This is a genomic window from Rhizobacter sp. Root404 (assembly GCF_001425865.1).
Lineage (GTDB): Bacteria > Pseudomonadota > Gammaproteobacteria > Burkholderiales > Burkholderiaceae_C > LMDS01.
The window spans coordinates 224,170-450,380 of sequence record NZ_LMDS01000004.1 but is presented as its reverse complement, the minus strand read 5'-3'; the positions used below and the strand labels follow the sequence as shown (position 1 = coordinate 450,380).

The 226,211-nt window shown below is 68.5% G+C and carries 215 protein-coding genes and 2 pseudogenes (2 of these 217 only partly in view); 105 read left to right on the top strand and 112 right to left on the bottom strand.

Annotated features, from left to right (window positions below; all coding sequences use genetic code 11):
* Window positions 1-626: the 5' portion of an efflux RND transporter periplasmic adaptor subunit gene (locus ASC76_RS06645; RefSeq protein ID WP_056464173.1), read on the bottom strand. 421 nt of this gene lie to the left of the window's left edge; only the first 626 of its 1,047 coding nucleotides appear in the window; its start codon is at window positions 624-626; its stop codon lies beyond the left edge, outside the window.
* 766 nt (window positions 627-1,392) lie between these two features.
* Between ASC76_RS06645 and ASC76_RS06640 the strand changes: the two genes are divergently transcribed.
* A complete protein-coding gene (locus ASC76_RS06640) occupies window positions 1,393-1,884 on the top strand; it encodes a cytochrome c (protein WP_056464171.1) in 492 nt (163 codons plus the stop codon).
* A 591-nt stretch (window positions 1,885-2,475) separates the two neighbouring features.
* Here the strand turns inward: ASC76_RS06640 and ASC76_RS06635 are convergent.
* Entirely contained in the window at window positions 2,476-2,991 is a 516-nt protein-coding gene (locus tag ASC76_RS06635; RefSeq protein ID WP_056464169.1) for a hypothetical protein, read from the bottom strand.
* A gap of 189 nt (window positions 2,992-3,180) precedes the next feature.
* Here ASC76_RS06635 and arsA point away from each other — a divergent pair, with 189 nt between their 5' ends.
* From arsA to ASC76_RS25115, 4 genes are all read left to right on the top strand, one after another.
* Window positions 3,181-5,199 carry an arsenical pump-driving ATPase gene (gene arsA, locus ASC76_RS06630; RefSeq protein WP_082548855.1) on the top strand — a complete coding sequence of 673 codons (2,019 nt, stop codon included), beginning with the start codon at window positions 3,181-3,183 and terminating at the stop codon, window positions 5,197-5,199.
* Window positions 5,200-5,225: 26 nt separating this feature from the next.
* Complete coding sequence (locus tag ASC76_RS06625; RefSeq protein ID WP_056464166.1) at window positions 5,226-5,636, top strand: DUF302 domain-containing protein; 411 nt, start codon at window positions 5,226-5,228, stop codon at window positions 5,634-5,636.
* 102 nt (window positions 5,637-5,738) lie between these two features.
* Complete coding sequence (locus ASC76_RS25120) at window positions 5,739-5,978, top strand: hypothetical protein (protein ID WP_157615374.1); 240 nt, start codon at window positions 5,739-5,741, stop codon at window positions 5,976-5,978.
* Window positions 5,975-6,205 carry a hypothetical protein gene (locus ASC76_RS25115; RefSeq protein WP_157615372.1) on the top strand — a complete coding sequence of 77 codons (231 nt, stop codon included), beginning with the start codon at window positions 5,975-5,977 and terminating at the stop codon, window positions 6,203-6,205. Before ASC76_RS25120 ends, ASC76_RS25115 begins: the two co-directional genes overlap by 4 nt.
* 290 nt (window positions 6,206-6,495) lie before the next feature.
* Here the strand turns inward: ASC76_RS25115 and ASC76_RS06620 are convergent, their stop codons facing one another.
* Window positions 6,496-9,072: a cation-translocating P-type ATPase gene (locus ASC76_RS06620; protein WP_056464164.1), complete on the bottom strand. Its 2,577-nt coding sequence runs from the start codon at window positions 9,070-9,072 to the stop codon at window positions 6,496-6,498.
* Window positions 9,073-9,324: 252 nt separating this feature from the next.
* Here ASC76_RS06620 and ASC76_RS06615 point away from each other — a divergent pair, with 252 nt between their 5' ends.
* The 5 genes from ASC76_RS06615 to ASC76_RS06595 are packed head-to-tail and all read left to right on the top strand — an operon-like array spanning window position 9,325 to window position 12,966.
* Window positions 9,325-9,723 carry a DUF1924 domain-containing protein gene (locus tag ASC76_RS06615; protein ID WP_056464162.1) on the top strand — a complete coding sequence of 133 codons (399 nt, stop codon included), beginning with the start codon at window positions 9,325-9,327 and terminating at the stop codon, window positions 9,721-9,723.
* Window positions 9,720-10,202, top strand: a complete 483-nt coding sequence (locus tag ASC76_RS06610) for a diheme cytochrome c (RefSeq protein ID WP_056464160.1) — start codon at window positions 9,720-9,722, stop codon at window positions 10,200-10,202. Before ASC76_RS06615 ends, ASC76_RS06610 begins: the two co-directional genes overlap by 4 nt.
* On the top strand, window positions 10,174-10,911 hold the full coding sequence (locus ASC76_RS06605; RefSeq protein ID WP_082548853.1) for a cytochrome b/b6 domain-containing protein: 738 nt from the start codon (window positions 10,174-10,176) through the stop codon (window positions 10,909-10,911). The genes ASC76_RS06610 and ASC76_RS06605 overlap by 29 nt, the downstream gene beginning before the upstream one ends.
* A gap of 31 nt (window positions 10,912-10,942) precedes the next feature.
* Window positions 10,943-11,617 carry a winged helix-turn-helix domain-containing protein gene (locus tag ASC76_RS06600; RefSeq protein ID WP_056464158.1) on the top strand — a complete coding sequence of 225 codons (675 nt, stop codon included), beginning with the start codon at window positions 10,943-10,945 and terminating at the stop codon, window positions 11,615-11,617.
* Window positions 11,614-12,966 (top strand): ATP-binding protein, encoded by a 1,353-nt coding sequence (locus ASC76_RS06595; RefSeq protein WP_056464157.1) that lies wholly within the window; start codon window positions 11,614-11,616, stop codon window positions 12,964-12,966. Before ASC76_RS06600 ends, ASC76_RS06595 begins: the two co-directional genes overlap by 4 nt.
* A 103-nt stretch (window positions 12,967-13,069) precedes the next feature.
* Here ASC76_RS06595 and ASC76_RS24355 read toward each other — a convergent pair whose 3' ends face one another.
* Window positions 13,070-13,480 carry a hypothetical protein gene (locus tag ASC76_RS24355; RefSeq protein ID WP_082548852.1) on the bottom strand — a complete coding sequence of 137 codons (411 nt, stop codon included), beginning with the start codon at window positions 13,478-13,480 and terminating at the stop codon, window positions 13,070-13,072.
* Between the two features lie 182 nt (window positions 13,481-13,662).
* On the opposite strand from ASC76_RS24355, the gene ASC76_RS24350 reads away from it, so the two are divergent.
* Window positions 13,663-13,992, top strand: a complete 330-nt coding sequence (locus ASC76_RS24350) for a four-helix bundle copper-binding protein (protein ID WP_082548850.1) — start codon at window positions 13,663-13,665, stop codon at window positions 13,990-13,992.
* A 37-nt stretch (window positions 13,993-14,029) separates the two neighbouring features.
* On the opposite strand, the gene ASC76_RS24345 is transcribed toward ASC76_RS24350, so the two are convergent.
* On the bottom strand, window positions 14,030-14,287 hold the full coding sequence (locus tag ASC76_RS24345; protein ID WP_082548849.1) for a heavy-metal-associated domain-containing protein: 258 nt from the start codon (window positions 14,285-14,287) through the stop codon (window positions 14,030-14,032).
* A gap of 127 nt (window positions 14,288-14,414) precedes the next feature.
* On the opposite strand from ASC76_RS24345, the gene ASC76_RS06585 reads away from it, so the two are divergent.
* The 3 genes from ASC76_RS06585 (at window position 14,415) to ASC76_RS06575 (ending at window position 15,975) form a co-directional block, all read left to right on the top strand.
* Window positions 14,415-14,804, top strand: coding sequence for a hypothetical protein (locus ASC76_RS06585; protein WP_056464153.1), 390 nt, complete (start codon window positions 14,415-14,417; stop codon window positions 14,802-14,804).
* Between the two features lie 112 nt (window positions 14,805-14,916).
* A complete protein-coding gene (locus tag ASC76_RS06580) occupies window positions 14,917-15,405 on the top strand; it encodes a plastocyanin/azurin family copper-binding protein (protein ID WP_056464151.1) in 489 nt (162 codons plus the stop codon).
* Between the two features lie 228 nt (window positions 15,406-15,633).
* Window positions 15,634-15,975 (top strand): copper-binding protein, encoded by a 342-nt coding sequence (locus ASC76_RS06575; RefSeq protein WP_056464149.1) that lies wholly within the window; start codon window positions 15,634-15,636, stop codon window positions 15,973-15,975.
* Between the two features lie 159 nt (window positions 15,976-16,134).
* Here ASC76_RS06575 and ASC76_RS06570 read toward each other — a convergent pair whose 3' ends face one another.
* Complete coding sequence (locus ASC76_RS06570; RefSeq protein ID WP_056464147.1) at window positions 16,135-17,277, bottom strand: zinc-binding dehydrogenase; 1,143 nt, start codon at window positions 17,275-17,277, stop codon at window positions 16,135-16,137.
* Window positions 17,278-17,924: 647 nt separating this feature from the next.
* Here ASC76_RS06570 and acdA point away from each other — a divergent pair.
* Window positions 17,925-19,112 carry a 3-sulfinopropanoyl-CoA desulfinase gene (gene acdA, locus ASC76_RS06565; protein ID WP_056466995.1) on the top strand — a complete coding sequence of 396 codons (1,188 nt, stop codon included), beginning with the start codon at window positions 17,925-17,927 and terminating at the stop codon, window positions 19,110-19,112.
* 21 nt (window positions 19,113-19,133) lie between these two features.
* On the opposite strand, the gene ASC76_RS06560 is transcribed toward acdA, so the two are convergent.
* Window positions 19,134-20,024: a LysR family transcriptional regulator gene (locus ASC76_RS06560; RefSeq protein WP_056464145.1), complete on the bottom strand. Its 891-nt coding sequence runs from the start codon at window positions 20,022-20,024 to the stop codon at window positions 19,134-19,136.
* Between the two features lie 79 nt (window positions 20,025-20,103).
* Here ASC76_RS06560 and ASC76_RS06555 point away from each other — a divergent pair, with 79 nt between their 5' ends.
* The 17 genes from ASC76_RS06555 to ASC76_RS06475 all read left to right on the top strand — a co-directional run bounded on the left by ASC76_RS06555 (window position 20,104) and on the right by ASC76_RS06475 (window position 40,557).
* Entirely contained in the window at window positions 20,104-20,682 is a 579-nt protein-coding gene (locus ASC76_RS06555) for a cysteine dioxygenase (RefSeq protein WP_056464143.1), read from the top strand.
* Window positions 20,683-21,045: 363 nt separating this feature from the next.
* Window positions 21,046-22,185, top strand: a complete 1,140-nt coding sequence (locus tag ASC76_RS06550) for an ABC transporter ATP-binding protein (protein WP_056464141.1) — start codon at window positions 21,046-21,048, stop codon at window positions 22,183-22,185.
* Entirely contained in the window at window positions 22,182-23,957 is a 1,776-nt protein-coding gene (locus tag ASC76_RS06545) for an ABC transporter permease subunit (RefSeq protein ID WP_056464139.1), read from the top strand. Before ASC76_RS06550 ends, ASC76_RS06545 begins: the two co-directional genes overlap by 4 nt.
* A 35-nt stretch (window positions 23,958-23,992) precedes the next feature.
* Complete coding sequence (locus ASC76_RS06540) at window positions 23,993-25,087, top strand: ABC transporter substrate-binding protein (protein WP_082548847.1); 1,095 nt, start codon at window positions 23,993-23,995, stop codon at window positions 25,085-25,087.
* Window positions 25,088-25,097: 10 nt separating this feature from the next.
* A complete protein-coding gene (locus ASC76_RS06535) occupies window positions 25,098-25,889 on the top strand; it encodes an IclR family transcriptional regulator (protein WP_056464137.1) in 792 nt (263 codons plus the stop codon).
* A gap of 19 nt (window positions 25,890-25,908) precedes the next feature.
* A complete protein-coding gene (locus ASC76_RS06530) occupies window positions 25,909-26,715 on the top strand; it encodes a CoA transferase subunit A (RefSeq protein WP_056464135.1) in 807 nt (268 codons plus the stop codon).
* Window positions 26,712-27,473 (top strand): CoA-transferase, encoded by a 762-nt coding sequence (locus ASC76_RS06525; protein WP_056464133.1) that lies wholly within the window; start codon window positions 26,712-26,714, stop codon window positions 27,471-27,473. Before ASC76_RS06530 ends, ASC76_RS06525 begins: the two co-directional genes overlap by 4 nt.
* On the top strand, window positions 27,463-28,662 hold the full coding sequence (locus ASC76_RS06520) for a CaiB/BaiF CoA-transferase family protein (protein WP_056464131.1): 1,200 nt from the start codon (window positions 27,463-27,465) through the stop codon (window positions 28,660-28,662). Before ASC76_RS06525 ends, ASC76_RS06520 begins: the two co-directional genes overlap by 11 nt.
* Before the next feature lie 21 nt (window positions 28,663-28,683).
* A complete protein-coding gene (locus ASC76_RS06515) occupies window positions 28,684-29,736 on the top strand; it encodes a 2-hydroxyacid dehydrogenase (RefSeq protein WP_235580370.1) in 1,053 nt (350 codons plus the stop codon).
* A 7-nt stretch (window positions 29,737-29,743) separates the two neighbouring features.
* Window positions 29,744-30,433 (top strand): class II aldolase/adducin family protein, encoded by a 690-nt coding sequence (locus tag ASC76_RS06510; RefSeq protein WP_056464129.1) that lies wholly within the window; start codon window positions 29,744-29,746, stop codon window positions 30,431-30,433.
* Between the two features lie 19 nt (window positions 30,434-30,452).
* A complete protein-coding gene (locus ASC76_RS06505) occupies window positions 30,453-31,988 on the top strand; it encodes an FGGY family carbohydrate kinase (protein WP_056464127.1) in 1,536 nt (511 codons plus the stop codon).
* The gene (locus ASC76_RS06500; protein WP_056464125.1) at window positions 31,985-33,532 is read left to right on the top strand and encodes an acetolactate synthase large subunit; all 1,548 of its coding nucleotides are present in this window, start codon (window positions 31,985-31,987) and stop codon (window positions 33,530-33,532) included. Before ASC76_RS06505 ends, ASC76_RS06500 begins: the two co-directional genes overlap by 4 nt.
* A gap of 16 nt (window positions 33,533-33,548) precedes the next feature.
* Entirely contained in the window at window positions 33,549-35,813 is a 2,265-nt protein-coding gene (locus ASC76_RS06495) for a molybdopterin-dependent oxidoreductase (RefSeq protein WP_056464123.1), read from the top strand.
* Window positions 35,810-37,240, top strand: a complete 1,431-nt coding sequence (locus tag ASC76_RS06490; protein WP_056464121.1) for an aldehyde dehydrogenase family protein — start codon at window positions 35,810-35,812, stop codon at window positions 37,238-37,240. Before ASC76_RS06495 ends, ASC76_RS06490 begins: the two co-directional genes overlap by 4 nt.
* Window positions 37,240-38,652, top strand: coding sequence for an FAD-binding oxidoreductase (locus ASC76_RS06485; protein WP_082548846.1), 1,413 nt, complete (start codon window positions 37,240-37,242; stop codon window positions 38,650-38,652). Before ASC76_RS06490 ends, ASC76_RS06485 begins: the two co-directional genes overlap by 1 nt.
* Window positions 38,653-38,683: 31 nt before the next feature.
* Window positions 38,684-39,841, top strand: a complete 1,158-nt coding sequence (locus ASC76_RS06480; RefSeq protein WP_056464119.1) for a CaiB/BaiF CoA-transferase family protein — start codon at window positions 38,684-38,686, stop codon at window positions 39,839-39,841.
* Window positions 39,838-40,557 (top strand): enoyl-CoA hydratase/isomerase family protein, encoded by a 720-nt coding sequence (locus ASC76_RS06475; protein ID WP_056464117.1) that lies wholly within the window; start codon window positions 39,838-39,840, stop codon window positions 40,555-40,557. Before ASC76_RS06480 ends, ASC76_RS06475 begins: the two co-directional genes overlap by 4 nt.
* Before the next feature lie 968 nt (window positions 40,558-41,525).
* On the opposite strand, the gene ASC76_RS06470 is transcribed toward ASC76_RS06475, so the two are convergent.
* Both ASC76_RS06470 and ASC76_RS06465 read right to left on the bottom strand, forming a co-directional pair.
* The gene (locus tag ASC76_RS06470; RefSeq protein WP_056464115.1) at window positions 41,526-41,852 is read right to left on the bottom strand and encodes a cytochrome c; all 327 of its coding nucleotides are present in this window, start codon (window positions 41,850-41,852) and stop codon (window positions 41,526-41,528) included.
* Window positions 41,852-43,114, bottom strand: a complete 1,263-nt coding sequence (locus ASC76_RS06465; protein WP_056464113.1) for a sorbosone dehydrogenase family protein — start codon at window positions 43,112-43,114, stop codon at window positions 41,852-41,854. The genes ASC76_RS06470 and ASC76_RS06465 overlap by 1 nt, the downstream gene beginning before the upstream one ends.
* A gap of 306 nt (window positions 43,115-43,420) precedes the next feature.
* On the opposite strand from ASC76_RS06465, the gene ASC76_RS06460 reads away from it, so the two are divergent.
* A complete protein-coding gene (locus tag ASC76_RS06460; protein ID WP_056464111.1) occupies window positions 43,421-45,361 on the top strand; it encodes a sigma-54-dependent Fis family transcriptional regulator in 1,941 nt (646 codons plus the stop codon).
* A gap of 106 nt (window positions 45,362-45,467) precedes the next feature.
* Here the strand turns inward: ASC76_RS06460 and ASC76_RS24335 are convergent.
* From ASC76_RS24335 to ASC76_RS06440, 5 genes and pseudogenes are all read right to left on the bottom strand, one after another.
* Window positions 45,468-45,659: pseudogene (locus ASC76_RS24335) on the bottom strand (phosphatase PAP2 family protein); the annotation flags it as partial.
* Between the two features lie 41 nt (window positions 45,660-45,700).
* Entirely contained in the window at window positions 45,701-46,102 is a 402-nt protein-coding gene (locus ASC76_RS25100; protein WP_157615365.1) for a hypothetical protein, read from the bottom strand.
* A gap of 279 nt (window positions 46,103-46,381) precedes the next feature.
* Window positions 46,382-47,320, bottom strand: coding sequence for an NAD(P)-dependent oxidoreductase (locus tag ASC76_RS06450; protein ID WP_056464106.1), 939 nt, complete (start codon window positions 47,318-47,320; stop codon window positions 46,382-46,384).
* Window positions 47,317-48,015 (bottom strand): RraA family protein, encoded by a 699-nt coding sequence (locus ASC76_RS06445; protein ID WP_056464103.1) that lies wholly within the window; start codon window positions 48,013-48,015, stop codon window positions 47,317-47,319. The genes ASC76_RS06450 and ASC76_RS06445 overlap by 4 nt, the downstream gene beginning before the upstream one ends.
* A 64-nt stretch (window positions 48,016-48,079) precedes the next feature.
* On the bottom strand, window positions 48,080-49,048 hold the full coding sequence (locus ASC76_RS06440) for a tripartite tricarboxylate transporter substrate binding protein (protein ID WP_056464101.1): 969 nt from the start codon (window positions 49,046-49,048) through the stop codon (window positions 48,080-48,082).
* Between the two features lie 129 nt (window positions 49,049-49,177).
* Between ASC76_RS06440 and ASC76_RS06435 the strand changes: the two genes are divergently transcribed.
* Complete coding sequence (locus tag ASC76_RS06435) at window positions 49,178-50,095, top strand: LysR family transcriptional regulator (RefSeq protein WP_056464099.1); 918 nt, start codon at window positions 49,178-49,180, stop codon at window positions 50,093-50,095.
* Window positions 50,096-50,156: 61 nt separating this feature from the next.
* Here the strand turns inward: ASC76_RS06435 and ASC76_RS06430 are convergent, their stop codons facing one another.
* The gene (locus ASC76_RS06430) at window positions 50,157-51,080 is read right to left on the bottom strand and encodes a LysR family transcriptional regulator (RefSeq protein ID WP_056464097.1); all 924 of its coding nucleotides are present in this window, start codon (window positions 51,078-51,080) and stop codon (window positions 50,157-50,159) included.
* Between the two features lie 95 nt (window positions 51,081-51,175).
* On the opposite strand from ASC76_RS06430, the gene ASC76_RS06425 reads away from it, so the two are divergent.
* From ASC76_RS06425 to ASC76_RS06370, 12 genes are all read left to right on the top strand, one after another.
* Window positions 51,176-51,655, top strand: coding sequence for a cupin domain-containing protein (locus tag ASC76_RS06425; RefSeq protein ID WP_082548843.1), 480 nt, complete (start codon window positions 51,176-51,178; stop codon window positions 51,653-51,655).
* Window positions 51,633-52,397 (top strand): carboxymuconolactone decarboxylase family protein, encoded by a 765-nt coding sequence (locus ASC76_RS06420; RefSeq protein WP_157615363.1) that lies wholly within the window; start codon window positions 51,633-51,635, stop codon window positions 52,395-52,397. Before ASC76_RS06425 ends, ASC76_RS06420 begins: the two co-directional genes overlap by 23 nt.
* Before the next feature lie 22 nt (window positions 52,398-52,419).
* Window positions 52,420-53,196, top strand: a complete 777-nt coding sequence (locus ASC76_RS06415; protein WP_056464095.1) for an SDR family oxidoreductase — start codon at window positions 52,420-52,422, stop codon at window positions 53,194-53,196.
* 554 nt (window positions 53,197-53,750) lie between these two features.
* A complete protein-coding gene (locus tag ASC76_RS06410) occupies window positions 53,751-54,929 on the top strand; it encodes an ABC transporter substrate-binding protein (protein ID WP_056464094.1) in 1,179 nt (392 codons plus the stop codon).
* A 27-nt stretch (window positions 54,930-54,956) separates the two neighbouring features.
* Window positions 54,957-55,814 (top strand): branched-chain amino acid ABC transporter permease, encoded by an 858-nt coding sequence (locus ASC76_RS06405; RefSeq protein ID WP_056464092.1) that lies wholly within the window; start codon window positions 54,957-54,959, stop codon window positions 55,812-55,814.
* Window positions 55,815-55,876: 62 nt separating this feature from the next.
* Complete coding sequence (locus ASC76_RS06400; protein WP_235580442.1) at window positions 55,877-56,782, top strand: branched-chain amino acid ABC transporter permease; 906 nt, start codon at window positions 55,877-55,879, stop codon at window positions 56,780-56,782.
* Window positions 56,779-57,519 carry an ABC transporter ATP-binding protein gene (locus tag ASC76_RS06395; protein WP_056464088.1) on the top strand — a complete coding sequence of 247 codons (741 nt, stop codon included), beginning with the start codon at window positions 56,779-56,781 and terminating at the stop codon, window positions 57,517-57,519. The genes ASC76_RS06400 and ASC76_RS06395 overlap by 4 nt, the downstream gene beginning before the upstream one ends.
* Window positions 57,519-58,235 (top strand): ABC transporter ATP-binding protein, encoded by a 717-nt coding sequence (locus ASC76_RS06390; protein ID WP_056464087.1) that lies wholly within the window; start codon window positions 57,519-57,521, stop codon window positions 58,233-58,235. The genes ASC76_RS06395 and ASC76_RS06390 overlap by 1 nt, the downstream gene beginning before the upstream one ends.
* 12 nt (window positions 58,236-58,247) lie before the next feature.
* Window positions 58,248-59,459: a cytochrome P450 gene (locus ASC76_RS06385; protein WP_056464085.1), complete on the top strand. Its 1,212-nt coding sequence runs from the start codon at window positions 58,248-58,250 to the stop codon at window positions 59,457-59,459.
* 23 nt (window positions 59,460-59,482) lie between these two features.
* A complete protein-coding gene (locus ASC76_RS06380; RefSeq protein WP_056464082.1) occupies window positions 59,483-59,806 on the top strand; it encodes a 2Fe-2S iron-sulfur cluster-binding protein in 324 nt (107 codons plus the stop codon).
* 4 nt (window positions 59,807-59,810) lie between these two features.
* On the top strand, window positions 59,811-60,434 hold the full coding sequence (locus ASC76_RS06375) for a MarR family winged helix-turn-helix transcriptional regulator (RefSeq protein WP_200947112.1): 624 nt from the start codon (window positions 59,811-59,813) through the stop codon (window positions 60,432-60,434).
* Entirely contained in the window at window positions 60,427-61,677 is a 1,251-nt protein-coding gene (locus tag ASC76_RS06370; protein WP_056466978.1) for an NAD(P)/FAD-dependent oxidoreductase, read from the top strand. The genes ASC76_RS06375 and ASC76_RS06370 overlap by 8 nt, the downstream gene beginning before the upstream one ends.
* A gap of 284 nt (window positions 61,678-61,961) precedes the next feature.
* On the opposite strand, the gene ASC76_RS06365 is transcribed toward ASC76_RS06370, so the two are convergent.
* From ASC76_RS06365 to ASC76_RS06325, 9 genes are all read right to left on the bottom strand, one after another.
* Window positions 61,962-62,492 carry a TetR/AcrR family transcriptional regulator gene (locus tag ASC76_RS06365; RefSeq protein ID WP_056464078.1) on the bottom strand — a complete coding sequence of 177 codons (531 nt, stop codon included), beginning with the start codon at window positions 62,490-62,492 and terminating at the stop codon, window positions 61,962-61,964.
* 168 nt (window positions 62,493-62,660) lie between these two features.
* Complete coding sequence (locus ASC76_RS06360) at window positions 62,661-63,011, bottom strand: DUF4242 domain-containing protein (protein ID WP_082548841.1); 351 nt, start codon at window positions 63,009-63,011, stop codon at window positions 62,661-62,663.
* 42 nt (window positions 63,012-63,053) lie between these two features.
* Complete coding sequence (locus ASC76_RS06355) at window positions 63,054-63,329, bottom strand: DUF4242 domain-containing protein (protein ID WP_056464076.1); 276 nt, start codon at window positions 63,327-63,329, stop codon at window positions 63,054-63,056.
* A 90-nt stretch (window positions 63,330-63,419) separates the two neighbouring features.
* On the bottom strand, window positions 63,420-66,194 hold the full coding sequence (locus ASC76_RS06350) for an AAA family ATPase (protein ID WP_082548840.1): 2,775 nt from the start codon (window positions 66,192-66,194) through the stop codon (window positions 63,420-63,422).
* On the bottom strand, window positions 66,109-67,389 hold the full coding sequence (locus ASC76_RS06345; protein ID WP_200947111.1) for an NAD(P)-binding domain-containing protein: 1,281 nt from the start codon (window positions 67,387-67,389) through the stop codon (window positions 66,109-66,111). The genes ASC76_RS06350 and ASC76_RS06345 overlap by 86 nt, the downstream gene beginning before the upstream one ends.
* On the bottom strand, window positions 67,386-67,961 hold the full coding sequence (locus ASC76_RS06340; RefSeq protein ID WP_056464072.1) for an OsmC family protein: 576 nt from the start codon (window positions 67,959-67,961) through the stop codon (window positions 67,386-67,388). Before ASC76_RS06340 ends, ASC76_RS06345 begins: the two co-directional genes overlap by 4 nt.
* On the bottom strand, window positions 67,958-68,800 hold the full coding sequence (locus ASC76_RS06335) for an alpha/beta fold hydrolase (protein ID WP_082548838.1): 843 nt from the start codon (window positions 68,798-68,800) through the stop codon (window positions 67,958-67,960). The genes ASC76_RS06340 and ASC76_RS06335 overlap by 4 nt, the downstream gene beginning before the upstream one ends.
* The gene (locus ASC76_RS06330) at window positions 68,797-69,069 is read right to left on the bottom strand and encodes a DUF1127 domain-containing protein (RefSeq protein WP_157615361.1); all 273 of its coding nucleotides are present in this window, start codon (window positions 69,067-69,069) and stop codon (window positions 68,797-68,799) included. The genes ASC76_RS06335 and ASC76_RS06330 overlap by 4 nt, the downstream gene beginning before the upstream one ends.
* Window positions 69,070-69,159: 90 nt before the next feature.
* A complete protein-coding gene (locus tag ASC76_RS06325; RefSeq protein WP_056464066.1) occupies window positions 69,160-72,189 on the bottom strand; it encodes a BTAD domain-containing putative transcriptional regulator in 3,030 nt (1,009 codons plus the stop codon).
* 182 nt (window positions 72,190-72,371) lie between these two features.
* On the opposite strand from ASC76_RS06325, the gene cysK reads away from it, so the two are divergent.
* The 8 genes from cysK (at window position 72,372) to ASC76_RS06285 (ending at window position 82,246) form a co-directional block, all read left to right on the top strand.
* Window positions 72,372-74,645 carry a cysteine synthase A gene (cysK, locus tag ASC76_RS26525; protein ID WP_371262088.1) on the top strand — a complete coding sequence of 758 codons (2,274 nt, stop codon included), beginning with the start codon at window positions 72,372-72,374 and terminating at the stop codon, window positions 74,643-74,645.
* 13 nt (window positions 74,646-74,658) lie between these two features.
* Entirely contained in the window at window positions 74,659-75,306 is a 648-nt protein-coding gene (locus ASC76_RS06310) for a carboxymuconolactone decarboxylase family protein (RefSeq protein ID WP_157615359.1), read from the top strand.
* Window positions 75,303-76,784 (top strand): pyridoxal-dependent decarboxylase, encoded by a 1,482-nt coding sequence (locus tag ASC76_RS06305; RefSeq protein WP_056464062.1) that lies wholly within the window; start codon window positions 75,303-75,305, stop codon window positions 76,782-76,784. The genes ASC76_RS06310 and ASC76_RS06305 overlap by 4 nt, the downstream gene beginning before the upstream one ends.
* Before the next feature lie 274 nt (window positions 76,785-77,058).
* On the top strand, window positions 77,059-77,235 hold the full coding sequence (locus ASC76_RS25095) for a hypothetical protein (RefSeq protein WP_157615357.1): 177 nt from the start codon (window positions 77,059-77,061) through the stop codon (window positions 77,233-77,235).
* A 243-nt stretch (window positions 77,236-77,478) separates the two neighbouring features.
* The gene (locus tag ASC76_RS06300) at window positions 77,479-77,652 is read left to right on the top strand and encodes a hypothetical protein (protein WP_162247066.1); all 174 of its coding nucleotides are present in this window, start codon (window positions 77,479-77,481) and stop codon (window positions 77,650-77,652) included.
* 190 nt (window positions 77,653-77,842) lie between these two features.
* Window positions 77,843-78,952, top strand: a complete 1,110-nt coding sequence (locus ASC76_RS06295) for a sensor histidine kinase (RefSeq protein ID WP_056464058.1) — start codon at window positions 77,843-77,845, stop codon at window positions 78,950-78,952.
* Window positions 78,953-79,046: 94 nt separating this feature from the next.
* A complete protein-coding gene (locus ASC76_RS06290) occupies window positions 79,047-80,558 on the top strand; it encodes an ATPase domain-containing protein (RefSeq protein ID WP_056464056.1) in 1,512 nt (503 codons plus the stop codon).
* Window positions 80,555-82,246 (top strand): response regulator, encoded by a 1,692-nt coding sequence (locus ASC76_RS06285; RefSeq protein WP_371262087.1) that lies wholly within the window; start codon window positions 80,555-80,557, stop codon window positions 82,244-82,246. Before ASC76_RS06290 ends, ASC76_RS06285 begins: the two co-directional genes overlap by 4 nt.
* Window positions 82,247-82,279: 33 nt before the next feature.
* On the opposite strand, the pseudogene ASC76_RS26520 reads toward ASC76_RS06285, so the two are convergent.
* A pseudogene (locus ASC76_RS26520) lies at window positions 82,280-82,567 on the bottom strand (response regulator); the annotation flags it as partial.
* Between the two features lie 242 nt (window positions 82,568-82,809).
* Here ASC76_RS26520 and ASC76_RS06280 point away from each other — a divergent pair.
* Window positions 82,810-84,675, top strand: coding sequence for a PAS domain S-box protein (locus ASC76_RS06280; RefSeq protein WP_162247065.1), 1,866 nt, complete (start codon window positions 82,810-82,812; stop codon window positions 84,673-84,675).
* A gap of 26 nt (window positions 84,676-84,701) precedes the next feature.
* On the opposite strand, the gene ASC76_RS06275 is transcribed toward ASC76_RS06280, so the two are convergent.
* From ASC76_RS06275 to ASC76_RS26515, 5 genes are all read right to left on the bottom strand, one after another.
* Window positions 84,702-85,412, bottom strand: a complete 711-nt coding sequence (locus tag ASC76_RS06275; RefSeq protein ID WP_235580440.1) for an ABC-type transport auxiliary lipoprotein family protein — start codon at window positions 85,410-85,412, stop codon at window positions 84,702-84,704.
* A 5-nt stretch (window positions 85,413-85,417) separates the two neighbouring features.
* Window positions 85,418-86,365 carry an MlaD family protein gene (locus ASC76_RS06270; protein ID WP_056464046.1) on the bottom strand — a complete coding sequence of 316 codons (948 nt, stop codon included), beginning with the start codon at window positions 86,363-86,365 and terminating at the stop codon, window positions 85,418-85,420.
* Window positions 86,350-87,153 (bottom strand): ABC transporter ATP-binding protein, encoded by an 804-nt coding sequence (locus ASC76_RS06265; RefSeq protein WP_056464044.1) that lies wholly within the window; start codon window positions 87,151-87,153, stop codon window positions 86,350-86,352. Before ASC76_RS06265 ends, ASC76_RS06270 begins: the two co-directional genes overlap by 16 nt.
* The gene (locus ASC76_RS06260; RefSeq protein ID WP_082548835.1) at window positions 87,150-88,322 is read right to left on the bottom strand and encodes an MlaE family lipid ABC transporter permease subunit; all 1,173 of its coding nucleotides are present in this window, start codon (window positions 88,320-88,322) and stop codon (window positions 87,150-87,152) included. Before ASC76_RS06260 ends, ASC76_RS06265 begins: the two co-directional genes overlap by 4 nt.
* Before the next feature lie 152 nt (window positions 88,323-88,474).
* Entirely contained in the window at window positions 88,475-88,765 is a 291-nt protein-coding gene (locus tag ASC76_RS26515; RefSeq protein WP_157615356.1) for a hypothetical protein, read from the bottom strand.
* Between the two features lie 205 nt (window positions 88,766-88,970).
* Between ASC76_RS26515 and ASC76_RS06250 the strand changes: the two genes are divergently transcribed.
* Complete coding sequence (locus tag ASC76_RS06250; protein ID WP_056464041.1) at window positions 88,971-89,459, top strand: hypothetical protein; 489 nt, start codon at window positions 88,971-88,973, stop codon at window positions 89,457-89,459.
* Window positions 89,460-89,855: 396 nt separating this feature from the next.
* Here the strand turns inward: ASC76_RS06250 and ASC76_RS06245 are convergent, their stop codons facing one another.
* The 5 genes from ASC76_RS06245 to ASC76_RS06225 all read right to left on the bottom strand — a co-directional run bounded on the left by ASC76_RS06245 (window position 89,856) and on the right by ASC76_RS06225 (window position 95,137).
* Window positions 89,856-90,545, bottom strand: a complete 690-nt coding sequence (locus ASC76_RS06245) for an ABC transporter ATP-binding protein (RefSeq protein ID WP_056464039.1) — start codon at window positions 90,543-90,545, stop codon at window positions 89,856-89,858.
* Window positions 90,538-91,776 (bottom strand): FtsX-like permease family protein, encoded by a 1,239-nt coding sequence (locus ASC76_RS06240; protein ID WP_056464037.1) that lies wholly within the window; start codon window positions 91,774-91,776, stop codon window positions 90,538-90,540. Before ASC76_RS06240 ends, ASC76_RS06245 begins: the two co-directional genes overlap by 8 nt.
* 21 nt (window positions 91,777-91,797) lie before the next feature.
* Entirely contained in the window at window positions 91,798-93,069 is a 1,272-nt protein-coding gene (locus ASC76_RS06235; protein WP_056464034.1) for an efflux RND transporter periplasmic adaptor subunit, read from the bottom strand.
* A 200-nt stretch (window positions 93,070-93,269) separates the two neighbouring features.
* Window positions 93,270-93,929: a response regulator transcription factor gene (locus tag ASC76_RS06230; RefSeq protein ID WP_056464032.1), complete on the bottom strand. Its 660-nt coding sequence runs from the start codon at window positions 93,927-93,929 to the stop codon at window positions 93,270-93,272.
* 365 nt (window positions 93,930-94,294) lie between these two features.
* Window positions 94,295-95,137: a response regulator transcription factor gene (locus ASC76_RS06225; RefSeq protein WP_235580368.1), complete on the bottom strand. Its 843-nt coding sequence runs from the start codon at window positions 95,135-95,137 to the stop codon at window positions 94,295-94,297.
* Between the two features lie 413 nt (window positions 95,138-95,550).
* On the opposite strand from ASC76_RS06225, the gene ASC76_RS06220 reads away from it, so the two are divergent.
* From ASC76_RS06220 to ASC76_RS06185, 8 genes are all read left to right on the top strand, one after another.
* A complete protein-coding gene (locus ASC76_RS06220) occupies window positions 95,551-96,324 on the top strand; it encodes a Crp/Fnr family transcriptional regulator (RefSeq protein ID WP_056464028.1) in 774 nt (257 codons plus the stop codon).
* A 73-nt stretch (window positions 96,325-96,397) separates the two neighbouring features.
* Window positions 96,398-98,392, top strand: coding sequence for a UDP-N-acetylglucosamine 2-epimerase (locus ASC76_RS06215; protein ID WP_056464026.1), 1,995 nt, complete (start codon window positions 96,398-96,400; stop codon window positions 98,390-98,392).
* A 32-nt stretch (window positions 98,393-98,424) separates the two neighbouring features.
* Window positions 98,425-99,006: an XrtA/PEP-CTERM system exopolysaccharide export protein gene (locus ASC76_RS06210; protein WP_200947141.1), complete on the top strand. Its 582-nt coding sequence runs from the start codon at window positions 98,425-98,427 to the stop codon at window positions 99,004-99,006.
* Between the two features lie 5 nt (window positions 99,007-99,011).
* Window positions 99,012-100,571 carry a TIGR03016 family PEP-CTERM system-associated outer membrane protein gene (locus tag ASC76_RS06205; RefSeq protein ID WP_056464022.1) on the top strand — a complete coding sequence of 520 codons (1,560 nt, stop codon included), beginning with the start codon at window positions 99,012-99,014 and terminating at the stop codon, window positions 100,569-100,571.
* A gap of 7 nt (window positions 100,572-100,578) precedes the next feature.
* Window positions 100,579-101,445, top strand: a complete 867-nt coding sequence (locus ASC76_RS06200; RefSeq protein WP_056464020.1) for an XrtA/PEP-CTERM system-associated ATPase — start codon at window positions 100,579-100,581, stop codon at window positions 101,443-101,445.
* Between the two features lie 489 nt (window positions 101,446-101,934).
* Window positions 101,935-103,200: a fibronectin type III domain-containing protein gene (locus ASC76_RS25855; RefSeq protein WP_056464018.1), complete on the top strand. Its 1,266-nt coding sequence runs from the start codon at window positions 101,935-101,937 to the stop codon at window positions 103,198-103,200.
* A gap of 52 nt (window positions 103,201-103,252) precedes the next feature.
* On the top strand, window positions 103,253-104,659 hold the full coding sequence (locus ASC76_RS06190) for a hypothetical protein (protein WP_157615352.1): 1,407 nt from the start codon (window positions 103,253-103,255) through the stop codon (window positions 104,657-104,659).
* Window positions 104,660-104,761: 102 nt separating this feature from the next.
* Window positions 104,762-105,892, top strand: a complete 1,131-nt coding sequence (locus ASC76_RS06185; protein WP_056464015.1) for a glycosyltransferase family 4 protein — start codon at window positions 104,762-104,764, stop codon at window positions 105,890-105,892.
* A 16-nt stretch (window positions 105,893-105,908) separates the two neighbouring features.
* Here ASC76_RS06185 and ASC76_RS06180 read toward each other — a convergent pair whose 3' ends face one another.
* The 16 genes from ASC76_RS06180 to ASC76_RS25850 all read right to left on the bottom strand — a co-directional run bounded on the left by ASC76_RS06180 (window position 105,909) and on the right by ASC76_RS25850 (window position 124,884).
* A complete protein-coding gene (locus ASC76_RS06180; protein ID WP_056464013.1) occupies window positions 105,909-107,081 on the bottom strand; it encodes a glycosyltransferase family 4 protein in 1,173 nt (390 codons plus the stop codon).
* Complete coding sequence (locus tag ASC76_RS06175; RefSeq protein ID WP_157615350.1) at window positions 107,081-107,803, bottom strand: class I SAM-dependent methyltransferase; 723 nt, start codon at window positions 107,801-107,803, stop codon at window positions 107,081-107,083. The genes ASC76_RS06180 and ASC76_RS06175 overlap by 1 nt, the downstream gene beginning before the upstream one ends.
* A gap of 26 nt (window positions 107,804-107,829) precedes the next feature.
* A complete protein-coding gene (locus tag ASC76_RS06170; RefSeq protein WP_056464009.1) occupies window positions 107,830-109,299 on the bottom strand; it encodes a polysaccharide deacetylase family protein in 1,470 nt (489 codons plus the stop codon).
* Window positions 109,300-109,318: 19 nt separating this feature from the next.
* Entirely contained in the window at window positions 109,319-110,620 is a 1,302-nt protein-coding gene (locus ASC76_RS06165) for a nucleotide sugar dehydrogenase (RefSeq protein WP_056464007.1), read from the bottom strand.
* Window positions 110,621-110,701: 81 nt separating this feature from the next.
* Window positions 110,702-111,532: a class I SAM-dependent methyltransferase gene (locus tag ASC76_RS06160; protein ID WP_162247064.1), complete on the bottom strand. Its 831-nt coding sequence runs from the start codon at window positions 111,530-111,532 to the stop codon at window positions 110,702-110,704.
* 27 nt (window positions 111,533-111,559) lie between these two features.
* A complete protein-coding gene (locus tag ASC76_RS06155; RefSeq protein ID WP_162247063.1) occupies window positions 111,560-112,540 on the bottom strand; it encodes a glycosyltransferase family A protein in 981 nt (326 codons plus the stop codon).
* Between the two features lie 23 nt (window positions 112,541-112,563).
* Complete coding sequence (locus ASC76_RS06150) at window positions 112,564-113,913, bottom strand: hypothetical protein (RefSeq protein ID WP_056464001.1); 1,350 nt, start codon at window positions 113,911-113,913, stop codon at window positions 112,564-112,566.
* 24 nt (window positions 113,914-113,937) lie between these two features.
* Window positions 113,938-114,837, bottom strand: a complete 900-nt coding sequence (locus ASC76_RS06145) for a glycosyltransferase family A protein (protein WP_056463999.1) — start codon at window positions 114,835-114,837, stop codon at window positions 113,938-113,940.
* The gene (locus ASC76_RS06140; RefSeq protein WP_056463998.1) at window positions 114,834-115,841 is read right to left on the bottom strand and encodes a glycosyltransferase family 2 protein; all 1,008 of its coding nucleotides are present in this window, start codon (window positions 115,839-115,841) and stop codon (window positions 114,834-114,836) included. The genes ASC76_RS06145 and ASC76_RS06140 overlap by 4 nt, the downstream gene beginning before the upstream one ends.
* 50 nt (window positions 115,842-115,891) lie before the next feature.
* Window positions 115,892-116,830 carry a UDP-glucuronic acid decarboxylase family protein gene (locus ASC76_RS06135; RefSeq protein ID WP_056463996.1) on the bottom strand — a complete coding sequence of 313 codons (939 nt, stop codon included), beginning with the start codon at window positions 116,828-116,830 and terminating at the stop codon, window positions 115,892-115,894.
* Window positions 116,831-116,911: 81 nt separating this feature from the next.
* Complete coding sequence (galE, locus tag ASC76_RS06130) at window positions 116,912-117,892, bottom strand: UDP-glucose 4-epimerase GalE (protein WP_200947140.1); 981 nt, start codon at window positions 117,890-117,892, stop codon at window positions 116,912-116,914.
* A 187-nt stretch (window positions 117,893-118,079) separates the two neighbouring features.
* Complete coding sequence (locus tag ASC76_RS25075; RefSeq protein ID WP_157615348.1) at window positions 118,080-119,807, bottom strand: glycosyltransferase; 1,728 nt, start codon at window positions 119,805-119,807, stop codon at window positions 118,080-118,082.
* Complete coding sequence (locus ASC76_RS06120; RefSeq protein WP_082548827.1) at window positions 119,804-121,429, bottom strand: O-antigen translocase; 1,626 nt, start codon at window positions 121,427-121,429, stop codon at window positions 119,804-119,806. Before ASC76_RS06120 ends, ASC76_RS25075 begins: the two co-directional genes overlap by 4 nt.
* The gene (locus ASC76_RS06115) at window positions 121,426-122,631 is read right to left on the bottom strand and encodes a DegT/DnrJ/EryC1/StrS aminotransferase family protein (RefSeq protein ID WP_082548826.1); all 1,206 of its coding nucleotides are present in this window, start codon (window positions 122,629-122,631) and stop codon (window positions 121,426-121,428) included. Before ASC76_RS06115 ends, ASC76_RS06120 begins: the two co-directional genes overlap by 4 nt.
* Window positions 122,628-123,608, bottom strand: a complete 981-nt coding sequence (locus ASC76_RS06110) for an NAD-dependent epimerase/dehydratase family protein (RefSeq protein ID WP_056463988.1) — start codon at window positions 123,606-123,608, stop codon at window positions 122,628-122,630. The genes ASC76_RS06115 and ASC76_RS06110 overlap by 4 nt, the downstream gene beginning before the upstream one ends.
* 43 nt (window positions 123,609-123,651) lie before the next feature.
* Window positions 123,652-124,884, bottom strand: coding sequence for a sugar transferase (locus ASC76_RS25850; RefSeq protein WP_200947110.1), 1,233 nt, complete (start codon window positions 124,882-124,884; stop codon window positions 123,652-123,654).
* A gap of 173 nt (window positions 124,885-125,057) precedes the next feature.
* On the opposite strand from ASC76_RS25850, the gene ASC76_RS06100 reads away from it, so the two are divergent.
* From ASC76_RS06100 to ASC76_RS06085, 4 genes are read left to right on the top strand one after another with little or no spacing between them, the layout of a single operon-like run.
* Window positions 125,058-126,605 carry an XrtA system polysaccharide chain length determinant gene (locus ASC76_RS06100; RefSeq protein ID WP_056463986.1) on the top strand — a complete coding sequence of 516 codons (1,548 nt, stop codon included), beginning with the start codon at window positions 125,058-125,060 and terminating at the stop codon, window positions 126,603-126,605.
* A 7-nt stretch (window positions 126,606-126,612) separates the two neighbouring features.
* Complete coding sequence (locus tag ASC76_RS06095) at window positions 126,613-127,506, top strand: XrtA-associated tyrosine autokinase (RefSeq protein ID WP_056463981.1); 894 nt, start codon at window positions 126,613-126,615, stop codon at window positions 127,504-127,506.
* 51 nt (window positions 127,507-127,557) lie between these two features.
* The gene (locus ASC76_RS06090; protein WP_056463979.1) at window positions 127,558-128,637 is read left to right on the top strand and encodes a WD40 repeat domain-containing protein; all 1,080 of its coding nucleotides are present in this window, start codon (window positions 127,558-127,560) and stop codon (window positions 128,635-128,637) included.
* A 49-nt stretch (window positions 128,638-128,686) separates the two neighbouring features.
* Window positions 128,687-135,046 (top strand): Ig-like domain-containing protein, encoded by a 6,360-nt coding sequence (locus ASC76_RS06085; RefSeq protein ID WP_157615346.1) that lies wholly within the window; start codon window positions 128,687-128,689, stop codon window positions 135,044-135,046.
* Between the two features lie 48 nt (window positions 135,047-135,094).
* On the opposite strand, the gene ASC76_RS06080 is transcribed toward ASC76_RS06085, so the two are convergent.
* The 6 genes from ASC76_RS06080 to ASC76_RS06055 form a co-directional block, all read right to left on the bottom strand.
* Window positions 135,095-135,772, bottom strand: a complete 678-nt coding sequence (locus ASC76_RS06080; protein WP_056463975.1) for a NeuD/PglB/VioB family sugar acetyltransferase — start codon at window positions 135,770-135,772, stop codon at window positions 135,095-135,097.
* Between the two features lie 6 nt (window positions 135,773-135,778).
* Complete coding sequence (locus ASC76_RS06075) at window positions 135,779-136,918, bottom strand: DegT/DnrJ/EryC1/StrS aminotransferase family protein (RefSeq protein ID WP_056463973.1); 1,140 nt, start codon at window positions 136,916-136,918, stop codon at window positions 135,779-135,781.
* The gene (locus tag ASC76_RS06070) at window positions 136,915-137,937 is read right to left on the bottom strand and encodes a Gfo/Idh/MocA family protein (protein WP_082548823.1); all 1,023 of its coding nucleotides are present in this window, start codon (window positions 137,935-137,937) and stop codon (window positions 136,915-136,917) included. Before ASC76_RS06070 ends, ASC76_RS06075 begins: the two co-directional genes overlap by 4 nt.
* On the bottom strand, window positions 137,934-138,512 hold the full coding sequence (locus ASC76_RS26425; protein ID WP_305815377.1) for an acyltransferase: 579 nt from the start codon (window positions 138,510-138,512) through the stop codon (window positions 137,934-137,936). Before ASC76_RS26425 ends, ASC76_RS06070 begins: the two co-directional genes overlap by 4 nt.
* Window positions 138,496-138,753: a hypothetical protein gene (locus tag ASC76_RS06060; RefSeq protein WP_157615344.1), complete on the bottom strand. Its 258-nt coding sequence runs from the start codon at window positions 138,751-138,753 to the stop codon at window positions 138,496-138,498. Before ASC76_RS06060 ends, ASC76_RS26425 begins: the two co-directional genes overlap by 17 nt.
* A gap of 68 nt (window positions 138,754-138,821) precedes the next feature.
* A complete protein-coding gene (locus ASC76_RS06055; RefSeq protein WP_162247062.1) occupies window positions 138,822-140,180 on the bottom strand; it encodes a nicotinate phosphoribosyltransferase in 1,359 nt (452 codons plus the stop codon).
* Between the two features lie 2 nt (window positions 140,181-140,182).
* Between ASC76_RS06055 and ASC76_RS06050 the strand changes: the two genes are divergently transcribed.
* Genes ASC76_RS06050 through ASC76_RS06040 form a run of 3 tightly spaced genes read left to right on the top strand, consistent with a single transcriptional unit; the run spans window position 140,183 to window position 143,370 of the window.
* Window positions 140,183-141,916 (top strand): AMP-binding protein, encoded by a 1,734-nt coding sequence (locus ASC76_RS06050; RefSeq protein WP_056463968.1) that lies wholly within the window; start codon window positions 140,183-140,185, stop codon window positions 141,914-141,916.
* Window positions 141,913-142,884 carry an ATP-dependent 6-phosphofructokinase gene (locus ASC76_RS06045; RefSeq protein ID WP_056463965.1) on the top strand — a complete coding sequence of 324 codons (972 nt, stop codon included), beginning with the start codon at window positions 141,913-141,915 and terminating at the stop codon, window positions 142,882-142,884. The genes ASC76_RS06050 and ASC76_RS06045 overlap by 4 nt, the downstream gene beginning before the upstream one ends.
* Before the next feature lie 36 nt (window positions 142,885-142,920).
* Complete coding sequence (locus ASC76_RS06040) at window positions 142,921-143,370, top strand: CBS domain-containing protein (RefSeq protein ID WP_056463963.1); 450 nt, start codon at window positions 142,921-142,923, stop codon at window positions 143,368-143,370.
* 2 nt (window positions 143,371-143,372) lie between these two features.
* Here ASC76_RS06040 and ASC76_RS06035 read toward each other — a convergent pair whose 3' ends face one another.
* Both ASC76_RS06035 and ppsA read right to left on the bottom strand, forming a co-directional pair.
* Window positions 143,373-143,756 carry a CBS domain-containing protein gene (locus ASC76_RS06035; RefSeq protein ID WP_056463961.1) on the bottom strand — a complete coding sequence of 128 codons (384 nt, stop codon included), beginning with the start codon at window positions 143,754-143,756 and terminating at the stop codon, window positions 143,373-143,375.
* Window positions 143,753-146,227: a phosphoenolpyruvate synthase gene (gene ppsA, locus ASC76_RS06030; RefSeq protein ID WP_056463959.1), complete on the bottom strand. Its 2,475-nt coding sequence runs from the start codon at window positions 146,225-146,227 to the stop codon at window positions 143,753-143,755. Before ppsA ends, ASC76_RS06035 begins: the two co-directional genes overlap by 4 nt.
* Before the next feature lie 287 nt (window positions 146,228-146,514).
* Between ppsA and ASC76_RS06025 the strand changes: the two genes are divergently transcribed.
* A complete protein-coding gene (locus ASC76_RS06025) occupies window positions 146,515-149,853 on the top strand; it encodes a PAS domain S-box protein (protein WP_056463957.1) in 3,339 nt (1,112 codons plus the stop codon).
* On the opposite strand, the gene ASC76_RS06020 is transcribed toward ASC76_RS06025, so the two are convergent.
* From ASC76_RS06020 to ASC76_RS06000, 5 genes are all read right to left on the bottom strand, one after another.
* Entirely contained in the window at window positions 149,833-150,255 is a 423-nt protein-coding gene (locus tag ASC76_RS06020) for a response regulator transcription factor (protein WP_056463955.1), read from the bottom strand. The genes ASC76_RS06025 and ASC76_RS06020 overlap by 21 nt on opposite strands.
* 73 nt (window positions 150,256-150,328) lie before the next feature.
* Entirely contained in the window at window positions 150,329-150,589 is a 261-nt protein-coding gene (locus ASC76_RS06015) for a hypothetical protein (RefSeq protein ID WP_056463953.1), read from the bottom strand.
* Between the two features lie 32 nt (window positions 150,590-150,621).
* Entirely contained in the window at window positions 150,622-151,386 is a 765-nt protein-coding gene (locus ASC76_RS06010) for a hypothetical protein (RefSeq protein WP_157615342.1), read from the bottom strand.
* Window positions 151,383-152,699: a wax ester/triacylglycerol synthase family O-acyltransferase gene (locus tag ASC76_RS06005; protein WP_056463951.1), complete on the bottom strand. Its 1,317-nt coding sequence runs from the start codon at window positions 152,697-152,699 to the stop codon at window positions 151,383-151,385. Before ASC76_RS06005 ends, ASC76_RS06010 begins: the two co-directional genes overlap by 4 nt.
* A gap of 30 nt (window positions 152,700-152,729) precedes the next feature.
* Window positions 152,730-153,371, bottom strand: a complete 642-nt coding sequence (locus tag ASC76_RS06000) for an OmpW family protein (RefSeq protein ID WP_056463949.1) — start codon at window positions 153,369-153,371, stop codon at window positions 152,730-152,732.
* 70 nt (window positions 153,372-153,441) lie between these two features.
* On the opposite strand from ASC76_RS06000, the gene ASC76_RS05995 reads away from it, so the two are divergent.
* Entirely contained in the window at window positions 153,442-153,843 is a 402-nt protein-coding gene (locus tag ASC76_RS05995; RefSeq protein WP_056463947.1) for a hypothetical protein, read from the top strand.
* 37 nt (window positions 153,844-153,880) lie between these two features.
* Here ASC76_RS05995 and ASC76_RS05990 read toward each other — a convergent pair whose 3' ends face one another.
* Genes ASC76_RS05990 through ASC76_RS25675 form a run of 3 tightly spaced genes read right to left on the bottom strand, consistent with a single transcriptional unit; the run spans window position 153,881 to window position 155,018 of the window.
* Entirely contained in the window at window positions 153,881-154,531 is a 651-nt protein-coding gene (locus tag ASC76_RS05990) for a BON domain-containing protein (RefSeq protein WP_056463946.1), read from the bottom strand.
* A complete protein-coding gene (locus tag ASC76_RS05985) occupies window positions 154,528-154,770 on the bottom strand; it encodes a hypothetical protein (RefSeq protein ID WP_157615340.1) in 243 nt (80 codons plus the stop codon). Before ASC76_RS05985 ends, ASC76_RS05990 begins: the two co-directional genes overlap by 4 nt.
* 5 nt (window positions 154,771-154,775) lie before the next feature.
* Entirely contained in the window at window positions 154,776-155,018 is a 243-nt protein-coding gene (locus ASC76_RS25675; protein WP_056463942.1) for a DUF2934 domain-containing protein, read from the bottom strand.
* 315 nt (window positions 155,019-155,333) lie between these two features.
* Between ASC76_RS25675 and ASC76_RS05975 the strand changes: the two genes are divergently transcribed.
* Window positions 155,334-155,771 carry a universal stress protein gene (locus tag ASC76_RS05975; RefSeq protein WP_056463940.1) on the top strand — a complete coding sequence of 146 codons (438 nt, stop codon included), beginning with the start codon at window positions 155,334-155,336 and terminating at the stop codon, window positions 155,769-155,771.
* A 152-nt stretch (window positions 155,772-155,923) separates the two neighbouring features.
* On the opposite strand, the gene ASC76_RS05970 is transcribed toward ASC76_RS05975, so the two are convergent.
* From ASC76_RS05970 to ASC76_RS05960, 3 genes are all read right to left on the bottom strand, one after another.
* Window positions 155,924-156,751 (bottom strand): universal stress protein, encoded by an 828-nt coding sequence (locus tag ASC76_RS05970; RefSeq protein ID WP_056463937.1) that lies wholly within the window; start codon window positions 156,749-156,751, stop codon window positions 155,924-155,926.
* 7 nt (window positions 156,752-156,758) lie between these two features.
* The gene (locus tag ASC76_RS05965) at window positions 156,759-157,178 is read right to left on the bottom strand and encodes an Hsp20/alpha crystallin family protein (RefSeq protein ID WP_056463935.1); all 420 of its coding nucleotides are present in this window, start codon (window positions 157,176-157,178) and stop codon (window positions 156,759-156,761) included.
* A gap of 106 nt (window positions 157,179-157,284) precedes the next feature.
* Complete coding sequence (locus ASC76_RS05960) at window positions 157,285-158,277, bottom strand: zinc-dependent alcohol dehydrogenase family protein (protein WP_056463933.1); 993 nt, start codon at window positions 158,275-158,277, stop codon at window positions 157,285-157,287.
* Window positions 158,278-158,413: 136 nt separating this feature from the next.
* Here ASC76_RS05960 and ASC76_RS05955 point away from each other — a divergent pair, with 136 nt between their 5' ends.
* The gene (locus ASC76_RS05955; RefSeq protein ID WP_056463932.1) at window positions 158,414-159,655 is read left to right on the top strand and encodes a glucose-1-phosphate adenylyltransferase; all 1,242 of its coding nucleotides are present in this window, start codon (window positions 158,414-158,416) and stop codon (window positions 159,653-159,655) included.
* A gap of 10 nt (window positions 159,656-159,665) precedes the next feature.
* Complete coding sequence (locus ASC76_RS05950) at window positions 159,666-160,310, top strand: alpha/beta hydrolase (RefSeq protein WP_056463930.1); 645 nt, start codon at window positions 159,666-159,668, stop codon at window positions 160,308-160,310.
* Here ASC76_RS05950 and ASC76_RS05945 read toward each other — a convergent pair.
* A complete protein-coding gene (locus ASC76_RS05945; protein ID WP_056463928.1) occupies window positions 160,287-162,260 on the bottom strand; it encodes a PAS domain S-box protein in 1,974 nt (657 codons plus the stop codon). The genes ASC76_RS05950 and ASC76_RS05945 overlap by 24 nt on opposite strands.
* A gap of 24 nt (window positions 162,261-162,284) precedes the next feature.
* Window positions 162,285-162,956 carry a response regulator gene (locus ASC76_RS05940; RefSeq protein WP_371262086.1) on the bottom strand — a complete coding sequence of 224 codons (672 nt, stop codon included), beginning with the start codon at window positions 162,954-162,956 and terminating at the stop codon, window positions 162,285-162,287.
* Window positions 162,957-163,302: 346 nt separating this feature from the next.
* On the opposite strand from ASC76_RS05940, the gene ASC76_RS05935 reads away from it, so the two are divergent.
* Both ASC76_RS05935 and ASC76_RS05930 read left to right on the top strand, forming a co-directional pair.
* The gene (locus ASC76_RS05935) at window positions 163,303-164,121 is read left to right on the top strand and encodes a Crp/Fnr family transcriptional regulator (RefSeq protein ID WP_056463924.1); all 819 of its coding nucleotides are present in this window, start codon (window positions 163,303-163,305) and stop codon (window positions 164,119-164,121) included.
* Window positions 164,122-164,160: 39 nt separating this feature from the next.
* Window positions 164,161-164,595 carry a universal stress protein gene (locus ASC76_RS05930; protein ID WP_056463921.1) on the top strand — a complete coding sequence of 145 codons (435 nt, stop codon included), beginning with the start codon at window positions 164,161-164,163 and terminating at the stop codon, window positions 164,593-164,595.
* 10 nt (window positions 164,596-164,605) lie between these two features.
* Here ASC76_RS05930 and ASC76_RS05925 read toward each other — a convergent pair whose 3' ends face one another.
* The gene (locus tag ASC76_RS05925; RefSeq protein WP_056463920.1) at window positions 164,606-165,262 is read right to left on the bottom strand and encodes a BON domain-containing protein; all 657 of its coding nucleotides are present in this window, start codon (window positions 165,260-165,262) and stop codon (window positions 164,606-164,608) included.
* 230 nt (window positions 165,263-165,492) lie between these two features.
* Here ASC76_RS05925 and ASC76_RS05920 point away from each other — a divergent pair, with 230 nt between their 5' ends.
* Both ASC76_RS05920 and ASC76_RS05915 read left to right on the top strand, forming a co-directional pair.
* Entirely contained in the window at window positions 165,493-166,332 is an 840-nt protein-coding gene (locus tag ASC76_RS05920; RefSeq protein ID WP_235580367.1) for a L,D-transpeptidase, read from the top strand.
* A complete protein-coding gene (locus ASC76_RS05915; RefSeq protein ID WP_056463919.1) occupies window positions 166,302-168,164 on the top strand; it encodes a bifunctional diguanylate cyclase/phosphodiesterase in 1,863 nt (620 codons plus the stop codon). Before ASC76_RS05920 ends, ASC76_RS05915 begins: the two co-directional genes overlap by 31 nt.
* Here the strand turns inward: ASC76_RS05915 and ASC76_RS05910 are convergent.
* The 4 genes from ASC76_RS05910 to cueR form a co-directional block, all read right to left on the bottom strand.
* Window positions 168,145-169,362, bottom strand: coding sequence for an efflux RND transporter periplasmic adaptor subunit (locus tag ASC76_RS05910; protein ID WP_056463916.1), 1,218 nt, complete (start codon window positions 169,360-169,362; stop codon window positions 168,145-168,147). The two genes, ASC76_RS05915 and ASC76_RS05910, sit on opposite strands and share 20 nt — an antisense overlap.
* A 1-nt stretch (window position 169,363) precedes the next feature.
* On the bottom strand, window positions 169,364-171,736 hold the full coding sequence (locus ASC76_RS05905; RefSeq protein WP_056463915.1) for an ABC transporter permease: 2,373 nt from the start codon (window positions 171,734-171,736) through the stop codon (window positions 169,364-169,366).
* Window positions 171,733-172,452, bottom strand: coding sequence for an ABC transporter ATP-binding protein (locus ASC76_RS05900; RefSeq protein ID WP_056463913.1), 720 nt, complete (start codon window positions 172,450-172,452; stop codon window positions 171,733-171,735). The genes ASC76_RS05905 and ASC76_RS05900 overlap by 4 nt, the downstream gene beginning before the upstream one ends.
* A 179-nt stretch (window positions 172,453-172,631) precedes the next feature.
* A complete protein-coding gene (cueR, locus tag ASC76_RS05895) occupies window positions 172,632-173,075 on the bottom strand; it encodes a Cu(I)-responsive transcriptional regulator (protein ID WP_235580366.1) in 444 nt (147 codons plus the stop codon).
* 33 nt (window positions 173,076-173,108) lie between these two features.
* On the opposite strand from cueR, the gene ASC76_RS05890 reads away from it, so the two are divergent.
* Window positions 173,109-175,931: a PAS domain-containing protein gene (locus ASC76_RS05890; protein ID WP_056463911.1), complete on the top strand. Its 2,823-nt coding sequence runs from the start codon at window positions 173,109-173,111 to the stop codon at window positions 175,929-175,931.
* 36 nt (window positions 175,932-175,967) lie between these two features.
* Here the strand turns inward: ASC76_RS05890 and ASC76_RS05885 are convergent, their stop codons facing one another.
* Window positions 175,968-177,044, bottom strand: a complete 1,077-nt coding sequence (locus tag ASC76_RS05885; RefSeq protein WP_056463909.1) for a tartrate dehydrogenase — start codon at window positions 177,042-177,044, stop codon at window positions 175,968-175,970.
* 94 nt (window positions 177,045-177,138) lie between these two features.
* Entirely contained in the window at window positions 177,139-177,915 is a 777-nt protein-coding gene (locus ASC76_RS05880; protein WP_056463907.1) for a PEP-CTERM sorting domain-containing protein, read from the bottom strand.
* 204 nt (window positions 177,916-178,119) lie between these two features.
* On the opposite strand from ASC76_RS05880, the gene ASC76_RS05875 reads away from it, so the two are divergent.
* From ASC76_RS05875 to ASC76_RS05855, 5 genes are all read left to right on the top strand, one after another.
* Window positions 178,120-178,503 carry a VOC family protein gene (locus ASC76_RS05875; protein WP_056463906.1) on the top strand — a complete coding sequence of 128 codons (384 nt, stop codon included), beginning with the start codon at window positions 178,120-178,122 and terminating at the stop codon, window positions 178,501-178,503.
* Complete coding sequence (locus tag ASC76_RS05870; protein ID WP_056463904.1) at window positions 178,500-178,937, top strand: hypothetical protein; 438 nt, start codon at window positions 178,500-178,502, stop codon at window positions 178,935-178,937. Before ASC76_RS05875 ends, ASC76_RS05870 begins: the two co-directional genes overlap by 4 nt.
* Before the next feature lie 16 nt (window positions 178,938-178,953).
* A complete protein-coding gene (locus ASC76_RS05865) occupies window positions 178,954-179,349 on the top strand; it encodes a GNAT family N-acetyltransferase (RefSeq protein ID WP_056463902.1) in 396 nt (131 codons plus the stop codon).
* A gap of 69 nt (window positions 179,350-179,418) precedes the next feature.
* Window positions 179,419-179,922 (top strand): DUF6265 family protein, encoded by a 504-nt coding sequence (locus ASC76_RS05860; protein ID WP_056463900.1) that lies wholly within the window; start codon window positions 179,419-179,421, stop codon window positions 179,920-179,922.
* Window position 179,923: 1 nt separating this feature from the next.
* Window positions 179,924-181,126: an acetate/propionate family kinase gene (locus tag ASC76_RS05855; RefSeq protein ID WP_056463898.1), complete on the top strand. Its 1,203-nt coding sequence runs from the start codon at window positions 179,924-179,926 to the stop codon at window positions 181,124-181,126.
* Here ASC76_RS05855 and ASC76_RS05850 read toward each other — a convergent pair whose 3' ends face one another.
* From ASC76_RS05850 to ASC76_RS05840, 3 genes are all read right to left on the bottom strand, one after another.
* On the bottom strand, window positions 181,127-183,505 hold the full coding sequence (locus ASC76_RS05850; protein WP_056466946.1) for a phosphoketolase: 2,379 nt from the start codon (window positions 183,503-183,505) through the stop codon (window positions 181,127-181,129).
* Window positions 183,506-183,513: 8 nt separating this feature from the next.
* Window positions 183,514-183,702, bottom strand: a complete 189-nt coding sequence (locus ASC76_RS05845; protein WP_056463896.1) for a hypothetical protein — start codon at window positions 183,700-183,702, stop codon at window positions 183,514-183,516.
* Between the two features lie 182 nt (window positions 183,703-183,884).
* A complete protein-coding gene (locus ASC76_RS05840) occupies window positions 183,885-185,084 on the bottom strand; it encodes a sensor histidine kinase (protein ID WP_371262085.1) in 1,200 nt (399 codons plus the stop codon).
* 109 nt (window positions 185,085-185,193) lie between these two features.
* Between ASC76_RS05840 and ASC76_RS05835 the strand changes: the two genes are divergently transcribed.
* From ASC76_RS05835 to ASC76_RS05800, 8 genes are all read left to right on the top strand, one after another.
* The gene (locus tag ASC76_RS05835) at window positions 185,194-185,910 is read left to right on the top strand and encodes a Crp/Fnr family transcriptional regulator (protein ID WP_157615642.1); all 717 of its coding nucleotides are present in this window, start codon (window positions 185,194-185,196) and stop codon (window positions 185,908-185,910) included.
* A 142-nt stretch (window positions 185,911-186,052) separates the two neighbouring features.
* Window positions 186,053-186,766 carry a Crp/Fnr family transcriptional regulator gene (locus tag ASC76_RS05830; protein WP_056463891.1) on the top strand — a complete coding sequence of 238 codons (714 nt, stop codon included), beginning with the start codon at window positions 186,053-186,055 and terminating at the stop codon, window positions 186,764-186,766.
* Window positions 186,767-186,796: 30 nt separating this feature from the next.
* Complete coding sequence (gene trxC / locus ASC76_RS05825; protein WP_157615334.1) at window positions 186,797-187,225, top strand: thioredoxin TrxC; 429 nt, start codon at window positions 186,797-186,799, stop codon at window positions 187,223-187,225.
* A gap of 37 nt (window positions 187,226-187,262) precedes the next feature.
* Window positions 187,263-187,712 (top strand): peptide-methionine (R)-S-oxide reductase MsrB, encoded by a 450-nt coding sequence (msrB, locus tag ASC76_RS05820; protein ID WP_056463888.1) that lies wholly within the window; start codon window positions 187,263-187,265, stop codon window positions 187,710-187,712.
* A complete protein-coding gene (gene msrA, locus ASC76_RS05815) occupies window positions 187,709-188,212 on the top strand; it encodes a peptide-methionine (S)-S-oxide reductase MsrA (protein ID WP_056463883.1) in 504 nt (167 codons plus the stop codon). The genes msrB and msrA overlap by 4 nt, the downstream gene beginning before the upstream one ends.
* Before the next feature lie 102 nt (window positions 188,213-188,314).
* Complete coding sequence (locus tag ASC76_RS05810) at window positions 188,315-188,539, top strand: hypothetical protein (protein ID WP_157615332.1); 225 nt, start codon at window positions 188,315-188,317, stop codon at window positions 188,537-188,539.
* Window position 188,540: 1 nt separating this feature from the next.
* Window positions 188,541-189,701, top strand: coding sequence for a DUF3182 family protein (locus ASC76_RS05805; RefSeq protein WP_056463877.1), 1,161 nt, complete (start codon window positions 188,541-188,543; stop codon window positions 189,699-189,701).
* A complete protein-coding gene (locus ASC76_RS05800) occupies window positions 189,685-190,500 on the top strand; it encodes a S9 family peptidase (protein WP_056463873.1) in 816 nt (271 codons plus the stop codon). The genes ASC76_RS05805 and ASC76_RS05800 overlap by 17 nt, the downstream gene beginning before the upstream one ends.
* Before the next feature lie 24 nt (window positions 190,501-190,524).
* Here ASC76_RS05800 and ASC76_RS05795 read toward each other — a convergent pair whose 3' ends face one another.
* From ASC76_RS05795 to ASC76_RS05785, 3 genes are all read right to left on the bottom strand, one after another.
* A complete protein-coding gene (locus tag ASC76_RS05795) occupies window positions 190,525-190,728 on the bottom strand; it encodes a hypothetical protein (protein WP_056463869.1) in 204 nt (67 codons plus the stop codon).
* Between the two features lie 7 nt (window positions 190,729-190,735).
* Window positions 190,736-191,188 carry a DNA-binding transcriptional regulator gene (locus tag ASC76_RS05790; RefSeq protein ID WP_056463864.1) on the bottom strand — a complete coding sequence of 151 codons (453 nt, stop codon included), beginning with the start codon at window positions 191,186-191,188 and terminating at the stop codon, window positions 190,736-190,738.
* A gap of 64 nt (window positions 191,189-191,252) precedes the next feature.
* Window positions 191,253-191,666 (bottom strand): PaaI family thioesterase, encoded by a 414-nt coding sequence (locus ASC76_RS05785; protein ID WP_056463862.1) that lies wholly within the window; start codon window positions 191,664-191,666, stop codon window positions 191,253-191,255.
* A 121-nt stretch (window positions 191,667-191,787) separates the two neighbouring features.
* On the opposite strand from ASC76_RS05785, the gene ASC76_RS05780 reads away from it, so the two are divergent.
* Window positions 191,788-192,171, top strand: a complete 384-nt coding sequence (locus ASC76_RS05780; protein ID WP_056463859.1) for a VOC family protein — start codon at window positions 191,788-191,790, stop codon at window positions 192,169-192,171.
* 10 nt (window positions 192,172-192,181) lie between these two features.
* Here ASC76_RS05780 and ASC76_RS05775 read toward each other — a convergent pair whose 3' ends face one another.
* From ASC76_RS05775 to ASC76_RS05765, 3 genes are all read right to left on the bottom strand, one after another.
* A complete protein-coding gene (locus ASC76_RS05775) occupies window positions 192,182-194,512 on the bottom strand; it encodes an ATP-dependent DNA helicase (protein ID WP_056463855.1) in 2,331 nt (776 codons plus the stop codon).
* Window positions 194,513-194,555: 43 nt separating this feature from the next.
* Window positions 194,556-194,861: a hypothetical protein gene (locus ASC76_RS05770; RefSeq protein WP_056463850.1), complete on the bottom strand. Its 306-nt coding sequence runs from the start codon at window positions 194,859-194,861 to the stop codon at window positions 194,556-194,558.
* A gap of 111 nt (window positions 194,862-194,972) precedes the next feature.
* Window positions 194,973-195,155, bottom strand: coding sequence for a hypothetical protein (locus ASC76_RS05765; protein ID WP_056463847.1), 183 nt, complete (start codon window positions 195,153-195,155; stop codon window positions 194,973-194,975).
* A gap of 129 nt (window positions 195,156-195,284) precedes the next feature.
* On the opposite strand from ASC76_RS05765, the gene ASC76_RS05760 reads away from it, so the two are divergent.
* Window positions 195,285-196,064 carry an exodeoxyribonuclease III gene (locus ASC76_RS05760; RefSeq protein WP_056463844.1) on the top strand — a complete coding sequence of 260 codons (780 nt, stop codon included), beginning with the start codon at window positions 195,285-195,287 and terminating at the stop codon, window positions 196,062-196,064.
* On the opposite strand, the gene ASC76_RS05755 is transcribed toward ASC76_RS05760, so the two are convergent.
* The gene (locus tag ASC76_RS05755; protein WP_056463842.1) at window positions 196,054-196,488 is read right to left on the bottom strand and encodes a DUF3597 domain-containing protein; all 435 of its coding nucleotides are present in this window, start codon (window positions 196,486-196,488) and stop codon (window positions 196,054-196,056) included. The two genes, ASC76_RS05760 and ASC76_RS05755, sit on opposite strands and share 11 nt — an antisense overlap.
* Before the next feature lie 123 nt (window positions 196,489-196,611).
* Entirely contained in the window at window positions 196,612-197,214 is a 603-nt protein-coding gene (locus tag ASC76_RS05750; RefSeq protein ID WP_056463839.1) for a hypothetical protein, read from the bottom strand.
* A gap of 73 nt (window positions 197,215-197,287) precedes the next feature.
* On the opposite strand from ASC76_RS05750, the gene ASC76_RS05745 reads away from it, so the two are divergent.
* Both ASC76_RS05745 and ASC76_RS05740 read left to right on the top strand, forming a co-directional pair.
* The gene (locus ASC76_RS05745) at window positions 197,288-197,830 is read left to right on the top strand and encodes a universal stress protein (RefSeq protein WP_235580365.1); all 543 of its coding nucleotides are present in this window, start codon (window positions 197,288-197,290) and stop codon (window positions 197,828-197,830) included.
* Window positions 197,831-197,870: 40 nt separating this feature from the next.
* Window positions 197,871-198,251 (top strand): TraR/DksA family transcriptional regulator, encoded by a 381-nt coding sequence (locus ASC76_RS05740; protein WP_056463835.1) that lies wholly within the window; start codon window positions 197,871-197,873, stop codon window positions 198,249-198,251.
* 74 nt (window positions 198,252-198,325) lie between these two features.
* Here ASC76_RS05740 and ASC76_RS05735 read toward each other — a convergent pair whose 3' ends face one another.
* Entirely contained in the window at window positions 198,326-198,793 is a 468-nt protein-coding gene (locus ASC76_RS05735) for a hypothetical protein (RefSeq protein WP_056463832.1), read from the bottom strand.
* Between the two features lie 257 nt (window positions 198,794-199,050).
* Between ASC76_RS05735 and ASC76_RS05730 the strand changes: the two genes are divergently transcribed.
* Complete coding sequence (locus tag ASC76_RS05730) at window positions 199,051-199,848, top strand: Crp/Fnr family transcriptional regulator (RefSeq protein ID WP_056463828.1); 798 nt, start codon at window positions 199,051-199,053, stop codon at window positions 199,846-199,848.
* A gap of 4 nt (window positions 199,849-199,852) precedes the next feature.
* Here ASC76_RS05730 and ASC76_RS05725 read toward each other — a convergent pair whose 3' ends face one another.
* From ASC76_RS05725 to ASC76_RS05715, 3 genes are all read right to left on the bottom strand, one after another.
* A complete protein-coding gene (locus ASC76_RS05725) occupies window positions 199,853-201,958 on the bottom strand; it encodes a PAS domain S-box protein (protein WP_056463825.1) in 2,106 nt (701 codons plus the stop codon).
* A 4-nt stretch (window positions 201,959-201,962) separates the two neighbouring features.
* Complete coding sequence (locus ASC76_RS05720) at window positions 201,963-202,694, bottom strand: response regulator transcription factor (RefSeq protein WP_056463822.1); 732 nt, start codon at window positions 202,692-202,694, stop codon at window positions 201,963-201,965.
* 178 nt (window positions 202,695-202,872) lie between these two features.
* Window positions 202,873-203,496 carry an exopolysaccharide biosynthesis protein gene (locus ASC76_RS05715; RefSeq protein ID WP_162247061.1) on the bottom strand — a complete coding sequence of 208 codons (624 nt, stop codon included), beginning with the start codon at window positions 203,494-203,496 and terminating at the stop codon, window positions 202,873-202,875.
* A 123-nt stretch (window positions 203,497-203,619) separates the two neighbouring features.
* Here ASC76_RS05715 and ASC76_RS05710 point away from each other — a divergent pair, with 123 nt between their 5' ends.
* The gene (locus ASC76_RS05710; protein WP_056463814.1) at window positions 203,620-204,975 is read left to right on the top strand and encodes an MBL fold metallo-hydrolase RNA specificity domain-containing protein; all 1,356 of its coding nucleotides are present in this window, start codon (window positions 203,620-203,622) and stop codon (window positions 204,973-204,975) included.
* Between the two features lie 4 nt (window positions 204,976-204,979).
* On the opposite strand, the gene ASC76_RS26065 is transcribed toward ASC76_RS05710, so the two are convergent.
* The 5 genes from ASC76_RS26065 to ASC76_RS05685 all read right to left on the bottom strand — a co-directional run bounded on the left by ASC76_RS26065 (window position 204,980) and on the right by ASC76_RS05685 (window position 208,084).
* A complete protein-coding gene (locus ASC76_RS26065; protein ID WP_235580364.1) occupies window positions 204,980-205,750 on the bottom strand; it encodes a potassium channel family protein in 771 nt (256 codons plus the stop codon).
* A gap of 1 nt (window position 205,751) precedes the next feature.
* Window positions 205,752-206,591, bottom strand: coding sequence for a universal stress protein (locus ASC76_RS05700; RefSeq protein WP_056463813.1), 840 nt, complete (start codon window positions 206,589-206,591; stop codon window positions 205,752-205,754).
* A complete protein-coding gene (locus ASC76_RS05695) occupies window positions 206,588-207,049 on the bottom strand; it encodes a universal stress protein (protein WP_056463809.1) in 462 nt (153 codons plus the stop codon). Before ASC76_RS05695 ends, ASC76_RS05700 begins: the two co-directional genes overlap by 4 nt.
* 85 nt (window positions 207,050-207,134) lie before the next feature.
* A complete protein-coding gene (locus tag ASC76_RS05690) occupies window positions 207,135-207,779 on the bottom strand; it encodes a hypothetical protein (protein ID WP_056463806.1) in 645 nt (214 codons plus the stop codon).
* Between the two features lie 83 nt (window positions 207,780-207,862).
* The gene (locus ASC76_RS05685) at window positions 207,863-208,084 is read right to left on the bottom strand and encodes a hypothetical protein (RefSeq protein ID WP_056463803.1); all 222 of its coding nucleotides are present in this window, start codon (window positions 208,082-208,084) and stop codon (window positions 207,863-207,865) included.
* 163 nt (window positions 208,085-208,247) lie between these two features.
* Between ASC76_RS05685 and ASC76_RS05680 the strand changes: the two genes are divergently transcribed.
* Window positions 208,248-208,958 carry a glutathione S-transferase N-terminal domain-containing protein gene (locus ASC76_RS05680; RefSeq protein ID WP_056463799.1) on the top strand — a complete coding sequence of 237 codons (711 nt, stop codon included), beginning with the start codon at window positions 208,248-208,250 and terminating at the stop codon, window positions 208,956-208,958.
* A gap of 17 nt (window positions 208,959-208,975) precedes the next feature.
* Window positions 208,976-209,989: an aldo/keto reductase gene (locus ASC76_RS05675; protein WP_056463796.1), complete on the top strand. Its 1,014-nt coding sequence runs from the start codon at window positions 208,976-208,978 to the stop codon at window positions 209,987-209,989.
* 7 nt (window positions 209,990-209,996) lie between these two features.
* On the opposite strand, the gene ASC76_RS05670 is transcribed toward ASC76_RS05675, so the two are convergent.
* Both ASC76_RS05670 and ASC76_RS05665 read right to left on the bottom strand, forming a co-directional pair.
* A complete protein-coding gene (locus ASC76_RS05670; protein WP_082548811.1) occupies window positions 209,997-210,830 on the bottom strand; it encodes an ABC transporter substrate-binding protein in 834 nt (277 codons plus the stop codon).
* A gap of 11 nt (window positions 210,831-210,841) precedes the next feature.
* The gene (locus ASC76_RS05665) at window positions 210,842-211,423 is read right to left on the bottom strand and encodes a GNAT family N-acetyltransferase (protein WP_056463794.1); all 582 of its coding nucleotides are present in this window, start codon (window positions 211,421-211,423) and stop codon (window positions 210,842-210,844) included.
* A 69-nt stretch (window positions 211,424-211,492) separates the two neighbouring features.
* On the opposite strand from ASC76_RS05665, the gene ASC76_RS05660 reads away from it, so the two are divergent.
* Window positions 211,493-212,443 carry a toll/interleukin-1 receptor domain-containing protein gene (locus tag ASC76_RS05660; RefSeq protein WP_056463791.1) on the top strand — a complete coding sequence of 317 codons (951 nt, stop codon included), beginning with the start codon at window positions 211,493-211,495 and terminating at the stop codon, window positions 212,441-212,443.
* A 7-nt stretch (window positions 212,444-212,450) separates the two neighbouring features.
* On the opposite strand, the gene ASC76_RS05655 is transcribed toward ASC76_RS05660, so the two are convergent.
* The 3 genes from ASC76_RS05655 to ASC76_RS05645 all read right to left on the bottom strand — a co-directional run bounded on the left by ASC76_RS05655 (window position 212,451) and on the right by ASC76_RS05645 (window position 216,384).
* On the bottom strand, window positions 212,451-214,313 hold the full coding sequence (locus tag ASC76_RS05655; RefSeq protein ID WP_056463789.1) for an AsmA family protein: 1,863 nt from the start codon (window positions 214,311-214,313) through the stop codon (window positions 212,451-212,453).
* Between the two features lie 74 nt (window positions 214,314-214,387).
* Window positions 214,388-215,086, bottom strand: coding sequence for a TetR/AcrR family transcriptional regulator (locus tag ASC76_RS05650; RefSeq protein ID WP_056463786.1), 699 nt, complete (start codon window positions 215,084-215,086; stop codon window positions 214,388-214,390).
* Entirely contained in the window at window positions 215,083-216,384 is a 1,302-nt protein-coding gene (locus ASC76_RS05645) for an aspartate aminotransferase family protein (RefSeq protein ID WP_056463783.1), read from the bottom strand. Before ASC76_RS05645 ends, ASC76_RS05650 begins: the two co-directional genes overlap by 4 nt.
* Before the next feature lie 130 nt (window positions 216,385-216,514).
* On the opposite strand from ASC76_RS05645, the gene ASC76_RS05640 reads away from it, so the two are divergent.
* Complete coding sequence (locus tag ASC76_RS05640) at window positions 216,515-217,033, top strand: hypothetical protein (RefSeq protein ID WP_056463781.1); 519 nt, start codon at window positions 216,515-216,517, stop codon at window positions 217,031-217,033.
* Between the two features lies 1 nt (window position 217,034).
* Here ASC76_RS05640 and ASC76_RS05635 read toward each other — a convergent pair whose 3' ends face one another.
* From ASC76_RS05635 to ASC76_RS05600, 8 genes are all read right to left on the bottom strand, one after another.
* Window positions 217,035-218,597, bottom strand: coding sequence for a methyl-accepting chemotaxis protein (locus tag ASC76_RS05635; RefSeq protein WP_056463779.1), 1,563 nt, complete (start codon window positions 218,595-218,597; stop codon window positions 217,035-217,037).
* 104 nt (window positions 218,598-218,701) lie between these two features.
* Complete coding sequence (locus ASC76_RS05630) at window positions 218,702-219,757, bottom strand: ABC transporter substrate-binding protein (protein WP_056463774.1); 1,056 nt, start codon at window positions 219,755-219,757, stop codon at window positions 218,702-218,704.
* Window positions 219,754-220,902, bottom strand: coding sequence for an FAD-binding oxidoreductase (locus tag ASC76_RS05625; RefSeq protein WP_056463772.1), 1,149 nt, complete (start codon window positions 220,900-220,902; stop codon window positions 219,754-219,756). The genes ASC76_RS05630 and ASC76_RS05625 overlap by 4 nt, the downstream gene beginning before the upstream one ends.
* On the bottom strand, window positions 220,895-222,295 hold the full coding sequence (locus ASC76_RS05620; protein WP_256364447.1) for an NAD(P)/FAD-dependent oxidoreductase: 1,401 nt from the start codon (window positions 222,293-222,295) through the stop codon (window positions 220,895-220,897). The genes ASC76_RS05625 and ASC76_RS05620 overlap by 8 nt, the downstream gene beginning before the upstream one ends.
* Window positions 222,292-222,570 (bottom strand): (2Fe-2S)-binding protein, encoded by a 279-nt coding sequence (locus ASC76_RS05615; protein WP_235580363.1) that lies wholly within the window; start codon window positions 222,568-222,570, stop codon window positions 222,292-222,294. The genes ASC76_RS05620 and ASC76_RS05615 overlap by 4 nt, the downstream gene beginning before the upstream one ends.
* A 5-nt stretch (window positions 222,571-222,575) precedes the next feature.
* On the bottom strand, window positions 222,576-223,370 hold the full coding sequence (locus tag ASC76_RS05610; protein ID WP_056463764.1) for an ABC transporter permease: 795 nt from the start codon (window positions 223,368-223,370) through the stop codon (window positions 222,576-222,578).
* A gap of 3 nt (window positions 223,371-223,373) precedes the next feature.
* Window positions 223,374-224,222: an ABC transporter permease gene (locus ASC76_RS05605; protein WP_056463761.1), complete on the bottom strand. Its 849-nt coding sequence runs from the start codon at window positions 224,220-224,222 to the stop codon at window positions 223,374-223,376.
* Window positions 224,219-225,292: an ABC transporter ATP-binding protein gene (locus tag ASC76_RS05600; RefSeq protein ID WP_056463758.1), complete on the bottom strand. Its 1,074-nt coding sequence runs from the start codon at window positions 225,290-225,292 to the stop codon at window positions 224,219-224,221. The genes ASC76_RS05605 and ASC76_RS05600 overlap by 4 nt, the downstream gene beginning before the upstream one ends.
* Before the next feature lie 126 nt (window positions 225,293-225,418).
* Here ASC76_RS05600 and ASC76_RS05595 point away from each other — a divergent pair, with 126 nt between their 5' ends.
* Window positions 225,419-226,211 carry the 5' portion of an IclR family transcriptional regulator gene (locus tag ASC76_RS05595; RefSeq protein ID WP_056466926.1) on the top strand. 59 nt of this gene lie beyond the right edge of the window, so only the first 793 of its 852 coding nucleotides appear in the window; it begins with the start codon at window positions 225,419-225,421; the stop codon falls past the right edge of the window.

Here is a 226,211-nt window from a genome sequence, read left to right as displayed (position 1 = left end):
GTTGCGATGCTTTGTGGCACGGCCACGGTGACCCGCATGGCCGACGGGTCGAACAGCGTCAGCAACGCCCGCCCGGGCATGGCCATGTCGCCCAAGGCGACCGGAACCTCGGCGACGACTCCGCCGAACGGTGCCCGGATGACGTGAAGCCCGCTCTCGATTCGCGCAGCACCTGCTTGCGCATCCTGCGCCGCAAGCTGAGCGCGTGTGGCCTTGAAGGTCGACTCGGCGCGCTCTAGCGCCGCCCGACTGATGTAGCTTTTCTCGTACAGCTGCTTTTGCCGCGCGTACTCCTGTGTGGCGTTCTCGAGCGCGGCGCGGGCCGCGGTTGCCTGCGCATCCCCCACCGCGGTGCCACGCTCCGCGGCACGCGCATCGATACGCAGCAGCACTTGGCCGGACTTGACCCGGTCACCAACCTTCACGTCCAAGTTCACGATTGCGCCGGACACCTGCGCCGCGACGACGGTCTGCCGCAACGCCTCGACGACGCCGTCGAAACCTGTCGACGCGGCGACGGTGGCCGCCTGGGCCGGCGTCGAATCAAGTACCTCGGTGCCGGCCCAGGCGCCGTCCCCAACCAGCGAGGCGGTCAGGGCGATGACGAGTGCGTGAAACCTGGACATTGCGGGGCGATGGGAAGTTAAAGGAGTAGTCACCTGCTTCACGTAGCACTTGCGCACATCGCTGGCTGGCTAATGACACTCTTGCGCGCAGATTCAGTATGAACACGACCTCTGCGGCAAGATTGCGTCAGATCAACATCGGGAGCGTGTGGGCATGAAGGACAAGTGCTGTCCGAGCCGACGCGGCTTCGTAGGCGAGTTGGCCGGGCTGGGCGGATCGAGATGTGCGCATGCGCGCGTCAGCAAAGCACTCGGACCAGGCGTAGATTGACTTGCCTCAAGGTGCGGCTGCTCTTTCGGGCCCAGAGTGAGGCGTGGCAAGGATGGCCACTAACGGTCACTGGGATGAACGCCTTAAGTACGGAGACGATTTGGTCCGCTCTCGCAGGGGGTGCACTGATGGGTACGGCAGTCGTGATGCTCGTGCAATCTGGCCGACGCAGTCCATGGATGGGTGCTGTGCTGTTTGTAGTCGGTTTGGTGCTCACCTTGTTGATCTACCGGTGGTGGACCGAATGACGGCTCGCGTCGCCTGAGGGAGCGCGTGCTCTGATCACTGGATTGCCATCTCAGGGTGCGGGTCGAGCCTTGGAATGGACGGCATCGAAGCCAAATTCGTGAGCAAGCAATCCATCGCCAAAGGCCTGCTGCCTTTGTCGTCCGACAGCCGCCGGCGGCGCATTGCAGCGATTGATCCAGCGCAACACGCCCGCGGGCACGGCCCTTCAGCATCTCGCAATGCCCCACCGCGCAACAGGAGACCGCCATGATCGCAATCCTTTCCCGGCGCAAGGTCGGCGTGGGCCTGATGGCGGTGCTGGCAATTGCCGGCTGCGCGGTCGAACTGCAGAATACTCAGGCCGCGCGGGACATGGAGAAGGCCTCGCGACCTCCCGGCTCGATCTATACCGGCTGGAGGATATTCCAGGAAAAGTGCGCGAGGTGCCACGGTTCCGACGCCAGCGGGATGCCGGGAGCTCCGGATCTGCTGCCTATCGTTCGCCATCTGGGGCCGCGTCGGTTCGTGAGCCTCGTGCTGACACGGTACGACTGGAGCATGTCCGCGCAGGCCGGCGGCGCCGAGGGGGCAGCGCGAGACGCGTGGATCGAATCGCTCGTCCGCCGCGAGCAGGGCGTTCTGCAGATGCCCGCATGGCAGGGCGAGCCGGTGGTCAATGCGCATATCGTCGATCTGTACGCCTATTTGACGGCCCGCGCCGAAGGCGTGCAGGGAACTGGCCGACCGCCGCGACCGTAGCGTGTGCCCGTCACTTCCTGAGCAGCACCTAGAAGGCTGATTCGCAAGAGCAACCTCGCGATGACGACGAGGACCGCCACGAGTGCCGGCGAATCGTTGATCGGGCCGCACGCCATGGCCACCCAGTCCCCTTCGCTTGCGAGTCGTTCGTCGACTGCGACCGCGTGCTGTCGGACAGAGCTCCGCCAAGACCTCACCTGGTCGGCCTAACTGTTTGCCGGGGGGTTTGCAGTGGAGGAGGGCCACCGCTGCAAAGCTGCACGATTCAGTCTTTAGATTGCTGCTTGCCTGAGATCAGGAGGCGCGGTGCCGCAGGCGTCCCGTGAAGGAGGGCGCCCGCGTCACAAGGGGGTTGTCCGATGTGGCTCATAGGGTCGCAGATGGCGACAGTGTGAACCAGTGACGGCTAGGTGGTGCACCTGGGCGAATCGGCCTGTATCAGCTCTCGCTCCACTGTTCACCGTTCAGCGCCTGGATCAGGCTGACTCCAGACGGTCGACTTTCATAGGATGTACGGGTGGGCAAAGTTCAGCACGCTCCAGACAAGCAAGACCCGCCACGCTGCTTAGAACGCGAACTTCCGCCGTTCGGTCACGGCTTCGTCATCGCCCCATGGTCGTGATGCGTGTGCCCGACCATGGCGTCGGCGCCGTGGTCAGACAGTTGTGCATCGAACCACCGGTGCAGGGCCGCCGCGAGCTTGGCATCCACCGTTCGGTAGCGGAGTTCGGCGCCGCCCTTCACCTCCCTATAGGCGATGCTCACCTGCCCGGGCTTGGCCCTCCGAAGCTCGGCGAGCCCGGGCATGTCGGCACCATGGATGTGGCTCGGTCCGGAAAAGTCCGCCTTCAGGAACTGAGCCTGAATTTCATGCAGGTGTTCGCGCACGAGCGCGACCTGCCGGGTGTCGGCTGCGTTCTTGGCGACCACCCGCTGGATTCCGCCCTTGGCCGACTTGGTGAAGACATGGGTGGTGGCCTTGAGGCTGAACGGCATCACGTCGACACCGAGCTTGGCAACCTCGGCTTGACGCTGCGCGTCGGCAGCGAGAACTGGCACCGAGACAGCGGCGGCAACCGCGACAAGCGAAAGGACGAGGTTCTTCATGACGTTGACCAAGTGATCGGGAGTCGAGGGAGTGACCGAATTGTGCGTACAAGAACCCTCGCTGCGGGACTCTCTGGCGATGCCCGTGGTGCGGTGGCGAACAGACGCCATCTCTCCCGCCCTGCAGGCTGATCGAGGTCAAAGTGTGTCGGCATCAGGCGGAGCATAGTTTCCTCAGAGGACACAACCATGAAGATCAAGGTTCTGGGGTCGGGCTGCAGCAAGTGCAAAAGCACCATCGGCATCATCGAGCGCACCGCCCGAGATGCAGGTGTCGAAGTCGAGATCGTCAAGGTCGAGAATCCTGACGAGATCAGGGGCTATCGTGTGCATGCCACGCCGGCCGTCGTCATCGCAGACCAAGTCGTCCACAGCGGCGGCATTCCGTCGCATGAGGACGTGAAGTCCTGGCTCAAGCCCACCAGCGTCGGGTGCATCGATCACCCCACCCGACATCTCTTCTTCACCGGCAAGGGCGGCGTGGGGAAGACCTCTTTGTCCACAGCCGTGGCGCTGACGCTGGCCGACGCCGGCAAGAAGGTGTTGCTCGTCAGCACCGATGCCGCGTCCAACCTGGACGAGATGCTCGGCATCGAACTGCGCAACACGCCGGTACCCGTGCCCGGCGCACCCGGCCTGTCGGTGCTCAACATCGACCCCGACAACGCGGCCGAGTCGTACCGCCAGCGCGTGCTGGCGCAGATGGGCGCGGGCGCGACCGCTGAGGAACTTTCGACGGTGCGAGAGCAGCTGTCGGGTGCGTGCACGACCGAGATCGCCTCGTTCGACGAGTTCTCGTCCCTGCTCGCCGAAGGCGCGCAAGCCTGGGACCACATCGTCTTCGACACGGCGCCGACCGGGCACACCCTGCGCCTGCTCAGCCTGCCCAAGGCATGGACCGGCTTCCTGGATGGCAACGACCGCGGTGCCTCGTGTCTCGGGCCGCACTCTGGCCTGAAGATGCAGGAGGTTCGGTTCAAGGGCGCGCTGGACGCGCTGAGTGACCCCGCGAAGACCACGGTCGTCCTGGTGACCCGGCCTGACCGCGGCGCCATTGCAGAGGCAGCGCGCACGTCACTTGAATTGCGCGAGCTGGGCCTGAACAACCAGCGCCTGGCGATCAACGGTGTGTTCCACGCCAGTGACCGCAGCGACGCCGTGGCCCGTGCGATCGAGGACCTGGGGCAGCAGGCACTGAACGACCTGCCCGCATCGTTGCGCGCGCTGCCGCAGGACAGGGTCCCCCTGCGCCCCTTCGACACGGTCGGATTGCCGGCTTTGCGCGCTCTGCTGGTCCCCGGAGCCGGACCGGCGGCACTTCGGGCGACACCGCACGACGGGGATATCGACGCGCTTCCCGGGCTCGCGACGCTGGCTGATGACCTGGCCGCGGCCGGTCGTGGCCTGATCATGGTGATGGGCAAGGGCGGTGTGGGCAAAACCACCGTCGCCGCGGCCCTTGCAGTCGGCCTCGTGCAGCGCGGCAAGACCGTGCACTTGAGCACGACCGATCCGGCAGCGCACCTGAACGGCACGCTGGACGGCGACCTGCCGGGCCTGAAGGTGAGCCGCATTGACCCAAAGGTCGAGACGCAACGCTACATCGACAAGATCATGGCGGCCAGGTCCCCCCAGCTCGACGCTCAGGAGCAGGCCTTATTGCTGGAGGACCTGCAATCGCCCTGCACCGAAGAGGTGGCGGTCTTCCACGCTTTCTCGCGCATTGTCGGCGAGGGCCGCAGTGCCTTCGTCGTTCTGGACACGGCGCCCACCGGGCACTCGATGTTGTTGATGGACGCGACCGGCGCCTACCACCGGCAGATGACGCGCGAGTTCGAAGGCCATGGCGCGACGCGCGTCGTCACGCCGCTGATGCGACTGCAGGATCCGGCGTACACGAAGATCATCCTGGTCACCTTGCCCGAGGTGACGCCGGTGTCGCAAGCCGCTGCGCTGCAGGACGACTTGCGTCGCGCCCGCATAGAGCCGTATGCCTGGGTGCTCAACAAGAGCGTGCTGGCGGCGAGAACGCGCGATCCCTTGCTGCAGGCCCGGCTGGCAGGTGAACGCAAGCAGATCGCGCGCATGTCAGGAGGTCTCGCCCAGCGGCTCTACGCGCTGCCCTGGTTGTCGGTACCACCGATCGGCCTCGGTGAGTTGTCGAAGCTGGTCTACGCGCCGCTGCCCGCGGCCACCGCAGCTGCCTGAATGACAGCGCAAACCGGAGATTCACCATGTACGGATTCACCACCACGCTCACGGGCCTGTCGTTTGACGAGGCCATCGTGAAGACCACGGCCGCGCTGAAGGCAGAGGGCTTCGGCATCCTGAGCGACATCGACGTCCAGCACGCGATGAAGGAGAAGCTCGGCAAGGACATGTCGCCCTACCGCATCCTCGGGGCCTGCAACCCTCCGCTCGCATACCAGGCCGTGACTGCCGTGCCCGACATCGGCCTCCTGCTGCCGTGCAACGTGATCGTCCGCGAAGAGGCGCCGGGCCGGGTCGTCGTCGGTTTCCTCGATCCGCAGATCATGGTGAACTTGGTCGGCAAGCCGGAAGTCCGGTCGGTGGCCGATGCTGCCGAGCAGCGTCTGCGCCGGGCCTGCGAAGGCCTGGGTGGCAGTGCGACCGAGGCCACCTAAGAGAGTTCGGCAATCGCGGCCGGGGTTCGGTCAGAGAACTCCTACGTCATGCTGCGTACCTTTTCCCTGGCTTCAGCCGGGCCGAATTGGTAAAAAGTTCCCATGAAATTCGGCGACATCAACATGCGCGAGGCTTGGTGCGAGGAGTTCGCCACCGCGTACCGCTTCGAGACAAAGCTCGACAGGAGCGTTTGCGAGAGCGTTGCGCGTAAAGCGTTTGAGAGGCACGGTTCGGTTGCGCCAGCTGTTGCCGTGACCCGTTCATTGGCAGGGAAGGTCACACGCGCCTGCACCGCAGGAAAAACGTCCGAGCGCTCCTTCAATCTCAGGAGGCAGGAATGAAAAGGCGCGTTGAACTTTGGCTCTGGTTCATTCATGACGACCTCACAGAGAAATTGCGCATCAGCCGGCATCGCATGTCCGCAGAAGACGCCGAGGCCGCCTATCCAGGCGCGTGGCGGGTTCCCGGTTCAATGGAAGTTGCAGAGGTTGAAGTCCCGCAGGACGAGCAACTCGGTCATGCATTGGACTCATGGGTTCGCGGCGGCTTGGCGGCGAAACACGCCTAACGTAGAGCACCCGTTGACGCAACGCGAACGGCTGATACCGCTCAGCTGCATCTACTCAAGACTCCGCCTGGACCTCTTTGCCAAGCCCGAGCCGCGCTCTGACCGTCAGCTCGCCAATGATGGGGTGCGCGGCAACGTCTTCAAGTTGCACGGGGGGTGATTGAGCGCCAACGGTAGTGCAGGCGGTGGGCGGCGATAGCGATCCACTCGGGTGACTCGCGACGCATGAGCACCTGATCGGTCGGCGCGTGATGGGGCGGCCTCGCGGCGAATTCGATAGTCAACTCGTCTCAAGGAACACGATGCTGCTCGTCCTCATTGGCTTGGTGCTGGTCGCGCTGAAGGCGCGCGCGAAAGCTCAATACGGCTCCTAGCGAAACCGAAACGGCGACCACAGCAATGCTCAACGCCAGATCGCCAATGGCAGGGACGCCAAAATGCAGCAAGCGTCTTGTGGCGGGAACAGCGAGGGACACCGTCAGCGCTACTGACGCCGCTGCGGCGACTCCCCAGAACGCGAGAGCGCTCGCGGTAAACAGGGTGCGCCATCCGACACCGACCGTCGCGTTGACCGCCACCAGCAGCAGGTTGCCCAGAGTGAGGCCAATCACCGCGAGCGTGCGCGCGACATCGGCGTCGCGTCCGGCCTGGAGCGCGAGCACGTAGATCGCCATCGTGGCGGCGAGCAGGCTGCCGCCTTGCGCCAGGCCCCGCCACAGCATCGGCCAGCCCACGATGCCTTCGTCCGAGCGGCGCGGCGGCCTGCGCATCACGCGCGGGTCTTCCGGCGCGCCTTCGAAAGCCAGCGAACAGACCGGGTCGATGACCATCTCGGTGAGCACGACGTGGGCCGGCAGCATCAGCGGCGGCAAGCCGAACACGAGGGGGAGCAGCGCCAGCCCGGCGATCGGCACGTGGATGGCGGTGATGTAGATCATGACCTTGCGCAGGTTGTCGAAGATGCGGCGGCCCATGCGCACGCCGCCGACGATGCGGCCGAAGTCCTCGTCGAGCAGGACCAGACCGGCCGCCTCCCGCGCCACGTCGGTCCCGCGCACGCCCATCGCGATGCCGATGTGCGCGGCCTTCAGGGCCGGCGCATCGTTGACGCCGTCGCCGGTCATCGCGACGGTCTCGCCGTTGCGACGGAACGCCTCGACCAGCCGCAACTTCTGCTCGGGCAGGACGCGCGCGAACACGCGGACTCGGCGCACCGCATCGGCCAGCGCGGCCTCGTCCATGCGCTGGAGTTCGGCGCCGGTCAGCGTGCCGGCGGCAATGTCGATGCCGGCCTCGCGCGCGATCGCCAGCGCCGTCGCGGCGTGGTCGCCGGTGATCATCGCCACCGCGATGCCGGCCTCGCGGGCCTGCGCCACGGCCGCCGGCACGCTCTCGCGCAGCGGGTCTTCGAAGGCGACCAGGCCGAGCAGGTCGAAGTCGTAGTCGTGCTGCTGCTTCGCGGTCGCGCCGTCCGCCGATGAGCCTTCGGCGACGGCCAGCACGCGAAGCCCCTGGTCGGCCAGCAGGCGGACCCGCACCAGCAAGGCCTGGACCCGTTGCGGGCCGAGGTGGCACAGGTCGAACACGGCTTCGGGTGCGCCCTTGGCCGCGATTCGGTGCACGCCTGCCGCGTCGGTCCATTCGTGCGACATCGCGAGCAACTCGGGGCTGAGCGGGAACTCGTGCGTCAGCTGCCAGTCCGGGTGCAGGTGCTCGGTATCGGCGAGGGCCGTGTCGCCGTGGTCGAGCAGCGCGCGGTCCATCGGGTCGATGCTGCCGCGCCGCGAGGCAAGCATGCCGAACTCGAGCAGCCGGTGCACGTCTTCGGGCAGGGGTGCGCCGGGCTTCGCGACGATGTCCGCCCCGTCGGTCACGAGCCGGGCCAGGCGCATGCGGTTCTCGGTCAGCGTGCCGGTCTTGTCCACGCACAGGACGGTGGCTGCGCCCAGGGCCTCGATGACGGCCGGGCGGCGCGCCAGGACCTTGATGCGCGCGAGCCGCCATGCGCCGAGCGCGAGGAACACGGTCAGCGTCATCGGGAACTCTTCCGGCAGCATCGCCATGCCGAGCGCGATCGCCGACAGCACACCCTGCATCCAGTCGCCGCGCTGCAGCCCGTACCAGGCCACGAGCGCCGCGCTGGTCAGGACGGCCACCGCACCGAACACCTGCACCAGGCGTCGCAGATGGCGCTGCAGCGGCGTCGGTGCCGTCTCGATGTCGGCGAGCGAAGCGCCGATCCGGCCGACGCGGGTGCCGCGGCCGGTGGCCAGCACTTCCACCAGGGCATGGCCCGAAACGGCCAGCGTGCTCGCGTACACATGCGGCGTGTCGTCGCCCCCGATCGGCTCGGCGCTCGCTCCCGCGGCCTGCTGCGACGCGCGCTTGCGCACCGGCACCGACTCGCCGGTGAGCAGCGATTCGTCGACCGCCAGGCCACCGGCCTCGCGCGCGATGCCGTCGGCGGCGACCCGCTCGCCTTCGCCGACGAGGAAGAGGTCTCCCGGCACCAGCTCGCGCGCCGCGATGCGCCGCACCTGGCCGCCTCGCACGACGCGCACGTGGGGCGATGCCAGGCCGCGCAAGGCATCCAGTGCGTGCTCGCTGCGGCGCTCCTGGAAGATCACCAGGCCCACGGTCACCACCGCGAAGAAGGCCAGCAGCAGCCCCTCGCCGAGATCGCCGAGCACGAGGTAGATGGCCGCGGCGACCAGCAACAGCAGGAACATCGGCTCGGTGGCCACGCCGCGAAGCGTGCTCGCGAGGCCGTGGCGCTCGCGGTCCTCGATCTCGTTGGGGCCGTGCGTCGACAGGCGACGGCCGGCCTCGTCGTCGCTCAGGCCTTGGGGCAGCTCAGCCTGGCTCATGCCGCGGCGCGGGCGGGCAGCGCCGACGCGTCGGCCCGATGCGCGTCGGCGCAAGGCTGCAGCCCCACCGTGGACAGTCTCTTCATTCGTGTTCCAACGCGTCGCGCTGATTCCGTTCCGCCCGCTCCAGTGGAGCACGCGCCTGCCGGCGTGCGCTTGATCCTGCGCAAGCGGAGCCGCCCGTGACATGGCGGCGGGTCCCATAAGAAAACGCTAAGGCGGGGGCCACACCATGGCGGGCAAGGAGATGCCATGACCCGATCCACTTCGATCCACCTCGCAGCCGCCTTGCTGCTCGCCGCACTCGGGGCCGCGGCGCAGGCCGCGACGCCTGCCGATCTGCAGGCGGGCTACAGCGCGCTGTCCGCCACGCCTGCCGTCCCGGATCGAGGCCAGCAGCTGTTCACGAGCCGCCACGGGCGCGAGTGGAGTTGCGCGTCCTGCCACGGCGCCGTGCCGACGCAGGCGGGCCGGCATGCGGCCACCGGCAAGCCGATCGCCCCGTTGGCGCCTGCCTTCAATCCCGATCGATTCGCAGACGCGGCGAAGACCGAGAAGTGGTTCCGCCGCAATTGCAACGATGTGATGGGTCGCGAATGCAGTCCGGCCGAGAAGGCGGACGTGATCAGCTGGCTGAGGTCAGTCCGATGAGGCGCCGCGCCTGGAATCACCCGGCCTTCTGGGTTCTCTTCGCCGCGCTGGCGGCCGGCCATGCGGCGCGCGCGGGCGATGACCGCCGAGGGCCGGGCGTGGCCCTGCTGGCAAAGTACAAGCAGGAATGCGCCGCCTGCCACGTGGCCTTCCCGCCGGGCATGCTCCCCGCCGAATCGTGGGGCCGCCTGATGAACAACCTGCCGCGCCACTTCGGGACCGACGCGTCGCTGGACGCGGCCACGGTCAAGGAGCTCGCCACGTGGCTGGGCGCGAACGCCGGCTCCTACCGGCGGGCGGGTGAGGCGCCGCCGCAGGACCGGATCACGAGGTCCGCGTGGTTCATTCGCCAGCACGACGACGTACCGCCCGACGCATGGAAACGCCCCGCCGTGAAGAGTGCGGCGAACTGCGTCGCCTGCCACACCCGAGCCGATCAAGGAGATTTCAATGAACACACCGTCCGCATCCCCCGTTGAGTCCCCGATCGACGAATCGGCGCGCCGATCGCCAGCCCGCAAGGTGCTGATCTGGGATGCGCCGGTGCGTCTCTTCCACTGGCTGATGGTCTTCAGCTTCGCCGGTGCCTACCTCACCGCGGAGAGCGAACGCTGGCGCCTGGTGCACGTGACGCTGGGTTACACCATGGCCGGCCTGGTGGTGTTCCGGATCGTGTGGGGTCTGGTCGGCACGCGGCACGCGCGCTTCTCGAGCTTCGTGCGTGGCCCCGCCGAGATCGGTCGCTACATGCGCGGCCTCGTGCGGCGGCAGCCCGAACACCATGCGGGTCACAACCCCGCAGGCGCGCTGGCGATCGTCGCGTTGCTGGGGATGACGCTGGTCGTCGCCGCGGCGGGCTGGGCGACCGACAACGCGGTTGGCGGCCACTGGCTGGAAGAACTCCACGAAGGTGCGGCCAACGTGATGCTCGCGATCGTCGGCGTGCACGTGGCCGGCGTGCTGCTCGCCTCCCGGATGCACCGCACCAACCTGATCGGTGCCATGGTGACCGGGCGGCGGGCCGGCCGCCCGGAAGAGGGCGTGCGCAGTGCCTGGCGCAGCGTCGCGTTGCTGATGCTGGTGGTCGTGCTGGGATTCTGGTGGGTGCAGTGGCACTCCCCGTCGTCGCCAGCGACTGCCAGCGCCACCGCGTCGATCTCCAAGGACCACGATCGCGACGACGATTGAGCTCAGGCGGCCCGGCGACAATCCCGTCACGATGCGCATTCTTCTCGCCGAAGACGATCCCCTGCTCGGCGATGGCTTGCGGGTCGGTCTGCGTCAGCTTGGCTTCCTGGTCGACTGGGTGCGCGACGGCGAGGCCGCCGAGCGTGAGTTGCGGGCGCAGTCCTACGCCGCGGCCGTGCTCGACCTTGGCTTGCCGCTGAAGGACGGCATGGGCGTCCTCGCGTCCGTCCGCCAGGCCGGGTTCACGCTGCCCGTGCTGGTGCTGACGGCACGCGATGCGGTGTCCGATCGCGTGCGCGGCCTCGACATCGGCGCTGACGACTACGTGGTCAAGCCGGTCGATCTGAACGAGCTGGCCGCCCGACTGCGCGCGCTCGTGCGGCGCGCTCACGGCCAGCCGCAGGAGCGACTGCGTGCGCGCGATGTGACGCTCGATCCGGCGGCCCGGTCGGTGACGCAGGCGGGGGTTGCGGTGATGCTGTCGGCGCGCGAATTCGATCTGCTGCACGCGCTGATGCTCAACACGGGACGCGTCCTGTCTCGCGAGCAGCTCGAACAGCACCTGTACAGCTGGGGCCAGGAGGTCGAGAGCAACGCGATCGAGGTCCATGTCCACCACCTGCGGCGCAAGCTCGGCAACGCGCTGATCCAGACGGTGCGCGGCGTGGGCTATTGCCTGGGACGCGATCTCCCGACGTCGCCATGAGACTGCCCCGCTCGCTGCAGGGGCGACTGCTGGTGCTGGTGCTCGGGTCGGTGGTCGGCGCCTGGCTCGTGACCGCCGCGCTGACGTGGATCGACGTGCGACACGAGCTCGACGAATTGCTCGACAGCCATCTGGCGCAGGCCGCGGCGCTGCTGGTGGTGCAGCAGGCGCGAGACCTCGACGACGACCACGCAGTCGACACGCCCACGCTGCACCGCTACGCGCCCAAGGTGGCGTTCCAGGTCTTCCACGAAGGGTCGTTGGCGCTGCGCTCATCCAATGCGCCATCAACCCCGATGCTTGATTTCGAAGGGCGGGTCGTCGACGGATTCAGGACCGTCGAGATCGGCCGCACGACATGGCGCGTCTTTGCCGCCCGGGGTCGCGAGCGCGACGTTCAGGTGTTCGTGGGTGAACAGGTCGAATCGCGAGACGCGATCCTGTGGGCCGTGCTGCGCAGCGCCCTGGGCCCGATGCTGCTGGCGCTGCCGCTGCTGACCCTGGCGGCGTGGTGGGCGGTGCGCCGGGGCGTGGCGCCGCTGCGGGTCATGGAGCGCACGCTGGCGCAGCGCAGGCCGAGCGCCCTGCGGCCGATCGCCTTGATCGATGCGCCCTCGGAGATGACGCCGATGATCGAGGCCCTCAACGGCCTGTTCGCGCGCATCGCCGAGTTGCTCGAGTCGGAGCGCCGCTTCACCGCGGACGCGGCGCACGAGTTGCGCACGCCCATCGCCGGCATTCGCGCGCAGGCGCAGGTCGCGCTGGGCGCGACGGTGGATTCCGAACGCGCCCACGCCCTGCAGGCGACGCTGCAGGGATGCGACCGGGCCGCGCGTCTGGTCGATCAGCTGCTCACCCTGGCGCGGCTCGAGTCTGGCGCCGAGCCGTCGCTGCTCGCGGTCGACCTGGCCGCACTGGTGCGCCAGGTCGTCGCCGAGGTGGCTCCCCTGGCGCTGAACAAGCAGCAGGCGATCGAGGTCGATGCCGCGAACCCGTGCGTGGTCCCGGGAGACGCCACGTTGCTGGCGGTGATGGTGCGCAACCTGGTCGACAACGCGATTCGATACAGTCCCTCGGAGGCGGTCGTGAAGATCGCGGTCTCGGCCCGGCGAGGCGCGGTCAGGCTGCAGGTCGACGACAGCGGCGCAGGCATGTCCCCGCCCGACCTGGCGCGCATCGGGGAGCGGTTCTTCCGCGTGGTGGGGAGCGGGCAGGAGGGCAGCGGATTGGGCTGGTCCATCGCGCGACGCATCGCAGCGGTGCACCGCGCCGAGATTCACGCGGCCAGGTCCGAATCGCTGGGTGGTCTGCGGGTCGAGGTCAGCTTCCCGGTCGCAGCGGCGGTCTAGTCCATTCGCCCTCGGGCTACCGGCATCGATCAAGCGGTCCGCTGCGACCGCGGGTGCCACGACACCGGACTGGACTGGCGAGGGGTCAGCGCGGCATTCTTCCCTACTCGGTCCCCGGGGTGCGCGGGCATTCGCGGTCGACCATCATCCGCATCATCATTTCCATCGTTTCCATGCGGCGCTCGATCATCGCTGGGTCCATGCGCATCTCTCCTTTTGCGCCTTCCATGCCCTTGCCGCCCATCTGACCCATCATTCTCATGCCCTCGTGCATGGCTTTCATGTGGTCGTTCATCAGCGCGGTGCGCTCTTCTGGCGTTTTGGCCAGGGCCATCTTCTGATGCATCTCTTGCATCAGCTTCATCTTCTGGTCGTAGCCATCAGGCGCAGCGGCAGCTGGCGAACTGACCGGGTGGTGCGCTGCGTGTTCGTCGGCTTCCTTGGATGAGCCCCGGGGCATCGACGAGCATCCCCCCAACAGACTCACGGCTATTGCGGTAAGGACGAGCTTCATCTTCTTCTCCAGGTGGTTCCCGAGAAGGATGCGCGGCGAGGGAGACGTAACTGTTGATGTGCGTCAAGAGGGCCTCGTCCGCTGGCCCAGCCAACGGGGCGCCGAGTTGTAGGAACTGGCTGATTGCGCGCCGCGCTGGTCCCTGCGAATGTTGAGCACTCTCAACGTCGAATGGAGACAGCATGACCAACTCAGTCAATCAAGCCTGCCTGGATGCGTGCAACGCGTGTGCGGACGCATGTGACCATTGCTCGACGGCATGTCTGCAGGAGCAGGATGTCAAGATGATGGCGCGATGCATCGCGCTGGACATGGACTGCGCAGCGCTGTGCAGAACAGCGGCCGGCGCTATCGCACGAGGGAGCGCTTTCGCCAAGCAGCTTTGCCAGCTGTGTGCGCAAGTCTGCCGGGCCTGTGCCGCGGAGTGCGGCAAGCACCAGATGGACCACTGTCAGGCCTGCGCCAAGGCTTGCCTGAAGTGCGCCGATGAGTGCGCACGGATGGCAGGCTGACCCGCCCCGCGTCCGCCGGTTGAGGCGAGTCCGCCGCTCAGCCGCAGCAGCATCCCTTGCGTGGCGCCGCAGCTGCGGACTGGGCTGCTGCGACCGCGACGGGGACAGGCGTGTACCCGGCCACCGAGATGGCATCGCCCAGGACGGCCGTCGTTGCCGCACCCGCTTCCACGTGCACGCGATGCGCTGCCAAATCCACGGTTACCTTGGCATCCGGGTCCACGAATGCGACCGCTTTGATGATGGCGCCGGCACAATGCCCGCAGGTCATGTCTTTGACTTCGAATGTGACCATTCAGCTCTCCAGTTGGTATTCGATGGAAGAACTGTCGACCTTCCCACCATGAGAAGGTCAAGCGCGTTCGGTCTCAGTCTCGCCGCTGACCTGCGCGGACCGAGCATCTGCCCGACAATCACTGAACGTGAAACACCTCCGAATCATCATTCTGGTCTTGCTTTCCATCCTGCTTCCCGTCCGGGGCGCGGTGGCGGCGACCATGCTGTGTCCGGACATTGAAGGAACCTTGACCGGCGCCGTGTCCGCTGAGCACGACGACCACGGCCTGCATGCTGACCGCTCGTTGGCGCATCATCACGCGAGCGAGGTGGAACCGGACGCCGACAGCAGCTCGGCTGACCACCCAGCCACCTGCCACTTTTGCGCGAGCGGCTGCTGCATGGCATCCATCCTCGGCACGGTGCCATCCTTGGGCGAGCCCGGTCTGACGTCCTTGGTCACCTTCCCCGCGCTCACGACGCGCATCCCTGCCTTCCAGTCGGACGGACTGGAACGTCCTCCACGACCCATCTGACCCCAGCAGGCCTCCTCTGAGAGGCCGTACCGGCTCGTGCGCCCATCGCACGGGAAATCCGCCGCTGGCTTTGCGTCCGCGGTGCGCAAGATGAGTTTGAGAGAGATTCGTGATGAACCTGAAATCCATAGTCTTCGCCGCGTTCACGGTTGGCGTGGGCGGCGCGTTCGCGCACGGCAACGAAGAGCGCGCAGCACCTCGCAAGTTCGACGCGCACAAGGTCGACCTCACTGACTTCGGACAGGAAGGCAATCCGAAGCAGGTCACCAAGACCATCAAGGTCGACATGACCGACGCCATGCGCTTCATACCGTCCGACGTCACCGTCAGGCGAGGCGAGACGGTGAAGTTCCTGTTGCACAACGACGGCAAGGTCCTGCATGAGATGGTCCTCGGCACCAAGGGAGCCATTGCTGAGCATGCGAAGCTGATGAAGAAGTTCCCGGAGATGGAGCATGCCGACGCCAACATGGTTCACGTGAAGCCTGGTAAAGCTGGCGAAATCGTCTGGCAGTTCACCAAGCCGGGCGAATTCCAGTTCGCGTGCCTGCAGCCCGGCCACTTCGAGGCGGGTATGGTCGGGAAGGTGGTTGTGAAATGAAGCGCCGCCACTTTCTGACCGTCTCCGCTGTGGGCGCTTCGATTGCCGCTCTGCCGTCCCTCGCAGCGACCGCGTTGCCGCTGGTGGAAGTGTTCAAGAGCGCCACACCGGCGTCGTCAATGGCCATGTCGTGGAGGGTCACGTGCCTGCCCACGACGTGTTCCTAATCGACAGAAGCGGTCGAGAAACCGTCTTCGCCCACTACCCGAAACTCTGAGAGAGTCCGACATGAAGCTCATCCATATCATCGCCGCAGCGGTTCTCGCGACCGCGCTGACCGCCCATGCGCAGATCTCCGCGGCGTCTGGCGCCGACCACGCGGCACATCATCCTGCTGCTGCGGTCGCGCTTCAGAGCGAGGGGGAGGTCCGTAAGGTCGACAAAGGGCAAGGCAAAGTTACGCTGCGTCACGGCCCGCTGAAGAACCTGGACATGCCCGCGATGACCATGGTCTTCAAGGCCGCCGAGCCGAAGCTTCTCGATGGCCTCAAGGAAGGAGACAAGGTCAAGTTCACGGCGGAGCGGGTCGATGGCGTCATTGCGGTCACGGCCATTGAGACCACGAAATGAGGCCGGGGCTCCCGCCTTGGCATGCCGACTCGCGTTGCTTATATGCAGATCGCGGCAAGTGGACGCTACCTCCGTCGCCTTCGACGCCGTCTCCATGGACAACGCTGCGCAGGACACGATACCGCCGCTGGCTGCATCGCCTTGCCGTCGGCGCTCAAGTCAACGTCTGTGCGGATTGATCAGGTACTTCGCACCCGTGGCGCGTTGTCCATACACAGCGATCCATTCCGGCTGCAAGGCTTCGGCCATTGACAGCTCGCCGGCGTAGTGGCTGGCGAAGGTCGTCTTGAGCTCGGCAGCGACGCGTTGCTTCAGCGTGAGCGCGGCCTGGGGACCGATCTTTTGCAGGAACGGGAACAGCAACCAGCCTCCCATGCCCCAGGCCATGCCGAAGTTGCGGATGAACTCGGTGGGGCGCGTGTCGAGACCGCCATAGAGATAGACCTGCTTGTGCGTCGTCGATCCGTAGCGGCTGTACGCCTTGGCGGTCCTGTTCAACGCGGCCTCCATGCACCCCAGTATCTGCCCGGCCAGCTTGCCGCCGCCCGTGGCGTCGAACGCCAGCGTCGCGCCGGTGGCAATGAGTGCCTCGGTGAGGTCCTGCAAGAAGCTGGCCGAGCTGCTGTCGCACACGTACTGCGCGCCGATCGACTTGAGCACCGCCACCTGATCGGGCTTGCGGACGATGTTCACCAACGCGATGCCGTCTTGCTGGCAGATGCGGTTCAGCATCTGGCCGAGGTTGGACGCCGCCGCGGTGTGCACCAGCGCAGTGTGACCTTCGCGTCGCATCGTCTCGACCATGCCCAGCGCCGTGAGTGGATTGACAAAACAGGAGGCGCCCTCGGCAGGCGTTGCGTCGGGTGGAAGAACAAGGCACTGGTCGGCGGGCAGCACCCGGTACTGTGCGTACATCGCGCCGCCGAGCACGGCCACGGTCTTGCCAAGCAGCGCCCGTGCGTCGGCCGATGCACCCGCTGCCACGACCACGCCGGCGCCTTCGTTGCCGACCGGCAGCGACACGTTCAGTCGGCCAGCCATGCTGCCCATCGCCGCTTCGGCGATGGGTGCGGTGAGGATCGGTTCCGCAGGGGTTCCGGACCGGCGGGCCGAACTGATGTCGGCGGCGCCGAACAGCAGTCCGATGTCGGACGGATTGATCGGCGACGCCTCGATGCGGACCATCACCTCATCCTGGCCTGGCGGCGACAGCGTGACGGTCTGGAGGGACAGTTCCAGTTCTCCGCTGGGCTTGACGAGTGAACGGAGCTGCAATCCTGCGGTCGGTGCGGTGGTGGTCATTCGGAACTCATCTTGGTTCGCGGCGACAAAGGTCACCGCAGTGTCCCGAGATTGTCCATCCTTCAGCTCCATTGACGTGCCTACGCATGAGCAAGGGTAAGGGTGCACTCAAGGCGGCGAAGAAGGCCGAGAAAGGGCTGGCCCTGACAACATCGGCCCTTACGACGACTTCGAGTGGGAGATGGTCAGCGGGAAGCTGTCAGCCCTTCGCTGGGCTATGGGCGACGACTGGGACAACCTCGACACGTGGCTTGACGAACCGCACTTAGTGGCCACATGGCGACGCCCTGACCGGGTGCGTACTGACCGTCTTGCCAAGGCTTCAAGGCATCAGTTTTGATTGAGGCAGTGCCGGCCGCTTCCGCGCCGCTAGCTGCAATGACTGCAAGGCGATAGAAGTCTGCTTATGGTCTGCCAGGATCGACTGGCAGCAACCGCTGCACTGCGGTCGCTTGAGCGCCTCTACACCTCTTAGATTCGCCTGGTGTGAAAAGGCGGTGATGTGAAGTGAACAGCAGCATCTGGACCGCCGGCGGAACTGCAAACTGCGGTTCAGTATCAAGAAAGCCGAACGTCAGGGCTCATAACATTCGTTTGTCATGTGAAAACCGATGGACAAGAATGGCACCGTATTCAACGGAGCAGCGATGACATTGACTCGATCACAAATTGCTTTGCAGGCGCGTGCGCGTGACCTTGCAGTGGAGTCAATGCGTCCACTTGCGGCGGAAGTGGATCGAACCGAAACGTACCCCTGGCACACAGTGAATGCGCTGCGTGCCAACGGCTTCATGGGCATGACGATGCCCGTCGAATACGGCGGGCAGGGCGCCAGCTACTTCGACGCGGTGCTCGCGATCGAGGAGTTCTCGAAGGTCTGCGCGGCATCGGGCCGGATCATGGTCGAGTGCAACATGGGCGCGATCGGGGCGATCATGAAATACGGCTCCGAGGTGCAGAAGCGTCTGGCCGCCGGGCTCGTGCTCGACGGCGACAAGCCGGCCATCTGCATCACCGAGCCCGAGGCCGGCAGCGCCGCCACCGACATGCAGACCACCGCGGTCCGCCACGGCGACACCTACGTCATCAACGGCGTCAAACACTGGATCACCGGGGCCGGCGTGTCGCGGCTGCACTTCATTTTCGCGCGAGTGATGGACGGCGGTGTCGACCGCGGCATCGCCGGCTTCATCGTCGTCGGCCCGAACGTGCCCGGCATGACGATTCGCCGCCTGTACGCGATGGGCATCCGCGGCGTGCCCGAGGGCCACGTCACGTTCGAGAACGTGGAGGTGCCGGCCACGATGATGGTCTGCCCGCCCGGCGGTGCCGACCGCGGCTTCGCCGGCCTGATGAACGCGTACAACGCGCAGCGCGTGGGCGCAGCGACCGTGGCGCTCGGCATCGCGCAGGGCGCGTTCGAGTTGGCGATCGACTACGCCAAGGCGCGGCGCCAGTTCGGCCGGCCGATCGCCGAGTTCCAGGGCATCCAGTGGATGCTGGCCGACATGTCGATCCAGCTCGAGGCCTCGCGCGCGATGATCTGGCGCGCCGCCGTCAGCGGCACCGAGTTCCCCGACATGCAGGCCGCCGCGCAGGCCAAGGTGCTGGCGTCGGACACTGCGCTGAAGGTCACCAACGACGCGCTCCAGGTGCACGGCTCGGCTGGCTACGGCCGCGACCGCCCGCTCGAACGCATGGTGCGCGACGCGCGCATGTTCACGATCTCCGGCGGCACCGCGCAGGTGCTGCGCACGCAGGTCGCGAGCAAGCTCCTCGGCCAGCGCCTGCCGCAGACGCGCGACGGCTACCTGCAGCACCCGATGGGTGGCTGAAGGCCGTTTGTGCGCACGCTCTCAGTCGGTCACTTCGCCGTCGTCCGACGGGATCTCGTCGAACGACGAAATCAGCGTAGCGGTCAGGGCAGATCGCAGGTGGCGCTTGCGTTCGACCAGCGAGACCGGGCGGTCGAAATTCGGCAACCGCACGATGCGAAGGCTCGGGTTGCGGTGCCAGCCGGCGCCGCGGATCAGCGGCACGATCGAGATGCCCAACCCCTGGCTCACGACCGCGGCGATCGCGTCGAGCGAATTCAGCTCCATCGACGGTCGAGTCTGCACCCCGCGCCGGGCGCGGAACTCGTCGATCAGCTGGCCGGCCCACGTGCTGCGGTCGAACGCGATGTAGGGCGCGCCCGAGGCCAGCGTGCGCGGCACGTCGGTGTACGCCATGTCGTGCGGCGTGATCAGCACGAAGGGTTCCGAGTACAGGTGGTGCACCGCCAAGTTGGTCGGGAACAGCTTGGGCGGCTGGGTGACGATCGCGGCGTCGAGCGTGCCGGCGTCCACCTGCGCCACCAGGTCGCCGGAGATGCCGGCGATAACCTTCACCTCCAAGTTCGGGTTCTCCAGGGTCATCTTGCGCAGCAGTCGGGGCAGCACGCCAGTCAGCGCGCTGTTTATCACGCCGAGGGAGAGCACCCCGGCGACGGCGCTGCTGTCGCCGATCGCTTTCATCTGCTCGTAGGTCGAGATCAGCTGTTCCGCAAGCCGCACCAGTTGGTGGCCGGCGGGCGTGAACTCGAGCGAGCGCTTGGTGCGCGTGAACAGCGCAACTCCGAGCTCCTCCTCCATGTTCTTGAGCTGCACGCTGACGGCGGCCTGCGACAGGTGCACTTTCTCAGCGGCGGCGACCACGGTGCCGTAGCGGTGTAGGGCCAGAAAGGCACGCAGTGCACGGATCAGCATCAGGACTTCCGAACAGACATCATTTCCATAGGCGGTATCTTAGGATTTTCCGTCGCCACACCATGACAGGAGAAACGACATGACTCACCCCATCGCCTTCCAGCAGTTCATCGACGGGCTGACCCGCGTGCTCGATGCGGGCACGGACGACGAGCCGCGAATCCTCGAAGCAGGGAGCCAACTCCTGGGCAAGCTCGTCGCGTCCGACGACTGGCTGCCGCGCGAGTTTGCCCAGCCTCACCCACAGTATTACGGCCAGTACCTGCTGCACGCCGATCCGCAGGACCGCTTCTCGGTCGTCAGCTTCGTCTGGGGCCCGGGGCAGAAGACGCCGGTTCACGACCACACCGTCTGGGCGCTGATCGGCATGCTGCGCGGCGCCGAAATCGGCGAACGCTTCGAGTTGCAGGGCGAGGGCCGGCCCATGCGATCGCTTGGCGCGGACCGGCTCGAGCCCCGCCATGTCGACCGCGTCTCACCGACGATCGGGGACATTCACCGCGTCTCGAACGCGTACGCCGATCAGGTTTCGATCAGCATCCACGCCTACGGCGGCAACATCGGGCGCATCCGGCGCCACGTCTACGACGAGCACACCGGCACGACGAAGGAATTCGTCTCGGGCTACACCAACGAGCCTGCGGTCAGCGCCCGCTGACCCGCCCTCACGCAAGCGGTGCGCTCCACTCAGCCGGCCCGAATCGGGCCGGCGCAACGCTGCCTGTGACGTTCCTCACAGCCGCTTTTCATAGCTAAGAGAGCGTACGGGTTTGCACTTAATCAGCAAATCCGATGCTGAGCAAAGCAATTTTTCGTTTTGCTTCGTCTTATCCGAATACCTATGATGGCCGTCATTAGGTCGTCGACGAGCAGCGTTCTACCTCTGGAGAACCGCTCGAGGGCATGACCGAAACGACGGTGGAAAGACTCCCGGATGTCGCAAAAGAGACCTTTCTCGCCAAGCAGAAATTCAGAACTCGGTTCCAGATCTCGGAACGGCGTTCAGCCAGGAGACCACGACATGCTTCAAGCCGTACAGACGCGGGCGCCGACCCTCACGAAGCCGATCGCGCAGGATGCAGCCGCTCAGCGCATCGGCAGCCGGATCGACGTGAACGGCGTGACCCGCCAGTTCGGCAAGGTCGTGGTGCTCGACAAGCTGAGCCTGGCGATCGAGCCGGGCGAATTCCTGACCCTGCTCGGGCCCAGCGGCAGCGGCAAGACCACGCTGCTCGGCATGATCGCGGGCTTCCAGCCGGTCGACGCCGGCGAGATCCTGGTCGACGGTGCGCCCGTGCAGGACGTGCCCTCGCACCGCCGCGGCTTCGGCATGGTGTTCCAGAACTACGCGCTGTTCCCGCACATGACGGTGGCGCAGAACGTGGCGTTCCCGCTGCGCATGGCGGGCGTCGACCGGGCCGGCTCCGACCGCCGCGTGGCCGAGGTGCTGGAGACGCTGCGCCTGTCGGACCACGCCCAGAAGCTGCCCACGCAGCTCAGCGGCGGCCAGCAGCAGCGGGTCGCGATCGGCCGCGCGATCGTCAAGCGTCCGCGCGTGGTGCTGATGGACGAGCCGCTCTCGGCGCTCGACCGGCGCCTGCGCGAATCGACGCTGGTCGAGATCCGCGACCTCCACCGATCGCTCGGCATGACGGTGATTTTCGTCACCCACGACCAGGGCGAGGCGCTCGCGCTGTCCGACCGCATCGCGGTGCTCGACGCCGGCCGCATCGTGCAGCTCGGCACGCCGGCCGATCTGTACCGCCGCCCGGCGAACAAGTTCGTCGCCGGCTTCGTCGGTGAATCGAACCTGATCGAGGTCGACGTGATCGAGGCACGCAACGGCATCGCCCGGGTCCGCGACCGCGCGGGCTTCGGCTTCGAGGTCGCGCTCGGTATGCGCACCGTCGCGCCGGGCCCAGCCGTGGTGCTGGTGCGGCCGGAGCGCGTGATGGTGGTGCCTGCCGGCACGCCGAACTCGCTGAAGGCGACGGTCGTCGACGCGGTGTTCCTCGGCGAGATCCTGCGCGTCGACATCCGCCTGGCCAGTGGCGCGATGCTGCAGATCCGCGCGATGGACCGCGCCCACGACCAGACGCCGGCCGAAGGCGACGAGATCAGCGTCGCGTGGTCGCCGTCCGACTGCTGGGTGATCGAATGAGCACGGCCACGCTGCCCGCCGGCATGGCGCCGGCCCGCCGCTTCGCGCTGCGTGGCGGCCCGGCCTGGCTGCTCGCGCCGGCCGTGATCTTCCTCGGCTTCATCTACGTGCTGCCCCTGCTCGACCTGTTCCGCGTCAGCCTGACCGGCGCGACGCTGTTCGCCAACTTCGAGCGCGTGTTCTCGGTCCCGCTGTACTGGGATTCGCTGGTGCGCACGCTCGCGATCGCCGGCTGGGTCGTGGTGCTGTGCGCGCTGTTCGGCTACCCGACCGCGCTGCTGATCCACCGCAGCCGCGGCATCGCGAAGGCGCTGCTGACCGGCGCGATCATCCTGCCGTACTTCGTCGCGATCCTGATCCGCACCTATGCGTGGATGGTGCTGCTCGGCCGCAACGGGCCGATCAACAAGGCGCTGCTCGCGATCGGCGTGATCGATACGCCGATCGACCTGCTGTTCAACCGCGGCGCGGTGCTGCTGGGCATGTCCGCGGTGCTGATGCCGCTGATGGTGCTGACGATCTACAGCGGCCTGTCGCGCATCGACCCGGCCGTGCTGCGCGCGGCGCGGTCGGCCGGCGCCGGCCCGATGGCGGTGTTCTGGCGCATCTTCTTCCCCCTGTCGCTGCCCAGCGTCGGCGCGGGCTGCCTGCTGGTGTTCGTCTCGGCGCTCGGCTTCTTCATCACGCCCACGCTGCTCGGCGGCCCCGGCGACCACATGTTCGCGATGCACATCACCCAGCAGGCCGACTTCCTCGGCAGCGAGGGCTTCCTGCAGGCGCTGGCGGTCGTGCTGCTGCTGATCACGCTGCTGATGGTCGGCGTCGCGATGCGCTTTCTCGGGCTCGATTTCATCTGGGGTGGCCAGAAGCTCGACGACAACGCCGGCCGCACCCGGCCGCAGCACGAGAAGGGGCAGGCCTCGCCGGTTAAGACCGCGCTCGCCGACGCGATCGGCTGGCCGGTGCTGCGCGCGCTGGGCGCACTGCCGGAGCGCGTGGGCACTTGGTTCGTGGGCCTGACCGGCGGCTTCGTCGTCGCCGCACTGACGCTGCCGATCGTCGTTGTCGCGATCATCTCGTTCAGCCGCTCCAGCTTCCTGACCTTTCCGCCGCCGGCGCTGTCGACGCGCTGGTATGCGCAGTTCATCAGCGACAGCAACTGGATGACCGCGTTCGGCACCTCGGTGGGCGTCGCCATCGTCTCGGCGCTGCTCGCGGTGCTGATCGGCGCGTCGGCCGCGATGGCCATCGTGCGCTCGAACTTCCGCGGCAAGTCGATCGTGATGACGCTGCTGATCAGCCCGATCATCGTGCCGCCGGTCGTGCTCGGCCTGTCGCTCTACAGCTTCGTGCTGCGGCTGGACCTGATCGGCACCGTGCCCGGCGTGGCGATGGCGCATGCGATTGGCGGCATCCCGCTGGTCGTCGTGATCGTCGCCGCCGCGCTGCAGGCGGTCGACCAGAAGCTCGAGCTCGCGGCCGCGGTGCACGGCGCCTCGCCGCTGCGCGTGTTCGCGCACGTCACGCTGCCCGGCATCACGCCGGGCCTGGCGGCGGCGGGCTTCTTCGCCTTCCTGCACTCGTTCGACGAACTGGTGCTCTCGATGTTCCTGGCCGGCTCGCGCATGACGACGTTGCCGCTGCGGCTGTGGGCCGACATCAACTACCAGCTCAACCCGGTGCTGGCGGTGGTGTCGACGCTGGAGGTTCTGTTGGTCATCGCGGGCATCTCGTTCGCCCGCAAGACGCTCGCCGGTCGGACTCAGCCGTGAGGCGGGTCATTTCATTCAACACATAAGGAGACAAGATGAAACTCGCTTTCTCGAGCCCGATGAAGATGCAGCTGGTCGCCACCGCGGCCCTCGCCGTGTGCCTGGCCGCCCCGGCGGTCGCGCAGAACAAGGAGGTCGTCATGCAGGACCCGGGCGGCGCCTACGGCGACGCGCTGAAGCGCCTGATGTACGACCCGTTCACGAAGGAGACCGGCATCAAGGTGCAGCTCGTGCAGGAGGCACGCAGCGGCCCGCGCGTGAAGGCGCAGGTCGCCGCCGGCAAGACCGAGTGGGACCTGGTCTTCATCTTCGACCAGGAGACCCGCCTGCTCGGCGACTGCTGCCTGGCCGACATCGCGTACGACAAGCTCTCGCCCGAGGCGAAGAAGACGGTCGCGAGCCTGCCCAAGGAAGCCGTGCGGCCCAAGGGCGTCGCGCTGCAGGTGATCGGCGTCACGATGGCGTGGAGCGACAAGAAGTACGCGTCGACCAAGCCGCAGACCTGGGCCGATTTCTGGGACGTGAAGAAGTTTCCCGGCAAGCGCTGCATGCCGGGCTGGTCGCGCTTCGTCTACGAGGCGGCGCTGATGGCCGACGGCGTGCCGATGGACAAGCTCTACCCGATCGACGCCGACCGCGCGCTGAAGAAGATCGCCGAGATCAAGCCGCACGTCGTGAAGTGGTGGACCACCGCCGCGCAGGCGCCGCAGCTGATGCTCGACGGCGAGGCCGACATGTGCATGGCCTACGCCGGCCGCATCAACGACCTGATGATCAAGGAGCCCGACGCCGGCCTGAACATGACCTGGAACCAGGGCTTCACGTACTACGACTTCTTCTCGATCCCGAAGAACTCGCCGAACCCCGAGGCCGCGCTCAAGCTGCTCTCGTGGCGCCTGGACAGCAACAAGGCCGCGCGCCTGGCCGAGTTCTACGCCGTGCCGGTGCCGTCGCCGCTGGTCTACGAGGCGGGCGACGCGAAGGTCAAGTCGCGCTGGCCGAACAACCCGGCCAACCTCAAGGTCTCGGTGCGCTGGAGCGCCGACTACTGGGGCGCGCCGGCCAAGGACGGCCGCACCAACGAGGAGTTCCTGCAGGAGCGCCTGAACGCGCTGCTCGCGGCGAAGTGATCGGGCACCGGTGGACAAGGCTTTCATCAAGGGGCTGCGCCTGATCGAGGCGCTCGCCGGCAGCGACGCGCCGCGCGGCGTCACCGAGCTCGCGCTCGAGCTGCAGATGACCAAGAGCAACGTCCACCGGCTGCTCGGCACGCTGCAGGCGCAGGGCTATGTGCGTCAGACCGGTGCGCTAGGCACCTACGAGTTGACGCCGCGGTTGTGGGAGTTCGGCTGCCGGGTGATGAGCCGCTTCGACCTGACCCAGTTCGGCCGGCCGGCGATGCAGTCGCTGGCCGAATCCACGAAGGAGACGGTGCACCTGTCGATCCTCGACGGGCTCGACGTCGTCTACCTCGACAAGATCGAGAGCGCGCACGACGTGCGCGCCTACACCCGCGTCGGCGGGCGCGCGCCGGCCTGGTGCGTGGCCACCGGCAAGGCGATGCTGGCGTTCGCGCCGCCCGAGCTGCTCGACGGCATCGAGCCGCGCCTGCATGCGTACACGCCCGATTCGATCGTCGGCATGGACGAGCTGCAGGAGGCACTGCTCGGCGTACGCCGCGCCGGCCACGCCGTCAACCGCGGCGAGTGGCGGGCCGGCGTGTTCGGCCTGGCTGCGCCGGTGTTCAACGGCTCGGGCGAGGTGGTCGGCGCGATCGGCATCTCCGGCCCGGCGCAGCGCTTCGGCGCGATGCAGCTGAAGCGCTTCGCCGGCTGCGTGCGGGACGCGGCCGACATGCTTGCGCAGGCGCTCGGCCAGCGCGCCGCGCCGCGGCCCGTCGGGCTGGCGAGCGTGCTGCGCAGCGCGCACTGAATCGAAAGCGAATTCCACGATGAACCCGTTGATGACCGTCGATGCCATCGCCGCCGAGGTGCCGGACGGCTGCCGCCTCGCGCTGCCGGTCGATTACGCCGGCGTCGCGATGGCGGTCACGCGCCCGCTTATTCGGCGCGCGCCACGCGACCTCTATTTGATCGGCGTGCCGACCGCCGGCCTGCAGTTCGACATGCTGATCGGCGCTGGCCTGGTTCGTACCGTCGAGACCAGCGCCGTGAGCCTGGGCGAGGCGGGCGGCGCGCCGTGCTTCATGCGCGCCGTCGCGAACGGCACGCTCGCGCTGCGCGACAGCACCTGCCCTGCGATCCACGCCGGCCTGATGGCGGCGCAGAAGGGCGCACCCTTCACCACGCTGCGCGGCCTGATCGGCACCGACGTGCTCAAGCACCGCGACGACTGGCGCGTGCTCGACAACCCGTTCGCGAACGAGCCCGATCCGGTGGTCGCGATCCCCGCGCTGAACCCCGACATCGCGATCTTCCACGCGCCGATGGCCGATCGCGAGGGCAACGTCTGGATCGGCCGGCGCCGCGAGCTCGCCGCGATGGCGTATGCGAGCAAGCGCACCTACGTGACCGTCGAGCGCATCGTCGAGACCTCGCTGCTGGCCGACGAGCTCACCGCCGCCGGCGTGCTGCCGGCGCTGTATGTCGAGGGCATCGCCCACGTGCCGCGCGGCGCGCTGCCGTACGGGCTGTGGGGCGAGTACCCACCCGACACCGCGGCATTGATCCGCTACGCGCAGATGGCGCGCACGCCCGAAGGCTTCGCGGCGTGGATGGCAGAAGGGGAGCGCGCATGAGCGCCACCGCCACCTCACGCGAGTTGCTGATCGTCACGATCGCGCGCCTGCTGGCCGGCGTGCGCCACGTCGCGGTCGGCGCGTCGTCGCCGATCCCGGCGGCCGCCGCGATGCTGCTGCGCGCGCAGGACGAGGCCGCAGGTCGCCGGCCGGTGCGGCTGTCGATCCTCGGCTCGGTCAAGCACAATTTCTTCACCAACGGCTCGGCCGAGCTGTTCGACTGCGCCGGCCAGGGCCGCATCGACGCGTTCTTCCTCGGCGGCGGCCAGATCGACGGGCAGGGCAACATCAACCTCGTCGGCGCCGGTGACTACCCGCAGAGCAAGGTGCGCTGGCCCGGCTCCTTCGGTTCGGCCTACCTGTACTTCGTGGTGCCGCGCGTGATCCTGTTTCGCGAGGAGCACTCGCGCCGCGTCTTCGTCGACAAGGTCGACTTCGTCAGCGCGCCCGGCATCAGCCCGCCCGGCGTGCACCGCACCGGCGGGCCGCACGCGCTGCTCACCGGCCTCGGCCTGTTCATGTTCGATGCCGCCAGGGGCCGCTTCCGGCTCGTCAGCCTGCACCCCGGCGTCACGCTCGCGCAGGTGCAGGACGCGACCGGCTTCGCGTTCGACGCCGACCCGGCGCTCGCCGAGACCGACGCCCCCGACGTCGAGACGCTCGCGCTGCTGCGCGGCCGCGTGCGCGCCGAGCTGCACGAGACCTACCCCGACTTCGCGAACCAACTCTCCCAGGAAGCCAGCAACCATGTGGAATGACCCCAGCGCCCCGGCGACCACCGGCGCACTCGCCGGCGTGCGCGTGATCGACGCGAGCCGCGTGCTCGGCGGCCCGTACTGCGGCCAGGTGCTCGCCGACCACGGCGCCGACGTGATCAAGGTCGAGCCGCCGTCCGGCGACGAGACGCGCGCCTGGGGCCCGCCGTTCGACGGCGACGCCGCCAGCTACTTCGTCGGCGTCAACCGCAACAAGCGCGACATCTCGATCGACATGGCACAGCCCGCCGGCCAAGAGCTCCTGATGCGCCTGCTCGAAGGCGCCGACGTGTTCATCGAGAACTTCAAGATCGGCACGCTCGAACGCTGGGGCCTCGGCAGCGAGGCGCTGCGCGCGCGCTTCCCAAAGCTCGTGCACTGTCGCATCTCCGGCTTCGGCGCCGACGGTCCTTACGGCAGCCAGCCCGGCTACGACGCCGCGGTGCAGGCGATGTGCGGGATCATGAGCGTCAACGGCGAGGAGGGCGGCGCGGCGCTACGCGTCGGCGTGCCGGTGATCGACCTGGTGACCGGCCTGAACGCGGTGATCGGCATCCTGCTCGCGCTGCAGGAGCGCAACAAGAGCGCGCAGGGCCAGTTCGTCGAGTCGACGCTGTACGACTCCGGCGTCTCGCTGCTGCACCCGCACCTGCCGAACTTCTACCTGAACGGCAAGGTGCCGAAGCGCTCCGGCAACCAGCACCCGAACATCTGCCCGTACGACGCATTTGACACCGCGACCACGCCGCTGTTCCTCGCGGTCGGCAACAACCGCCAGTACGCGACGCTGTGCAAGGTGCTGGGCCGCCCCGAGCTCGCGACCGACGCGCGCTTCCTCACCAACGCCGAGCGCAACCGGCACCGCGACGAACTGCGCGTGGAACTGGTTGCGTCGCTAGCGCAGCTCGACTGCGTCGACATCGCGAAGCGGCTGATCGACGCCGGCGTGCCCTGTGGCCCGGTGCGCACGCTCGACCAGGTCGTCGCCGACCCGCACACGCATCACCGCGGCATGGTCGTCGACCTCGACGGCTACCGCGGCACCGGCAGCCCGGTGAAGCTCTCGCGCACGCCGGCCACCTACCGCCAGCGCCCTCCGACGTTCGCGCAGCACACCGACGAGATCCTGCGCGAGCGCGGTCTCGATCCGGCCGAGTACGCGGCCGTGCTTCCGCGCACGCCGGTCGCCTGAACCCCTACAAGGAGAATTCCGTTGGCAGACCAACCCCTGAAAGTCGGCATCGTCGGCGACGGCTTCATGCAGCCCTCGTTCTTCGAGAAGGCGCTGCGCGCGCGCATGCCGGAACGCCGCTTCGACACCCGCAGCATGCTGCTCGACTGGCCGCTGAAGCTGCAGTCGACCAAGAAGGACCCGACCCTGCCGGTGGCCGAGTTCCTCGGCCGGCCGGAGGACTACTACGCGTTCGCGGCCGACCTCGACATCCTGATCACGCACCTCGCGCCGATCATCGACGAGACCTTCGCGCGTGCGCCCAACCTGAAGGTCGTCGCGGTCTCGCGCGGCGGGCCGGTCAACGTCGACACCGCCGCGGCGAAGCGGCGCGGCGTGACCGTGATCAACACGCCCGGGCGCAACGCCTCGGCGGTGGCCGAGTTCACGGTCGCCTCGCTGCTGGCCGAGACGCGCAACATCGTGCGCGGCCACCTGTCGGTGAAGGACGGCAGCTTCAAGCGCGACTTCTATCACCACGACCACGCCGGTCCCGAGCTGTGCGAGCTGACCGTCGGCATCATCGGTTTCGGCGACATCGGCACGCGGGTGGCGCGGCTGCTGGTGCCGTTCGGCTGCCGCATCCTGGTGGCCGATCCGTACAAGCAGCTGAGCGCCGAAGAGGAAAGGGCGCTCGGCATCTCCAAGGTGCCGCTCGACCAGCTGCTCGCCGAGTCCGACGTGGTCACACTGCACCCGCGCGTCACGCCGGAGACGAAGAACATGATCGGCCGCGCGCAGATCGCGCAGATGAAGCGCGGCTCGTACGTCGTCAACACGACGCGCGGCCAGGTGCTCGACTACCCGGCGCTGTACGACGCGCTGGTCTCGGGCCAGCTGCGCGGCGCGGCGCTCGACACCTTCGATCCCGAGCCGCCGCCGCCCGATTCGCCGCTGCTGCAGCTGCCGAACGTGACGCTCTCGCCGCACATCGCGGGCGCGTCGATCTTCAGCATCACCAAGGCCGCGACCATGCTCGCCGAAGACATCGCGCGCATCCTCGACGGCCAGCCGCCCCTCTATCCAGCCAAGTGAGTTCCACATGACCACCACCACCAATTCCACCGATCTCGCGATCCGCACCAGCATCGTCGAGGCGCTGCAGAGCATGGCGCGCCTGGGCATCAACAAGGGCACCTCGGGCAACATCAGCGTGCGCGGCGAAGCAGGCTTCTACGTCTCGCCCACCGGCATCGCCTACGCCGGCATGACGCCCGACCAGGTCGTCTTCATGAACTGGGACGGCACCTACGAGGGCGACATCCTGCCGTCGAGCGAATGGCGCTTCCACCGCGACATCCTGCAGGCCCGTGCCGACCTGAACGCCGTGGTCCACACCCACTCGACCAGCGCGACGGCGGTATCTATCCTCGAGCGCGACATCCCGGCGATCCACTACGTCGTCGCTTCGGCCGGCGGTAACAGCATCCGCTGCGCGAAGTACGAGACCTTCGGCACGGCCGAGCTCGGCGACGCGATCCTCGTCGCGATGAAGGACCGTCGCGGCTGCCTGCTCGCGCACCACGGCTCGGTGGCCGGTGGCGTCAACCTCGGCAAAGCGATGGCGCTGGCGGTCACGATCGAGGAGATGGCCGCGCTCTACCTCGCCTGCCTGCCGCTGGGCACGCCGCCGACGCTGTCGGACGAGGAAATGGTTCGCGTGCTCGAGAAGTTCAAGACCTACGGCCAGCAGACGCCGGGTGTGCAGCAGAAGCTGAAGCAGGCGGTGTGAGCGTTCGCCTGGGCACAACGTGGCCGACCTGATCTTCTGCCTCGACGCCGGCACCACGGCGGTCAAGGCCGCGGCCTTCACGCTCGATGGCGAACTGGTCGCGCTGCACGAGATGCCGAACGGTGCGCTGCGCCGCGACGGCGTGCGCGCCGAGCAGGACATGGCGGTCACGCGCGACGAGGCCTGGCAGACGCTGCGCGCCTGCACCGAGCGCGCGCGCGGCCGCGGCCAGCCGCGCGGGCTGATCGTCACCGGGCAGGGCGAGGGCGTGTGGCCGCTCGACGCGCAGGGCCAGCCGCTCGGCCTGGCCTCGACCTGGCTCGACGGTCGCGCCGGCGCGCTGCTCGCCGAGCTGGAGGCCGCCGGCACGCTGGCCGCGATCGCCGAGATCACCGGCACGCAGCCAACACTCGCCTCGCCATCGATCCAGCTGCTCTGGCTGCAGCGCCACGACCCGCAGCGCTACGCCCGCATCGCGCACGTGCTGCGCGCGAAGGAGTGGCTGTTCCACGGGCTGACCGGCAAGTTCGGCTGCGAGCCATCGACCGCGATGCTGACCTGGGGCGACTGGCGCCGCCAATGCGTGGCCGACGAGATCCCGCGCCTGCTCGGCCTGCAGGGGCTGCGCGAACGCCTGCCCGCGCTCGCGACCATCGCCGACAGCCCGCGCCCGCTGACCGCCGCGGCCGCCACCGCGCTCGGCCTGCCGACCGGCCTGCCGGTGATGCTCGGGCCGAGCGACGTGCAGGCCACCGCGATCGGCGTCGGCGTCGGCGTGCTCGACGGCGTGAACCGCGCGTCGATCTTCGGCACCAGCGCGATCCACGTCGGCCATTTCGCGAGCGCCGCGGCGCTGCCGGCACGCCCGCGCGGCGCGATGCTGCAGGCCTCGATCGTGCCTGGCGCGTACTTCTGCATCCATGCCGGCTTCAACGGCACGACCACGCTGCGCCACATGCGCGCGCTGCTCGGCCAGCCGGCGGCACCGAGCGCGTCGGTGTGCGCGCCGTCGGGCGTGGTGCTGCACCCGTTCTTCGAGCCGGGCGGCGAGCGCGCGCCGCTGACCGACCCGAACGCGCGCGCCAGCCTGATCGGCCTGTGCGCCGCGACCGATGCGGCCGAGCTCGCCTGGGCGGCGCGCGAGGCGCTCGCGTTCAACGCCCGCCTCAGCCATGACAGCCTGGGCGACGACGGCGGGGCGGTCGCGTTCGGCGGCGGGCTCGCGCACGACGACACCTTCGCCGCGCTGCTCGCCACCGTGCTCGGCCGTCGGGTGCTGCGGCCGGCCTCGCCGCACGCCGGGCTGGTCGGCATCGGGCTGATTGCCGGTCACCACCTCGGTGGTGTGGCGATGCGCGAGCTCGGCGCACGCTGGCTCGCCGGCGACAGCAGGATCGATGCCCCGACACCCGGCGCGCACGCCCGCTTCCTCGACCGCAAGTTCGACCTCTACAAGCGCCTGATCGATGTGCTCGGACCGATGTGGCCCGAGCTGGTCGCGCTCCAGCAGCAAGCCCGCGAACTCGCCGGCGACTCACCAGGACACACCCCATGAACGGCGCGGATCTGCTCTGCGAGACCCTGCTGGCGAACGGCGTTGACGTCTGCTTCGCCAACCCCGGCACCTCCGAGATGCATTTCGTCGCGGCGCTCGACCGCAACCCGCGCATCCGCTGCGTGCTCGGCCTGTTCGAGGGGGTCGTGACCGGCGCGGCCGACGGCTACGCGCGCATGGCCGACAAGCCGGCCGCGACGCTGCTGCACCTCGGCCCCGGCCTCGCGAACGGCCTGGCGAACCTGCACAACGCGCGGCGCGCGTTCTCGCCAGTCGTCAACATCGTCGGCGAACACCCGGCCGAGCACCTGCCGTACGACGCGCCGCTGACCAGCGACATCGAGTCGCTCGCGCGGCCGATGTCGAACTGGGTGCAGCGCACCGCCTCGGCCGACGAAGTGGGCCGCGACACCGCCGCCGCGATCGGCGCGGCGATGGCCTGGCCGCACCAGATCGCGACGCTGATCCTGCCCGCCGATGCCGCGTGGGACGAGACCGCGAGCGCCGCCGTCGAGGTGCCGCTCGCGGCGCCGCGCGCGCCCGATCCGGCGCAGATCACGCTCGCCGCGCGCGCGCTGCGCAGCGGCCGAAGCACCACGATCCTCTTGTCCGGCCACGCGCTGCGCGGGCCGGCGCTCGAACTCGCGAGCCGCATCGCGCGCCACAGCGCCGCGCGGCTGATGGCCCAGCAATCGAACGCGCGCATGGAGCGCGGCGCCGGCCGCGTGCCGATCGACCGCGTGCCGTACAACGTCGACCAGGCGCTCGCCACCTTCGCGCAGACCGAGCAGGTGATCCTGGTCGGTGCCAAGGCGCCGGTCGCGTTCTTCCTGTTCCCGGACAAGCCGAGCAGCATGCTGCCGGCCGACTGCGAGGTGATCGAGATGGCGGGGCGCGATGTCGACCTCGGCGCCGCGCTGCAGGCGCTCGCCGACGAACTCGGCATCGGCCGTGACGTGTTCCCCGAGCTCGCCGCGCGGGCCGACGCCGCGCTGCCCACCGGCCGGCTCACGCCGGACGCGATCGCGCAGGCCCTGACCGCGCTGATGCCGGAGCACGCGATCGTCGTCGACGAATCGGTCTCGTCGGGCCGCAACTTCTTCAAGCCGACCTACGGCGCGCGGCCGCACGATTTCCTGCAGCTGACCGGCGGCGCGATCGGCATCGGCATCCCGCTGGCCACCGGCGCGGCCGTGGCCTGCCCGCAGCGCAAGGTCGTCACGCTGCAGGCCGACGGCAGCGGCATGTACACGGTGCAGGCGCTGTGGACGCAGGCGCGCGAGCGGCTCGACGTGGTGACCATCGTGTTCGCGAACAGCCGCTACGCGATCCTGCACAACGAACTGAAGAACGTCGGCGCCGGCGAGCCGGGCCGCAACGCGCGCCGCATGCTCGACCTGGACGACCCGGCGCTCGACTGGGTGCACCTCGCCAAGGGCATGGGCGTGGAGGCGGCACGCGCTGACAGCGCCGAGGCCTTCGTCGACCTGCTGAAGCGCGCGTTCGCGAGCCGCGGCCCGTTCCTGATCGAGGCCGTGATCTGAGCGAGGAGACACCGCCATGAGCATCCAGCGATTCAGCCACTGCAGCCACTGGGGCGCGTACACCTTGCTGGTTGAGGACGGCCGCGTGATCGGCGCCGAGCCCTTCGCCGGCGACCCGGCGCCGTCGCCCATCATCCACTCGGTGCGGCACTGGGCCGACCCGACCTACCGCATCGCGCAGCCGATGGTGCGCGAGTCGTGGCTCAGGCACCGCGGCCCGGGGCCGCGCGCGCCCGGCGACAAATTCGTGCCGGTCGGCTGGGACGAGGCCGCGAAGCTCGTCGCCGGCGAGATCGACCGCGTGCGCACCAAGCACGGCAACGGCTCGATCTTCGCGGGCTCGTACGGCTGGACGAGCTGCGGGCGCTTCCACCACGCGTCCTCGCAGCTGAAGCGAATGATGAACCTCGTCGGCGGTTACACCGGCCATGTCGACACCTACAGCATCGCTGCCGGCCCGGTGATCCTTCGCCACACGCTCGGCGACGCCGAGGCCTGCGGCGGCGGCGCGAACACGCTCGATTCCGTGGCCGAGCATGCCGAGACGGTGATCGTGTTCGGCGCGCTCTCGCCGCGCACCGCGCAGAGCGAGGCCGGCGGCATCGCGCGCCACACGCTCGAGCAGAATCTGCGCACGATGGTCGCGCGCGGCGTGCGCGTGGTGCTGGTCTCGCCGGTGCGCGACGACATCCCCGACTGGGTGCCGGCCGAGTGGTGGCCGGTGCGCCCGAACACCGACACCGCGCTGATGCTCGGCCTGGCCGGCGAGATCGTCGCCGCCGGCCACCACGACCGCGATTTCCTCGCGCGCTGCTGCAGCGGCGGCGAGGAGTTGATCGGCTACCTGAACGGCGCGCAGGACGGCGTCGTGAAGAACGCCGCCTGGGCCGCCGCGATCTGCGAGATCGACGCCGAACGCATCCGCGAGCTGGCGCGCCGCGTCGTCGCGACGCGCACGATGATCACGGTCAGCTGGAGCCTGCAGCGCGCCGACCACGGCGAGCAGCCGTTCTGGGCCGCGCTCGGCCTGGCCTCGGCGATCGGCCAGATCGGGCTGCCGGGCGGCGGGGTCGGCTTCGGCTACGCCTCGCTCGGCGGCGTGGGCGCGCCGATGGCGGTCTCGCGCTCGCCGTCGCTGCCGCAGGGCCGCAACCCGACTGCCGATTTCATCCCGGTGGCGCGCATCTCCGACCTGCTGCTGAACCCGGGGCAGACCTTCACCTACGAAGGCCAGACCCGCACCTACCCCGACACCCGCCTCGTGCTGTGGGCCGGCGGCAACCCCTTCCACCACCACCAGGACCTGAACCGGCTGCGCCGCGCGTGGGCGCGCCCCGAGACCATCGTCGTGCAGGACCCGGTCTGGACCGCGACCGCCCGGCGCGCCGACATCGTGCTGCCCGCGACCAGCTCGATCGAGCGCAACGACATCTCCGGCAACAAGCGCTCCGACCACCTGATCGCGATGCAGCAGGCGATCGCGCCGCTCGGCCTGGCGCGCAACGACTACGACATCTTCCGCCACATCGCCGACGAGCTGGGCGTCGAGCCCGCGTTCAGCGAGGGTCGCGACGAGATGGCGTGGATCCGCCTGATGTACGACCTGACGCGCGAGGACGCCGAGCGCCGGCTCAAGCACCCGATGCCCGCGTTCGAAGCTTTCTGGGCGGAGGGCGCGGCGCGCGTGCCGACGCGCTCGAACCATGTCTTCCTCGACCGCTTCCGCGCCGACCCGGCCGCGCACCCGCTGGCCACCGAGAGCGGCCGCATCGTGCTCTACAGCCGCGAGCTGGAAGGCCTGCAGCTGGCCGACTGCCCGCCGCACCCGGCGTGGCTGGAGCCGGCCGAGTGGCTGGGCCGCGCCGCGCCAGACCAGCTGCACCTGATGTCGCGTCAGCCTCAGGGCAAGCTGCACAGCCAGCTCGACGACGCGCCGGCCGCGCAGGCCAGCAAGCGCGACGGCCGCGAGCAGGTCTGGCTCAACCCGGCCGATGCGCGCCGCTTCGGCATCGAGGACGGCGCCGTCGTGCGCCTGTTCAACGCGCGCGGCCAGTGCCTGGCGAGCGCCTGCGTCGTCGACACCGTGCGCCCCGGCGTCGCGGTGCTGCCGACCGGCGCCTGGTACGACCCGGCCGACGAAGGCGAGAACCCGCTCGAGCGCTCCGGCAACCCCAACGTGCTCACGCTGGACAAGGGCACGTCGCACTTCGGCCAGGGCTGCTCGGCGCACACCTGCCTCGTCTCGATCGAGACCCACCGACTTCAGGAGACCACCGCATGACCGACCATTCGCTCCAGTTCTACATCGATGGCGCGTGGCGCGCGCCGCACGGCACGACCCGGGTCGATGTGATCGACCCGTCGACCGAGCAGCCGTTCGCATCCATCGCCATGGGCTCGGCGCAGGACGTGGACGACGCCGTCGCCGCCGCGCGCCGCGCGTTCGCGAGCTTCGGCATGTCGACGCGCGAGGAGCGCGTCGCGCTGCTCGAACGCGTGATCGCGGTCTACGAGCGGCGCCAGGGCGAGCTGGCCGAAGCGATCTCGCGCGAGATGGGCGCACCGCTCGCACTGGCGCGCCAGGCGCACGCGGCGGCGGGGCTGGCACACCTGCGCGAGGCGCTGTCGGTGCTGCGGGAGCATGCGTTCGACGAGGTCGTCAACAAGACCCGCGTGGTGCGCGAGCCGGTCGGCGTGTGCGCGCTGATCACGCCGTGGAACTGGCCGATGAACCAGGTCGGCTGCAAGGTCGCGGCCGCACTCGCGGCCGGCTGCACGATGGTGCTCAAGCCCAGCGAGATGTCGCCGATCTCGGCGCTGATCTTCGCCGAGATCCTCGACGAGGCGGGCGTGCCGCCGGGCGTGTTCAACCTCGTCAACGGCGACGGCGCGGTGGTCGGCACGCGCATGGCCAGCCACCCGGACGTGGACATGGTCTCGTTCACCGGCTCCACGCGCGCCGGCGTGCTGGTCGCGAAGGCCGCGGCCGACAGCGTCAAGCGCGTGCACCAGGAACTGGGCGGCAAGTCGCCCAACATCATCCTCGGCGACGCCGATTTCAAGCGTGCGGTCACGCACGGCGTGCGCGCCTGCTTCAACAACAGCGGCCAGTCGTGCAACGCGCCGACCCGCCTGCTGGTGCCCAAGGATCGGCATGCCGAGGCCGTGGCGATCGCGCGCGAGGTCGCGGCGCAGGTCGTGGTTGGCGACCCGCGCACCGAGGGCACCGTGCTCGGCCCGGTGATCAGCGCGGCTCAGTTCGCCAAGATCCAGGGGCTGATCCAGCAAGGCATTGACGAGAGCGCCGAGCTGGTCGCGGGCGGCACCGGCCGGCCCGAGGGGCTGGGCACCGGCTACTACGTCAAGCCGACGATCTTCGCCGGCGTGCGCAACGAAATGACGATCGCGCGCGAGGAGGTATTCGGCCCGGTGCTGGCGATCCTGCCCTACACCGACGAGGACGACGCGGTCGCGATCGCCAATGACACGGTCTACGGGCTGTCCAGCTATGTGAGTTCGGGCGACCTAGACCACGCCCGCCGCGTCGCGCGGCGGCTGCGCGCGGGCATGGTCCACATCAACGGCGCGGGCGTGGACCGGGCCGCGGCGTTCGGCGGCTACAAGCAATCAGGCAACGGCCGCGAGTGGGGGCGCTTCGGCATCGAGGACTTCCTCGAGATCAAGTCGATGTTCGGGCACGAGGCCTGATGGACGCGGCCACGGCGGTCGCGTTCGAGCGGCCCGACGCTCCAGCGCTGCAGGCGGTGTTGCGCGGCCTGGCCGAGCTGCTCGGCCCGCGTGCCGTCACCGGCCAGGCGCTGCGCGAGCAGCACAGCCACGGCGAGGGGCTGCCGGCCTGCGGCATGCCTGACGTGGTCGTGTTCCCGAACGGCAACGACGAGGTCGCGGCCATCCTCAGGCTGTGTCACGCGCACGGCGTGCCGGTGGTGCCGTACGGCGCGGGCTCGTCGCTCGAAGGGCAGTTGGCGGCGCTGCACGGCGGCGTCTCGCTCGACCTGTCGCGGCTCGACCAGGTGCTGTCGGTCTCGGCCGAATCGATGGACTGCCGCGTGCAGGCGGGCGTCACGCGCGAGGCGCTGAACGCGGCGGTGCGCGACACCGGGCTGTTCTTCACCGTCGACCCCGGCGCCAACGCCACGCTCGGCGGCATGGCGGCGACGCGCGCGTCCGGCACCAACACCGTCCGCTACGGCACGATGCGCGAGAACGTGCTCGGCCTGACCGTGGTCACGCCCGACGGGCAGGTGATCCACACCGGCGGGCGCGCGCGCAAATCCTCGGCCGGGCTGGACCTGACGCACCTCTACATCGGCAGCGAGGGCACGCTCGGCGTGATCACCGAGATCCAGGTGCGGCTGCACCCGGTGCCCGAGTCCATCGTCGCGGCCGTCTGCCAGTTCGCGGACCTGGACGGCGCGATCGGCGCGGCCGTCGCGGCCATGCAGTCGGGGCTGCGCGTCGCGCGCATCGAGCTGCTCGACGAGGTGCGGATGCGCGCCTGCATCGCCTACTCCAAGCTCGACTACGCCGAGAAGCCGACGCTGTTCCTGGAGTTCCACGGCAGCCTCGCCGGCGCGGCCGAGGACGCCGAGGCGATGCAGGCGATCGCGGCCGAGTTCGGCGGCAGCCGCTTCGAGTTCGCGACGCGGCCCGAGGACCGCAACCGCCTCTGGAAGGCGCGCCACAACGCGTACCACGCGGCGATGGCGATGGCGCCGGGCAAGAAGAACATGGCGACCGACGTCTGCGTGCCGATCTCCGAACTGCCGGCCTGCCTGCTTGCGACGCAGGCCGACATCGCGGCCAGCGGGTTGCTCGCGCCGATCGTCGGCCACGTGGGCGACGGCAACTTCCACCTCGGCATCCTGCACGACCCGGCCGATGCCGACGAGTGCGCGCGCGCCGAGGCGCTGGCGTTCCGCGTCACGCGGCGCGCGATCGAGATGGGCGGCACCTGCAGCGGCGAGCACGGCATCGGGCTGCACAAGATCGTGCACCTGCGCACCGAGCACGGCGCGGCGGTCGAGGTGATGAAGACGATCAAGCGCGCGCTCGATCCGACTGGCATCATGAACCCCGGCAAGCTCTACCCCGCATGACGACAACGACGACGATGAACAAGGAATCCGAATGACCCCCCTGCCGCTCGAAGGCGTGCGTGTGATCGAGGTCTGCAACGTGGCCGCCGGCCCGTACTGCGGCATGCTGCTGGCCGACATGGGCGCCGACGTGGTCAAGGTCGAGCATCCCGAAGGCGGCGACACGCTGCGCAGCTGGCCGCCGCTGAACCAGGGCTACAGCGAGAACTTCGCCTCGCTGAACCGCAACAAGCGCTCGGTGACGCTGAACCTGAAGGATCCGGCCGACCGCGACCTGCTGCGCGCGCTGGTGCGCGAGGCCGATGTGCTTATCGAGAATAACCGGCCCGGCGTGATGGACCGGCTCGGCGTCGGCTACGCCGCGCTCGCGGCGATCCGGCCGGCGCTGGTGTTCTGCTCGATCTCGGCCTACGGCCAGACTGGCCCGCGCGCGCAGGAGGGCGGCTTCGACCTGACGATCCAGGCGATGAGCGGGATCATGAGCGTGACCGGCGAGGCCGGCCGGCCGCCGGTGAAGTGTGGCGTGCCGCTGGCCGATTTCTCGGCCGGCCTGTACGGCGCGTTCGCGATCGTTGCGGCGCTGCGCCAGGCCGAGGCGACCGGGCAGGGCGCCCACCTCGATGTGCCGATGCTCGGCGCCACGCTCGGCATCGCGGCCCTGCAGACCTCCGAATACTTCGGCAGCGGGCGCGATCCGCAGCCGCTCGGCTCCGCCCACCCGCGCAACGCGCCTTATCGGGTGTTCCGCAGCCGCGACGGCTACTTCGGCATGGCCGCGGGCAACAACGCGCTGTGGCGCTCGGTCTGCGAGGTTGTCGCCATGCCCGAACTGTTGGCCGATGATCGTTTCACGTCTCCGACGTTGCGCGCAAAGCACCAGGATGCGCTGCTCGAGATCCTGGAGGCCCGCTTCACGCAGGACGACACGGTCCTGTGGCTCCAGCGCTTCCAGGCCGCCGGTGTGCCGAGCGCACCGATCAACAGCTACTCCGAGGTACTGGTCGATCCACAGGTCGAGCACATGCAGTGGGTGCAGCCGCTGACGCTGCCGAACGGCGAGGTCACGCGCACGTTCGTCTCGCCGCTTCGCCTGTCCGGCGCGGGTCTGCCGTTGCGCAGCCCGCCACCGGCGCTCGGCGAGCACAACGCGGAACTCCTCGATCCGCTGCGCGCGGCGGTCACGTCGTGAGCGAGCTGCTGGTCGAGGCCGACGGCCCGGCCTGGATCTTCACGTTGAACCGGCCCGACAAGCGCAACGCGCTGTCGGCGTCGCTGGTCGAGGCGCTGCTCGACGGCGTGGCTCGTGCCGACGCGGCCGGCGCGGCGCTGCTGGTGTTCCGTGGTGCCGGCTCGAACTTCAGCGCCGGCTTCGATTTCACCGGCTTCGACGCGCAGAGCGAGGGTGACCTGCTGCTGCGCTTCGTGCGCATCGAGCTGCTGCTGAACGCGATTGAGGCGTCGCCGGCATTGACGCTTGCGCTCGCACACGGGCGCAATTTTGGTGCCGGCGTCGACCTGATCGGCGCATGCCGCAAACGCATTGCGAGTGCCGATGCGAGTTTTCGGATGCCGGGGCTGAAGTTTGGACTGGTGCTCGGCACGCGGCGCTTCGGGGCGATCGTCGGAGTAGCCCAGGCGCGGTCGATTCTGCAAGAAGCGCGCACGTTTAACGCCGCCGGGGCACTGACGATTGGCTTTGTCGAGGAGCTCCGCGAACTCCATGAGTGGGATCAGGCGGTCGCCGTTGCAGGTGGCGTTGCCAGCTCGATCGACAACGCGAGCCGCGCTTCACTGTTCGAGCGGTTGAGTCACAACGACGCGGACGCGGACCTTGCAGCGCTGGTGCGCTCCGCGGCGAGACCAGGGCTACGCGAACGAATCGCGACCTATCTCGGCCGCGCATGATCTCGCAAATCAAACCTTGCCTGCTGGGCGATTCAGAACTGAGTTCAAGGACGGTTTGGCATGTAACGACCCATCCCCGAGCACGCGAACTCTGGCTTCGCGAAATGCCAAGCGGTGGGGGCACATATTCGCTGAAAGCCTCTAGTGGACACGTCAAGAGCTCGCGGCGCGAGACCACATTGCGCTGAGGCAGTGCGTTCGCAACGACCGTTGACACTAAGACTGCGTTAGGAGCAATCGCGATCGCGGTACTTTTCGACGCGCAAAGGGTCTTGCGTGGCGCTCACCCTCTGGGAATCCGCGCCAAAAGCTGTGTCATCGCATCCGTAGAGGTCACTTGCACCGACTGACCGCACACGCCAGGAGCCCAGCCCGCGGTCTCTTGAAACGGCGTCCCGCACTCCTCTGTGCGCCGGCGTTCCAGTTGGCCACAAAGCCGTTTGGATCGAACATGTGGATCGCCTAGTCAGTAACACCCTGGACCAGCAGCCGGAACTGCTCTTCACTCTGGCGCAAGGACTCTTCGGCGTTGCGACCGGGATGCCGTCGACATACAGCCGCACGCCGCGGATGCCGAAGGTCGAGCGCGCGCCGAAGCCGCGCACCGAGATCTGCACGTCCTGCGCATAGTGCTGGCGGTCGCGCGCCAGCAGGCCCGGCACGGCGCCCAGGCTCTCCGAGATGTTGACCAGCGCGTGGGCGTTGTCACGTCGTCGCCGTCGATCCGGGTGATCGATGCCGGCACGTCGGCGGCGAGCGATTCGATGCGGGTGGCCGTCACCACCACCGGCGCGAGCTGCGGCTGAGTCATAGCAAATTGCGCATCGGCTTCGATTGCGCCGCATAGCGAGGCTATGACCGCACCGTTCAGCAGCACACTCTTCATCGACCTTCTTTCGAATGGATGACGCCACGCTTGCGTGGACGTCGGCTCATGAACGCGATAGCGTCAAGGTACAGGCGCCCGGTCAAGGGACCGGTTGGACCTGGACTTTCAGGGACGAATACCAGGCCGCCAGGTTGTCGATGTCCATGTCGCTGAGCGGCTTGGCCATCAACGTCATGACCTCGTGCTGGCGGCTGCCGCCTCGGTAGGCCTTGAGCTGGGCCGCGAGGTAGATCGCCGACTGGCCGGCGAGGTTCGGCGCATCGGGCAGGGTCGCCAACCCGAGCGGACCGTGGCAGACCGCGCAGGCCGCAGCCTTCTGACGACCCGCCGCCACGTCGCCATCGGCGGCGTGGGCGACGCAAGCGAGTCCGGCGAGCGCCAGCCCCGTGACGAGGCTGCGGATCATCACGGCCCGGTGTACGTGATGCGGTAGATCGCGCCGGCGTAGTCGTCCGACACGAACAGCGAGCCGTCCTTCGCGACCGCGACGTCAACCGGGCGTCCGCGATAGGTGCCGGTGGCCTCGTCGAGCCAGCCCTCGGCGAACACTTCGTTCTTGTCGGCCGTGCCATCTGCCTTCAGCGACGTGAACAGCAGCTGTGCGCCGACCGGCTTGGTGCGGTTCCACGACCCGTGCTGCGCAGAAAAGAACCCGTTCTGGTACTTGGCCGGGAACTGCTTGCCGGTGTAGAACGCCATGCCCAGGTCGGCCGCATGCGCGACGGTCATCACTTCGGGGTTGACGGTGTTAGCCGGCAGCGGGTCCTTGTCGTAGCCGTTCTCGGTGATGCGGGTCTTGCTCACGATGTACGGATAGCCGAAGAACTGGCCGGGCTTGGTCGCGCGATTGATCTCGCCCAGCGGGATGTCGTCTCCCATGCCGTCGGTCTGGTTGTCGGTGAACCAGAGCGTCTTGTCCTTCGGGTTGAAGTCCATGCCGACCGAGTTGCGCACGCCGGTGGCGTAGACCTCGCGGCCGGTGCCGTCCTGGTTCATGCGCACGATGCCGCCGATGCCCACCTTGGTGTAGAGCCCGAGCTTCTCGCGCGGCTGCACGTTGAAGGGCTGGCCGAGCGTGATGTAGAGCTTGTTGTCGGGGCCGATCCGGCAGACTCGCCCGCTGTGGTTGAACGACTCCTCTTCCGGAGGGATCAGCTGGCCCTGCGGCACCACCTCGCCCACCGCAACGTCAGCGCCCTCGTAGAAGAACTCCGCGGCTGGGAAGGTCAGCACTCGGTTGCTCTCGACGACGATCAGGAAGCCGTCCTTGGTCCAGCACACCGCGTTCGGGTTGCGGAACTTGAGCGACGGCGCGAACTCCTTGACCTCGGTCGCGGTGTCACCACTGTTGCGGTTGGTCACGGCCCAGACGTTGGTCTTGCGGGTGCCGACGAACATCATGTTCGTCGACGGTGCGACTGCGATCGAGCGCGCATCGGGCACCACGGCGTATAGATCGATCTTGAAGCCGGGCGGCAGCTTCACGCGCTTGAGGTTCTCGCGCAGCTGGTCGGCGTTCTTGCCGGTCTGCGACACGGTCGGGATCGTCGGGTCGGTCCCCGAGACCTTCATCTGCTTGAGCTTTTCGATGTTCTGCTGCTGGGCTTGTGCCGGCAGGGCCGCGCCCAGGGTCGCGAGGATGACGACGGCGGCTGCAGCCGCGGTCATTGCAAACCTGTCGAACGTTCGTGTGGTCAATTTAATCTCCTGAATGTTGTTGCATGCAAACCATTGCTGGCACGTGCACCTGCGCAATCGGCGTACCACGCAGGGCTTTCCCTAGGGGGCGCCCCTGCACCTACGGGGAACCTCCGTGCCTTCGTTTGGGCCCCGCCGTGCAGTTCCGGCACGCCCGTGCGTCCACTTGTCCAGAATCTGTGCAGTTGCTCAGACCCGATGCGCCTGTTAACTTTGACGCGCCATCGCCAGGAAAACGGACCGCCCTATCAATGGCGGCCAAGAGGAGATCACCCGATGACACCCGCCGACGAGCGCGTGCTGGCCCATGCCCGGGCCGTTCGAGCACGCGGATCTGCCCTTCCCCCCGGGGGCCTGCCACCCGTCGAGATCCTCGACAGCTGGGTGCGGTGCAGCCGCGCCAACCTCGACCTGGCCGCCCCGCCGGCGCCGGTGATCGTCGATGCCGACGATTTGGCCCGGCGCCGCCAGCGGCTGGATCCCGTGCGTCGGCTGGCGCTGGCCGAGATCGAGACGCTGATGCACCAGATCGCCGGCTCGAATTTCCTGCTGGCGTTTGCGGACCACGAAGGCGTGATCCTCGACCTGTACGCCGACAACCGGTTCCAGATGAACGGCTCGGACGCGGCCATTGTCGCGGGGAGCTGCTGGTCCGAAGCAGTGTGCGGCACCAATGGGCTCGGGACCGCGCTGGCAACCGGTCGCTCGGTCGCGGTCAACGGACTCGAGCACTACTTCTTCCAGCACGGCGACATCTCGTGCGCCGCTTCTCCCATCCGCGATGCACGAGGAGAGCTCGTTGGCGTTCTCGATGCGTCGTCGTACGTCGAGTCGCGCCAGCAGCACACCCAGGCGCTGGTGCAGATGGCCGCGACGCACGTGGAGAACCTGTTGCTTGCCGAGCAGATGCGAGGCCATCTCGTAATCGCGGTCCACCCCCGCCCAGAGTTTCTCGCGACGCTGAGCTGCGGGCTGATCGCGTTCGACGACGAGGGGCGAGTCAGCGCTGCCAATGCGCGCGCTCAGGGGGTGCTCAGCGGGCTCGTTCTTAATCGCGGCACACCGTTCGACGGCATCTTCGAAGAGACGTTCGAGCGTTTCGTCGCGCGTCTGGGTGTCGATTCTGAGATTCGGCTGCGCGACACGTTTGGCAGCACCCTGGTCGCGCGATGCGTGAACACCTCGCGTCGGTCCGGGACGTCGGCACATTCGAGCAACGCCGGTTTCCACCCTGAAGCGAGAGAAGACCATATTCCTGCGCCTCGCTCACGTCACAAAGACAGCGGGTTCCAGACGCGCCCGGCAGCGCCGTTACCACGCATGATCTGCGACGACTCAGTGGTCCAGTCGACATTGCGCATGGCCGAGGCCGCGGTGCGGCTGCAGGTGCCGATGCTGATCCTGGGCGAGACGGGCACCGGCAAGGAACTGCTGGCGCGACATGCCCACGTCAGCAGCGAGCGAAAGGGCGCGTTCGTCGCCGTGAACTGCGGGGCGCTGCCGGCCGAGCTGTTCGAGGCGGAACTGTTCGGATATGCCGCGGGCGCTTTCACGGGCGCGCGGCGCGAGGGAAGTCGCGGGCTGATTCACGCCGCCGACGGCGGTACGTTGCTGCTCGATGAAATCGGCGAATTGCCGCTCGCTTTGCAAGCCGCGCTGCTGCGGTTCCTGGATGACCGCCAGGTGCGGCCCGTCGGTGCAACCCATTCACGCCCGGTCGACGTGCAACTGCTCGCGGCGACCCATGCCGACCTGGAAGCGCAGATCGCCGCGCGGCGTTTTCGCGCTGACCTGTTCCATCGCCTGAGCATCGTGCGCCTCGAGCTTCCGCCGCTTCGAGAACGCAGCGATTTCGATACCGTGGCGCGCAGCATCCTGGCGGAAATCGACAGCTCGGCATGCATCGACGATGGGGGCCTTGCGCGGCTGCGACGCCATCGTTGGATCGGCAACATGCGCGAGTTGCGCGGCGTGCTGACCCGCGCGCTGCTTATGCACCCGACCGGACGACTGACGGCGACCGATGTGGAGTGCCTGTTGCCGACGGCAGGCCCGTCAGCTGTCTCCGTGCTCCAGCAGGGGGCCATGCAAAGGGTGCTCTCCGAATTCGAGCGGACCGGTCATAGCGTCAGCCACACATCGCGCAACCTGGACATCTCCCGCACCACGGTCTACCGCTATCTCCGTCAAGGCGGCGTGCCGCTGCGAAGCCGATGAACTCGTCGTGTCCTGAACCGTCGACCATTCCCCGCCGCAGTCGAGAGCACTCAAAAGCGCCGTTTGAAGCCCACCGTGGGGAAGCGCTGTCACCGTCCAGGCGGATTCACGCTCGTGCTGCCAGGGCCATCGCGGCGAGGATGTCCGTCTGCCAATGCGCCTGGGATTTCATCCTCGCCACGCCGACATACGCGGGTAGACCGGCCAACGCCCAGACCAGGGGCTGATCACGCCGGTATTCGGCGATGAAGGGCGTCACGATGGCCGTGATGTGCGCCACCTCGCCGCTCGGAAAGCTCCGGTGTGAGGAAGGACCGAACCAGTCGTTTGGGTGGTTGCCTACTCAGGGCGGGCACGCCGAAAGACGCGCGTTCGGATCTCGGCAGACAGATCGGCCAGCAACATCGAGTCTGCCGCCTTCCAGAATGTACTGCCGAGGCGGGTTTCACTGCCCTCCCAGATCGCGCCGGCAAGCTCGATCAGGACCGACGTCTGTACACCGCCTTGATCGAAGTTCAGAGCATGGTCGATGCCGAGGGCCACCCTGCGGCAAACGCCGATTACGCGCAGATGCAAGCAGCCACCGTCCAACATTCGATGAGTCTTCTGATCACGAGCCACCTCCTTGACGCGGGGTCTGATTCGAACCACTTCTCCAACGTCAAGTTGCGCCGCAGGCACGCTGTCGAAGCCCAGCCCATCAGACGCCGCGTCGGCGCCGTCTGGGTTGAGGCGGAGCAACAGAGAACAGACAGATGACGGCAGTTCATGGCCGACACCGGGTCTCCAACGAAGCGCCAGTAAGCTGACCTTAGCGACCAGCGACCCGTGACACGATGGTCAGCTTCCTGACACCGGCGTGGAACTCGGCTCCCGGCCAAACGCGGTCATGGACAAGCCGTTTCCGCATCCAAGAAGCGGTCACTCGATCGAACCGTGCACCAGGTGTTTAGCTACGCTGCTGCTCTGCACCCTAGCCCGTTGTCAACGAGCCAGCTCAGCACGTGCAGGGGAACCTTTTCATGCCTTGCCTTGCACTTGGGTGTCGAGCACCGCCAAGGCATTGCGCGCGGCGGCCACGCCCATCTTCACGTAGGCATCGGCCGTGACGCCGCCGATGTGCGGGCTGAGCACGAGACGCGGCTCGCTGTGGAACGGATGCGGGACCGGCATCGGTTCCACCGCGAAGCTGTCCAGCCCGGCACACGCGACCTGACCGGATCGCAGCGCGGCCAGCAGCGCAGCCTCGTCGATCAGCCCGCCGCGGGCCGTGTTGACCACGATCACGCCCGGCTTGCAGGCGGCCAGGGTTCGCGCATTGAGCAACTCCGCGTTGTCGGCGGTAAGTGGGCAGTGCAGCGAGATGACGTCGGCATCGCGCCAGATCGCTTCCAGCTCGCAGCGCTGGATGTAAGCCGGCAGATTCTGGGCGAACGGATCGAAGCCGAGCACGCGCATCCCCAGCGCGTCGGCCACCTTCGCGAAGCGCTGGCCGATCGCGCCCAGGCCGATCACGCCGACGGTGCGGCCCTCCAGTTCCACGCTCTTGTGGGTCGCCTTGTCCCAGTGACCCGCGTGCATCCGTTCATTGAGCGGGACCACCGCCTTGGCGCAGACCAGCAACAGGGCCAGCGCCTGCTCGGCCACGGCCGCGGCGTTGGCGCCCACGGCGGCCACGACCTGGATGCCGCGCGCGCCGGCGGCCACCTTATCGATGGTGTCGGTGCCGCTGCCGTGCTTGGAGATGACCTTCAGGCTGGGCGCGGCGTCCATCGCCGCGGCGCCGACCTTGCTGTAGCGCACGATGATCGCCACCGGATCATGGCGCCGGCACAGCGCGACGATGTCGTCTTCGCTGGGCGCCTTGCCGGCATAGACCACGTCGTAGTCGGTGAGCAGCGCCAGGGCCTGGGGCGCCAGGTCCGCGCCGGTGACCAGGAACACCGGCCGGCCACTCACAGCGTCTCTCCGTCCTTGATGACGCCGGCGGCGCGCAGCGCGCCATCCAGCCACGCCGGGCGCAGGGCCTTGCGGCTCCGGATGTCGGCGATGCGCTTCGTCTCTGCCGCCACCTTCTCGGCGGCCAGCGGCAGCATCGCGGCGGCCTTGTCCCGCTCGATCACGGTGACGCCGTCGGCATCGCCGACCACCAGGTCGCCGGGCCGCACACTGACGCCACCGATCGAGATTGGGTGGTTCAGGCGACCGGACACGGATTTGGTCGGGCCGTTCGGGTTGAGGCCCGCGGCGTACATCGGGAAGCCGAGTTCGCGGATGGCTTCGCTGTCGCGCACAGCGCCGTCGATGACCACGCCGACGATGCCCAGCGCGATGCACTGCTGCGACATGATCTCGCCCATCAGCGCGCTGCTCAGATCGCCCTTGCCGTCGATCACCAGCACGTCCCCGGGCTGGGCGACAGCCATCGCCGCGTGGATCATCAGGTTGTCACCCGGCCGAACCTCGACCGTGATGGCCGGCCCGGCAAAGCGCATCGAGGGCGCCAGCGGCGCGATCCGGCCGCTCAGCGCGCCGCGGCGACCGGCGACGTCGGCCAGGATCGACGACGGGAACCGGGCGGCCTCGGCGACGGTGGCGGCGTCGACACGCTGCACTTCACGGATCACATCGGGCAATGCGGCGGCTTGAGTCATGGGAATCTCCTGCGGGTGGGGTGGCGTGCGCGCTCGGCGCGCAACAGGGCGTCAGAGCGGGTCGTCAGTCGAGACGGACGCCGGATTCCTTGACTGTCTTGCCCCAACGCACGATGTCGTCGCGGATCAGGTCGGCGAACTGCTCGGGCGTCCCGCCCAGCGGCGTGGCGCCTTCATCCGCCAGGCGCTTGCGCAGGTCAGGCTGCTGCAGCGCCTTGTTGAACTCGGTGTTGAGTCGCGTCACGATGTCCTTCGGCGTCCCGGCCGGCGCCAGGAAGCCGAACCAGGTGACGGCGTCGAATCCCTTGTAGCCGCTTTCGCCGACGGTCGGCGTCTGCGGCAGGTCGTCGACCCGCTTCGCGGAGGTGACGGCCAACGGGCGCAGCTTGCCGGTGCGAACCTGCTGCAACACCGACGGCACCGAGGACACGTAGATCTGCACCTGGCCGCTGATCACGTCGGTCAGCGCCTGGTTCGCACCCTTGTACGGCACATGCTGGAACTTGACGCCGGCGGTCTTCTGGAACAGCTCGCCGGTCAGGTGCGCGACCGTGCCGTTGCCGGGCGACGCGAAGTTCACCTCGCCGGGCTTGGCCTTGGCGGCGGCGACCAGATCGGCCACGGTCTTGAACGCCGACTGAGCCGGCACCACGATGATCAACGGCGCACTGGCCACCAGGCCGATCGGTGCCAGGTCCTTCTGCGGGTTGTAGGGCAGCTTGGTGTAGAGCGTCGGGTTGATCGCGAGGTTGCTGGTCTGGCCCAGGACGAGGGTGTAGCCGTCCGCGGGCGACTTCGCGGCCGCATCGATGCCCAGGTTGCCGCCGGCGCCCGGCTTGTTGTCGATGACGAAGGTCCACCCCGTGGAGGCCGACACCTTCTGCGTGACCTCGCGCGCAATGATGTCGGTGCCGCCGCCCGGCGGGAATGGGACCAGCACGCGGATCGCCTTGGCCGGATAGGACTGCGCGAGCGCGCCGGTGCTGATGAGGGCGGCGGCAAGCGCCAGGAGGGTGCGTCGAGTCGGGTGCATGCGGTGCTGTCTCCGTCGGTGGGCTCGCTGCGAACTGCAGCCGTCCCGTTGATCTGGCTGGAGTATTGGCGCCGGCATCTATACAGTCCAATCGATTGTTTCTTCTGATTCATTCACAGGACTTTTGCAATGGACCTGCGTGACCTGCGTTACTTCGAGACCATCGCCGAGCTGGAGCACATCGGGCGCGCGACCGAACGCCTCCACCGCACTCAACCGGCGCTCACTAGCAGCGTGCGAAGGCTCGAACAGGCCTGCGGCGCGCCGCTGCTCGAGAAGGCCGGCCGAGGGATCCGCCTGACGCCGGCGGGGCGGGTCCTGCTCAAGTGGGCCCAGCGGGTGCGCTTCGACGTGGAGGACGCCCGGCGCGAGATCGGCGAGATCGGTCGCGGGCTGTCCGGGCACATCCGCGTCGGCATCGTCCCTACCGCCGCCCAGTTCATCCTGCCGCCCGCGGCGCGGCAACTGATGACCACCGCGCCCGACGTGACGCTGCGAACGGTCGTCGCGCTGATCGACACGCTCAAGCCGATGTTGCGCAAGGGCGAACTGGACCTGATGGTCGGCACCGAGAGCGCCGCGGAGGCCGGCTTCGCATCCCAACGCCTCGCCGAAGACCACATCGTGGTGGCGGCCAGTGTGACGCACCCGCTCTTCGGCGGCCAGCCGATGCTGCGCGACCTCACGGATTACCGCTGGGTGCTGCAGCCGCCCGGCGCGCCTACACGGGACTGGCTCGACCACACCTTCGATCGCAAGCGCTTGCCGCGGCCGCGTGTCCAGGTCGAGAGCACGATGCTGCTGACGCTGCCGGCGCTGATTGCTGAGACGGGGTTGTTGAGCTTCATCTCGCGGCACCACCTGGATCCATCGGACGCTCGATCGCCGCTCAGGGAGGTGCCGCTGAAGGAGACGACGATGCGGCGGCGCATGGTGGTGACCTACCGCGAGAGCGCGTACTTGTTGCCGGCGGCGCGATTGCTGATCTCGTTTCTGAAGGATGCCGGACGAGTGGCGGCCAAGGGCGCTCATCCTGCCGGTGACTGACTATTGATCGCGAACTTGCAGTGTCACTCGTCGCCCTCGAAGAGCTGCCAGGCCCTGCGCATCAGCGGGGCAATGCCGTAGCAGGCAGCCCAAGGCTGCGCACCCTTAGCGCCTCGATCACCAGCGCCAGGGCCGGCGCAATCTGGCGCCTGTTGGCGTGGTACAGGTGGTAGCCTGGAAACTTCGGCCACCAATCTTCCAGCACCGGCACGAGCCGCCCGGCATCGATATGCGGCTGCACGACGTCGAAAGGCACGTAGGCGAAACCCATGCCGTCGAGTGCCGCCTGCAGCATGAGAGTGGTGCTGTTGAACACGGTCTGGCCATCAACCTTCACGTTGACGGCCTTCTTGCCTTTCTGGAAGTCCCATGCGTACAGGTTGCCGCGGGTCGGCAGCCGAAGGTTCACACATTGGTGCGCGGTCAGGTCGGCGGGCCGCTTCGGTATCGGCCTGCCTGCCAGATAGGCGGGCGACGCGGCCACCGCCATGCGCATGTCCGGCGCAATGCGCACCGCCACCATGTCCTTGTCGACTCGGTCGCCTACACGCACGCCCGCATCAAAGCGCTGCGACGCGATGTCGGTAAAGGCGTAGTCGACGCTGAATTCGATCCGGATGTCCGGGTACTGCCGAAGCAAGGGCAGCAACCGAGGCCACAGCACGGCGCTGATCGCGTGGTCATGCGCTGTGATGCGCACGGTGCCGGCGGGCTTGTCGCGCATCGCGCTGAGCTGGCCGAGTTCGGCTTCGATCTCCTGCAGGCGCGGCGCGACCGTCTCAAGCAAGCGCGCGCCGGCTTCGGTGGTGGAAACGCTGCGAGTGGTCCGGGTGAGCAGGCGCACCCCCAGGCGCGCTTCGAGCGCCAGCATCGCGTGGCTCAGGGCCGAGCGCGACATGCCCATCTGCGCGGCCGCGCGGGTGAAGCTGCGCTCGCGCGCCACCACCACGAAGGCTTGCAGGTCGTTCAGGTTCTCTTTGGCCATTGGTGAATTAGTTGCACATGTGCTTGCGGATTTTGCCGTCTTCTCAGGGCAATCCATCGTCCCTAAAGTTCAGGCATTGAAAGCAAGGAGTTCCAGTGAAGACACGCCTAAAGCAACTCGTCGGCAGTCTCGTGATCGCGCAGGCCTGCGTTGCCGGCGCAGCCGAACCTGTCGACGGGCAGCAGATCGTTCGCGCAGGCACCACGCCCTCTGTGGTCGGCCCCGAGGCGACGTTTACGGGCCGCGTCAGGGTCGAACAACTCTGGCCCGCTAACCCACAGATCACGGCGAGCGGGGCCTATGTCACGTTCGAGCCGGGCGCACGCTCTGCGTGGCATACCCACCCGGCAGGGCAGCGGCTCGTGGTCGTTTCGGGCGTCGGGCGGACGCAGGAGTGGGGCAAGCCTGTTCAGGAGCTGCGCGCCGGCGACGTCGTGTGGTGCCCACCCGGCGTGAAGCACTGGCATGGCGCCTCGCCGGTGGCCATGACGCACCTCGCGGTGAGTGGAACCCTTGATGGAAAGAATGTGGAATGGATGGAGAAGGTCAGCGATGCGCAATACACATCACGCTGAGCGCCGCATCGCCGTCGGCATCGCATTGGCTGTCGCCGCCGCGTGCAGCTACGCCACCTCCACTCCGCCGAACGCCGCGATGCAAGCGCAAGTCCCATCGGAAACGCTTTCGATCCGGCAGCAAGCCATCATTCCGATTGCTGCCTGGGGCGCCGCTGGGGACATGAGCCGGCTTGCTGCCGCGCTGAACCAGGGTCTGGACGCCGGATTGACCGTGAACGAAGCGAAGGAAGTGCTGGTCCGGCTCTATGCGTACGCAGGCTTCCCGCGCAGCTTGAATGCCCTGAGCGAGCTGATGAAAGTGCTCGATTCACGCAAGCAACGAGGTGTGCAGGACGTGGCCGGGCCGGCCCCGACGCGCGCCATCCCGTCCGGTGATGCCCTGTTGGCGGCAGGCACCGCCAACCAGACGCGGCTGATCGGCGCGCCGGCCCGAGGTGCGATCTACGACTTCGCACCGGTGATCGACCAGTACCTCAAGGCCCACCTTTTCGGCGCCATCTTTGAACGGGACAACCTGGATTGGCAAGGCCGCGAAGTGGCTACCTTGGGCATGCTCTCGGCACTGCAAGGTGCCGAGTCACAGCTGCAGGCGCACATGGGCTTCAGCATGAACGTGGGGCTCACGGCTGGACAACTGGGCCAGTTGTCACAGCTGCTCTCCGACAAGGTCGATAAAGAAATGGGCCGCAGGGCGCAGGCCGCGCTCACACGCCAACTCGCGAGCCGGCCGTCGAGGTAGGGTGAGAACACAGGGGAAACGTATGTTTGATCATGAACCCAGCCGGTATGCCGGCAAGGTCGCGTTTGTTACTGGCGGCTCGAGCGGCATCGGCCGTGCAACTGCGCTCGCGTTTGCCCGACAGGGAGCCAGTGTCGTCATTGCCGATATATCAGAAGACGGTGCGCGCGAAACCGAGCGGCTGATCGAGGCGGCTGGCGGCAAGGCCCTTGCGGTGCGCTGCGACGTGAGCCGGAGCGGCGACGTCAAGGCCGCGCTGGACGCATTGATCAAAGCCTATGGCCGGCTCGATTTCGCATTCAACAACGCGGGTGTCGAGCAGGAGCTGACCCCGACGTCCGAGATCGACGACGCTGATTGGGAGCGGCTCATCGGCATCAATCTTCGCGGCGTGTTCCTGTGCATGAAGTATGAGATACCGCTGATGCTCAATGTGGGCGGCGGTGTGATCGTCAACACCTCCTCCGGCGCCGGTGTCGCCGACGTCCGGGGCCAGGCAGCCTATTGCGCCTCCAAGCACGGCGTCATCGGCATGACCAAGGCAACGGCGCTCGACTACGCGGACAAGAACGTCCGCGTGAACGCCGTCTGTCCCGGCATCATCGAGACGCCGATGATGGATCGGTTCTCGGGGGGCGCGCCCGAGGGGCGGGAGAGAGTGATCGCGCAGGAGCCGATCGGCCGCATGGGCAAGCCGGAAGAGATTGCCTCGGCAGTTATGTGGCTTTGCTCGGAAGGCGCGGGCTTCATGGTGGGCCACGCGCTGGTAGTCGATGGCGGTCAGACCATCGGCATTTAGGAAGCGGGCTCCTCCGATATGAGTTAACGGCTCGGCGCCGGTGCAATTGGCCGCCGCGCCGATCGACCTGCCAGAAGGGAAGAACGGCTTCACGTTCCGTCTCCCGCAAGGCATCTCGCTGATGGCCGAGAGCACGGTCGAGTACTTGACGAAGACGGGCATCAAGAGCTTCGCCTTCGCGGGTTACTCGGATTCCTATGGCCAAAGCTCGCTGCAGGAGATGCCCGATTCGCGACCTCCGCTGGCCTCAAGCTCACGGCGGCCGAACGCTTCGCGCGCGATGACACCAGCGCGACCGGACGGGCGCTGCAAGCGTTGGAAACGGACAAAACCGTCGTGCCGCAAGGCGTGTTGCGGTACTCCGGCAAGGACCGCTACGGCTACGACGGAAGAGCCCGCTTCGCCTTGACTGCGAAGGATGGCAACTGGCGCGGAGCGCCATGATCACGCCAGAACCGGTTGGTAGTTCAACTAGTTGACATACCAACCACCCGGCACTATCTTTGTCCCCTGACGTTGCAGCCATGCCTTGCAGCGCAACACAGGAGACATCCATGAATCGTATTGCCCGCCGCTGGTGTGCTGTCGCATCCACCTTTGTTGTTTCGGCCTCCTTTGCGCTCGGCGCCCAGGCGCAGGCCATCAAGGTGGGCATCGTCGGACCGTTCTCCGGCCCCTTCGCGCACTACGGCACGCTCTTCAAGAACGGTGTCGAGTCGTACGTGGCGTCGCAGGGCGGCAAGATCGCCGGCAAGGACATAGAGTTCATCTACCGCGACACTGGCGGCCCGAACCCCACACTGACCAAGACGCTGGTGCAGGAGCTGATCGTCAAGGACAAGGTCGACTATCTCGGCGGCTTCGTCTTCACGCCGAATGCGTTCGCGGTCGCGCCCCTGATCCAGCAGTCGCAGACCCCCACGGTCATCTTCAATGCCGCCACCTCGGCGATCACCGACAAGTCGGAGTTCTTCATTCGCACCAGCTACACGCTGTGGCAGGTCACGGTGCCGATGGCGCAATGGGCGGCGAAGAGCAACCTCAAGAAGGTGGTCACCGCGGTGACCGACTACGGTCCCGGCATCGACGCCGAGACCGCGTTCAAGAGCGAGTTTGCGAAGCAGGGCGGTACCGTGGTCGAGAGCATTCGCATGCCGATTTCGACGACCGATTTCTCGCCCTTCGTGCAACGCATCAAGGCCAGCGGCGCACAGGCGGTCTACACCTTCCTGCCCGGCGGCCCGCCCAACCTGGGCTTCGTCAAGGCCTACAACGAGAACGGCCTCGCGAAGTCCGGCATCCGGTTCCTCGGCACCGCCGAGACCGATGAGTTCGACCTGCAGAAATTCGGTGACACCGCGATCGGCCTGACGACCGCGTTCCACTACTCTGCCGCACATGAATCTCCCGCCAACAAGAAGTTCATCGAGGCGCTGAAGAAGCGCGACTCGAACGCCGTGGCGAACTACGCGTCGGTCGGTGCGTGGGACGGCATGTACGTGATCCACAAGATGATTGAAGCCACCGGTGGCCAACGCGATGGGCTGAAGGCGCTCGTGGCCGCACGGTCCCTGCAGTGGGAGAGTCCCCGCGGTCCGGTGCGCATCGACGCGAAGACGCGCCACATCGTGCAGAACGTCTACCTGCGCACGGTCGAGAAGGTCGGCGGAGCGCTCGTCAACAAGGAAGTGCAGAACTTCGGCCCGCAGATCGATTACGGGCTGGACAAGTAAGACGCCGCGGACGTCACAGGCGCCGTCATGCAGACGCTGCTCAACATCGGCATCGACGGTGTGGCCTACGGGATGGTGCTCTTCATCATCGCCGTCGGCATGTCGATCACGCTCGGGCTGATGCGCTTTGTCAACCTGAGCCACGGCGCGTTCGCGATGATCGGCGGCTACGGCGCCGCGCTGCTGACGCGTGAAGCCCAGTGGAGCTTCTGGCTCGCGCTGCCGGTGGCTGTTTTAGGTACGGCGCTGCTCGGCGCGTTGCTCGAAGCGCTGGTGCTTCGGCACCTTTACAAGCGCAGCGAGCTCGAGCAGGTGCTCTTCACCATCGGGCTCGCGTTTTTCCTGATCGCCGCGACCAATGCGTTGGCCGGCCCTCAGGTGCAGATCATCACGCTGCCGCCACTGCTCACGCAGTCGGTGGACCTGGGCTTCCGCACGCTACCGGCGCAACGCCTGCTGGTGATCGCGGCCGGCCTGCTGGTGACTGCCGGCGCGGTGTGGACCATGGCGCGTACGCGCTTCGGCATCTGGTTGCGCTCGGCCGTCGATCATTCGGATACGGCGTCCACGCTCGGCATCCCGATCCGCACCGTGCAGTGTGCGAGCTTCGCCGTGGGCGCAGCGCTGGCGGGCTTGGGCGGCGTGCTCGGGGCGGAATTGATGCCGCTGGAGCCGTACTACGCGCTGAAGTATCTGGTCCTGGTGCTGGTTGTTGTCGCGGTTGGTGGCATGGGCAGCGTGATGGGCTCGCTGGTGGCCGCCGTGTCGCTCGGCACCGTGGAGACGGCGAGCAAGTATCTGGCGTCGGAGTGGGGCAGCCTGTTCCTTTTCGTCGCCATGGCGCTGATGCTCGCATGGCGACCACACGGATTGTTGAAGCGATGACGCCACGTCCCTCCGAATCAGCTGCTCCGCTCTGCGTTCCTGCGTGGCGGGCACCGTTGATCGTGCTCGCGGTCGGGTTGGTCGCATGCTGGGCCTTGCCGGATCAGCTGGGCCTGCTGTCGCGCCTGGCTATCACGGCGCTGCTCGTGCTTTCGCTCGATCTGGTGGTGGGAATCGCCGGCCTCGCGACCCTGGGTCAGGCTGCGTTGTTCGGCGTCGGGGCCTACGCCGCGGGCATCTTCGCGCTGCGGCTGCATCCCGATCCTTTGCTGGGTCTGGCAGTCGGCATGGGTGCGGGCGCGCTGCTCGCGTTCGTGTCGGGTGCGTTCCTGCTGCGCTACAGCGGCTTCACATTCCTGATGCTCACGGTGGCCGTGGCGCAGATCGTGTTGAGCCTGGCCCAGAAGGCGCGTGACTGGACCGGCGGCGACGACGGCCTGTCGGGATTCACGGTAGGGCCGCTGCTGGGCCGCTTCGCATTCGACTTGGAAGGCCGCACGGCGGCGCTTTATGCGATCGTCGTGCTCGCGGTGGGCCTGTATCTGGCGCGCCGCGTGGTCGACTCGCCGTTCGGCCTGGCGGTGCGCGGCATCCACGAGAACCGCGCACGCATGGCGGCCCTGGGAACGCCGGTGTTCGCGCGGCTGTTGGCGATGTACACGGTGGCGGGTACCTTGGCGGGCGCCGCGGGCGCGTTGTCGGCGCAGACGAACGCGATCGTCGGCATGGACAGCCTGTCGTTCGCCTTGTCGGCCGAGCTGCTGGTAATGCTGATTCTCGGCGGCGCGGGCCGTCTGACGGGCGCGCTGATCGGCGCCCTGGTGTTCACCTTGCTGCACCACACGGCCGCATCGATGAACCCGTACCACTGGCTGTTCGTTGTCGGCGCCGCCTTGATGGTGGTGGTGCTGCTGCCGCCGCAAAAGGCCTGGAGCTGGTTGCGCGCCCGCATGGGAGCGGCGCCATGACCGCGGTGCTGGAGACCCGTGCGCTCGACAAGCGCTTCGGCGGCCTGCACGTGACACGCGGCGTCTCGCTGCAACTGAACGCGGGCGACCGTCTCGCGCTGATCGGGCCGAACGGTGCTGGCAAGACGACCTTCGTCAACCTCGTCAGCGGCGTGCTGGCGCCGAGCTCGGGCCAGGTGCTGCTGAACGGCGAGGATGTCACGGATCGCACCCAGGCGCAGCGCGTGCGTGCAGGCTTGGCCCGCACGTTCCAGATCACGACATTGGCACCTCATCTGCCAGTGCAACGGCAGATCGAGCTTGCGCTGTTCGAACGCGAAAGACTGACCGGCCGCGCCTGGCGATCCATCGACGCCTACCCGCTGCTGGCCGCCGAGGCGCGCGCACTGCTCGGGGATTTCGGTCTCGCCGCGCATGCCGGGCTTGCCACCGAGCTTCTCGCCTACGGCGAACAGCGCCTCGTGGAGATGGCGCTGGCGATTGCGCTGCGCCCGCGCGTTTTGTTGCTGGACGAGCCGATGGCCGGCGTTCCGCAAGGCGAGGGCACGCGCCTTCTCGCGGCGCTCGCCGCCTTGCCGGCCGAGCTCGCCGTCTTGATCATTGAGCACGACATGGACCTCGTCTTCCGCTTCGCCCGCCGGATCGTCGTGTTGGCCGAGGGCGCGGTGTTGGCCGACGGCACGCCCGATCAGATTCGTCGCGACCCGATGGTCCGCGCTGCCTACCTGGGTGCCTGATGAACACGCCGCTGCTCGAACTCCATGACGTTGTCGCGGGCTACGGCCCGATGACCGTGCTCAACGGCTTGACCTTCAGCGTAGCTCCACAGGAGCGCCTGGCGATCATCGGCCGCAACGGCGTCGGCAAGACCACCGCGCTGAGGGCGGTCATGGGCCTGGCACGACTCACGTCGGGCCGCATCGTCTTCGACGGCGAAGACATCGGCCACCTCGCACCGCACCAGCGCGCGCAGCGCGGCCTGGGGCTGGTGCCGCAGACGCGCGACATCTTTCCGTCGCTGAGCGTCGAAGAGAACCTCGTGGCAGGCCTGAAGCAGCGCCCGCGGCGCGCACTCGACGAGGCGTACGCGCTTTTTCCGCGGCTGGCAGAGCGCCGGCGGAACGGCGGCGCCCAGCTGTCCGGCGGCGAACAGCAGATGCTGTCGGTGGCGCGCACGCTGCTCGGCGAGCCGCGCGTGCTGCTGTTGGATGAACCGCTGGAAGGATTGGCGCCGCTGATCCGCCAGGAGTTGCTGAACGCGTTCGCGAACCTGAGCCGGAGTTCGTCCGGGATCACGGTCGTGATCGTCGAGCAGCAGGTACAGGAGGCGCTCGGCTATGCGAACCGTGCGCTGGTGCTGGAGCGCGGCGCAGTCGCGCATGCCGCGTTGGCCGAAGAACTGCGAGGCGATGTCCACACGCTCGAGCGGCTCGTGGGCATGGCCGTGCATTGAGAGGAGACTGTGATGAACGACAACCTGAACATCCCCGAGCTGGACATCGACCCGTATTCCGAAGAGAACCTCCTCGATCCCTACCCGATGCACGAGCGCATGCGCGAAGCCGGGCCGGTCGTGCGGCTCACGCCGTATGGCGACCTGCTGGCCTGCGCCCGCCACGCCGAGACGCACGCCGTTTTCAACGACCACGTGCGCTTCATCTCGAGCGCCGGGGTCGGACTGACGAACTTCAACCTCGAAGCGCCGTTCCGGCCGAAGAGCCTGATCCTGGAAGTCGACCCGCCGCTGCACACGCAGAACCGCGCGGTGCTGTCCCGCATCCTGAGCCCCAAGGTGGTGATGCAGATTCGTGCCGCCTTCACCGCCGAAGCGGAAGCGCTGGTCGACCGCTGCCTCGAGAAGTCGGTCGCGCATGACCAGATCGACGGCATCGAGGATCTGGCCCAGCCGTATCCGCTCAAGGTCTTTCCCGACGCGGTGGGGCTGGGCGACGACGGCCGCGAGAACCTGTTGATCTACGGCGACATGATCTTCAACTCGATGGGCCCACGCAACGAACTGCTGGCGAAGAGCACGGCCCGTGTCGGCGAGGTCACGCAGTGGATCATGGTGCATTGCCAGCGCGACCAGCTCAGGCCGGGTGGCTTCGGCGACCAGATCTATCAGGCCGCGGACGCCGGCGAGATCGATCCTCAGCATGCGCCGCTGCTGGTGCGCTCGTTCCTGTCGGCGGGGGTGGACACCACGATCAACGGGATCGGCAACGCGCTCTACAGCTTGGCCCATCACCCCGACCAGTACGCGATGCTGCATGCCGATCATTCGCTGGCGCGTCCGGCTTTCGAGGAAGCACTGCGCTGGGAATCCACCGTGCAGACCTTTTTCCGCACAGCCGCGGGCGACTGCGAGATCGCCGGGCTGCCCGTGCGCGACAACACCAAGGTGCTGTGCATGCTCGCGTCCGCCAACCGCGACCCGCGGAAGTGGGCCGAGCCGACCCGCTTCGACATTCAGCGGCGCCCGAGCGGGCACATGGCGCTGGGGTCGGGCATCCACGGGTGCGTGGGGCAGGCCGTGGCGCGGCTGGAAGGGGAAGTGGTCCTCACCGCCTTGGCCAAGCGCGTCAAGCGCATCGAGGTCGCCGGCGTTCACACCCGTCGCCTGAACAACACGCTGCGCGCGCTGGACACGCTGCCGCTGCGGCTGATCCCGGTTTGATTCATCGCTTTCAGGAGGCACACGTGCCCGACATCACTTTCATCCATTTCGACGGCACCGAGCAGGGGCTGGAGGCGCCCGAGGGCGTCAGCGTCATGCAGGCGGCCACCGGCGCGGGCGTGGCCGGCATCGTGGCCGAATGCGGCGGCTCGGCCATGTGCGCGACTTGCCACGTGATCGTCGACGAGGCCTGGGCCGACCAGCTGCCGCCGCCGCTGGCCAACGAACTAGAGATGCTGGAATGCACGGCCACGGAGCGCCAGCCGACCAGCCGCCTGTCGTGCCAGATCAAGCTGACCGCAGCGATGCAAGGCCTGGTCGTGCGCATTCCGGAACGGCAGCAGTAGCGCCATGGAACAGCTCGAGGCCTCGGATAGAGTCGCATCGCCTCAACGCGCGACCACCATGCCCTCTACCCGCACATCACGTTCCAAACCTGCCGAGACGACGCCCCAGGTCGTGGATTTGGAGCACTACGTTCCGGCGTTCCTCACCTGGATCGCCAACAAGCTGTCGCGGGGCGCCTCTCAGCACTACCTGAGCGTGGCGGATGTGGGCATCGAGACGTGGCGCTGCCTGGTGCTGCTGGCGATCGAGGGATCGATCTCCGCGCAGCAGGTGTCCAAGGTAGTCGGCATGGACAAAGCTTCGGTGAGCCGTTGTTTCAAGAGCATGCAGGCGAAGGGTCTGATCACGCTCGGCCTCGATGCGGCCGATGGCAGGGTGCGCATCGCCACGTTGACCAAGCAAGGCCGGAAACTGCACGACCAGATCCTCGGCATCGCGTTGGAACGCGAACGTGCGCTGCTATCGGTGCTGAATGCCGAGGAGCGCGACACATTGATCTCACTTCTTTCCAGATTGCACGAGAACCTGCCCGAGGTCGACGCCGCGACCGAACGTTATATCGCGGCGCGCTTCCCGAAAGCCGCTTCCGGGAGTCGCGCCCGCAGCGGTGGAGACGATCATGAATGAGGCCGACACCACACAGGGCAACATCGTCATCGTCGGTGGTGGCCATGCCGCCGCGCAACTCTGCGCCGGCCTGGTGACGGCAGGGCTTGGTACGCGCGTCCACTTGGTGTGCGAGGAGGCGGAGCTGCCGTACCAACGACCGCCCTTGTCGAAGGCTTATCTCAAGAGCCCCGAGGAGGCGCTGCAGGCCCACCGCCCGGAAGCCTGGTACGTTGATTCCGGCATCGAAGTGCACCGTGCCGACCCCGCTGTGCACATTGACCGTGAGCAGCGCAGCGTGCGCCTGCGTTCCGGCACCCAACTGACCTATTCCTCGCTGGTGCTTGCCACCGGCACACGTGCGCGTCGGCTCGCTCACCTGCCCGACGGTCTGACCAACGTTGCCGTGCTGCGCACCGCGGCCGATGCGCAGCGCCTGCGCCCACTGATCGGCTCGGCCCAGCACCTGACGGTACTGGGCGGAGGTTTCATCGGCCTGGAGATCGCGGCCACCGCGCGCGTCGCCGGCAAGTCGGTCACGGTGCTGGAAGCGGCTCCGCGGCTGCTGATGCGTTCGGTCTCGCCCGAACTGGCCGAGCATGTCTTGCAGACGCATCGTGCCAACGGTATCGACCTGCGGCTCGGCGTCGCGGCGGGCGGCTTCGAGATCGAAGGTGACCGGCTCGCAGCGCTGACCGTCGACGGGCAACGTGAACCTGTCGACCTGATGGTGCTTGGCATAGGCGCCGTTCCCGAGCACACGCTCGCGAGCGAGGCCGGCCTCGTGTGCGACAACGGCATCAAGGTCGATCACGGGATGCGGACGTCGGACCCACTCGTCCTGGCCATCGGCGACTGCGCCAGTTTCGACGAGCACACGAGCGGCCGCCATCTGCGGCTCGAGTCGGTGCAGAACGCCAACGACCAGGCGCGTACGGCGTTGGCGACCTTGCTCGGCCGCGACGAGCCCTATCGTGCCTTGCCGTGGTTCTGGTCGGAACAAGGCGGGCTCCGTCTGCAGATGGCCGGGTTGATGCCGCACGATGGCGTTCGACACATCCGCCCGGGCGCAGCGCCTGCGAGCTTTTCCGTCCTGCACTACGTGGCAGACCGATTGGTCTGCGTCGAAAGTGTCAACGCCCCGATGGATCACATGGCAGCACGCAAGCTGCTGGAATCTGGGAAGAGTCCGCTGCCCGCAGCGGCATGCGACTCTAGCGTGCCATTGAGTCGCATGTTTGAGGATGCGCGCCAACGGAGTTGACGGTGCGCCCTTGCCGTTCCTCGGAGGGCCGCTTTTCGGCGTCGAATCCGGGATCGGAATGTCCGCGTTGGGTCGATCTGAGCCCGTCGCGGTGTGAGGAAGCAGCCGTTCGCGGCGCAAGTCCAGCGGTTTGCAGCACCGAAGTCAGCTGTGCATGAATAGCTGACACTCGAGCCGCAACCGGCTCCCAGAGGCGAGAGTCAGCTTGGTGCCGCTTACCGGAAGCTTGTGCGCCTCCGGCGACCGGCAGCAACCGCTGCCAAGCTGTCTCGGCAGTCAGATCCCTAGGGTCGAACAATCGTCGTTCTCTCACGGCCTTCTGGTGCCGTTGTCAGCAGGTAGCCCGACAGCATTCGTCGTGTTTCAATGGCTTGGGTGGCCTGCCATCGAGGCGCGGCAAGGTCGGTCTCGAAGATGCGCGACAGTGTGTATGCGTGCGACTTTCCGTAGTACGCCATGCTGACCATGGCGACGTAAAGGTTCAGCGGATCGATGCCGGCACGAAGGTCCCCGGCCATCTCGCCGCGCTGCAGCAGGCGCTCGATCAAGCCGATGACGGGTGACGACATCGTCGGGATGCGCGTCGACTTGCGCAGGTGCTGCGCCCGGTTGAGGTTTTCGAAGGCGAGCAGGCAGCGCAGCTCCGGGTGCTGTGCGAAGTGGCCGTCGATGAAGTCGAAGAGGCGCAGCAGGCCTTCGAGCGGCGCCACGTCTTCGTAGTCGAGCTGCAACTCTTCGCGCCGCAATCGGGCCAGCACTTCTTCGAGCACCGCGACGTACAGCGCGTCCTTGCCGCCGAAGTAGTGATAGAGCATGCGCACGTGGCTCCGAACAGCGCTCCGTTGCCGTGGGCAATGTCGGCAAAGATTTCCTGCATCAGCTTCTTGTTGGCCTCGGACGACATGTGTGGTCCCCCCGTCGCACGTTGAACCTCGGATGTCAGTGCCGAACCATCGCGTACGCGATGATTCGGCAACGTCGCACTACTTCGAGTTGAAAGCCGTCGTCGGGTCGAGCATTGCCGCCACAGGCGTGATGCGATTCGCCGGGAAGCCGGACTTCTGCGCGTGCTCGCGGATCAGCGATTCGCTGGTCGCGTTGTAGACGCAGTAGATCTTGTCGCCGGCGACATAGCTTTGCACCCATTGGATGTCAGTGCCCATCGACTTGAGCACGGCATTCGACTTGCGCGACGCATCGCGCAGCTGCTCGGCTGACATCTGCGAAGCGCCCGGGATCTCGCGCTCGATGACGAAGCGCTGCTGGGCCATGACGGGCGCAGCGGCAGCGAACACGGAGGCAACGGAGATGAGGAGGGTGTAGATCGGTTTCATGTGGGTGATGTGGTAGTTGGGCGGCGGCCTCGAAGGGGGACTTCAAGGACGATAGAAGTACGGGTCGAGGACGCTCACCTCCGTGATGCGTGTGACCGGCAGGCCGTTGCGTTCGGCAACCTTGCGGATGGCTTCGGGGCTGGGGCCGTCGTAGACGCAGAAAGTGCCGGTGCGGTCCGGGTTCACGTACGAGTGAATCCAGGTCACGCCGTGTTCGGCATTGTTGGCGACCACGCCGGCGACGGCCTTCTTGCCTTCGTCGGTGAGCGGAATCGACAGGCCTTGCGGGAAGTGGCGTTCGATCATGTAGCGGTTCATGGAAGTGGTCCTTGGAAGTGGCGGCAGCAACAGCGCTGCCGTGGACCGAACTGTGCCGACGCGCTGCGATGCGAGCGACGGTAGCGCTGCCTATCTTGCGATGTCTGCTTGCCCATATTTCGCCCCTGCGGGCAGCCAGCCGTCGCGCTCGGCACGGCGCACGGCCTCGAGCCGGTTGGCTGCTTCGAGCTTGGCCAGCACTGCAGCTACATGGTGGTCGACGGTGCGTACCGAGCGGTGCAGGCGGCCGGCGATGTCGGCATTGCGCAAGCCTTCGCTCATCAGCACGAGGATGCGCATCTCGGTGCTCGTGAGCCCATACGGGTGGCTGAGCGTGCTGGCCCGCGCCCCTCGCGCCACACCCCGGATGCCGGCTTCGCGCAAGCGGCGGCGCAGTGCCTCAGCGGCGGGGTGCGCACCCAGGCGCTCGAAGACGATGAGCGCTTCCTGCTGGGCTGCTGCATCGCCTTCGGCGAGGGCGCGCGCGCGCTCGAATGGGCAGCCGAGCCGCTGCCATGCGTCGCCTGCTTCGCGCCAGCGACCGGCGATTTCCAGTGCGTAGGGTTCGGCGCAATGCTCGGGCACCGTGCGCAGGGTGCCGGCGCGCCAGCACCACGCGGCGAGCTCGCCGATGAACCACGGGTGGCGGCGCTGCTGCGCGAGCGGGAACGCGGTGCGCGCTTCGGCATCGCAGGCCGCGAGGTCGCCACGCAGCCAGGCGGCCTCGGCGCGCGCGGCACGCACGGGCGCCAGGCGCTGCAAGGTGTCGCTGCTGCCGGCCAGCGTCAGGGCTTCGTCGAGCGTGGCGCGCGCGCCCGGATCGCCGCGCAGGCCGCGCAGCCGACCGAGTGCCACCAGCGCCATGAGCCGGCTGATCGTGGCCGCGCCGGTGCGGGCGACGACGTGGCTGGCGCGGTCGCCTGCCATGTCCCAGCGCCCGACGCGCAGTTCGCACAGCGCCAGCCAGGCGAGTGCGTAGTGCAGGTTACCGTCCATCTCGTGGTCGGTCGTGAAGTTGATGGCTTCGTTCAGCCAGCGCTCGGCGCCGGCGAGGTGCCAGAGCTCGCCGGAGCCCGATCCGAGGTTGATCAGAACGCTGGCCGCCACCCCGTGCTGCCTCTCGGCGAGTGCCGGCGCCAGAACGGCCAGTGCATCGGCACAGCCCGCGTCGTAGTCGACGAACATGGTTGCCACCGCCGCAGTCACGCGTGACATCAGCTCGCGACCGCGCTGGCCGAAGCGCTGCGCCAACTCGATCGCCTTGCCGCACCAAGCCAGGCTCAGTTCATGCTCGCGGTTGAGCATTCGCAACGAGGCCTCGACGCCATAGGCCGTCGCCAGCTCCGGCCCCGGCGGCACGGCCTCGAGCAGTTCGATGGCGCGCTGGCTGGCGGCGTCGGCCTGCGCGTTTTGCGTCATGTGGACATACAGCAGTGCGGTGTGGCTGAGGTTGAGCGCACGCCGCCGCACGTCGTCGGAGCGTTCGAGCCGCGCCTCGATCTGCCGGCGGGCTTCGTGAGCCGAGTCGAAGCGGTCGAGCAGGTGGCACTCTTGCGCGTAGGATTCCAGCCAGTCGAGCCGGAGCGCCTCGTCGCCGTCTATCGATGGACAGCGAAGCGCCGCCTCCCAGTGGTGCACTGCCTCTCGGTGCGATTCGCGCGACTTGGCTTCTTCGGCGGCGACCGGAGCGAAGCGCCGCACCGCTTCCGTGTCGTCGGCCATGCCGGCGTGGTGCGCCAGGCGCGCCATCGCCACTGGCCGTCCACTGCTCACCAGTGCCTGCAGCAGCTGCCGGTGCAGCGCCTGCGACACGGGCGCCTGCAGCGACGATTCGATTGCCGCTCGCGCCAGCTCGTGGCGATAGTGCAGGAACGATCCCTCGCCCTGCAACAGGCCAGAGCTCAGACACGCCTCGAGCTCGCTTGCCGCCGGCGACAGCACCGCATCGAGCAGCCAGTGCTCGATGCGGGCCGGAACGAGCGCCGCCACCCGAAGGATCGCCTGGGCCGCGCCGGACAGCCGCGCGTAGCGCGCGAGCACCAGGTCCTGCACGCTGCGGGGTACGGCGGCACCCGCATCGCGCAGCACCTCGGTGACGAAGAACGGGTTGCCGCGGGTGGCGGCAAACAGGCCCTCGACCGGACGCCCCGCCTGCCGCGCAAGCGCCTCGACCGCGGACTCGGACAGTCGCGCCAGATCGATGCGTGTCACCGCAGCAGCCGGCAACTCGCCCAGCAACCGACGCAACGGGTGCGCGGCGGTGACCTCGTCGTCGCGGAAGCTGATTGCCAGCACCGCGCGCGTGCCGGCAATACGCCGGCCGAGGAATTTCAGCAAGTCCAGCGTCGCGTCGTCGGCCCAGTGGGCGTCTTCGATGACGACGAGCAGGGGCGATGGGGCACCGCGAAGATCGTCGATCACCGCATCGAAGAGCGCTGGCCGCGGGCCGGACAGCAGAGCGGCAAACCGGGGTTGCGCTTCGCGCGCGATGTCGAGCAGCGGGGCCAGCGGGTGAGGCGTGGCAAGCGCGTCGCAGCGGCCCCACCAGACCAGGTCGTGCGACGCGGCGCCCGCCTGCAGCAAGGTCGACTTGCCGATGCCCGCTTCGCCGGTCACCAGCACCACACCGCCGCGGGTGCGCGCTTCCTGCAGCCGCTCCTTCAGCACCGCGAGTGCCGTTGCACGTTCCAACAAGTCAGCCATAGATGACAGTCGCTCCGGCGATCGTGTGGCCCCGGCCGGTCCGCGCGGACCCGCCCGGCAAGGCGATCTCGTGAGTCTAGCGAGCCGTCGCGAGGCGCGGCGCCGAGCTCGGCACGGTGGAGTCGAGATGGGACATGAGGTGCGCCGCCAGTTCGCGCACATCGTCCTCGGCGCCGTGGATGAAGCTGGACTTGCGCCGCCTGAGAAACGGCATCCCGAGCACGTACAGCCCCGGTGCAACAACGCCGCGATCGTGCTGCAACGCGCCGTCGCGGCCGAAGACCGGCAGACGCAACCAGCTGTGGTCCGGGCGGAAGCCGGTGGCCCAGACGATGGTGCGAACGTCCGGGCCGAGGGCCAGGCCGAGTCGCGGCGACGCGACGGTGTCGGTGGGCGCATAGCGTTCCGGCGGCCCGGGAACGTGGCCGGACCGGTTGCGCAGCGACCACTCGTCGAGCGCATCGAGCAGCCGGTTCATCTTCAGATCGGCCAGCGCGCAGACATTGCGCAACGAGCCCGAGAACTGCGCGCGCCTGTCGCGGATGCCCGCCAAGCGGCCGACCGCGTCGACGCCGATGCGGCGCAGCACGTTCAGGTCCAGCGTCGCGCACTCGGGCGTGCCCACCAGTTGAGGAGACGACACCCTTCGCGCCCGTTCGGGTTCATCGACGTCCTCGATGCGCTGGTCCAGCACACCTGCCGCGTGCATCCACCACTGGATGTCCAGGCCCCGGTAGACGCGCGGGAGCCGCACATGCTCGCCCACCGCCAGCGTCACGGGGTGGCCGCTGCGCTGGATCTCCTGCGCGAGCTGGACGCCAGTCGCCGAAGCGCCGACGATCAGCACGCCGCCGGGCGCGAGCTGCGCCGGATGACGGTAAGTGCGCGGCGTCAGCTGCTCGACCCCGGCCGGCACGAGCTCGCACAGGCGTGGCACGTTGGGTCGGCTGAAGGCGCCGCTGGCCAGGACGACGGCGCGACAGTGCCAGTCGCCCTGGTCGGTGCGCACGCGGTAAACGTCGCGCTCGGCGCGGACCTGTAGCACTGTCGTGTGCGGGTGCACTGGTGCGTCCGTCCTCCGCGCGTACTCCGCGATGAAGCCGGCTACTTCGGTCGTGCTCATATAGCCGTGGGGGTCGTCGCCCTGGTAGGCGCAGCCGGGCAGCCGCGTCATCCAGTTCGGTGTCAGCAGGCGCAGCGAATCCCAGTGGTGGGTGCGCCAGCTGTGCGCGACTTCGCCGCGTTCGAGCACGACGTGCTCGATGCCGCGCTGGCCCAGCACGCGGCTCATCGCGAGGCCGGCGTGGCCGGCCCCGATGACCAGCGCGTCGATCGTGCGCCGTCGCACAGGGTTCACCGCTTCTTCGCCGTGACCGACACGTCGGTCGGGTTGGTGACGATGTCGAACACCGCCGAGCGCTTCTGCGATTGCGCCACCAGCGCGTCGATCTCGGCCGCGCTGGCGTCCGCGTCGATGTCGAAGTGCACCTTGACACCGTCGAAGCCGTTGCGCACGTTCGCGTCGACACCGAGGATGCCGCGCAGGTCCATGTCGGCCTCCAGCGTGGCCTTCACCGAGCGAAGCTGAATGTTGCGGTTCTGTGCCACTGCGGCGACGCCCGCAGACAGGCAGCCGGCCAGGCCGACCAGCACCATCTCCACCGGCGTGGCGCCGTGGTCCTCGGAGGCGAAGACCTCCGGGTGGTCGGTGTCGAACTGGAACGACTGGCGATGCTTCTGTTCGCCGCCGAGGCCATGGAAGCCGTCGATGGTGGTGCGGGTGTGCGTGCCGCGTTGCCATTCGCTGACGGCGCGCCACTTGAATGCCGCCGCGGCGGGTGACGTGCTGAGGGCTTCGCGCGCGCCCAGCAGCGCCGCGACGTTGACGCCGTTGTCGGCGGTAGAGGCTTGAGAGGTCTGAGAGGTCATGCTGATTGCTCCATTTGGAGGGTGGAAGAAATGTCCGGACGAACCGCCGGACGGGAGAGATGCGCGGAGGGGATGGATGTCTCCAGAAAGCGCAGCAACCGCTGGTTGATCAGCGCTGCGTGCGTGATCGGCCCCAGGTGCCCGACGCCTGCGAGCAAGTCGTGGCTCGCGTCGGGCAGCAACCTGCGCAGGACGCCGGCGATACGCAGCGCCGCGGCGGTGCTGCGATCGCCCGCCATGCACAGCACCGGCATGGTCAAGCGTGTCAGTTCAGGCGGCGTGAGTGCTTCGCGGAACAGCGCGTCGAAGTGCTGCACCACGATGGGCATGCGCCCCGCGACAGACTGCTGTGCAGTGGGTGCCAGGCGCTTCCATGCCGTCGGTCCGGACCAATAGTCGACGAACTGTTCGGCGGCTGTCTCGACGCGGCCGCCGGCGACAAGCGCATGCAGTTGCGCCGCCAGGTCAAAGGCCTCGCGTGCGGCGCTGCCGAGCGGCTCATGCTCGGCGAGCAGACCGAACAGAACCGGCTCGAAGACCGCCAGGCTGCGCACCAGCGAAGGCTGCGCGACGGCAAGATGCAGCGCGACCGCGGCACCGTACGAATGGCCGATCACGTGTGCACTGCCGGCTCTTTCGAGCAGCGGCAGCACCAGCGAGGCCTCGGCCTGGACCGACAACGGCGCGTCACCACGCCACGGCGCCTGACGACCGTGGCCGTGAAGATCCACCGCGTGCACATCGAAAGCAGGTCGGAGGCACGCGGCCAGCGCATCCCACTGCCGGGACGACGCGGCGCTGGAGTGCAGCAGCACCACGGCAGGGCGGGCGGCCCTCATGCGTGGCCCCGCAAACGTTCGCCGCCGACGGGGGCCAGTGCGATCGATAGCAGTTCGCTGCGGTCGATGGCCAGATCCCGCAGCACGCGGTTGTCAAGCGAACGCAGCGCGAGATAGGTGGCCTGCGCCTCGCGCCGGAGACGCCATGCGTCGGCGAGTCGCCACACTTGGCGAGCGAGCCAGCGCAGCGTGCGCGCGGCCGAATGCAGCGCGGTCAAGACGACAGGTATGAAGAGCGGAATAAAGAGAGGGATCAGGGTGGGAGTCATGGTGCGTCCTTTCGAGGGAACGCACTGTGCAAGCCCTGGCGTTGCATCGGCGTTCCTCGACCCCGAGGCGCGCGCCGACCGCCCGACGACTCAGCCGGATCGGCTCGCTCGTTCCTCGGCGCCCGAGGCCGGGCCGTGCAGTGTCGAGATCAGCGCCCGGTGCGCCATCGCGGTCTCGGCAACAACCCGGTTCAGCAGTTCGCCGATCGACAGGCCGGGCCAGGGTGGATCGCCCGCGTCCGACGACGATCGACGTGACAGCTCCGCGCGCAACTCGTCGCGATCGGCCGCCGTGGTCGACGGGTGCTCCGCTCCGAAGGCCACGACCTGACGCGCACAGACACGTTCACCCTGGGCCTCCAGCAGTTCGGCCAGGGCCAGCAGGGCCACGGCGTTGAGCGCCGGGGACCCCAGGGCGACTGCCGTGGCAGTACCCGCAGCGAGGGCGATGCGTGCGGCGGGAAGGTCCGCCTGCCGAACGGCCACACGCGCCAGATGAAGGCCCATCCAGCCGCCGACAGCGCGGTTGCCGGTTCGGCCGGCGAGATCGATGGCGCGTTCCGCGTACTGACGAGCCGAGGGCAGGTCATCAGTCTTCAGCGACAGCTCAGCCAGGGTGCTCAACACGTAGGTGCGGGTCATCACCTCGCCTTCGCGCTCGCCGATCGCCAGCGCCTCCAGCAGGTGCGCGCGCGCCATCTCGTACTCGCGCCGGATCATGTACGTGCCCGCAAGGTTGTTCAGGCACAGCGCCACGCCAGCGTGGTCCCCAAGGCGCCGATGCTGCGCCAGCGATTCGTGCGACAGGCGCAGCGACTCGTCGTAGTGCCCCATGCGCTTCTCGACGATCGCCAGATTGTCGAGTGTCGCGGCCGTGTTGTGCGCCAGGGCTTCGCGCGGCGTGATGGCCAGCGCCTGGGTATAGCGACGGCGCGCATCGGCCAGCCGGCCTTGCTGCAGCGCGCAGCTCGCGAGCACGGTCAGCGCCTGAATGCGGGTCTCGCGATCCCGTGCGGAACGGGTCAGCGCCAACGCGTCGTTTGCGCTCGTCTGCGCGGCATCGTAATGAGCCATGCGGTACTGCAGGTGTGCAGCCTGGCCCAGCAGCCGCGCGCGCAGCGCGTCATCGGTCCGGCACAGCGGCGAGTCGATGGTCTGGCGCAGCCACGCCAGGCCTTCCTCTGCACGACCGCGGTAATCGAAGTAGTTCAGCAGCACACGCGCAGCGCCTCGCAGCGCATCTGCCTGTCCGTCCCGCGTGGCAACGCGCCAGGCGCGTCGGCAGTTCTCCAGCTCGACGTCGATGGCCAGCAAGGCCTCGCCTTCGGCGTCCTCGACCGCGCCATGCCACCGCACCAGCCAGCTCAGGAAGTAAGCCGCATGTCGCGCCTCGGTGGCAGCCTGGTCGGGTGTCCCCAAGCGCGGTGCCGCGAGTTGCTGCACCAGCGGGTGCAGTTGCATGCGCAGGCCGTCCTTGGCCAGCAGCGATTTGTCCGCCAGCGCGCCGGCCACCGGCAGCGAGACGGCTGCCACCGCACGCGCCATCTCGAACGAGAAGCCGCCGCGAAACACCGACAGCCGCGCCAGGGCCTCGCGTTCGGCCGGACCCAGCCGGGCCCAGGATTGCTCGAACACCTGCTCGATGCTGGCGTGGCGCGCTGGATGCCGGGAATCGCTTGCACGCAGCAGATCGGTTCCCCGGCGCAGCTCCTCGGCGATCTCATGGCAGGGCAACACCCGCACCCAGGCTGCGGCCAGTTCCAGTGCCAACGGCAGCCCTTCCACCTGGCGGCAGATGTCGACGATGGCGGCACGCTCGACTGCGGCGTCGAAGCCGGGCTTGACGCGGCGCGCCGCCTTGACGAACAGGCGCACGGCGTCGAACGACTCGGCACGATCGTCGTCCTCCGGGTCGGGGCAAGGCAGGCCTTCCAGCGGCATCGACCACTCACCCGCGACCGCCAGACGCACGCGGGAGGTGACGACGATCTTCATGTGCAGGCATTCCTGCAGCAGACGGTCGAGCAGCGAGGCGTGCTCGGCGAGCTGCTCGAAGTTGTCGAGCACGAGCAGCACATGCTGCGCTCGCCAAGCCGCGATCGCCCGTGCCAGCGCAGCCTGATTGCGCGCGCTGCCGGCGGCCCCGGCTTCCTGCGCGAGTCGCAGGCCGAACTGTTCCGGCGTCTCGACGTCTTCAAGCGCGATGAACACACCACCATCGGAAAACCGGGGCGCCAGCGCCTCCAAGGTGTGCCGCGCCAGGCGCGTCTTGCCGACGCCCCCGGGCCCGATCAGGCACAACAGTCTGCACTCATCGCGTGCGAGCAAATCGGCGATGCGTCGCGACTCGATCGAGCGGCCGACGAAGCCGTCCTCGCGAATGCCTGCCGACGGGCGCGCCGGGACGGCATCCGCCGGTCGAGAGGCGCTGCTCAGCCGCTCGTTCAGCGTTCGCAGCTCGGCACCGGGCTCCAGGCCCAGGTCCTGCGCCAAGCGCTCGACGAATTGCCGATACGCCTGGCGCGCGGCACCACCTTGTCCGTCGCGGGCAAGCGCGGCCATCTGGTGATGCAGCGCGGTCTCGTCCAGCGGATCGGCTTCGAGCAGTCGGGACGACAGTGCGATGACCTGCGCAGGCTCCGCGACGGCGTCGGACAGCTGTGACAGCACGACGCCGCGCCATACCGCGCGCAGGCGTTCGCGCTCGAAGGCTACCCATCGTGTCCAGTCTTCGCTCTCGCCGTCGTCGAAGCCTGCGAGCAACTCGCCGCGGTAGGCGTCCAACGCCTCGGCGGGCCGCTGTTCGCGCACGGCCGACTCGAAGGCGGCAACGTCGGTCGGCACATCGAAACGCAGCGCCGTGTCGCGCAACTCGAACGCAGCGGTCCAGGGCAGCATCGGCAACCGGAACAGCGTCTTGCGCAAGTTCGAGAACGCAAGCTTGCTTTCGCGCTCCGGCCAGAGCATGGCGGCGACCTCGCTCCGCGGTACCCATTGACGCCGCAGCGCCAGGAGCACCGCGAGCTGCGTGCGGCGCTCGAACGGCAACGCGAGCACGCGTCCCCCCGCCGTGATCGTGGGCGTACCGAACAGGTTCAGATGGACAGCCGTCGCTTCCATGGGCCGACAGTATCGCAGCGCTCAGGCGTGGAACGCTCGTGCAACGGGGACCTGCGCACAGTGCGGCCATCGCCACTGCCACACCGGACATCGTGCACGTCGTTGGATCCCCGAAAGCCAGTTCTCGCCGAGCCGAACTCGAGCATCGCGGACATGCCCGCTGGGCTTGCGGGGACTACGCGGTGATCGGCTCCACGTTCCAGATCGTCAGCGAGAACCTGGTCGAGTTCGCCGACCTGCGTGCGGGCGAGCACGTGCTCGACGTGGCGGCCGGCAGCGGCAACACGACGCTGGCCGCGGCGCGCCGCTATGCCCGCGTCACGTCGACGGACCTTGTCGAGACCTTGCTGGACAAGGGGCGCGAACGCGCACGTGCCGAGGGGTTGCCGGCGAACTTCCAGATTGCCGACGTCGAGTCGCTGCCATTCTCCGATGCCAGCTTCGATGTCGTGCTCTCGACTTTCGGTGCGATGTATGCAACCGACGCCAGTGCGGCGGCCCGAGAGATGCGCCGGGTGCTCAGACCTGGCGGCCGCATCGCGCTGGCGAACTGGACGCAAGAGGGTTTCGTCGGTCGCCTGTTCAAGCTGATCGGCACGCACCTGTCCGGGCCGTGCCGGCTCGTCTGGCCCGCACGCTGGGCACCCCGGGCGGTCTGGCGGCCATGTTCGATGTGGCACCCGCGGAGATGCACTTCCGTCGCCGGCACTTCCACTTTCGATATCGGTCGGCCGCTCACTGGGTGCAGGTCTTCCGGGACTTCCACGGGCCGACTCACAGGGTGTTCGCGGCGCTCGACGCGCCAGGGCAGATGGCGCTCGAACGCGACATCACCGCGCTGCTGGAGGCCTGCAACACGGCGGGCGCGCATTCGCTCGTCGTGTCCGCCGAATACCTCGAAGCTGTCATCACGCCCAGTGCGCCCATCGGGACCTCGCACACCCTCCACCCCCACTGAAGAGAGCACCATGTCACGTCACGACAACATCCTGCAGACCATCGGGAACACGCCCCTGGTCCGGCTCAACAAGCTCGCACCGGAAGGTGTACACGTCCACGTCAAGCTGGAGTCGTTCAATCCGCTCGGCTCGGTCAAGGACCGCATGGCCTTGGCCGTCATCGAGGACGCCGAGCGCCGCGGCGTGCTCAAGCCCGGCCAGACGGTGGTCGAGGCCACCAGCGGCAACACCGGCATCGGCCTGGCAATGGTCTGCGCGCAAAGGGGCTACCCGCTGGTGCTGACCATGGCGGAGAGTTTCAGCCTGGAGCGGCGCAAGCTGCTGCGCTTTCTCGGCGCGCGGGTCGTGCTCACGCCCGCGGCCGAGAAGGGCACCGGCATGCTGAACAAGGCCATCGAGCTGGCAGAAGCCCACGGCTGGTTCCTGTGCCGTCAGTTCGACAACCAGGCCAACGCCGACGTGCACACGCGCACCACCGCACAGGAGATCCTGGCCGACTTCGAAGGCGAGCGCATCCACGCGTTCGTGTCGGGCTTCGGTACCGGTGGCACCTTGCTCGGCGTGGCGCGCGGGTTGAAGGCGGCCGATGCCGGCATCCGCGTCATCGCGGCCGAACCCGACAACGCGCCGCTCCTTGGCAGTGGGATTGCGCAGCAGCGCGATGGGGCGGGTCGTCCGAGCGCCAGTCACCCGATGTTCCGCCCGCACCTGATGCAGGGCTGGAGCCCGGATTTCATCTCGGGGTTGGTCGAGACTGCCGTCAGCGAACGGCTGATCGACGAAATCGTGCCGGTGAACGGCAACGAGGCGCTGCTGCTGGCACGCCGCCTGGCCACGCAGGAAGGTATTTTCGTTGGCACGTCCAGCGGCGCGACGCTGGCCGCGGCGCTGGAGGTCGCGAAGCGTGCGCCGCCCGGCAGCCATATCGTGTGCATGCTGCCCGATACCGGCGAGCGCTACTTGTCGACGCCGCTCTTCGACGGCATCGGGGTCGACATGAACGATGAGGAACTGGCCCTCTCGCGCTCGACGCCGGGCTATCGCTTCGACGCGTCGCCGGGTGCCGCGCTCGCAGCGCCCGCGCCGGCGAGCACACTCGATCCACAAGCCGAAGCGCTGGTCACGCAGGCTGTTCAGGACAACGCCGTCGTGATGTTTGCGCTGGAGTGGTGCGAGTTCTGCTGGGCCGCTCGCAAGCTGTTCGCGCGCATGGGCATTGCCTTCAAGAGCGTCGATATCGATTCCGTCACCTACCAACAAAACGACATGGGTGCGAAGATTCGCGCGGTACTCAAGCAGCGTACCGGTGCACCGACGATCCCGCAGATATGGATCGGCGGCGTGCATGTGGGCGGTGCCATGGACTTGTTCGATGCGGCCCGATCCGGGCGCGCGCATCAACTGCTAGCGAGGGCCGACGTCGCGGTCGAGAGCGGTGTTCCCATCGACCCGGACGAATTTCTGCCCAAGTGGCTCCACCCGCGCAAGGCAGCCTGAGCGGGGAACGGCCATGACCTTCATCAGCACCACACCACCGGAGGCCGCACGCGACGCGGTCGCCGACATGTACCGTCGACAGCAGGACAGTTGGGGTTTCGTACCGAACTACGCCAAGGTGTTCAGCCACCGCCCCGAGGTCCTGGCGCGCTGGGGGCAATTGCTTGCCGAAATCAAGCGCTCAATGGACCGGCGCCGCTTCGAACTCGTGACCTTCGCCGCCGCGCACCAGCTGGGTAATTCGGCCTGCGCGCTTGCGCATGGCAAGGTCCTGCGGGAGTTCTTCGACGACGATCAGATCATCTCGATCGCCGCACGCCGCACCTTGGACTTCCTGAGCGAGGCAGAGAAGGCGTTGCTCGATTTCGCACGCCGGGTCGCGGCAGACGCATCGCAGATCACCGCCGATGACGTTCGCTCGCTGCGTCGGGTCGGGTTCGCCGACGACGAGATCTTCGACATCGCCGCCGCGGCTGCCGGTCGCGGCTTCTTCACGAAGCTGCTCGACGCATTGGGCGTCAAGCCGGACGCGCCGTTCGCCGAACTCGGCGAACCGTTGCGAAGTGCACTGACGGTCGGCCGGCCGATCGACGTGGATGCCCCGGCCCGCATGCCAGTGTCAACGCCTGTCGAGGTCATCGTCGCGGGCGGTGCGCGATGAGCACCGGGCACGCCGAGACCGGCCGCCTGCAAGACCTGCTGTCGCGCGTCGGCGCCGGGTTGGACGAATTCCTGCGGTTCGAGCACCCTGATGCGCTGCACCCCGGCCGGCGCTGGCGCGAGCATCTCGAGATCGCGCTGCCCCGCGCGGGCATCGGGATCGACCGCGTGACCGAGGAACTGGTCCGGCATGTCATACCGAACGGCTCTTCGATTCCGAGGCCCGGATTCAGCTCGTTCATCACCACCGGTGCGGCCACGGCGGCCACGCTGGCCTCGACGGCCGCGAGCATCGCGTCGCCGCAGCGTTACGGGCACACGGCGTTCAACCTGCTCGAGGAACTGTCGTTGCGTTGGCTGGCCGACATGTTCGGCCTGAACGCCATGCAGGGCATCTACAGCAGCGGCGGCTCGGTGGCCAATCTCCTCGCGTTGGGCGCGGCCCGCCAGAGCACGTTCGAACGCCTCGGCCAGGACCCGGCCGCCGAGGGCGTCGGGCGTCGCGTCGGGGTGTACGCCAGCACCGAAACCCATCACACGATCCAGCGCTCGGCGGGCGTGCTGGGCCTCGGCCGGCAAGCTGTGCGCCCCATTGACTGCGACCGCGATGGCCGCATGCGTGTGGACGCGCTCCGTCAGTCGATTGGCGATGACCTGCGCGCTGGCATCCAGCCAATGGCCATCGTCGGCAACGCCGGCACCACCAACCGGGGCGCCATCGACCCCTTGAGCGCCCTGGGACGGGTCGCGCGAGAACACGGGATCTGGTTCCACGTCGACGGCGCCTACGGGCTGCCGGGCGTGCTCGACGAGCGTGTCGCTCCGTTGTACCAGGGCCTCGAACTCGCTGACTCCGTCATCGTCGACCCGCATAAATGGCTGGGTGCGGCCGTCGGCATCGGCGCCACGTTCGTTCGCGATCGGGAACTGCTTCGCCGCGCCTTCACCCAGGAGCCGGCCCCGTATCTCGAAGGCAGCATGGCACCCGGCGCGTCGGACGCGTCCGCCTTCCAGCATTCGATGGACAACTTCGGTCTGCCGTACTACGACCTCGGCGTCGAGCTCAGCGCGCCTTGCCGCGGCGTAGTGGTGTGGGCGCTGATCCGCGAGATCGGCGTGGCAGGGATGCGCGATCGGATCCGGCGCCACATCGACATGGCAGCGCACATCGCGCAGCTGGCGCGCACGCACCCGAACCTGGAACTGATGCAGGAGCCGACGCTGTCGATCTGCTGTTTCCGTTACGTGGCGCCGGGGGTGAACGACCTCGACCTGCTCAACCAGCGCCTGCATCGACGCTTGGTGCACGAGAACCGCAACATGCCGAGCACGACGCGCCTTAACGGGAGCCTGGCGCTGCGTCCATGTTTCGTCGGGGAACGCAGCGGCATGGATCACGCCCGGGCGCTTGTTGCAGATGTGCTGCGAATCGGTGCTGAGTTGGTGACGGACACGGACATCTGCTCGCCCCGGAGGTAACGAGCTGGCGAGCAAAGGGAGAGAGACTTGGGCACCCTGCGCCAATACGTGGCCTAAACCGTCCATCGAGCGCTCGTGACAACCGCCAGCCAATGACGGTTTCCGGCAGCTTGAACTATAAGAATGTCTGTGAGGGTCGGAAGCGGTTAGCTAATTCGCCTAGCGCTAAGCAGCTATCGCTGCATCTCAGGCGCTCGACTCTCTCTTCCCGCTGCCTTCACCCGCAAGCCGTCCTTCAGCGCCGAGTCGCTGCCACACGACGAAGGCATTTGGAATGTTCGGCGCCGACGATGCGACCGTGGAAGAGTTAACGGAAGCGCTGGAGGGTGGCGCGCGCGAAACTTTCGACGTAATCCATCAGCTCGTCCATGTTTCGGGATGCTGCTCGAACCGAAACAAGGCGCTGGATCGTGCGGTATGTGGCACGCTCGCAGCGCATCCAATCATCTGAGTTCGCTGGAAGTTCCCGGCGTTGTCTATTCGCCGCCTTTTGATCGTTCTCCAACAAATGCCCCCATTCGGCGTCCTCGGCAACTCAATGTCGATGCACGGAACTGAAGGGTACAGACCTCGTTCTTTCAGACGATCGGGGTGACCGGTTGCGCCTAACCTTTCAGCCACATCCATCTGGCTCGCCGAAAGGCGTGGGCCACCTATGCGACACACGGACACGACGACCGACGATTCGCTCCTCATGGTGCGCGCCGCTTGGCAAAGGCTGCGCAAGCAATACCTGCAATTGCATGCAGACCAAACGGCTGGGCAGACGGTCAACTGGTCAACCCTGGCAGAGTCATTCCTAGATATGAATATGGCCCTCGAGGCGACGATGGTGGCGGCCACCCGACCGACGCCCTTGGCCGACTGACGATGTCACTGAAGCGTTCCGTAACGCCTTGTCGCTGCGCGGCAGCCGCCGCCCACTCCCTTCGGCACCGAGCGGCCCCTGAAATCGAGGAGTGCGCCGCCAGTGGCAGTGCAAGTAGTTCCCCAGACCACGCGGCGATGGCTAATATCCCGGTTCCGTCTTGTCCAAGACTGTCGTCGAGCACGTGGCCATGAGACTGGGCGAATTCATCCTGAGCTCCGAGGAGGCGATCCTCGCCGAATGGCAGCAGTACGCGGCGACCCTCCTGCCGGCCGCCGGCACCATGAGCGCGTTGCGCCTGCGGGATCACGCCGGGCAATTGCTTCGCGTGATCGCCAAGGATCTCGGAAGGGGGCAAACGGATTTCGAGCAGTCCGAGAAGTCCAAAGGGCTGGCGCCGGTCGATCCGAACCTGCCAGACACGGCCGCCGAATTGCACGCGCAGTTGCGGGCGCAAGACGGATTCGACATCAACCAGATGGCGGGCGAATACCGCGCGCTGCGGGCGAGCGTCCTGCGGCTGTGGGGGTTGCAGGCGCATTTTCAGGTCACCGACTTCCAGGACATGCTGAGGTTCAACGAGGCCATCGACCAGGCGCTGGCCGAATCCATCGCGACCTTCAACGCTGAGGTGGAGCGCAGCCGCAACCTGTTGCTCGGCATGCTCGGACACGACATGCGCAATCCGCTGATGGCCATCCTGCTCACGGCCAGGCACGTGGTGCGAATGAACACCGGCGCGGACCTGTCCGCCGTCGGCGAGCGCCTGCTCAAGAGCGGTGCGCGCATGCGTGCGCTGCTCGACGAACTGGTGGATTTCAGCCGGACGCGGCTGGGCGTTGGCATTCGCATCAAGCGCGAGAAAGTCGACCTGAACGCAGTGTTCAACGACGAGCTCGACCTGATCCGCACCGCCTTTCCCGACGCGCGTCTGGAGCTGGTGACCCAGGGCGACGCCGTCGGCCACTGGGACAGCAACCGGATTCACCAGGTGCTGGGCAATCTCGTCAGCAATGCCCTGAAGTACGGGTTCTCCGAGCCGGTCCGGGTGCAGTTGACCGGGACGTCTGAGACCGTGATCTTCGCGGTCGAAAACGCAGGGCAGGCCATCCCGGCGCAGCACTTGGCCACGCTCTTCGACCCGCTTACCCGAGCCGGCAAGGAGGACGACGACGGGCTGGGCCTGGGGCTCTACATCGTCGAGCAGATCGTCATCGCGCACGGCGGCCGGATCGGGGTCGTGTCCGAGGGCGGCACGACGCGCTTCGAAGTCACCCTGCCCCGGGAGGGCGCTACCTAGCCCCGGCGACGCGCCGGGCGCTGTGGGAATTTACCTGCCCGGCGGCAGGCTTCCGACCGATGGACGACCGTCGAGGCAGCGTTCATTGTGCGGCATGGTCAAAGAAGCGATTGCCGTCCCGCTGCAGCCGTTTGCATCCACAGGCATCCCCGGCCTGGACGAGGTGCTGTGCGGAGGCCTCCCCCAACATCACCTGTACGTCGTCGAAGGGTCACCCGGGGCCGGCAAGACGACGCTGGGCATTCAGTTCCTGCTCGCCGGGCTTGCCGCGGGACAGCGGGGGTTGTATGTGACCCTGTCAGAGACGGGTGCGGAGCTGCAGATGGTCGCGCAGTCGCACGGGTGGACGCTGGACGGCGTCGCGATCTTCGAGCTCTCGAACGGGCCGACGATGGCCGAGGAGCTCGAACAATCGATCCTGCACCCTTCCGAAGTGGAGCTGAGTGAGACCACCCAGCGCGTGCTCAAGGAGGTCGAGCGCGTCAGGCCTGCCCGCATCGTCTTCGACAGCCTGTCCGAGATGCGGCTGCTGGCGCAGGACCCGCTGCGGTACCGGCGGCAGATCCTGGCCCTGAAACACTTCTTCGCCGGAATCGGCTGCACGGTCCTGCTGCTGGACGACATGTCGTCGAAGGCGTCGGACCTGCAGCTGCACAGCATCGCGCACGGCGTGCTGGCGCTGATGCAGAACCCGGATGACTATGGCGAAGGCAAGCGCCGCATCCGGGTTGTGAAGCTGCGCGGTGTCAGGTTCCGCGGCGGCGAGCACGACTTCCGCTTGAACACCGGCGGGATCGAAGTCTTCCCGCGCCTGATCGCCTCCGAGCACGGCAAGGGCTTCGTCCCGACCGGAGCGCCCAGCGGCAACACGCAGTTGGACAAGCTGCTCGGCGGCGGCCTCGCGCACGGCACCAACACCTTGCTGCTCGGCCCCTCGGGTGTCGGCAAGACGACGACGGCCATGTCATGCCTCATCGCAGCGCTGAAGCGCGGCGAGAAGGCGTCGTACTACCTGTTCGATGAAGGGCTGTCGACCCTGCTCGCGCGCTGCGATGCCTTGAGCATGCCGCTGGCGCCGTACATCGCGAGTGGTCAGCTGGAGATCGTGGCCCTGGATCCCGCGGCGCTCTCCCCCGGCGAGTTCGCGACCATCGTGCGGCGTGCGGTGGAGGTTCGCGGTGTCACGATGCTCGGCATCGACAGCCTGAACGCGTACCTGCAGGCCATGCCGGGCGGCAAGTTCCTGATCCTGCAGATGCACGAACTGCTGATGTACCTGAACCAGCGCGGCGTGGCCTCGCTGGTGGTACTCAGCCAGCATGGCCTGTTCGGCACCAGCCGCAACGACGTCGACCTGAGCTACCTGAGCGACGCCATCATGTTGTTCAGCTTCTTCGAGGCGAGCGGCAGCTTGCTGAAGGCGGTGTCCGTCGTCAAGAGCCGCACCAACGACCATGAAGTGACCATTCGGGAATTCAGGCTCGGCCCGGCGGGCATCGAAGTAGGCGCGGCACTCACGGATTTCGACGGCGTGATGATGGGCGTGCCGACCTATCGAGGCAAGCAGTCGCTGCTCGGGGATAGCCCGCTGATCGAGGGCCAGTGAAGAACTCATCGCACCGGGTGCTGCTGTTCGCACCACGCGGGCGTGATGCCGAGGTCATGCGCAAGGTTCTCGACGCGCGCGGCGTCGAGACGCAGGTCTGCATGACGCCGTTCGACCTGTTGCGCGGGCTGCAAGAGGGTGCGGCGGCCGCTATCGCCACGGAGGAGGCGTTCGGCGCGGTGGACTCGACCGCCATCGACGACTGGCTGAAGCAGCAGCCGACCTGGTCCGACTTTCCTTTCGTGGTGCTGCGGGCGCGAGCCGACCCGCGTACTCGCCCGACGCCGCTTCGGGCGCTGGGCAACGTCGTGCTGCTGGAACGGCCGGTCGACGCGGAAACCCTGGTGCGCGCCACTGAGGTGTCGCTGCGGGCACGCACCCGCCAATACCAGACACGCGATCACCTGCAGGAACTCGATGCGGCGCGCGCCACGGTCGAACGGCTCAACCGGGAACTCGAATCGCGCATCGAGTCGCGCACGCAGGCCCTGGCGTCGGCCAACGACCGCCTGATGGCGGAAATCGCCGAGCGCGAGCGTGCCCAGTCGGCGCTGGTGCAAGTGCAGAAGCTCGAGGCGATCGGGCGGCTCACCGGCGGCATCGCGCATGATTTCAACAACCTGCTGCAGGCGGTCAGCATGAACCTCGAGCTTCTGGTGCGCCGATCGACCGATCCGCGCGCCACCGCTCTCGCCGACCGGGCGCGTCAGGCGATCGGCCGCGGCTCGAAACTGACCGCGCAACTGCTTTCGTTCGCCCGCGTGCAGTCGCTGGTGCCGAAGGTCGTCGACGTGCGGGCGCTGCTGGCCGAGATGCAGGACCTGCTCGCGGTATCGGTGGGTGCCGCCGTGCACATCGATTACGACCTGTGCGACGAGCCGGCCTGGGCGCGGCTCGATTCCGGGCAGTTCGAGATGGCGCTTCTGAACCTGGCGGTCAACGCCCGGGATGCGATGCCGCGAGGCGGCCGCCTCACGATCTCCACGCGCATCACCGCGGACGAAGCGGGTCCCGATTCCGACGAGCCGCCGAATGTCGTCGTGACCGTCGCGGACCAGGGCGAGGGGATCGCGCCCAATCTGCTGTCGAAGGTGTTCGAGCCGTTCTTCACGACCAAGCCGCTCGGCAGCGGTACCGGTCTCGGCCTGAGCCAGGTGTACGGTTTCGCCCGTCAATCGGGCGGCAGCGCGCGCATCGTCAGCACGCAGGGGCGAGGCACGCGCGTGGAAATGGTCTTTCCTCGCGTCGAGGCAGAAGGTGGCGATGACGAACGCCAGGTCGTGTCCGAGGGCGTGGGCAGCGCAGGACGCCGGATCCTCGTGATCGAAGACGATCCGGAAGTGCGCCGCGTCATCGTGGACAGCCTCGAGCTGTCGGGACACGCCGTCACCGCGGCGGCAGACGGCGTCGCGGGGCTGGCGTTGCTGGACGCGGTCGAGCCCGAACTGCTGATCGTCGACTACGCGATGCCGCTGATGAACGGTGCCGACGTGATCAAGGCCGCGCGTGCGCAACGCCCCGGCTTGCCCGTGGTGCTGGCGACCGGGTATGCGGACATGGCCGAAGTGGGGCTCGTGGTCGGCACCCAATCCATCCTCACGAAGCCGTTCGACATCAGTGCGCTGCAACAGGCGGTGTCGCTGGCGATGCAGCCGCACGAGCCGGGAGAGGATTGGCACAAGTGCTGACGTGCCCGGGTGTCGCCGGGCCTCGGCTCCGGCGGCCAAGAAACCGGCGCGCATCGAGTCCCAGGTCCAGTTCGACAGCATGACGATTCGCGTCGCAGGTCGATGCTCCCGCAAGAGCCGCAGGGCGGGCATGCTCGTTTCGTTGTTCCTGAGTTCGACATCCAGCACGACCACATCCGGGTTGGTGCGCTCGACCAACGCGATCGCACTCTGGACATCCTCGGCCATGCCGACCACATTGATCGCGGGACTTAGCCTCAATACCCGACCCAGGCTGGCCTGTACAGCAGGCGAATCATCCACGACTGCAACCTTTAGCATTGCGGGCCACTCGTTCATCGACACGCCTGTCCAGTTTGTCCCAGGCGGCATGGCCGCGGTTGAGTGCGCTCAAGCCGGGACCGCAGGGCCATGACCGAGCTCGGTTGATCCATGTCAATCGGAGGCGTCTCTCATGCAGCACCATCAGAGCACTTCATATTTTCTCTTGCGGGCCTGAGTCAAGATTTCACAAGATGGATAGGGATCGCCTCGTGGGAGAAACCGCATACGAGCATCGGCTCGTGGCAAATCTGCCCTCCATGCTCGCCTACTGGGACGCAAATTTGCGCTGTCGCTTTGCGAATCAGGCGTACCGCCACTGGTTCGGCGTCGATCCAAACTCCCTCGTCGGCACATCGCTTCGCGACCTTCTCGGCCCGGAGCTCTTCGCATTGAACGAACCGCACATTCGGGCCGTACTGAGCGGACAAGAGCAACTGTTCGAGCGAAGCGTTCCTGGGCCTGGCGGAGTCACCAGGGAAAGTCTCGCAAACTACGTGCCGGATATCGTCGAAGGCACCGTCGTGGGCTTTCTCGTCCAGGTCATGGATATCACCAAGGTCAAGGCGACCCATGACGCTCTCAAAGAGGCCGAAGAATACTTGCGGCAGCTGTTCGAACTTTCTCATGAAGGCATCCTCGTCGCCGATGAAGCAGGGCGCTACACGGATGTGAACGATTCGTGTTGCCACATGCTGGGCTACGCGAGAACCGAGATCATCGGCAAGACGTTTGAGGATCTTCTGGCGCCGTCTGAGTTACATCGCTTGCCCACGGCTCGCGCCGAGATGCTCGCGGGCGGAGTGCACGTGCAAGAGTGGATGCTGCTTCGCCGAGACGGGACGGCGTTGCCGGTCGAGGTTCGGGCCAGGCGCTTGTCGGACGGTCGGCGAGTCGGACTCCTGCTCGACATCACCGATCACAAGCGCATCCTCGCTGCCGAGCGTGCGACGGCCATGCAGCTGGAAGAGACGGTGGCGGAACGAACCGCAGAGCTCAGGCAGGCGACCAACGATCTGCAAGTGAGCGAAGCGCGTCTTCGTGGCATCTTTGACTCGGCCAGCGAGGGAATCATCACCACCGATGCCAACCAGATCATCGTCGAAGCCAATGCCGCGGCCGCAAGAATGTTTCGCTGCCAGGTCGGTGACATGCTTGGTACCTCGGTGGAACTGTTCATTCCACAGCGCTATCGGGCGGCACATGCGCAGGAGGTGCACAAATTCGGTGAAGGGACCTCCGGCGCACGGCCGATGGGGCAGCAGGAAGTCGTGGCACTTCGCGCCGATGGTCAGGAGTTTCCAATCGAGGCATCCATCTCTCAAGTGACTGTGGGGAGCCAGAAGCTGTTCACCGTGATTCATCGCGATGTCACCTCGCAAGCGCAGATGCTCGCCGATCTGCGGTCAGCGCATGCTGAATTGGAGAAGCTGGTCAGCGCCATGGATCGCGTTCAGGAAGACGAACGCAAGCGGATCTCCCGCGAGATCCACGACGATCTCCAGCAGACGCTTACGGCCATCAAGATGAACGTGACTGCGATCGCCCTGGCGCATCTGGAACTTCCTTCCAGCGAGCACGCATTGCTCTCCGAGGTGGCGGCACTTGCGGATACCGCGATGGATTCGACACGGCGGATCATTCGCGACCTTCGTCCGCCGATGATCGACGAACTGGGCCTCGTCGCGGCGCTCGAGTCGCTCGCGAACCAAACCGCCCAACGTCACCGCATCGAGTGCAGAGTGGATGTCTCGCCGAACGTCTCTACCGCTTTGCAGCAGAAGCCGTCCATCACGACCTGCCTGTATCGCGTGACCCAGGAGGCTCTGAACAATGTCGTTCGCCATGCCAATGCGACCCGGGTCGACATCACGCTTGAAGACGCCCCCGGGGGCCAGGTCTTGCTTCGCATTTGCGATGACGGCGTCGGCTTGTTGGATGCCGACAGAAAGAAGGCCGGTTCATTTGGATTGCTGGGCATGCGCGAGCGGGTGCGTGCCTTGGGCGGCCGGATCAGTATCCATGGAAGTCCGGCGAACGGAACGACCGTGGAGGTGACGGTTTCGATGCCGTCGGCCCAGAAGGTCGTCGACCGATCGGCCGACTGACGAGTTGGTCGCGAGCTTGGAGGCCGTCAGGGGCGGCCGGTGAGAGGCAGCAGCCGGTCGGCAGCGGCATCGATGCAGAACGCGGCCACCTGCGTGAGCCCGCTTGCGACGGCAGCATTGGCGGCGACAACGCCGCCGGGCGCGTCGTCCGAGGGCGCGGCCTCGATGATCTCGATGTATCGCGTCGCCAGCACGCGCCGGCGCGCGACCCCGACGAGTTGCACGCGCAGCGTGAGCTCGACGACGCTCGGCTTGGTCAGGAAACTCTGCTGCAGCAGCACGATCTGCGTGTCGAGCGCCAGGTCCGCAGGCAGCCCGCTTGCTTTCCGGACGACGGCGCGAAAGCCGCCCGTGTCTTCGAGCGTGCGCGTCAACAACTGGCCGATCATGCGCGCCGGCGTCTCGGCCCATTCGTGGGTCGCGTAGTGGTCGAGCACGTGGGGCGCCTGGACGTACGCGATCGCCGACGATTCGAAGCCCGGTGAGGCGAGCGGCGGGTTCACCGCGAGCACGAGATTCCGGGTCGCCGACGTCGCCACGCGGGGCCTGGGATTCAGCACGTGCCGAACTCTGTCCTCGACTGGCACCGCCGGCCACAGGCTGCAGCCCGTGAGCAGAACCAGCGGTGCCGCCACCGCCGAGGCGCACAAGGCCCGCCGCATCGAAGCCCGCTGTTCACCACCAGGGGTTGCCGTGTGCGGCCGAGAAGCGCCGAGGGGGGAGCCTGTTCCGAACATGGTGTTCACTCCCCCGGTCCGCGTCTGGCCGGTCGGGCTCGCTGCAGGAGCACGCCGGGGTTGCGCTCCACCTCCTCGCCGACACGACGCATCGATGCCGTCAGTCCGCGCAGCTCGGAAACCGCCTCGCGCACTTCGGGCAACGTCGCGCCCGTGAATTCGGTGAGGTCGTCGCGCGAGTCGGCAAGCGTCTGGCGTGCACTGTCGAACGTGATGCGCACGCTGCGACTGGCGTCGATGACGTCGCCTGCCATGTGCTCGAGCGCGTCGGCGGCGCGGTCGAATCGCTGCACCAGGCGTGGCAGCTCGGCGGAGACCTGCTTCGCACGGTCCGTCGTGCGAGCCGCGTCGGCCAAGGTCGCGTCGATGCTGGATGAGCGTGCCGCCAGGGTCTGCGTCAGGACGGCAAGGTTGGCCAGCGTCGTGCCGACCGCGCGGCGGTTGGGCTCGTCAAGCACCGCATTCAGGCTGTCGGTCATGCGCGCGAGATTGGCCAGGAGCACCGGCGCCGCGGTCTCGAGGTGCTCGATCAGCGACGGGGCTGATGCAATCACCGGGTACGTCTCGCCCGGGCGGGCCTGGAGCGCCGGCGATTCCTTGTGCCCTGCCGACAGCTCGACGAACGCGATGCCGGTCAGCCCCTGCGAGCGCAGGGTGGCGACAGTGTCCGCCTTCACCGGCGTGCCGCGCTCGACATCCAGCGTCAGGCGGACCTGCTCGACATTCCCCGGGGACAGCATGATGGATCGCACCCGTCCGACATCGACGCCGTGGTAGCGCACCGGCGCGTTCAGATTGAGTCCGGAAACCGATTCGGTCAGGTAGGTCTCGTAGGTGTCGTAGGCCTTGCGGTAATACTTCCCGCTAGAGAGCCACAGCGTGCCCGCGATCATCGCCAGCGTGAGCACGATGACGAAGGCGCCGACGGCGGCGAGATTCACTTTTGATTCCATGCCTGCTCCAAAGCGGCGCGGCCGCGCGGTCCATGAAAATACTGGCGTACCAGCGGGTGACCCGAATGCGACAGCTCCGACATCGTGCCGACGCTGACGATGCGGCCGTGGCCCAGTACAGCCACGCGGTCGGCGGTGCGCCACAGCAGGTCGAGGTCGTGCGTCACCATCATGATGGTCAGGCCGAGGCCCTTGCGCAGACCGAGTACCAGCTCGTCGATGCCGCTCGCCGACAGCGGGTCCAGGCCCGCCGTGGGCTCGTCGAGAAACAGCAGTTCGGGGTCGAGTGCCAGCGCCCGCGCGAGCGACGCGCGCTTGCGCATGCCGCCCGACAGTTCGCTCGGATACTTGGCGCCCGCATCGGCGGGCAGCCCCGTCAGTGCGATCTTCACGGCGGCCACCTCGCGCATCAGCCGCGGCGAGAGGTCGGTGTGCTCACCCAGCACCATGCAGACGTTCTCGGTTACCGTCAGCTCGGAGAACAGTGCGCCGCGTTCGAACATCACGCCCCAGCGACGACGCAGCGGCAATGCACGCTCGTCCGACAGGCCGACGATCTCCTGCCCGAGAACGCGGATCGATCCAGATGCAGGGCGCTGCAACAGGATGATCTCGCGCAGCAGCGTGGACTTGCCGGACCCGCTGCCGCCGACGAGCGCGAAGATTTCGCCGGTGCGCACGTTGAGGTCGACGCTCTCGTGCACCACCGCCGCGCCGAAGCGGGTGCTCAGACCCCGCACCTCGATCACGTCGGGGGGGCGAGGGGCGGGCGCGGCGCTGTTGATCACAGGTCGAGCCACAGGAAGACGATCGAGAACATGGCGTCGGTCAGGATGACCAGAAAGATCGACTGCACCACGCTCAAGGTGGTCTGCTGGCCCACGCTCTCCGCGCTGCCGCCGACCTGGAATCCGCGGTAGCAGCCCACCAGCGAGATGATCATCGCGAACACCGGCGCCTTGGCCAGACCCGTCCAGTAGGACGAGGGCTGAATCGCATCGTCGAGCCGGTCGATGAACAGGTCGAAGCCGACGTCGAGCTTCACCCTGGCCATCACCATGCCGCCCAGCACGCCCGTGACATCGGTGTAGACGGTCAGCAGCGGCATCACGATGAGAAGCCCGCAGACCTTGGGTATCACCAGCAACTCCTGCGCTCCGACACCGATGGTGCGCAGCGCGTCGATCTCCTCGGTGACCTTCATCGTTCCGATCTGCGCGGCGTAGGCCGACCCGGATCGGCCCGCAATGATGATGGCGGTCAGCAAGGGCGACAGTTCGCGCAGCATCGCCAGCGCCACCAGGTCCACGACGAAGATGTTGGCGCCGAAGCGTTGCAGCTGATCGGCGCCCTGGTACGCGATGACGATGCCCATCAAGAACGACAGCAGTCCGGTGATCATCAGCGCATCGAGGCCCGCGGTCTGCACGTTGTGCAGGATCGGACGCCAGCGAAGGCGAGACGGATGCCGCAGCGAGGTGAGGAGGGCCAGCGAGCTCTCGCCGACGAACGCCAGATAGCCGTGCGCCCCCATCAGGATTGACCTGGCGCGTTGGCCCACGCGCGCGAGCCAGGCCGGCGGGTGCACGGCCGGCACCTCCAGGGGGATCTCGTGCTCGGCGAGCAGCTGCAGCAACGCGGCGAATTCCGACCGCATTCCTTGCGTGCGGACGACACACCCGCGCGCTGCGCAGCGGCGTATCGTCTTGTGAAGTATCCAGGCGCCCGCGGTGTCGAGGAGCGTGATGGCGGAGCCATCGACGACGAGCTCGCGAACGGCAGCCCAGTGGATGTCGTCGAGCCGTGATTCCAGACTGGCGATCGTCTGCACGGACCACGCACCGCTGCACTGCAGTTCGCTTGCGCCCGCTCCCGACGAGGGGGACACCACCGTCAACGACGCGCCGGACGACGACTCCCGGAACTCTCCGCTTCCTTCATCGTGAAGTCTGTGCATTGGCGTCATGACCCGTTCCCCGGGTCCAATCTAAGTCTCGCCCCTCCCACCGTGATTGCGCCACATCAAATGGCCGCTCGCCGGGCCTTCGGTGGGCCGCCCGCTGCGCCTGGCGGGCTGCGCGAGCGATCTCGGTCGCCGGATCGCTCACTTCAGCAAGCGTAGACACCTGCTCGAGGCCGCTGCGCCTCGCCGCCGCCAGCGTCGTCTCGAGCAGCTCTTGCTGGTGCTGAATCTGATCCTTCTCGCCGAAAACCCGGGAGTTGCTTGCGAACCAGCACCAGGTCCAGCGCGGCGCCGAGCATGCGCGCGACCTCGACCCCCACGGGCACTCCGCCGCGCGGCAGGGCGAGCACGACGATCGGGGTGCGCAGCTTCAGCTGCGTCAGGCGTTGCCCGAGCGCACGTCCGGCGGCCTGGCGATCCGTAAACGGAAGGCTCATGGGGATACTCCGTGAAGGGGCGTCGCATGCAGGCCATCGTGCTGCCGGAGATGGCCCGGCTGGTTGAGTCCGCGCAAAGGTGACACGTCTTGTGGGCGCGCACGTCTTGCGCCGGCGCAAGTGCGGACGTCTCGAGGCCGCGGAATCTCTTCCGCCATGGCTCTATCGCCGTCCGCCGCCTTGGGTCTTCCTGGCGGAGGACCGGGTGCTCAAGTTGAAGAAGCCGGTGCGCTTTCCGTTTCTCGACTTCTCTACGCTCGCCGATCGGGAGTTCCAGTGCCGCGAGGACGTGCGACTGAACGCGCGCCTCGCGCCCACCGTGTACCTGGGAGTGCGGGCGCTGCGGTGGCACGCCGGCGCCTTTTCCCTGGCTGCACCCGAAGAACTGCCGGCACCGGGCCTGACCGTTGACTGGCTCGTCCTGATGCGGCGGCTGCCGGAGCAGCGCATGCTGCATCGAATGATCTCAGAGGGTCGGGTCACCGACGCCGACGTCGACTCACTCGTCGCGTTGCTCGGTCGCTTCTACCGCGATGCGTTGGTCTTGCCGGTCGCAACCGCGGCGTATGGCTTATCTCAGCTTCGAATGCGATCTCGCTGGAGCACCGTGGATCGGTCCGCGCCTGCTGGCCGGTCTGTGCATCCAATTGGAAGAGCGGCCGTCGAGCAGACTCATCCACCTCTACACCGCTGAGCGCGCCCCGCTGCGTGCACGGCTGGCAATGGCTCACTTGCTCGACCCGCAACCGCGCACCCCGCACAAATGGACACCGCTCGCGCAACGCTGCGTGCAGCGCGCCCTCATCGCGTTGGACGATCTCGAGGGCTACTGCCCGCTCGGCGAGTCGTTCGGCGCATTGCGACCCTTGCTCGCAGCATCAACGTAGCGATTGCGTGGAGTCAATCCGCGGGGAGCACGACCGCTTTGCGCGAGAGGTGGACACCACGCTCAACGACGGGGTGTCGCGCGGTGAATGTGCCGGCCTGACCCTCGTGGTATCGAATCCATTCCTCGGGCAGCCGGATTCATCGCAGGCTTCGTGACCGTTGGGCGTGGCCCAGGCCGACAGCAGCAGGGGCTCAGCGGTTCTCAGTGCGGATCGACCAGCAGGCCGTCGACGACCTTGATGATGCGGTCGCAGCGCGCCGCCAGCGCCTCGTTGTGGGTCACGAACAGGATCGCGGTTCCCTGGGCCTGGTTGACGCTGCGCAGCAGGGCGAACACGGCGTCGGCCGACTTCGTGTCGAGGTTGCCGGTCGGCTCGTCGGCCAGCACCAGGGGCGGGTTCATCGCCAGCGCGCGGGCGACCGCGACACGCTGCTGCTGGCCGCCGCTGAGTTCGCCGGCCAGGCTGTCGCACCACGGCTTGAGGCCGACGCTGTCGAGCAGATCGGCGGCCCGGGCCGCCATCGCGGCGTTCGGGAACACCGCGTTGCCGAGCATCGGCATCATGACGTTCTCCTGTGCGGTGAAGGCGGGCATCAGGCAGTGGTACTGGAACACGAAGCCGATGTTGTGCCCGCGCAGCCGCGTGATGGCGCCGTCGTCGAGTGTGGTCGTCTCCTCGCCGCAGATCGCGAGCGCGCCGCTCGACGGTCGGTCGAGCAGGCCCACCAGGTTGAGCAGCGTGCTCTTGCCGGAGCCCGACGGCCCCATCACGGCGCAGAACTCGCCGCGACCGAGCGTGAGGTCGATGCCGTGCAGCACCTCGGTCTCGATCGGCCGGCCGACGTTGAACGACTTGCGCACGCCGGCGAGATGAACGACCGGGTCAGCCACGGATCGCCACCACCGGATCGAGGCGCGCCGCGCGCAGCGCCGGCGCGAAGGCGGCCACCAGCCCGGTGACCGTGGCCAGCACCAGGGCCGCGGCGAGCAGGCGCGGCTCGATCGTCAGCGCGAACAGCGGCGTGCCGTCGGCATTGCGTGCGTAGCGCTGCCAAACCACCAGCGCCACCAGGCCGATCGCCGAGCCGCCCAGCGATCCGGCGAGGCCGAGCAGCCCGCCCTGCAGCAGGAACACCCTCAGGATTTGCCCGCGCGTGATGCCCATCGCCCGCAGGATGCCGATCTCGCGCGACTTCTGCACCACCGAGACGACCAGCACGCTGGCGATGCCGAAGGCCACCGACAGCCCGACGAAGAAGCGGATCGTCGTGTTGGCGGTGGTCTGCGCCTGCACGGCGGTGAAGAACTGTGCGTTGGTCGCGATCCAGCTGTCCGCCTGGACGCCGGTTGCCGCCGTGATGCGGCGCGCCACGTCCTCGGCGGCATAGACGTCGCGGATCGTCACGTCGATGCTCGAGATCCCGCCGGTCAGGCTCAGCAGGCTCTGCGCCGTGCGCAGCGCCACATACGTGGTGCGCTGGTTCGCGCCCTTGTTGCCCAGGTCGAAGATGCCGGTGACCGTGAGCGTGTTGTCGCCGCCGCGGGCCGACGAGACGCGCAGCTTGTCGCCCACCGACAGGCCCAGGTCGGCGGCCAGTTCGGTGCCGATCAGGATGTCGCTGTGGGTCAGGCGGGCGTTGCCCCGCACGATGTCGTCCGGCAGCTTGACGATGCGGAAATAGAGCTGCGGCTCGATGCCGATCAGGGTGATCGCGCGACTGGCGTCGCCGCGCACCACCAGCGCCGAGCCGGTCGCCGCCGGCGACACCACCAACACCTCCCGCATCCCGCCGATCTGGGTCACGATCGACTGCCACTGGTCGATCGATTTGAGCCGCTGGAGCGGCGACTGCACGATGGCGTCCTCGATCGTGCCGGCGTTCGCGCCGGGCGGCGGCCCGAGCGCGCGCGCGGTCTCCTTTGGCGGCAGCAACTGGATGTGGGCCTGCGCGGTCAGCACGCGGCGCACGAAGTTGGCCTGCAGCCCGGCCAGCAGCGCCGACATGAAGACGATCACCGCCACGCCGATCGTGATGCCGCTGACGATGAACAGCGTCTGCATCCTGCCCTCGCGCAGGAAGCGCCACGCGACGATCCACTCGAACGGCAGCCAGGGATTCACGGCGCGCGGCGGTCGGTGCGATCAGGTGGACGCGGACGCGGTCGCCGGCACGGCCCGCAGCCGCGCGCCATCGCCCACCTCCGCGACCGATGTCGGCACGACCCTGTCGCCGGGTTGCAGGCCGCCGAGCACCTCGCTCCACGCCCCGCCGCGCAGGCCGATCTGGACCGCCTGCCGGCGCGCGTGACGGCCCTCGACCCGCAGCACCCAGGGGCGCGCGCTGCCGCCGTCGTGCAGCGCGTCGCTGGGCACCAGCACGGCCTGCGGCCGCTGGGCGACGCGGATGTCGACCGACACGGTCATGTCCTGCGTCAGGTAGTCGGGCGGCTGCGCCACGGCCAGCTTCACCTCGACCGAGCCGCGCTGCGGGTCGACCCCGGGGTTGATGAAGACGATCCGGGCCGGGAACCGGGCATCCGCGAACGCGTCGGCCGATGCGTCGGCGAGCTGGCCGATCTTCAGCAGGTGCAGGTTCTTCTCATCGATCTGGACCACCAGCTGCGTCTCGCCCGAGGGCGACAGAACCATCAGGGTCTTGCCCGGCTGCACCACGTCGCCGGTCTCGACGTCGCGGCTGATCAGCACGCCCGCGACCGGCGCGACGATGGTGGTGTAGCGCAGGCGCGAGCGGGCCTGGTCCGCGCTCGCCACGGCCTGCGCCAGCGCGGCGCTGGCCAGCGCCTGGTCGCTGCCGCCCGGCCGCAGCGAAGCAAGCTGGGACTGGGCCGTGCGCCACTGTGATTGCGCGAGGTCGACCAGCTTCTGCGCGTCATCCAGCGCGGCTTGGCCGATGAATCCCTGCTTGAACAGATCGCCCTGGCGGCGCAGCTGCGCGCGGGCGTTGTCCAGCGTGACCTGAGCCTGCCGCACCGCCTGCTCGGCCATCGGCACCTGCAGTTCGCGCAGCTGGCGCAGGCGCGCCTCGCCCTGGGTCACCAGCAGGTCGGCCTGCGCCGTGGCGGCGCGCGCTTCCTGCGCGTCGAGCTCCACGAGCACCTGGCCGGCCGCGACGACCTGGCCTTCGGCGACCGGAATCCGCTTGACGGTCCCGATGACCTGCGCGCCGATGCTGACGCGGTGCGGCGCCTCGACGCGACCGCTGGCGACGACCGACTGGACGAAGTCGCGCCGGATCACCTCGACGATCGGAACGCTCGGCCCGAGCAGCAGGCGCGGACCCGCCCACGCGCCCAGCGCCGCCAGACCCACGACCGCGGCGATCCACAGGCGGTAGGGGGAGGCAACGCGCCACCAGGCGGCGAGCCGCCCGAGGCCGGTCGGGGTCGAGGGCATGATTAGGTCGAGGAGCGCCGGAAAGGCTGTCGCAATGAGTGTCCGCGTCATCGGACACTGGGCGCTTGACCCGCGTCAACGCGGCGCGCGGATCACCAGGGCAGTTCATGCGGCCTGGATCGGGTACGCGGAGGACGAGGCTGAAACCCCGCCCCGTCCTTCTCCACCGAGGCGACTCTAGGCCGCTGCGGTTCGGGTGTTCACCGCACGAGCTGCTGCTCCATGCCGTAGCGGATCAGCGCCGCCATGCTGGGCAGCTGCAACTTTTCCTGGATCCGTGTCTTGTGCGCGCTGACCGTCTTCACCGAGAGGTGCAAGGCGTCGGCGATCTCCGTCAGGCGTTGCCCGGCCACCAGGCGGTGGAGCACGTCGAGCTCACGATCGGAGAGCCCGTCGACGCGCGGCGTCGGCGTCGCGCCGTTCAGCTGACGGACCACCCGCTCGGCGAGTCGGGCCGTGATGTAGGTGCCGCCGGCAGCCACCTTGTGCAGCGCCACGATCAGTTCGGCGGCGGCGCTGTCCTTGGTGAGGTAGCCCTTGGCTCCGGCCTTGAAGGCGCGCATCGCGTACTGCTCCTCGGCATGCATCGTCAGCACCACGACCGCCACGCTCGGATGGTCCGCCTTGATGCGGCGGATCAGCTCCAGGCCTGTCATCCCGGGCATCGAGAGATCGACGATGGCAATCGCATGGTTGTCGCGACGCAGGCAGTCGAGCGCCTCGCGGGCACTGCCGGCTTCGCTCAGTGTCCATTGCCCTGCCAGAGGCGCGAGGAGGCGCTTGATGCCCTCTCGCACGATCGTGTGATCGTCCACCAGCAGCAGCCGCGCGGGGCATGTCGGCGTTGACGGGGCGTTCATGACCGATGACCTTCCCGTGACGAACGTCGCTTCCGAACATTCGGAAGCGGTGTCGATCTTCGAGCGTAACGGATGCGCGGGGCAAGATGCGCGTCGCCCCCCTTTGTTGGGGGGGCCGTCGGGCGCAGCGATGGGCGTCAGGGTCCAGGTGTCGTGGCCTTCGGCGCCGACGCGCCGATGTCCGTGGACGGGACGGGCGGTTTCAGCTTGTCGCAGGCGGCGAGGCCGATCAGGGACGCCAGGAGCAGGCATGAAATTGCACGAAGACCGCTCATGGGTTGTCTCCTTGGAGCGGCAACGCGTCGACGCACCACCGAATGCACAATCTACTTCGCGATGAATCGACCGCGTTGAGCCGAGTCAATTCACGGGCCACGCGGTCTCAGCGATTCATCGTGCTTCGAACCTGTCAAGCCGCCGGCTCGTTCGCCGCCCCGATGGGCTGCCATGGGTTCCGCGCTGTACTGGTCCAGCCCATGCAGCGTCGAATACCGGATCAGCGCGGCCATGTTCGGAAGTTCCAACTTCTCCTTGATGCGCGCCTTGTGGTTGCTGACGGTCGCGACCGACAGGTGAAGTGCCGACGCGATGTCGGTCATGCGCTGGCCGGCGACGATCCGATACAGCACGTCGAACTCGCGATCGGAAAGCGTCGAGTGGCGAGGCCTCTCGGCCAGGCCGCACATCTGTTGCACGACCTTGTCGGCAAATCCGTCGGGCAGGCAGACACCGCCCGAAGCAACGATCTCAGCGGCGCTCAACAGGCCCGTGGCGGCGCTGTCCTTGGTCAGGTAGCCCGTGGCCCCCGCCTTGAACGCGCGGACGGCGTATTGTTCTTCGTGGTGCATGCTCAGCACCATCACCGGCAGGCGCGGGTGCTCCGTGCGAATGCGGCGGATCAGTTCGAGGCCGGGCATGCCGGGCAGCGAAAGATCGACAACCGCGATGGCGAAGGAGCGCTCGCCCAGCCACTCGAGCGCCCTGTAGCCGGACTCCGCCTCGGTGACGGACCATGGCAAATCCGGCGATTCGAGAATGCACTTGATGCCCTCGCGAACGATCGTGTGATCGTCGACCAACAACAGGCGGCGCCCCGTGTCGGGTGCGGGCTCCGGCGTCAGCCGAACCGACGTAGGCTCGAGGCGAGACTTTGGATGGCGACTGTCACGTTCGTGGAACGGGTAGGGCAAGTTCATCTTGTCGGTCACGCAACCATTGCCACCGGGCAAGACGCCTGCTCAGACGGTTGCATTCACCTGACACCTAGTGTGCAACCGCAAGACCCGTTTCCGCTCCCCTAGGTTAGGGAGGTGCCTCCCCCGGATCGCGTGTTCTCGCGGCGGAGCCCGCCGGCGGGGCGTTTCGGACCGTACCGGGCGTTGAGCGCATACGGCCAGGCGCGCGCTAGGAATATTCCTAATCCTGGACGAGACGAGTTTTTGATCCCTAGGGGAGCAGTGAACCGAAATCTGGTGAGAGTTCCGATGTTCAAAAGGTTTCGCCAACCGCAAGCTGGCAACAACTGCTCACAGCACAACCTCCTTTCATGAACAACTGCACCATCGAATTTGGAGCTTCTTCGGACCTCCCGGCGTTCGTTCCTCCCGGGAGATCCCCGCCCATGGCGAGCACGACGATGGGTGATCTGCTGCGGTTGATGGGGGTGCGAGAACTGGCCCTTGGAGGCCTGCTCGACCTGCCGGTGCCGGTACGGCGCCTGCGCAGCGGCGAGACCCTGTTCCATGAGGGAGGGCGGGTCGAGTCGGTGCAGATCGTCAGAAGCGGATCATTCAAGATCTTCCACACCGAGCGGGATGGCTACGAGCAGGTCTTGGGCTTCGCGGGACGCACCGCCATGCTCGGCTTCGACGCCTTGTGCCTGGATGAGCATCCCAACGAGGCGATTGCGCTCGAGGAGTCGACGACGTTTGTGCTTCTGGTGCGCGATCTGTTTGCCTACTCGGAGCGCACGCCGGCGTTCGGCCGCGCGCTTCACATGCTGTTCAGCAGCGCGCTGGCCCGCCAGAGCGAGCACACCGACGTGATGGCCGCCGTATCCTCGGAAGCGCGGCTGGCGCGGTTCCTTCTGCAACTTTCCCGTCGCATGGCCGCAGATGGCCAATCGCCGCGCCGGCTGCTGTTGCGCATGACCCGGCGCGACATCGCGAGTTACCTGGGCGTCGCGCACGAGACGATCAGCCGGTCCTTGAAGATGATGGCGGATTGGGGCCTGCTCGACGTCGACAACCGCGAAGTCGAGATCCTCGACATCGACCGCCTGCAGGCCTTCTCCCAGGGCGCGCGGCGCCAGACCGACGACGGATCCGGGGAACGGCGCAAGGCGCGGGGTGGCGTCGGGTGGCGCCCTGTGCCCGTGCCCTGCGCACGTCCGTAGCGCGGCTGCTCGGGCTGGATGCGGGCAAGCCATGTACGAAAGGCATTTCGGTCTGGAGGCCCCGCCTTTTCGGTTGAGCCCCGATCCCGAGTTCCTGTTCGACGGCGCCAGCCACGTCGACGCCCTCGCGGCGATGCGGCAGATCTTCGAGGACGAGCGGCCGGTGCTGGTGATCGCCGGCGACCTGGGGGCCGGCAAGAGCACCGTGCTGCGATTCCTGATCGCCCAGTGGCGGGCGGAGGGCGTGGCCGTCGCGCACCTGGTCAGCACCCAACTCGACGCGGTGGAGGTCGTGCAGGCCGCGGCCCTCCAGTTCGGTGCCGTCACGACCGGCGAGATGCCCCGGGACGCCACGGACTTGCTGCGCCACCGCTTCCTCGCGCTCGCGGGCGGCCGCGCCGTGCTTGCGATCGACGAGGCCCAGAATCTGTCGTCCGAGGCGTTGCAACGCCTGCGCGAGCTGGCCGAACTCGGGGCGGCCACGCAGGTGGCGTTCCGGATCTGCCTCGTCGGCCATCCCGAACTCCGCGCGCACGTCGCGCGTGCGTTCCCGGCGACGCTGGACGCCGTCGTCCAGCAGGTGTGCCACATCGGCGCGATGGGGCCCGGGCAGACGCAAGGCTATGTCGAGCATCGTCTGCGCAAGGTGGGTTGGGTCGGTGTGCCGTCGTTCGACGCGGCGGCGTTCGACGAAATCCACCGCTGCACCGAGGGGGTTGCGCGGCGGATCAACGTGCTGGCGAACCGGTTGCTGCTCGCGCAGATGCTCGCCGGTGGCGCGCACATCGACTCACCCTGCGTCTTCACCGTGGCCCGTGCGCTGCGGGCGGAGACGGACAACGCACAGCCCGGTGCGGTGCACCGCACTGCGAACCCGGTCGCGCCAAGGCCGGCGGACCGGCACGGCGTGCTGATGATCGTGGCGAGCGGGCGCAGCGATCATGTCAAGGCCGTTCCCTTGCTTCTTGCCATCCAGGCTCGCGCGGACCTGCCGCCACCGTTGCTGCTCGGCGCCTCCGACCCCGTGCCCTGGGAGCTGAATCGCCCGCTTCACGAGTTTGTCGGGCTCGCCGCCGAGCCGGTCGAATTGAGTACCACCTGGCCGCTCGAGCTGAACCAGTTGTCGACCCGCTTCGAGGCGGCGCTGGAGCGGTACCGGCCGAAGGCGGTGATCGTGTTCGACGGGAATGCGAGTTCCCAGTGCTGTGCGCTGATCTGTCAGGAGCACGACGTGCCGCTGGTGCATGTCTGCAGCGATCCTCAGGGCGCCGGCGAGTTGCTGGACCCGGCCTCGCCGCGGGCGGCGATCGCGCGGATCGCGGATGTGCGGTTCCAATGCCAGCCGTCCGCGTACGCGACCGAACCCGACCCGGCGACGCTGACCGTCGACCTCGGCAACCCGCTGATCGATGCGGTGCGATTCGCCCTTCAGATGGAGATGCGCGACGCCGAGACGGCCGGGCACGACATCGGCGCCGCACTCCGGGATGAACGGCGCGGCTACGGTGTCGTGGCACTGAAGGCCTGGGACAACGACGCGACGTCGCGTCGCTCGCAGGAGCTGCTGACGCTGCTGCGCGAGGTGAGCCGCGACCTGCCGCTCGTGTGGCCGATGCGACGCGCGAATCTGGCGGATCCTCAGCTCTCGCGCATGCTGCAGGGGTGCCACGTGACCTGCACCGACGAGCTGGGCCATGCGGGATTCGTCAGCCTCCTGCGCGACGCGACCTGCGCGCTGACCGATTGCCTCGACGTGATCGAAGAGGCTGCGGCGCTGCACGTGCCGGCCATCTCGCTCGGCGCGCGTCATGTCGGGCAGGCCGCGGACGGCGGCTGGCTGAACGATGCCGAGACCGATCGCAGCGTGGCGCGCGTCACCCGTGCGGTCTGGCAGTTCGTGTTCAACGGCGGGCGCGAGGTCGACACGCCGCCGCGCTGGGATGGTCACGCTGCGCCACGCATGGCCGCATTCCTGTCTGAGTGGCTCGGCCTTCTGGAGAGAATCAAATGGACAGCTTCACGTTCGCCCGCAATCCCCTCGAAGCAGAGCGAGCCGATCGCCGGATAGCCGGCAGACGGCGGGCGCTCCTGGTCGTGCCGATGATCGCGCTCGGCGCCGTCGCCGCCTGCTCGACCCGCCCGTCGTACCCGCCTGCGCCCCAGGCGGTCGACGCGCCGAGCCTGCGCTACAAGATCGGCCCGCTCGACACACTCAACGTCGTCGTCTGGCGCAACCCCGAGCTGTCCGCGACGATCACCGTGCGTCCCGACGGCATGATCTCGATGCCGCTGGTCGAGGACATGCAGGCGGCTGGTCGCAACCCGGCGGACCTCTCGCGCGACGTCGAACGGGCACTCGGCAAGTACATCCGCGAGCCGGTGGTCAGCATCGTCGTCTCGACCTTCCAGGGGGTCTATTCCGATCAGATCCGCATCGTCGGGGAGGCTGCGAAGACGCAGGCCGTGCCGTACCGGCAGAACATGACAATGCTCGACGTCATGATCCAGGTGGGCGGCCTGACCGATTTCGCCGATGGCAACGGCGCGATCCTGATCCGCGGCGCCGAGGGCGGCAAGCAGTACAGCATCAGACTCAAGGACCTGCTGCGGCGCGGCGACATCTCGGCCAACGTCGCGATGATGCCCGGCGACGTGATCATCGTCCCGCAAAGCTGGTTCTGAGCCGCGTGGACCCGCGCCGCTCACGCCTCGTGTGCGAGGCTGTCGCGATCGCCTGGGGCAGTGTGCTGCCGGTCGCGATGGTGCACGCCCAGTTCACGCTGCCCGCAGAGGGCGAGGCGAGACAGTCGCCACCCGCGATCCTCGAGGTGAGCAGCCAGATCGGCGCGACGGACAACGGCCACCTGGACCCGAAAGGGCAGGAGCGCAGTGACGTCATCCTGTCCGTCCGGCCGCAACTGCGGATGTCTCGGCGCAGCGCCGCGATGAAGTTCGACCTCGATGCCGCGGTCACTTTGTTCGGGTATACAAACGGCTCGCAGCAGGGTGGAGCGGTGCCCGACCTGCGCGCGTCGCTTCAGTCGACGCTCGTGGATCGTTGGGTGTACCTGGACGCCCGTGCTCACATCCGGCAGTCGGAGGCGGATGAATTCGGAACGCGCGCCTACCAGGGAAGCGATGTGAATCGGCGCATCGAAGGCATCTACCAGATCAGTCCTTACATCGAGCGCGAGATCGATTCGAACACCACCGCGCTGGTGCGCCACGATCTGGGTCTGACGATCCACCCTGCAGGCGACTCGGCCCAACTGCTCACGAACCAGACGCTCGCCCGCATCACACGCAAGCCGACACCGATCGGCGGGACGATCGAACTGTCGCGCCTGGATACCGAGACGCGCCGCGCGACGAGCAACCGGTTCACGATCGAAGGCCGACGGGCGCAAGGTACTTTCGCCGTGGCCGAACACGTCGTGCTGGGCGCTATCGTGGGTATGGATCGCAGCCGGTTCGCAGGCACCGACTACACCGACACGCGTTACGGCGCCGCGGTGCAATGGAATCCCGGGCCGCGCACCGAACTGTCGGCCGAACTCGAGCACCGCTTCTTCGGGCGATCGGGCAGCTTCCTGTTCCGGCACCGGATGCCGTCGATGTCCTTCTCCATCAACGCCAGCCGCCAGCCGGTGCTGGAGACGAGTTCATTTGGCGTGCGAAGTGGAGCCGATGTGCGCAATTTCCTGGACGCCATCCTAACGACCCGCTACCCGGACCCCGCGACGCGCGAGGGCGTCGTCGATCAGGTGGTGGCCAGTCGAGGTCTGGACACGCGCAGCCCGGGCGCCGTGGACATCGTGGCCAACTACCCACAGCTGGTCACAAACGTCCAGGCGGACTGGACCTGGCTGAGTGCGCGCAATGCGGCGTCGTTGATCCTCTACGCCCAGACGAGAACTCGGCTTTCTCGCGAGGGAGACCCGCTTGCGTCGTCGACCCTTTCAACGACGGACAGCCGGCAATCCGGGGGGTCGGTGCAATTCAGTCGTCGCCTCACGCCACAACTTACGGCAAACCTCCTGGCACGATGGTCGAAGGTCAAAGGTGTGGCGGCCCGTGAGGGCGATGTAAGCGACGAGCGGACCCTGCGCCTGGCCATGCGACAGGCCCTTTCGCCGCGAACAACCGCCTTTGCGGGCGTCGAGCACACGCGATTCAGTACGACGGTCGCCGGTTATCACGACTACAGTGCGACACTCGCGTTCGTCGGCATGAGCCATCGCTTCTGAGTCACCGATGTTCGAGTCCCACTACGGGTTCAGCGCGCCGCCGTTCCAGCTAAGTCCCGATCCGAGCTTCTACTTCGCGAGCAAGGGGCATGGCCAGGCCCTGTCGTACCTGAAATACGGCGTCTACCAGGGCGAGGGCTTCATCGTCGTCACCGGCGAAATCGGCTCCGGCAAGACGACGTTGGTGCGCAAGCTGCTCGAAGACCTGGATGCCGCCGACGTCGTCGCGGCGCAGGTCGTCAACACGCAGCTGGACACGAGCGAATTGCTCCAGGCGATCTGCATGGCGTTCGGCGTGCCGGCCGCCGGCACCTCGAAGGCGCAGATGCTCGGGACGCTCGAGGCGTATTTCACCGCGCTGGCGGCGAACGGCCGCCGCGCACTGCTCATCGTCGACGAAGCGCAGAACCTGGGCCTCGAGGAAGTCGAGGAATTGCGCATGCTGTCGAACTTCCAGCTGGGCAGCCAGGCGCTCCTCCAGACGTTTCTCGTGGGGCAGCCGGAACTGCGCAAGATGCTGCACTCGGCCTCGATGGAGCAGCTGCGGCAACGCGTCATCGCGTCGTGCCACCTCGGCCCGATGAGCGTCGCCGAAACCCGTGGCTACATCGAGCACCGGCTGCGCAGGGTCGGCTGGGTCGACCGGCCGCAGCTCGGCGAAGTGGCCCTCGCGTCCATTCATCGGCGCACTGGCGGCATCCCCCGGCGAATCAATGTGCTGTGTACCCGCGCGCTGCTCGCCGGGTGGCTCGCGGAAAGCCAAGAAATCACGCCCGATAATGTGGCCGAGGCTGCGGCCGAACTGGGCGCGGAACTCGCCGGTGAGGACGTACCCGATGGCGCGAATCGAGCCGCCGGAGCGATCAGGGACTGATCGCCTTCCCTCTAAAGTGCTCAGAACTGTCACAAAGCGCGTCTGCGACATATCCCTAGAAATACGTATCCAGGGGTGTTCGTGCCGACGTTTTGCGGCAGCCTTGTTTCAGTCGCGTTGCCGAAGCGCCGTAACACGTCAGTCGAGCTGACGAAGTTCACGCGTCGCGTCCGTGCAGTACCGCCACGCACGCGAGCTAAGCCGCAAGCGCGTGTAAATACGACTTGATGTAACTGCGCGCTCCCTGTCCGGATTGACGCATTCTGTATCGAGGGGCGGGTTCAGCACCGGCCCAATACAACCGAGACAACCGACTCAGACCGGTTCGTCATGGTCCCGATGAAGTTCTGTCAGGGACACCTCTGAAGCGAAGCCCACGTTCCACGTCATACCGACTTTGGTCGGTTCGCTCCTTCCGAGGCACCGCATCCCAGTCGCTCGAGCGCCAGCTCGGCGGAGTGGTTTTTACTCAATTTATTCATCGACCCTATGCAACCTGACTTCATTCATCGCAAGGCCTTGCTTTCTGCCCTGATCTCCACCGTGTTCCTGACGGCCTGCGGCGGCGGCGGCGGAAGTGGCGCCGCCGATCCGACCGCCGAGGCGGCCACTGTCGGCAACTCGGCGCCGACCGGCGACCAGGCTCAGCCGACCGCGAAGGCCCTGGCCTACAGCAGCACCACGACGGCCACCGCGTCGACCACGGGCCTGCTGCTCGGCTCGAACGTTGTCCAGTCGGGCGTGGACAAGAACCCCGCGGGCATGGCTGAAGCGTTCCAGTTTGCCGCCGGAACCACCGGCACCGCGGACACGCTGAACGTGTACATCGACGCCGGAAGCACCGCGACCCGCGCTGTCGTCGGCATCTACGAGGACGCCGCCGGCGCTCCAGGCCGGTTGCTGACCAGCGTGGTGTCGGACAGTCCCAAGGCGGGCGCGTGGAATGCGATCCGGTTGACGACTGCTGTCAACGTCGTGGCCGGGTCGCGTTACTGGATCGCCGTCCTTGCCCCTGTCGGCTACGGCACGCTGCAGTTCCGTGATGTCGCCTCCGGCGGCGGCGCCACCGTGACGACGCTGGCCACGAACCTGACCAGCCTGCCCGGCAGCTGGACGGTCGGTGCGACGTATTTCAACTCGCCAGTGTCGGCTTATCTTTCGAATTCGGCGGCGCCGTCACCTGCCCCCGCGCCGGCGCCAGCGCCGACATCTGCCACGACGACGACGTGGACTCAGATCGCCGTCGAAGGCCAGTCGTTCACGGTCAGCGGTACGGCGACAGTCCGCTATGGCGCAGGAACAAGCTGGGTCTCGAAGAGCGTGACTTCGTCGGGCAAGTGCTCGAATCGCTTCTTCGGCACCGATCCGCTGCCCGGGACAAAGAAGGTCTGCCAGGTTCTGACTTCAACGTCGGCACCTGCACCGGCACCTGCACCGGCACCTGCACCGGCACCTGCACCGGCACCTGCACCGGCACCTGCACCGGCACCTGCACCTGCACCGGCACCGGCACCGGTATCGCTGGCATGGGCAGCCTCCACGGCACCGAGCGTCTCCGGTTATCGCTTGTACTACGGCACCGCTTCCGGGACCTATCTCCAGTCGAAGGGATCGGGGATTGCCACCGGCAACACGACTACGTATACGGTGAACAATCTGACATCGAATAATCTGTACTACTTTGCCGTGACGGCGATCGACGCGAATGGCAACGAAAGCGCGTACTCGAACGAGGCGAGCAAGCTCATTCCCTAGGTCACAACGCACCTGCAGTTGATCGATTCGACACCACTATCGGGACTCTCTTATGTCTAGCAAATTTCTGAAAACTGCGCACGTCACTTTGCGCAACCAAGAGCAGCGGCGCGTGACGTCCAATACCGCTGCAGTCTGCCTGGCCCTGGCGCTCGGGGCAGGAATGTATGGATCGGCCGAAGCATCCGCGACCTCGGTCTACCTGGCGCAAAGCGCACAAGGCAGCGCTGACGGATCGAGCTGCGCCAACGCGCGTGCAGCGTCGTGGTTCAACAGCAGCTCGAATTGGGGGGTCAGCACAAGCCAGATTGGTGCCGGCACCACCGTGAGGCTCTGCGGGAGCATCTCCACCAATCTCACCTTCCAAGGCAGCGGCGCGAGCGGGAGTCCCGTTGTCCTCAACGGAAGTGGCGCGACCTATTCAGGTGAGGTCAATACCGCCAACAAATCGTGGTGGAACGTCCAGAACATCACTTGGGTCGACGGTTACGCGGGAACGTTGGTCACGATTGTCGGCGGATCCAACGGCGTGGTCGCTAACAACTACGCGGACAACATTCGAGGGGCCTTCTTCCTGGCGCAGTACAACGGTGCCGTCCTGCCATCGAACATCACGATTGCCAACAACTTCCTGAGGCAGACGACTGCGGATTTGGGCAACACCCAGAACGACCTCATCGTCACCGAGGGTTCGACGAACGTCGTCGTCGAGGGGAATTACCTCGAGATGAGAGCGGGCGGCAGCGGCAGCTATGCGCACAACGATGCCATACAGACGTACCAAAAGGGCGGGGCCAGTGGTGGGCCGCCGGGCGACTGGACGATCCGTTACAACAAGATCGTCATGAACTCGAACGCGACGAATGACCGATCGTGGATGATGCTCGAAGGGCTGCGTGGCACCATCAACATCTACAGCAACGTCTTTCTCGGACTCAACGGTGCCAGTGCCGCAAACGGGATCGCGACCTGCTGCAATCAGACCGATGTGGTCTTCAACATCTTCAACAACACGCTGGTTTCGAAAGGTTCTGCGTCGAACAACGTGTTCAATCTGAATGCGCCGGGTGTGGCGAACCTGAAGAACAACATCGTGTACACGCAGTCGCAGACCACGTTGACCGGAACCATGACGGTCAAGCGCGACCACGATCTTTGGTTCGGCTCCAACATCCCCAGCTGTTCGGGCGGAATCGGCGAGCTTTGCGGAGTCAATCCGCAGTTCACCGACTACGCAGGCAATGACTTCTCGCTCCTCTCGACATCGCCGGTCTTGACGAGCGGCGTCAATCTCGGCGCCGCGTACGGCAAGGCGATTGCCAAGGGCGCCACTTGGCCGAACCCGCAGCTCGAGGATCGTCCGGCGACCGGAAATTGGGCACTCGGAGCCGGTGGTCTGGGCTCCGCAGTCGCGGCAGTGCCGCTTCCGCCACCGGTCAGCCTGCGCGTCGTCAACTGAGCGATTTCAGAGACTTGGAGAGGCCGGCGAAGAACTCGCCGGCCTTCTTGTTGCTTCGATGCAAAATCACCGCGAGGGCAACTCTCACGGGTCGGGCATCGAATGAAGATCGGGATCGTCACGACGATGAACGCGCTGTCTTGGGCGGGCAGCGAGGAGCTCTGGTACGGTGCCGCGCAGGAGTTGCTCGATGCGGGGCACGACGTCTGCGTCTACTACCCCGCCGTACGAGGCTGGGCGCCGCAGTTGGCAGCTCTGCGAGACCGGGGCGCCAAGGTTCAAGGGTTTGGGTGGAGGTCGGCGTTTCTCACGGCCCTGACAGGACACCTGGGAAAGAGAATCCGAAAGCTTCCCGTCGCGCACCCCATTCCACACAGCAATGCCTGGAGGTCCATGGACCTCGTGCTCGTTTCTCAAGGCGGGTGTGTCGACGGTCAGCCCTGGCTGGAACTGCTCGGCCGTCGGGGCGTTCCTTATGTCGTGCTGTGCCAGGCGAACATGGAATCGGTCTGGCCTGACGATCAGACGGCAGAACGCCTTCGCCGCTACTTCGGGAGTGCACGTGCGGCGCTGTTCGTCTCGGGCGAGAACGAGCGCTTGTTCCGGGTCCAGACGGCGTATGACGCACAGAACACGGACGTCGTGTGGAATCCGCTGCAGCCGTCGACGCCGCACGAATCGCTTCCGTGGCCAGCGGAAGATGGCACATGGCGAATGGCCGTGGTTGGACGTATCGAGCCTTTCGCCAAGGGGCAAGATCTGCTCATCGATGTGCTGGATCGCCCGGAGTGGCGGGCACGAAATCTGGAGCTGACGATTTACGGGCGCGGCCCTTGGGAGGCAACCGCGCGCGTGTTGATCGAACGACGCGGCCTCTCGAACATCCGCTTCGGAGGGTTCGCTTCACCGACCGAAGTCTGGCGTCGGCATCACATCCTCGCACTGCCATCTCGACACGAGGGCATGTCACTTGCAATGCTGGAGGCCATGTGGCTGGGGCGACCCGTGGTGGCGACTGCAGTGGCGGGCGCACTCTCCGAAATCCGGGAGGGGTGCAACGGTTTTCTCAGCCGTGCTGCCACTGTCGACTGCTGGGGAGAGGCGATGGAGACAGCTTGGGCGCAACGTGACCGATGGTTCGACATGGGCCAGAGCGCTGCGGATCTGATCCGAAAGCGCATGCCAGCGGACCCGAAAAAGGCTCTTGCGGAGCGCCTCGTGTCGTCGCTGTGAAGTCGCGGGCGTGAACTCAGCGCCGCAGCAGGCGTTCCACGGTCTGCACGTAAGCCAGCTTCTGCGAACTCCATCGGTAGACGTTCGCAAATCGGGCGGTGGATTCCCTTGCCAGGCCGACCCGGGCTCCGGGGTGCTGATGCAGTGAAACGATGGCCGAAGCGAGCGAATCGACGTCGTCTGCCTGAAAGAAGCGCACCATTTTCTGGTCGAAGTAGCGTCGGATGGTCGTGGTCTCCGGGACGATGCACGGGATGCCGAGATAGACGTACTCGAGAAGCTTCGTGGGAAGCATGATGTCGGTTCCGGCTGAGATTCGAAGCGGTACCAAGCCCACGTGGGCATCGTGGATCATCGCCGGAATGCGGTCGACAGGGACGAAGCCGTCGCTGAAGCGGACTGCATCGGCCAGCCCCAGTTCGCGTGCCAGCGCCACGAGTGCACCTCGTTCTTCGCCATCGCCGATGATGCGGAATTCGATCTCCGGAATCGACTGTCGAGCCAGTGCCACCGCACGGATCGCAATATCCAAGCCGAGTCGACGCGCAAGCGTGCCATGGTAGATCACCGTGAAGCGTGTCGCTTGCCGGGTGCTCGGACCTTCCGCGCGCTGAAAGATCGCTTCGTCGGGGAGATTCATCAGCACATGGATCTTCGAGGGGGACAACCCGCGGTGAGACAGGATCTCCTTGAGGCGTTCCTCCACCGTCAATACAAGCGTCGCAAACTTGCCGGCGAGCCGCTCCTGCAACTTCAAGCCCCACACCAGCATTCGATTGCCACGTCCGGAAAACTTCTCCATCGCCAGTTCGGGCATCAGGTCATGGATGTCCAAGATCACCGGCACCCCGGCCAGCCTTGGCCCCAGCGCCGCGAACGCGAGCAGATCGGGCATGTTGTTGACATGGATGAGCGCGTACCGCCTTGGATGCGCCGTCAGGCGCGCGAAAACTTGCAAGAAGAAGCTTGCATAGTCGACCACATAGCCAAAAGCCGACTTCCGTCCGTGCCGGAAGCTGAACAGTTTGATCACCTCGACACCCGAGATGATTTCGCGGTTCGGCTCGGACGCCTGCCTGCATGCGTAGAAGACGACACGATGACCTGCCTCGACAAGCGCTTCGGCCTCGCGGCGGACCCGGGGGTCGCGTCGATAGTTCGTATAGGCCACCATCAGTATGGAAGGCATCAGTTGGCGCCTGGCCTGGTCTTGATGAAACTGATCGGATAGATCGGCTCCATATGGTGATCCGGAATCCACGGCAGTGCCGAGTAGCCTTGCTGCTTCAGCGCTGTCGTTACCGGGGTGTTCTGAACATCTGGCGTCCGCCGTTGTGTACCGGAAAAGTCCCAGTGCGGGCAGAAGACGGCAATTCCACCTGGCGCCAGCAGTCGATCAACGTCGGTCAGTATGCTCTCCAGCTTCGGGTATCGGTAGAAGCCGAGCATGCCGAGGCCCCGCTCCCGGTCGATGAACCGGTTGGCCGAAAACGTCGCCTTGAGCCAGATAAAGTCGTACTGGCGCGGCGCAATGGAGGACAGCTTGGTTCTCACATCCGTGCACCAACCGGTGTGACCCTTGATCCGGTTGAAAGCGCAGACGAACGGGTCGTAGTCGACGAACTCGACCGCACTGGCCCCGCGCTCGCGCGCGATGTCGAGCGCCGAGCCGTAGCCGGGACCGACGTCAAGAAAGCGCTTGCCGTTGATGTCGATCGACAAGGCGTCGAGGACGGCTGACACATCCTTTCGACTGATCGGGTCCCACGCCTTGTAGGCGGCAAAGATCGAGTTGTCCGTCTCGTCGAGCAGTACCTTGAAGTCGTCCATCGTCGCCACGGATTCGAGGCGATCGCGATATTTCACCCAATGCCATCTCTTTCGCACCGCGTTGACCTGACGTTCGAACATGATTGCCCCTCGGTTTCTCTCACGGATCAAGGCGTCTTCGCCGGCGCGAAACTCTTGTATCGCACGGCGGCGCGCCGCCACTCGTGGTTGATCGTGCGGCCGTCCGTTGCCAAGCCATTGGTCTGACGCACGTAGTCGATCATCTGCCAATAGAGGCGGTCGAATCCGGGGTCTCGCGCTCCTCCGAACACGATCGGGTGCCACACTGTGGATGTGCACCCGCCCGTATCACGCAATGAATCGAGCGTCTTCTTGATCCTGCCCCAGGCGTCGTTGGCGCTCAGTCTCATGTAGCTCTGCAGCGTGACATCCATCAAACCCAGGCCCAACTGCAGCACTCTGTAAGGCCGGTCGTTGCGGAGGTCATAGGGGAAGTACGGGAACGAAAATCCGGACCGCGCCCCGATGCGATCGGGGTATCCCATTGACATGTCGTAGGCAATGCCCGCCTTGTCCTGTGCAGTGAACAGCACGTCGTAGTCGAACGAAAGATAGTGCTGGCGCGAACCGATCGGATGGGCAATGCGCTTGGACAGAATTTGCACCTCGTCGAGATACCAATCCTCCTGGCTGGTTGACAGGTAACTCCCGTGCAGGCAGATCTCGGCGCCGTAGTCGAGAATCTCGCGCAGCTTGTCGCGGGTTCGAGCGGAATACACGTCGTAGTTGACATCGCGCGGATGGCGCCTGGACACGGCGATCTGGTACGAAGCTTTCACCCCGAGGCTTTGCTCCCGCGCCGGCAGATAGGGCAGGCAACCGTAGGGATCTCGACCGGAAGCAGTTGTCTTGACGAAGTTGAGCGCTGCAGTCGCCGCCTGTCCTGGACTGCGCTGCCGGATCAGGTGGCGAGCGATGGTCTTGACCCCCTGCTTCGTGATGTCCATCCAGCCCGACGGCAGAAAGTCGACATCGTGGGACAGGACCACGGCGTAGCTCGCGCCGCCTGGCCAACGAAACGTCGACCGCGCCAGACGAGCGAGCCCACCGAAGCGGAGATCGAATTGATGGAGCAGGAGGCGCAGGTATCGGTCCACGATGTCTTGTGGCACGTCGAGCCGCGCGAACTCGCTGTCACGGTACAAGTGCCGGTGATGAGCAGGGCCGGGTCCCACCCGCTCCGACCATGACGACAGGAAGTAGAAGGCATTCGCGACGATGTCGAAGGCGATCAGGCCAGGCTGCGAACGAATCGGAACCGCCGACGACAGGACGACCGGGATGCCATCGATCGTTGCTGACGCATCGGGAGGTAACGTGGCACACCCATCGAAGATCGCCCAAGCGGCCGAGTCGTGCGCCACGACGAGACAGGTGGCGGCGACCGGGATCGCCTCGCTCACCGACGCGTAAAGCAGCCACGGACCGTCAGAGGGCGGCTCGTCGACATAGACCGCGTCGATGCCGCGCGCGAGCAGCAGGGTGTCCAGCACGTAACGAACTCGATTGACGAAGCAATCGGCACAGCGCACGACGATTTGAAGCGTGAGCGGCATGGGTCGGGCTCGTCCTAACTCAGCGCCGCACGAACTCGAGGCGGCAGGACCGCCCGATCCCGAAGTAGAGCAAGTCCAACGCTTCGACTTTGCGTTGATCCCACAAGTTGCGGCCGTCTAGGACGACTTCAACTCCGCCACGTCGCCATGCGTCGAAGTCGGGTTCACCGAACTCCGGGTGCGCAGTGTTCAGGACGACGAGCGCGGCGTCACGTGCAATGCCAGGTTGAAAGCCAAGCGCCTTGAGTTCGACTTCGGAATAGTAAGGATCCTCCAGCGTCACGATCGCGCCGTGCTGCTGGAGATCGTCCCGCAAGGCGTACGCCGGACTGAAGGTGTCAACCTTCACGCCGGGCCGGAAACCGAGACCGAGAATATGCACGCGTCGGCCGCCCAATGAGCCCCAGAATCTTGCGATGCGATCCAGCTGACGTGACGGCTGCAGATCGTTGATTTCGCGCGCTGCCTCGGACAGGCGCTGCATCATCCCGAGCCGCCGCGACTCGCGAGTGAGGAAGTACGGGTAGACGGGCGTACAGTGGCCGCCGACGCCGATCCCCGGGACGAGCAGGTTGGCCTCTCCGTCTTCGTTTGCCGCGCCTCGTACCCGCTCGAAGTCCACGCCGGCCAATTCGCAGAACGCCGCCAGCTCGTTTGCCAGAGCGATATTCACGTCTCGATAGAGCATGCCGAGCAACTTCGTCATTTCTGCCGCTTCGAGGCTGCCGACATCCCGAACGGGTGCGCGCAGGTAGGTCGCATACATGTGCGTCACCAGCGCGCAGGATGCTGCGTCGAGCCCACCGACCACTTTCGGTGTCTGCTCGAGCCGCGCAAACACGAGGTTTGCCTTGACGCGCTCGGGGCTGTACGCGACCAGAAAGTCGCTACCTGCCTTCATGCCGCTCTCATTTTCGAGCACCGGAATCAGGTGCCGGCGAGTTCCGCCGACCGCGATCGTCGTTTCGTAAATCACGATGGCGCCGCGTTGCAGGCCCTTTCCGACCGCTGCGGACGCGGCGTGAAGGATACTGAGATCGATCTCACGATCCGCCGTCAGGTGTGCCGGAACGATGACGACGATCGCCTGCGCGGAGGCCACGGAGGCAGTGGTATCGCACGAGGCCCGCAAGGCTCCGCGCCGATGCAACATTTGCAGCAACTCCGCGAGTCCCGGTTCCTCGTAAGGGCAGTCGCCGCGATTGATTTCTTCGACGAGCGCCGAGTCGATATCGCAGACGGTCACAGACGCACCATTCTTCGCGAACGCACATGCCAGTGGCAAACCCATTCGTCCGCCACCCACAACGACAATGTTCACGATAAGGTCTCCCTTTCAAGTTCGTATCGATCCGATGTGAGGTCGGATTCGGCCGGGCGCGGTTGAAGCCTATCCTGACCGCTATCTCGCGATGCGAAGTTGGACTAGCGCATCGGCCGTGAAGAGTGGGAAAGCGGCGCTTTCAAGCGTGGGAAGGTAGTTCAGCGACATCTCTGATCCTTGGGCGAAGTGGTCAACAATCAGCCCTCGCCGACGGTGGAACTCGGTCACCGCTGATTCGTCTGCGGGCAGGCGGAACGGCTGGATCGTCCGGCCCTGCCGCCCGAAGTCATCGGCGCTGCCGCGCAGCTTGAAGTCGTACGCAATCCGACTCATGGCAGGAAGGTTGCGCGCAAGAAAGTCCAGAAACGCCGCGAAGCAGTTCTGGTCGATGTAGGGGCTGACGCCTTCCATCATGACCAGCACCATTCGCCACGGCCGGAGTGCCGCCTCCAATTGTGGCCAAGCCGAATCGTTCAAATCGATGGCCTGGTAGACAACCTGGTCAGCCGGCCACTTGCGTCCAGCGAGTTGCCGCTTCGTTTCGATCGCAGTGGCCTGATCGCACTCGATCACGTTGCAGCCCGCGCGCCGAAGTTCAGCGGCAAAGCGATGTGCCCGCGTGTCGCTGCCGCAGCCGATGTTCACGATGGCGTCGAAACCCAGCTCGATGGCCTTGCAAAAGACATCGTCGTAGTACTTCGTGCGCGCGAGCACGTAATAGTAGAAGGGATTGCGCCTTAGGTGGTCGAGTCGGAATACCCCTCGCACATGAGCTCCCACGATCTGCCCCGGCGATAGCAGCTCGTGAGACAGGTGGTCCGGGCTCCTGCATCCGCCAGATTCGTACCTGGACTGGATGTAGCGCAGCTGTCCGATCTTGACCATGTAGCTGAGGTTGGGGAGTTTCATGGACATCGGTCGTCGCTAGAAGACTGGTTAGGCACCGACTTGGGCTCGCAGCGCGAGCTCCTTGTTCGCGCGATAGGTGTCGATGAAACCCAAGGGCCCGAGGGCATAGGCCAGCGGCTTGTAGTAGTAGGGATCTTCGGGATGCAGCGCAATGCAACTGAAAGCCACCTTGATCGCGCGTACCCACTCCCCGGTATGCCGCAAGTCGAGAACGCTCACCATGAAATGCGAAACCAGATCGTTGTCGCGTAGCCGATTGCGCACGCGACGAGCCTCTGGCATCGGTGGCAAATTGGCGGGATCGAGGGGAATGTGCCGCCTTGCATGGACCTTCGCCACGGCCTGCCGCAGCATCTCGCAACGATGGGAAGGATCGCGCTTGGTCACGGTGTTCCAGTGCACTCGGTAGGAGTACAGGCATTCGCCGAGAACCATCAATGGGAACTGCTCCCCCACGCGCAGGACATAGTCGTATCCCTCGACGATCGGTAACGACTCGTCGTACTGGATGCCACGCACCGCACTGGCGCGATACATCGCCGTGGGATCGTGACCGGGCATGTGCATCCGGGCGATGTCCCAAGTGCAGCGGTCCACGTCCTTTGCCGAGAAGACTGGTGCCACCTTTCGATCGCGCAGTATCAGATCGAAGCCGCAAAATACTCCCGCAACGAGCGGATTCCGAACGAGGCAATCCAGCTGATGCGCAATTCGATCAGGGTGACTGATGTCGTCGGCGTCATGAACGGCGTAATACGCACCCGTCATGCGACGCAAGGCGGCGTTCAGGGCGGCGGGCTTTCCGCGATTCTCCTGTCGCAGGATCTCCAGACGCGGATCATGTAGATCTGCGACATGTGAGAAACAGTCGTCGGTGCTGCCGTCGTCGACAACGATGATTTCCAGATTGGCATAGCTTTGGTTGAGGACGCTCAGCAGAGCCTCGCGCAGATAGTGCCCCGCGTTGAACACGCAGACGACGACGGTGACGAGTGGCTTGTCGATCATGAAGGTCGAGTCTCCGGACTGAATCATCGGAGCTCCGGGTAACGCGACGTGCCGGGCAACTGAGTGGCGATTCTGTTCCGGACTTTTCTCGCATCAGTGCTCGAGGCGTCGACTGCCAGTAGCCGATGGGACAGCGTCGATATCGCCGCCAGTTGGAAGTACCAGACGACCGCGATCTGATCGAAGTACGTGATGCTGAACCAGTTCGCGACGTGGACGGTCAACGTACAGCCCAGACCCCAGAGCATCAGGCGAGCAGGCCGTTGACTGGTCAAGCTCTCGGACGCCTTGATCGCTTGACCCAAACGGCTGTACGCCAACGACAACAGGCAGATGAACAGGACCGCCGCGGGCAATCCTGCCTTGAGGCCGAAATCCAGGAATGTGTTGGTGATGTCGGCTGTGTCGGTCAACCCCAGCACATAGGGGAACCAGTCGCGCGTCTGCGAGACGGGCATGCCCGCCTGCCACCATAGATCGATGTCTCGATAAGCCATCGTCAGCAGGTGCGCGCGATGCCAGCCACTACCCCCGCTCAGGGAGCTGACTCGCTCGATCAAGGACCAGACGGGCGCGTTCATCGCCACAGCGAGCAAGCAGACGGTGGTGAGAAGCAGCCCTCTCAGCAGGTACATGCGCTGCCTCATCACCCAGCAGAGCCAGCCCAATATTCCCACCGCTACAGCACCGAGTGGGCCGCCGGAATTGGCCACGTAGACAACGTAGGTGCAAGCCAGCAACCCGAGCACCGCCGACTTCTTCGCGGTGCCCGAAACGAGTTGGGCGATGTAGAGCGGCATGAAGGCGGCGCCGAGCGTCCCCAACAGGGAAGGATTTCGAAAGCTCCCCATCACTCGAGGGCGGTCACCGCGAAGCTCGACCCAGGAGTGCCACGTTCCCAGCGCTGAGAACGGGTTCACCCCGGTGGTCGACTCGATCGAAAGCAGAATCAGAAACGGAACGATGATCACGACAAGCGCGCGCAGAAACCATTCAACTTCGTCCTGCTCGCGCAACAGCGCACGGAACGTGAAATAGCAGAGCGTTGCATCCACCGCGCCGCCGATGACCTCCAATTGTCCGGAATCGGATCGCAGCAAGAAAACTGAGAGCGTATAGCCGTAAACGCACAGGAACAGTGAGTCGAGCTTGTTCCAGGCGATCGCAGAAAGTTCGCCACGAGACACGATCCGTACCAGCGCCACCAACTCGAGCAAGCGGATGCCGGTCATGTTGACGCTCACGATCTCGATGGCTTGCTGCTGTGGAAGATACAGAACGGATGCCATCATCGCGAGCAGTGCGATACGGCGGTTCCCGAGCAGAAGGGGCGCGGCGATGACTGTAAAGATGACTGAGCCGAGTGCGTTCATCTAGGGTCTCGGTACCAACCTGATTCAACGCCAGAGACTGCTTCGAAACGAGAGCGCGCGCCACTGCTGGTCTTGTACGTATCGGATGAGGGCGGCGTCGGCCACGCGAGGAGCGCGCGTCAGGTACCCTCGGGCAAAGCCATAGAACAACCCGCAGCTCTCCAGAACCCCCTTTGGAAAGCGACGTGAAATCGCGCGCTTCATGCATTTCAGCAGCATAAAAAATGGGTGGTATCCGGATATGTAATTGGCCAAGCCGTTCTTCGTGAAGTTCGACCACGAGCCGTAGGCGTGACCGGTCGAACGGTGATGAACGATCGGTATGTCCTCCAAGGTCGCGGTCTTCCAGCCGAGCATGTTGGCCTTCATCTGGTCGATCGTGTCCCATCCCGGCGCCTTGACGAGACCGCCGATGGCTTCGAAGCATTCACGTCGGTAGATCTTCGTCGGACCGCGAACGTGGAATTGAGGCTCTCCGGGGAACTCCGTGACCAGATCCTCACCCTTGAATACGGAGCAAGTGCCACCGACGATGCCGAGTTGGCGATCGGACTCGAGCTTCTCGATGCATCGTTCGAAGTAGTCCGGTGCGAATGAGAGGTCACCATCCAGTTTGACGATGTACCTCCACGGGGCGGTGATGGCCTGGTAGCCCGCATAGAAGGCTTCGACGACTCCCGTCCCGGCTTGTCGAAAGCCGCGGTCACGGCGATGGATGGCCACAATCCACGGATGCTCCCGAGCTGCGGCATCGACGATCGCCGCGGTTCCGTCCGAGGAACCATCGTCCACCAGCAACCATTGCATTGGTCTGCACGACTGTGCGCACATCGAAGCAATCGTCAATGGCAGGTAATCACGCTCATTTCGAGTCGGTGATACGACGATGTAGGGTACGCATGGCGTGGCTGGTGTGACAGTCATGTTGACCTCGCCGCAGAACTCTGGCGTGCGATGGGCTGGCGTTGCCCAACCCAGTTCTCCATTCCCAGTCCCCACCTGAGTATCGCGACCCACTTTGCTACCGAAGTACGCCACGCAGGAAGACGATGCCGGGCCGCCGCAGCGGGAAGCCAAGCCAACAGGACAGTGAGCCGAGTCGCTGCAACAACAATCATTGCCATGCGATAGCCGAGCGCATAGAGCAGTCCTCTGCGCCTTTGCATCATCCTCATGACTGACTGCCGCATCAGGACGCTGCTGAACCGACTGTGCCCGGTCTTGGCGGTCTTGGTGCTACCGCCACCATGGTGGATCAGCTGGACGTGCGGTGCATAGTAGGTGAGGAGCCCGATCCGCCTTGTCTCGTAGCAGAGATCGATGTCCTCCGCATACATGAAGTAGTCGGCGCTGAATCCCCCAATCGATTCGAAGCATTCTTTTTTCATCACCATGCAGGCGCCGATCACGGCTTCGACAGCGACTGGTCCGGATTCGTTGTCGTAGGTGATGGCGCTTGTCCACAATGGCATGCGCGGGAACCGCCTCTGCATCGATGCCGAGTCAAACACCTGATTTGAAATCGTCGGAAAGGGCTGCACGCACGTCACCTGGAGCGATCGGTCGGAATTCAGCAACTTGCATCCAAGGATTCCGGCCAACGGCAGTTGCTTCAGGCATGCCACAAGAGGCGCGATCGTCGGCTGAAGGAGCTCGGTATCGGGATTGAGCAGCACCAGCACCGAACCGCGCGCGTGACGGACACCGATGTTGTTGGCCATTCCAAAGCCCACGTTCTCTTGACTCTGGATGAATCTCACGTAACCGAACTCGTGCGAGAGCATGTCGCCGCAACCGTCGAACGACCCCGAATCCACGACGATGATCTCGTGGTCGCGACTGGGCTCGTACTGTTCCAGCGAACGCAGGCACTTGCGCAGGAGGTCTTTCGACTCCCAGTTGACGATGATGATGGAGATCGTGACCACGTTTCAAGGTTAGTCAGACGTAGGGAGGCGCCTCGCTTTGTGAAGCGCGCTCATTGATCCACTACTTTCCGGAAGTAGTCGATCGTCTGCTTCAGTCCATCGACCAATGAAACCATCGGCTCCCAGTCGAGCTTTTCCTTTGCCAGAGTGATGTCGGGCTTTCGTTGGCGGGGATCGTCGGGCGGCAATGGCCGGAAGATGATCTTCGAGCGACTGTCTGTCAGCCCGATGACCATCTCCGCCAACTCGAGCATCGTGAACTCGCCTGGATTCCCGATGTTGACCGGGCCGGTGAAATCGCCCGGCGTGTCCATCATTCGCAGCATCGCGTCGATGAGATCGTCGACGTAGCAGAAGCTGCGCGTTTGCAACCCGTCGCCGTAAATGGAAATGTCCTGTCCGCGCAGTGCCTGGACGATGAAGTTGCTGACGACGCGCCCATCGTTAGGATGCATCCGCGGTCCGTAGGTGTTGAAGATGCGAACGACCTTGATTTCCAGGCTGAGCTGGCGGTGGTAGTCGAAGAACAAGGTTTCAGCGCAACGCTTACCTTCGTCGTAGCAGCTGCGAATTCCGATCGGATTGACGCGCCCCGAATAATCTTCCGGCTGCGGGTGCACCTCGGGATCGCCGTATACCTCGCTGGTCGAAGCTTGGAGAATGCGCGCCCGGATCCGCTTCGCGAGCCCGAGCATGTTGATCGCGCCGTGGACGCTGGTCTTGGTTGTCTGTACGGGATCCCTTTGATAGTGGATCGGCGACGCAGGGCAGGCAAGATTGAATATTCGATCAACTTCGACATACAACGGAAACGTCACGTCGTGCCGCATCAGTTCGAAGTGCGGATGGCCGAACAGATGGGCGACGTTGCGCTTGCTGCCGGTGTAGAAGTTGTCGACGCAGAGGACGTCATCACCGCGCTCGATCAGCCGGTCGCAAAGGTGCGACCCGAGAAAGCCCGCCCCGCCCGTTACCAGAACTCGTCGCATATTTCGATTCCTTCCACGCTCGTTGTCGATGACTTCACGTCTTGCGCCTTCGCGAGGCAAGGTACCGCGTCGGTGCGCGGCCTAGGCCGCGATGGTTTGCCGCGAGCGGTGCCACATCACGGCAGTTCCTACGACGTCCGCCAGCGACGTGTACTTGGGAACCCATCCGAGCACGGCGCGCGCGAGCGCCGGATTGGCGACCAGCACTGGCGGATCCCCGGATCTCCGGGGGGCATTTCCGCGTGGAACGAGCACGCCCATGGCCCGTTCGACCGCGGCGATTACCTCTAGCACCGAGTGGCCGTGGCCAGTGCCGAGGTTGAGCGCCGCGGTACCCTTTCCCGAGCTGAGGTGCCCGAGGGCCAACACGTGCGCGTCAGCCAGATCAGTCACGTGCGTGTAATCGCGTACCGCAGTGCCGTCCGGCGTCGGATAGTCGGTCCCTAGGACTTGAACATGACTGCGCTGTCCGAGCGCGGACTGGATGACGGATGGAATCAGGTGTGTTTCCGGATCGTGATCCTCACCCAGATCACCTTCGGGATCGGCACCCGCAGCGTTGAAGTAGCGCAGCGACACGCTGTCGATGCCGTAAGCATGTCCGTAGTCCCGAAGAATCTGCTCCACCATCAGCTTGCTGCGACCGTACGGGTTGATCGGGCGCTGGGGGTGGTCTTCGGAAATCAAGCCTGCCTCCGGAATTCCGTAAGTCGAACAGGTGCTCGAGAACACGATGTGCTTGCAACCTTGCTGCCGCATCGCGTCGAGCAGATTCAATGTGTTCGCCACGTTGTTTCGGTAGTACTTGTCCGGTGAGTGCACCGATTCACCGACGTACGCGAAGGCAGCAAAGTGAAGGACGGCGACGGGTCGATGCTCGAACGCGACCTTCAAGACCTCCGGTTCGCCGATGTCACCCACGATGAGAGGCCCCCATTGGGCAGCCGAACGATGGCCGCTCACCAGGCTGTCCACGGTGATGGGCAAATAGCCCGCGCGAGACAGCGCCTTGCAAGCGTGACTGCCGACATATCCGGCCCCGCCGGTCACAAGTACGGGTATGGGCTTCATGTTGTGACTTTCGTTCGGAGGGCTCGCGGGTCATTGAGATGCGTCGCTGCAGAGAAGGCCGGCACGAACGCGAGCGCTCTTGGGATGACTGGCCACCGAGCAGCCGCGAAAAGTGGCGACAGCACTCGCGCGTGCTTGCGCGGTGCGACCAGGTCGTCAGCGGAAGTTGAGCCGGCGGTCATGCTGACTTTCCATCACTGCGCCAGAGGGTTGACGCCAGCCTCGCGAGTGGTCCGACAAGGCTTGCGAGAAACAAACGCCAGGTCTGGGACCCGAGCGCATCGATGCGCAGCGCAGAAAGCGAGAAGGAGCGAGCCATGCCAAAGTCACCCACGTACTTGGCGGCGAAGGCGGAGTGACGGAGATTGGCCAACCTTGAAATGGGGTCTCCGTGGTGCGAACGCCCGTCGGCCATGGCGTTGAACAAGCCGAGACCTACGTCATCGTCCGTTGTCTCGCAGTTGGTGACAGGGATAGGCCTTGGTTGATGAAGCAGCGCTGCCGCCGACAAATACACGCGATTCAAGTGCATTTTCCAGGCGGGTCCTACGTGATGCTTCAGCAATCTCTCGCGGAGCGTGTGGCCGAACGCGCGACGAGTGTCTGGGTCTCGGGCGAGGGTGCGGATCCGCGCGCAATACTCATCTTCGCTCGCGGGGTTGTCGAGGATGTCTTCGAGGGAGTCGTTATGCGCAATCAGAAGATTCGTGAGCGGCTTGCAGGCAGGCACCACGGGGATCCCGAAAAGAGCAGCTTCGAGAAGCGATGTGTTCGAGCCAAATGGAAATGACTCAATATAGATGTCGCATGCAGCCCTGTAGCCGGTGGTGTCGACCACGGTGCCGACGCAGTGGATTCGAGGGTGCACAGACCTTCCCAATTGATGCGCCATGCCCTCCGGGGTCTCGCCGATGACATAGAGATGAAGGCGGGAGTCCGCATTCAGCAGGTTCTCTACGGTCGCCATGAAGTTCTGTCCAGCGCAGGGTCGGAATTTGATTGCCCGGGCGACCGTCAGGAGCATCACATCATCGGCTTCAAGGCAAAGTTCTCGGCGCTGGGCTGTGCGGTCTATATTGTTGATTGGCGAGGTCAGAGGAATTGGAAGAAGCGCAGTGCGAGGAACGTATCGGCGTCTCACCGTAAATTCTCTGGTGATCGAGCGAAGGTCAATGCAGATGTCTGCAACGGAACTGCCAAGCCAAAACGAGTGATCGGCATGATTGAGAATGGCGACAGAAGGTCCGCCATCCGCGGAGAACGCGAGCGTGGGGATGACGTCGGCACCCGAGTGATGTATGACTACCAAGTCGGCAAGGCTGTACGCGTAGGAACGCAGGCGCGACGCGTTGTGGCAATACGTTTCGGATTGGTCAAGAACCAGCAAGTGGCCATCAGAAAGCCTGACGTCTCGTAAGAGCCAATCGGGAATTGGAGTGCGCTCTTGCCGAGTCAGTGCGATTGAATGCTCGTTGTCGCTGTCTTCGGCGATCCACCGATGCAGCATGCGAGTGTGTCCTCCCACCTCCAAGACCTGTGTGGCGACGTGCAGAACTCGAAGCGGACCGCCCGAGGGGCGCGGCCGCTCACACAGCGGCTCAAATTCGATCTTCGTTCGACCGATATTAAGAAGCAGATTCTCCAACGCGCCGTCCGAGAATCGTCCACCATGAAAGCCTGTAGCAAACGATGCTGCGGCACCGATCGCCGCGATCGTCTTCTCCGTGTCATTCGTTCGCTGCGTCTCTGCAATGCGTTCGAGCATTCTTTGATAGATCGCGTCATTCGAGCGCACATACGCACGTCGCAGATCATTCCTCGCATGGTCACCTGAACCGTCGGCGATCCGGTGCACAGCCTCTGCAATCAGTACGCGCTCGGAGCATCCGGACGGAAGACGACTCATGGCAACTTCACCCCTGGCGCGCCACTTGGTGCCCTGTCGCGTCGATGCCAGTAGATCAGGCGACGAAGTCTCTTCGGCACCCTGTCGGGCGGTACAAGAGTTGCAATGTTTCGAATCGAGTAGGCACAAGCGCCCAATGCGGTGAAGGCTCCAATTGAGTTGGCCACATAGTTCGGCAGAACTGCATAGCCAACCGTCACGCCACACATCGATCCGACGAGCAGGATGCTGGATCGGACATTGTCGGGATCCCAACGCAGGCCCGAGATTCGTCGGGCGATGGGGTAGATGATTGCCACATGGAAAACGTAAGAGAGAAAGAATGCAACTCCAACGCCTACGATTCCCCAAGCCTTGACAAGGACGAATGTGGACCCGACGTTGACAACCACCCAGGCGAGTTCGGTGAGAATGAACATGAGCTGGTGATTGCGAGAGACGATGATGTAGCCCATGGGCCAAGAAATGATGCGCAGGGCCATGCCCATGCAAATCCAGCGAAGTACCTCAGCTGCGGGTGCAAAGTCGGATGTGTAAAAGGCGGAGACGCAGACAGGGGCGAATACAAGGGTGGCAATTACTCCCGGTGCTGCCAGCAAGATGCTGACGCGGGTCTGCTCATTGACGAGGCGATTGGTGTCCCTGTTGCTTTCAGCCGCTCCCACCAACCGGGGATAAAAATCAGCGCCCATCGCGGAAAGAATGAAGCCGACGTACAAGCCTCCGAGCGTCCACGCGGCCTGATAGATTCCTGCGGCTTCGAGACCTTGCTCCTTGATCACTATCACGCGAACCGCATAGGTCGCTCCTGTCATCAATAGCCCGCTCACCAGGAATGCCAAGCCAAGCCGAAGAAGGTTGGCGGTCTCGAGGCGGATGTGCCGCGCGCTCGCGTTAAGTGGCGCTACCTGGACGCGTCGGCTGTAAGCCCAAAGAATGACCGTAGAGCCTGCTGCGCCGAGCACAAGCGCAAGCGCCAGCCCTTGGTCTCCCCGCCAGTAGACCGCGCCGATCATGAGAGCCGAGCCGACGAGTGTGCCGATGATTCCTCCGCGCGCGATATCTCCGATTCGCCGCATCCCCTGCAGAAGGGCCGCCTGAGCATCACTCATCATCCGAAAGAAGACCACCAATCCGAGAAGTGCGACGGCGCTGGCCTGAACTTCACTTCCAAAGGTCAGTTGGGAGACGGGACGTGAAGCGAAGGCCAACCCGACTGCTCCGAGCACACCGAGAACCAGAGCGGTACGGCGCATCACGACAACGGTCAAGGCAATCTTCTGCAAGTCACCCGTGCCGTTAGAGGCGGCGATTTGTCTTACGCCGCTGCTGCTGATTCCAAGTGCGGCCCAGCTGCGCGCCATCTCGGCAATTACCGTGAAGGATGCCAACAGCCCGAAGCCAGCCGGACCGAGCATGACTGCCAGCAACTTGGTGCGGACGATTGAAATCGCAACGTTGACAATCGAGGACCCGCCGATCAGAACGGACGATACGAGTATTTGGACATAGGAGCGCGACGCCGCATCTTGTTCGTCAGGGGTAGTGTTCAATGCGTCGTCGGCATCTGCCGAGGCTGCCGCTGCCTCTGTGGCAGATTTGCCGGTGATCGAGGCACTCATGTTGCCCTTTCGGCGCCCTGTTCAGCGAGGCTGGCGTGAAGGGCGCCTGATGGCTCAGGAGGTTCGGGTCTGCAAAGTTCAGTCAATGCCCTGACAACTTGCCTCTGCTGAAGGTCCGATAGACCTGGAAATATGGGTAGCAGAATGCAGTGATCCTGCACGTCCTCAGAGTGCGGCAAAGGCGCGCCAAGTCTCAAAAAGTCATACGCAGGCTCGCGATGCGCACACATGATCGCCCTGCGAGAGCCGATCTGTCGGTCGAGCAACGACTGCATGACCTCGATCTGTTCGCAATGCTGCGGCAGGCGCACGCAGTAGCTCTGCCAGTTTGAGCGAAGGTGGGACGGCTCGCAAGGTGCTGACACACCAGGGACGGATTGGAGCATCGCTGCGTAGCGCGAGGCAAGTCGGCGGCGATCGACGATGATTTCGGGCAGGCGCCTGAGTTGCTCGCGACCTATCGCCGCCTGAATATCTGTCATGCGGTAGTTGAAACCTACCGTCGGATAGGATTCGAAGATGACCTGATCAGACCCGTGGCGAACGGTGTCCGGGACGCTCATGGCATGCTGACGCAGTAGCCGAAACTGCGCATCCCACTCCGCACGTTTTGTGGTGAGCATCCCGCCGTCACCGGTGCTGATCACCTTGCGCGGGTGAAACGAGAAACACGCCACGTCGCCGTGCGGCTTGCCGATCTTTTCCCACTCTCCGTTCCATTGGATCTCGCTGCCGATTGCGCACGCGGCATCCTCGATCAGCGGCAGGCCATGCTTCCGCGCGATCGGCACGATGCGGGCGAGGTCGCACGGCATGCCGATCTGGTGGACGCACAGGATCGCACGGGTCTTCGGGGTGATGGCCGGCTCGATCAGCGCCGGATCGATGTTGAAGGTGTCGGGCTCGATGTCGACGAACACCGGCGTCGCGCCGCAGTAGCGGATGCTGTTGGCGGTGGCGATGTACGAGTGGCTGACGGTGATGACCTCGTCACCGGGCTTGACGCCCGCCACCAGCAGGGCCAGGTGCAGGGCGGTGGTGCAGTTCGAGACGGCGCAGGCGTGCGGTGCGCCGACGTATTCGGCGAACTCCTTCTCGAACGCCGCCACCTCCGGACCTTGTGTGATCCAGCCGCTGAGGATCACGCGGCGCGCCGCGTCGGCTTCGGCCTCGCCCATCACCGGCTTGGCGATCGGGATCATGCGTGCGCCTCGAACTGCCGGGCCTCGTGCCACCACGCCACGAGCCGCCGCAGGCCATCGCTCAACCCCACCTGGGCGCGGAACCCGAGCATGCGTTCGGCCTTGGTCGTGTCGGCCAGGCGGCGCGACACCGGGTTGATGCTGCGTTCCGGGCCGTGGACCGGGGTCAGGTCGCTGCGGTCCATCGCCGCGGAGAGCGCGGCGGCCAGGTCTCGCAGCGAGGTCTCGGTGCCGCTGGCGACGTTGAAGGCCTCGGCCGGCGCGTCCGCACATAGCGCGAGCACGTTGGCGCGCGCAACGTCGTCGATGTAGATGAAATCCATCGTCTGCAGGCCATTTCCCAGGATCAGCGGCGGCTGTCCGCCAGCAAGGCGCTCCATCCAGCGGATCAGCACCTCGGTGTACTTGCCGTGGATGTCCATGCGCGGGCCGTAGACGTTGAAGTAGCGCATCGCCGCGAACGACAGGCCGTGCATCGCGTGGTACGAGCGCAGCAGGCCTTCTAGCATCACCTTGCTCGTGCCGTACCAGGTGGCGTCGTTGTAGGGGTGGTGGTCTTCGCGGGTCGGAAACGAGTCGGCCAGGCCGTAGATCGAGGCCGACGACGCGGCCACGACGCGTTTCACGCCCGCCTTCTGCGCCGCGTCGACGACGTTGAAGCTGCCATCGCACATCACCTGCAGCGCGCGGCGCGGGTCCGCCGCGCAGGCGGTGATGCGCAGGGCGGCGAGGTGGATCACCGCGTCGATGCCGGCGCTCGCGTCGCGCACCGTGGCCGCATCGCAGATGTCGCCCCGCACGAAGGTGACGCGGGGGTCGTGCAGCGCGTGTTCGAGGTTGGCGCGCGAGCCGCGCACCAGGTCGTCGAGGATCACGATCTCGCGCGGGTCGTGCTCGTGCAAGAGCAGGTCGACCGTGGTCGAGCCGATCAGCCCGGCTCCGCCGGTAACGAGGATGCGTGCGCCGTCGATTTTCATGGTCGGTCGGTCTCGTTCGTTGTCGGGTCTTCGCGCCCGGGTGTCAGACCGCGCCTTCGCAGCGCGCGACCACGAGCACGGTGCGAAGCAGGATCCGGATGTCGAGCGCGAGCGAGCACTCGCGGCAGTAGCGCAGGTCCATCCGCACCATGTCGTTGAACGTCACGCGGCTGCGGCCTTCGACCTGCCACAGGCCGGTGATGCCGGGCTTCAGGTCGAGGACGCGGCGCAGGTGCCACGGCTGGTATTGCGCCGCCTCGTACGGAATCGGCGGGCGCGGGCCGACCAGGCTCATCTCGCCCTTCAGCACGTTGAAGAGCTGCGGCAACTCGTCGATGCTGGTCTTGCGGATCAGGCGGCCGATCCACGTCACGCGCGGGTCGTGCTGGAGCTTGTAGGGGGCGCCCGAGCCGGCGGCGCCGGCCGGCACCGCGTCCTTGATCAGGCTCGCGACATAGGCGCGGTGGATCGCGTCGTCGGCGCGCGGAATCATCGAGCGGAACTTGTAGAACGTGAAGGGCACGCCGCCCTTGCCGAGGCGGGTCTGACGGAAGATCACCTCTCCTTGCGAGGTCGTCGCGATGACCAGCGCGACGACGAGCATCAACGGGGCGAAGAAGATGAGTGCAAGCGAGGCGCCCACGATGTCGAGCAGGCGTTTGGCCGCATAGGTGCCGTTGCTGGGCCGCGCGCCGTCCCGGGCGATGAACGGGGCTGCCGCCGGCCGCGGCCGCGTGCCGTTGCCCAGGCTCTCGAACAGCGCGTCCGGGTAGGTCGCGGCTTCGACGTCCAGGGTGGCGCTGCCGCATTGCGTGCGCACCTTGTCCATGAAGGCCTGCATGCCGGTTTCGTCGGTGTCCGGGCAGAGCACCGCCACGGCCCGGTCCTGCTGCAGGCCGATGATGTCGGTCGCGCGGGTCGTGCGGTGCAGCAGCTCGAGGAGGCCGTCTGCGCCGAATGCGTCGTCCAGTCGGGTGTCGTCGATGCGGAACACCAGCAGCGACAGCGGTGTGTGCGAGCGCTCGGCGCGGCGCGTCTCGCGCGTCACGTCCTTCAGGAAGTCGTTGCTCGGCAACGTGGTGCGCGCCCGACCGGCATCCGGCGGCGGCTGACGATCCCGCTCCACCGCACGCAGGCGGCGTGAGGGGCGCAGGCGGCCGGCGACGTTGAGCACCGTCGCGCCCTCGTGAGACGGCATCGCGTCGCTCGCCGGGGGGAGGAGCGGCGATCGCTCCGTCAGGCTGGGGTTGGCGGTGGCGGCTTGGGCGTCAGGCATGTGGTCGACCTCGTTGCCCGCAGGATGCGCGAAGCGCCTCCGGTCCCATTGCGTTTTCGCAAGCGTGAGACGCGGGTGCCCCCATACAACTGAGTCCGGGCCGTCGCTCTATGGGAGTTCGACGGACTCGAGGCATCGCAGGCGGTCAGCGCCCGCGGAAAGGCAGTCACGCAGTGGACAACCCGATCGAGGCGTTCGTCGCGAACGTTCGGCACATCGCGCAGCAGGTGCTCAAGCGGCGCCGGCTCGCGCTCGGGGTCAGCACCGTGGTGGCCGTGCTGGGCGCGGTCGCCGTCCAGTTCGTGCCCAACCGCTACCAGGCCACCGCGCGGATCTTCGTCGACACCCAGACGGTCCTCAAGCCGCTGATGACCGGCCTGACCTACCAGCCCGACATCGATCAACAGGTCGCCATGCTCGCCCGCACCCTGATCTCGCGCGCCAACGTCGAGAAGCTCATGGAGCGCCCCGACCTGAACCTGGGCGAGACCGACCCGGCGAAGCGCGAGGCCACGGCCTTGCGCCTGATGGAGCGGATCAAGATCGTGCCGACCGCGTCGAGCAACCTGTTCGAGATCACCTACCGTGGCACGGCGCCGGCCGACGCGCGCAACGTGGTTCAGGCGACCGTCGACCTGTTCATGAACTCCGGGACCGGTTCCAAGAAGCGCGACTCGCAGGAAGCGGCCCGTTTCATCGACGAGCAGATCGCCGTGTACGAGGTCAAGCTGACCGACGCCGAGAATCGGTTGAAGGACTTCAAGGTCCGCAATTTCGGCGTCTCCGGCGTGTCCAACCAGGACTACTTCCTGCGCATCTCGACGCTCGGCGAGGAGGTGAGCAAGCTGCGGGTCGAACTGAACGCCGCGGAACAGGCGCGCAACACGTACCGGCGCGAGCTCGAGTCGGAAGACCCGCAACTGCCCGCGGAGATGCTGGCGCGCGGGAGTGGCGGCGACGGTGAATCGCGTCTCGACGAGCAGCGCCGCCGGCTCGACGACCTGTTGCGCCGCTACACCGAAGCGCACCCCGACGTGCTGAGTACGCGCCGCACGATCGCCGAGATCGAGGCCGAGAATCGCGCCCGCAAGGAGGCCGCGACCCGCCTGGGCATCAAGCAAGGGAAGGCGGCGACCAGCCCGGTCTACCAGAAGTTGCGCGTCTCGCTGGCCGAGAACGAGGTGCAGGTCGCGTCGCTGAGATCGCAGCTCGCCGCGCAGCAGGCGCGCCTGGAGCAGACGCGGGCGATGGCAGGGCGTCTGCCGCAGGTCGAGGCGGAGCTGGCGCAGCTCAATCGCGATTACGACGTGATCCGCAAGAACTACGAGGTGCTGGTCGCGCGGCGCGAGTCGGCCACGCTGGGCGAACGGCTCGACGAATCGTCCCAGCTCGCCGAGTTCCGCCTGATCGAACCGGCGCGGACCGCGGCGCAGCCCGTGTTCCCGGCGCGCATCCACTTCGCGGTGCTGGCCCTGCTCGTGTCGCTCGTCGCCGGGGGTGCCGCCGCCGTGCTGGCGGACATGATGCACCCGACCTTCGAAGACACCGATTCGCTGCGCCAGTTCTCGGGTCGACCCGTGCTGGGCTCGCTGTCCGTCCAGGGTGCGATGGGCGATGCCCGGACGGCGGGTCTCCCGTCGTTCTGGGCGTTGCTGGCGCTGTTGGTCGTCGCCCAGGTCCTGTGGGTCGCGTGGATGGCCACCCGGGCCCCGGTGCAGTGAGAGCCCCATGAGCATCATCGAGCAAGCGACGCGGCGGCTGGAGCAACTCGAGCAAGCGGGCCTGGCGGTGCCGCGGGCGACGGCCGCGGCCAAGGCACCCACCGTGCGCGCCCTGCCGCGGGTGGACGCCATCCACCCCGAGGCGCGTGATCAGCCGAACGGCATGACCGGCGGCCCGCGGCGGCCGATCGTCGAGCTCGATCTCGACGCGCTGAAGCGCTTCGGGTGGCTGGGGGCCCACCATGCCGGCTCGTCGATCCCCGAGGAGTTCCGCCAGATCAAGCGGCCGCTGCTGCGCAACGCGCGCGGTGCCGAGTCGTCCGACGGCAGGCTTTCGCTGATCATGGTGACGAGCGCGTTGCCCGGCGAGGGCAAGACCTTCACCGCCATCAACCTCGCGATGAGCCTCGCCCTTGAGATCGACACGTCGGTGCTGCTGATCGATGCCGATGTCATCCGTGCCGAGCTGCCGAAGCGCCTCGGCTTCCATGCCGACGAGGGTTTGCTCGACCTGCTGGGGGATCCGAGCCTGGCGTGGACCGATCTGGTCCGCGAGACCAACGTGCCCAAGCTGTCGGTCCTGCCTGCCGGCCGGCGCAGCGCGGTCTCGACCGAGTTGCTCGTCAGCGATGCGATGGCCACGCTGCTGGACTCGCTGGCTGCCGCCGGGCGCGATCGCATCGTCGTCTTCGACGCGCCGCCGCTGCTCGTCACCAGCGAGGCCAAGGTGCTCGCGTCGTGGGTCGGCCAGGTGTTGCTGGTGGTCGAGGCCGCCGCGACGCCGCGCCGGGCGGTGGCGCAAGCCTTGACGGAGCTCGAGAAGTGTCCGCTCGTGATGTCGGTGCTGAACAAGTCGAGCGAGGCACGTGCGCCGTACGGCTACGGGGAGTACGCCGGCTGAGCCCGGCGACACCGGGCGTCACGCGGTTTTGACAGGGTTCAGGAGTTGCCCATGAAGATTGCCACCGATCCGATCCGCCGCGTCCGCGGGCTCGCGGCGTGCACGACCGTCGGCCTCGCGCTCGCGGCCTGCGGCGGAGGCGAAGACGCCCGCGAGGAGCGCGCCGCGGCCGACGCCGCGATCGCGACCGCAGCCGCGGTGGAAGCGCCCACCGCGAAGGCCCTCAGCGCGGCCAAGAAGCCGAAGGCCAGATCGCTCGCGCGCAAGGGCGTCACCTCGATCGCGGTCGCCCCCGACGGCAGCTCGATCGGCATCGCGACGTCGGACGGCGGCGTCAGCGTGCTCGACCCGGGCAGCCTGAAGACCAAGAAGCTGCTCAAGGCCGCCGGTGGACCGGCGAGTGCCGGGCTGCTGTTCAGCGCGGACAGCCGGAACCTGCTAAGCGCCGGTCGCGACAGTGCGGTGAAGCTCTGGCGTGTCGGCGCCGGCGATGTGCCGCTGACGCTGCAGGGGCACGAAGGCGTGCTGCGCGCCGTGGCCGCGAACGGCAGCGGCACGCTGGTGGCCGCCGGCGGCGAAGAGACCCGCGTGATGCTGTGGGACACGACCACCGGCCGCCTCGTGCGGGTGCTGCGCGGCGCGACCGATTTCGTCAACGCGCTGAGCTTCACGCCGGACGGGCGCCTGGTGGCCGGCGGTGGCGGGGATGCCCGCATCCAGGTCTGGGACACGGCGAGCGGCAAGCTGGTGCGCGTGCTCCTCGGTCATGCCGACGAGGTGAACGCGCTGGCGTTCAGCCCCGACGGGAGGCTGCTCGCGAGCGCCGGCGAGGACGGCAAGGTCATCGTCTGGGACATGGCGAGCGGCCAGCAGGTGCAGGCGCTGAGCGGGCAGCGGGCGGCCGTCCGCACGCTCGCATTCAGCCGTGATGGCGCGGTGCTGGCCGGTGGCGGCGCCGACGGCACCGTCTCGGTCTGGGACGTCGCGCAGCACGCCCTGACCCAGGAATTCGCGGCCCCCGGGACCGCGGTCAATGCGATCGCGTTCGACGTGCGGGACCCGACGTTGCTGCTGGTCGGTGACGACCAGGGGCAGGTCTCGGCCAAGACGATCAAGCGCGGGAAGACCTGAGGCGGCGAGTCCGCAGGTCGGCAGCGCAGGTTGAATCCAAGGAACGACGATGAAAGAGCTTGCAGGGGTCCGGGCCGCGTTTGCGCGGATGATGTTGGCGGCCGCGTTGCTCGTCGGCGGTCTGTTCGGCGTGACCGGCGAGGCGGCCGCGGCCGACCCGTCGCAGGGGCCGGGGGGGCCCATCCTGGTCGTCACGACGGCCGGCGCCAACCACGGCAAGTATTACGCCGAGATCCTGCGCACCGAAGGTTTCAACAGTTTTGCGGTGGCCGACATCGCCTCGGTCACCGCCAGCCAGCTCGCCGCCTACGACGTCGTGATCCTGGCGCGCATGCCACTCGCGGCCGGCCAGGCCTCGATGTTCGCCACCTGGGTCAACGGTGGCGGCAACCTGATCGCGATGGCGCCCGACGCCTCGCTCGATGCGCTGCTCGGCGTCACCTCGACCGGCACCACGCTGTCGAATGCGTATCTGCTCGTCGACACCGGCAAGAGCCCCGGCAACGGCATCGTCGGCCAGACCCTCCAGTACCACGGCGCGGCGAACCTCTACACGGTCGGCAGCGCGCAGCGCCTGGCCACGCTGTACAGCACCGCCACGGCGGCCACGAACAGCCCGGCGCTGACGCTCAACGCGGCGGGCAGCGGGAAGGCGGCCGCCTTCGCGTTCGATCTGGCCGAATCGGTCGTCACGACGCGCCAGGGCAACCCGGCGTGGCTGGCCCAGGAGCGCGACGGTTTCGCGCCGATCCGTTCGGATGACAAGTTCTTCGGCGCCGCCACGGGCGACCCTCAGCCGGACTGGATCGACCTCACCAAGGTCGCCATCCCGCAGGCGGACGAACAGCAGCGCCTGCTGGCCAACCTGATCCTGCAGATGAACGCGAGCCGCAAGCCGCTGCCGCGTTTCTGGTACTTCCCGAACGGCAAGAAGGCCGTCGTCGTGATGACCGGCGACGACCACGGCAACGGGGGCACCGCCGGCCGCTTCGATCAATTCGCGGCGGCCAGTCCGGCCGGTTGCTCAGTCGCCAACTGGGAGTGCGTGCGCGGCACGTCCTACATCTACGCGTCCACGCCGCTCACCAATGCCCAGGCCGTGCAGTACGACGCCAACGGCTTCGAGATCGGGCTGCACATCAACACGGGCTGCGCCGATTACGACCGGGCGTCGCTCGACTCGTTCTACAGCGGCCAGCTCGCCGACTGGCGCGCGAAATACACCGGCCTCACCGGGCCGCGCACGATGCGTCACCACTGCATCGTGTGGAGCGACGCGACGACCGCAGCGGACGTCCAGTTCAACAACGGGATCCGCCTGGACACCTCCTACTACTTCTGGCCACCCGGCTGGGTCAATGACGTGCCCGGCCTGTTCACCGGATCGGCGATGCCGATGCGCTTCATGCGGACCGACGGCAGCATCGTCGATGTCTACCAGACGGTGTCGCAGATGACCGACGAATCGGGTCAGTCGTACCCGTTCACCGTCACCACGCTGCTGGACCGCGCCTTGGGACCGCAGGGGTACTACGGCGTCTACACGATCAATGCCCACACCGACGCCGTCTCCTCGCCCGAGGCCGACGCCACGGTCGCGGCCGCGCAGGCGCGCGGCGTGCCGATCGTCAGCTCGCGCCAGATGCTGACCTGGCTGGACGCGCGCAATGCCTCGTCGTTCGGGTCCTTCGGCTGGAACGGCGCCGCGCTGGGCTTCTCGGTCACGCGCGACCCGGCTGCGGTCGGCCTGCAGGGCATGCTGCCCACGCGCGCCGGCAACGGCCTGCTCAGCGGGATCACGCGCGCGGGTGCGCCGGTCAGCTTCACGGTCAGCGTCGTCAAGGGGGTCGAGTACGCGGTGTTCGCGGCCGACGCCGGCGCCTATGTCGCCACTTACGGCACCGACGCCGCGGCGCCGCTGTCGACGCTGGTGACGCCCAGCAACGGCGCGACCGAGGTCAGCGCGCAGGCCCGTCCGGCGGTGACCTTCAGCGAGGCGATGGACGCGTCGACGATCGGCGCGGCGACCTTCGAGTTGCGCGATGCGTCCAACGCGCTGGTCGCGGCGACCATCACGTACGACGCGGCGACGCGCACGGCGACGCTCGTCCCGAGTGCGCCGCTGGCCGCATCCACCACGTACACGGCATTGGTGCGCGGCGGCGCCGCCGACCCGCGCGTCAAGGATGCCGCCGGTAACGCGTTGGCTGCCGACCTGACCTGGTCCTTCACGACGAGTGCGGTCGGGTACCCGAACTGCCCGTGCGGCGGCTTCGCGGCCACCTCCACCCCGGCGTCCGCCTCGGTCAACGACCCCAATTCGGTCGAGCTCGGCGTGCGCTTCACCGCCGACGTCAACGGCACCGTCAGCGGCATCCGCTTCTACAAGGGCAGCACCAACACCGGCACGCACATCGGCAACCTCTGGACAAGCACCGGCACGCTGCTGGCCCGGGCAACCTTCACCGCCGAGACGGCTAGCGGCTGGCAGCAGGTGAACTTCGCGACGCCGGTGGCGATCACCGCGAACACGGTCTACGTCGCGTCGTACTTCGCGCCGGTTGGCAACTACGCGGCCGATGGGGCCTACTTCGCCTCGGCCGGGGTCGACCGGTCACCGATCCACCTGCTGCAGAACGGCGTCGGCGGAGGCGGCAACGGCGTCTACGCGTACGGCGCCTCGAGTACCTTCCCGGTGTCGAGCTTCAATGCGACCAATTACTGGGTCGACGTCGCGTTCACGCCGAGCGGCGCCGCGCCGCCGGACACCACGCCGCCGACGGTGATCTCAAGCACGCCCGCCGGCGGAGCCACCGGTGTCGCGCTCGGCGCGACGGTCACGGCGACGTTCAGCGAGCCGATCGATCCGGCGACGCTGACCACCGCCACCTTCACGCTGACCAGTGGGTCGGGGACGGCCGTGGCCGGGACCGTGTCGTACAACGCGTCGACGAACTCGGCGATGTTCCTGCCGTCGGCGCCGCTGAGTGCGTCGACGAGCTACACGGCCGCGCTCAAGGGGGGGGCGACCGATCCGCGCATCAAGGACGTGGCCGGCAACCCGCTCGCGGCCACCGCGAGCTGGACGTTCAGCACCGGTGCCGCCGGCGGGTCGTGCGCCGCCCCGGCGAACCCGGTCGTGGCCGAGAACTGCCGGACCGGCAACCCGGCCTCCGAGTGGGACGTGAGCGGCGCCGGGGATTCGACGCTGCAGGGCTTCGCGACCCAGATCAGCGTGAACCGCGGCAGCACGGTCAGCTTCAAGGTCAAGACGACTGCGACGGCCTACCGCTTCGACATCTACCGCATGGGCTACTACGGCGGCCTCGGCGCGCGCAAGGTGGCGAGCGTCAATCCGTCTGTTGCGCTCCCGCAGACCCAGCCCGCGTGCCTGAACGACACCTCCACCGGCCTGGTCGACTGCGGCAACTGGGCGGTCTCGGGCAGCTGGGCGATCCCGGCCGACGCGGCGTCGGGCATCTACTTCGCGCGCCTGGTGCGGCCCGACACCGGCGGGGCGAGCCACATCGTCTTCGTGGTGCGCGACGACGCCAGCACCTCGGACCTGTTGTTCCAGACGTCTGACACCACGTGGCAGGCCTACAACCAATACGGCGGCAACAGCCTGTACACCGGCTCGCCCGCCGGGCGCGCCTACAAGGTCAGCTACAACCGGCCCTTCACGACGCGGGCAGTGGACAACGGGCAGGACTGGGTCTTCAACGCCGAGTACCCGATGGTTCGCTGGCTCGAGGCCAACGGCTACCACGTCACCTACTTCACCGGGGTCGACGCCGACCGATCCGGCAGCCTGATCCTCAACCACAAGGCCTTCCTCTCGGTCGGGCACGACGAATACTGGTCCGGCGGACAGCGCGCCAACGTCGAGGCAGCGCGCGCGGCCGGCGTCAACCTTGCGTTCTTCAGCGGCAACGAGATCTTCTGGAAGACGCGCTGGGAGAACAGCATCGACGGCTCCGGCACCACCTACCGCACGCTGGTGAGCTACAAGGAGACCGCGGCCAACGCGAAGATCGATCCGACCCCGGCCTGGACCGGCACCTGGCGCGATCCGCGCTTCTCGCCGCCGGCCGATGGCGGCCGGCCGGAGAACGCGCTCGCGGGCACGATCTTCATGAACAACGACACCGGCACGCCGTACTCGATCACGGTGCCGGCCGCCGACGGCAAGATGCGCTTGTGGCGCAACACCAGCGTCGCGGCGCTCGGCAGCGGCCAGACCGCGACCCTGCCGATCGGCACGCTCGGGTACGAGTGGGACAGCGACCTTGACAACGGCTTCCGGCCGGCCGGCCTGTTCCGCATGTCGACCACCGCGATCACCTCGGGCGGCATGCTGCTCGACTACGGCAACACGTACGGCCAGGGCACCGTCACGCACGCCCTGACGCTGTACAAGCATGCCAGCGGTGCGCGCGTGTTCGGCGCCGGCACGGTGCAGTGGAGCTGGGGCCTCGATGCCACCCATGACCGCGGCAGCACGCCGGCCGACCCGCGCATGCAGCAGGCCACGGTGAACCTGTTCGCCGACATGGGCGTGCAGCCGGCCGCGCTGCAGTCGGGCCTCAACGTCGCGGCGGCGTCGACCGATGCGGTCGCGCCGGTGTCGACGATCACCTCGCCCGCTTCGGGGGCGACGGTGGGCTCGGGCAGCCCCATCACGATCACCGGCACGGCGTCCGACACGGGCGGCGGCGTGGTCGGCGGCGTCGAGGTGTCGACCGACGGCGGCGCCACCTGGAACCGGGCCACCGGCCGGGAGAGCTGGAGCTACGCGTGGACGCCGGGGGCGGCATCGACCCCCGTGATCAAGTCGCGCGCGGTCGATGACAGCGGCAACCTGGAGACGCCGTCGGCCGGGGTGTCCGTCACGGTCGGCTCGCAGGTTTGCCCGTGCACGATCTTCTCGCCGCTGGCCGCGCCGGTGAATGCGAGCGAGGCGGACGCGGCGGCGGTCAACGTCGGCGTCAAGTTCACCGCCGACGTCGACGGCGTCATCAGCGGCATCCGCTTCTACAAGGGCAGTGGCAACACCGGCACGCACGTCGGCACGTTGTGGACCAGCGGCGGCGCCCAACTCGCCACCGCGACCTTCACCAATGAAACGGCGTCGGGTTGGCAGCAAGTGAACTTCACGACGCCGGTCGCGATCACCGCGAACACGGTTTACGTCGCGTCGTACCTCGCGCCGGTGGGGCGCTATGCCGGCGACAACAACGGCTTCTCGGCCGCCGCGGTCGACAACCCGCCGCTGCACGCGCTGAGGGACGGCACGAACGGCGGCAACGGCGTCTATGCCTACGCCGCCACCACGACCTTCCCGAACGCGAGCTACCAGGGCACGAACTACTGGGTCGACGTCGTGTTCTCGCCGTCGGGCGGGAGTACCGACACCACGCCGCCGACGGTGGCCACCGTGACGCCGGCCTCCGGCGCCACGGGGGTGAGCCGCTCGACGACCGTGACGGCCACCTTCAGCGAGCCGATGGACGCGAGCACGGTGGTCGCGGCCAACGTCGAGTTGCGCGATGCCGCGAACACGCTCGTCGCAGCCAGCTTCGCCTACAACGCGACGACCCGCGTGGCGACGCTGACACCCGGTGCCACGCTGGCCGCCGCCACGGTCTACACCGCGACGGTGAAGTCGGCGGTGAAGGACGTGGCCGGCAACGCGATGGTCGCCGACCGGGTGTGGACGTTCACGACGGTCGCAGCCGACACCACGCCGCCCACCGTGACGGCGGTCTCGCCGGCGAGCGGGGCGACCGGCGTGAGCCGCACGACGACGGTCACGGCCACGTTCAGCGAAGCGATGGACGCGGCAACGATCACCGCGTCCAACCTGCAGCTGCGCAACGCCGCCAACACCCTCGTCGCCGCGACGGTCGCCTACAACGCGACCACCCGGGTCGCCACGTTGACGCCCTCGGCCGCGCTCGCCGGATCGACCACGTACACGATGACGGTCGGCACCGGCGTGAAGGACGTGGCCGGCAACGCCATGGCCGCAAACCGGGTGTGGAGCTTCACCACCGTCGCGGCCGACACGACGGCACCGACGGTCACCGCGATCTCGCCGGGCAGCGGCGCGATCAGTGTCAGCCGGACGGCCAATGTGACGGCCACCTTCAGCGAGGCGATGGATCCCGCGACGATCAACACCACCACCGTGCAGCTGCGAAACTCGTCCAACACGCTGATCGCCGCGACCGTGACCTACAACGCGACGACCCGCGTGGTCACGCTGAACCCGAACTCCACGCTGTCGGCCCTCGCTCGGTACACGGTCACCATCCGTGGCGGAACGACCGATCCCCGGGTGAAGGACCTGGCGGGCAATGCGCTGGGCGCCAACCGGACCTGGTCGTTCACGACCGGCCTGTTCTGAAGTGCGGCGGGCCGCCGGCGTGGCGGTCCGGCGTGTGCTGGCCCGAACTCAGGGCCGGTGCGCGCGCGCCAGCGGACGTGCCGGGTTGCCCGCGACGACGGCGCCGGCCGCGACCGGCCGGATCACCGTGCTGCCGATGCCGACCAGGGCGCCGTCACCGATGTCGAGCCCGTTCATCACGCTCGAGCCGCTGCCGATGTAGCAGTTCTCGCCGAGCCGCGTGCCACCCGCCAGCGTGACGTTGGAGCCGATCAGGCTCCAGTCGTCCACCTGCACGTCATGGTGGATCACGCTGTTCGGCAACACGCACACGTGATGGCCGATACGGGCGTTGCTGGTGATCACCACGCCGGCCATCACGAGCAGGTTGTGGCCGAGCACGGCCAGCGGAGACACCCGCGCGGCCGGATGCACGACGCGCGCGAACCGGTCGGGCGCGACGCCCAGGCTCTCGATCAGCGCGCGCCGTGAGCGGAAGGACTGCGCGCTGCCCGGGACGGCCAGCACCATGGCCTCCGGCCAGTCGCCGAACGCCGCGCGCGGGAAGACCTCGTGGCCGTGCACCTGGCGGCCGAGCTTGGCCGGCGAATCATCGACGAAGCCGAGCAGCCGGTAGGTGCTGCCCAGGCAATCGAGTGCTTCGATCGCGTTGCCGTTGCACGGGAAGATCAGCAGCGGCCGCGGGCCGGGCGCGGCCTCCGGGGCGGTCGGGTGCTCGACACGCATCGCGGCTCACGCCGGCGATGTGACCGCCTCGCGCCGCGTGGCCTGCGTCGCGCCGTCCAGGGCGATCACCGCTTGCGCCACCTCGGCCGTCTGCGCGGCCGTCAGCTCCGGGAACATCGGAAGCGACAGCACCTCGTTCGCCGCGCGCTCGGCATGCGGGAAGTCCCCGACGCGGTGGCCGAGTTCCGCGAACGCGGGCAGCAGGTGCACCGGCGTCGGGTAGTGGATGCCGGTCTGGATGCCGCAGGCGGCCAGGCCCTCCTGCAGGGCCTGGCGCCGATCGGTGCGGATGACGTAGAGGTGATAGACGTGCCGGTTGACGCTGCTCGCCGCGGGCGTCGCGATCCCCGCGGCGCCGAGCAGCGCGTCGTAGCGCGCGGCGGCCGCGCGTCGCGCCTCGGTCCAGGCCTCCAGGTGCCGCAGCTTCACGCGCAGCACGGCGCCGGCCATGCCCTCGAGGCGGAAGTTGTAGCCCTTCAGCACGTGGTGGTACTTCTTCTCGGCGCCCCAGTCGCGCAGCATGCGAATCGTGCGCGCGTAGTCCGGGCGGTCGGTGACGACCATGCCGCCCTCGCCATAGGCCCCGAGGTTCTTGCCGGGATAGAAGCTGAAGCAGCCGAGGTCGCCCAGGCTGCCGACGCGGCGGCCCTTGTAGTCGGCGCCGTGCGCCTGGCACGCGTCCTCGATGACGACGAGGCCGTGGCGGCGTGCGATTTCCAGGATCGGGTCCATGTCGGCGGCCTGGCCGTACAGATGCACCGGCACGATCGCCTTGGTGCGCGGGGTGATCGCCGCTTCGATGGCATTCGGGTCCATCGTGTAGGTGCGCGGGTCGATGTCGACGAAGACCGGCCGGGCGCCGGTGTAGTCGATCGCGGACGCGGTCGCGATGAACGTGAAGGGCACGGTGATCACCTCGTCGCCGGCGCCGATGCCGGCGGCCAGCAGCGCGAGGTGCAAGGCGCTGGTGCCGGTGTTGACGCCGATGCCCTCGGCCGCGCCGCAGTACGCGGCGAACTCCTGCTCGAACGCGGCCACCTCGCTGCCGAGCGTGAACTGGCAACTCTCCAGCACGCCGAGGATGGCCGCGTCGACCTCCTGCTTGATCGAGTGGTATTGAGTCCTGAGGTCGACGAAGGGAATCATGCGAGCTGCCTCGTGATGTAGACGGTTTCGCCTTTGGCGCGCATCGACTTGCTGGCGGCCTCGATCAGCTCGACGACGCGCAGACCGAGCTGCCCATCGGTCTTGGGCACCTTCCGGTTCTCGATGCAATCGATGAAGTGCAGCCCCTCGACGCCGAGCGCCTCGCTGACGGCGAGCCGCGGGGCCCACATGTCCCCGGTGCGGTAGCCGACGCGCATCTCGTGGATCTTCTGCGGGTCGTCGGTGAAGTCGACGCCCTTGTCGTAGACCTTGATCTTCTCGCTCGGCTCGAGGTCGTCGTACGTGATCATCTTCTTGCTGCCGCCGATCAGGATCTGGCGCACCTTCACCGGCGCGAGCCAGCTCACGTTGGCGTGCGCGATGGTTCCGGATTCGTAGAACAGCGTCACGTAGGCCAGGTTCTCCGGTGTGCCGGGGAAGTGGTTGGTGCCGCTCGCCGAGACCGCGACCGGGTGTTCGTCGAGCAGGTGGTCGAGGATCGAGAAGTCATGGACCGCCAGGTCGGAGATCACGCTCACGTCGCGCTGGAACAGGCCGAGGTTGACGCGGATCGAGTCGTAGTAATAGATGCGCCCGAGCTCGCTGGCTTGGATGATCTCGGCCATCTTCGCGACCGCGCCGGTGTAGATGAAGGTGTGGTCGACGATCAGCACGAGCTGGCGCTTCTCGGCCTCGTCGACGAGCTGGCGGGCCTGCTGCGAGGTTTCGGTCATCGGCTTCTCGAGCCACAGGTGCTTGCCGGCACGCAGCGCGGCCAGGCCGAGCTCGAAGTGGGTCGAGACGGGCGTGGCGATCGCGATCGCGTCGATCGCCGGGTCGGCGAGCAACTCGCGGTAGTCGGTGGTGGTCTTGACCGCCGGGAAGCGTCGGTTGACGATCGCGAGCTTCTCGGTGTCGAGATCGGCGACCGCCGCGACCGTAGCGCCGCGCGTCTCCGCGAAGTTGCGTACGAGGTTCGGGCCCCAGTATCCGTAGCCGATGATGCCGATGTTGATCACGTGTTCACTCCTGCCTGCGATGTCTCGGGTGTCGGGGTCTGATCGGCCGCCAGGCGCGTGCGCGTGTCGCCGATCACGCGGGCCGGGACGCCGGCCACGATCGCGTGATCCGGCACGTCGTGCGTGACGACTGCGCCGGCACCGACCAGCGCATGACGGCCGATGGTGATGCCGGCAACGACGGTGGCGTTGCTGCCGATGGCGGCGCCGAACTGCACGCGCGTGCGCTCCAGCGTCCAGTCGGCCGCCGTCTGCAGGCCTCCGCCGGCGGCAGTGGCCCGCGGCGCCAGATCGTTGGTGAACATCACGCCGTGGCCGATGAAGACTTCGTCCTCGATCAGCACGCCCTCGCAGATGAAGGAATGCGAGGAGATCTTGCAGTGCGCCCCGACCTCGGCCCCCGCCTGGATCTCCACGAAGGTGCCGATCCGGGTTCCGGCGCCGATGCGGCAACCGTACAGGTTCACGAGCGCGGGATGGAAGATCTGGACGTTCGCACCGAGGATCGTGCTGTCGGCGATGGGCATCTGGATCGTCTCGCTGATGTCGCAGTGCGGGCTAAAGGCGCCAGACATGCAGCCCGCACGCGGCCAGCGCGTCGCGGTCGCAGACCGACTTGACGTCCACGAAGCAGCCGTTGCGGATCACCAGCGGCAACCCGACGTAGCCGAGGCCGATCACGGCCACCGTGATCGCCTGGGCCGCCGTCGTCTCGGGCGGCTCGATCACATCGGTCAGCACCGGGGCTCGCTCGCGTTCGGCGACGACGCCAAGGACCTGCGGCGCGCGTGTGCGGGCGTGGAAGATGGAGTGCATGGTGTCGTTCACTGCGCAAGGGTTCGAAGGAAGTCTAGGGAGCCACTTGTCGCCCCGATTGCGTTCCGTCAACGCGACTCGCCGACCGCTTCGCGCAGCGTCTCGGACAGCTGCGCCATCTGCTCGGCGTGGTATCGGCGCGATTCCAGCAAGGTCGGCGTCCGGCCCACGCGCTTGCCTGCGCGCATGCAGGGCTGCAGCAGGGCACGGCCGCGTCCGGCAGCGGCGTCGCTCGCGGTGACGCGCTTCTCGTAGGACGCGTTGATGCGGGTGGCGTCGCCGTCTTCGGGCAGCCAGCCGCACACGCCGAATTCGTCGATCGGCGCGCCTTCTGCGGCCAGCGCGCCGATGTGCGTTTCGTCGAAGTCGCCGCTGACGCGGATCGCCAGGTCGCCGAGGCCCGCCGCGTCGAGGCGCGCGCGCAGGGACCAGGCGCGCGCGCTCGGGTCGGGACCGTCGATCTGCACGCCGTCGAGCACGATGCCTTTGCACCGCAGGGCCGTTGCCGCGTCGACCAGGCCGGCCCGGTGGGTCAGGACGTCATCGGTGTCGACGATTCGACCCGGGGCCGTGGACGGTGCCTCGACGAGCGAGGACAGCGTCCCCACGCCGATCGCATCGGAGCGGAGAAAGAGCGGGCTCAGCGCCGGAATGCCGAAGCGTCGGGACGCTTCGGCGGTGGCGCTGCCGTCGAAGCCTGCGAGGTAGGCCGCGCGCGCCGCGAGCAGGGCGGCCTCGCTGCCATGGGCCCGCCGCAGCCCCAGGTCGAGCAGGCGCCGCCCGCGCGCCGCCAGGACGATCCGCGCGGCGCTCGACGCGATGGCGGTCTCGAAGTGCACCAGGTTCAGCAGGCGGCTCTCGACCAGCTGGGCCACCGGCAACGGCGCCGTGACGCGGATGATCGGCTCACCGGCGAAGAACACCGTGCCCTCCGGCATGGCGTCGACATCGCCGTCGAAGCGCAGCCCGTGCGCATAGTCGAGCAGTTGCGCGGAAAAACGCCCCTGATGCCGCAACCATGCGTTCTCGGCTTCGGAGAACGACAGGCTCTTCAGGAATTGCAGCGCCTGCTCCAGCCCGGCGGCGACCAGGAACTTGCGCCGCGGTGGCAACTCGCGCACGACGAGCTCGAACACCGCCGGCTGTGTCAGCTGCTGTTCCAGGCAGATCTGCATCACCGCGAGACGGTCGTAGTCGGTGACGAGTGCACTCATGCGGATCGATATGTCGTTGACGCCGGTCCATCGCTGCGGGGCGGCCTCCGGAGGCCGACGACAGGATCGTCGGACCCGCCCGCCGACCGATTGCGGAAACGCAATCGAGCCCCCGTCGTGCGCCTGCGACTGAGGATGCTCAACCCGGCGCGCCGCGCTGCCCGCTAATCTGTCAGCGGATTTTCTCGGACAACACGAGAGCCGCGGAGGCACGAATGAACGACCCGATCGAAGCGCCTTGGGGGAGCCGCCAGGCACCCTGGTTGACCCACTACCCGCCCGGCGTGCCGGCCGAAGTGGATGTCCACGAATTCCCTTCGCTGAACGCCGTGCTGGCACGCAGCTGCGAGCGGTTCGGTCCGCTGCCGGCGTTCAGCAACATGGGCGTGGCGATGCGCTACGCCGATCTCGACCGCCACAGTCGCGCGTTCGCGGCATACCTGCAGCAGGTTCCCACCTTGTCGCGCGGTGCGCGCGTCGCGCTGATGATGCCGAATCTTCTGCAGTATCCGGTCGCGCTGTTCGGCGTGTTGCGTGCGGGCATGGTGGTCGTGAACGTCAATCCGCAGTACACGGCGCCCGAACTCGAGCACCTGCTGCAGGACTCGGGTGCAGGCGCCGTGATCGTTCTCGAGAACTTCGCGCACACGGTCCAGCAGGTGCTCGAACGCAACCCGTCGATGAATCTCGCCGTGATCAGCACCGAGGTCGGCGACATGTTCCCGACGATCAAGGAGGTCTTGACCAACCTCACGGTGCGGTACGTCAAGCACATGGTCCCGCCCTGGCACATCCCCCACGCGATCGGGTTCAACGACGCGTTGCGCGAAGGCCGCGAGGTGCCGATCAACGAGGTCGACGCGTCGCATAGGGACCTGGCCTTCCTCCAGTACACCGGGGGCACGACCGGCACACCCAAGGGCGTGATGCTGACCCACGGCAACCTCGTGGCCAACCTGCAGCAGCTGTCGGCATGGATGTCGCAGCACCTGGTCGAAGGTGGCGAGACCCTGGTGTGTCCGCTCCCCCTGTATCACGTCTATGCGCTGACCTGCAGCCTCGTCTTTCTGAAGATCGGCGCACACGACGTGCTGGTCACCAACCCGCGTGACCTGCATGCGTTCATCGGCGACCTGAAGCGGCAGCCCTTCTCGGTCATCATCGGCGTCAACACGTTGTACCGCGCGCTGCTCGATGCCCCCGAATTCGCCGATGTCGACACGCGGAGCCTGAAGGTCGCCAACGCCGGCGGCATGGCCGTCCAGCGCGTCGTGGCGCAGCGCTGGAAGGCCGCGACCGGCGTGCCGATCGTCGAGAGCTACGGCCTGTCGGAGACGTCACCGGGCGCGCTGTCCAACCCGCTCGACATCGACGAGTGGACCGGCAACGTCGGCATGCCGTTGCCGTCGACCCAGGCGGCGATCCTCGACGACGAGGACCACGAACTGGCGACCGGCGAGGTCGGCGAGATCTGCCTGCGCGGTCCGCAGGTGATGCGCGGCTACTGGATGCGCCCCGAGGAGACGCGCAAGGCGTTCACGCCGACCGGCTGGCTGCGGACCGGCGACATGGGCAGCATGGACGAGCGCGGCTGCTTCCGCATCACCGACCGCAAGAAGGACATGATCGTGGTGTCCGGCTTCAAGGTGTTCCCGAACCAGATCGAGGATGTGGTCGCGTTGCACCCCGGGGTGGCGGAGGTGGCCGCCGTCGGCGTGCCGGACGAGGCGTGCGGCGAGGTCGTCAAGTTGATCGTCGTTCCGTCCGGGTCGGGCGTGACCGAGCAGGTGCTGATCGAGCATTGCCACCTGCATCTGACCGGCTACAAGGTGCCCCGGATCGTCGAGTTCCGCACCGAGCCGCTGCCGAAGACCAACCTCGGCAAGATCCTGCGCCGTCAGTTGCGCGGCGCGGATGGGGCGCCCGCTTCCGGGACGGTGCGGCCATGAAGCGCCTGGCCGTTCTGACCAGCGGCGGCGACGCGCCCGGCATGAACGCGGCGCTGCGCGCGGTCGTGCGGGTGGGCGTGGCCAACGGCTTCGAGGTGTTCGGCGTGCACCACGGCTACCACGGGTTGATCCAGGGCACCTTCAAGGCGCTCGGTGCGCGGGACGTGGGCGGCATCATGGAGCGCGGCGGGACGGTCCTGGGCACCGCGCGCTGCGCCGCGATGTTCACCGAGGACGGTCAGGACCAGGCCCTGTTTCAACTGCGGCAACGCGACATCGACCGGCTGATCGTGATCGGCGGCGAAGGCTCGCAGACCGGCGCGCACGCGCTGGCGCGCAAGGGCCTCGCGGTGGTCGGCGTCGCCTCGACCATCGACAACGACCTGCTCGGTTCGGACATCACGATCGGTGCGACGACCGCGATCGACGTGGCACTCGAGTCGGTCGACCGCCTGCGCGTGACGGCCTCGTCGCTCGGCCGGGTCTTCCTGGTCGAAGTGATGGGTCGGGAGAGCGGCTACATCGCTGCCAATGTCGGCATCGCCTGCGGCGCCGAAGTGGTGGTCGTACCCGAATCGCCGGTCGATCCGGAGGACGTCGCCTCGGAAATCCTCGCCGCCTATGAACGCGGCAAGAGCCACGCGATCGCGATCGTCGCCGAGGGCGCCCGCCACAACGCCGAGGCGCTCGCGGACTACTTCGCGAAGCACCACGCCCGGCTCGGCTTCGACCTGCGCGTGTGCCGGCTCGGCCATGTGCAGCGCGGGGGCGCGCCCGGCGTGATCGACCGGATGCTGGCGACGCGGCTCGGCGCCGCGGCCGTCGCGCAGATCGACGCCGGCCCCACCGGCGTTCTGGTGGGCAGCGTGGCCGGCGCGATCGTCGCGACCGCGCTGAACGACGTCGCCGGGCGGAAGAAGGGGCTGGACCCGGCCCTGCTCGAACTGGCGCGCGTGCTGGCGCAATGAGCGCAACGGCGCGGCCGCATTGCAAGGAGAACGAACATGCTGGTCAAGGACATCTGCACACTCGACACTGCCACCTGCGGCCGCGACATCAGCCTGCTCGAGGCGGCGAACCTGATGCGCGAGCATCACACCGGCTGTCTCGTCGTCGTCGACGACCTGGACGGCGAACGCACGCCTGCCGGCGTGCTGACCGATCGGGACATCGTGATCGAGGCGCTCGCGCTCGGGCTCGACCCGGCCCTGACGCGGGTGTCACAGGTCATGTGCACGGCGTTGGTCGTCTGCGGAGATTCCGAGGACGTGTCCGAAGCGATCGAGCGGATGCGGCTGCACGGGGTGCGGCGCATGCCCGTGGTGGATCGCAGCGGGGGACTGATCGGCATCGTCACGCTGGACGACGTGCTGACCGTGCAGGCCGAACGCGGCGCCGCGCTGGCCGGCATCGTCTCGAAGGAGCAGGCGCGGGAGCGGCGCCACCGGCGCTGATGTCAAGGGCGGTCGACGAACGCCCGCACGAAGTCCAGCGACGACACGACCCCGACGATGTGGGCGCCGCTCGTCACGACGACGTGGTGGATGCGCTTATCGAGCATCGACCGCGCGACCTGAACGAGCGGCGTCGCCTCGTCCGCCATGATCGGCTTGTAGGTGCACAGCTGCCACGCCGGCACATCGCGCGGGTCGCGCCGCTGGGCATGGAACTGCAGCAGGTCGGTGGCGCTGATCACGCCGACCACGTTGCGCTGGTCGTCGACCACCGGCGCCCAGCTCAGTGTCTTGCCGTCGAACAGTTCCTCCACCTGCGCGATGCTGTCGTCCATGCCGACCGTGACGACGCGGCGCGTCATCAGGCTCGAAACCGGTTCGTTCATGGCGTGACCTCCAGGCGGGATGCGTGGGCGCGCGGGGATCGGCCCAGACGCTGCTCGACCTGCAGCACCAATCGGGTGACCGCGAGCAGGGTGTCGGGCGTCACGCTGATCGAGTCGATGCCGATCTCGACCAGGTACTCGGCCATCTCCGGGTAGTCGGACGGCGCCTGACCACAGATGCCGACATGGCGCGCGTTGCGGTGCGCGCCGTCGACCGCCATGCGCAGCATCGTCTTGACGCCCGGATCGCGCTCGTCGAAGTCGAACGCGACGAGTTCGGAGTCGCGGTCCACGCCGAGCACCAGCTGGGTCAGGTCGTTGGAGCCGATCGAGAAGCCGTCGAACGGCGCCGAGAACGCGTCGATCTGGATCACGTTGTTCGGGATCTCGCACATCACGTAGACCTCGAGGCCGTTGACCCCGCGCTCCAGGCCGTGTGCGGCCATCGTCTGCAGCACCAGTTCGGCTTCCTGCACACGCCGGCAGAACGGGATCATCAGCTTGACGTTGGTCAGGCCCATGTCCTCGCGCACCCGCTTCATCGCCGCGCACTCGAGCGCGAAGCCCTCGGCGTACGCCGGGTGGGCGTAGCGGGAGGCACCGCGGAAGCCGATCATCGGGTTTTCCTCGTGCGGCTCGAACCAGCGACCGCCGAGCAGGCTCGCGTACTCGTTCGTCTTGAAATCCGACATGCGCACGATCACCGGCTTCGGGTAGAACGCGGCCGCGATCATGCCGACGCCTTCGGCCAGCTGGCGCACGAAGAAATCCGCCGGTCGATCGAAGCCTTGCGTCAGCGTCGCGATCGCCGCGCGCGCGGCCGGATCGTCGATGCGCTCGGGGTGCACCAGCGCCATCGGGTGCGCCTTGATGTGCTCGGCGACGATGAACTCCATGCGGGCCAGACCGACGCCGTCGGTCGGCAGCATCGCCGTCTGGAACGCGACGTCCGGGTTGCCGACATTGACCATCAGCTGGGTGTGCGGTCGCGCCAGCGTCGTCAGGTCGGTCGAGGTGCGCGTGAACGCCAGGGCGCCAGCGTAGACGCGGCCGACCGCTCCGTCGGCGCACGACACGGTGACCTCGTCGCCGGTGCGCAGCGTCGTTGTCGCATCGTCGCAGCCGACGACCGCGGGAATGCCCAGCTCGCGCGCCACGATCGCGGCGTGGCAGGTGCGCCCGCCGCGGTTGGTCACGACCGCCGCGGCACTCTTCATCACCGTGCCCCAGTCGGGCATCGTCGTGTCGGCGACCAGCACCTCGCCGGGGCGGAACTGGCCGAGTTGCGCGACGTCGGTGATCACGCGGGCCCGGCCGGTCGCGACCCGGCCGCCCACCGCCCGGCCGCTGACGAGCGGCCGGCCCGCGCCGGTCAGGCGGTATTCGTCGACTTGACCGGTGGGTCGCTGCGAGACGACCGTCTCCGGCCGTGCCTGCAGGATGTAGAGCAGCCCGTCCACGCCGTCCTTGCCCCACTCGATGTCCATCGGCGTGGGTTGGCCGGCGCGTGCACTGTAGTGTTCCTCGATGCGCACGGCTGCATCGGCCAGCGTCAGCACCTCGGCGTCGTCGATGCAGAAGCGCGACTGGTCCGCGCGCGGCGTCGGCACGTTGCGGGTCGTCTCGCGGCCGGCACTGTGGCTGTAGACCATGCGGATCTCCTTGCCGCCCAGCTTGCGCCGCAGGACGCTTCGATGGCCCAGCCTCAGGGTCGGCTTGAAGACGTAGAACTCGTCCGGGTCGACGGTGCCCTGCACGACGTTCTCGCCGAGTCCGTAGGCGCCGGTGATGAGCACCGCATCTCGGAACCCCGATTCGGTGTCGAGCGTGAAGATGACACCGCTGGCGGCCCGGTCGCAGCGGACCATCTTCATCACGCCGACCGACTGGAAGACCTTGAAGTGGTCGAAGCCGTTGTCGACCCGGTAACTGATCGCGCGATCCTTGAACAGGCTGGCGAAGCAGCGCCGGACCGCGTCGAGCACCTTGGCCTCGCCGGCGATGTTCAGGAAGGTCTCGTGCTGACCGGCGAAGCTGGCGGTCGGCAGATCCTCGGCGGTGGCGGAACTGCGGATCGCGAAGGTCGCGACCGGGCCGTACTCGTCCTGCAGCCAGGCGTAGGCGGTGCTGATCTCGGCCACCAGGTCATCCGGCAAAGCGGCGCCGTACACGATCTCGCGGGCGAGCGCGGCGCGGCGGGCAAGGTCGTCGACATCGCGGCAGTCCAGGCCGCTGAGCGCCTGGTGCAGGCGCGTCCAGGCGTCGGCCTGGTCGAGCACATGGCGGTAGGCCTGCGCTGTGACCGCGAAGCCGTTCGGCACGCGCACGCCCTGTGTCCCGAGCTCGCGGTACATCTCGCCGAGCGAGGCGTTCTTGCCGCCGACCAGGCCGACGTCGTTGGCGCCGATGTCCATGAACCAGCGGATGTATTTCATGGTCGGCGGCCGCGGGGGCTGGGTAGGGGGGTTCATGGTCTCGTCTGGGCGCGTCGGGAGGCATCCAGCTTCGCAGCTGACGCGGCCCTTGAATATCGGCGGCGGGACCGATGCGGGCGCTGCATCGGCTGCAGCGTCGCTGGGATATGTCTGACTTGCGTTCGGACTTCTCCGAATCGCGTCGGCATTCGGATTCTTGATTTGCAGCAAGCGCAGTGGCCCGGTCTGAACTAGGCTCGCACGCATGCAGCCCACTCGCCCGCCCCGTGCCGCCGGACCGAACGCCAGTCCTCGCGCGTGGCCGGTCGGTGCGCGGTAATCGCATGCCCACGGCCCTGGAGCGTCTGTCGATCCGAAGCCGGCTGGTCCTGTTCGCCGCGGCCATCCTGTTGCCGGCCGGGCTGATGCTGGTCTGGTTCCTCGCGACCGAGGTGGTCCAGGCGCGCGAGGCTGCGCACGAGAAGGTCCGCATCCTGGCGATGGGCACCGCGGCCACGTTGCAGGCCCGGCTCATCCAGGCGGAAGCGCTGCTTGCGCAGCTCGCGGCCCGGCCGCTGGTGAAGACGCTCGATGCGGCGCGCTGCGATCCGATCGTCTCCAGCTTCGTGCCGCTGAGCCCCGAGTACCTGACGCTCGACCTGCGCGACGCGCGCGGCAGCCTCGTCTGTTCGATGTTGCCGATCCCGGCGCGCGCGCTGAACGCCGACGAGGCGCGCTGGTTCGCGACGGCCTGGCGGGCGAGCGGGTTCACGGCCAGCGGATCGGCCGTCGATCCGCGCACCGCCCGCAAGATCGTCTCGTTGAGCTACCCGGTTCGCGACGATGCGGGCAGGCAGGTGGGCCTGGTGGTGCTGGACGTCGACCTGCTCATCCTCAATCGGCAGTTGCTCGCGGCCACGCCTGCCGACGCGGTGGTGACCGTGGCGGACGCCGCCCGCGCGGTGGTGCTGCGATCGATCGAGCCCGCGGCGTTCATTGGCACGCTGCCGCCGGCGAGCGGTCCCGATCCGGCCGGGGGAGCACGCGAGGGCCTGCTCTCGACGATGGGTCGCGATGGCGTGCCCAGGCTGTTCGCGTTCGTGACGCTGCCCGGCCTGGATTGGCGCGTCGCCGCCGGCCTGCCCGAAGCCAGCGTGTTCGCGCCGTACCGCGACACGTTGCGCCGTACGCTGGGCCTGGTCATCGTGCTCGTGCTGATGGCGCTCGCGCTGGCCTGGCGCGTGAGTTCGGCGATCGTGCGGCCGATCGCCCAGCTGGCGGCAGCGGCCGAAGCGGCGGCCCGGGGTCAGGCCCGAGCCACCGAAGCGGGGCCACCGGAGATCCGCAAGGTCGCCACGCAGTTCAACCGCATGCTCGATGCGCGCGACGCCGCCGAGTCGGCGCGCCGCGACGCGGACGCCCGGTACCGGATGCTGGTCGACTGGTTGCCCGATGCGATTTCGGTGCATGTGGGCGGGCGCGTGCGCTTCGTCAACCGCGCGTGCGCGGAGTTGCTGGGCCGCGAAGCCCGGGACCTGATCGGCACCTCCAGCCTGGACGTTCTGCATCGCGAGGACCAGCAGGCCGCGCAGGCCCAGGTCGACACGGCGCTGTCGACCGGACAGGTGATCGCGCCCCGGGATCAACGCTTCATCCGCGGTGACGGCGTGTCGATCGATGTCGAGGTCAGCGGCACGCCGATCATGTACGAGGGCGAGCCGGCGGTGCTCGCGGCGATGCGCGACATCACGCCGCGCAAGCTGGCGGAAGAGCGCCTGGCCCGCAGCGAGGCGCAACTCCGCGGAATCGTCGAATCCGCCACGGTGGCGATCATCACGATCGACGAGCAGCAGACCATCCTGTCCGCCAACCCCGCGGCGGCATCGATGTTCGGCTACCGCCCGGACGAACTGCCGGGGGCGTCCCTCGAGCGCCTGCTGCCCCCGAAGCAGCGCGCCGCCCATGGCGACAACGTCCGGCGATTCGGCCTGCTCGAGACCGCGTCGCGCCACATGGGCCGCGCGCGCGACGTGATGGGCCTGCGCGCGAGCGGCGAGGAGTTTCCGATCGACGCCGCGATCTCGCACCTGAGCCTCGGCCGCGAGCGGCTCTACACCGTGATCATGCGCGACGTGTCGGAGCGCCGCCGGGCCGAGGACGCGCTGCGCAGCAGCGAGGCGGCACTGCGCCGGCTGCTGGTGACGCTGCCCGAGGCGGTACTCGTCTACACCGCGGGGCGCATCAGCTTCGTCAACGAGGCGGCACGCGCGCTGTTCGGCAGCGACGAAGCCGGTCTGCTCGGCCGCGAGCCGCTGAGCCTGGTCCACCCGGACTCGCGCGAGCCGGTTCGCGCGCGCATCGCCAGGCTCGCGGACGGCGACTCCGCGCTGCCGTTGCAGCAGGTGAAGATCGTCCGCGCCGACGACGAGGTGCGCCTGGCCGATCTCGCCGTCACGCAACTCGACGAACACGGACAGGGCACGATCGTCGTCGTGATGCGCGATGTCACCGCCCTGGTCGAAGCGCAGCAGGCGCTCGCCGGTTCGCATGCCGAGTTGCAGCGCCTGCTCGCCGTGAGGGACAGGGTGCAGGAGGACGAGCGCAAGCGCATCGCGCGCGAACTGCACGACGACCTGCAGCAGACCCTGGCCGCGATCCGGATCAACCTGGTCGCCTCGGCGCAGCGGCTCGATTCGGCCCCGGAGGACGTGGCGCCGCTGCTCGAAGAGACCAGCGAACTGGCCGCGACCGCGCTCGAATCGACCCGCCGCATGATCAACGACCTGCGTCCACAGATGCTCGAGGACCTGGGGCTGATGCCTGCGCTCGAGGCGCTCGCCACCCAGTTCAGCCGGCGCACCGGGATCGCCTGCCGGGTCCGGGGGTTCGTCGAAGGGGACCGCGTCGGGCCGCTGCCGGCCGCCACCGCGACCTGCCTCTACCGCGTCGCACAGGAGTCGCTGGCGAACGTGGCCAAGCATGCCGGTGCGAGCCATGTGCGCATCCTCCTGCTGCGCGGCAGCGACGATCGCGTCCTGCTGCGCATCCGCGACGATGGCCGCGGCATGGTCACTGGCGAGCCGCGCAAGCCGGCTTCCTTCGGGTTGCTCGGCATGCAGGAGCGGGTGCGCGCGCTGGCCGCGACGCTGCGCGTCCACAGCGAGCCCGGCGCGGGAATGACGATCGAGGTGACCGTGCCGCCGCCGAGCACCGTGGCCGTCGCTGCGCCCGGCGCCGCGCCGGATGGCGGTGGCGAACCGGCCGGCGGCGACGCGTCCACGCACCTGCTGCCGGCGGTCGTGGACGCGCTCGGCGGCAACGTGGCGGTGCTCGACCGCCAGGGCACCATCATGCTGGTCAACCACTCTTGGAAAGCCCACGCTGCGCTCGGCAGCAGCCCGTCGATGCTGCGCGGTGTGCCCGGCGAGAACTATCTCGAGGTCTGCCGGCGCCGCGCCCCGGCCGATCCGTTCGCCGAGCGCGCGTTGCAAGGCATGACGGCCGTGCTGAACGGTGGCGACGCGAGCTTCGTGCTCGAGTACCCGTGCCAGACGCCCGACGGCCTGCGCTGGTTCCGGATGCACGCGGCACCGATCGACAACCACCAGGTCCTCCTGACCCACATCGATGTGGCGGTCCAGGGCGATGCCCCGTCGGTCGGCTCAGTGCGGGGGCGCCGGTGAAGCGAGGTCAGCGCGCGGCGCTGCATCGGCGCGGATCGTTCCGGCGATCATCCCGGCGATCCAGTCGGTCGCGCGCATGAACTCGGTGGACTTGCCGTAGAAGGCGTCCGCGCCGGCGTCGAGATAGCTTTGCCGCAGCTTCGGCGACGGAAAATCGGACAGCGCCACGACCGCGATCCGCGGCCGCTGGCGCTTCACGTAGCGCAGCACATCGATGCCCTTGTCGCCATCGAGCAGGTTGACATCGAGGACGACGACATCGGGCTGGGCCGCATCGATCAGGTTCACGGCGTCGATCACGTCGCGTGCACATCCGACCACTTCGAGCCCCGCGACCGAACCGAGCAGGCGCGCGAGACTCTTCTGAACGCTCAACGAATCATCGACGATCACGATTCTCATCTTGGCGCTCCCGGGTCTCGAACGTCCCCATCATCGGTGCCGACGCGGTCACGCGTCCGGTGGGAACCGGGGGTTACGTCGCCCGGCGCGTGCGGCCCTTGCCGGGCACCTTCGCCACGGCGCGCCGGTGAGCGACGACCTCCGCGCCCTCGCGAACCCCGGCGGCGATCTGCCGCAGGCCCTGGGCCGCCAGGATCGCGACCTCGAGCGCGAACTCGAGCGACTGGGTCACCGTCGGGTAGCGCCTGGCCAACGCCACGAGCCTCTCGAGCGTCGCGTCGCGCGCATCGTGTGCGACCGGGGGTGCGGACTTGGACTTGGCCTGCTTGGACATCTCGATTCCTTTCCTTGTATGCATGGCGTAGCCTAGACGGCGGCAATCCGGCCGTCTTGAGCCGACTCAATCCTCTTCGCTTCGCCGCTTCTCCCGAACCACGCCAGCAGCGCCGCGTCGGCCGGGTCGAGCGCGAAAAGCGCCTCGGCAAAGGCGCGCTCCCGCGAATCGATCAGGCGAATCAGTTCCTGCGCGCCGTCCATGGCGCTGAAGGCGTCGAAGCCGGCTTCCAGGAAGCGCTGCAGGCCGCCCAGCCCGGTGGCGCGCGCGGGCAGTCGCATCAGCCACAGGCTGCGTCGAATGACCTGGTTGCGGGTCAAGGCATCGAGCTGGGTGGCCAGCAGCACCGTCGAGGCGATCTGGGTCTCGCGGTCGGCACGGCGCCCCGTCTGCTGCCATGCGAGCGCGTACCGATGCGGTGTCCAGTCGGCGCTCGACGCGTGCCGGGCCATCGCCGTGTCCAGCACCTCGGTCAGCGCGTGCAGATCCGACAGGACGACGACGGCGCGCACGACCTCGGCAGGAAACAGGCGCACGAGCGCCGGCACGACGCGCGCGAACTGGGCATCCCGGTCGCTGAAATCCGCGGGACCGTACAGCTGCTCCAGGAAGAAGCGCGCCGCGCGGCCGTAGCGCGCGCTCGACAGGAGGTCGGCGTAGGTGACCGCGAAGCGGCGCTGCTGAAAGGCCTGCAGACCCGCGACACACGCACCCAGCACCCGATCGGTCGCGCGTTCGGCACGGGCGGCCGAGACGATCTGCAGGTCCGCGAGGATGACGGAGGCGGCGGCACTCATGCCGTGGTGGTCGTCGCTTCCGGGTCGCGCGCCATGGCCTCGAACTCGCGGTCGAACCGACGGGTGATCTCCTCGGGGTCGGGCACCAGGTGCGCGTCGGAGATCACCGCCATCGTGGCCGTGCCCGCGTAGCTCAGGATGCTGGCGCCCAGGCCGAGCTGGCGCCCGGGGTGCGGCACCCAGAACATGGCGCGATCCACCGGCACGCCCGCCAGGGAGAGCGTCTCGCGCGGACCCGCCACGTTGGTCATCACGAGGCTGGCCTTGGCGCCGAACAGATCGGTGGCGGCGTCCTCGACGACCTTCGGCGTCCGCCCGAAGAGGTCCAGCAGCAGCTTCATCGCGACCGGCTCGGCCGAGTGCTTGAGCGCGTCCATCCGCGCCTTCGTCAACGCCAGCCGCTGGGCGCGCCGCGAACTCGTCACGGCCAGATCGAGGATCACCAGCCCGAACTCATTGCCGAGCTCGCCGATGCGCTCCGCGCTGCGCAGGTCGACCGGCACCATCGCACGGACCGTGGTGTGATCCACATCGACGCCGCGCCGCCGCAGGTACCCGCGCAGGGCGCCGGTGAAGCAGGCGACGAGCACGTCGTTCACCTTCGCGCCGTGGCGCGCGCCGATCGCCTTGACATCGGCGATGGCCACCGGCCTTGACCAGCCCACCTGCTGGCGCGGGCCGAACTCGCCCTTCAGAGGGGACGGCGGATCGTCCTGCTTCAGCAGCTCCTGCAACAGCATGCCGGCGCCGGCAACCAGCTGCACCGCGTGGTCGACCATCGACGCCGCAGGCGCCGGCTGCGGGCGAGCGAGACCGGCCGACACGGGGGCCGCGCGGCGCCGGGACGTCGGCACGGGGTCGAACAGCCGGCTCATCACGCCCATCATCGCCGTGCCGTCTGCGAGGCAGTGATGCAGCCGCATCACCAGGGCGCTGCCGCGGTCCACCCGTTCGACGAGATGGACCTGCCACAGCGGTTGCGCGGGATCGAGCCGCGTGCTGGCGATGTCGGCGATGAACGCCGTGAGCGCCTTTGCGTTCCGCGGCGCGGGCAGCGCCACGTGGTGCAGGTGCAGGTCGGGATCGAAGGGCTCGACATCCTGCCAGTACGGCACGGGCACCGCCAGCCCGCGCTCGACGACCCGCTGGCGGAACCGCTCGAACGCGGTGATGCGCTGCCCGATCTGCGCGCGCACTTGCACGAAGTCCAGCGGCTTCGTCGTCAGCAGCAGGCCGGTCACCATGGCGCGATTCGCCGGTCCGTCCATGTGGAACCAGGCCGCATCCAGCGGACTCATCGGATGCAGCGCCATGACGGTGGTCCGGTACGCAGGCGGTGGTTTTCAGAACCGGTAGACAGCGCCGAACGAGTACACGATCGGGCGGAAGTCGATCGTGGTGCGCAGAACGGTCGCGCCGGAGGCGACCACGTTGCTCTTCACCCGCAAGGCCGCCACGCTGGCGAACAGGCCCCACTCGCGATTGAGTGCGTAATCGATGCCGGCCTGCGCGGCCCAGCCGGTCGAATCGCTCATCGTCACGTCCGACGCGAGCTTCGATTCGATGCGCACGAACTTGGTGTAATTGACGCCCGCGCCGAGGTAAGGGCGCCAGATGTCGCCCGGGGCGCCGAAGTGGTAGTTCACGAACAGCGTGGGCGTGACGTTTCGCGCCGACAGCACGTTGTCGCCGAGGAAGGCCACCGAGCCGGTGGCGTTCGCCTTGATCTTCGGCGGCAGACCGATCACGAACTCGGCGCCGATTTCCGGCGTCAGCATGCGCTCGTAAGTCAGGATGATCGTCGTGGCATTGCCGGTCTCGGCGTCTGCGCCGGGCGGCACGCCGACGCCCGTGATGCCGTTGGTCCGCGAGTGCGTCGTGTACTCCGAGACGCCCAACTTGACGACATTGACCTGTGCCGCGGCTCCCGCCGCGGCGAGCAGGGCTGCGAAGAAAGCGACGAAGTTTTGAAATCCAGCTTGCATCAGATGTCTCCCTTTGCCTGTGGCACCGTTTCCGACCCTCGAGAGTCTCGCCAGTCGGACACCGCGTCGATTGAGCCTGCTCAGGCAGTGCGCAGGTCGAGAGGGCGATGGGTCGTCGAGCGATGAGATCGACGCGCCGCTGAGCAGGCTCAAGTCGGCGGATCTGGCGCAGACGCACACTCGTCCCGATCGCGCATCGGAGTGTCGGATGATCTTTGACGAGTACAACTTTGGAAACTACCGGATATTCGCGGGCGCCATCGAAGGCCCGTTCGGCGATGGCTTCATCGGCGCGGTCGTGGTGGACCGCGTGGGAGACCAGCGGCAGTCGCCCGACCCGATCTTTCAGGACGAGGCCCTGTGTTGCGGGCACCGGTGGCAAACCGGTGAGGAGGCACTGAAATTCGCCATGCGCAAAGGCATGGAGAAGGCCCTCGCTGCGCGGCATGCGGCGCTCAATCGGCAGGATTGACCGCGCCGGACCACCGCAGCACGCCTTGCCCGCGTCGTTATCCGACGGTCAATTCGTCGATCACGGCACGCACCCCCGGTGCCTTCCAGGCGACGCCCTGGGCGGCTTCGCGTTCCTGCCACGAGTGGACGTTCCCGGTCAGTCGGACGGTGCCGCCATCGACGCTGACGCGGATGCGCCTGGACTCGCGGATGGCCTGGCGGGTCAGCGCCTTCTCGATCCTCGTGGAGATGGCGGTTTCATTCGCACGCGGGCGCAAGGCGATCTCGTTGGATACCGAGACGACGCCGATCAACGGACGGATGGCCGTCTCGGCGGCACGGCGCTGGAACTGCCATTCGACTTCGCCGCGCAGCACCACGCAGCCCTGATCGACCGTCAGCGCGATCGCATCGGCCGGTATCGCGGCGTTGCACCGCAGGGCGTGTTCGGCATCGCGGGCGATGTCGGTGTCGTTGCGCTGGTGGCCGGGTGCCAGACGGACATCGAGCTCGAGCGCGCACGCCTTGACATCGGGGATCCGCTGCACCGCCCGCAAGATGGCGTGCCGCTCGGCGTGGGTGTCGACGTGTCCGCTGATCGTGGCCACGCCGTCGCCGACCGACACGCCCACGTGCTCGGCGTTGATCTCGGGATCCCAGGCCAGTTCCCCGGTGATGTCACGCTTGATCTCCGCATCCGTCTTCATCGGAGGTCTCCTCGGGTCATGCTCGCCGGCCTGCGGGTCGTCACCTGCACCTTCGGTTCGCGCGGGAACGTCGACTGGATGCGGGTGAGCAGGGCGAGCGCGCGCGGCGTCCGTCGGTAGCGCAACTCCTCCTGCAGGTCGCCGAGCACGTCGCGGTCATCCGGCGACGATGCGAACAGCGCTTCGAGCTGCCCGATGTCGCAGGTCTTCAGCGAGCCGTTTCCGGGCGGCGTGCTCATGGCGATCACACCGGGTCCGCGGGTCGATCGACCGCGGCCTCGGCTTCGAACCAATCGTCCAGCGCGTGGCCGTCGACCCGGCCGCGGGCCTCGTAGAAGCCGTACGCCGTCTCGCGGATCACCCGGTCGCGGGTGACGGCCTCGTCCTCCGGCAGCGGATCGGGGGCCGCGTGAATGCGCGACGGCGCGGCGCGCCGCTTGGTCGCGTGCTTGGGGGTCGGCCCTGAGGCCGTCGTGTGAAGCTGCATGTCTTGCCTCCGTGGGGTGAAATGCCGCGTCGTGCGCGGCGTCGTTTCAAGGTAGCGCACGGACTCGGATCGCGCTTGAGCGCGCTCAAGAGAAGCGATGGTCGCGGCGTCCGTCACAGACGCAGGACGCATTCTTCGTTTGGGCCCAGTGCGGCGATCGGGCAGACCCAGACCGGCCGGGTGCCGATCTCGCGCTGCAGGAATCCGAGGAACGCGGCGGCCGGCCCGGCATCCACCGGCCTTGAGCCTGCTCAACGATCGAGGCGGCGCGGGCGCTACCGTGATCGTGTCGATCAACGATCCACAGAGGCTTCCATGTTCAAGCACATCCTGGTTCCCACCGATGGTTCCCCCTTGTCCGAAGGCGCGGTGCTGAAAGGCATCGAGCTCGCGCGCGCACTTGGCGCACGCGTCACCGGGCTGCATGTCACGCCGCATTTCCAGGTGCTCACCTACCGGACCGACATGCTGGAGGACACGCGCGAGGAGTTCGATCGCGACAGCCAGGCGGCCGCCGATCGGCACCTCGCTTTCGTCCGCAAGTCCGCGGACGAGATGGGCGTGCCGTGCACCACGTTGCGCGCCGTCAGCGACGACGTCGACCAGGCGATTCTCGACACCGCGCACCAGCACGCGTGCGACCTGATCGTCATGGCCTCGCACGGGCGCCGCGGCCTGGATCGCGTGCTGATGGGCAGTCAGACCCAGCGCGTGACCACGCACTCGCGGGTGCCGGTGCTGGTCTGGCACTGACATCGGTTCGGCAGCATGGCGAAGGCCTGGCCGCACGGCGTCTGGATCGCGCTGGCGATCGTGTTGACGGTGGGGACGCTGGCGGCGCTGGTCGCCCTGGGTGTCGTCTGGATGTTGTCGTATTCGGATTGAACGCGCCGGCGACGCGGCCGTCAGTGCGACATCAGAAGCGGCACCGGCGCCGCGCCGAGCAGGGCGCGGGTGGCGCCGCCCAGCACCGCCTCGGCCCAGCGCGCATGGCCGTAGGCCCCCATCACGACCAGATCGGCCTGGGAGGTCGCCACCCGCTCGCGCAACGCGCGGGCGACGTCGCCGCCGGCGAGGACGACATCCGCATGCACCTGCACGCCGTGACGCGCCAGCCAGGCGGTCGGCGCGGCCAGGGGCGGCAGCCCGTGCGGATCCGTGTGCTCGGCGTCGTCGATCCACTGCACCAGCTCGACACGCTGCGCGCGCCGCAGCAGCGGCAGCGCGTCCGACGCGGCGCGGGCCGCTTCGCGCGTGTCGTTCCAGGCGACCAGGATGCGCTCGCCCAACGCTCCGTGATGACCCGCCCGCGGCAGCACCAGCGTCGGCCGCGGGCTGTGCAGCACGACATCCTCGACCAACGTGTCGCCCGCCGTCGCCTCGCTCTGGGTCAGCACGACCAGGTCACTGCAGCGCGCGTGGCCCAGCACCGCGGCCAGCTTGTCGGCTTCCTCGATGTGCGCCTCGAACGACGCGATGCTCGCCGCACGGCAGGCATCGCGGAACTGGTCCACGGGGCGCTCGGCCTGATCCCGGAGCCGGTCCCAGACGCGCGACGCCGTCGCGCCGAGCGAGTCGGCCAGCGGCGGCACCTTGCGCAGATCGCGCAGGTCGGTCGCCGCCAGACCGACCAGGTGCCAGTCGAGAAGCGCGGCGAGCCGGACCGCACACTGCACGCGCGCGGCGTTCTCCTTGGACCGGTCGAGCAGGACGAGCAGGCTGCCTTGGGTCATGCGCGTCTCACTGGATCGCGATGGCCTTGCTGCCACCGCCTTCGCGCTTCGGCAGCTCGAGCTTGAGGACGCCGTCTTCCAGCTTGGCGACGACATTGCGCGAGTCGATCTCGTGCGCCAGCGAGAACGCGCGTGACGCGCTGCCGTGGTACGTCTCCTTCAGCACCACGCGACCGGCGGATTTCTCCTCGTGTTCGCGCTTCACGTCGGCCGAGATCGACACGAAGTTTCCGTCGACGTTGATGCGGATGTCTTCCTTCTTCGCGCCCGGGATCTCGGCGCGGACCTCGTAGGCCTTGTCCTTTTCCGTCACGTCGATGCGGATCTCGCCGGGGGCCTCGTCGGTGATGCGCGTGGACAGGCCCCAGCGGCGGAACAGTTCGGGGAACATGCGATCGATCGGATCGAGGCGGGTCAATGCGCTCATGAGTCTCTCCTTGGACAGGTTGGTGTGACGGGAACAATCGGTGCCGGTCCCATGACCTCGGCTTCGATCAGTCTAGGAAGCCGATCCCGATCGGGATTGAGGCTGATCAAGGGATCAGCACCGCGGCGCCCTGGACGCGGCCGGCACACAGATCCGCCAGCGCCCGGTTCGCATCCGCCAGGGCATAGTCGGTCGTCCTGGCGACGAGCCCGATGCGGGCGGCGAGTTCGAGAAACTCGGCGCCGTCCGCGCGGGTCAGGTTCGCCACCGACAGCAGCTGGCGCTCGCCCCACAGCAGTTCGTAGGGGAAGGCGGGGATGTCGCTCATGTGGATGCCGGCGCACACCACGCGGCCGCCCTTGGCCACCGCGTGCAATGCCACTGGGACCAGCTCGCCGGCCGGGGCGAAGATGATCGCGGCGTCCAGCGGCCACGGCGGCGCGTCGCCTGCGTGGCCGGCCCAGTCGACCTGCAACTCGCGCGCGAAGGCCTGGGACTCGACGTCGCCGGCGCGGGTGAACGCGCAGACGGTGCGCCCTTGCCAGGCCGCGACCTGCGCGACGAGGTGTGCGGCGGCACCGAAGCCGTAGAGCCCGAGGCGCCGGCCCGGCCCGGCCAGCTTCAACGCCCGCCAGCCGATCAGGCCGGCGCACATCAGCGGTGCCAGCGACGCGGCCGGCCGTTGCGCCGCGCCACCCCGCAGCGCGAAGGCGTAGCGCGCATCCGCGACGACCGCGGTGGCATAGCCGCCGTCGCGCGTGTAGCCGGTGAAGGTCGGATGGTCGCAAAGGTTCTCGCGCTGCGCGGCGCAGTAGGGGCAGGTGCCGCACGTGTGCCCCAGCCACGGCACGCCGACCCGGTCGCCGAGCGCGAGGCCCTCGACGCCGGTGCCGATCGCGGCGACACGGCCGACGATCTCGTGGCCCGGAATGACCGGCAGCGTCGGGTCGGCGAGTTCGCCGTCGATCAGGTGCAGGTCGGTGCGGCAGACGCCGCAGGCCTCCACGCGGACGCGAATCTCCCCGGCCCCGGGCACCTTGTCGGGCAGCTCGGTCCACTTCAGCGGCTCGCCGATCCGGTTCAGCACCATCGCCTGCATGCACGGCCTTTCCGTGGCCGTCGGGCGGCGGCCTCCGGGCAGAGCATCGGCGTCGGGGTGCCGCGCTTGTTGCGTTTGCTCAATGGGTTGCGCACCCGCCTGTCGGACCATCGTCGCTCTCATCGAAGGCCTGCCCATGAGACCCGCCCTTTTCGGTCCCTCCGCCCAGACGCGGGATGCCCTGCTGTCGTCGGCCTGCACCGTGGTGCTTGCCGGCGGGCGCGGAACCCGGCTGCGCGAGCTCACCGACATGCGCGCCAAGCCCGCGGTTCCGTTCGGCGGCTCGTCGAGGCTCATCGACTTCACGCTCAGCAACTGCTTCAACTCGGGGCTGCGGCACGTCAGGGTCCTGGCCCAGTACCAATCGCACACGCTGACGCGGCACATCGCCCGGGCCTGGACGTTCCCGTCCCCGTTCCAGGCCGATTCGGTCGAGGTCTTCACCGCGCGAGAGTCCGACGACGGCGGCTACCGCGGCACCGCCGACGCGGTTCACCAGAACGCCGAGATCCTGCGCGCCAACGCGCCGGAACGGGTCGTCGTTCTGGCAGGCGACCACCTCTACAAGATGGACTACCGCGCAATGCTCGACGAACACGTCCGCCGCGACGCCGACGTGACCGTGGGCTGCGTCGATGTGCCGGTCGATCGCGCGTGCGAGTTCGGGGTCGTCCGGCGCGACGAGGACGGCCGGGTGCGGGCGTTCTGCGAGAAGCCGGGTCGGGCGGAGTCGACGGCCGGCACGCCCGGCTGGACGGTCGCGAGCATGGGCGTCTACGTCTTCCGCGCGGAACTGCTCTGGCGCGAACTGGCGCGCGATGCCGCGGACCCGCAGTCGTCTCACGACTTCGGGCGCGATCTGCTGCCGGCGCTGGTGGCGCGCTGCCGCGTGTTCGGGCATGGCTTCGCGGGCTATTGGCGCGACATCGGCTCGCCCGGCGCGTACTGGTCGGCCCACATGGACCTGCTGGGGTCGGCGCCGCGCCTGGACCTCGTCGATCCCGCCTGGCCGGTCCGCGGCGATGTCGCGCCGCTGGCCGGCGCGCGTTGGGTGCCCGACGACCGCGGCCAAGGCGGCACGGTCGAGGACTCGCTGTTGTACGGCGGGGGCGTGGTGCGCGGCGGCCACGTGCGCCGCTCGGTGCTCTACCCGGGCTTCGCGATCGGCGAACGCAGCATGATCGAGGAGTCGGTCGTGCTGCCGGGGGTGACTCTCGGGCGCCAGGTCGTTCTGCGACGCGTGATCGTCGACGAGGGCTGCGTCCTGCCCGACGGCATCCGGATCGGCATCCATCCCGGCGAGGACCGCGCCCGATTCACGGTCACCGCGGAGGGAATCACGCTGGTGACGGCGCGCATGCTCGCGGCAGGATCGTAGGCGGCCCGGCATGGTCGTGCTGCGGAACGGACCGAAGCCACCGGGCCCGCCCGGGTGGCGCGGGCTGCTGTCGATTCCCGAGGGCGCCCGGTCGCTGGTCGTCATCCTGCCCGGCGGCGCCAGCGGGTCGCGTGACGACCTCTCCGAAGGCATTGCGAGGGCCTGTCGCCAGCGCGGCATCGCGACGTTCAGGTTCCCGGCGCGCTTCGGGCCGTCCGACGCGGGGTGGCCGGTCGATCAGGATCGCGCCGGCCGCCGGATCGCCGACGTGCTCGACTGGACGGTGGCGCACCGGTCGACGCGCGACCTGGCCAAGGGCTTGTCGGCCGCCGGCTCGGGCGTCGCCGCAGCGGTGATCGCGGCGGCGGTGCGCTCGGACCAGGTCGCCGGGCTGGTGTTCCATGCCGGTCGCCCGGACCATGCGCTCGACTGCCTGTCGGAACTGGAGGCCGCGACGCTGTTCGTCGTCGGTTCCGAGGATCGGCACCTGATCGAGGTCAACCGGGTCGCCTACCGGCAACTGCACTGCGTGCGCCGCTTCGAGATCCTGCCGGGCCTGTCCCGAACGCTCGAAGGCCCCGGCGCGATCGACAGCGTGGCCGCGCTGTCGGCCAGCTGGTTCGAGTCGCACCTACACGGCGGCCATGCCGCCTGACGCACTGCCGCGCATCCGATCCAGGTTCACGTGCGTGACCAGGAAGTTGCGCGCATCGATCGGTGCGATGTGCATGCGAAACCAGAGGGCCTGCGTGGGCGAGTTGCACGGGTACTCCATCGAAAAGTCGGGCGCCCGGCCGTCCAGCACGTCGGTCATGCCGCGCAGTGCGACCCGGGCCAGCGGATCGCTGGCCGCGCTGCGCCGACACACGTCCAGGTAGTTGACGCCAGGCCCGCAACCGCGCATCTCCGGGTCGCCGCCCTGCGCGGCGAACGCGCACCACGCCCGATTGACCAGCGAGATCGTGCCCGTCCTGTCGATCAGCGCGACGTTGCCGCCGAGTGCCTCGATGATCGCGGGCAACAGGTGCGTCGGCGTCGGGGTCGCTGCCGGCGCAAGCAGCAACGGCGCCGGACCGGCCGTGCGCGTCTCGGACGGGCCGGCCACGAACACGTCGACCGTGGTGCCGATGCCCGGCGTGCTCGTGACGGTCAGCGTCCCGCCGACCGCCAGCACCCGTTCCTGCATCCCCAGGATGCCGAACGAGGCGGGATGGCGCGGCACCGCGGTCGCCGTGCCGCGGCCGTCGTCGCGGATCCGCAGCAGGATCTCGCCGTCGTGGGCGCGCCGGTAGGTCACCTCGACCCGGCCGGCATGGGCGTGCTTGGCCACGTTGCCGAGCGCCTCCTGCGCCGTGCGATACAGGCAGGTGGCCAGCGCGGAGGGCAGCGGCGAGGAGGGCGGGCCGTCGTCGGTTCCGCCGAAGACGCATTCGATCCGGAAGCGCCGGCGGAACTGCGAAAGCAGCGCCTCGAGCGCATCGATCAACCCCAGGTCCTCGAGCATCTGCGGCCGCAGGTCGTTGATGATCCGGCGCGTCGATTCCATCGCGGTGCCGGCCAGCTCGCCCGTCTCCTGCAGCAGATGCGCCACGTCGGGCAGGCTCGGCGCGATGCGGTTCGCGGCCGCGGTGATGTCGATGCGGATCGCGGCGAGTGCCTGCTGCAGGTCGTCGTGCAGTTCGCGGGCGATGCGCCTGCGCTCGTTTTCCTGCACCCGGTCCTGCGCGGCGATCAGCCGGCGCAAGGTGGCGTGCGATTCCGCCAGGGCCTGCCGGGCCTGCGCCAACTCGGTGGTGTCGCGCAGCACCAGCACGATCGCGCCCTGCACCTGTTCCTCGAAGCGAGTCGAGGCGGCCTCCACGACGCGCACCGCGCCGTCCGGGCGCAGGAGCTCAATGCGCATGACCGGCGCCGCGGGTGTCTGGTCTTCCGGCTTCAGCAGGTGCGAGCGCACCAGGTCGGCCGAGCGCGGGTGGACCAGCGCGAGCAACTCGGCTTGCAGCAGATGCGGTTCGTCACGCGCCAGCAGCAGCTCGGCGGCACGGTTGACGAAGGCGATGCGGTCGTGGCGGATGACGAGCACGGCCTCGGGAAGTGCCTGCAGCAGGCGCCGCAGTGACGCCTCGCTCTGGCGCAACGCCTCTTCGGCATGCCGACGATCGGAGATGTCCCGCAGCACCGCGGTGAAAACGTGCTCGCTGCCTATCTTCACGCGCGAGATCGCGACATCGACCGGAAACTCCGTGCCATCGGCGCGCAGCGCCATGACGTCGCGCTCGCGGCCCATCTGGCGCGGTGCGGGGCCTTCGAGGCCGAAGCGCTGCACATCCGATTCGTGGCCCGCGCGGTGGCGCTCCGGCATCAGGCGCGCCAACGGGCTCTGCAGGAGCTCATCGGCCGGGTAGCCGAACATCGCGCAGGCGGCGGGGTTGACGGTGAGGATCCGCTGCCGCGAGTCCGTGGTGATGATGCCCACGCTCGCCGAGCCGACGATGTCGTGGATCAGCGCGTGATTGCGCGCGAGCGTCGCCCCGCCTCTGCTGCGCGTCGCGACCCCACGCACCTGCGCGTGACGTCGGACGGGCAGGTGGCGCTTGTCGAGCATGAACGGGGCGGTGACGGTCGACCGTCAGGTGTCGCCGTCGGGCGTCGACCGGGCGGACGCTCCGAATCCCGAATCCTCGGACCCCAGATCGTTCTCGAGCCCGTAGCGGATCAGGGAAGCCGAGTTCGGGAGCTGCAGCTTCTCGAGAATCCGGCTCTTGTGGGTGCTGACGGTCTTGACCGACAGGTGCAGCGCCTCCGCGATATCGGTCAGGCGCTCGCCGGCGACGATCCGGTGCATCACATCGAGCTCGCGGTCCGACAAGGTGCTGTGACGCGGCGCGCGCGCCACGCCGCTGAGTTGCTGCACCAGTCGCTCGGCCAGGCTGGCCGTCACATAGGACCCGCCATCGGCGACTTTGGCGACCGCCGCCGCGAGTTCGGAGGCGGCGCTGTCCTTGGTCAGGTAACCGTTCGCGCCGGCCTTGAACGCACGCATCGCGTACTGCTCCTCGGCGTGCATGCTCAGCACCATCACGGCCATCGTCGGATAGGCGGCTTTCATCCGGCGGATGAGTTCGAGCCCGGGCATCCCCGGCATGGACAGGTCCACGATCGCCAGCGAGAACGGCGTCTGCCGCAGGCGGTCGAGCGCCTGGAAGGCGGTCGCCGCTTCGGTGACCACCCAGTCCGCGAGCGGCTCGAGGATGCGCTTGATGCCTTCGCGGACGATGGTGTGGTCGTCGACCAGCAGCAATGAACGCGGGCGGCCGGATCGCGGGGGGTTGAGTGATACATACGCGTCCATGGGCCGAGGGTAGGGCCGCCAGACACGGCGGCGACGTGCGGAATCACTCGCTCAGTTGACAAAGATCAACATTCAAAGCTTAGGGACGTTCCCCGCCGGCGTCACCCGGGAAAATTCGGGTCTGCCGTCATCGGGAAGCGGGCAGGCGTTCGGAAAAGCCTGAACGGAACAGAACGAAGTCCGGAAGGGCCGTCGGCGCATCTCGGGGCCAAGTGCGCTGGCCTTCCGATTGGCGTCGCGACGCCCGGGTGCCATTCTCGGGCCATCGAACGAATGCCACTCCGTCGGACCTGCTATGAACCCACTCCGCGCCATCGCCGACCCGTCCCCGGGCCGCCACATCAAGCTGCTGCCGCCCCCCGATGGCGCATCGGACGGGCGCAGCGCGCTCGCCGATCTCCTGCGCCTGATGTGCGTGAACACCGAGGAGCGCGCGGTCCCCGACATCCCCCTCCTGATCCGTCGCGTGGGCACCGGCGAGGCGTTGTTCCGCGAGGGGCTGCCGGCCCATTCGATCTACTTCGTCCGCAGCGGCACGTTCAAGACCCTGCACACGGGTCTGGACGGCTACGAACAGGTGCTCGGGTTCTTCGGCAAGGCGGAAGTGCTCGGCTTCGACGCGGTCTGCGCCGCGGCCCACCCGACCGAGGCGATCGCGCTGGAGGACTCCAGCGTGTTCGTGCTCGGCGTGCAGGGCCTGCAGGGTCGCCTGGACACCTGCCCGGTGCTGGCGCGCGTGATCCACCGCGCCGTCAGCGAGGCGCTGGTGCGGCAAGGGGAGATCGCCGACGTGATGGCGGCGGTCGCGGCCGAAGTGCGCCTCGCGCGCTTCCTGCTCAACCTGTCGCACCGGATGCTCGAGTCCGGGCAGTCGCCGAGCCGCTTCGTGCTGCGCATGACGCGCCGGGACATCGGCAGCTACCTCGGGGTCGCGCACGAGACGGTCAGTCGCTCGTTCACCGCGCTGGCCGCCTGGGGGCTGGTGGCCGTCGCCAACCGCGAAGTGCGGATCGTCGACATGGAACAGTTGCGGCACTTCTCGCTGGGCACGCGCCGCCAGATCGACGACGCGAGCCGCAAGGAACTGACCTGCGCGGCCCGGCGCGCCGCGTGAGACCGCGCGCGGGGCTGGAATGACCGGAGGAGGGTGACCATGCTGAAGCTGCTCGTCGCGGTCGACGGCTCCGCGCAGTCGTTGAAGCCGATCGAGTCATTGGGCCAATGGACGCGGCGCGGCGTGCCGCTGAAGATCGTGCTGGTCAACGTGCTCGGCAGCGCGCCCTCCGCGGGCGAGATGCCGGCGGAGCACCGCGACGCTTTCAAGGCCGCGCAGCGGCGCGCGCAGCACCGGTTGTTGCAGGAGGCGGAATCGCGCGCACTTGGATGCGGCGTGTCGCTGCACGGCATGCTGGCCCTCGAAGGCCCACCGGCGCAGGAGATCGTGCGCGCGGCGACCACGCAGGGGGTCGACCTGATCGTGATGGGCGCACACGGAAGCGATGCCGTCGGCGGCGGGAGCCTGGTGCCCGGCTCGGTGGCACAGCGCGTCCTGTGCCTGGCCGGTCATCCTGTCCTGCTGGTGCCGTAGCGCCGCCGTGTCAGGACGGCTGCACCTTGAGTTCGTTCATCACGCTGGTGACCCCGGGTGCGGCCCACGCGGCCGACGAGGCGGCGCTCACGTCGCTCCAGGAAGCCACCGATCCCCTGAGGGTGACCGACGCGCCGGCGACCTTGACCTCGATGCCCCGGGCCGCCTCTTCCGCGTGGCGCACCAGCGCCTCGCGGATCCGGTGGGCCACGTTGGCTTGAACGACGCCCGGCTTCAGCGTGATGCCGTTGCTCACGCCCACCACGCCCATCAGCGGTCGCACCGCTCGCTCCGCTTCGCGCCGCTGGTACTCCCAGCTGACGTCGCCCCGGAGCGTGACCCAGCCCTTCTCGACCATGATCTGGATGCGGTCGGCAGGCACCAGGGCACTCCACTTGAAGGCCGCCTCGATGGCGGCGGCGATCTCGGTGTCGCTGCGCTGGTGGCTCGGATCGAGCGTGACGTCGATCTCCACCGCGATGCCCTTGACGCCCTGCACCCGCTGCGTCGCCTTCTCGGCAGCGTACTTCTCGGCATAGGTGTCGAGGTGCCCGGTCAGCGTGACCACACCGTCCTTGACCGCGACACCGACCCGGGTGGCGTTGATCGACGGGTCCCAATCGAGTTCGGCCGTCACGTCCTTCTTCAACTGCACGTCTGTCTTCATGTCCTGTCCTTCGGTACGGCGGCGCGTCGATCGTGTGGCGCGAGCGCGCTGCGCCGATGGCGGCCCGTGTCCGACGATGGTGATCGAAGCACCCGGGCGCGAATTGAGCCCCATCAACGGCGCCCGATCCCGCGCGGCGCCCCCGGGGCCCCCGCGTTGACGTGCATCAAGAGGGCTGCCGTGTGAAGGCAAACAATCATTGGCGAGGGTGCCAACAGCATGGAGTCGAGATGGCGATCGGGAGCGCGCGGGATGTTCGCGCCGACACGGGGTTCGCGCGCCTGGCGCTCGGGTTGGCGCTCGCCCTGTTGTCCGCGGTCGCACGGTCGCAGGATGCCGCCGGCGATCCGATCGCCGAACTCCGCGACGCGTTCAGCCGCACGGTCAGCGCTCGGGTGGACCCGCCACTGCAGGCCCGCGCCCGCTACGAGCAGTCGCTGGACGAGGCGCTCGGCGCGGACCGCCTCGCCACGCTGGCACCGCAGGCCGTGTTGCTGGCCGACCGGAACGATCATGTGCAGTCCCTCTTCGTGCTGCTCCGTGATCCGACGGGCCGGTGGGAGTGGCTCGGTGGGTCCCTGATTTCGACCGGGCGGGTCGGGGCGTTCGATCACTTCCGTACCCCCGTCGGCGTCTTCGAGCACGGCCCGGCCAACCCGGACTTCCGCGCGGAAGGCACCTACAACGAGAACCACATCCGCGGCTACGGCATGCGCGGGATGCGCGTGTTCGATTTCGGCTGGGTCGACGCGGAACGTGGCTGGGGCGGGGGCGGACGCAGCCCGATGCGGCTGCAGATGCACGCGACCGACCCCGACCTGCTCGAGCCGCGGCTCGGCCAGGCGATGTCCAAGGGCTGCATCCGGATCCCGGCGTCGTTGAACAGGCTTCTGGATCACCGCGGGATCCTCGATGCGGCTTACGACGAGGCGGTCGCGTCGGGAAGCCCCCAGTGGGTCTTGCGCGCCGACAGGGCGCCGGTGCCCTGGCCCGGTCGCTATCTGGTGATTGTCGACTCGGGCGCGACCGAGCGGCCGGAGTGGGCGATGCCGCGAGGAGCATCGCGCTGAACGCGTGGCGCAGACCGTTGCTGGCGGCGGCCATCGGGGTGGCCGCCGTCTTCGGCGTGCCGACGTTGCTGCGGCGCCTGCGGCGGCACTTCGCCTCGCGCGGCGCGGCGGCGCGGCAGCGCGCCCGGGTCGCGTCGCTCCAGGCCTGGGCGGTCTTCGAGAACACGAACGAGGGGATCATCGTCACCGATGCCGACGGCGTGATCCTGGCCGTGAACCCCGCGTTCACGTCGATCACCGGCTTCGACGCGTGCGACGCGATCGGCAAGCGCCCCGGCCTGCAGCATTCGGGTCGCCACGACAAGCGGTACTACCAGCAGATCTGGCACAGCCTGCTGACCACGGGCCAGTGGCAGGGCGAGATCTGGAACCGCCGCAAGTCCGGCGAGATCTACCCCGCGTGGGAGAACATCAGCTCGGTGCGGGACGAATGCGGAAAGTTGACGAACTTCGTCGCGATGCTGTCCGACATCACGCCGATCAAGCGGGCGGAGCAGCAGCTGTCGCACCTGGCGCATCACGACTCGCTCACCGACCTGCCGAACCGGCTGCTGTTTTCCGGACACCTGCAACAAAGCATCGACCGGGCGCGGCGCCATGGCCGCAGGGTGGGGTTGCTCTTCATCGACCTGGATCGCTTCAAGCGGATCAACGATTCGATGGGGCATGCCGCAGGCGACACCGTGCTGGTCGAAGTGGCGCGGCGCCTGCGCTCGACCGTGCGCAGCGAAGATCTGGTGGCCCGGCTCGGCGGTGACGAGTTCACCGTCGTGCTCGAGGATTTCGAACAGGGCGGGGTCGTCGCTGCCTTCGCGCAGAAGATCATCGCCGCGGTGTCGCGACCGCTGATGCTGGCCGGGCGCGAGGTGGTCGTCTCGGCGAGCGTGGGCATCGCGCTGTTCCCGGACGACGGCGAATCGATCGATGCGCTGACGAAGGCGGCCGATGCCGCGATGTACCGGGCCAAGGACCGCGGGCGCAACACCTTCGAGTTCTTCACGCGCGAGATCACCGAACGCGCGCTGGAAAGGCTGTCGATGGAGTCGGGCCTGCGATCGGCCATCGCGCGCGACGAGCTGCGGCTGCTCTACCAGCCGCAGTTCGACGCGACGACGGGGCGGTGCGTCGGCGTCGAGGCGCTGCTGCGCTGGCAGCATCCGCAGCAGGGCTTGCTGCTGCCGGACCGCTTCATTCCGATCGCCGAGGAAAGCGACCTCATCAATGCCATCGACGAGTGGGTGCTGCAACAGGCCTGCGCGCAGGCGAGCGCCTGGCTCGCGCTCGGGCTGCAGCCGGTGCGCGTGGCGGTCAACGTGTCCGGTCGCCACGTGCTGCACGACCACCTGGTGGAGCTGACGCGCGCCACGCTCGCGGCGAACCGCCTGTTGCCGTGTGGCGGCGTGATCGAGATCGAGATCACCGAGACCGTGCTGCAGTCGGTGGACCGCAGCGGCGAGGTGCTGCACGCGCTGCGTGCGCTCGGGGTGCTGATCGCGATCGACGATTTCGGCACCGGTTACTCGTCGCTGAGCATGCTCAAGCACCTGCCGGTCGACACGCTGAAGATCGACAAGATGTTCGTCGAGGGCCTGCGCGACGACGCGGACAGCCGTGCCATCGTCGCCGCGATGATCTCGATGGCGCACGCGCTCGGGGTGCGGGTGGTCGCCGAAGGGATCGAACTCGACAGCGACCTGTCCTTCCTGCGTGCCCACGGTTGCGACGAGGTCCAGGGCTTCGCGCTGGGCGCGCCGATGAGCGCCGAGTCGGTGACCGCGCTGCTGCGGGGCGCGCCGGCCGCCGTCCGCGGGCTTACACGGCGCGGGCCTTGACCCGCGAGCCGTCCTTCACGCCCGGAGGCGGGTAGACGATCACGCTGGCCCCCGGGGCCAGCCCGTCGCGGATCGACGCCTCGGTGGCATTGCGTTCGCCGACGCGGATCCCGACCAGGCGGGCGTGGCCCTGGTCCAGCACGAACGCCGCCATGCCGCCAGGGTGGCCGTCGTCCCCTTGCGGCGTCGGGAACACCGCGCTGACCGGCACCTTCACGGCGTTGGCGACCTCGGTCGTGACGATGCGCACGCCGACCCGAAAGCCGTCGCCGAGCGCGGCCCACTGCGTCGGCGGGCTGGTGATGTCGATCAGCACCTTGACCCGCTGCTCCTCCACGCCGAGCGCCGAGACCTTGGTGAACGCCGACGGCTCGACCAGGCGCACGCGGCCGTCGAGCAGGCCATCCCCGCCCCAGCGTTCGATCCGGACCCGGGTGCCGGGCGTGGCCCGCAGCGCATCGGTGGTCAGCAGCTCGGCGACGACCTCGAGCGCGCGGGTGTCGCCGATCTCGACCAGGGGCGCCCCGAGGACCACGGTCGTCTCGCTCGGCTGCACGACGCGCAGCACGCGCCCGGCGATCGGGGCGCGCACCGCGAAGGCCCGGTCGCGCGCGCCCGCGCCTGCCCGCACGGCCATCAGCGCGGCGGCGGCCTGTTCCAGCTCGTGGCCGGCGACGTGGCGTTCCTCGCGCGCCGCGTCCAGGTCCTTCTGCGCGGCCTGCACCGCCAGGCGATCGGTGTCGAGCTTGGTCGGCGACACGAAGCCGTCGCCGGCGAGTTGCTGGCTGCGACGCAACTCGTTCGTCGCCTGTGCGAGCGCGACCTGCGCGCCCTCGACGCGGGCGTTCACGCGCCGCACCTGCGCCTCGGCGACCTCGACCCGCAACTGCTGCTCGCGCAGCGTGCGTTCGTCCGTCATGGCCGGCAGGGCGGGCATAAGCGTCGCGACGACCGTGTCGGCATTGACAGGGTCGCCCTCGCGCAGCGCGATGCGTGCGAGCTGGCCCGCCAGCGGTGCCGAGACGACATAGCGGTCGCGCAGGCGAGTTTTGCCGTCTTCGTCGATCGTGGCCTCGAATCGCCCGGTCGTGACCTGCGCGACCTCCACCTCGATCGGGCGGGGCGCCAGCGCCCAGGCGGTGGCGGCCACGGCCAGCACGACGCCGACGCCGAGGGTGACCCCTGTGGTTTTCTTCATCTCACTCCCTCGTCTTCAATGCCGACACCATGTCGAGCCGGTCGATGCGCCGGCGCACCACCAGCGCACTGGCGGTACCGGCCGCGACCACGCACAGGGCCGCCCAGGCGCAGGTGCGCGCGCGCAGCACCGCCGGAAAGAAGAACTGGTCGGAGCGCAGCAGTTCGGTGATCAGGTGGGTGATCCCCCAGCCGAGCAGCATGCCCAGCGGCAGCGCGACCGCGACCACGATCGCCAGCTCGCCCATCAGCAGCGCCGAGACTTCTGCGCGCGTGAAGCCCAGCACCCGCAGGCTCGCCAACTCCCAGGCGCGCTCGGCGAGCGCGATGCGGGCGTTGTTGTAGACCACGCCGACCGCGATGACGCTCGCGAACGCACTGAGGATCGTGCTCATGATGCGCACGTTGCGCGCGCTGATCTCCTCCATGTTGCGCAGCATGGTGGCCTTGCTCCACGCGCCGGCGATGCGCGGCAGCGCCTTGCTGGCCTCGAGCACGCGGACTTCGCCGCCGCGCTGCGCGGCCAGGACGAATCCGGTCGAGACGTCGCCGTCGCCGAGCAGCCGGTCGAGCTCGCGGCGGTCCATGTAGGCGTTCAGACCCATCATCTCGCGCACCGTCGCGCGCACCGGCAGCTCGAGGACGCGCTCGCGGCCTTCGAGCACCTCGACGCGTACGGTGTCGCCCACGTGCAATCCGAGCTTGTCCGCCAGGCGATCCGTGAGCACCAGGCCCCGTCCCTCCAGCAGCGTCGCGCGCAGGTCCACGTCGATGACGCGGTACAGCTCGGCGCGGCCCGCGTAGCCGCGGATCATGCTGCGCTCCCGGCGGTGGCCGTGGACGAAGTTGACCGCCACGAACCGGGTCGACTCGACCTGCGTCACGCCCGGCAGCCGGGCCAGTTCGTGGCGCACCGCATCGTCAACCGGTTCGGCCGTCCAGACCGTCACGTCGCCGCGCAGGCTCAGGTTGAACTGCGAGTCGACGACGACGTCGATCGCGTCGCGAAAGAAGTTGCCGAGCATCACGATCGCGACGGCCGCCGCGACGCCGGCGATCGACAATGCCGTGCGCCACGGCTGCCGCTCCATGTTGCGCAGGATCATCCGCGTGGCCGGGGCGATCCGCCGCACGCCGAGCGTCTCGAGCAGCGTGTGGCGGTAGTGCGCCGGTGCCGGCGGGCGCATCGCCTCGGCCGGCGGCAGCCGCACTGTCGCGAAGATCGCGTTCAGCGTGCCCACGACCGCGGTCGCGATCGTGATGGCCGCACTCACGACGACCAGCCAGGGCGCGATCCGGTGCTCGAAGGTCGGGAAGCGGAACAGCTCGGCATAGAGGCCGGTCAGCAAGGTGCCGAGCCAGTCGCCGAGCCCGATCCCCAGCATCAGGCCGACCGCCACGATCAGCAGCACGAACTTCAGGTAGTGCAGCCCGATCGAGCGGTTCGGGTAGCCGAGCGCCTTGAGCGCGGCGATCTGCTCGCGCTGGGTCGCCACCAGGCGCGAGACCACGACGTTGAGCAGGAACGCCGCGACGCCGAGGAAGATCGCCGGCAGCAGCGTGCCCAGCACGCGCTGCTCCTTGATCTCGTTGTCCAGCATCGCGTGGGAGGTCTGCTCCGTGCGGCCGTGCGCCTCCCGGCCGCCGTAGCGGGAGAGCACGCGCGAGACCGCCGCGATCGCCGCGGGTTCGGACGCGCCGGGTGCGAGCTTCAGCGCGACGCGGTTGAACGCGCCCTGCATGTCGTAGGCGCCGGCCAGCGCGTCGCGGTCCAGCCAGAACACGCCGAAGCCGCGCGTGTCCGGCATGCCCCACAGGCCGGCGAAGATGAATTCGGGCGACAGCGCGGTGCCGACGATGACGAGCTCGCGTTGCCGGCCGTTGACCAGCGCCGACAGGCGCGCCCCCGGGACCAGGCCGTGCGCCTGCGCGAAGCCCTCCGACACGAGCGCCTCGAGGCTGCCGTCGGTGCGCGCGGCGTCGCCGCTGTCGAGCGCGCGGCCGCGGCTCACGGTCACGCGGTTCATGCGCGGCGCGACGCGGCGGTCGATGCCGATCAGCTGGCCGATGACCGGGTCGGACAGGCCCGGGATCTCGATCCGCACGACCTCCTCCAGCGTGGCCTGCACGTCGGCGACGCCGGGCACCTCGCGCAGCACCTCGACCAGGCTGTTGGGCGCGCGCTTGACCGCGGCGAACACGTCGGCGAAGCGGCCCTGCGCGTAGAAGCGATCGCGGGCCAGCGCGAGCGAATCCACGGCCGACAGGCTGGTGACGAACCCGCCGATGCCGCTGCCGACGACCAGCGCGATCGTCAGCGCCTGGCTCCACATCAGGCGCAGGTCGCGCAGCAGCTTGCGGTCGAGCGCCTTCACCAGGACAGCTCCGCCGGCTTGACCCGGTGCGCATTCGCCACCACGCGCTGGATGCGCCCATCGCCGAGGTACACGACGCGATCGGCCATGCCGGCGATCGCCGCGTTGTGGGTGATGACGATCGCGGTCGTGCCGAGCTCCTCGTTGATGTGGGCGATGACCTCGAGCACGAGCTTGCCGGTCTGGTAGTCGAGCGCGCCGGTCGGCTCGTCGCACAGCAGCACGTCGGGTCGCTTGACGATGGCCCGGGCGATCGCGACCCGCTGCTGCTCGCCGCCGGAGAGCTGGGCCGGGAAGTGATCGCGGCGCGGCGTCAGGCCGACCCGGTCGATCGCTTCGTCGGCCGGCATCGGGTTGTCGGCGATGTCGGTGACGAGCTGGACGTTCTCGCGCACCGTCAGGCTCGGGATCAGGTTGTAGAACTGGAACACGAAGCCGACATGGCGGCGCCGGAACGCCGTCAGCTCCGACTCGGTCGCGGCGCTCAGGTCCTGGCCGCCGAAGCTGACCCGTCCGGCGCTCGGCACGTCCAGGCCGCCGAGGATGTTCAGCAGCGTCGACTTGCCGCTGCCCGACGGGCCGAGCAGCACGATGAATTCGCCGCGCGCGACATCGAGATCGACGTCGCGCAGCGCCTGCACCTCGACCTCGCCGGTGCGGTAGGTCTTGGTCAGCCCGCGCACCTCGAAGACCCGGGCGTGGGTGGGATCGTTCATGCCGGGCGCGACAGGGCAGCGCGGGCGCGGCGGTCAGGTGCGCGCAGGCGGCCGGCCGACAGGCGCGCGGAGGCAGAGAAGCACATGGCGAGTGGGCGGTGCGCGCCACGAGGCGCGCACCGCCGTTCAACGAGTTGCGCTCATCGTATGAACAAGCCGGGCCGCCGCATTGACCGGCGTCAACGCGGCGCCGCCAGGCCGTCCAGGATCGGGCAGTCCGGCCGGTCGTCGCCGCGGCAGCAGCGAACGAGGTGCTCGAGCGCGACCTTCATCGCGAGGATTTCCGCCGCCTTCTGCTTCAGGTCCCTGATGTGCGCCTCGGCCAGCGCCTTGACCTGGCGGCTCGGCCGCTTCCGGTCCTGCCACAGGCTCACGAGCTGCGCGATCTCCGACAGCGAGAAGCCCAGGTCGCGCGCATGGCGGATGAAACGCAGCGTGTGCACGCCGGCGGGTTCGTACTGGCGGTAGCCCGCCTCGCTCCGACGCGCTTCGGGCAACAGGCCCAGTGCTTCGTAGTGCCGGATCATCTTGGCCGACACGCCCGAGGCCTTAGCCGCTTCGCCGATGTTCATCATGACCGCGCCCTGGATGCTGCTGCCGGACAAGTCTAGACCCCGGGGCATCGGCGGTGCCTTCTCGGCTATGCTGAATGATTGATGAACGACCGGAACGCACCGCCCGCCGCCCCCGACCCCCACGTCGAGGCGCCGGCGTTCCTGGCCGGCGGCGGCGAGATGGGCGCGCTGATGCGCGCTCACGACTGGGCGGCGTCCTCGCTCGGCCCGCCGGCGGCCTGGCCGCAGACGCTGCGGACGATGGTGCGCGTGTTGCTCAACACCGGCCATCCGATGTACATCTGGTGGGGGCCGGAACGGGCGTGCCTGTACAACGATGCCTACCGCCAGTCGATCGGGCCGGAGCGGCACCCGCAGTCGCTCGGCCGTCCGGCGCGCGAGGTCTGGGCCGAGATCTGGGACATCATCGACCCGCAGATCGAGCAGGTGATGTCGGGGGGCGGCGCGACCTGGCACGTCAACCAGCTCGTTCCGATCACCCGCAACGGGCGCCGGGAAGACGTCTACTGGACCTACAGCTACAGCCCGATCGACGACGAGCAGGCCGCCTCCGGCGTCGGTGGCGTGCTGGTGGTGTGCACCGAGACGACCGCGCACGTGCAGCTCGCGACGCAACTGCGCTCCGAGCGCGACCGCCTGTCGCAGCTGTTCGAGCAATCGCCCACGTTCATGGCGATGCTCGAGGGCCCGCAGCACCGCTTCGTCGCCGTCAACCCGGCCTACCGGCGGCTGATCGGTGACCGCGATCTGCTCGGCAAGACCGTGGCGCAGGCGCTGCCCGAGGTGGTCGGGCAGGGCTACGTCGAGCTGCTCGACCGCGTGTTCGCGACCGGCGAACCGTACATCGCGACCGAGGCGCCCTACGTGACGCCGGCGGCGGCAGGCAGTCCGTCGCCCGAGCGCTATGTCGACTTCGTCTACCAGCCGATCCGCCAGGAGGACGGCCGGATCAGCGGCATCTTCGTCAGCGGTGCGGACGTCACCGAGCGTGCGCTGGCCTTTGCGTCGGTGCGCCGCAGCGAGTCGCAGTTCCGGGTCGCGCTCAACGCCGGCCGGATGGGCTCCTGGGAGACCGACTACACCACCAACGTCCGGCGCTGGTCGGCCGAGGGCATGGCGCTGTTCGGTCTGTCGCTGCCGGGCGGCATCGGCCATGTGGGCGGCACGGACGACGAGTACATCGCCGCCATCCACCCCGAGGACCGGGAGACGGCGCGCCACTACCGCGAGCTCGCGCAGACGCAGGATTCGTTTCCCGCCGCCTACCGGGTCGTGCGCCCCGACGGCAAGGTGCTGTGGCTGGCCGGGCGCGGGCTGGTCACCGAGCGCGGGCCGCTGGGCGAGGCGCGCCGCCTCGTCAGCATCATGGCCGACACGACCGAGCAGCGCGCCGCCGACGAGCGGCTGCGCGTCGAGCGCGCGCGCCTCGGGCTGGCGATGAGCGCCGGCCAGATGGGCGCGTACGAGCTGGACATCGTCGAGGACCGGCTCTGGTGGTCGCCCGAGACCTACGCGCTGTTCGGCGTGACGCCGGAGACCTTCGTGCCCACGCGCGACAGCGTCGCTGCGCTGATCCACCCCGACGATCGCGACGAGTTCGTGCGCAGCCGGGCCGAGGCCATCGCGCGGCGGCGCCCGTTCGTCCACGAGTTCCGCACGCGTCGCCCCGACGGCACCGAGGCCTGGCTGTCCCATCGCGGCCAGGCCGAGTACGACGAGTTCGACCGCCCGGTGCGCAACTTCGGCATCACGATGGACATCACCGAGCGCCGCAAGGTCGAGCAGTTCCTGCGCGACGCCGACCGCCGCAAGGACAACTTCATCGCCACGCTGGCCCACGAGCTGCGCAACCCGCTGGCGCCGATCCGCAGTGCCGCGCACGCGCTGCACCAGGTCACGGTGCCCGACCCGCGCCTGGCCTGGTGCCGCGAGGTCATCGAGCGGCAGGTGGCCCACATGACGCGCCTGCTCGACGACCTGCTCGACCTGTCACGGCTGAACCGCGGCGAGCTGCGCCTGCGGCGCGAGGTGGTGAACCTGGCCGAGGCGCTCGAACATGCGCAGGAGATCGCCCAGCCGCTGGTCCTGGCCGGCGGGCACCGGCTGTCGGTGGACCTGGCCGATCGCGACCTCGCGATCGAGGGCGACATGACCCGGATGGCGCAGATCTTCTCGAACCTGCTGATCAACGCCGTCAAGTACACGCCCGGGGCGGGGCAGATCGAGGTGCGGCTCGCGCGCGACGGCGACGCGGCCGTCGTGAGCGTCAGCGACAGCGGCGTGGGCATCGCGCCGGAGAACCACGAGCGCATCTTCGAGATGTTCGGCCAGCTGCAGGCCGAGGGCGGGAACCAGGGCGGGCAGGGGATCGGCCTGGCGCTGACCAAGGCGCTGGTCGAGATGCACGGCGGCGGGATCTCGGTGCGCAGCCCCGGTCTCGGCCTGGGGAGCACGTTCAGCGTGCGCCTGCCGCTGCCGGCGGACGCGGCGCAGCGGCCCGCTCCCGCGGCGCCGGCAACGCTTCAATCCGATGGCGAACGCCGCTTGCGCGTGCTGATCGCCGACGACTCCACCGACATCGCCGACACGATCGCGCTGCTGCTCGAGGACCTCGGGCACGAGACGCGTGTGGCCTACGACGGCGAACAGGCGCTGGCGATGGCGGCCGAGTGGTCACCGGACGTGGCGCTGCTCGACCTCGGCATGCCCAAGCTCAACGGCTACGAGCTGTGCCGCCGCATCCGGCAGTTGCCCGGCGGCCCCGGCATGACCCTGATCGCGCAGACCGGCTGGGGCCAGGAGGAGCAGCGCCGTCGCACGACCGAGGCCGGTTTCGATCACCATGTGGTGAAGCCTGCCGACATCGACGATGTCGTCGCGTTGTTTCCGCGTGCCGGCCGCTGACGCGGGCCACCGCGTCCTCGTCGCAGGCAGCGCCTCTCAGGCCCGACCGCCGATCCGGCTGGCGATCGCCCGGCCCATGTCGGTCGTCGACGCTTGGCCGCCCAGGTCCGGCGTGTGCGGCCCCTCGATCAGCACGGCCTCGATCGCCCGGACGATCGCGTCGTGCGCGGCGCGCGCGCCGAGGAAGTCGAGCATCAGCGCGGCCGACCAGATCATCGCGACCGGGTTGGCGATGTTCCTGCCGTAGATGTCCGGCGCGGAGCCGTGCACCGGCTCGAACAGCGACGGGAAGTTGCGCTCCGGGTTCAGGTTGGCCGACGGCGCCAGGCCGATCGTGCCTGTGCAGGCGGGGCCGAGGTCGGACAGGATGTCGCCGAACAGGTTCGACGCCACCACCACGTCGAAGCGCGTCGGCTGCAGCACGAAGCGCGCCGAGAGGATGTCGATGTGCTGCTTGTCGACTGTCACGCCCGGGTAGCCGGCCGCGACGGCATCGGCCCGGCCGTCCCACCACGGCATGCTGATCGCGATGCCGTTCGACTTCGTCGCGACCGTCAGGTGCTTGCGCGGGCGCGACTGCGCCAGCTCGAACGCGTACTTCAGCACCCGGTCGGTGCCGTGGCGCGAGTACACCGACTCCTGGATCACGATCTCGCGCTCGGTGCCGGCGTACATCACGCCGCCGAGGTTGGTGTACTCGCCCTCGGTGTTCTCGCGCACGACGAAGAAGTCGATGTCGCCGGCCTTGCGGCCCGCGAGCGGACAGGGCACGCCTTCGAACAGGCGCACCGGGCGCAGGTTGATGTACTGGTCGAACTCGCGGCGGAACTTCAGCAGCGAGCCCCACAGCGAGACGTGGTCGGGCACGGTGGCCGGCCAGCCGACCGCGCCGAAGAAGATCGCGTCCATGCCCTCGAGCCGGGCCTTCCAGTCGTCCGGCATCATCTGGCCGTGCCGCGCGTGGTAGTCGCAACTGGCCCACTCGATGTGGGTGAACGCGAGATCGAGTTCGAACTGCTTCGCCGCCGCCTCGAGCACCCGCAGGCCTTCGGGCATCACTTCCTTGCCGATCCCGTCTCCGGGGATCACGGCGATCTTGAGCGGCTGGGTCATCGGGCGGGCCTCGCTGGACAGTGTCGGGAGAGCGAATGCTAGTCGCTCCCGCCGAACACGGTGTCGCGCCGGCCCGCCGCCGGAAGCGGAAGTCTCAGCGGGCGCTGCGCCGCCTGGCCGCGAGCGCCAGCAGGCCGAGGCCCGCGCCCATCAGGATGACCGTGGACGGCTCCGGAATGCCCGGGACCGGGGGAAACACTTCGTCCGCCGAGCCCTGCACCCCGACGGTGAAGCCGTTCCAGTATTCGTTGGTCGAACTGCGCCAGGTCAGCGTGTCGAATGCGCCGAGAAAGCGCAGCGTGCCGTGCGGCTCGCTGCCGCCGACGCCGTTGCTGTTGAGCTGGTACTCGAAGTGACCGTTGCCGAGATCGACGACCACCTTGCTGGCACCGCCGCAGCCCCAGTAGCCGCAGGCGTTGCCATCGACGCCACCCAGGCTGAGGAGTTCGAAGTCCTGGTCGAACGCGTAGCCGTTGCCGTTAAGGCTGGCGAACGCGAAGACCGGGTTGGCGATCGCCTGCGAGAAATTCAGGGTCTGGGTGCCGGCCCTGCTGAGCGCGACGATGTCCGTCCCGGTCGGCCGGTTGTCGACGGCCGCGCTCGTGTACGGGGAGGTGGCGCCCGAGCCGCCGACCCAGTAGTCGTTGCCGCCGCTCGTCTGGTAGAAGCCGATGCCGTTGGCGTTCGTGTACGTCACCGTGATGGTGGTGGTGTTGGTGGTGATCGTGCCCTGGCCCTGGAAGCCGGTGGTGGCGGTGTTCGTGCCGGTCCAGTCGGTCCAGAAGATCGGGTCGGCCATCGCCGATGGACTGCCGAGCGCGGCAAGGAGCGCACCGACGGAAAGGATGGCGTGGCCACGACAGTGGTTCATGGAAGGTTCTCCTCGTTGGTGTCGGACGTCGCGTGCACCCGGTGCAGGGCCGCGGGCTGTGATCGACGACCAACGTATCGGCGCACCATCACACTGTCAACTCTTCATTCTTGGGATGAGCGCACGCGGTAAGCTGATCGCCATCGCGCGGGCCCGGGCATGTCCCGGACGCGCTGAACACTGGTCCTCGAAAGGCTTGCACGCATGACCCGGACTTCTCTGACGGCCGTTGAAATCAAGGCGTTCGTCCCGGCGAAGGACTTCGCACGCTCGATCCGGTTCTACGAAGCGCTGGGCTTCACGTGCGCATCGGTCCACCAGGATGTCGCGTACTTCCGCTGCGGCGAGGCCAGCTTCCTGCTGCAGGACTTCTTCGTGCAGGCGCATGCCGACAACTTCCAGATGCACCTGCTGGTCGATGACGTGGACGCCTGGCACCAGGTCGCCACGACGGTGGCGACCGAGTTCGGCGTCCGGATCGGCGAGCCGGCAGATCGGCCGTGGGCGATGCGCGACTTCACGCTCTTCGATCCGAGTGGCGTGCTGTGGCGCATCGGCCAGAACATTCCGCGCCCGCTGACGCCATGACCCGACAACTGCGACGCCTGTTGGCGTTCACCTGGGCCGCGCCGTGTTCGCTGATCGGGCTGTGCTTCGGCGCGCTCGCGCTGATCGTCGGCGGCCGCGGCGCGCGCGTCGGCGGGGTACTCGAATTCTCGTTTCCAACGCACCACGGGCTCGGCCGGTCAATCGCCGCGCGCCTGCCCTTCGGTGCGATCACCTTCGGCCATGTCGTGGTCGGCACCGCTCCCGGTCAACTGGCGCTGCTGCGTGCCCACGAGCGTGTCCATGTGCGGCAGTACGAAATCCTCGGGCCGCTGTTCCTGGTGGCCTATCCGCTGGCCAGCATCCTGGCGGCCGCGCGCGGCCGACCGCCGTATCGCGGCAACTGGTTCGAGGTGCAGGCGCGCCGCGCGGTCGCCGCGGACGGCGGTGCGGCTGCGGGGCAGCACGGTGATTGAAGTTCAAAGGTCAGGCATGCAGATCCGCGCCATTCATCCCGCCGAAATCGAAGCGGCCCGCTTGCTGCTTCAGGCCAGCAACTGGGGGCAGCGAGTGGCCGATCCGCAGACGTTCGCGGCGCTGGTCGGTCGGTCCCAGATCGCGCTGGTCGCGGTGGAGGGTGACGTCGTCATCGGCTTCCTGCGTGCCTTGACCGACGGCATCTTCAACGGCTACATCTCGATGGTGGTCGTCGACGAGCGGCGACGGGGGCGGGGCGTGGGCACGGCGCTGGTCCAGGCGGCGATGGGGACGAAAGCGGAGATGACCTGGGTCCTTCGCGCTGGCCGGGATGGCGTCTCGGCGTTCTACGAGAAGCTGGGCTTCGCGCGGTCCGAGGTCGCGATGGAGAGACCGGGGCGGCGCGACTGAGCGACGCCGGATCACCGGCCGCCTCGGAACTGGCGTACCGTTCCACCTCGTCCACCACACAGTCCGCGCATGAACATACCGTCGACGCTGGCGCTCGCCGCCCTGATCAACGCCTCCGCCGCGGCCGGCGCCGTTGCCGCCCCTGGCGACCTGGAAAAGATGCGCTGGCTCGCCGGTTGCTGGCAGAGCCAGGACGCGGAACCAGGGTCCGTGGAGCAATGGACCGCCGCCGCGGGCGGGACGATGCTGGGGCTGAGCCGCACGGTCAAGCAGGGCCAGACGGTGTCGTTCGAGTTCATGCAACTGCGCGAGCTGCCGGATGGCCGGCTGGCCTTCATCGCGCAGCCGTCCGGTCGCAGCGCCACGGTCTTCCCGGCGCTGCGCCTGACCGAGGCGGAGGCGGCGTTCGAGAGCCCGACCCATGACTTCCCGCAACGCGTGGTCTATGCCCGCGACGGAGCGGAACGCCTGCGTGCCCGGATCGAGGGCCAGCGCAACGGCGCGCTGCGCACGATCGACTTCCCGATGGTGCGCGTCGCCTGCGATGCGCCCGCAGGCGCCGCGTCGAAATAGCATGCGGGCGACCGACCCCGTGCTGGTGCTGAACTGTGGCTCGTCGAGCATCAAGTTCGCGTTGTTCGACACGACCGCCGCGGGCGTCGCGCGCGAGCCGTTTTGGAAGGGCCAGATCGACGACGTGATCGGCGGCAGCGCTCGCATCCGGGAAACCGGTCGAGAAGCCGAGCACCTCGCGCTCGAGGCCGGGCATCCGTTTCTCGACGCGCTGCGCCACATCCGGGCGCGCGTGCTGGCGCAGCTCGACGGGCGGACGCTGCAGGCGGTGGCGCACCGGGTCGTGCACGGCGGCGCCAGGTACCTCGCACCCGCGCGGATCGATCGGACCGTGCTGGCCGACCTGCGCAGCTACATCCCGCTCGCGCCGCTGCACCAGCCGTTCGCGCTCGAGGCGATCGAGGCGCTGCTGGAGGCCAGCCCCGCACTGCCGCAGATCGCCTGTTTCGACACGGCGTTTCACCAGCACATGCCGCTCGTCGAACGCCTGTTGCCGCTGCCGCATTCCGCGTGGGAGCGCGGCCTGCGGCGCTACGGCTTCCACGGCCTGTCGTACGAGTACATGGCGGTCGCATTGCCCGAGCGGCACGGCACCTTGGCGCACGGACGCGTGATCGTCGCGCACCTGGGCAGCGGCGCCAGCCTGTGCGCGATGGACGGCCTGCAGAGCGTCGCGACGACGATGGGCTTCTCCGCGCTCGACGGCCTGATGATGGGCACGCGCTGCGGCTCGCTCGATCCCGGCGTGCTGCTCTACCTGCTCGAGGTCGACGGCCTGTCGCCGAAGGCGCTCGGTCAGATGCTCTACCACGAGGCCGGGCTGCTCGGCGTGTCGGGCCGCTCGGCCGACCCGCGCGACCTGCTCGCGCACGAAGCGCAGGACGCGCAGGTGCGGGACGCGCTGGCGCTGTACGTGCGCCGCATCGTCCGCGAGATCGGTGCCTTGACGGCCGTGCTGGGCGGGCTCGACCTGCTGGTCTTCACGGCCGGCATCGGCGAGCACAACGCACAGATGCGCGCGCGCATCTGTGCCGAGCTGGGCTTCCTGGACGTGCGCCTCGACGCGGCGGCGAATGCGGCCCACGCGTCGACGATCTCGCGTGCGGGCGATCGCGTCACCGTCGCGGTGGAACCGACCAACGAAGAGTGGATCGCCGCGCGCCACGCGCTGGCGCTCGTCGCCCCGTCCGACGCACCCGCCTGATCAGGCGCGGTCGGCCGGGTTCCAGCGCCAGTCGCGGATCTCGGGCAGGTCGTCGCCGTGCTCGGCGATGTAGGCCTTGTGGCGCGCGATCGTCGCCCGATGCCATTCGGTCGCAGCCGGGATCTGATCGGCCAGGCGCGGCACGCGCCGGACGACATCGAGCGCGAGGCTGTAGCGGTCCAGGTCGTTGAGGACCACCATGTCGAACGGCGTGGTCGTCGTGCCTTCCTCGCGGTAGCCGCGCACATGGAGGTTGGCGTGGTTGTGGCGCCGGTACGCGAGCTTGTGGATCAGCGACGGGTAGCCGTGGAAGGCGAAGATCACCGGCTTGTCGCGCGTGAACAGCGCGTCGAACGCGTCGTCGTCGAGCCCGTGCGGGTGCTCGCCGGGCGGCTGCAGCACCATCAGGTCGACCACGTTGACGACGCGCACGCGCAGGTCGGGCGCCAGTTCGCGCAGCACGGTCACGGCGGCGAGCGCTTCGACCGTCGGCACGTCGCCGGCGCAGGCGATCACGACATCCGGCTCGCCCGCGCCGGGTTCGCTGCCGGCCCAGTTCCAGATGCCCGCGCCGGCCGCGCAGTGGGCCGCGGCAGCGTCGATGTCCAGCCACTGCCACTCCGGCTGCTTGCCGGCGACGATCACGTTGATGTAGTGGCGGCTGCGCAGGCAGTGGTCGGCCACCGACAGCAGGCAGTTCGCGTCGGGCGGGAGGTAGATGCGCACCACGTCGGACTTCTTGTTGGCCACGTGGTCCATGAAGCCCGGGTCCTGGTGCGAGAAGCCGTTGTGGTCCTGGCGCCAGACGTGCGAGGTGAGCAGGTAGTTCAGCGACGGGATCGGCTGGCGCCAGGCCACCTGGCGGCTGACCTTGAGCCACTTGGCGTGCTGGTTCAGCATCGAGTCGACGATGTGGATGAAGGCCTCGTAGCACGAGAACAAGCCGTGGCGCCCGGTCAGCAGGTAGCCCTCGAGCCAGCCCTGGCACAGGTGCTCGCTGAGGATCTCCATCACGCGGCCATCGTGGCGCAGGTTCGTGTCGACGTCCGTCACGCTCGCCATCCACGCCTTGGGGGACACCGTGTAGACCGCATCGAGCCGGTTCGACGCGGTCTCGTCCGGCCCGAAGACGCGGAAGTTCGCGCTCGCGAGGTTGCGCGCCATCACGTCGCGCACGAACCGGCCGAGCACCCGGGTCGACTCGGCGCGCACGCCGCCCGGCGTGACCACCTTCACAGCGTGCGTGCGGAAGTCCGGCATCACCAGCGGCTGGCAGACGGCGCCGCCGTTCGTGTGCGGGTTGCAGCCCATGCGCTGGACGCCGACCGGGGCCAGCGCCGCGAGCTCGGGGATCAGCGCGCCGTCGGCGTCGAACAGTTCGTCGGGTCGGTAGCTGCGCAGCCAGTCGCTCAGCTGGCCGAGATGCTCGTCCGACTGGAGGTCGGCCAGCGGCACCTGGTGCGAGCGCCACGTGCCCTCGACCGGCAGGCCGTCGACGGTCTTCGGCCCGGTCCAGCCTTTCGGCGTGACGAGCACGATCATCGGCCAGCACGGCAGGGCGGGGGGCGTCGCGGCGTCGCCGCCGCGCGCCGTCGCCTGGATCTGCCGGATGCGTGCGTGCGCCGTGTCCAGCGCGGCGGCGAGCGCGCGGTGGACCTGCGCGGGATCGTCGCCCTCGACGAACAGCGGTTCGTGGCCGTAGCCGGTCAGCAGCGCCGTCAAGGCCTCGCGGCCGATCCGCGCCAGCACGGTCGGGTTGGCGATCTTGAAGCCGTTGAGGTGCAGGATGGGCAGCACCGCCCCGTCGCGGCCCGGATCGAGGAACTTGTTGGCATGCCAGCTGCCGGCGAGCGGCCCGGTCTCCGCCTCGCCGTCGCCGATCACGCACGCGACGATCAGGTCCGGGTTGTCGAAGGCGGCGCCGTACGCGTGCGCCAGCGAATAGCCGAGCTCGCCCCCTTCGTGGATCGAGCCCGGGGTTTCGGGTGCCACGTGGCTCGGGATGCCGCCCGGCCAGGAGAACTGGCGGAACAGCTTCAGCATGCCGTCCCGGTTGCGCGCGATGCCCGGGTAGTGCTCGGTGTAGGAGCCCTCCAGGTACGTGTTCGCGACGATGCCCGGCCCGCCGTGTCCGGGGCCGACCACCATCAGCATGTTCAGCCCATGCTGCTTGATCAACCGGTTCAGGTGCACGTAGACGAGGTTCAGCCCCGGCGTCGTGCCCCAGTGACCGAGCAGTCGCGGCTTGACATCGGCGTGGGCCAGCGGCGTCTCGAGCAGCGGGTTCGCCTGCAGGTAGATCTGCCCGACGGACAGGTAGTTCGCGGCGCGCCAGTACGCGTCGATCTTGCGGAACAGGTCGTCGTCCAGCATGCTCATGCCGGCGTTCACGCGCCTGCGCAGGTCGCGACGCTGCTCACCAGCGTGAACAGGATCAGGCCGCTGATCAGCCGCGGCGCCGCGAAGCCGTTGACCGCGTCGAGCCGGCAGCGAAGGGCAAACAGCGGTCCGCGCTGTGCGTCGCACAGGTCGAGGTGGTTGCGCAGCGCCGCCAGTTCGAGGGCCGACGTGTCCACGGAGCCTCCGAAGGACGAGGTTTTCCAGAATTGGCGATTGCGGGAGGACGTAGGCATCTGAGGGGTGTTCCGGTAGGGGTTCGAACGGGGCACCCTGGGCGTGCCCGACGGCCTGTGCGGCCGTGTGGGGGCAACCGAAAACAGCGGCAACGCGAGTTGGCGTGCTGCGGCAGTATGCGCCATCAGATCAGCGGCTGCCGCGGGAGCGAGATCGTGAAGACGCAGCCGGTGCCCGGCAGGTCGGTCACGCAGAGGGTGCCGCCGTCGGCTTCGACGCTCTGACGCGCGATCGACAGGCCGAGCCCGAGGCCGCTCCGGTTCTTGCCGGACTGGCTGAACGGCTTGAACAGGCGTTCGGCCGCGCCCGTGGGCAGGCCGCCGCAGTTGTCCTGCACCTCGATCAGCACGCGGTCGTCTGCGGCGCGAGCGGTCAGCGTGATCTGCGAACAGGGGTGGGTGAACTTGAAGGCGTTCTGCAGCAGGTTCGTCAGCGCGGCGGCCAGCAGCAGCCGATTGCCGACCACGCCGAGCAGCGGATCGACGAACGGCACCCTCAGCGTGCAGCCGCTCGTGCCCGCGTAGAGGGCGGCGGTCACCTGCGCGTCGGCGACGAAGGCGGCTACCGAGAAGGAATCCCGCGTCGGGATGTCGGCGCTGAGACGCACTTCGGCGAGCGACTGTTTCAGCAGTGCCGACATGGCCGCCAGGCTGCGCTTGAGCACCGCGGACGTCGAGCCGCCCATGCCCAGCTTGCCCGACTCGAGCGCGATGTAGGCGAGCGTCGCGACCTGGACGTGGTTGCGAAACTCGTGGATCAGGAAGCCCAGGCGCTGGTTCTCGCGAGCGGAGCTCTCGCTCGCGACCGTGACCTCTTTCTGCGCCGCGAAGGACGACACCGCATCGGCGATCGCGTTGTCCAGGCAGCGGTTCAGCGTGCGGAATTCGTCCACGCCGAACGGGGCCTCGCGTTCGAAAGCCAGATCGGTGATCGCCTGGCAGAGATCGCCGTAGTCATGGACCACCTGGTCGACGGAGTACCCGACTTCCAGCAGCGCCTTGCCGTGGGCGGCGGCGCTGATGCCCATCTCCGACAGCGCCTGGCTGTCGCCGCCGGAGGCGCCGGAAATGCTCAGGCTCTCGCCGGTTTCGCCCGCGTCCTCGGCCGCGAGCGTGCGCGTCAACTGGTCCAGGAAGAGCGGAATGCCATTGGAGGTCTGATGCTCCGCCCCGTCGCGCGCGCGCAGCGCCACCTTTGCCCGGCAGCGGGCAATCAGTTCTTCGCGGTTATCGGCCAGGAAATGGAACAAGGGGTGGGCTCTTTGATGGCGAGCGTTCGCGTGGGCGTGGGTACCAGTGACCATAGCGGGCAATGCGTGCGGCATCTGTTCGCTAGCGCACCCTCGGGCGGCCCGGCCGGTGTGTTCGTTAGCGAACATACAAACCGTCCGGCGCGCCTACACTTCAAGACGTCCCGCCACTCAGGAGCCGCGCATCGGTGCTCTGCCAGACCCCCGAAGGAACCAGTTGCTGGCGGCGCTGCCGCCCGAAGAGTGGCAGCGCTGGGAACCGCGGCTGGAAGCCGTCGACATGCCGCTGGGCACTGTCCTTTACGAGCCCGGCATCACGCTGAGCCACGTCTACTTCCCGACCACCGCGATCGTCTCGTTGCTCTACGTGATGGAGAACGGCGCGTCGGCCGAGATCGCCGTGGTCGGGCGCGAGGGCGTCGTCGGCATTTCGATCTTCATGGGCGGCGGCTCGACGCCGAGCCGCGCCGTGGTCCAGAGCGCGGGCGAGGGCTACCGCATCTCCGCGAACTTCATCAAGGACGAGTTCGCGCGCACGCCGGTGCTGCATCTGCTGCTGCGCTACACCCAGGCGCTGATCACGCAGATGGCCCAGATGGCGGTGTGCAACCGCCACCATTCGCTCGACCAGCAGCTGTGCCGCTGGCTGCTGCTGAGCCTCGACCGGCTACAGGGTCACGAACTGGTCATGACGCAGGAGCTGATCGCCAACATGCTCGGGGTGCGCCGCGAGGGCGTAACCGAGGCGGCGCTGAAGCTGCAGTCGGCCGGGACGATCCGCTACGCCCGCGGGCGGATCACGGTGCTGGACCGCCAGGCGCTCGAAGCGCGCACCTGCGAGTGCTACGCCGTCGTCAAGAAGGAATACGACCGGCTGCTGCCGGCGGTGACGGCGGCCTGACGCCCGACGCCAGCCAGCGCTGTGTGCGCTGGCAGACGGTGAGCGCCCCGCGCCCGACCCAGACTCTGCGGGTCGCAGAGCACCCCGTCCAGCACCCCCTTCGGCATGTGCAGCGTGCAGCCTGCGATGTTGAGGAGTTGCATTGACCGCTGCCGAGAATCACCTGATCGAACTGCTGCCGCCCCGCGACCGGGAGCGCCTGCTGGCCCGTTGCGAGCCGTTCGCGCTCCGGCTGGGCGACGTGATCTACGAGCCCGGGATGGTCACGACCCACGCCTACTTCCCGGTCGAGAGCTTCATCTCGCTGGTCACCGTCATCGACGGCTCGCCGGGGCTGGAGGTCGGCATGGTCGGGCGCGAGGGCATGCTCGGCTGCAACCTCGCGCTCGACGTCGCCACGACGCCTTTCCGGGCGCTGGTGCAGGGGCCTGGCCTGGCGCGGCGCATCGGCATGAAGCCATTCCGGGCCGAGCTGGCGCGCAGCCCGATGCTGCAGCGCACGGTCGGCCGCTACGTGCACGTGCTGATGGCACAGATCGCGGGTTCGTCGGCCTGCCTGCACTACCACCAGATCAGCCCCCGGCTGGCGCGCTGGCTGCTGATGAGCCAGGACCGGGCGCACGCCAGCGCGTTCCACGTCACCCATGAATTCCTCGCGCTGATGCTGGGCGTGCGCCGCGTCGGCGTCACGACCGCAGCGATCGCGCTGCAGCGCGCCGGGCTGATCGACTACCGGCGGGGCGAAATGATCGTGCTCGACCGCGCCGGGCTGGTCGGGGTCGCCTGCGGTTGCTACCGGGCCCAGCAGGGCAACTACGAGACCCTGCTCGGCCACGCGCCGGTCGCCGTGCCTTGAGAATCGGGGTCGTGGCTCCACTTGGCAGCCATGGACTCGAAACCCCTGAACATCGCGTGTGCCCACTGCCTGGCGACCAACCGGGTGCCGGCCGACCGGCTCGCCGACGACCCCGTCTGCGGCCGCTGCGGCCAGGCGCTGCTCGACGGCCGGCCGGTCACGCTGACCGACGCCAACTTCGACCGCTTCACGCAGCACACCGATCTGCCGGTGCTGGTGGACTTCTGGGCGCCGTGGTGCGGCCCGTGCGTCGGCATGGCGCCGCATTTCGACCAGGCCGCGCGCCAGCTGAAAGGCCATGCGCTGCTCGTGAAGGTCGACAGTGACGACAATCCGGCGACGTCGGCGCGCTTCGGCATTCGCAGCATCCCGACGCTGGTGCGGCTGACGGGCGGCCGCGAGACCTCGCGCCGGACCGGCGCCCTGCAGGCTCCGCAGATCGTCGCGCTGGTACGCTGACGCCCGCTGACTTCAACGTTGTAAGGAAGGACGACCCATGCCCGACTACCGCAAGACCCCCGAGGCGATCGCCGCGCTGACACCGGAGCAGTTCCGCGTGACGCAGCAGAACGCGACCGAGCGCCCCGGCACCGGCGAGTACCTCGACAACCATGAGCCCGGCATCTATGTCGACATCGTGTCCGGCGAACCGCTGTTCGCCTCGAGCGACAAGTTCGAGTCCGGCTGCGGCTGGCCGAGCTTCACCAAGCCGATCGCGCCGGCCCACATCAACGAACTGCGCGACACGGCGTACGGGATGGTGCGCACCGAGGTGCGCTCGGTGCACGGCGACAGCCACCTCGGCCACGTGTTCCCGGACGGCCCGGTCGACCGCGGCGGCCTGCGCTACTGCATCAACTCGGCCTCGTTGCGCTTCGTGCCGCGCGACGAGATGGAAGCCGCGGGTTACGGCGCCTTTCTGGACCAGGTGGAGGAGGTGAGATGAGTCAAGAGCGTGCGGTACTCGCCGGCGGCTGTTTCTGGGGCATGCAGGACCTGATCCGCCGCTACCAGGGTGTGATCTCGACACGCGTGGGCTACTCGGGCGGCGACGTGCCGAACGCCACCTATCGGAACCACGGCACCCATGCCGAGGCGATCGAGATCGTCTTCGATCCGGCGCAGCTGAGCTTTCGTCAGCTGCTCGAGTTCTTCTTCCAGATCCATGACCCGACGACGCCGAACCGCCAGGGCAATGACCGCGGCCTGAGCTACCGCTCGGCGATCTTCTACACCAGCGACGAGCAGAAGCGCGTGGCGCTCGACACCATCGCCGATGTCGAAGCCTCGGGCCTGTGGCCCGGCAAGGTCGTGACCGAGCTCGCGCCCGCCGGGCCGTTCTGGCAGGCCGAGCCGGAGCACCAGGACTACCTGGAGCGCATCCCGAACGGCTACACCTGCCACTTCATCCGTCCCGACTGGAAGCTGCCGGCGCGCCAGCGCTGACGGCGCGTCGAACGGGTGAATGTCGCCGCCTCGAAGGCGGCGCTTTCCTACAGGCGTCGCGCGCCCGCCTGCCCGAGACTGGGCAGGAACCGGAGCGACGCCATGAACCTTTCCTTCTTGCCCAAGCCTCCGCCGCCCGATCCCGGCTGGCTGCGCAGCTTCACCCTTCACCTCGTCGAGCTCGCACCCAAACTCGACGTCGTGACCGCGATGACGTTCGCGCGGCATGCGTTCGACGCGATGTTCCTGCTGCCGCCGAACGAAGCCGCCGAGATCTGGGACGAGACGATGACCTGTCGCATCGTCAGCTGGCGCAGCCTGCACTGAGATGGTCGCGACCGCGGTGGCGAACCCCGATCGCGTGGTCCACTCGGCGTCGGCGTCGGGACCCGCCGTGTTCCACGACGCGCGCGGCAGCGCCCGCGCGGCGGGCCACGACACCACGACCAAGCTGAACATCGCCCGCGGGCTGGCCCGCCTGATCGGGGTCGAGCTGGCGCTGGACAGCGACGCGCGCACCGTGATGGCGCCGTCGCTGGTGGTGCCGTCCGACACGATCACGAGCCTCGCCGAAGCGCGCCGGCTCGGCATCGGCGACGCGTCGCAGCTGTTCGGCGGCGTCGTGCCGCAGGCCTACATCGCCACGAAGGTCATCAGCCACCCGTTGCTGCATGCCGGCGCCGCCGCCCCGCCCGGCTGGTGCGCGGCGTTCGGCGAGCGCGTCCGCGACGTGGTGCTCGCGGGCTGGACCGCGTTCTCGCTCGCCGACGCGCAGCGCGCCGGCGAGGCCTTGCTGGCCGGTGGCGCGGTGCGCGTGAAGTCGCCCAGCGGTGTCGGCGGGGCGGGGCAGCACGTCGTGCGCGACGCGGCGTCCCTGCGCGCGTGCCTCGACGGCATCGGTGCCGAGGCGATCGCCGAGGAAGGCATCGTGCTCGAACGCAACCTCGCGCAGGTGATCACGCACAGCGTCGGCCAGGTGCAGGTCGGGTCGCACGTCGCGAGCTATGTCGGCACGCAGCGGCTGGTGTGCAACCACCACGGGCACGAGGTCTACGGCGGTTCCGACCTCCAGGTCGTGCGCGGCGGGTTCGACGCCCTGGCGGCGCAGCCGTTCGCCGCCGCGCAGCGCCGGGCGATCGCGCAGGCGCTCGCCTTCCACCGCGCCGCGCTCGACTGCTTCGGCGGCATGCTCGCGACGCGCAGCAACTACGACGTGGCCGAGGGCGTGGACGAGGCCGGCACGCTCTGCATGGGTGTGCTCGAGCAATCGTGGCGCATCGGCGGTGCGTCGGGCGCGGAACTGCTCGCGCTGCAGGCGTTCGCGGACGATCCGGCGCTCGACCGCGTCCGGGCCTCCACGCACGAGGTCTACGGCGAGTCGACGGCACTGCCCGCCGGCGCATTCGTCAGCTTCGACGGGATGGACGATGCCGGCACGGGCCGCCTGCTGAAGTACGCGGTGGTGGCGCGCGATGACCGGCTCGCATGACGAGGCCGTCGAGATCCGTGTCGAAGACGACGCGATCTCCGGCACCTTCGTCACGCCGGGCACGCTGGTGCCGGGCGTGCTGTTCGTGCACGGCTGGGGCGGCAGCCAGCAGCAGTATCTCGCGCGGGCCCGCGAAGTGGCGGCGCTGGGCTGCGTCTGCCTGACCTTCGACCTGCGCGGCCATGCGCAGACGCGCGGCCAGTACGAGACCGTGACGCGCGAACAGAACCTGAGCGACGTGCTCGCCGCCTACGACACGCTGATCTCGCGCCGCCATGTCGATCCGGGCAGCGTCGCGGTGATCGGCAGCAGCTATGGCGGCTACCTCGGCTCGGTGCTGACCTCGATGCGGCAGGTCAAGTGGCTCGCGCTGCGCGCGCCCGCGCTCTACATCGACACCGATTGGGACAGCCCCAAATTGCGTCTGCACCAGCAGCAGGACCTGAAACACTACCGGCGCAGCGTCGTGCCGGCGACCGACAACCGCGCACTGCGCGCCTGTCGCGAGTTCGGCGGCGACGTGCTGCTGATCGAATCCGAGCACGACGCGATCATCCCGCAGGCCGTTCTCACCAGCTACCGTGAGGCCTGCACGCACGCGCGTTCGCTGACCTACCGCTGCCTGCAGGGCGCCGACCACGGCCTGACCGCCGACGCGGACCAGCGCGCGTACACGCAGCTGCTGGTGTCGTGGCTCGGCGAGATGGTGTCCGGGGCGCGCGCCCCGCCGGCTGCGTCGCGCGGTCGCGAAAGCGGTGCGGATGCGGCCGGGCCGGAGACGCCGCCAGGCGCCGAGTAGCGCGGGCCGGCGCCGCCGACCGACTCAGCTGTTGTCGAGCGCGGGCGCCTGCGACAGATCGGCGTCGACGTTCATCAGCACGCTGGCGAGTTCCAACGTCTTCCAAAGATGCGCGGGCATCTGCAGGATCGCGTCCGGCGTGCGCGCGCTGGCTACCCAGGCGCGGATCTCGGCGTGCTGAGGCGCGGTGAGCAGGGCCCGGTGCCGCATCTCGTCGAGGGTGTTCATCGTGCGCTCAGGCGGCCGGGGCAGGGGACGCGCGCAGTTCGCGCAGGCGGGCGGCCGCTTCCTTCTTGCCCATCGAACGCAGCGAGGCGATGGCCGCGAGGTGGGACGCACGCGGGCGTGCCGTGCCGGCCTCCCAGTTGTAGACCGACTGGCCCGACGCGCCGACCAGCAGCCCGCAGTCGGCCGCCGACAAGGCCAGCCGCTTGCGCTGCGAGGCCAGGCCCTTGGCGCTGAAGCGCGTCGGCTTGACGGCTGCTTCGCGCGCCGCCGGCACCGCCTTGCCGACGGCACGGGTGAGTCCCTTGACCTCGCGTTCGAGGTCTTGTGCGCGCCGTTTCAACGCGGCGATTTCCGCGCGGTAGGCGGCCGAGGCCTTTTTCAGCGCGGCGAGTTCGTTGCGGATCTCCTTGCGGGCCACGCGAACGATTTCATCCTTGAAGACGGAAGCGATATTTGGCATCTTGGGATTGTGCAACGAAGCCGTCAGCGGTAGGCGTTCCAAATTGGCGAGTGTGCGTCGCCTGCTACAACGGCGCCAGGATACCGGTCGACGTGGCCTCGGCGGCGAGTTGGCCGTTGGCGTTGTAGAGCGCCGCCTCCATGAACGCGATGCGCTTGCCGCGCCGGATCACCCGACCCTCGACCGTGCCCTCGCCGGGACCGACCTTCTCGTAGAAGCTCACCTTGATCTCGAGGCTGAAGACGGTCTGCGTGTGGCCGGTGTCGTGGATCACTGCGTGGGCCATCGCGGCGTCGAGCCAGGCGGTGATGAAGCCGCCCTGCGCGATCGTGCCGTTGGTGTGGCAATACTCGCGCCGCACCGTGAACGTGGCGCTCGCGACCTTGCGTTGCGCGTCCCAGCCGGTCACGCGGAAGTTGCCCATCGACTCGCTCAGGGCCTGGCCGGAGCGGATGCGCGCATCCAGGTCGTCGTCCATCGATTCGCCTCGTTGGTGAAGAAGACGACGATTCTCGGTCAGGTCGACGACCGGTCCGGCGCTTGGCCACAATACGGCGCGGCCGCCGGCCGCCCACACCACCCACGGAGACCCATCCCGCATGTTCTCGCACATCATGATCGGCACCAACGACCTCGACCGGGCCAAGTCCTTCTACGATTCATTGCTGGGCACGCTCGGCGTGCCGCCCGGCTTCGTCGACCGGCATCGCATCTTCTGGCGCTCGCCCACCGGCGTGTTCGCGGTCAGCCGCGCGATCAACGGGGAACCGGCGTGCCCGGCCAACGGCGGCACGATCGGCTTTGCGTGCCAGTCGCCGGAGCAGGTCGACGGTTGGCACGCGGCCGGCCTGGCCGCCGGCGGCACGACCTGCGAAGAGCCGCCCGGCGTGCGCGAGGGCGTGGGCGGCCGGCTCTACCTGGCCTACCTGCGCGATCCGGACGGCAACAAGCTCTGCGCGATGCACCGCCTGCCGAAGGCCTGAGGCAGTCGCGTCAGGCCGGCGCTGCGGCCGCCGCTGCCGGCACGCCGCAGCGCCACCACCGCGGCAGCAGGTGCTGCACCTCGGGCCGGCGGTAGCGGTCGTCGATCAGCAGAACGCAGCCCTCGTCGGTCGGCGTGCGGATCACCCGGCCCGCCGCCTGGATCACCTTGCGCAGGCCCGGCAGCAGGTAGACATAGTCGAAGCCGGCGCCGAACGTGGCCTGCATCGTGCGGCGCATCTGCTCGTTGACCGGGTTGAACTGCGGCAGGCCGAGCGTCGCGATGAAGGCACCGACCAGCCGGGTGCCGGGCAGGTCGATGCCCTCGCCGAACGAGCCGCCGAGCACCGCGAAGCCCACGCCGTGGCCATCCTCGACGAAGCGCGCGAGGAAGGCGGCGCGGTCGGCCGCCGACATCGCACGCGTCTGGCGCCAGGCCGGCACGTCCGGGTGTTGCGCGACGAAGGCATCGAACGCGCGGTCGAGGTAGTCCAGGCTGCTGAAGAACGCCAGGTAGTTGCCGGGCCGTGCGCGGACCCGCTTGCCGATCAGCGCGGCGATCGGGCCGACCGACGCATCGCGCGCGGCGTAGCGCGTCGAGATCGCATCGATGATCTCGACCGACAGCTGCGCGGCGCGGTAGGGCGGCTCGATCGTCAGGCACGCGGTGTCGTCCGGCAGGCCCAGCACGTCGGCATAGAAGCGGTGCGGCGACAGCGTTGCCGAGAACAGCACCGTGGCATGCGCGGTCTCGAACCGCGCCTTGAGGAATGCCGCCGGCACGACGTTGCGCAGGCACAGCACCGCGTCGACCCGGCCATGGACCGCCGACGCCGGCCGCGTCAGGTCCACGATCGAGTGCGCGCCGAAGCTCTCGGCCAGCCGCACGACGCGCAGGGCATCGAAGTACAACGCCATCAGGTCCGGGGCCAGCGGCAGGCCGCCGGCGGTGTGCTCGCCGATCGCCGCGGTCGCCTGTCGCAGCGCGGCGAGCAGGGGCTCCGGCGGGCGCGGCAGCACCTCGTAGGCGTCGGCGGCTGGCGCGGCGGATGCCGGGTCGGACGCGGGCCAGGAACGCCGCACGCGCCGCAGCGCGGTCGCCAGCGGCGGCGGCGCGGCCCGCACGGCGGCGCGCACGGCGGCGAGCGACAGCGCCGCGCTGTACATCGCGCGTGCCCGGTCGAGCAGGTTGTGCGCCTCGTCGACCAGCAGCGTGACGCGCCACTGGTTCGCAAGCGTCAGGCCGTGCAGCAGCGCCGACGCGTCGAAGTAGTAGTGGTAGTCGGCGACCACCACATCGGCCCAGCGCGCCAGCTCCTGCGCCAGGTAGTACGGGCAGACGCGGTGGACCGCGGCGATGCCGCGTACCGCCTCGCGGGACCAGCGCGGCGTCGCAACGGCCGCCTGCCGCGCGGCGGGCAGGCGGTCGTAGAAGCCGCGGGCCAGCGGGCACGACTCGCCATGGCACGCGAGGTCGGGGTGCTCGCAGGCGGTGTCGCGGGCGACCAGCTGCAGCACGCGCAGCGACCCGGGCGGTGATTCGTCGCCCTCGGGCCACGCGCCGAGCTGCGCGAGCGCGTCGAACGCCGGCGCGTGACCGGAGTTCTTCGCGCTCAGGAAGAACAGGCGGTCCAGGCCCCGGTCGGGCAGGGACTTGAGCGCGCCGAAGAGCGTCGCGATCGTCTTGCCGATGCCGGTCGGGGCTTCGGCGAGCAGGCAGCGCCCGCGGCGCGCCGCCAGGAAGCTGTGCTCGGCCAGCCTGCGCTGACCGGCGCGGTAGTCGGCGTGCGGAAACGCGAGCGCACGCAACTGGTCATCGCGCGCCGCGCGGTGCTGCAGTTCGCGCTGCGACCAGGCGATGAAGCGCTCGCACAGTGCGGCGACCACCGTGCGGAGGTCGTCCGCGCTGCAGGCTTCGCTCGACACCGTCTCGGCCTGCGTGACCACATCGAAGTAGACCAGCGAGACCGTCAGCGCCGGCCGCTCGAACTGTGCGCACACGAGCCAGCCGTAGACCTTGGCCTGCGCCCAGTGGAGCGCGCGGTGGTTGGCGGGAATCGCCGCCACATCGCCCTTGTGCGTCTTGACTTCCTCGAGCACGCCGCGCGCCGGGTCGAAGCCGTCGACACGTCCACGCACGGTGAGCGGGCCGTACGTGCCGCTCACCGTGACTTCGCTGCGGTGCGATTCGGGCCGGCGTCCGGCGACGGTGCGATGACCGGCCATGCCTTCCTGGGCGGTCGGCGAGGGCGTGAAGCGCAGGTCGAGATCGCCCTGCTTGGCTGCGAACTCGCAGAGTTCGCGTACGCCTATCGTGTATCGGGGGAGGGGGAATGGAGACATGGCAGACCGCAAGGGTCCGCCATGCTACTGTGGATTCGTACAGTCAATATCGCACGCGGCGCGCCGGCCGCATGATGGCCATCAGCACGGCGCCCACGCCGGCGGCGGCCAGCAGCGCCCGCACGGGTTGCTGCTGCGTGTACTCGATCAGCGAATCCAGGGGCGCCGACGCGTTGTTCAGCGCCGGAGACAGCTTGCCGCGCACCGTCTCGACCTTGTCGGAGACGCTGTCGAGCGCTGCGGTGGTCGCCGCCTTGGTGGCGTCGACCGCGCGCGTGGCGGAGTCGGCGGCCTTGTCGACGAGGTTGGCGGCAGTGGTGCCGGGCGTGGCGGATGTCGTTTCGATCATGGTCTCGGCTCCTGGTGAATGACAGTCCTGACGGTAGGCAATCGCCGCGCCCGGGGGCAGCGGACAATCAGTGGCGAGCGCGTAGTACGCGTCCTACCGTCATGCGTTCGGTCAGTGCCGGATGCGCCGACCGCTCTCAGTGATCCACTGGCGCGCGACCTTGCTCGGGTTGTCGTGCCGGCGCGCCGCCCACCGCTCGCCGGCCACCGCGCGGGCGAGCTTGTGCGACACGCCGGGCTCGGCATACACCATCACTTCGTTGGCGAAGAATGCGATCCACTCGTTCTTGGTCATGGGCCAGCGCGTCCTTTCGACCGAAATCGTAGTGATTTGAAACAGGCGCGCGTGTCGGACGCCGACCCTCGCGGTTGGAGGAATTCGGCGATACGCGAACGCGGCGGACGCTTCGGCTAAGGTGCCGGCGTGCGCATCGCCACCTGGAACATCAACAACATCGCGACGCGGCTGCCGCTGCTGCTGGCCTGGCTGGAAACGACGCGGCCCGACGTCGTCGCGCTGCAAGAGCTCAAGCTGACGACCGCGCGCTTCCCCGCCGCCGAGCTCGAGGCTGCCGGCTACGGCGCGCTGGTCGTCGGGCAGGCGACGTGGAACGGTGTGGCCATCCTCGCGCGTGGCGCGGAGCCGGTGCCGGTCCGCCGGGCGCTGCCAGGCGCTGCGGATGACCGGCAGGCGCGCTATGTCGAGGCGGCCGTCGAGGGCGTGATCGTCGGCTGCCTCTATCTGCCCAACGGCAATCCGGCGCCCGGCGCCAAGCTCGACTACAAGCTCGCGTGGTTCGAGCGCCTGTTGCTGCACGGGGCGGAGCTGTGGGAGAGCGGGCACCCGGTGGTGCTGGCGGGAGACTTCAACGTCGTGCCGACCGACGAGCCGGCGGACATCTATTCGCCCGCGAGCTGGCGTGACAACGCGCTGCTACACCCGGCCGCGCGCACCGCCTGGCGACGCCTGCTCGCGCAGGGCTGGGTCGATGCCCTCGGCGCCGCACGTGACGGCCCGCCGCGCTACACGTTCTGGGACTACCGCCGCAACCGCTGGCCACGCAACGCGGGCCTGCGCATCGATCACCTGCTGCTGAGCCGCAGTGTGCAGCCCCGGCTCGCGGCCTGCGGGGTCGATGCCGCGATGCGCGGCATCGAAGGCGCCAGCGACCATGCGCCGGCGTGGATCGAACTCAATCCTTGAGATCGGCGGGCACCTTGCCGCCGTTCGCGGCCACCTTGTTCATCACCTGGCGGTGCAGCCAGATGTTCATCGCCGCCGAGTCGTTCATGTCGCCGCTGTAGTGCAGCTCCTGCGCGAGTTCCTTGCGCGCCGCCAGCGAGCTGTCGAGCCCGAGCAGCTTCATCAGGTCGACGATCGACGTCCGCCAGTTCAGCTTCTCGCCCGCGTTCTGCGCCATGCCGTTGAGCATCTGCTCGACGTCGACCTCGGCCATCGGCTTCACTGCGGGTGTGGCGGCAGCCGTCGTGCCGGAGGTGCTGGTCGTCGGTGCAGTGCCGGCGCTCGGTGGTGTCGAGGGCCCCTGCGCCGTGGTCGTCGTGCCGGCGTTCGCCGCACCGGTGTGCGACGGGAAGATCTTGGCGAGGATGTTGCTGAGAATGCCCATGGTGGTTCCTTGTGAATGCGGGAGTCGCCATGTTCCGCGGTGCGCGCGCGGGCGCGCACGCGGACGCCGGCCCGCACGCTTGTAGGAGCGCGCGCCTGCCGCGTCGCCGGCGCTCGCGGAGGCTCAACGCCGCAGCAACTGCCCCGCGGCCTCGCCGGCAGGCTGCAGCGGCCCGAGCGGATTGACCTGGCGCTCGACCCGGTCCCCGTGCGGCTCGCCGCCGTAGCTGCGGAACAGCACGACCTCGTCGCGCACCGCCACCAGGCCGTTGAAGTGCCAGCCGGTCACCCGCGCGGTGCGACGGAAATTCAGGAAGTCGAGGAGAAAGTTGCCTTCCCGCCGCGACGCCTCGCGTCCGAACCGGAACTCGTAGGCCTGGCACGCCTGGCGTGCCAGCAGGCACTCGCGGATGCCCGGATCGAGCGCCTCGAACGGCACGCCCGGGTCCGGCGACAGGCGCGCAGTGAGCTGCGGGTACGGGATCACCGTGACGTTCGCGCTCGCCGCGGGATCGAAGCCGAGCGCACGCATCTGCGCGACCGTGGTCTCGTGGCCGAGGATGCGGTCGAATGCGGATGCAGCGGCCGCGTAGCTGTCGAACGGCGAGCGGGCTTCGTTGTCGGCGCGCGGCAGCATGCCGGCACAGCCGGCGGTCAGCATCGCGGCGAGCAGCAGCGCGAGCGCGGCGCAGCGCGTGGCGAAGTGGCGTGACGGACGGCGAAACATGCTGAGGCTCTCCCCGGAGCGCGCGGGCCCCTGCTCGACGCACCGACCTTATCGAGCACCGACGCGCCCCGGCTTGACCCAGCGCAAGACCGGCAATCCGGCCGCTCGCCACACTGGAGCCGCGCCGGACGCTGTCGGGCGGAAGAAAGCAGCGCACGTGTACGAATCCATCCTGGTGGCGGTCGATGGCAGCAATGCGGCCGAGCGCGCGCTGATTGAAGCGATCGCGCTCGCGCGCGGCCTCGGCTCGGCGCTGCGGCTGCTGCACGTGGCCGATGCGCGCGTGCCGGATGAGTCGCTCGTCTACGCGCCGCCGGCGCAACTCGCGGAAGACTTTCGGGTCGACACCGAGGCCGTGCTGCCGCGAGCTCTCGAGCGGGCGCTGGCCGGCGGCGTGAAGGCGGAGGGCATCGTGCGGCGCGACACCAATCGGCGTGTGGCCGAGCAGATTCTCGACGAGGCGTCGCGCGCGCGCTCCGGCCTGATCGTGATGGGCACGCATGGCCGCACCGGCCTCGCCCGGGTGGCCCTGGGCAGCGACGCGGAATCGGTGCTGCGCGAAGCGCCCGTGCCGGTGCTGCTGGTCCGCACGGCCGCGGCGACCGGGCCGGGCTGACCACCGCCGGCGATCACTTCTCCATCGAACAGGACCTTCCATGCCTTCCCTGACCCCCACCGACCTGAACCAGATCCGCGACCAACTGAACCGGCGCCTGCAGGCGCTGCGCGGGGAAGTTCATGCTGCGCATCTGGCGCGGCAGGCGGCCGACCTGCCCGACACGCGCGAGGTCGGCGACCGCAAGGACGAGGCCGCCCGCCACCAGTTCGACGACCTGGACGATGCCCAGGAACAACGTGACCTGGACGAGCTGGCCGGCGTGATGGCCGCGCTGCAGCGGCTGGACGCCGGCTCCTACGGCGAGTGCCTGGACTGCGGCGAGCCGATCCCGGCGCCGCGGCTGCGCGTCCAGCCATCCGCCCCGCGCTGCGCGCCGTGCCAGACCGCGCACGAAGCGGCGGCGGAACGGGCGCACTGATCAGCCTGCGGCCTGGCCGGGTTCGCCGGCTCCGTATCGAGGGTGATCACGCGGACCCGCGCGCCTGGCGCCTGTCAAGCAACGCTGCGCAGCAGCAGCGCCTGGAGCGCGAACTTGCGCGCGTCGCTGCCGTCGCCGAGCAGCGCAGCCACCTGCGCCACGGGGTGCGCCGGATCCTCGAGGCCGCCCAGGATCGGGATGCCGGCCACCGCCCCCAGGCGTTCCATCAGGCGCGGCTCGATGTCCAGGCACACCACCGCGCTGTACAGCCGGCCCAGCATCTGCGCGGTCAGCTCGACGGTGTGCGGGTCGCTGTGTTCGGTCAGGTGGGGGCGGATGTGCGCGACACGCGCGCCGAGTTCGGTGGCGGCGTGGTCGATCATCGCCACATCGACGCGATCGTCCTCTTCGGCGGCACACAGCACCGCCAGGATCCGCCCCTTGAGCGATGGTCGCGGCGCGCCCGCGCGTTCGGCGGCCTGCAGCGCACGTGCCGCCGCGCCCAGGGCCGCGAGCGGCTCGGAGGCGAGCGGTTCGGCCACGGCCGGACGAGCGGGGACGGGGGACGGTTTCATCGACGGCGGTCAGCGGCTTGCATGCGTCGGTCGCAGCCTATCGGGGTCGCCGGCCGGGCCTTTGACGCGGGTCAAGGTTCGCAGTGCAACCGGCCGCGGAAACACGCCGGATACAGAGCATTCACACACCGTTGCGCGCCGACTCGTGCGGTTCTCACGGCGTTGCCGGCGGCTGCCTAGGATTCACCGCAAGCCACGAAAACGACCGACCCGAGGAACCCGCCATGCTCCAGACCACGCTCGCCACCCCCAGCGCCCCCGTTCATCTGCCCCGCGCCGCGATGACGCGCTCCGCCGACGCGATCGAGACCGCCCGCCGCGACGACGAGGCCGGCCGGCGCATGATTGCCGCACTCGGGCAGCTGAACACGGCGTTGGCGCCCCAGCGCCGCGTCGTGCATGCCGGCGACGTGATCTACCAGGCGGGCGAGCGCTTCGGCAACCTATACGTGCTGAACGCCGGTTTCATCAAGATCGTCAACCTCACGTCGGACGGTCGCGAGCAGGTGGTCGGGCTCAAGTTCCGTGGCGACTGGCTGGGCTTCGACGGCATCGCCAACGGCCAGTACTCGTGCGACGCGGTCGCGATGGACACCGGCGAGGTCTGGACGATCCGCTATGACGCGCTGCTGGCCGCTTGCGTGCAGCAGCCCACGCTGCTCACCGTGCTGCACGAGGCGATGAGCCGCGAGATCGCCCAGGACCGCAACTCGCTGATGTCGGTGTGCACGCTGCCGGCCGACGCGCGCGTCGCCGAGTTCCTGCACTACTGGGCCGGCTCGCTGGCCCGCCGCGGCCTGCGCGCCGACCAGATCACGCTGCGCATGACGCGCGCCGAGATCGGCAACTACCTCGGCATGACGCTCGAGACCGTGAGCCGCGCCCTGTCGAAGCTGGCGCGCGGGCAGGTCATCGCGTTCCCGGAAAAGGGCCGCCGCGACATCCGCATCCCCGACATCCGTGCGCTGTCCGCGTTCGTGCAGCAGTCCCTGGCGCCCGAAGCGGCGACGATGCTGCAGTGAACGATCAGCCGCCGGGCGCCTGACGCGCGCCCAGCGCCGCGCCGATCGCCTGCGCGAGTTCGTCACGCGAGCACGGCTTGCGCAGCAGCTCCCAGCTGGCCGGCGAGGCGCTGTCGGCCTCGAGCAGTTCGGCGGAGAAGCCGGACATCAGCAGCACCGCGAGCGTCGGCATGCGCTGTTCCGCCCGCGCCGCCAACTCGGTGCCGCGCATCCCGGTGCCGAGCGCGATGTCGCTCAGCAGCAGGTCGATGGCCGCGCCCGCGTTGAGCACCGCCAGTGCGTCCTCGGCGTTCGAGGTCGCCGACACGCGGCAGCCGAGCGTCTCCAGGAAGGTGCGGATGATCGTGCGCACCTCCTCGTCGTCCTCGACCAGCAGCACGCGCAGCCCCGGCGGCACCGCATGGCCGATGGCGGACGCGGCCGGTGGCGCGACCGCGACCTCGCGCGGCTCGGGGATGTAGAGCGTCAGCGTGGTGCCCGCGCCCGGGGTGCTGTCGATCGTGATCGCGCCGTTCGATTGCTTGACGAAGCCATAGACGGTGCTCAGGCCCAGGCCGGTGCCGCGGCCGACGTCCTTGGTCGTGAAGAACGGCTCGAAGGCGCGCTCCTTGACGTCGTCCGTCATGCCGCTGCCGCTGTCCGAGATCGCGATCGCGACGAATTGCGCGGGCGGCGGCGACGGGTCGTCGAGCTCGGCGCGCAGCTCCGCCGGCAGCGCCGCGCAGGTGCCGGCCCGAAACCGCAGCAGGCCGCCATCGGGCATCGCGTCGCGCGCGTTGATCGCGATGTTCAGCAGCGCGGACTCGAGTTGCGAGGGATCGGCCAGCACGGTCGGCTGCGGCGACTGCAGCTCCACCTCGATGCGGATGCGCTGGTCCAGCGTGCGCCGCAGCATGTCGGCGAGCGACTGCAGCATCGCGCCGACGTCGACCTGCGCCGGCTGCAGCACCTGGCGGCGCGAGAAGGCCAGCAGCTCGCCGGTGAGGTCGGCGCCGCGCCGGCTCGCGCGGGCCGCCGCAGCGACCAGCTGCTTGCGATAGGCGTCGTCGGCGTTCGCGGGCAGCTCGTCCAGCACCTGCAGGTTGCCCTGGATCACCGTCAGCAGGTTGTTGAAGTCGTGGGCGATGCCGCCGGTCAGCTGGCCCACGCTCTCGAGCCGCTGCGCATGGTTCAGCGCCTCTTCCGACTGGGCCCGTTGCAGGCTGGTTGCGAGCAGGCTGGCCATGGATTCGAGAAAGCGCAGCTCGTCCTCGCCGAACGCGCGGACCGTGCGCGAGCGCACCGTGAGCGCGCCGATGGTCCGGCCGCGATCCGAGATCGGCACCGCCAGCGCGCTGCGCAGGCCGGCCTCGAGGAACGCACGCGGCACCACGAACCGCTGCTCGCTGACGTAGTCGGGCACCAGCAGCGGCTGCCGCATCGACAGCACCAGCCCGGGGGACGAATCGGGCAGATAGGGGATGCGCGTGCCGACCTCCTCGCCGGGCACGGGACCGACGCCGCTGGCGATGCGCAGGCCGGCGCGGTCCGGCTCGAGCAGGAACACCCGCGCGACCTCGACCTCGAGTGCCGCCGCCGCGATGTGCGGCACCTGGTCCAGCACCACCTGCGGGTCGCGCGCGTCGACGGCCATCCGGCCCAGGTTCGCCAGATGCTCGCTGTAGCGCGCCCGCTGCAGCGCCTGCTTGACGCGCGGGTACGCGCCGATGCCGCGGATCGACGCGACGACCAGCGGCAACCCGTGGTCCTGCATCGGGCTCAGCGCGATCTCGACCATCACCTCGGTGCCGTCCTTGCGCTTGGCGACCAGCTCCATCTGCGTGCCCATCGGGCGGGCACGCGGCGCGCGCGCATAGCCCTCGCGGTACTCGGCGTGCCGCGGCCGGATCGCGTCGGGCACCAGCGCGTCGACGCTCAGGGCGATCAGCTCGTCCGGCGCGTAGCCGAGCAGGGTGCTCGCCGACGGGTTGGCCATCACGATGCGGCCGCTCTGGTCGACCAGCAGCATTGCATCCGGGTAGGCGAAGAACAGCGAGCGGAAGACCGTCCGCTCGTCGATGCTGGCCGGCAGGGCGGACGGCGTCGGCGGTGGCACGGCGGGCTCGGTCATGGGTTCAACCGGCGGTCACCGGCGCGACGAGGATGTAGCCGGCGCCCCGGACCGACTTGATGATCTTCGGGTTGTCCGCGTCGTCGCCGAGCTTCTTGCGCAGCCGGCCCACCTGAACGTCCACCGTGCGGTCGAACGGGCCGGCTTCGCGGCGGTGGGTCTGCTCCAGCAGCTGGTCGCGCGAGAGCACGCGGCCCGGCTGCCTGGCGAATGCGCAGAGCAGATCGAACTCGCCGGTCGTCAGCGCCACGTCGTCGCCGCGCGGATCGAGCAGCTGGCGGGCATCCAGGTCGAGCTGCCAGCCGGCGAACTGGAGCACGTTCGCGGCGCCCGGGCCGCTGGCCACGGCGGGCGCGTTCGGCTCGGCCGGCGCCAGGCGGCGCAGCACGGCCTTGATGCGGGCGGCCAGCTCGCGCAGGTCGAACGGCTTGGTCACGTAGTCGTCGGCGCCCATCTCGAGGCCGACGACCTTGTCGACCGCGTCGCCGCGGCCGGTGATGATCACCAGCCCGCAGCGCCAGTGCTCGCGCAGCTGGCGGGCGATCGAGAAGCCGTCCTCGCCGGGCAGGCCGAGGTCGAGCAGCACCAGCGCGGGCGGGTCGGCCGGCATCAGCGCGGCCAGCGCGCGCCCGTCGTGCAATTGCGTGATGCGGTAGCCGTGGCCCTGCAGGTACCCTGCCAGCAGCTGGGTGATTTCGACTTCGTCGTCGAGGATGGCGATGTGGACGGCGCTCATGGGTTCTCGGTGGAGCACAAGCAACGCGGGCGAGCGTAACAGCATTGACGGGGGTCAAGCGGGCAGCCGCGGCGGCGGCCGACACTGCGTCACCCATGGGCGCACGCATCGCCGATCCCCGCCGCCGGGCTCAGTGAAAACGAGGCCGCGCGGCGCCGCGCTCCGTTCGCGCCCGCTCTCAGCCCAGCCACTGGTGCAGCGCCGCCAGCGCCGCCTGCGCGAACGCCACGACCACGCTCCAGACCAGCGCGATGGACGCGAAGCCGGTCGCGCTGCCGGCCAGCACCCACGCCCCGTCGCGCCCGATGACGCCGACCGCGATGATGCTGATCGCCCAGGCCGGCAGCATGTTGCCGAGCGGGATCGGCAGCATGATCAGCAGCGCCAGCACCACACACAGCGCGGCCGCCAGGTGCACGGCCAGCGGCGTCAGCAGCAGGTCCAGGCGGGGCGCGAGCCAGCGTCGGGTGCGCACGATCCACGGCGTCGCGCGGGCCAGCAGCGCGGCGAAGTCGTGCCGCGCGATCGAGCGGCGCGCGATGAAAGTCGGCAGCCACGCCGCCCGCCCCAGCATCCACTCGAGCGTCAACAGCAGCAGCGGCAGACCGAGCACGGCCGAGGTGCCGGGCGGTGCCGGGATCACGTTCGGCAGCGCGAACACCAGCACCAGCGCGACCACCGCGCCGTGCGGCCCGCCCGCGCTGAACACGTCGCTCACCGAGATGCGCTCGCGCCGCGGGTCGTCGGCCAGCGCCGCCAGGTGGCGCAGGAAGGGCGATTCGCGGGTCACTCGTTCATCCATCGGCCCCAGCCTACACGCCCGCGGACCGCCGGCGAGCGGGCCGCGCGCTACGTTGACGCGCATCAAGGGGCGCGCCGACGCGCCTGCCTATCGTGGCCCGATCCACTCGATCGCGGAGGTCGCATGCGACTCACCTTCCTCGGTGCCACCGGCACCGTGACCGGCTCCAAGTACCTGCTCGAGCACGGCGGCCGGCGCCTGCTGGTCGACGCCGGCCTGTACCAGGGGCTGAAGCAGCTGCGGCTGCGCAACTGGGACGCGTTCCCGGTCGAGCCGTCGCAGATCGACGCGATCGTGCTGACCCACGCCCACCTCGACCACAGCGGCTTCCTGCCGCGGCTGGTGCAGCGCGGCTTCCGCGGTCGCGTCTACGCCACCGCACCGACGCGTGAACTGTGCGGGCTGATGCTGCCCGATTCCGGCCGCCTGCTCGAAGAGGAGGCCGACTATGCCAACCGGCACGGCTTCTCCAAGCATCACCCGGCGCTGCCGCTCTACACCGAGCAGGACGCGCGCGACGCGCTGCACCACTTCACGCCGACGGCGGTAAGCGACGTCTTCGAGCCGATTCCCGGCGTGCGCGTGCTGTTCCGGCGCGCCGGGCACCTGCTCGGTGCGGTCAGCGCGCGGGTCGAGTGGGACGGTGGCTCGCTGCTGTTCTCGGGCGACCTGGGCCGCGGCGACGACCTGCTGATGCGCCCGCCGGAGCTGCCCGACGCCGCCGACACGGTGATCGTCGAATCGACCTACGGCGACCGGGTGCACGCGCAAGTGGACCCCCTGGCCGAGCTGGCCGCAGTCATCAACCGCACCGCGGCGCGAGGCGGCGTGGTGGTGATCCCGTCGTTCGCGGTCGGCCGCGCGCAGGCGCTGATGTACTGCCTGCACCTGCTGCGCGAGCAGCGCCGCATCCCCGACCTGCCCGCGTTCCTGAACAGCCCGATGGCCGCCGACGCGACCCGCATCTACCGCAGCCACCCGACCGAACACCGGCTGACGCCGGAACAGTGCGAGTCGATCGGCCGGGAGGTCCGCATCGTCAGCAGCATCGAGGAATCGAAGCGGCTCAACGAGATGCGCTACCCGACCATCATCATCTCCGCCAGCGGCATGGCCTCGGGCGGGCGCGTTCTGCACCACCTCAAGGCGTTCGCGCCGGACCACCGCAACAGCATCGTGTTCGCCGGGTACCAGGCGGCCGGCACGCGCGGTGCGGCGATCGTCGGCGGCGCGCCCTCGGTCAAGATCCACGGCCAGCAGGTGCCGATCCGTGCCGAGGTCGCGCAGCTCGATTCGATGTCGGCCCACGCGGACCGCAACGAGCTGCTGGCGTGGATCGCGGCGCTGCCCGCGGCGCCGAAGCGCGTGTTCGTGACGCACGGCGAGCCGGTCGCGGCCGACTCGCTGCGCCAGGCGATCGAGGAGCGTCACCGCTGGCCGTGCTCGGTACCGGAGTACCGCGACACGCTCGAGCTGTGAGGCGTCAGGGCAGCGCGGTGGGCCGGGGCGCAGCGGGCTCCGTGCGCGCGGCATGGCGCAGCGCGTTGAGGTCCTGGCGGATCGCGTGCAGCTCGCGGTGCAGCTCGTGCAGCAGTTCGTGCTCGATGCGGCGTTCCTCGGTCTGGACCCACAGCGCCGCGATCGACGCCGTCACCAGCGACAAGACCGCGAAGCCGAGCAGCACCACGAACACCGCGAAGATCTTGGCCGCCGGCGTGCTCGGCACGATGTCGCCGTAGCCCACGGTCGCGGCGGTGGTGAAGGCCAGCCACAGGCCGTCGCCGAACGTCAGCACCTTCGGCTCCAGCCACCAGAAGCCGAGGCCGCACAGGGCCAGCACGCTGATGCCCAGGGCCAGCAATGGCGGCAGGTTGCCGCGCCACGGTGCCGGCAGCACCGGCTCGGCGAGCCGCAGCACGATCAGCGCGGCCGTGCCGAGGCGCACGACGAGCAGGTCGGCGTCGCCGCCGCCGGGCAGCACGCCGGACAGGAACAGCCCGGCGGCGAGCACGAGGCCGAGCTGATCGGTGGTCCGGGTTGGCGCGCCCGGCGCCTGCTCCCCGGGGTGCGACTCGCGCCGGCGCCGCGCGAACGCCCGGGCCGCGACGAGGGTCGCACCGCCCGCGAGCAGGTACAGCAAGGTGCTGACGCTGCGGTGGATCGCCAGCAGGGCCAGGTAGAAGGCCGGGATGGTCGCGAGCAGCGCGACCCATTCGAGCCGCTTGGCCCGGCCGATCGGGGGCAGTCGAAGCACGTCAGTGCGCCATCAGCACCGGCAGCGTCATGGTGCGCAGCACCGTGCGCGAGGCACCGCCCAGCACCAGCTCGCGGGCGCGGCTGTGGCCGTAGCAGCCCATCACGAGGAGATCGGCGCCGACATCGGCCGCGAGCGACAGCAGGGCATCGCCCGCCGGGCCAGCGGAACTCAGCGGGTGGTGCTGGATCGGCGCGTGCACGTCATGCCGGCGAAGGTAGGCCTCCAGCGAATCGGCATGGGCGCGCTCGGTGCCGGGCTCGTCGGCGAGCGCCAGGTGGATCTGGTGCGCGCGCTGCAGCAACGGGATCGCGGCCGACACGGCATGCGCCGATTCGCGGGTCGACTTCCAGGCGATCAGCACCTGCCCGCCGACCGGTTCGCGGACGTCGATGAACGGCACGATCAGCGCCGGCCGCCCGCTCGCGAGCAGCACCGACGGCACGAAGTCGGCCGACACGCCGCTGGTCATCGGGTCGGACGGGTCGAACTGGCCGAGCACCATCAGGTCGGACCAGAGCGCCTGCGTGGCGAAGCCGGGGATCAGCGGCTCGGATTCCAGCTCGCGCCAGGCCACGGGCGCAGCGTCGCTGACCGACGCGCGGTCGAAGCGTTCGCGGGCGGCATCGCGGTAGTCGATGTCCAGCTGCTGCAGCATCGCCATCAGATCGCCGGGACCGGCGTCGAGCACGTACGGCGCGCTCAGCGCGCTGGGCGTGCTCGCATACAGCGCGGTGACGCTGGCGCCGTGCCGCGCCCCGAGTTCGCGGGCCAGGAGCAGCCGCCGCGTGCTGCGCGGCGACGGATCCAGGTGCACGAGGATTGAGCGCAGCGTGCTCATGGCGTCACGCCGGCAGGCGCCCGCACCAGCAGCACCGGCACGGGCGCGCTGCGCAGCACCTGCTCCGCATCGCTGCCCAGCAGCATGCGGCCGACGCCGCGGCGGCCGTGCGTGCCGATGACGATCAGGTCGGCCCCCCAGGTGGCGGCCTGCTCGGCCACCACCTCGGCCAGGCGCGGCCCCATGCCCTCGACCAGTTCGGTGTCGACCTCGAGGCCGGCGCGTTGCGCCCGGTCGCGCCCGTTGGCCAGGATCGTCCGGCCGGCCTGGCGCATCACCGGCAGCACGTCGGACAGGTAGACGGCCCCGGTCTCGAAGCCGGAGGCGTAGACCAGGTCGTCCACCAGGTGCAGCAGCCGCAGCCGCGCACCGGTCAGTTTGGCGAGCGCGATCGCCTCGTCCAGGCCCCGGGTGGAGGTGGGGCTGCCATCGAAGGGCACCAGGATGCGTTGGTACATGACGGACTCCTGTGAGGGTTCGTCGTCACGATAGAGCGCGCAACTGCGCCCCGCTTTGACGGAGCGCAAGCGGCACGCGGGACCGCTACGCGCCCGGGAACAGCCCGCGCAGGTAGCCGATCTGCACCACCAGGTACAGGCCCAGGCCGATGCTGAACGCCCCGACCAGCGCCGTCGCCGAGCGGTGCAGGCCGACCAGTCGGGTCGCCGACAGGCGCAACGGCATCGCGATGACGACCGACAGCGCCGCCATGCCGAGCAGCGAGCCGACCCCGAACACCGCGATGTACCCGAGTCCGAGCGCGACCGACGGCAGGCCTTGCAGGCTCAACATCACCAGCGCGGCCGAGCCGGCCAGGCCGTGCATCGCGCCGACGGCGAGCGCGCGCACCGGCCAGGCCGCCGTCGCGCCGCCCGGCGCGCGCGCGGCGCGCTCCTGCAGCACGCGGCGCAGCAGATCGGCACCGAGCAGGACCAGCATCACGCCGACGGCGGTTTCGAGCGCGCGCTCGGTCGACGGCGAGATCGAGTGGCCGAGGACGAACACCGCGCCCCCGAACAGCATCAGCGTCAGCGTGTGGCCGACGCCCCAGGCGGCCCCCTGGCGAAGCGTCTGCACGAGCGAGGCCTGCCGCGCCGCGAGCGTGGCGACGGCGGCGAGGTGATCGGCCTCGGTCGCGTGCTTCATGCCGAGCAGCAGGCCCAGGGCCAGGATCGACAGTGTCGTCACGGTGGGCCGGGCAGGGCAGGGTGGCGCATGGACGCAACCCTAGCAGACCGCTGCCGCGAAGCGGCGGCCGCGGCCGTCGAAATTCAGTCCAGCCGCACCAGCTTGCCGTCGCGCTCGGCGCTTTCCACCTCGACCGTCGGCACGACGACCGACTTCTCGCCGGCCCGGCCCCACACCAGATCGACCATGTCGCCGTCGAGCTCCTCGATCAGGCAGGGGCCGACCGGGATCGTCCGGGCCTGACCGTCGTGGGCGACGACCCGGAGCGGTCCGGTGACGCGGGCGGAATGGGTCTCGTGCAGCATGGTCTTCGGCCTCGGTTGCGTGAATTCGAGCCTAGGCAGCGCGGCGCCCGGTGTCGCGCGGAGATCACCGGCGCCGGTCGTAGGACGGCGCCTGCATGGCCGGCGTCGTACGCGTGCGCGCAATGAATGGCAACATCGAGCCCCCTCGCAGTTCCCCATCCCGATGAGCGACTCCATCTCCCACCCCGTCGCGGCCAAGTGGCCCGCCGCCCACCCCGACCGCCTGCAGCTCTATTCGCTGCCCACGCCGAACGGCGTCAAGGTGTCGATCATGCTGGAGGAGATCGGCCTGCCGTACGAGGCGCACCGCGTCTCGTTCGAGACGCAGGACCAGATGTCCGCGGCCTTTCTGGCGCTGAACCCGAACAACAAGATCCCCGCGATCGTCGACCCGAACGGGCCGGGCGGACGCCCGTTGGCGCTGTTCGAGTCCGGAGCGATCCTGCTGTACCTGGCCGAGAAGAGCGGTCAGCTGCTGCCGGTGGAGTCGGCAGCGCGCTACGAGACGATCCAGTGGCTGATGTTCCAGATGGGCGGCATCGGGCCGATGTTCGGGCAGCTCGGGTTCTTCACCAAGTTCGCCGGCAAGGACTTCGAGGACAAGCGCCCCCGCGACCGCTACGTCGCCGAATCGGTGCGCCTGCTCGGCGTGCTGGACCAGCGTCTGGACGGCCGCGCCTGGATCATGGGCGACGCCTACACGATCGCCGACATCGCGATCTTCCCGTGGGTGCGCAACCTGGTCGTCGGGTACGGTGCCGGCGAGCTGGTCGGCATCGACAACTTTGCCAACGTCAACCGTGCGCTGGCCGCATTCGTCGCGCGCGCTGCCGTGCAGCGCGGCCTGACCATCCCGGCCAAGCCGGACGCCTGAACAGGGAACCACTCACGATGAGCCTGCCGACCACCCGCCTGGGCCGCACCGGCCTGACCGTCTCGCGCCTCGCGCTGGGCACGATGACCTTCGGGCTGCAGACCGACGAGGCGGTGTCGCACCGCATCCTCGACACCGCCGCGGCCGCCGGCATGAACTTCCTCGACGTCGCGGATGTGTACCCGCTCGGCGGCACGCTCGAGACGGCCGGCCGCACCGAGGAGATCGTCGGCCGCTGGCTGCAGGCGCAAGGGGCGGGCGGTCGCGGGCGCTTCATCGTCGCGACCAAGGCGGTCGGCCCGATGGGGCCGAACCCGTGGGACCAGGGCGCCTCGCGCAAGCACCTGCTGTCCGCGATCGACGCGTCGCTCGCCCGTTTGCAGACCGACCACGTCGACCTCTACCAGCTGCACTCGGACGACCGCACGACGCCGCTCGACGAGACGCTCGAGGCGTTGGACGTGATCGTGCGCTCGGGCCGGGCGCGCTACATCGGCGTCTCCAATTTCCTGGCCTACCGGCTGGCGCTCGCGCTGGGCCGTGCCGAGTTCCTGCGCCTGACGAAGTTCGTCTCGGTGCAGCCGCGCTACAGCCTGCTGTTCCGCGAGATCGAGCGCGAGCTGCTGCCGCTGGCCGAGGAGGCCGGTCTGGGCGTGATCCCGTACAACCCGCTGGCCGGCGGCCTGCTGACCGGCAAGTACCGCGGCGCCGATGCGAAGCGCGAGGAGAACACCCGCTTCACGCTCGGCACCGCCGCGACGATGTACCAGGACCGCTACTGGAACGAGCGCAGCTTCGCGACCGTGGCGCAGCTGCACCGCCTCGCCGACGAGGCCGGCGTGCCGCTGGCGACGCTCGCGGTCGCGTGGGTCATGGCGAACCCGGTGATCACCGCGCCGCTGCTCGGCGCCAGCCGGCCGGAGCAGCTCGAGGCGACCATCGCCGCGGCCGATTACCGGCTCGACGCCGACCTGAAGCAGCGGCTCGACGAGCTCACCGCCGAGTACCGCAAGGGCGACGCTCCGCGCTGAAGCGGCGTCAGGCGGCGGGCGCGACGACCGCGCCCTGGATGCCGTGGCGCTGCAGCGCCCGGGCGACGAAGCCGCTGCTCTTCGCCGACTCGACGAACGCCCGCAGGCTCGCCTGCGCCGCCGCGCCGCGCGCGGCCGGCAGGCCCATCGCCTGCTCGATCACCATGAAGCGCCCGGGCAGCAGGCGCAACCCGCCGAGTCGCCGGGCGTCGGCCTGCAGCTGCTGCTTGACGCCGGCGGCCACGTCCGCGTTCTGCGCCAGGAAGGTGTCGACGACCGTCGGCGAGGTCGGTGCGCGCAGCATTTCGGCGGCCTTCAGCGTGCGGCTCAGGTACAGGTCGTAGACGCTCGCACGGCCGACCATCACGCGCGTGCCCGGGCGGTCGACCTGCGCGTTGTCGGTCAGCGGCGACGTGTCGCGGACCAGGTAGGCGCCTTCGATCAGCACGTAGGGCGCGGTGAACCGGATGCCGTCGCTGCGCAGCGGGTCGATCGCGAAGAAGCCGATGTCGAGCTGGCCGCCGCGCACCGCGTCCACCGACTGGCCCGCCGACTCGAAGACGGTCAGCTCCGCGTCGACACCGAGCCGTTCGGCCAGCGCCCGCGCCAGGTCGACGGACACGCCGGCGACTTGCCCGGTCGCGGCATCGCGCCGCGCGAGGATCGGGTTGCCGAGGTTGATCGACGCGCGCAGGCGCCCGCTGGGCGCGAGCAGCGCGGCGTCGGCGCGGCGCGCGCTCGCGCAGGCGCCCAGGCCCGGCGCGACCGCGCCGACCAGCGTGCCCAGCAACGCGCGGCGTGCGGTCGAGGCCGGGTTGGTGGCGTGGTTCGTTGCGGTCATCGGGGTTCCCTTCACGGCGCGGCCGGCCGGTCCCGCGCGACGCGTTGCAGATGTTCGGCGACCGTCGCGTCGCCGAACGGCTTGACCATCACGCGCACGGTGTTGAGGCGCGCGCCCATGGCGACGCCGGCGCGCTGCCGCACTTCGACGTACCCGCAGCGCGTCCAGAAGCGCTCGGCGGGTTCGTTGCCGACGACCGCACCGAGCCGGCACCAGCGCGCGCCCTGGCCGATCATCCACGCTTCCAGCTGCGCGTACAGCGCCGCCGCGGCGCCGCTGCCGTGCAGGTGCGTGGCGACGATGAACAGGCCGATGTGGCAGACCTGCGGTGCCAGGAAGTGCGACAGCCCGAACAGGACGCCGGCGAACGGATCGTCGTCGAGCGCGCAGCGCAGCGCCCACAGGCGGGAGTAGCTCATGTCCTGCGGCGGCCGGTCGTCGAATTCCTGCTGCGCCTCGTCGGCACGCGGCGGTGCCCCGGTGATCGTCTCGAAATAGCGCGGATTGGCGTCGAAGAAGCGCTGCAGCGCCGGCACGTCCCCGGCGCCGAGCGGGTGCGCCTGCCAGCGGCCGGGTGGAAAGGCAGGTTCCATCGCGCGATGGTGCCACGTGCGCGTTCTGGGGATGGAGCGGGCCGGGCGGCCGCGCTCCAATGCCGCTCGATGACCGCAACCCCGATCTTCATCAGCTACCGGCGCGACGACACCGCCGGCTATGCGCGGGCGCTGTACGACGCGCTCGCGGCGCGCTTCGGGGCCGACCGCGTGTTCATGGACGTCGACGACATCGGGGCGGGCCAACCGTTTGCCGAGGTGCTGCGCCAGGCGGTCGACGGCTCCAGCGTGCTGCTGGTGCTGATCGGCCCGCGCTGGCGGGGCGAGCGCGCGGGGCAGCCGGCACGCATCGACGAGGCCGGCGACTTCGTGCGGCTCGAGGTGGCGGCGGCGCTGGCCGGCGGCGCCCGCGTGGTCCCGCTGCTGGTCGACGCCACGCCGATGCCGACCGCGGCGCAACTGCCGCCGGACCTGCAGGCGCTGGCGGGCCGCCATGCGCTCCAGCTCGGCAACGCGCACTTCGCCGCCGACGTCGACCGCCTGGTAGCCGCGCTGCGCGGCGACCTGCCGGCGCCGGCCGTGTCGCGGCGGCGGATCGCGACGGTGTGGCTGGCGATCGGCGCCTTCGCCGTAGGCGCCGCGCTGTGGACCGCGCTCGGACGTCGTGCCGGCGGTCCGTCGCCGGCGGTCAGCGCCGCGGCAGCGGTTCGACCTGCCATCGACGGCGAGTGGGTGGCGCAGGTCCGCTACGACTGGCCGAACGCGGACCATGCCGAACGCTTCTCGTTCGCCGGCAACGCTGATTCGCTGCACGGCAGCGCGTCGTTCCTCGGCGTGCCGCGCGGTGTGCTGGAAGGCCGCGTCACCGCGGACGGGCTGCAGTTCGTCACCCGGACCAGCGAGTTGCCGGGACCGGTGGAGCTCGTGCACCGCTACCGCGCCCGCCTGAGCGGCGCCGAGTTGCGGTTCGTGATGCAGACCGAGGGCGGCAGCTCGGCGCATGGGCCGGTCGAGTTCGTCGCACGCCGCGGGCCGGCATCGGCGGCCGGCGGGCGCTAGTCGCGCGCTAATCGCGCGCGTCGGCGCAGGCCGGCGCGGCCGACGCCGGCCGGGGCTCGGTCAGCGCGACGACGGGCTTGTCGAACGCGCCGCTGACCCTGATCGACCGGTCCAGCGCGAGCAGCGCGGCCTCCTTGCGCTGTGGCGTCAACAGCAGGTCGACCGTGCGCGTGCCGAGATCGACGCTGCCGCCACCGACGATCGCCACGCGTTCGGTCTCGAAGCCCAGGCGCCGCAACCGGCCGCGGCCGTTCTCGAACTCGAGCGCCACGCGTGCGCAGCGCACGCCGACGCGCGACGGGTCCGCCAGCCAGCTCCGCAGCAGCGCGCCGCCGTCGAGCGCGAGCCGCGCGTCGAGCTGCCGCGTGACGCTGCCGCCTTGCAGCGCGGCGGTCAGGGTGCCCGCCAGCGAGCGGGTCAGTGCGGCGACCGAGTCGCCCCGCGCGCGCAGCACCGCATGCCCGTTGACGGCGCCTTGCAAGGCCCCGCGCGCCTTGCCGATGCCGATGGCGAAACGCTCGGCGCGCATGCCGTTGACCCGGGTGTCGAGCGCGAGCGTCCGCGGGCTCGCCGTGGTGTCGAACTGCAGCGAGCCGGCCAGGCGCCCGCCCGCGGCGCCCAGGTCGAACGGCGCCAGCGCGAGCTTGCCGCGGCGCCATTGCGCCTGCACTGTGAGGCTGTCGAGCCACGGCATCGCGGAGCGGGTCAGGCGGGCGGCGTGCCAGGCGATGTCGGCGTCGAACGGTCGCGGCGGCGGGCCGGTGCGCGGCGGCAGCGCGGCCAGGCCGGCCTGGAGCTCGTCGAGCATCAGCGTGGCGCTGCGCAGGTCGGCGCGCAGCAGCGGCACGTCGCCGGCTGCGTCGCGCGTGTCGAGGTGGAGTTCGCCACGCGCATCGCTGCGGCCGACGCGCGCCTGCAGCGCGGTGACGTGGCTGACGTCGCCGGCCTTGTTCAGGTGCGCGGTGCCCGTGATCGGCCAGGCCGGCCAGGGCAGGGCGGGCAGCAGCGGGCGCAGCTTGTCCAGGTGCGGCACGTCGACGCTCAGGTCGAGGTCGAGCGCGGCGAGGTCGCGCACGTCGGTCGCGCTGCCTTCGAGCTGCACCCGACCCGCGCCGGCACGAAGCTGCCCGCGCAACGCGAACGGCTGGCCGGTGTCGGCCATCGTCTGGATCGCGCTCACGTCGACGTCGGCGTCGAACGGCGCGCCGCCGCGCCGGCCTTCGAGGCGCAGGTGCTTGACGAGCGGCAGCGCCGGCGTCGCGGCCAGCGTGACCGGTGCCGGCAGCGGCGTGACGTGCGCCTCGACGTCGAACGCGCTGCCGTGGTCGGCAAAGCGGATGCTGCTGCGTGTCGCGTCGAGCGAGAGCACGCGGATGCGCCCCGGCCCGCGGTCCAGCGGATAGGACAGGCGCCAGTTGCGCAGCTCGTCGGCGCTGCGTTCGAGGTCGATGCGCGCGTCGACCAGCACGGCGCGGTTCACCGTGATGCGCGGGCCGGTGAAGCTCTGCCAGGCGAACTCGAGGCGCAACAGGCCGGCGTCGGCCAGCGGCCGCCCCGGGTCCGCCCACGGGGCGTTCTCGACCTGCAGGCCGCGGAACTCGACCAGCGGATCCAATCCGGACGTGAGGCCGAGGCGCAGGTGGTCGAAATGGATGCTGCGTCCGGCGTGTTGCCGGACGTAGTGCTGGATCAACGGCCGGAACCAGGTCCAGTCGAACGCCACGACCAGCAGCGCGAGCAGCAGCGCCACGACGGCGAGCACGCGCGCGCGGCGTGTGGGGCGGGGCCGGGGGCGCAGCACGGGCGGCGCCGCGACCGGATCGTCCGGCGGCCCAGGCGCCCGCGAGATCGGGTCGAGGGTGGTCTGCACGTTGCCGCGATGTTGCGGGGCCGCTCGACCCGGCGCCCGCGGCGGACGGCGCGCCGGCCTGTAGGAGGAACCCGCTACACGGCAGTGCGCGGCGGCTGCGCGACCGCGCGCAGCGCCAGACCGTCGAGCACCACATCCAGCCAGGCGTCGAACGACCGGTTCAGCGGCTGGCCGGTGCCGTCCTCCCAGCGCAGGATGAACGCGTTGCCGCGCAAGCGGGGCAGGTGGCGGGCGAGCGCCGGGTGGCCGGCTGTCGACAGGGCATCGACGCGCGCGCGGTGCGCCTCGGCCCACGCCCGACCCGCCTGCGGCGGCGCCGTCGCCAGCTCCAGCGTGACGAAGCCGCACATCGCCGCGATGACCACGTTGAACGCGTCGACCAGCGCGACGCCCTCGAAGCCGGCCTCCTCGAGCGCGGCGACGACGTGATCGAGCATGGGCAGATCGAGCGCGCCGTTGCTGAGCAGTTCGCTGCCGACGACCGGCGCGAGCTTCGGGTGGCGGCGCAGCGCGGTGCGGAAGCGCCGCAGCAGCACGCGCAGCCGCTGCGCCCAAGGTCCGCGAGGCAGGCGGCTGCCGACGCCGCGCAGCGCGAGCTCGACGGCGCCGGCGATCAGCGCGTCCCGGTTCGGCACATGCCAGTAGATCGCGGTCGGGTAGACGCCGAGCTGCTGCGCGAGCCCGCGCAGGCCGAACGCAGCGACGCCGTCGCGATCGATCAGCGCCAGCGTCGCGCTCAGGATGCGCTCGCGGCTGAGCGCTTCGGCGCTCACGCGCGCAGCGCGCGATGCGTGTCGGCGAATCCGGCGAACGCGTCGACGAAGCCGTCGATCTGCGCGTCCGACAGCGGCAGCGACAGCGCGATGAAGCCGCGCCGCGCGATGTACCAGCCGTGCTCGATCAGATGGAAGAACAGCAGGTCGCGCACGCGCGGGTCGGCCTGTTGCAGATCGCCGCTGTGGCGCAGCGGCGTTCGGCCCGGGTGCAGGTTCAGCAGCGAGCCGAGGCCGGTGCATTGCATCTCGAGTTGCCGGTCGCGGCAGATCGCGTTGAGCCGTTCGCGCAGTGCGTCGCCGCGCGCGTTCAGCGCCAGGGCCGCTTCGGCGGTGTAGACGGTGCCGAGCCCGGCCGCGCCCGCGGCCATCGTCAGCACGTTGTTGTTGAAGGTGCCGGCATGGGCCAGCGCGTTCGGCCGGCGCGGGTCGAACTGCGCCATCACGTCGGCGCGCCCGCCGAACGCGCCGAACGACATGCCGCCGCCGATGTACTTGCCCAGCGTCGTCAGGTCCGGCGCAATGCCCAGTTGCGCCTGACGCCCGCCGGGGGCCAGCCGCGAGGTCATCACCTCGTCGAAGATCAGCAGCGCTCCGGCTGCGCTCGCGCGCTCGCGCAGCAATTGCAGGAAGGCCGGGTCGCCGGGGATGCAACCGCCCGCGCCCTGCATCGGCTCGACCAGCACGGCGGCGATCTCGGCGCCGTGCGTGTCGAACAGGCGCGCCGCGTCGGCGGCATCGTTGTAGGTGCCGATCAGCCAGTCGTGCGGCACGTTCACCGGCGAGGGGCCGTGCGCGAACGTCAGCACGCCGCCGTGGTAGCCGCCGCGGAACACCAGCACCTTGCGACGCCGGGTGAAGGCGGTCGCGGCGGCCAGCGCCATCAGGTTGGCCTCGGTGCCCGAATTGGTGAAGCGCACCCGCTCGATCGAGGCGAACCGGGCGCACACCAGCTCGGCCAGCCGTGCCTCCAGCAGGTTGTGGCCGGACAGGTTGATGCCGCCGTCGAGCGCCGCGTCGATCGCCTCGCGGATCGACGGGTGCGAGTGGCCGTACAGGCCGGCGGTGAACTCGCCGAGCAGGTCGACGTACTCGTGGCCGTCGGCGTCCCAGAGGCGGCAATCCTGGCCGCGGGCGATCGCGAGCGGGAAGGGCGCGTAGAACAGCACACTGCGGGTGTTGCCGCCGGCAAGCACGTGCTCGGCGGCGGCGTATTGCGCGCGGCTGGCCGGGTTGCGGAGCTGGTAGCGCTCGATGTGCGCGGCGAGTGCCAGTTCGATGGCGTCGGCGTGGGGCATGGCGATCCTGCAGGGTACGGCGGAGCGTTTCATTGTACGGTGTACAGGAAAGCGCCGACACCCGCGCGCGGCGCCGGGATTCTGGCCGACCGGTCTTGAAGCGGGTCATCGCCCGGTGTATACCGTGCTCATGGCCCACCCGCTGCCGCTCGCCCCGGACGTCCGCATCGCGCCGGACTGGCGCGCCGGCGCGTTCGCCGGGTTCGCGGGCGCGACGATGCTGATGGCGGCCGAACTGGCCTGGACCAGCGCGACCGACGAGGCGGGGCCCTGGCGCATCGCACAGCTGGTCGCCGCGCTGGTGCTGGGGTCCGACGTGGCGGCGCCGGATGTGTCAGCGGCCTTCGACCCGCTCGTCGCCGGGGCGGCGCTGCTGGTCCACTTCGGACTCGGCCTGGCGTTCGGGCTGCTGCTGGCGTGGGTCGAGACGCGTGCGTTCCTGCAACAGGAATGGTCGAACGCGTTCTGGGTCGGGCTGATCTTCGGCGGCGCGCTCTACGTGCTCGATTTCCACGCGATGGTCGCGCTGTTCCCGTGGTTCGGCGAGTTGCGCGGTTTGCCCACGCTGATCGCACAGCTGGGCTTCGGGGTCGTCACCGCGCTGCTGTACCGGCAGCTCGCCCGCGAGCCGGCCGAGTTCCCGCGCTAGCTCAGGCGGCGGCGCCGCCGGGCGTCAGCTTGAAGACCGCGACCGTGTCGACCAGCCGCTGCGCCTGGGTGCGCAGGCTCTCCGCGGCCGCGGCACTCTCCTCGACCAGCGCGGCGTTCTGCTGCGTCGTCTGGTCCATCTGCGAGACGGCCTGACCGATCTGCGCGACGCCGCCGCTCTGCTCGGTGCTGGCGGCGCTGATCTCGGCCATGATGTCGGTGACGCGCTTGATCGAGGCCACGACCTCGGTCATGGTCTCGCCGGCCTTGTCGACCAGCGCCGTGCCCTGCTCGACCCGCTCGACGCTCGCCGAGATCAGCGTCTTGATCTCCTTCGCGGCATCGGCGCTGCGCTGCGCCAGGCTGCGCACTTCCGAGGCGACGACCGCGAAGCCGCGGCCCTGCTCGCCGGCGCGTGCCGCCTCGACGGCCGCATTCAGCGCCAGGATGTTGGTCTGGAAGGCGATGCTGTCGATCACGCCGATGATGTCGGCGACCTTCTTCGAGCTGTCGTTGATGCCCTTCATGGTCTGGACGACCTGGCCGACGACCTCGCCGCCCTGGATCGCCACCGTGGACGCGCCCCGGGCCAGTTGGTTGGCCTGGCTCGCGTTCTCGGCGTTCTGGCGCACCGTCGCGCCGAGTTGCTCCATCGACGCGGCGGTTTCCTGCAGCGCCGAGGCCTGCTGCTCGGTGCGGCCGGACAGGTCGTTGTTGCCCTGGGAGATCTGCGCCGAGGCGCTGGCCACGCCCTCGGCGTTGCCGCGCACGTCGCCGACGATGTGCGCCAGCCGGGTCTTCATCTCGTGCAGCGCGCCCAGCAGCAGGCCGGTCTCGTTCTTGCCGTCGGCGCGGAACGTCATCGACAGGTCGCCGCCGGCCACGCCGCGTGCCACCGAGACAGCTTCCGCCAGGGGCCGGGTGACGGAGCGGATGATCCACAGCGCCATCAGCAGCGCGATCACCGCGGCGCTGGCAAGCAGCACGAGGATCGTCACGCGCGCCTGGGCGACGACGCGCTCGACGTCACTGCCGGCCTCGACCATCAGCTTGTCCTGCAGCTGGACCAGGTCCTCGAGCCGGTCCATGTAGGCGACCTGTTTCGGGCGCAGCTCGAGCAGCAGCGCGATCTTGGCCTCCTCGGTGCGGCCGGCCTTCAGCAGCTCGATCACCTTGTCGCGCGGCTTGCGGTACTCGGCGCGCGCGGTGTTCAGGCGGGCGAGGGCCTGCTTGCCGGCGTCGCTGGTGATCGTCTGGGTCAGCCGCTCCATGTTCGCGTTGGTGCGCTTGGAGCTGCCGTCGATGACGTCGAACTGGGCCTTGATGTCGTCCGGGTCGGAGACGACGAACAGGTTGCGCAGCGCCTGCGACACCTCGTTGTTGACGGCCTTGATCTCGCCGGCGATGCGCAGCTTCGGGTAGCGGTCGTTCATGACCGTGCCGAATTCGGAGTGGATCGAGCCGAGGGAGTGAAGCGACGCCGCGCCCAGCAACGCCATCAACGCGGCCACGGCCGAGAAGCCCAGGATCAGGCGGGTACGGATCTTCAGGTCAGCGAGATTCATCGGGAATGGGCCGGGAGAGTTGACGGTTGTTGACGGTCTGTTTCGACCGATCCGCCGCCGACTTGAGCCCCGGTCGGGGCCGTTACCCGCCCCTTTTCACCCCTTCAGCGCTCGACCGTCTTGTTCCACCGCGCATTCCACTCCGGCCGCGACGCGTTGATCGCGTCCCAGTCGAGCGTGATCACGGTCTTCATGTAGCCCTTGAAGCGCTCGACCGTCGCATTGGCATTGGCGTTGGCGGTCGTCGTCTTCTGGTTCGACGGGATCTGGTTGCCGAACTCGAGCGCCGCGGCCTGGGCCTGGGGCGTCAGCAGGAACTCGGCGAGCTTCTGCGCCATCGCCGGGTTGCTGTTGTTCGCGACCACGCACTCGGCCACCATCAGCAGCACCGAGCCTTCTTTCGGCTGCGCGTACTCCATCGGCACGCCGCGCGCCTTCTGCGTGGCGACGGCGGTCGGCGTCAGCGGGAAGATCGCGGCCTCGCCGGTCTGCACCATCTCCGACAGCTTGGCCGAGCTCGGGATGTACTCGAGCACGTTCGGGCCGATGGTCGACGCCCACTTCGTGAAGCCGGGCTCGACGTTGTTGTCCTTGCCGCCCTGGATGCGGTTGAACATCAGAAAGCCGTGCAGCCCGAAGGTGCTGGCCGGCATCGACTGGAACACGACCTTGCCCTTGAACTTGGGGTCGGCCAGGTCCATCCACGAGGTCGGCGCGGCCCACTTCTTCTCGTCGAACATCTTCTTGTTGTAGGCGATGCCGGTCATGCCGACGTTGACGCCGGCCGACATGCCGCCGGCCATGCGCGCGGCAGGGTACAGGTCCTTCAGCACCGGCGAGTCGTCGAGCTTGCTGCACAGGCCCATCTTGACGGCGCGGACCATCACGCCGTCGTCGAGGAACATCACGTTGACCGGCGGCTTCTCCTTGCTGGCCTGGACCTTGGCCAGGATGTCGCTCGAGGTCCCGGGCACGACCACGACCTTGACGCCGTGGATCTTCTCGAAGGCCGGGAACACGTACTTGGTGTACGAGCGCTCCATGTCGCCGCCGTTCATGCCGATGTAGAGCGTCTTGGCGTCCTGCGCGTGCGTGTGCGTCGATACGCCGGCGGCCGCGATCAGCAGCGCGGCGGCGAGGTGTTTGAGGGTGAGGGTCATGTCAGCGCTCCTTGCGGTGTCGTGGGGAAGGCGGGGGAAGCAAAGCGGGTGAGGGCAAACGGGTCCAGGTCGATGGGCGCCTGGCCGCGGTGGACGAGCTCGGCGAGCAACTCGCCGACGGCCGGCCCGGTCTGGAAGCCCGCGCCGCAGAAGCCGAACGCGTGGACCAGGTTCGGCACCCGCGGACTCGGCGAGATGATCGGCTGGTGATCCGGCAGCGAGCCCTCGACGCCGCTCCAGAAGCGGATCACGTGGGCATGCGCGAGCGCGGGGAACAGATCACCCATGCGCTGGCAGAGTTCGCCGATCGCCTTCGCGGTCGGCGCCGCGTACAGGCCGCCGCTGGCCGCGCCGCGGCTGCCGCCCATCACGCAGTTGCCGCGCGCGGTCTGGCGGCCGTAGATGCCGCCGCCTTCGACGCCGACGTTGACGTCGATGAAGCGCGGCACCGGCTCGGTCACGCACATGCCAGGGTGGATGGCCGTCAGCGGCGCGGTGTCGCCGAAGCGCTCGGCCACCGCCAGCGACCACGCGCCGGCGCAGTTCAGCAAGGTGGTGACGCGCACCTCGACTGTGCCGCCGTCGCCGACTGCGAAGCCGCTGCCGGTGTGCGCGATCTCGGTGACCGCGCAGTGTTCGATCACGCGCGCGCCGGCCGCCTGCGCGGCGCGCGCGAAGGCGGGCGACACCAGCCGCGGGTTCGCGTGGCCGTCCTCCGCGCAGAACGAGCCGCCGACGGCCTGATCGCCGACCCACGGGTTGTCACGGCGGAAGGCTTCACCGCTGACCAGTTCGAGCGCCAGCCCGTGGCCGCGTACCGTCTCGGCATAGGCTTCCAGCGCGGCCATGTCGGCCGGCGAGCGGGCCAGCTTCAGGTGGCCGGAGCGCACGTACTCGCCGTCGATGCCGATGTGCTGCCGCAGGTTCTCCCAGATGCGCCGCGCCCGCAGCGCCAGCGGCAGCTGCGAGACCGGCCGCCCCTGCACCCGCACGCCGCCGTAGTTGACGCCACTGGCGGCCGCACCGCACAGGCCGCGTTCGAGCAGCACCACCGACAGCCCGAGCCGGCGCAGGAACAGCGCCGCCGAGCTGCCGACGATGCCGCCGCCGATGATCGCGACGTCGGCACTCAGGCGCTCAGTCATCGCGTTCCTCCGGCGGCACCACGTCGGCGGCGACCGCGTCGCGCAGAAGGTGGATCGGCAGCGGCTTGACGGGTGCCTGGCCGCGCAACCGACCCACGTCGGGCAGCGCGCACCCCGCCGCCTCGGCCAGCAGCCGCGCCGCGGCCGGCGCACACATGCGGCCCTGGCAACGGCCCATGCCGATGCGGGTCAGCGCTTTCAGGCGGTTGATCTCGCGCGTGCCGGTGTCGCGCACGCAGGCGCGCAGCTCGCCGGCGGTGATCTCCTCGCAACGGCAGACGATCAAGTCGTCCGGCGCTTCGGCGGCCCAGCGCTGCGGCAGCGCGAACGCGGTCTCCATGCCGTGGCGGAACGCCACGTGCACGAGGCTTTCGCGCTCCAGCCGCGCGGCTTCATCCATCGACGTCGGTTGCACGGTGTCCTGCAAGGCCGCCAGCGCCGCGCGCGCGCCCGACAACTCGGCCGCGTCCGCGCCTAGCACCGCGGCGCCATCGCCGGCCAGGTAGACCCCGCGCACGCTGCTGCGACCGGCCGCATCGCGCGTCGGCAGCCACGCCTGGTCGAGCGGATCGAACGCGAACGCGCAGCCGGCCAGGTCGGCCAGCTGGGTTTCGGAACGCAGGCCGTGGCCGACACCGATCGCATCGCACGGCACGAGATGCTCGGTGCGCCCGCGCCGCCAGCGCAGCCCGCTGACGCGCCGCTCGCCTTCCGCGCGAAGCAGCGTCACGCCGCCGTGCACCGGCACGCCGGCGAGCCGCAGCCGGGCCAGGAAATACGCGCCCTTCGCGGCCACGGACGAGCGGGCCAGCATCTTCGGCAGCGCCCGCAGCTTGGCGGCGAACGGCGCGGTGTCGAGCACCGCCGCGACCTGCCCGCCATGGCTCGCGTACTGCCACGCGACCAGGTACAGCAGCGGCCCGGTGCCGGCGAACACGACGCGCGGGCCGATCAGGCATGCTTGGTATTTCAGCGCGACCTGCGCTGCGCCGAGCGTGACGACGCCGGGCAGCGTCCAGCCGGGAAACGGCAGCACCCGGTCGGTCGCGCCGGCGGCCAGGATCAGCGCATCGAACGGCACGGCGGAGCTGCGGCCCGCGTTCAACGTCTGAAGAACGCCGGGTTCGACCTGCCAGACGAGGGTGTTCGGGCGGTAGTCGATCTGCGGCAGCAGGGCCTCGAACCGATCGAGCACCGCGCTTGCCCTGTGCGCCTCGAAGCCATACAAATCGGCACGCGCACGCTTGAATTCGGCCGGCGGCTGGCGATAGATCTGCCCGCCGAAGCGCTGCGCCTCGTCGATCACGATCGGCCGCTGGCCCGCGGCGACGAGTTGCTCCGCCGCGCGCATCCCCGCCGGGCCGGCGCCGACGATCACGAACTGCTTCGTCACCGCCGCGCTCCCGACACCAGCCGCATCCCGCCGTCGATCAAGGTGGTGCAGGCCCGCAGGCGCTGACCGTCTTCGGTCGTCACCCAGCAGTCCTGGCATGCACCCATCAGGCAGAAGCCGGCACGCGGCGCGCCGCCGGCTTCACTCACGCGCAATTGCTCGGCCTGGGTGAGGATCGCCGTCAACACCGTGTCGCCGCGCTGTGCGACGCACGGCTTCCCGTCGAGCACGAACTCGACCTCGACCCGGGGCGCCAGCGGCAAGCGGTGCAGCAAGGGGCTCAATGCTGCCCCACCAGGATGCGGTCGAGCCCGTACAGCCGGTCGAGCACGATCATCACCAGCGCCGTCACGCCGACCATCAGCGCCGACACCGCGGCCATCATCGGGTCGATCGATTCGGTCGCGATCATGTACATGCGCACCGGCAGCGTCACGGTCTGCGGCGAGGTGATGAAGATCGACATCGTGACCTCGTCGAAGCTGTTGATGAACGCGAGCATCCAGCCGCCGGTGATGCCGGGCAGCATCAGCGGCAGCGTGATCCGGCGGAACACGGTGAGGTGGCTCGCGCCGAGCGACAGCGCCGCCTGCTCGGCGCTGCGGTCCAGCCCGGCCAGCGCCGCGACGACCAGGCGCAGCGCATACGGCGTGACGATCACGACGTGGGCGAGCGTCAGCCACAGCGACGAGCCGCGCGCGCCGAACAGCGCGAACAGCCGCAGCATCGCGACGCCCAGCACCAGGTGCGGCACGATCAGCGGCGACAGCAGCAACCCGTTGAGTGCCTGTCTGCCTGGGAAGTCGTGACGCGCGATCGCGATGCCCGCGGGCACCGCGAACAGCACCGCGACCGTGGCCGCCGCGGTCGCCACACCCAGGCTGTTCCAGAACGACTGCATCAGGTCGGAGTGCTCGAACACCGCGCGGAACCAGCGCAGCGAGTACGTCCCCCACGGGATCGACAGCGTGTTCTCGGGCGTGAACGCGACCAGGCAGACGATCACCAGCGGCGCGAGCATGAACACCGTGACGACGGTGTGGAAGAGCAGGGCGATCGGGCCGGTCTTGCGCATTGCTCAGCCCATCCGCTTCTTGTACGCGCCTTCGAGCACGGCGTTGTAGCTGAGCATGACCGCGAGGTTGATCAGCAGAAGCGCGAGCGCCACGGCGGCGCCGAGCGGCCAGTTCAGCTCGTGCAGGTACTCGTCGTAGATCACGGTCGCGACCATCTTCAGGCGGCGTCCGCCGAGCAGCCCGGGGATGGCCAGCGCGCTCGCGCTGAGGCCGAACACGATCAGGCTGCCCGACAGCACGCCTGGCGTGATCTGCGGCAGCACGATGCGCCGCATCACGGTGAACTGCGAGGCGTTCAGCGACAGCGCGGCGTTCTCGACCATCGGGTCAAGCTTCTGCAGCGAGGTCCACACCGGGATCACCATGAACGGCAGCATCACGTGGACCAGCGCGACGACCACCGCGGTCGGCGTGTAGAGCATCCGCACCCGGCCGATGCCGAGCCACTCGAACACCTGGTTGACGATGCCGTTCGGCCCGAGCAGCAGGCTCCAGCCGAACGCGCGCACCACCACCGAGACCAGCAGCGGCGCGAGGATCACGAGCAGGAAGATCGAGCGCCACGGGCTGGCCATGCGGCTCAGGATGTAGGCCTCGGGCGCGCCGACCAGCACGCAGATCAGCGTCGTCAGCGCGGCGATCCAGCCGGTGCGGAAGAAGATCTCGTAGTAGTACGAATCGCCGAGCACGTGCGCGTACGCGGCGAGCGTGAAGCCGCCCTGGGCGCCGCGTTCGGCGTCGTAGACCTGGAACGACAGCAGCGCCGTCAGCACGAGCGGCAGCAGCACCATCAGGCTGAACAGCGCCAGCGACGGCAGGCTCAGCAGGTAGGGCGTCCAGCGGGATTTCATGCCGCGGCCTTCGCGGCGCTCGGGGCCACCAGTCTGGCCACATCGCGCGCCCAGGCGAGATGCACGACCGCGTGCTCGGGCAGCGGCGCGCTGCCGTCGTTCGCGCAGCTGACCTCGAGCTCGCCGAGCGCGGTGCTGACGCGGTACAGCCATTGGCTGCCGAGGAAGAAGCGCTCCTCGATCCGCGCCTCGACGGTGCCGTCGGCCTCGGCGGTGAAGAACAGCTTCTCCGGCCGCAGGCAGACGGTGACCGCCGCGCCGCTGGCGAACTCGCCGCCATCGACCTCCACCCGCTGGCCTTGCGCCAGCACCACCTCGGTGCCGCTCGCACCGCGCGCGACCGTGCCCGGCAGCAGGTTGGTCTTGCCGACGAAGCTCGAGATGAACTCGGTCCGCGGGTGTTCGTAGAGGCGATAGGGCGCGTCGATCTGGGTCGCGCGGCCGGCCTCCATCACGACCACGCGGTCGCTGATCGAAAGCGCCTCGGCCTGATCGTGCGTGACCATGATCGTGGTCGTGCCGACCTTGCGCTGGATGCGGCGAAGTTCGAACTGCATCTCCTCGCGCAACTTGGCATCGAGGTTGGACAGCGGCTCGTCGAGCAGCAGGACCGGCGGCGCGATCACCAGCGCGCGCGCGATCGCGACCCGCTGGCGCTGGCCGCCGGACAGCTCGCGCGGGTAGCGGGCGGCGTGCGCGTCGAGGTGCACGAGCTTGAGCATCTCGGTAATGCGCAGGTCGCGTTCGTGCTTCGCGACCTGCCGCATCTCGAGGCCGAAGCTGACGTTCTCGGCCACCGTCATGTGCGGGAACAGCGCATAGCTCTGGAACACGATGCCGAGACCGCGCTGGTTCACCGGCAGGTTCGTGATGTCGTGCCCGTCGAGCCGCATGCGGCCGCGTGTGACCGGGATCAGCCCGGCGATCGCCTGCAGCGTGGTCGTCTTGCCGCATCCCGACGGGCCGAGCAGCGAGATGAACTCGCCGCGCTCGACGGTCAGGTTCATGTCGATCAGCGCACCGAAGTCACCGTAGTACTTCGAGACGCCTTCGAGGATCAGAAACGACATGGGCAGGCTCCCGGGGCGGTTCAGTGTCGTACGCGCCCATTCGGTGCGTCATCAATGAAAACCCGATAGATAGAACAAGATTCATGCCTGTTCCGTTGGGTGAAAAAAATGGCTAGGATGCAGATCATGAAATCCGATGATCGAAATTCCCCCGCAGACGACAAGGCGATCTCCAGCCTCCACCGGGCCGTCGAGATCCTGCGTGCGCTGGCCGCGAATGCCGAGGCGGGCATGCGGGTCAGCGAGCTGTGCGCGCAGCTCGGGCAGACCCAGGCCACCACCCACCGGCTGCTGCAGCAGCTGATCGACGAGGGCCTGGTCGAGCAGGCGGTGCCCGGCAAGCGCTACCGGCTCGCGATCGATTTCTTCGCGCTCGCGGCCCGCGCCGGCGACAGCGGCGGCCTGCGCGCGCTGTGCCGCCCCGCGCTGCTGCGGCTCGGCGCGTCGCTGGGCGACAGCGTGTTCCTGCTCGTGCGCAGCGGCTTCGATGCCGTCTGCCTCGACCGCTGGGAAGGGCCGTTCCCGATCCGCTCGTTCACCGGCGACATCGGCGGGCGCGTGCCGCTCGGCGTCGGGCAGGGCGCGCTGACGATCCTGGCCCACCTGCCGCCGGCCGAGCAAGACGAGGTGATGCGCTACAACGTGCCGCGCATCCGCCCGATGGGAGCGTTCGACGAGGTGTTCCTGCGCACCGAGGGCGCGAAGGTGCGTGCGCAGGGCTATTCGAACACCAACTCCGGGCTGCTCGAAGGCATGGCCGGCGCTGCGGTACCGGTGTTCGACCGCAACGGGCGGGTCGTCGCGGCGCTCAGCGTCGGCACGCTGACGAACCGCTTGAACGCGGAGCGGTTGCCGGTCGTGATCGAGCTGCTCCAGCGCGAGGCCAAGGCGCTGTCGGCGCAGATCAACCCGTTCGACG

Excerpts from the sequence above, each read along its gene's own strand:
- ASC76_RS06615 (WP_056464162.1), top strand. The coding sequence starts at position 9,325 with ATGACCCGATCCACTTCGATCCACCTCGCAGCCGCCTTGCTGCTCGCC.
- ASC76_RS05720 (WP_056463822.1), bottom strand. The coding sequence starts at position 202,694 with ATGAGCGCCGTCCACATCGCCATCCTCGACGACGAAGTCGAAATCACC.
- ASC76_RS06080 (WP_056463975.1), bottom strand. The coding sequence starts at position 135,772 with ATGCGTGTCGAGCACCCGACCGCCCCGGAGGCCGCGCCCGGCCCGCGG.
- ASC76_RS05860 (WP_056463900.1), top strand. The coding sequence starts at position 179,419 with ATGAACATACCGTCGACGCTGGCGCTCGCCGCCCTGATCAACGCCTCC.
- ASC76_RS06530 (WP_056464135.1), top strand. The coding sequence starts at position 25,909 with ATGAACCCGTTGATGACCGTCGATGCCATCGCCGCCGAGGTGCCGGAC.
- ASC76_RS06385 (WP_056464085.1), top strand. The coding sequence starts at position 58,248 with ATGAACGACAACCTGAACATCCCCGAGCTGGACATCGACCCGTATTCC.
- ASC76_RS05675 (WP_056463796.1), top strand. The coding sequence starts at position 208,976 with ATGAGCCTGCCGACCACCCGCCTGGGCCGCACCGGCCTGACCGTCTCG.
- ASC76_RS06640 (WP_056464171.1), top strand. The coding sequence starts at position 1,393 with ATGATCGCAATCCTTTCCCGGCGCAAGGTCGGCGTGGGCCTGATGGCG.
- ASC76_RS06075 (WP_056463973.1), bottom strand. The coding sequence starts at position 136,918 with ATGATTCCCTTCGTCGACCTCAGGACTCAATACCACTCGATCAAGCAG.
- ASC76_RS05660 (WP_056463791.1), top strand. The coding sequence starts at position 211,493 with ATGACCGCAACCCCGATCTTCATCAGCTACCGGCGCGACGACACCGCC.
- ASC76_RS05855 (WP_056463898.1), top strand. The coding sequence starts at position 179,924 with ATGCGGGCGACCGACCCCGTGCTGGTGCTGAACTGTGGCTCGTCGAGC.
- ASC76_RS25120 (WP_157615374.1), top strand. The coding sequence starts at position 5,739 with ATGAAATTCGGCGACATCAACATGCGCGAGGCTTGGTGCGAGGAGTTC.
- ASC76_RS05945 (WP_056463928.1), bottom strand. The coding sequence starts at position 162,260 with ATGCTCGACAAGCGCCACCTGCCCGTCCGACGTCACGCGCAGGTGCGT.
- ASC76_RS06325 (WP_056464066.1), bottom strand. The coding sequence starts at position 72,189 with ATGGAAGCGACGGCTGTCCATCTGAACCTGTTCGGTACGCCCACGATC.
- ASC76_RS25095 (WP_157615357.1), top strand. The coding sequence starts at position 77,059 with ATGTTCGGCGCCGACGATGCGACCGTGGAAGAGTTAACGGAAGCGCTG.
- ASC76_RS06110 (WP_056463988.1), bottom strand. The coding sequence starts at position 123,608 with ATGAAAATCGACGGCGCACGCATCCTCGTTACCGGCGGAGCCGGGCTG.
- ASC76_RS05730 (WP_056463828.1), top strand. The coding sequence starts at position 199,051 with ATGCTCCAGACCACGCTCGCCACCCCCAGCGCCCCCGTTCATCTGCCC.
- ASC76_RS05935 (WP_056463924.1), top strand. The coding sequence starts at position 163,303 with ATGAACCCACTCCGCGCCATCGCCGACCCGTCCCCGGGCCGCCACATC.
- ASC76_RS24350 (WP_082548850.1), top strand. The coding sequence starts at position 13,663 with ATGACCAACTCAGTCAATCAAGCCTGCCTGGATGCGTGCAACGCGTGT.
- ASC76_RS06230 (WP_056464032.1), bottom strand. The coding sequence starts at position 93,929 with ATGAACGCCCCGTCAACGCCGACATGCCCCGCGCGGCTGCTGCTGGTG.
- msrB (WP_056463888.1), top strand. The coding sequence starts at position 187,263 with ATGCCCGACTACCGCAAGACCCCCGAGGCGATCGCCGCGCTGACACCG.
- ASC76_RS05715 (WP_162247061.1), bottom strand. The coding sequence starts at position 203,496 with ATGGATGAACGAGTGACCCGCGAATCGCCCTTCCTGCGCCACCTGGCG.
- ASC76_RS06135 (WP_056463996.1), bottom strand. The coding sequence starts at position 116,830 with ATGCGACGAGTTCTGGTAACGGGCGGGGCGGGCTTTCTCGGGTCGCAC.
- ASC76_RS06310 (WP_157615359.1), top strand. The coding sequence starts at position 74,659 with ATGACCTTCATCAGCACCACACCACCGGAGGCCGCACGCGACGCGGTC.
- ASC76_RS06120 (WP_082548827.1), bottom strand. The coding sequence starts at position 121,429 with ATGAGTGCCTCGATCACCGGCAAATCTGCCACAGAGGCAGCGGCAGCC.
- ASC76_RS06185 (WP_056464015.1), top strand. The coding sequence starts at position 104,762 with ATGAAGATCGGGATCGTCACGACGATGAACGCGCTGTCTTGGGCGGGC.
- ASC76_RS06290 (WP_056464056.1), top strand. The coding sequence starts at position 79,047 with ATGGTCAAAGAAGCGATTGCCGTCCCGCTGCAGCCGTTTGCATCCACA.
- ASC76_RS06235 (WP_056464034.1), bottom strand. The coding sequence starts at position 93,069 with ATGCCCTCGACCCCGACCGGCCTCGGGCGGCTCGCCGCCTGGTGGCGC.
- ASC76_RS06420 (WP_157615363.1), top strand. The coding sequence starts at position 51,633 with ATGCGCAATACACATCACGCTGAGCGCCGCATCGCCGTCGGCATCGCA.
- ASC76_RS05700 (WP_056463813.1), bottom strand. The coding sequence starts at position 206,591 with ATGAGCACGCTGCGCTCAATCCTCGTGCACCTGGATCCGTCGCCGCGC.
- ASC76_RS05635 (WP_056463779.1), bottom strand. The coding sequence starts at position 218,597 with ATGAATCTCGCTGACCTGAAGATCCGTACCCGCCTGATCCTGGGCTTC.
- ASC76_RS05885 (WP_056463909.1), bottom strand. The coding sequence starts at position 177,044 with ATGACCCAGCCGCTCAAGATCGCCGTGATCCCCGGAGACGGGATCGGC.
- ASC76_RS06575 (WP_056464149.1), top strand. The coding sequence starts at position 15,634 with ATGAAGCTCATCCATATCATCGCCGCAGCGGTTCTCGCGACCGCGCTG.
- ASC76_RS05850 (WP_056466946.1), bottom strand. The coding sequence starts at position 183,505 with ATGAGCATGCTGGACGACGACCTGTTCCGCAAGATCGACGCGTACTGG.
- ASC76_RS05755 (WP_056463842.1), bottom strand. The coding sequence starts at position 196,488 with ATGGGCATTCTCAGCAACATCCTCGCCAAGATCTTCCCGTCGCACACC.
- ASC76_RS24345 (WP_082548849.1), bottom strand. The coding sequence starts at position 14,287 with ATGGTCACATTCGAAGTCAAAGACATGACCTGCGGGCATTGTGCCGGC.
- ASC76_RS06415 (WP_056464095.1), top strand. The coding sequence starts at position 52,420 with ATGTTTGATCATGAACCCAGCCGGTATGCCGGCAAGGTCGCGTTTGTT.
- ASC76_RS05780 (WP_056463859.1), top strand. The coding sequence starts at position 191,788 with ATGTTCTCGCACATCATGATCGGCACCAACGACCTCGACCGGGCCAAG.
- ASC76_RS06445 (WP_056464103.1), bottom strand. The coding sequence starts at position 48,015 with ATGACTCAAGCCGCCGCATTGCCCGATGTGATCCGTGAAGTGCAGCGT.
- ASC76_RS24355 (WP_082548852.1), bottom strand. The coding sequence starts at position 13,480 with ATGAAGCTCGTCCTTACCGCAATAGCCGTGAGTCTGTTGGGGGGATGC.
- arsA (WP_082548855.1), top strand. The coding sequence starts at position 3,181 with ATGAAGATCAAGGTTCTGGGGTCGGGCTGCAGCAAGTGCAAAAGCACC.
- ASC76_RS06220 (WP_056464028.1), top strand. The coding sequence starts at position 95,551 with ATGGCGAGCACGACGATGGGTGATCTGCTGCGGTTGATGGGGGTGCGA.
- ASC76_RS06210 (WP_200947141.1), top strand. The coding sequence starts at position 98,425 with ATGATCGCGCTCGGCGCCGTCGCCGCCTGCTCGACCCGCCCGTCGTAC.
- ASC76_RS06180 (WP_056464013.1), bottom strand. The coding sequence starts at position 107,081 with ATGCCTTCCATACTGATGGTGGCCTATACGAACTATCGACGCGACCCC.
- acdA (WP_056466995.1), top strand. The coding sequence starts at position 17,925 with ATGACATTGACTCGATCACAAATTGCTTTGCAGGCGCGTGCGCGTGAC.
- ASC76_RS05605 (WP_056463761.1), bottom strand. The coding sequence starts at position 224,222 with ATGAAATCCCGCTGGACGCCCTACCTGCTGAGCCTGCCGTCGCTGGCG.
- ASC76_RS06620 (WP_056464164.1), bottom strand. The coding sequence starts at position 9,072 with ATGAGCCAGGCTGAGCTGCCCCAAGGCCTGAGCGACGACGAGGCCGGC.
- ASC76_RS06270 (WP_056464046.1), bottom strand. The coding sequence starts at position 86,365 with ATGGAATCAAAAGTGAATCTCGCCGCCGTCGGCGCCTTCGTCATCGTG.
- ASC76_RS06495 (WP_056464123.1), top strand. The coding sequence starts at position 33,549 with ATGAGCATCCAGCGATTCAGCCACTGCAGCCACTGGGGCGCGTACACC.
- ASC76_RS06480 (WP_056464119.1), top strand. The coding sequence starts at position 38,684 with ATGACCCCCCTGCCGCTCGAAGGCGTGCGTGTGATCGAGGTCTGCAAC.
- ASC76_RS06510 (WP_056464129.1), top strand. The coding sequence starts at position 29,744 with ATGACCACCACCACCAATTCCACCGATCTCGCGATCCGCACCAGCATC.
- ASC76_RS06090 (WP_056463979.1), top strand. The coding sequence starts at position 127,558 with ATGAAGATTGCCACCGATCCGATCCGCCGCGTCCGCGGGCTCGCGGCG.
- ASC76_RS06405 (WP_056464092.1), top strand. The coding sequence starts at position 54,957 with ATGCAGACGCTGCTCAACATCGGCATCGACGGTGTGGCCTACGGGATG.
- ASC76_RS06465 (WP_056464113.1), bottom strand. The coding sequence starts at position 43,114 with ATGACCGCGGCTGCAGCCGCCGTCGTCATCCTCGCGACCCTGGGCGCG.
- ASC76_RS06355 (WP_056464076.1), bottom strand. The coding sequence starts at position 63,329 with ATGAACCGCTACATGATCGAACGCCACTTCCCGCAAGGCCTGTCGATT.
- ASC76_RS06560 (WP_056464145.1), bottom strand. The coding sequence starts at position 20,024 with ATGCTGATCCGTGCACTGCGTGCCTTTCTGGCCCTACACCGCTACGGC.
- ASC76_RS06520 (WP_056464131.1), top strand. The coding sequence starts at position 27,463 with ATGTGGAATGACCCCAGCGCCCCGGCGACCACCGGCGCACTCGCCGGC.
- ASC76_RS06545 (WP_056464139.1), top strand. The coding sequence starts at position 22,182 with ATGAGCACGGCCACGCTGCCCGCCGGCATGGCGCCGGCCCGCCGCTTC.
- ASC76_RS06305 (WP_056464062.1), top strand. The coding sequence starts at position 75,303 with ATGAGCACCGGGCACGCCGAGACCGGCCGCCTGCAAGACCTGCTGTCG.
- ASC76_RS06175 (WP_157615350.1), bottom strand. The coding sequence starts at position 107,803 with ATGTTCGAACGTCAGGTCAACGCGGTGCGAAAGAGATGGCATTGGGTG.
- ASC76_RS06570 (WP_056464147.1), bottom strand. The coding sequence starts at position 17,277 with ATGACCACCACCGCACCGACCGCAGGATTGCAGCTCCGTTCACTCGTC.
- ASC76_RS05785 (WP_056463862.1), bottom strand. The coding sequence starts at position 191,666 with ATGGACGACGACCTGGATGCGCGCATCCGCTCCGGCCAGGCCCTGAGC.
- ASC76_RS05810 (WP_157615332.1), top strand. The coding sequence starts at position 188,315 with ATGAACCTTTCCTTCTTGCCCAAGCCTCCGCCGCCCGATCCCGGCTGG.
- ASC76_RS06085 (WP_157615346.1), top strand. The coding sequence starts at position 128,687 with ATGAAAGAGCTTGCAGGGGTCCGGGCCGCGTTTGCGCGGATGATGTTG.
- cueR (WP_235580366.1), bottom strand. The coding sequence starts at position 173,075 with ATGCCCCGGGGTCTAGACTTGTCCGGCAGCAGCATCCAGGGCGCGGTC.
- ASC76_RS06340 (WP_056464072.1), bottom strand. The coding sequence starts at position 67,961 with ATGACCTCTCAGACCTCTCAAGCCTCTACCGCCGACAACGGCGTCAAC.
- ASC76_RS05770 (WP_056463850.1), bottom strand. The coding sequence starts at position 194,861 with ATGATCGAAACGACATCCGCCACGCCCGGCACCACTGCCGCCAACCTC.
- ASC76_RS05630 (WP_056463774.1), bottom strand. The coding sequence starts at position 219,757 with ATGACCCTCACCCTCAAACACCTCGCCGCCGCGCTGCTGATCGCGGCC.
- ASC76_RS06605 (WP_082548853.1), top strand. The coding sequence starts at position 10,174 with ATGAACACACCGTCCGCATCCCCCGTTGAGTCCCCGATCGACGAATCG.
- ASC76_RS06540 (WP_082548847.1), top strand. The coding sequence starts at position 23,993 with ATGAAACTCGCTTTCTCGAGCCCGATGAAGATGCAGCTGGTCGCCACC.
- ASC76_RS06430 (WP_056464097.1), bottom strand. The coding sequence starts at position 51,080 with ATGGCCAAAGAGAACCTGAACGACCTGCAAGCCTTCGTGGTGGTGGCG.
- ASC76_RS06580 (WP_056464151.1), top strand. The coding sequence starts at position 14,917 with ATGAACCTGAAATCCATAGTCTTCGCCGCGTTCACGGTTGGCGTGGGC.
- ASC76_RS05805 (WP_056463877.1), top strand. The coding sequence starts at position 188,541 with ATGGTCGCGACCGCGGTGGCGAACCCCGATCGCGTGGTCCACTCGGCG.
- ASC76_RS05625 (WP_056463772.1), bottom strand. The coding sequence starts at position 220,902 with ATGACTGAGCGCCTGAGTGCCGACGTCGCGATCATCGGCGGCGGCATC.
- ASC76_RS06095 (WP_056463981.1), top strand. The coding sequence starts at position 126,613 with ATGAGCATCATCGAGCAAGCGACGCGGCGGCTGGAGCAACTCGAGCAA.
- ASC76_RS06145 (WP_056463999.1), bottom strand. The coding sequence starts at position 114,837 with ATGACTGTCACACCAGCCACGCCATGCGTACCCTACATCGTCGTATCA.
- ASC76_RS05900 (WP_056463913.1), bottom strand. The coding sequence starts at position 172,452 with ATGAACGATCCCACCCACGCCCGGGTCTTCGAGGTGCGCGGGCTGACC.
- ASC76_RS05795 (WP_056463869.1), bottom strand. The coding sequence starts at position 190,728 with ATGAACACCCTCGACGAGATGCGGCACCGGGCCCTGCTCACCGCGCCT.
- ASC76_RS05890 (WP_056463911.1), top strand. The coding sequence starts at position 173,109 with ATGAACGACCGGAACGCACCGCCCGCCGCCCCCGACCCCCACGTCGAG.
- ASC76_RS06115 (WP_082548826.1), bottom strand. The coding sequence starts at position 122,631 with ATGATCCCGATCGCCAAGCCGGTGATGGGCGAGGCCGAAGCCGACGCG.
- ASC76_RS05680 (WP_056463799.1), top strand. The coding sequence starts at position 208,248 with ATGAGCGACTCCATCTCCCACCCCGTCGCGGCCAAGTGGCCCGCCGCC.
- ASC76_RS05665 (WP_056463794.1), bottom strand. The coding sequence starts at position 211,423 with ATGGAACCTGCCTTTCCACCCGGCCGCTGGCAGGCGCACCCGCTCGGC.
- ASC76_RS06150 (WP_056464001.1), bottom strand. The coding sequence starts at position 113,913 with ATGAACGCACTCGGCTCAGTCATCTTTACAGTCATCGCCGCGCCCCTT.
- ASC76_RS05965 (WP_056463935.1), bottom strand. The coding sequence starts at position 157,178 with ATGAGCGCATTGACCCGCCTCGATCCGATCGATCGCATGTTCCCCGAA.
- ASC76_RS06045 (WP_056463965.1), top strand. The coding sequence starts at position 141,913 with ATGAAGCGCCTGGCCGTTCTGACCAGCGGCGGCGACGCGCCCGGCATG.
- ASC76_RS06300 (WP_162247066.1), top strand. The coding sequence starts at position 77,479 with ATGGTGCGCGCCGCTTGGCAAAGGCTGCGCAAGCAATACCTGCAATTG.
- ASC76_RS06040 (WP_056463963.1), top strand. The coding sequence starts at position 142,921 with ATGCTGGTCAAGGACATCTGCACACTCGACACTGCCACCTGCGGCCGC.
- ASC76_RS06330 (WP_157615361.1), bottom strand. The coding sequence starts at position 69,069 with ATGACTCCCACCCTGATCCCTCTCTTTATTCCGCTCTTCATACCTGTC.
- ASC76_RS06435 (WP_056464099.1), top strand. The coding sequence starts at position 49,178 with ATGGACCTGCGTGACCTGCGTTACTTCGAGACCATCGCCGAGCTGGAG.
- ASC76_RS06190 (WP_157615352.1), top strand. The coding sequence starts at position 103,253 with ATGTCTAGCAAATTTCTGAAAACTGCGCACGTCACTTTGCGCAACCAA.
- ASC76_RS05930 (WP_056463921.1), top strand. The coding sequence starts at position 164,161 with ATGCTGAAGCTGCTCGTCGCGGTCGACGGCTCCGCGCAGTCGTTGAAG.
- ASC76_RS06610 (WP_056464160.1), top strand. The coding sequence starts at position 9,720 with ATGAGGCGCCGCGCCTGGAATCACCCGGCCTTCTGGGTTCTCTTCGCC.
- ASC76_RS06010 (WP_157615342.1), bottom strand. The coding sequence starts at position 151,386 with ATGAGTGCCGCCGCCTCCGTCATCCTCGCGGACCTGCAGATCGTCTCG.
- ASC76_RS05670 (WP_082548811.1), bottom strand. The coding sequence starts at position 210,830 with ATGACCGCAACGAACCACGCCACCAACCCGGCCTCGACCGCACGCCGC.
- ASC76_RS25675 (WP_056463942.1), bottom strand. The coding sequence starts at position 155,018 with ATGCAGCTTCACACGACGGCCTCAGGGCCGACCCCCAAGCACGCGACC.
- ASC76_RS06440 (WP_056464101.1), bottom strand. The coding sequence starts at position 49,048 with ATGCACCCGACTCGACGCACCCTCCTGGCGCTTGCCGCCGCCCTCATC.
- ASC76_RS05970 (WP_056463937.1), bottom strand. The coding sequence starts at position 156,751 with ATGACCCAAGGCAGCCTGCTCGTCCTGCTCGACCGGTCCAAGGAGAAC.
- ASC76_RS06025 (WP_056463957.1), top strand. The coding sequence starts at position 146,515 with ATGCCCACGGCCCTGGAGCGTCTGTCGATCCGAAGCCGGCTGGTCCTG.
- ASC76_RS06525 (WP_056464133.1), top strand. The coding sequence starts at position 26,712 with ATGAGCGCCACCGCCACCTCACGCGAGTTGCTGATCGTCACGATCGCG.
- ASC76_RS05870 (WP_056463904.1), top strand. The coding sequence starts at position 178,500 with ATGACCCGACAACTGCGACGCCTGTTGGCGTTCACCTGGGCCGCGCCG.
- ASC76_RS25850 (WP_200947110.1), bottom strand. The coding sequence starts at position 124,884 with ATGCCTGACGCCCAAGCCGCCACCGCCAACCCCAGCCTGACGGAGCGA.
- ASC76_RS05910 (WP_056463916.1), bottom strand. The coding sequence starts at position 169,362 with ATGAAGAAAACCACAGGGGTCACCCTCGGCGTCGGCGTCGTGCTGGCC.
- ASC76_RS06595 (WP_056464157.1), top strand. The coding sequence starts at position 11,614 with ATGAGACTGCCCCGCTCGCTGCAGGGGCGACTGCTGGTGCTGGTGCTC.
- ASC76_RS06260 (WP_082548835.1), bottom strand. The coding sequence starts at position 88,322 with ATGCACAGACTTCACGATGAAGGAAGCGGAGAGTTCCGGGAGTCGTCG.
- ASC76_RS06470 (WP_056464115.1), bottom strand. The coding sequence starts at position 41,852 with ATGATCCGCAGCCTCGTCACGGGGCTGGCGCTCGCCGGACTCGCTTGC.
- ASC76_RS05710 (WP_056463814.1), top strand. The coding sequence starts at position 203,620 with ATGCGACTCACCTTCCTCGGTGCCACCGGCACCGTGACCGGCTCCAAG.
- ASC76_RS06490 (WP_056464121.1), top strand. The coding sequence starts at position 35,810 with ATGACCGACCATTCGCTCCAGTTCTACATCGATGGCGCGTGGCGCGCG.
- ASC76_RS06600 (WP_056464158.1), top strand. The coding sequence starts at position 10,943 with ATGCGCATTCTTCTCGCCGAAGACGATCCCCTGCTCGGCGATGGCTTG.
- ASC76_RS06035 (WP_056463961.1), bottom strand. The coding sequence starts at position 143,756 with ATGAACGAACCGGTTTCGAGCCTGATGACGCGCCGCGTCGTCACGGTC.
- ASC76_RS05840 (WP_371262085.1), bottom strand. The coding sequence starts at position 185,084 with ATGCCGCACGCATTGCCCGCTATGGTCACTGGTACCCACGCCCACGCG.
- ASC76_RS06390 (WP_056464087.1), top strand. The coding sequence starts at position 57,519 with ATGAACACGCCGCTGCTCGAACTCCATGACGTTGTCGCGGGCTACGGC.
- ASC76_RS06555 (WP_056464143.1), top strand. The coding sequence starts at position 20,104 with ATGACTCACCCCATCGCCTTCCAGCAGTTCATCGACGGGCTGACCCGC.
- ASC76_RS05875 (WP_056463906.1), top strand. The coding sequence starts at position 178,120 with ATGACCCGGACTTCTCTGACGGCCGTTGAAATCAAGGCGTTCGTCCCG.
- ASC76_RS05695 (WP_056463809.1), bottom strand. The coding sequence starts at position 207,049 with ATGTACCAACGCATCCTGGTGCCCTTCGATGGCAGCCCCACCTCCACC.
- ASC76_RS06370 (WP_056466978.1), top strand. The coding sequence starts at position 60,427 with ATGAATGAGGCCGACACCACACAGGGCAACATCGTCATCGTCGGTGGT.
- ASC76_RS25115 (WP_157615372.1), top strand. The coding sequence starts at position 5,975 with ATGAAAAGGCGCGTTGAACTTTGGCTCTGGTTCATTCATGACGACCTC.
- ASC76_RS05990 (WP_056463946.1), bottom strand. The coding sequence starts at position 154,531 with ATGAAGACGGATGCGGAGATCAAGCGTGACATCACCGGGGAACTGGCC.
- ASC76_RS05610 (WP_056463764.1), bottom strand. The coding sequence starts at position 223,370 with ATGCGCAAGACCGGCCCGATCGCCCTGCTCTTCCACACCGTCGTCACG.
- ASC76_RS05775 (WP_056463855.1), bottom strand. The coding sequence starts at position 194,512 with ATGTCTCCATTCCCCCTCCCCCGATACACGATAGGCGTACGCGAACTC.
- ASC76_RS05880 (WP_056463907.1), bottom strand. The coding sequence starts at position 177,915 with ATGAACCACTGTCGTGGCCACGCCATCCTTTCCGTCGGTGCGCTCCTT.
- ASC76_RS06410 (WP_056464094.1), top strand. The coding sequence starts at position 53,751 with ATGAATCGTATTGCCCGCCGCTGGTGTGCTGTCGCATCCACCTTTGTT.
- ASC76_RS05955 (WP_056463932.1), top strand. The coding sequence starts at position 158,414 with ATGAGACCCGCCCTTTTCGGTCCCTCCGCCCAGACGCGGGATGCCCTG.
- ASC76_RS06160 (WP_162247064.1), bottom strand. The coding sequence starts at position 111,532 with ATGAAACTCCCCAACCTCAGCTACATGGTCAAGATCGGACAGCTGCGC.
- ASC76_RS06635 (WP_056464169.1), bottom strand. The coding sequence starts at position 2,991 with ATGAAGAACCTCGTCCTTTCGCTTGTCGCGGTTGCCGCCGCTGTCTCG.
- ASC76_RS05975 (WP_056463940.1), top strand. The coding sequence starts at position 155,334 with ATGTTCAAGCACATCCTGGTTCCCACCGATGGTTCCCCCTTGTCCGAA.
- ASC76_RS06500 (WP_056464125.1), top strand. The coding sequence starts at position 31,985 with ATGAACGGCGCGGATCTGCTCTGCGAGACCCTGCTGGCGAACGGCGTT.
- ASC76_RS06375 (WP_200947112.1), top strand. The coding sequence starts at position 59,811 with ATGGAACAGCTCGAGGCCTCGGATAGAGTCGCATCGCCTCAACGCGCG.
- trxC (WP_157615334.1), top strand. The coding sequence starts at position 186,797 with ATGGACTCGAAACCCCTGAACATCGCGTGTGCCCACTGCCTGGCGACC.
- ASC76_RS05865 (WP_056463902.1), top strand. The coding sequence starts at position 178,954 with ATGCAGATCCGCGCCATTCATCCCGCCGAAATCGAAGCGGCCCGCTTG.
- ASC76_RS05640 (WP_056463781.1), top strand. The coding sequence starts at position 216,515 with ATGGCCCACCCGCTGCCGCTCGCCCCGGACGTCCGCATCGCGCCGGAC.
- ASC76_RS05600 (WP_056463758.1), bottom strand. The coding sequence starts at position 225,292 with ATGTCGTTTCTGATCCTCGAAGGCGTCTCGAAGTACTACGGTGACTTC.
- ASC76_RS06050 (WP_056463968.1), top strand. The coding sequence starts at position 140,183 with ATGAACGACCCGATCGAAGCGCCTTGGGGGAGCCGCCAGGCACCCTGG.
- ASC76_RS06350 (WP_082548840.1), bottom strand. The coding sequence starts at position 66,194 with ATGTGCGCGAACTGGCGGCGCACCTCATGTCCCATCTCGACTCCACCG.
- ASC76_RS05950 (WP_056463930.1), top strand. The coding sequence starts at position 159,666 with ATGGTCGTGCTGCGGAACGGACCGAAGCCACCGGGCCCGCCCGGGTGG.
- msrA (WP_056463883.1), top strand. The coding sequence starts at position 187,709 with ATGAGTCAAGAGCGTGCGGTACTCGCCGGCGGCTGTTTCTGGGGCATG.
- ASC76_RS06625 (WP_056464166.1), top strand. The coding sequence starts at position 5,226 with ATGTACGGATTCACCACCACGCTCACGGGCCTGTCGTTTGACGAGGCC.
- ASC76_RS05925 (WP_056463920.1), bottom strand. The coding sequence starts at position 165,262 with ATGAAGACAGACGTGCAGTTGAAGAAGGACGTGACGGCCGAACTCGAT.
- ASC76_RS06005 (WP_056463951.1), bottom strand. The coding sequence starts at position 152,699 with ATGGCGCTGCATCCGATGAGTCCGCTGGATGCGGCCTGGTTCCACATG.
- ASC76_RS25855 (WP_056464018.1), top strand. The coding sequence starts at position 101,935 with ATGCAACCTGACTTCATTCATCGCAAGGCCTTGCTTTCTGCCCTGATC.
- ASC76_RS05685 (WP_056463803.1), bottom strand. The coding sequence starts at position 208,084 with ATGCTGCACGAGACCCATTCCGCCCGCGTCACCGGACCGCTCCGGGTC.
- ASC76_RS06000 (WP_056463949.1), bottom strand. The coding sequence starts at position 153,371 with ATGCAAGCTGGATTTCAAAACTTCGTCGCTTTCTTCGCAGCCCTGCTC.
- ASC76_RS06200 (WP_056464020.1), top strand. The coding sequence starts at position 100,579 with ATGTTCGAGTCCCACTACGGGTTCAGCGCGCCGCCGTTCCAGCTAAGT.
- ASC76_RS26515 (WP_157615356.1), bottom strand. The coding sequence starts at position 88,765 with ATGAGCCTTCCGTTTACGGATCGCCAGGCCGCCGGACGTGCGCTCGGG.
- ASC76_RS05800 (WP_056463873.1), top strand. The coding sequence starts at position 189,685 with ATGACCGGCTCGCATGACGAGGCCGTCGAGATCCGTGTCGAAGACGAC.
- ASC76_RS05920 (WP_235580367.1), top strand. The coding sequence starts at position 165,493 with ATGGCGATCGGGAGCGCGCGGGATGTTCGCGCCGACACGGGGTTCGCG.
- ASC76_RS06335 (WP_082548838.1), bottom strand. The coding sequence starts at position 68,800 with ATGAGGGCCGCCCGCCCTGCCGTGGTGCTGCTGCACTCCAGCGCCGCG.
- ASC76_RS06550 (WP_056464141.1), top strand. The coding sequence starts at position 21,046 with ATGCTTCAAGCCGTACAGACGCGGGCGCCGACCCTCACGAAGCCGATC.
- ASC76_RS06460 (WP_056464111.1), top strand. The coding sequence starts at position 43,421 with ATGACACCCGCCGACGAGCGCGTGCTGGCCCATGCCCGGGCCGTTCGA.
- ASC76_RS06020 (WP_056463955.1), bottom strand. The coding sequence starts at position 150,255 with ATGAGAATCGTGATCGTCGATGATTCGTTGAGCGTTCAGAAGAGTCTC.
- ASC76_RS05985 (WP_157615340.1), bottom strand. The coding sequence starts at position 154,770 with ATGAGCACGCCGCCCGGAAACGGCTCGCTGAAGACCTGCGACATCGGG.
- ASC76_RS06155 (WP_162247063.1), bottom strand. The coding sequence starts at position 112,540 with ATGATCGACAAGCCACTCGTCACCGTCGTCGTCTGCGTGTTCAACGCG.
- ASC76_RS26425 (WP_305815377.1), bottom strand. The coding sequence starts at position 138,512 with ATGTCTGGCGCCTTTAGCCCGCACTGCGACATCAGCGAGACGATCCAG.
- ASC76_RS05645 (WP_056463783.1), bottom strand. The coding sequence starts at position 216,384 with ATGCCCCACGCCGACGCCATCGAACTGGCACTCGCCGCGCACATCGAG.
- ASC76_RS06395 (WP_056464088.1), top strand. The coding sequence starts at position 56,779 with ATGACCGCGGTGCTGGAGACCCGTGCGCTCGACAAGCGCTTCGGCGGC.
- ASC76_RS06060 (WP_157615344.1), bottom strand. The coding sequence starts at position 138,753 with ATGCACTCCATCTTCCACGCCCGCACACGCGCGCCGCAGGTCCTTGGC.
- ASC76_RS06275 (WP_235580440.1), bottom strand. The coding sequence starts at position 85,412 with ATGTTCGGAACAGGCTCCCCCCTCGGCGCTTCTCGGCCGCACACGGCA.
- ASC76_RS05960 (WP_056463933.1), bottom strand. The coding sequence starts at position 158,277 with ATGCAGGCGATGGTGCTGAACCGGATCGGCGAGCCGCTGAAGTGGACC.
- ASC76_RS06365 (WP_056464078.1), bottom strand. The coding sequence starts at position 62,492 with ATGCTCTATCACTACTTCGGCGGCAAGGACGCGCTGTACGTCGCGGTG.
- ASC76_RS05740 (WP_056463835.1), top strand. The coding sequence starts at position 197,871 with ATGCCTTCCCTGACCCCCACCGACCTGAACCAGATCCGCGACCAACTG.
- ASC76_RS25075 (WP_157615348.1), bottom strand. The coding sequence starts at position 119,807 with ATGAGTCGTCTTCCGTCCGGATGCTCCGAGCGCGTACTGATTGCAGAG.
- ASC76_RS05790 (WP_056463864.1), bottom strand. The coding sequence starts at position 191,188 with ATGCCAAATATCGCTTCCGTCTTCAAGGATGAAATCGTTCGCGTGGCC.
- ASC76_RS06170 (WP_056464009.1), bottom strand. The coding sequence starts at position 109,299 with ATGCCGCTCACGCTTCAAATCGTCGTGCGCTGTGCCGATTGCTTCGTC.
- ASC76_RS06295 (WP_056464058.1), top strand. The coding sequence starts at position 77,843 with ATGAGACTGGGCGAATTCATCCTGAGCTCCGAGGAGGCGATCCTCGCC.
- ASC76_RS05725 (WP_056463825.1), bottom strand. The coding sequence starts at position 201,958 with ATGACCGAGCCCGCCGTGCCACCGCCGACGCCGTCCGCCCTGCCGGCC.
- ASC76_RS05765 (WP_056463847.1), bottom strand. The coding sequence starts at position 195,155 with ATGACCAAGAACGAGTGGATCGCATTCTTCGCCAACGAAGTGATGGTG.
- ASC76_RS06015 (WP_056463953.1), bottom strand. The coding sequence starts at position 150,589 with ATGTCCAAGCAGGCCAAGTCCAAGTCCGCACCCCCGGTCGCACACGAT.
- ASC76_RS05750 (WP_056463839.1), bottom strand. The coding sequence starts at position 197,214 with ATGTTTCGCCGTCCGTCACGCCACTTCGCCACGCGCTGCGCCGCGCTC.
- ASC76_RS06360 (WP_082548841.1), bottom strand. The coding sequence starts at position 63,011 with ATGAAACCGATCTACACCCTCCTCATCTCCGTTGCCTCCGTGTTCGCT.
- ASC76_RS06485 (WP_082548846.1), top strand. The coding sequence starts at position 37,240 with ATGGACGCGGCCACGGCGGTCGCGTTCGAGCGGCCCGACGCTCCAGCG.
- ppsA (WP_056463959.1), bottom strand. The coding sequence starts at position 146,227 with ATGAACCCCCCTACCCAGCCCCCGCGGCCGCCGACCATGAAATACATC.